Genomic DNA, 228,623 nt, shown 5'->3' with positions numbered 1-228,623 from the left:
ATCGTCGCAGGCGCGGGCGGCGCGGCGCACCTGCCGGGGATGGCGGCGGCGATGACGCACCTGCCGGTGCTCGGCGTGCCCGTCGAATCTAAGGCGCTTAAGGGCATGGATAGCCTGTTGTCGATCGTGCAGATGCCCGGCGGCATCCCGGTCGGCACGCTGGCGATCGGCAAGGCCGGTGCGATCAACGCCGGGCTGCTCGCCGCCGCGATCCTGGCCACGGGCGATGCGGCGCTCGCCGAGCGGCTGAAGGCATGGCGCGCGGCGCAGACCGAGGCGGTGGCGGAGCGCCCGGCATGACGCCGCTGCCGCCGGGATCGACGATCGGCATCCTGGGTGGCGGTCAATTGGGGCGGATGATCGCCTCGGCTGCGGCGCAGCTCGGCTATCGCACGCACGTCCTCGCCCCCGACCGCGAGAGCGTCGCGGCGCAGACCGCCTCGTCAATGACGCGTGCGGACTACCACAACCGCATCGTGCTCGCCGACTTCGCGGCGCAGTGCGACGTCGTCACCTACGAATTCGAGAACATCGCCGCCGGCCCGGTCGAGTGGCTCGCCGAGCGCGTGCCGGTGCATCCTTCGCCCGCCAGCCTGCGCGTGGCACAGGAACGAGTGGCGGAGAAGGAATTCGTCGCGGCACTCGGCGGCACGCCGGCGCGCTGGGCGGCGGTCGGCTCGCGCGCCGAGCTCGATACGGCGCTGGCGCGGATCGGCACGCCGTCGGTGCTCAAGACGACGCGCATGGGATACGACGGCAAGGGCCAGGTGCGGCTGCATTCGGCGGACGATGCCGACGCGGCGTGGACGGCGATCGACGGACCGGCGGTGCTCGAGGCTTTCGTCGACTTCACGCACGAATTCTCGATCGTGCTGGTGCGCGATCATGCGGGCAACATGGTGAGCTACCCCCCGCCGTGGAACGAGCATGTCGACGCGATCCTCGCGCGCTCGACCGTTCCGGCGCCGGCGGAAATCGCCGCGCATTGGACCGAGGCGGCGGCGCTGACCGGGCGGATCGCCGACGCGCTGGGGCATGTCGGCGTGCTGACGTGCGAGTATTTCGCGACGCCTGCGGGACCGGTGTTCAACGAGATGGCGCCGCGCGTGCACAATTCGGGGCATTGGACGATCGAGGGCGCGGTCACCTCGCAGTTCGAGAACCACGTCCGCGCGATTTGCGGGCTGCCGCTCGGCGATACCGGGCTGACCGGCAGCGAAGTGACGATGGAGAATCTGATCGGCGACGCAGCGGGGCGCTGGGGCGAGCTGCTCGCCGAGCCGGGCGCGCACCTCCACCTCTACGGCAAGCGCGAGGTGCGCGCCGGCCGCAAGATGGGGCACGTCACCCGCGTTCGCCGCTAGGGTCGGTACTCAATCAGAACAGGGTGACCGCGCAGCGGCGGACGGAAATGACGACTGGGCGGCGTCTCGGCGTCGGTCACGAGGCTTCGGCATCGCTCCCTCCTTGCTCCTAGCCCAGCCGCCATTTCTGCTCCGTCACGACCCTGTTCTGATTGGGTACGGATCCTAGAGCGCGAGTGCCTGCCGCATCAGCGCGGCATAGCGCTTCGCATGGTGATCGCCGGCGCCGAACTGCTGCTCGATCGCCGTCGCGCGACGGAAATAGTGGCCGACCGCCAGCTCGTCGGTCATCCCCATCCCGCCGTGCAGCTGGACGGCGTTCTGGCCGACGAAGCGCACGGCATCGGCCACCGTCGCCTTCGCCGCCGCAATCGAGCGCGCGCGCGTTGCGGCATCCGCATCGAGATGGAGCGCGGCGAGATAGGCGGCGGAAGTCGCCTGCTCGACCGCGATGAACATGTCGACCATGCGGTGCTGCAGCGCCTGGAAGCTGGCGAGCGGCTGGCCGAACTGCTTGCGCTCCTTGGTATAGGCGACGGTATCGCCGAGCAGCTTGCGCGTGAGCCCGGCGGCCTCGGCGCAGAGCGCGGCGATGCCCTCGTCGCGCGCCTGTTCGAGCAGCGGCAGCGCGGCGCCCTCCTCGCCGAGCAGCGCGTCGGCGGGCAGCGTCACGTTGCGCATTGTCAGGTCGGAGGCAGGCAGGCCGTCGATCAGCGCGTAATCGTGGCGGCCGATGCCCGGCGCGTCGGCGGGCACGAGGAACAGCGACACGCCGCGCACGTCGCGCGGCGCACCGTCAGTCCGCGCGGTGACGATCAGCCACTCGGCGCCCGGCGCGCCGGCGACCACGACTTTGTCGCCGTCGAGCGTCCAGCCGTTGCCGCTGCGCCGCGCGGTGGTCGCGACCGCCTCGAGCGCCTGGCGGCTATCCGCCTCGCCCGCGGCGAGCACCGCGCGCGTCGCACCCTCGGCGATCAGCGGCAGCAGCGCCGCCGCGCGCTCGCCACCGACGCGCTTAAGCAGGCCGGCGGCGACGACCACGGTCTCGATATAAGGGACGCTCGCCAGCGCCTCGCCGAGCGCATCGGCGACGACCATCGCTTCGACGGCGCCGCCGCCCAGCCCGCCAGCTTCGGTCGGCAGCGTCGCGCCGAGCACGCCGAGATCGCGGCCGAGCGCGTGCCACAGTGCCCCGGTATCGCACGTGCGGTGCGGATCGAACGCGTGATGCTGCGCCAGATAGCGTTTCAGCGTGTCGCGGAGCATCGCCTGCTCGTCGCTGAGCGAAAGATCCATGGCCCTCTCCCGTCGTATTTGGAACGCGCTATGAATTGGCCAGCGCGGCGACGCAAGATCAGTCGGCGGCGACGGGACCCGCGCCATTCGCCGACGGCCGGCGGCATAGCCAGACGAGGATCAGCAGCGAGCCGCTGAGATAGGCCGACAGGCGGAACAGATCGGTCGAGGCGAGGAGATACGCTTGGCCGACCATCTGGCGCGTGACCGCCGCCGCAGCCTGCGTCGCGTCGAGGCCGAGGCGGGTGAGGTTCTCGACCGCCATGCGATACGGCACGCCGTTGCCGATGGCGTCGGAAAGCCGGCCCTGGTGCAGCGCCTCGCGCCGATCCCAGGCGGTAGTGATGATCGACGCGGCGAACGCCCCGGCGACGATGCGCGTGAAGTTCGACAGGCCGGTGGCGGACGGCAGCCGCTCTGGCGGGATGCGATCGAGCGAGATGGTCAGCATCGACAGGAAGAAGGTCGACATCGCGACGCCCTGAACGAGCAGCGGGAAGACGAAATCCCAGAAGCCGGCATTGGTGGTGTAGCCCGAGCGCAGCCAGTAACTGATCGCAAAGGCGACGAACGCCACGCTGGCGAGGATGCGCGCGTCGATCTTGCCCGACAGCCGCGCGCTGAGCGGCGTCAGCAGCACCGCGACGACGCCGCTTGGCGCGGCGACGAGGCCCGCCCAGGTTGCGGTGTAGCCGAGCTGCGTCTGCAGCCACAGCGGCAGCAGCAGGATGTTGGCGAAGAACACGGCATAGCCGAGGCAGAAGGCGATATTGCCGATCGCGAAATTGCGGTTGGCAAACAGCGACAGGTCGACGATCGGATTGGCGTCGGTCAGCTCCCAGATCAGCCATGCGACGAAGCCGATCGCGGCGACGACGGTCAGCACCACGATCATCGGATCGTTGAACCAATCGGCGTTCTTGCCGAGATCGAGCATGATCTGGAGCGAGCCGACCCACAGTACGAGCAGCGCGAGGCCGATCGTGTCGATCGGCACCTTGGCGGTCGGCGTCTCACGGCTGGCGAGATTGGTCCAGCAGATCGCGACGGTGAAGATGCCAAAGGGCACGTTGATCAGGAAGATCCACGACCAGTGGTAATTGTCCGAGATGAACCCGCCGAGAATCGGGCCCATGATCGGCGCGACCAGCGTCGTCATCGACCAGATGCCGAGCGCGGTGGAGCGCTTGTCGGGCGGGAAGACCGAGATGAGCAGCGCCTGGCTGCCCGGCATCATCGGCCCGGATACGGCGCCCTGGAGAACGCGGAACGCGATCAGCGACGGCAGATCCCACGCGACGCCGCACAGGAACGAGGCGATCGTGAAGAGCGTGAGCGAGACGCAGAAGGTGCGCACGACGCCGAAGCGGCGCATCAGCCACCCGGTAAGCGGCACCGAGATGCCGTTGGCTACCGCGAAGGCGGTGACGATCCAGGTCGAATTGTCCGAACTGACGCCGAGATTGCCGGCGATCGTCGGCAGCGAGACGTTGGCGATGGTGGTGTCGAGCACCATCATGAACGTGCCGAGCGCGAGCGCGAAGGCGACAAGCCCGAGCCGCGGCCCGGCGAGCGGCGCGGGTTGCGGCGGCGCGCTAGCCACGTCGCGAGGCTTCCTGTCGCGTCGATACAATCGTCGCGCACGCTGGTGACCGCGTACCAGCCCGTCGCGCTCGCGCCGAAATCACCGAAAGCGCCATCGGCTCAGCGGTTCGCGGCGATGATCTGCGCGATCTTCGCCTCCACCGCAGGATCGGCCTCGGCGATCGCGCCGCGGTACGGCTGGCTCGCCGGTTGCGCGAGCCGCGCGCCGCGCGCGTCCGCTGTGTCGATCGTCGCCATCACCGACAGGCCGACACGCAGCGGGTTCACGCGCAGCTCGCGCGGATCAAGCATGATGCGCACCGGCACACGCTGGACGATCTTGATCCAATTGCCGCTCGCGTTCTGCGGCGGCAGCAGCGCGAAGGCGTTGCCGCTGCCTGCCGACAGGCCGACGACGCGGCCGTGGTAGACGATGTCGTCGCCATAGGCGTCCGCCACGATCGTCGCGCGCTGGCCGATGCGCAGGTCCTTGAGCTGCGTTTCGCGGAAGTTGGCGTCGACCCACAAGCGGTTGAGCGGCACGATCGCCATCAGCGGCGTGCCGGCGGCAATCTGCTGGCCGACCTGCGCGTTGCGCTGCGCAACGACGCCGTCGATCGGCGCAACGACGTGCATGTGGCTGCGCACGATTGCGGCACGGCGATAGCCCGCGATCGCGGCGAGCACCGCCGGGTTGGTGCCGACCGCGGTGCCGGCGACGGTGGTTTGCGCCTGCGCGCGGCGGCTGCGCGCGAGGTTGAGCGCGGCAGTCGCGACCTTCACCTGATCCGCAGCGTGGCCGAGCTCCTCGCCCGACACCGCGCCCTCGGCGGCGGCACCGCGGCGGCGCTGATAGTCGGCGCGCGCGGCGGCGAGTTCCGCCTCGGCCTGGACGACCGCGGCCTGCGTTTCGTTGACGCGCGAGAAGTCGGAGCGTGTGCCGCGCACCGCGCGGGCGAGTTCCGCCTCCGCCGCGGCGAGATTCACGTCGGCTGTCAGCGGATCGAGGTCGATCAGCGGCTGCCCCGCCTTCACCGCCTGCGTATTGTCCGCGTGCAGCGCGACGATCGTGCCCGGATCGCGCGCGGTGACGGCGACGACGTCGCCGGCGACATAGGCGTCGTCGGTCTCCTCCTCGGGCTTCGCTAGCAGGAAGTGAAACACCGCCCAGATCGCGAGGCCGACGAGCACGACGACGGCAAGGATCAGCAACAGGCGCTTGCGCGTCGCGGGCTTGCCGTTCGGCGGGGATGCGGGCGAGGTGGCGGCAGTGTCGGTCATGGCTGGGTGGTCCGGGCGGGAAGGGCGGTGGCGGCGGGGGTGCGCGCGGGATCAAAGCCGCCGCCCAGCGCCTGGACGAGGCGTGCGCGCGCCGCGAGGGCGTCGATGCCGAGCGTCGCTTGCGCCAGCTGGGCGTCGAGCAGGCGGATGTCGGTATCGATCCCGGTCAGCCGCGAATCGAGACCCGCGGCGATGCGCACCGCGTTGAGGCGGTTGGTTTCGGCGAAGCCGCGCACGACGGCGCCCTGCGCCGCGGCCTCGCGCTCGGTCGCCTGGATCGTCGCGAGAGCGTCGGCGGCGTCGCGCACCGCGCCGACCACGACGCCGTTATAGTCAGCGATCGCGAGATCGACCGCGGCGGTAGCCTCGGCGAGATCGGCGCGCAGCCGCCCGCCGTCGAAGATCGGCAGGTGCAGCGCCGCGCCGGCGCCGGCGGTCGCGGCTTCGGGATTGAAGAAATTGCCGATGCCGACCGCCTGGAGCCCGGCGAGCGCGATGAGGTTGACGTCGGGATAGAAGGCGCGGCGCGCCACTTGGCGGCCGGCGGCGGCGGCCTCGACCCGCGCGGTGGCGGCGGCAATGTCGGCGCGGCGCGCGAGCAGGTCGGCTGGGATCGCGGCGGGCAGCGGCAGCGTGGTTGGCGCGGTAAGCCGTGTGGGCCCGATTCCGGCGGGGTAATCGGCGCCGCGCCCGGCGAGCTGCGCGAGCGCGTTCGCCGCCAGCACGCGTGCGGCCTGCGCACGGGTCAATGCGACGCGCGCCTGCGCGAGCAGCGTGGTGGCGGCCTGCACGTCGAGTTGGCTCGCGAGCCGGTTCTCGACGCGGACGGTGACGAGGCGGACGGCGCGCTCGCGCGTGGCGATCGTGGCGCGCGCGATCTCGGCGATCCGCTCGGCGCGCGCAACCTCGGCATAGGTCGAGACGACCGCGCCGGCGAGCATCAGCCGCGCTGCTTCGACGTCGAGCGCGGCAGCGGCGGCGGACGCGCGCGCGCCAGCGATCGCGGCACGCTGGCGGCCGAACAGGTCGAGGTTCCACGACAGATTCGCCTGCGCCGTGCCGAGGAAGCGCACGCTGCCGGCAAAGGGCGGCGGGATCGTGTAGCGGCCGGAGAGGCGCGCCACCTGCGCGTTGCCGTCGGCGGTGATCGACGGGGCGAGATCGGCGTCGCGGCGTGCCAGCACCGCCTCCGCCTGGCGCACGCGGGCGAGCGCGGCATCGAGCGTCGGGCTGCCGGCGAGTGCGTCGGCGACGATCCGGTCGAGCTGAGGATCGCGATAGGCGGTCCACCATTCGGGATCGATCACCGGCATCGGCGCGCCGATGAGGCCGAGATCGGCCGGCGCCTTTGCCGTGAGCTGCGGGTGCGTATCGGGTGGCGAGCACGCGGCAAGGGCGAGGAGCGCGGCGCCGATGCTGCTGGACACGCCGAATTTGGATCGTCCCGCCCCGATCCCCTTGCGACCGGCGGCGCGGCCGATGCGGATCGCCGGGCGGGACATGTTCAGGCGGCGCATGCGGCGCTTTCCTCCATCGTGCGGCGCAGGCGCTGCAGCGTCGCGATCAGATCGGCGACCTCCGCGTCGCTCCAGTCGGCAAGAAAGCCGTTCCAGCAGTCGATCACCTTGCGCTTGGCGGCGACCGCGGCCTCGCGCCCAGCCTCGGTCAGCGTCAGCCGCACGACGCGGCGATCGGCGTCGTCGCGCTGGCGCACCACCCACCCGGCCTGTTCCATCTGATCGATCAGCCGCGTCATCGCGCCCTTGTCATGCCCCAGCGTGCGCGCCAGCCCGGCGCAGGTATCGGCATGGTCGAAATAGAGCGACACCAGCGTCATCCACTGCGTCGCGCTCATTCCGTCGTCGGCAAGCGTGCGGTCGATCGCGGCGACGCTCATCTGGTGAATCTGACGGACGAAATAGCCGGGCGACACGTCGGGATAGAAAGTCGAGTCGGTAAACGGCATATCGTTGCTTAGGCAATGACTGCCGCGGCAGTCAATATCCGTGACGAAATGTTGCCGGCTTCCGCGCGGGTCAATCGCGCGTTAGGCTCGCGCCATCTGTAGGAGTTCCCCATCTTGCGCCTGTCGATCAAGCTTGCCGCCGGCGTTGCGGCAATGGCTCTCGTTGTACCAGTCACCGTCACCGCTCAGACCAACGCCCCGGCCGGGCCCGCCGTCGCGAAGCCGGCACCGGTGGCCGACCTCGTCCGCGCGGTCGACATACCGTACGAACAGTTCACGCTGCCCAACGGCCTGCGCGTGGTGGTGCACACCGATCGCAAGGCGCCGGTCGTCGCAGTATCGGTGTGGTACGACGTCGGATCGAAGCACGAGCCGGCGGGCAAGACCGGCTTCGCGCACCTCTTCGAACATCTGATGTTCAACGGCAGCGAGAATGCGCCGGGCGACTTCTTCGAGCCATTGAAGCAGGTCGGCGCGACCGACCTCAATGGCACGACCTATTTCGATCGCACCAACTATTTCGAGACGGTGCCGACTGCGGCGCTCGAGCAGGCGTTGTACCTCGAGAGCGACCGCATGGGCTATCTCACCGGCGCGATCTCGCAGGCGGTGCTCGATGAGCAGCGCGGCGTTGTCCAGAACGAGAAGCGCGAGGGCGACAATCAGCCCTACGGGCTGGTCAGCTACAAGCTGATCGAGGGCGTCTTTCCCGATGGGCATCCCTATGGCCACAGCACGATCGGATCGATGGCGGACCTCGACAAGGCGAGCCTGGGCGACGTCAAGGCATGGTTCCGCGATCACTACGGCCCCAACAATGCCGTGCTGGTGCTCGCGGGCGACATCGACGTCGCGACGGCGAAGCGGCTGACGGCGAAATACTTCGGCGCGATCAAGCCGGGACCGAAGAGCGTCGCGCCGGCCGCGGCGGTGCCGACGCTGGCCGCGTCCAAGGCCGAGGTGATGAAGGATCGCGTCGCCGCCCCGCTGATCATCAAGAGCTGGCCGGTGCCCGGGTTGAACGATCCCGCCGCGCCCGCGCTGGAAGTGGCGGCCGCCGTGCTCGGCGGGCTGGCGAGCTCGCGCTTCGACAATGCGCTGGTGAAGGGCGACAAGACCGCGGTGCAGGTGAGCGCGAGCTACTCGGACTATGCGCAGGTCGGCACCTTCACGATCAGCGCGGTGGTACGCCCTGACGTCGATCCGGCCACCGTATCCAAGCGGCTCGACGCGCTGGTCGCCGATTTCATCCGCACCGGCCCGACGGCAGACGAGGTACAGCGCACGCTGACGTCGACGATCGCGCGGCGGATCGGCGGGCTCGAAGCGGTCGGCGGGTTCGGCGGCAAGGCGGTCGCGCTTGCCGAGGGCGCGCTCTATTCGAACGATCCGGGCTTCTACAAGAAGCAGCTCGCTCGGCTCGCGGCGCAGACGCCGGCAAGCGTCAAGGCGGCGGCGCAGCAGTGGCTGACGCGGCCGGCCTATGCGCTGACCGTCGTGCCGGGCGACCGCGATGCCTATGCCGAAGCGGAAGTGCCGCCGGCGGTCGCGACCACCACAGCGCCCGAGACGCCGCCCAAGGGCACGCGCGCGCCGATGCCCGCGGTGGGCACCGTCGGCACGCTCGCCTTCCCGGCGATCGAGCGCGCGCGGCTCGCCAACGGGGTGGAGCTGATCTACGCCAACCGCACCACGGTGCCGGTGACGCAGATGGTGGCGAGCTTCGATGCGGGCGTCGCGGCGGACGTGCCCGACAAGCTCGGCACGCAGGCGATGATGCTGGCGATGATCGACGAGGGGACACAGCGGCTCGATTCGTTCCAGCTCGCAGAGGCGAAGGAGCGGCTGGGGCTCGACATCTACACCGGCTCGTCGCCCGATCGCACCACGGTGAGCTTCCGCGCGCCGAGCGCCAACCTCGCGCCCGCCGCGGGGCTGTGGGCCGAGCTGCTGCGCGCGCCGTCCTTCCCGGACAGCGAGCTGCCGCGCGTGCGCGGGCAGATGCTGACGCAGATCGCGCAGGAGCTGACCGATCCCGAGGGCATCGCGCAGCGCATCGTGCCGCCGATCCTCTACGGCGCGGGCAGCCCTTATGCGAAGAGCCGCGGCAGCGGCGATGCGGCGGCAGTGAAGGCGCTGACCCGCCGCGATCTCGTCGGCTTCCACCAGGCGTGGATGCGGCCCGACAAGGCGAAGATCTTCGTCGTCAGCGATCGGCCGCTCGCCGAGATCAAGGCGACGCTCGATACCGCGCTCGCCGGCTGGACCGCGACCGGCATCGCGGGCACGAAGGTGTTCCGCGAGGACCGCATGCTGCCCGCGCCGCGCATCCTGCTGGTCGATCGCCCAAACTCGCCGCAGTCACGCATCACCGGCGGGCTGCGCACGTCGCTGAAGGGCACCGACGACCTGTTGCCGCTGATCACCGCGAACGATGCGCTGGGCGGCGACTTTCTCGGCCGGATCAACATGGACCTGCGCGAGGCGAAGCACTGGTCGTACGGCGCGTTCGGCAATTTCAACCGCAACGCCTTTGCCGCGCCCTATGTGATCGTGGCGCCGGTGCAGGCGGACAAGACCGGCGCGTCGATCGCGTCGATGCGGCAGGAACTGAGCGCGTTCGTGGGCGCGAAGCCGCTGACGCAGGCCGAGTTCGATCGCACGATCACCGGCGCGACGCGCTCGCTCGCCGGCGATTTCGAGACGTCGGGCGCGGTGCTCGGCGCGATGCAGGCGAACGACCTCTACCGCCGGCCCGACAATTATTATGCGACGATCACGCAGCGCTATCGTGCGATGACGCGCGACGAGCTCGATCGCGCGATCCGTAGCGTCATCGATCCGAACCGCTTCGTGTGGGTGGTGATCGGCGACGCCAAGGTCGTCCGCCCGCAGCTTGACACGCTGGGACTGCCGGTCGAGGTGACGAGCGCTGCGTCCGTGGCGGGCGCGTCTGAGGAGAGCAAGTGATGGCTGGTGTCGACGGTACGTACGACGTGGTGGTCAAGTCGCCGCTGGGCGACCAGAAGTCGACGCTGACGGTGAAGAGCGACGGCAACACCTTTACCGGCACCAACGCGGGCGCGATGGGCTCGAACGACGTGTCGGGCGAGGTGAACGGCAACACGCTGACCTGGAAGCAGCAGATGACGGTGCCGATGCCGATGACGCTCGACATGAGTGTGACGATCGACGGCGATACCGTCAACGGCACGGTGGGCGCAGGCGCGTTCGGCAGCTTCCCGCTGACGGGCACGCGCACCGCCTGATCTGACGGATCAAGGTGACGCGGGGGCAGGGCACGGCCGGCCCCCGCGCCATCCCGGCGATCGCGCGGGGTGGTGAAGGGGGGCTTACCCCTCGAGGCTCTTCGAGGCCTGTTCGAACAGATCCTTCGACAGGCCGGGCGTCGCGACGATGCGTTCGAGCTCGGCGCGCATCAGTGCCGCGCGCGCGGGATCGAAGCGCCGCCAGCGGCCGAGCGGCGGGAGCAGCTTCGCCGCGGTCTGCGGGTTGAGCCGGTCGAGCGCGATCAGCTGATCGGCGAGGAAGCGATAGCCCGCCCCGTCGGCGGTATTGAACGCGCGTTGGTTGACCGCGAAGGCACCAATCAGGCTGCGTGCGCGGTTGGGGTTCGACAGCGCGAAATCGGGATGTTCGGCGAGCGCGGCAACTGCCGCAGGCGTATCGTCGCGCGTCGACAGCGCCTGCGTCTGGAACCATTTGTCGAGCACCAGCGGATTGCCGGCGTAGCGGTTGTAGAAGATGTCGAGCGCCGCCTCGCGCAGATCGCTAGTCCCGTTGGCGAGCGTCCCGAGCGCGCCCTGCCGGTCGGTCATGTTGTCGGCGCGCTCGAACTGGCGGAAGGCGATCGCATCGGCATCGGCATCCGCCGCGCCGGAGGCGGCGATATAGCCGAGCGCGACATTGCGGATGCGGCGCGCGGCCTTGGCGACCGGCGTATATTCGAAAGCCGTATCGTGGCTGTTCACTTCGTACACCGAGCGCCAGCGATCGGCGAGCTCGCGGCCGAGATCGCGGCGCAGCGCCTCGCGTGCGCGGTGGATCGCGTCGGGATCGACGGTGGCGAGCTGGTCGCCGACGAAGCTTTCGGACGGCAGCAGCACCGCCTCGGCGATGAAGGCGGCATCGAGCGCGGGATTGTCGAGCGTGTCGGCGACCGCATCGATCACCGCGCGGTGGTCGGCGCTGCCCTCAACCGCGCCGGCGACGAGCGTGTCGAGCATCAGCTGCTGCATCGCCTCGTAGCGCGCGAACGGATCGTCGTCGTGCCGCGCGAGGAAGGCGAGATCGGCGGCGGTGCGATCGCTCTCGATCGTGACGGGGGCGGAGAAGCCGCGGTTGATCGATAGGACGGGGCGCTCGGGCACGGTCTCGAACACGATTGTCTCGCTCGCATCCTGGAACAGGACGAGCCGTTCGGGGCCGAGCGGCTGGCCGGTCTCGGCGCCGAACAGGCGGATGCGCAGCGGCAGCACCATCGGCTGCTTGACCGGCTGGCCTGGTGTCGGCGGCACTTGCTGCGCGAGGCGCAGCGTCGCGCGACCGCCCTCATGCTCTAGGCTGGCGGAGACGCGCGGTGTGCCGGCCTGGCTGTACCACAGGCGGAAGCGCTTGAGGTCGATGTCGCCCGCTTCCTCCATGCAGGCAACGAAATCCTCGCACGTCGCGGCGGTGCCGTCGAACCGATCGAAGTACAGATCGCTGCCCATGCGGAAGCGCGCAGGGCCGAGGATCGTCGCCATCATGCGGATCAGTTCGGCGCCCTTGTTGTAGATCGTCGAGGTGTAGAAATTGGAGATCTCGAGGTAGCTCTCGGGACGGACGGGATGCGCGAGCGGCCCCGAATCCTCGGGGAACTGGCTGGCGCGCAGGCCGCGCACGTCCTCGATCCGCTTGACCGCGGCCGAGCCCTGGTCGGCGGAGAAGCCCTGGTCGCGGAAGACGGTGAAGCCTTCCTTGAGGCTCAGCTGGAACCAGTCGCGGCAGGTGACGCGGTTGCCTGACCAATTGTGGAAATACTCGTGCGCGACGACGGTGGCGATCGCATCGTAATCGTAATCGGTCGCGGTATCGGGATCGGCGAGGATGTAGCGGCTGTTGAAGATGTTCAGCCCCTTGTTCTCCATCGCGCCGAAATTGAAATCGTCGACCGCGACGATGTTGAACACGTCGAGATCGTACTCGCGGCCGTAGACGCGCTCGTCCCACGCCATCGCGGTCTTGAGCGCGTGAAGTGCGTGATCGGTCTTTGGCAGGTCACCCGCGCGCACCCAAATGCCGAGTTCGACCTCGCGCCCCGACGCGGTGACGAAGGTACCGCGATTGCACGCGAGGTCGCCGGCGACGAGCGCGAACAGGTACGACGGCTTGGGGAATGGATCGTGCCATTCGGCCCAGTGCGTCCCATCGCCGTTGTCGCCAGAGGCAATCGGATCGCCGTTCGCCAGCAGGACGGGGTAGCGCGCCTTGTCCGCGCTCATCCGCACGCGATAGGTGGCGAGCACGTCGGGGCGATCGGGGAAAAAGGTGATCCGGCGGAAACCCTCCGCCTCGCATTGCGTGCACAGATTGCCGCCCGAGGCGTAGAGCCCCATCAGCTGTGTGTTGCGATCGGGCGCGATCTCCACCTCGGTCTCGATCACGTGCGCATCGCCGGCGAGCGGCACGACGAGTGTGTCGCCATCCATCTGCCAGTCGTTGATCGCGACGCCATCGACGCTGACCGACAGCGGGACGAGGCCTTCGCCGTCGAGCCGCAGCGGCTCGTCGTTCGCGGCGTTGCGTGCAACGTCGAGCCGCGCAAGGACGCGCGTGGCGGCGGGATCGAGCGCGAAATCGAGTGCGACGCTCGGCACCAGCCATGCCGGCGGGGCATAATCTTCGCGGCGCTTGGCGGCGGGAACGGCGGGCGCGGTGAGGGCGTCGAGCATGGGGGAGACTATAAACGGCGCGCGCAGTGGTTCCATCGAAACCTTGCGGCGGGCGGGACGGCTGCTACGGCAGTGGTATCAAACAATACGTTCGTTCGTGCCGGGGTGCGCCGCTGCCGCCCGTCGGGGATACGGGTGGACCCTTGCCGGAAGCCGTGATGCGTCGTCTTGCCCTATCACTCAGCCTCGTCACCCTGCCGGTTTCCGGCGTCACGCAGGAGGCGACGCGCACGGCCGATACGCCTGCCGCCGCTTCCGCGGCCGCCGCGACGCCGCTGTCCGCCGGGGCGGCGGCGATCAAGGGACACGTCATGTTCCTCGCGTCCGATGCGATGCGCGGGCGTGAGGCGGGCAGCGCGGAATTTGACATCGCGGCGCAATATGTCGCGTCGCAATTCTTCGCGGCGGGGCTGAAGCCGGGCGGCGACGCGGCGGCGGGCGCGCGCAGCTATCTTCAGCAGGTCCCGCTCGTCGCGTACAAGCCGGCGGGTAAGGGCACGATGAGCATCGCGCACGCTGGCGGGACGCCGCAGCCGCTCGTTCACGGCGTCGACTACGTGCCGTCGGCCGATCCGCGCGCGAAGGAGACCGCGGTGACCGCGCCGGTGGTGTTCGTCGGCTACGGCATCGTCGCGCCGGCCTATGGTCGCGACGATTACCGGGGTGTCGACGTGCGCGGCAAGATCGTCGCCTTCGTCAGCGGATCGCCCGCCAAAATGACGGGCGAGGAGCGCGCGTGGCTGGGATCAGCAACGACCAAGGCACGCTTCGCCGCCGAGCGCGGTGCGATCGGCACGATCACGCTGCAGACGCCGCGCGCGGAGAATCAGCGCGCGTTCGCGCAGCTCGTCGAGGCGAGCACGCACACGCGGATGACGTGGGCGAATCCCGACGGCACCGGCAACGTCGAGGCGGGATCGATCCCGAACCTCGCAACGCTGAGCGTGGCCGGCGCGGCGAAGCTGTTCGCCGGTGCCCGGACGCCGTGGGCGAAGGTCGCGCGCGCCGCCGACAAGCCCGACGCGGTGTTCGTCGCCGAGCAGCTGCCCGCGACGCTTGCCGCCGCGACGCAGACGAGCTTCGCGCCGGCGCGCTCGTCCAACGTCGTTGGCGTGCTGCCCGGCAGCGACCCGGTGCTGTCGAAGGAAGTGGTGGTGCTGTCGGCGCACCTCGATCACGTCGGCGTCAGCGGTAAGGGCACCGACACCATCCACAACGGCGCGCTCGACAATGCGATCGGCATCGCGAGCCTGATCGAAGAGGCCAAAAGGTTCCAAAAGGAAGGCGCGCCCAAGCGGACCATCGTGTTCCTCGCGGTGACCGCGGAGGAGAAGGGGCTGATCGGCAGCGACTATTTCGCCAATCACCCGACCATGCCGCTGCAGTCGATCGTCGCGGACGTGAACCTCGACATGCCGATCCTGACCTATCGCTTCGAGGACATGGTGGCGTTCGGCGGCGACCGCTCGACGCTCGGCCCGATCATCCGCCGCGTGGTGGAGGGGGCGGGGTTCGCGCTGTCGCCCGATCCGATGCCCGACGAGGGGATCTTCGTCCGCTCGGACCACTTCCGCTTCGTGCAGAAGGGCGTGCCCTCGGTGTTCCTGTGGCCGGGGCAGAAGGGGCCGGGCAAGGCGGCGGTCGAGCATTTCATGTCGACCAACTACCACAAGCCGGGCGACGATCTGTCGCAGCCGATCGAGTGGGAGCAGGGCGTGCGCTTCGTCGACGTCAACTATCGCATCGCGCGCGAGATCGCCGACAGCGTGGCGCGACCAGTGTGGAACAAGGGCGATTATTTCGGCACGCTGTTCAAGGGGCCGATGGCGGAGTGAGTTGCCGGCGGGTGCTGCCAGCGCGTGGCGCCTGAACGGGGCCAGCTCGCCGATTGCCGCGTTATCTGGTTGCGGGTGTTGAGCGTTGCCGACGCGCGGCTAGCGAAAAGGATTTCGATGCGGCTGTTCATCTTCGGGCTGGGCTATGCCGCCGGGGCGATCGCGCGGGCGAGCGGCTGGCCGGTGCTGGCGACGACGCGCGACGGTCGCGACGGCACGATCCGTTTCGACGACGCCGCGGCGGTGCGCGCCGGCGTGGCGAGCGCGACGCACGTCCTGTCTTCCGTTCCCGCCGACGAGGGTAGCGGCGATCCGGTGCTCGCGCGCTACGGCGATTCGCTCGGCAGCCGCTGGCTCGGCTACCTTTCCTCGACCGGGGTTTACGGCGATGCGGGTGGCGGCTGGGTCGACGAGAGCGCGCCGATCCGTGGGCGCCGGGCGGGGCGCAATGCGGCGGATGCGGCGTGGCTTGCGCTGGGTGCGCGGGTATTCCGCCTGCCCGGTATCTACGGCCCCGGCCGCTCGCCGATCGAGCGGCTGCGCGAGGGCAAGGCGCACCGCACTGGGCTAACCGATCAGGTGTTCAGCCGGATCCATGTCGACGATATCGTGCGCGGCGTGATCGCCGGGTTCGACGGGCCGGCGGGGGCGTACAACCTTGCCGACGATCTACCGGCGAGCCAGGACGCGGTGGTGAGCTACGCCGCGGCGCTGATCGGCGTGGCGCCGCCGCCGATCGTGCCGCTCGACAGTTTGTCGCCGATGGCGCGCGCTTTCTACGCGGAGAACCGGCGGGTCGCGAACGGCAAGGCGAAGCGGGTGCTTGGCTGGCGTCCGCTCTACCCCGATTACCGGTTGGGCCTGCGCGCGGTGAGCGCGATGATCAGCCCGACGCCGGCGAGCGCCGCGCCGCCGGCGGCGAGCGGCGTCCAGCGATAACCCTCGAACGCGGTCGACAGCGCCATCGCGATGACGGGGACGATCACGCTCGAATAGGCCGATTTGGCGGGGCCGATGATGCGGATCACGCCGAAATAGAGCGGAAAGGCGAGCGCCGAGGCGGCGAGCCCGAGGTAGAGGATGCCGGCAATGTAGCCCGCGCGCCACTCGATCACCGGCGGGCCGACGGTGGCATAGGCCCAGGCGGCATCGAAGGCGCCGCCCAGCAGCATCGCGATCGCGGTGGTGCGCAGCATCGGATAGGCGCGCGCCGTGGCCGTTCCCTGCATCACGTTCGCGCTCGACGCCGAGAGGATGGCGCAGAGCGTAAGCGCGATGCCCGTCAGCGAGTCGCCGGGCCCGTTGGGATCGCTGCGCACCTCGTAGAGGAAGAGCAGCGTGACGCCGGCCATCGCGATAGCGGATCCGACGATCAGCTGCCGACCGAGACGCTGGCCGAGGAAGATCCGGCCGAATAGCGCATTGGGCACGAGCAGCAGCGCAAAGACCACCGCGACGAGCCCCGAGGTGATGAATTGTTCGGCGCGGTAGACGAAGTTGAAGTTGAGCACGAACTGCGCGAGCCCGAGCGCAGCGGCGAAGCGCAGCCCGCGCGCGTCGATCCGCCCCTCCTCGCGGCGGATCGCCGACCAGGCGTAGAGCGCGATACCGGCGACGAGGAAGCGGTAGCTGACCGACCAAGACGGCGGCACGACGCCGAGCTGGTCGCGGATGACGAGCCAGGTCGAGCCCCAGATCAGCGTGACGATCGCGAAGGGTACGAGGACGCGGGCGCGGGTCGACTGCGGGGGCGGGGCGGCGGTCATCGCGCCCGCGCTAGAGGCGTTTGCCCTACGGCGCCACTGTTTCGCAGGGCCGTGGGCCGGGGGGCGATGAGCCGAGCGCGGCGATCGCGTCGGCGAGCGGGCGGATGTCCTCGGCGCGCTGGTTCCACGAGACAACGAGCCGCGCCTCGCCCGGCCCCCAATCGTAGAAGTCGAAGCCGGTGGCGCGCAGCGTCGCCGCCTCCTCTGCGGAGACGCGCAGGAACACCTCGTTCGCCTCGACCGGGTGGACGAGGCGATCGCCCGCGGCGGCGGCGATCAGCGCCGCCCCGGCGTTGGCGGCGCGCGCGTTGGCGAGCCAGCGGTCCTCGTCAAGCAGCGCGAGGATCTGCGCGGCGAGATAGCGGCCCTTGGACAGCAGCAGCCCGGCGCGCTTGCGGCGATAGCGCGTCGCATCGACGAGGCCCGGCTTGAAGAACACCAGCGCCTCCGCGCTCATGCCCCCGTTCTTGACGAAGCCGAGGCTAAGCGCGGTGACGCCGGCGCGCCACGTCAGGTCCGCCGCCGAGCAGCCGGCGGTGACCAGCGCGTTGGCGAAGCGCGCGCCGTCCATGTGCAGCGCGAGGCCGCGTTCGGCGGCGAGCGCGCCGATCGCGGCGACCTCGTACGGCTGGTAGACGAGGCCGTATTCGGTGGCGTTAGTGATCGAGATCGCGTGCGGCTGCACTTGGTGCACATCGTTGCGGATCGTCGCGAGCAGCGCGGCGATCGTCTCGGGCGTCAGCTTCGCGCCCTCGCCCTGCGCGAGCATGAGTTTCGCGCCATGGGTGTAGAATTCAGGCGCGCCGCACTCGTCGTTCTGGATGTGGGCATCGTGGTGGCAGACCACCGCGCCGTGCGGCGGGCAGAGCGCGGCGAGCGCGAGGCAATTGGCGGCAGTGCCGCTCGGCACCCACAGCCCCTCGACCGCGGTCTCGAACAGGTCGGAGAGCCTTGCGTCGAGCGCCTTTGACCAGCGATCGCCGTCGTAGGCGGTGTCGAGCACGTCGGCCTCTGCCAGCGCGGCGAGCACGGCGGGATGGACGGGGGCGGCATTGTCCGAGAAGAAGCGCATGCCTGCCGCCTTTGCGCGGCGGACCGGCGGCGTCAATCGACGTGGGTTACGCCTCCGCCACTGGCGACGGGATTGGACTTGCAGTGAACGGCGCGATCAAAGCTTCCCGAACCGGTCCTCGTACGTCCTGACGTCGCCGGCGCTGAGCAGCTGCGCCTGTTCGAGCCAGCGGTCACGACCCATGCGGCCGGTGAAATTGCCAAGCCGCGCGTCGAGATCCTCCGCGGCGCGCTGATCGAGCGCGGCGAGATCGCCGACGGTGACGATGCCGTGCTCGGCAAGCATCGCCGCGACCTTGGGACCGAGGCCCTTGATCGTCGTCACCGGCGCGTCGCCGGCGGGGCTGGCGGGCGGCGCAGGGGATGGCGCGGGTTCGGGCGCGACGGGGGAAGGTTCGGGCTGCGCCTCGGCGGCGGGGGAGGCGTCCTGCGGGGCGGCGGCGGCGATCGGTTCATCGGCGAGCGGCGTGGTCGGCTGTGTTTCGGTATCGACTGGCACGGTCGTCGGCGCAGTGCTCACCTCGGGCAGGTCGGCGAGCGGCGGCGGGGGCGGCGCGACGGGCGGCGCAGCGACGGTGGTTGGGGCGGGGACGGGCGTCGGCGCGGATGTTGCGGACGCGGCGTCGACGACCGGCTGCGGATCGGCGCGGCGCACCGATTGCGGGCGCGGGCGTGCCTCGCGCCGTTCAGCGGCGAGCCGTTCCTCCTCGATCCGCTGCGCCTCGGCCCGCGCGCGCTTCTTGCGGGCGCCGACAAGGATGCCGATCACCGTCAGCACGGCGAGGATGGCGATCGCCGCGAGTAGGATGCCGGTCAACGTGCCGGTATCCGATATGCCTTGGTCCATGCTACGCTCCGCTACGCCGAACGCTAAGCCTTAGGTAAGCGCCGCGGTTCCCGCAACGGCAGCGGAACGATCATGCCCGCCGTCAGGCGATCGCCCGCCAGCCGATGTCGCGGCGGCAGAAGCCGGTCGGGAAATCGAGCGCGTCGACCGCGCGGTAGGCGGCGGCCTGCGCCTCGGCGACGCTCGCACCCGTGGCCGTCACCGCGAGCACGCGTCCGCCGGCAGCGACGATCGCGTCATCCTGCGCGCGCGTGCCGGCCTGGAACACGATTGCGCCGGTCGCCTCGGCCGCGTCGATCCCGCCAATCGTGCCGCCGGTGCGCGGCGTGCCGGGATAGCCCTCCGCGGCCATCACGACGGTGAGTGCGATGTCGGGGGTGAAGGCGGGGGCGGGCAGATCGGCGAGGCGCCCTTCCGCAACGGCGCGCAGCGTGTGGAGCAGATCGCCGTCGAAGCGCGCCATCAGCACCTGACATTCGGGATCGCCGAAACGCACGTTGTACTCGATCAGCTTGGGGCCGTCCGCCGTCAGCATCAGCCCGGCGTAGAGCACGCCGACATAGGGCGTGCCGGCGGCGGCGAGCGCGTCGATCGTCGGGCGGACGATCTCGCCCAGCGCACGCTCCTCGAGTTCAGGCGTCAGGACGGCGGCGGGGGAGTAGGCGCCCATGCCGCCGGTATTGGGCCCGGTGTCGCCGTCGCCGACGCGCTTGTGATCCTGCGCGCTGCCGAAACTCGCCGTGGCGGTGCCGTCGGACAGGACGAACAGGCTCGCCTCCTCGCCCTCGAGGAATTCCTCGATCACCGCTTCGGCCGGCCCGTCGGCGAACAGCGCGGCGATCGCCGCCTCGGCCTCGGCGCGGCTCATCGCGACGACGACGCCCTTGCCGGCGGCGAGCCCGTCCGCCTTAATCACGCAGCGGCATTCGCCGTCGGCGACGAAATCGTCGAGGCAGGCGAGCGCGCCGTCGCGCGAGGTGACGCGGAAATAGCGCGCAGTGGGAATGCCGACGCGCGCGCACAGATCCTTGGTGAACCCCTTCGATCCCTCGAGCTGCGCCGCCGCGCGGCCGGGGCCGAACACGGGTACGCCGATCGTGCGGATATTGTCGGCGAGACCGTCGACCAGCGGTGCCTCGGGGCCGATCACGACCAGGCCGATCTGCTGCCGGCGGATGAAATCGATCACCGCGCGGTGATCCGCCACGTTGAGCTCGGCGATCGTCGCATGGCGCGCGATGCCGGGGTTGCCGGGGGCGGCATAGAGCGTATCTAACCCCTCAGACTGCGCGAGCTTCCAGGCGAGCGCGTGTTCGCGGCCCCCCGCGCCCACCAGCAGGACGTTCATGCCAGACCCCTTTCTCGATCTTCCCGCGCGGCTCGTAGCGGACCCGATCCCGGGGGACAACGCGGCGGCGATGTCGGTCGGCGAGCTGTCGAGCCGGCTGAAGCGCGTGGTGGAGGGCGAGTTCGGCCACGTGCGGCTGCGCGGCGAGATCTCGGGATACAAGCGCGTCGCGTCGGGCCACTGCTATCTGTGCCTGAAGGACGATGCCGCGGTGATCGACGGCGTGATCTGGAAGGGGCAGGCGGCGAGCCTCGCCTTCCGGCCCGAGGACGGGATCGAGGTGATCGCAACCGGGAGGCTGACGACCTATCCCGGCCGCTCCAAATATCAGGTCATCATCGAGCGGATGGAGCTCGCCGGCGCAGGCGCGCTGATGGCGCTGCTCGAGCGCAACAAGGCGCGGTTCGAGGCGGAGGGACTGTTCGCAAAGTCGAAGGCGCGGCGCACGCTGCCGTTCTTGCCGCGGCGGATCGGCGTCGTCACCTCGCCGACCGGCGCGGTGATCCGCGACATCATCCACCGGCTGGAGGATCGCTGCCCGAGCCACCTCCTCGTCTGGCCGGTCAAGGTGCAGGGCGACGGCGCGGCGGCGGAGGTTGCCGCCGCGGTGCGCGGGTTCGACGCGCTGCCCGCCGACCTGCGCCCCGATCTCGTCATCGTCGCGCGCGGCGGCGGCTCGATCGAGGATCTGTGGGCGTTCAACGAGGAAGCCGTGGTGCGCGCGGTCGCCGAGTGCCGCATCCCGATCATCTCTGCCGTCGGGCACGAGACCGACACCACCTTGTGTGACTATGCCGCCGACCTGCGCGCACCGACGCCGACCGCCGCCGCCGAACTGGCCATGCCGGTGCTCGCCGACGTCCGGCTGACGGTGGGCGCGCACGGCCAGCGGATCGAGCGCTGCGCGCGCCGGCACGTCGAGCGCGGACGCGAGCGGCTCGACGCGCTCGCCCGGCTGCTGCCGACGCGTGACCGGCTGCTCGGGCCGCAGCGCCAGCGGATCGACGACCTTAGCGGGCGGCTCGACCGCGGGCTAGAACGGCACGTGGTGCGCGCACGGGGCACGCTCGACCGGACGGGGGCGGTGCTGCGCCCGGCGCTGCTCGACCGGCGGGTGGAGAGCGCGCGGCAGCGGCTGAACGATCTCGGGCGGCTGCTTGCCTCGGTCGATCCCGACGCGCCGCTTGCGCGCGGTTATGCCCGGGTGACGGGGCCGGACGGGACGACGCTGGCGACCGCCGCGGCGGCGCGTGCGGCGGGTGCGGTGACGCTGCACTTCCGCGATGCGACCGTCGATGCCGTGATCGACGGTGGGCGTGCCGAGCGGGCAAGGGCCGAGGTTACGCCGCGAAAGGCGGCGGCCAAGGTGGATCAGCCGACGCTGTTTTGAAGTTGGATTGCGCGGGCGGACCAGAGGCCCGGCGCGGTATAGGATGAGTGAGAGGCGTTCAGGGATGTTGATGTCGAATTCGGATCGGCCCGCACGGCTGCACTATATGGCGAACGGGTTTCGCGTGCTAACCCCCGGCGATCACGTGACCTGCGCGATCAGCGGCGCGCGGATTGCGATCGAGGATCTGCGCTACTGGGACGTCGCCTCGCAGCGCGCGTTCGCCAGCGCGACGTTGGCGGCGGAGGCGATGGCGCCGCGATGAGGCGAGCGCTGGCCGTGGTCGCGATCGCATCGGCGAGCATGGCCGGCGCGGCCGTGAGGGTCGCGCAGCCGATGGTGGCGGCAGATGAGCGCATCGCCATCGCCGGCAGTGCCAGTCAGGGTGGGTTGCTGCTTGGCACCGCGCCGCGCGGCACGATCGCGCTGGCGCTCGACGGCAAGCCGGTGGCGGTCGCCCCCGACGGCCGCTTCGTCATCGCCTTTGACCGCGATGCGGCGAGCCGCGCCACGCTGTTCGCGACGCTTGCCGACCGGCGGGTCGTGACGCAGGAGATCGCCGTCGCGCCGCGCGCGTGGCGGATCGAGCGGCTCGACCGGGTGGCGAAGGTGCCGGTACCGTCGGCCGACTTCCTGGCGCGGCGACCGGGCGAGCTGGCGCAGATCAACGCCGCGCGCGCCGGTAGCGCGGACGTCGCAGGGTGGCGGGAGCGCTTCATCTGGCCTGCGACGGGGCGTATCTCCGGATTGTTCGGGGCGCAGCGCATCTATCGCGGCGAGCCGGGATCGTACCATTCGGGCGTCGACGTAGCGCGCCCCACCGGCACCCCTGTCGTCGCGCCGGCAGACGGTGTGGTCGTGCTCGCCGCCGCGGCGCCGTTCACCCTCGAAGGCAACCTTCTCGTGATCGATCACGGCATGGGGCTGAACAGCGCCTTCCTCCACCTGTCGCGGATCGACGTGCGCGTCGGCGCGCGTGTACGGCAGGGCGAACAGATCGGCGCGGTCGGCGCGACGGGCCGCGCGTCCGGCCCGCACCTGCACTGGGCGATGAAGTGGCGGGACGCGCGGATCGATCCGCTGCTGGTGGCGGGGCCGATGCCCGGCGGCTGAGGCCGGCGCCGGTGGCTATTGTCAGCGCACGCGCATGCCGCGCACCGCCTTGCCGCCGAAGGTGATGAAGTAGCTTCCGATCGCGCCCTTGCGGATGCGGATCTTGTCGCCCGGCTTGGGCGGGAACATCACCGCCTCGGTTGTCTGCCAGACGGCGTCCGATCCGTCCGCAAGCGTGATCTCGACCCGGCCGTTCGCCGCCGGGCGCGCGGCGGCGACGGTGGTGTTGATCTCCGCGAACTTCTCCTCCTCGGCGCGATCCTCGTCGTCGTTGCCGAACAGGTTGAGCTTGGGCAGCGTGAAGCCGAACAGCGAGCGGCGTGCCTTGCGCACGTCGCTGCGGTCGACGATCCGGATGTCCTTCGCCTTCACGCCCTGTTCGAGCGCGCTGGCGGCCTTGTCGAAACAGTCGAGCCGCTGCGCCGGATCGGTGATCGCACGACACTGCGCGAAGCCTTGCATCAGTCGGTCGCCCGCCGTTTCCGGATCGGCGGCGATCGCAGTGCCGGCCGTCAGGGCCGCCGCAGCCGCGGTGCCGATCCACATCAACCTTGCCATTTCCTGCCTCCCTTGGACCCTTAGGCGATAGAGTCTGTCGCGAAAACGGACAAGCCGGACACTAAACTGTGTCCTTCCTGTTACAGTCGCTTGGCAATGTTGCAGGCGCGTCGCGGCGACATTGCAGCGCCGTGAATTCCTGATTAGCCGTTGTCGTATGTGGTTGGCGTAAAGCCAGCCGACATAGGGCAAGCCGTGAAGCCGGGTTCAACCGGGGCATCAAAAGGGAAGCTTACATGCGCACAAACTACCGTTCGCGCCTTCTGACGACGACGCTGTTCGTCGGCGCCGTGATGGCGTCGGGTTCTGCGTTCGCGCAGAGCGTCGATTCGACCACGACCCCGGGCGCGGCGGCGCCGGGCATCGTCACCGCCGAAGGTGCGAGCAACAACGAGACGTCGACCGGCGACATCGTCGTCACCGGCACGCTGATCAAGAACCCGAACCTGGTGCAGGCCACCCCGGTGAAGGTCGTCGGCGCCGACGAAATCGATCTTCAGCAGGCCAACGTCGCTGAAGAGCTGCTGCGCGAAATCCCGGGCATCACCCCGTCGATCGGCTCGGCCGTCAACAACGGCAACGGCGGCGCCTCGTTCGTCAACCTGCGCAACCTCGGCTCGAACCGTAACGTCGTGCTGCTCGACGGCGTGCGCCTCGTCCCGGCCGAACTGAACGGCCGCTTCGACCTTAACAACGTGCCGCTCGCGCTCGTCGAGCGCGTCGACGTGCTGACCGGCGGTGCATCGACCACCTACGGCGCGGACGCCGTGTCGGGTGTCGTCAACTTCATCACGCGCCGCGACTTCTCGGGCATCGAGGCGAACGTTTCCGAGCAGATCAGCGAAGACGGCGACGGCAACGTGTTCCGCGCTGACATGACGATCGGTGCGAACTTCGACGACGGCCGCGGCAACGCGGTGTTCAGCATCGGCTATCAGGAAGCCGATCCGATCTATCAGGGCGGCCGCGACTATGGTCGCTTCGGCCTCAGCTCGACGACGGGCGGCGGCGGCGGCTCGGGCACTACGGTGCCTTCGCGCTTCTCGCTCCCGGGTGCGGGCACCGTGCAGGTCAATGCGGCCGGCACCGACTTCAACCGTGGCGCGACCGGCGCGGTCAGCAACGCGTTCACCGCGTTCAACTTCAACCCGTTCAACGTTTATCAGACGCCGTTCCAGCGCTTCAACATGTACGGCGCGGCGAACTATGAAGTGACCGACGACGTCGAGGTCTACACGCGCGGCATCTTCTCGAAGAACACCGTCGAGACGATCATCGCACCGTCGGGCGCGTTCGGCGTCGCCGTCAACATCCCGCTCAACAACCCGTTCCTGACCGCCGGTCTGCGCAACGAGTTCTGCACGCGCAACAACATCAGCGCCGCCGACTGCGCGATCGCCGCCAACCCCGCGCTGACGCCGGGCCAGGCCGGCTACCGCACCGTCACGTCGAATCTGTCGCGTCGTGCCGTCGAAGTCGGTCCGCGCGTGAGCGAGTACACGACGCAGTTCTTCGACTATCGCCTGGGGCTGAAGGGCAACATCATCGACTCGATCGATTGGGACGTGTTCGGTTCGTACGGCGAATCCGAGAACCTGCAGCAGATCCAGAACTACACGCTCAACTCGCGCGTTCGTGAGAGCTTCCTCGCCAACAACGTGAACTCGTGCTTCGCGGGCACTACGGCGGGCTGCGTTCCGATCAACTGGTTCGGCCCGCAGAACAACGCCACGTTCACGCCCGACGCGATCGACTTCCTGAACGAAATTTCGACCGTGCGCACCAAGACGACGCTGTCGCAGGCCCGTGCCACGATCAGTGGCGACTTCGGCGTGACCAGCCCGTTCGGCGCGAACCCGATCTCATTCGCGGTCGGCGGTGAATATCGTCGTTACACCGCCTCGCAGTCGTCGGACACGCTGGCGGCCAGCGGTGATCTGGGTGGCGCCGGCGGCGCGACCCCGAACATCGACGGTTCGTTCGACGTGTACGAAGCGATCGGCGAATTGATCGTGCCGCTCGTGCAGGACAAGCCGTTCTTCCAGGACCTGACGGTCGAGGGCGGCGTCCGCTACTCGAGCTACACGATCGGTGCACCGGGTGACCCCGGCTTCAACACCACGACGTGGAAGGCAGCAGGAAGCTGGACCCCCGTCGATGGCCTGAAGTTCCGCGGCAACTACGCCCGTGCGGTTCGTGCCCCTAACATTGCTGAGCTGTTCTCGCCGGTTAACACTGGCCTGACCAACCTCAGCGACGATCCGTGCGCGACGTTCAACGACCAGGGCGTCCGCATCAACCCGAACCCGACCGGCAACCTGCGCGCAATCTGTCTCGCACAGGGCGCAACGGCGGCAACCGTCGACTCGATCTCGCAGCCGACGGCTGGCCAGGCAGCGGCAACGGGCGGTGGCAACATCAACCTGCGTCCTGAAACGTCGAACAGCTGGACGGCCGGCGCGGTATTCACCCCGTCGTTCATCCCGCGCCTGTCGATCTCGGCCGATTACTACAACATCAAGATCAAGGGTGCGATCACCTCGCCGACCCCGGGCGATGCGATCACCGCATGCTTCGGTGCCAACCCGCGCAACCCGCCGGCAGCAGCGAACACGCCGGCGTGTCTCGCGATCCGTCGTGATCCGCTCGACGGCGATCTGAACGGCGATCCGAACTCGGTTCCCGGCCTGTTCCTGACGACCTCGAACCTCGGCCAGCTGGAGACCAGCGGCGTCGACGTCACGGTCAACTATGCCCACGACCTCGGCTTCACCAAGCTGAGCCTCGCGGCTTCGGGCAATTGGACCGAGAAGTCGAAGTTCGCAGCGGTGGCCGGTGGCTACAGCCGTGACTGCGTCGGCTACTATTCGTCGAACTGCGGCCAGCCGATCCCCGAGTGGCAGTGGTCCGTCCGCGGCACGCTGACGTTCGATGCGGTCGACGTCTCGCTGCTGTGGCGCCACATCGACGGCACGGTCTACGAAGGCCAGGCCGACGACTTCGCGGCGCGCGGCTTCGCTGCCAACGCACGTACGCTGTTCCGCGGCGCTCTGCCGGCCAGCGCCGGCGAACTGGCGGGTAAGAACGTCGACTTCAACCGCATCGGTTCGAAGGATTACTTCGACCTGACCGCGCGGGCGAACGTCGCCGAGAACTTCACCTTCACCTTCGGTGTGCAGAACCTGTTCGACATCGAGCCGCCGCTGGTCGGTGGTGAGGCTGGTTCGACCACCTTCAATAGCGGCAACACCTTCCCGTCGACCTATGACGCGATCGGGCGCCGCTACGTCGCGGGTGCGAAGGTCCGCTTCTGATCCGACGACCCTGACTTCAAAGAGGGGGCGGGCAGCGATGCCCGCCCCTTTTTTTATGCAGCTGGTGCTGGCGGCGGCGTGATGCCGCCGCGCGAGCGTGAAGGCTCAGCCCAACAGCGGCGCGGGCAGTGTGATCGCGATCCCGGCACTGGCGGCGAGCGCGAGTGCCCACGCTTCGACCTTGTCGATTTCGTCGCGGTGCGCGTCCTGCGTTGCGCGCTGCTCTTCGCGGCGATCGGCGGCGGTGAAGGGGGCGCCCGTCTTGCTGTGCCGGCCAAGCGCGTTGTTCGGCGTCGCCGCCATATTCGTGTGGCCGAAGAACCGCTCTGCTGCCGCGATCGCCCGTGAAGGATCGGTGAGCAATGTTGCGGAGTCGAGCGTGCGGACACGATCGGGAACGTGCGTTGCCAGCGCCGCGAACTGGCGGTGCTGTGCCAGCCATCCCACCGCTGCGACCTGGAGATCGCTCAGCCGAAAATAGTTCTCGGGGGCGAAGCCGAGATCGACGAGGCCGTCGCGCAGCAATCCTTCGAGCAGCTCGCGCACCCACAGCCGGCACCACAATCCCTTGCGCGCGACGGAGATCAGGAATTCCCGCAGCGGGGCGTGGAGCAGGATCGCGTTCGCGTCCGCGCGGAGCGCGAGCAGCGGCCTTTGCAAGCCGCACAGGATGTTCGACGGCTTGACGACGACGCCTTCGACAGGGGCCCAGCGCCGCGCGAGCAGCGACATCGCATCGTCTAGCAGGCGCGCGAGGTCGGCGCCCTGACGCTCACTGCGGCGCCGCAGCCCAACGACGTCGTTGAGCAGCACGGGTTCCGACAGGCCCATCGCAACGCCCGGCCGATCAAGCGCGCGCACCAGCATCGTCGATGCGCAGAAGGCCGAGTGGAAGATGAAATGCACCGGCGCCGGGTTCGCCCTGGCGGCGGCGACCGCAGCCGGGCGCGCTAGCAACGCTTGCGGCTGTTCGCCGATTAGTTCATCCGTCAGGAAAGGGCCGGATCGGTGCATCGTGCGGGGAACATGACGATACATAATGCGATCGCTCGCCGCATCGTAGCGATGCGCAAGCCATGCGGGATCGGCGGGATCGAAAGCGGGGGTCACGGTCATGCCGCGATCCTAGCCGGGGATCGCGCGTGCGCCATGCCCTATCCCATGCAGGCAGGGTAGCGGTCGGTGGCTCTTTCCTCGCAGGAGGCGAATGCGCGCGGGCTCGTGGCGCTGCGCGGCGGCGATGCGGCGGGCGCGCGGCGTTACTTCGAGCAGGCGGTGGACGCCGATCCGGGGGCGGGCAGCCTGTGGCGCAATCTCGCGCACGCGTGCCGGCTGCTCGACGATGCGGCCGCAGAGCGCGCGGCGCTCGACGGGGCGCTGGCGATCGATGCGCGCGACCTGTCCGCGCTGGTGCGCCTGGCGCAGTGGTTCGAGCGGGCGGGCGAGGAGCGCGAGGCGATGCTGCGCTGGTCCGGCGTCATTCAGCTCGGCGAGCAGGTGGCCGAGCCGTCGCCCGATTTTGTTCGGCTGCTTGATCACGCGCGGGCCTATTGCGCGGCGCAGCAGGAGCGGCTGGCAGTACCGGTGCAGCAGGCGCTCGGCGGCCGCGTCGCGGCGCTCGATCAGACGGGGCGGCGGCGGGCGGGGGCGTTCGTCGACCATGCGCTAGGGCAGCGGCGGATCTATCCCAACGTCTGCGCGGGCATCCACTATCCGTTCCTGCCGGCAGACGAGTTCTTCGACGACGTCCACTTCCCATGGTTCGCCGCGCTGGCGGCGCAAACCGATGCGATCCGCGGCGAGCTTGAGGCGCTGATCGCCGATCCGGGCGACGCGCTGATCCCGTACGTGCGGATGGAGAAGGGAGTTTCTGGCAGCCAGTGGGACGGGCTCAACGGCAACCTCGACTGGGGAGCGTGCTTCCTGTGGGAATATGGCCGCCCGAACCAGCCGGTGCTCGACCGCTGCCCGGTGACCGCGGCGGCGCTCGCGGCCCTGCCGCGATCGTACATTCCGGGGCGGGCGCCGAGCGCGTTCTTTTCGATGCTGAAGCCGCACACGCGCATCCCGCCGCACACCGGCGTCACCAACACGCGCGCGATCGTTCACCTGCCGCTGATCGTGCCGCCCGGCTGCGGCTTTCGCGTCGGCGGGGAAACGCGGGAGTGGGAGCCGGGACGGCCGTTCGCGTTCGATGACACGATCGAGCACGAGGCGTGGAACGACAGCGACGATCTGCGCGCGGTGCTGATCTTCGATGTGTGGAACCCGCACATGAGCCTGGAAGAGCAGGCTATTGTCGCCGACTATTGTGCCATGATAGACAAATTGACGTAGTCTTCAGCGGCGAAAACTTGATCCTCGCCGCCCGAGATTGGGGAAATGGCATGTCGATCACGTCCTTATTGCTAACCGCGCTACTGCAGGGCGCAACGCTGACGCCGGTGAGCGCGGCCGCCGCCGATCCGAACGACGAGGTGAAGTGCCGCCGCATCGAAGTGACCGGATCGATCGCGCGCAAGGAAAAGGTCTGCAAGACGATCGGCGAATGGCGCCGGCTGGCCGATAGCGGCAATGGCGTGGCGCGCGCGGTGGTGGAATATAGTACCGGGCGACCGAGCGGCCAGTAAGGCGGACGCGACACGCCGACCCGGGGGCGGGCGGCGTATCGGACGAGGCGACGAGAGAATGGTTCCCGCGCGTCTGCGAGGGGGCGGGGGGACTTTCAGTGTTGATCTATGCGTTGATGATCCAGGCTGCGGTCGGGAGCGTGCCGGCTGCGGCGGAAACAAAGCCCGACGATATTGTTCGGTGCCGCCGTATCGCAGTGACGGGCTCGATCGTGCGCAAGGAACGCGTGTGTCGCACGGTCGGTGAATGGCGCCGCATGGGCGAGTACGGCAACGGCATCGCGCGCGGTATTGTCGATCAGGGGCGGTCGCCGATCTTTCCGCGCTAGGCGTTCGCGATCTTAACACGAAGAGGGCGGGCCGGTCGATCGACCGGCCCGCTTCGTTTCAGGCAACCGACAGCGCGAGTTTGCCGTCGCCTTCGTCGACTGCGATCGTGCTGCCGTCCTTGACTTCGCCGCGCAGGATGAGATCGGCGAGCGGATCCTGCAGGTAGCGCTGCACCGCGCGTTTTAGCGGACGGGCGCCATAGACCGGATCGTAGCCGACGCGGCCGAGCCACGCACGCGCGGCATCGGTGAGGTCGAGCGTCACCTTGCGATCGGCGAGCAGCTTGCCGACGCGCGCCACCTGGATGTCGACGATCGGCCCCATGTGCGCCTGGCCCAAGCGGTGGAACAGGATGATCTCGTCCAGCCGGTTGAGGAATTCCGGGCGGAAGTGCGCGCGGACAATCTCCATCACCTGCGGCTCGACCGTCTCGACATCCTCGCCCTCGCCGAGATTGGCGAGATACTGGCTGCCGAGGTTCGACGTCAGGATGATCAGCGTGTTCGAGAAGTCGACTGTGCGGCCCTGGCCGTCGGTGAGGCGGCCGTCGTCGAGCACCTGGAGGAGGACGTTGAACACGTCGCCGTGCGCCTTTTCCACCTCGTCGAACAGCACGACCTGATAGGGCCGGCGCCGCACGGCCTCGGTCAGCACGCCGCCTTCCTCATAGCCGACATAGCCCGGAGGGGCGCCGATCAGCCGCGCGACCGCGTGCTTCTCCATGAACTCGCTCATGTCGATGCGCACCATCGCGTTGGGATCGTCGAACAGGAATTCGGCGAGCGCCTTGGTCAGCTCGGTCTTGCCGACGCCCGTCGGGCCAAGGAACAGGAACGAGCCGAGCGGGCGGTTCGGATCCTGTAGCCCGGCACGCGCGCGGCGGACGGCGGTGGAAACGGCGCGCACGGCATCGGCCTGGCCGATCACGCGCTTGCCGATCACTTCCTCCATCTTGAGGAGCTTGTCGCGCTCGCCCTCCATCATCCGCTCGACCGGGATGCCGGTCCAGCGAGCGACGACGCCGGCGATGTCTTCGGCGGTAACTTCCTCGCGCAGCATCGCGTTCGCCGCGGCACCTTCCGCCTCGGCGAGCTGCTTCTCAAGCGCGGGGATGCGGCCGTAGGAAAGCTCGCCCGCTTTGGCGAGATCGCCCTGGCGCTGCGCCTGTTCCAATTCCAGCCGCGCGGCGTCGAGCTGTTCCTTCAGCTTTGCCTCGCCCGCCAGCTTGTCCTTCTCGGACTGCCAGCGCTGGGTCAGCTCGGCGGACTGCTGCTCGAGATTGGCGAGTTCGCCCTCGATCTTGTCGAGCCGATCCTGCGAGGCCTCGTCGGTCTCACGGCGCAGCCCCTCGCGCTCGATCTTGAGGCGAAGGATGCGGCGGTCGAGCGTCTCGATCTCCTCGGGCTTAGACTCCACTTCCATGCGGATGCGGCTCGCGGCCTCGTCCATCAGGTCGATCGCCTTGTCGGGCAGGAAGCGATCGGTGATGTAGCGGTTCGACAGCGTCGCGGCGGAGACGAGCGCGCCGTCGGTGATGCGCACGCCGTGGTGAAGCTCATACTTCTCCTTGAGCCCGCGCAGGATCGAGATCGTATCCTCGACCGTGGGCTCGCCGACGAACACCGGCTGGAAGCGCCGCTGGAGCGCGGGATCCTTCTCGACATACTTGCGATATTCGTCGAGCGTGGTCGCGCCGACGCAGTGCAGCTCACCGCGAGCGAGCGCCGGCTTCAGCAGGTTGCCCGCGTCCATCGCGCCTTCGGATTTGCCGGCGCCGATCAGCTGGTGCATTTCGTCGATGAAGAGGATGATGTCGCCCTCGGCGGCCTTCACCTCGTCGATTACGCCTTTCAGCCGCTCCTCGAACTCGCCGCGATATTTCGCGCCCGCGATCAGCGCGCCCATGTCAAGCGCCATCAGCGTCTTGTTCTTGAGCGTATCGGGCACATCACCATTGGCGATGCGCAGCGCCAGGCCCTCAGCGATGGCGGTCTTGCCGACGCCGGGTTCGCCGATCAGCACGGGATTGTTCTTGGTGCGGCGGGCGAGAACCTGGATGGTCCGGCGGATTTCCTCGTCGCGGCCGATCACCGGATCGAGTTTGCCGGCACGTGCCGCCTCGGTCAGATCCCGCGCGAACTTCTTCAGCGCGTCATAGCGATCCTCGGCCGTTGCGGTGTCGGCGGTGCGGCCGCCACGCAAATCGTTGATTGCGGTGTTGAGCGCTTCGGCGCGCACGCCTGCGGCCTGCAGTGCCTTGCCCGCGGGGGTGTTGAGCGACAGCGCGAGCGCGACCAGCAAACGTTCGACGGTGACGTAGCTGTCGCCGGCCTTCTGCGCGATCTGCTCCGCTTGGTCGAGCACGCGGACGGCATCGTTGTTGAGACCGGGCGTCGACTGTGCGCCCGAGCCGCTGACGGCAGGGATGCGGGCGAGCGCGGCGTCGGTTTCCGTCACCGCGCGGCGGGCGTCGCCGCCGGCCGACTGGATAAGGCCCGCGGCCATGCCCTGCTCGTCCTCAAGCAGCGCCTTCAACAGATGCTCTGGCGCGATCTGCTGATGGCTCAGGCGGATCGCGACGGTTTGCGCCGACTGGAGGAAGCCCTTGGCGCGGTCGGTGAATTTCTCGAGGTTCATGGGTGTCCCTGTTTCCTTCGAGCATCAAATGGTGTTGCTCTTATGCAACACAAGGGGCGGCTAGATCAAAAGATGGCGATGCCGTGATCGGGCGTCCAGCCCTTGACGCACGCGGCATGTTCGGCTCCGCTAAGCCAAAGGACTTAGGAGCGGATCATGAAGGCACTGCGCTATTTCGGGGCGCGCGACATCCAGTACGGATCGACCGACGACGCCACGCTCACCGACGACCGCGACGTCCTCGTCCGCGTCAAGCATTGCGCGATTTGCGGCAGTGACCTGCACATTTATCACGGCCACGGCTTCTCGCAGGACACCGGCTTCTGCGTCGGGCACGAGGCGGTCGGTGAGGTGGTCGAGACGGGACGGGCGGTGCGTACGCTGCGTTCGGGCGACCGGGTGATGATCTCCGCCGCGGTCGGGTGCGGCGCGTGCCCGGGATGCCTCGCCGGGCGAGTGCACGAGTGCGAGAACAACGGGGCGGGCTGCTACGGTCTCTCGGCCGCATTGCAGGGCAGCCAGGCCGAGGCGGTGCGGGTGCCGGCGGGCGACGTCAACGCGCGGCGCATTCCCGACGGAATCAGCGACGAGCAAGCGCTGATGCTGACCGACGCGCTGCCGACGAGTTGGATGGCGGTGCGCAACGCGGACATCAAGCCGGGCGCCACCGTGGCGGTGATCGGGCTCGGGCCGATCGGGCTGATGGCGGTGGAAGGATGTTTCGCCATGGGCGCGGGGCGCGTCTACGCGATCGACCTGGTGGCAGAGCGGCGTGCGATCGCCGCGGAGCTGGGCGCGATCGGCGTCGATCCGTCGGCAGCGGTCGACACGATCCGCGAGGAAACGCGCGGGCGGCTGTGCAGCAGCGTCGTCGAGGCGGTGGGCGCCGATGCGACGATCGACCTCGCGCTGCGGCTGGTGGGGAAATGGGGCACCGTCTCGTGCCTCGGCGTCAACCAGACGCGGCGCTTTCCGTTCCCGATGGAGCGCGCGTTCGCGAGCGGGCTGACGTTCCGCACCGGCACCTGCTCGGTACCGCACTGGTGGCCCGAACTGGTGCCGCTGGTGCAGCAGGGGCGGCTGCGGCCGGAACGCTACATCTCGCACCGCCTGCCGCTGTCGCAGGGCGCGGAGGCGTATGCCGTGCTCGACCGGCGCGAGGCGCTGAAGGTGGTGATGACGCCGGACTGAGCGCGCTCGGTGCCGCCGGCCCGCGCCTCGCGTCGATTGCCCGTGCGGCGCCGAAGGGCTATGGCGGGCCAAGCGATAAGCAGGAGAGCGCATCATGGCCAAGCTGGCATCGGTCGACAACACCGCCCAATATGCCCCCGGCGAGTGGGAGGCGCGGGTCGATCTCGCCGCCGCCTATCGCCTCGTCGCGCTGTACGGCTGGGACGACCTGATCTTCACCCACCTGTCGGCGCGCGTGCCGGGGCCCGAGCATCACTTCCTGATCAATCCCTACGACATGATGTTCGAGGAGATCACCGCGTCGAGCCTCGTCAAGATCGATGTCGAGGGCAATCCGGTAGGGCACAGCGACCATCCGGTGAACCCGGCGGGCTTCACGATCCACTCGGCGATCCACATGGCGCGCGAGGATGCCGCCGCGGTGATGCACCTCCACACGCCGCACGGCCAGGCGGTGAGCGCGATGGAGTTCGGGCTGCTGCCGCACACGCAGACGGCGATGATCGCCAAGCACAATGTCGCCTATCACGACTATGAGGGCGTCGCGACCGACCTCGACGAGCGTGAGCGGCTGGTGGCGGACATCGGCGATAAGCACGCGATGATCCTGCGTAACCACGGCACGCTTGCGGTGGGCAGCAGCGTCGGCGATTGTTTCCTGCGGCTCTACTATCTCGAGCGGGCGTGCGAGGCGCAGGTGCTGATGCTGTCCGCCGGGCGCGAGAACCTCAACAACCCGCCGCAGGGGGTGGAGGAAAAGGTCGCCGGGCAGACGCCGGCCGAGGGCATGAGCAAGCTCGCCGCGAAGCTTGCTTGGCCCGCGCTGCTGCGTAAGCTCGACCGGATCGATCCGAGCTTCCGCAACTAGGCGAGCCGCGTGGCATCGGTGCGCCGCGGGGGGATCGCCGCCCAGTCAGCGATCCTGCTCGCCGCATCGGCCGCGGTGCTGGCGCTGGGGGCCTGCGGTACGCGCGACTATCGCCCGGTAAGCGACTGGCCGGTCAAGATCGGCAAGCCGTATAGCGTGCGCGGCGTGACCTACGTGCCGGCGGACGATGCGTCGTTCGACGTGCTCGGCTATGCGAGCTGGTATGGCAGCGAGAGCGGCAATCAGGTCGCGCTCGGCGAGCGGTTTCGCGCCAAGTGGCTGACCGCGGCGCACACCACGCTGCCGCTGCCGAGCTACGTCGAGGTGACGTCGCTGGAGAGCGGGCGGACGATCCTGGTGCGCGTCAACGATCGTGGGCCGTTCGCGCGCGGCCGGATCCTCGACCTGTCACGCGGCGCCGCCGATGCGCTGGGCATGCGCGCGCAGGGGACGGCGCCGGTGCGGGTGCGGCGCGTCGATCCGCCCGAGGCCGATCGCGCGCGGCTGCGACAGGGCAAGCCGGCGGCGCGCCGCCCCGATGCGAGCGAGACGGTGCTCGCCAACCTGCGTGCGCAATTGGCAGCGGGCATCGCGGCAGGGACTGTGGCACGGCCACCGCGCTAGCCTCAGCCGTGCGGTAGGTGGAGGCGGGCGGCGGTGGTTTCACCGCCGGTCAGTTCGTATCGACCGCCGGCCTGGCGCGCGAGCATCGTCGCGATCGACAGGCCGAGGCTGTCGGTATCGTCGAGAGAGAAATCCGCGGGCAGGCGACCGCCGTTGTCGGTGATGCCAATCGTCAGTTCCCGGTCCGCCTGCGTCACCTCGATCGCGATCTGCGGCGCGCGATGATCGGCCAGACCATGCTCGATCGCGTTGGCGATCGATTCGGCGACGATCAGCGCGACTGGCAGCAGCTGTTCGGTCGATAGGCGGACGTTCGCCGGGCAGGTGACGGTGCGCACGATGTCGATCCGCCCATTCGCCTGCACCACGTCGTCGAGCAGGGCGGTAAGAAAGGCGGCGAGCCCCTTGCCGGTTTCGTCGGCGTCATAGAGGCGGCGGCTGATCCGGCCGACCAGTGCGACGCGCTGCGAGGCTTCTGCCAGGGCGGCGGCGGCCTGCGGATCGGCAAGGCGCCGGCGCTGGAGCGCAAGGAGACCGGCGACGGCCTGCAGGTTGTTCGAGATGCGATGCTGCAATTCGTCGAACAAAAGCGCGCGCGTATCGGCGAGCGCGGCGCTCCGCTCGCGCTCGAGCGCGAGATGACCGTTGGCGCGCTGCATCCAATGGATGATGGCGATGTCGGTGGTGACGACGAAGGTGTAGAAGGTCATCGCGGTCAGCGAGCCGTGGCTGATGTCGAGTGTCTGGACCGGCGGGATGAAGAAATACCAGGCGGCGAGCCCGCTGAACACCGCGGCGACGATGCCGTAGCGCGCGCCGAACACCACCGATACCAGGATGACGGCGGGGAAGAAGCTGACGAAGGGGAAGCCCGACGGCAGCGCGCCGTCGAACAGATAGCGCAGCCACAGCGCCGCCCCCACCGCCGCGAGCGTCGCCGCCGTTGCGACCGATGGCCGGACAACGAGCGGAAGCCGCTCGATCAGAAGCAGGGGCGCCTTCATGTGCGGATCACTGGAGCGGATTTCGCCGCCGGACGCTAGAGGCGCGGCGTTGCTTCCATGTCACACTGACGCAAGGATGCGACTCAGTGTCTACGATGGCCGCCCGACTGCGGCGAGCGATGCCCGGTGCGTCAGCCCCACCATGGGTAGCCCGGCGGCATGTCTGACGCGATCCGGCCGGGAAAGGCAGGCGCGCGTTTCTCGAGAAAGGCGGCGACCCCTTCGCGGACGTCGGGGCCCGCGCCGAGCGCCATCGCGAAGCCGCCATCGACCTTGAGTGCTGCGGCGGGCGATGCTTCGCCGGCGAAGCGCCACAGCATCTGGCGGGTGAGCGCGACCGAAACGGGGGCGGTGTTCTCGGCGATCTCGCGTGCGATCGCGTGCGCGCGGGCAAGCAGAGCGTCGGGCGCGACCACCTCGCTGACCAAGCCACCTTTTAATGCTTCGGCCGCATCGAAGACGTTGCCCGAGAGGCACCAGCGCAGCGCCTGCGGCAGGCCGACGACCTGCGGCAGGAACCAGGCGCTGCCGGCTTCGGGCACCAGCCCGCGGCGCGCGAAGACGAAGCCGAAGCGCGCCGTGTCGGCGGCGATGCGGATGTCGCACGGCAGCGTCAGCGTCGCGCCGACGCCGACCGCGGCCCCGTTGATCGCGGCGATCGTCGGCTTGGTGCTGTCGAACAAAGCGCCGACGAAGCCGCCGCCTTCCTCACGCGGGCGATCGCTGGCGGCGAAGTTCGGCCCGTTGCCGCCGAAGCTGTCGGCGCCACCCGAAATGTCCGCGCCGGCACAGAAGCCCCGACCCTCACCGGTGAGGACGATCGCGCGGATCGCGTCGTCGGTGCCCGCCGCGCGGATCGCGGCGGCAAGCTCAATTCCCATCACCGCGGTATAGGCGTTGAGCTTCTCGGGCCGCGCCAGTGTGATGGTGGCGACAGGGCCGTCGGTCTCGTAGCGGATCTGTTCGTAGGTCATCGGCTCTCCTGCGGCGGATCGCTGCCCGCCTGTTCGATCAGCGACATAGCGCGATTTCGCCCCCGAGCGCCACGCCGAGCCGGGCGGTCGCCAAAGCGGCTTTCGCGACGGCGCCGGCGCGCCTAACGATGACGCCATGTGGCAGCTCTATCACTTCCCGCTATGCCCGTTCACCCGCAAGGTGCGCATCCTGCTGGGCGAGAAGGACGTCGGCTACGAGTTGATCCGCGAGGTGCCGTGGGCGCGGCGCGACGAGTTCGTCGACCTCAATCCGGCGGGGCAGACGCCAGTGATGGTCGATGCCGAGCGCGGCACGACGCTGATCGATTCGATGGCGATCTGCGAGTATTTCGAGGAGACGGTCGATCGTAACGCGATGATCAACGGATCGGCGGCGAATCGCGCCGAGATCCGCCGGCTCGTCACCTGGTTCGATACGCAATTCTACCGCGATGTGAGCGGCCCGCTGCTCGAGGAGCGGATGGTGAAGCGGCTGATCCACCGCCAGTCGCCCAATGCCGCGCGGCTGCGCGAGGCGATGAAATCGGCGATCGGTCACCTCGATTACATCGATTTCCTGCTCGACCATCGCAAATGGATGGCGGGCGCGACGATCAGCCTCGCCGATCTCGCCGCGGCGGCGCATATCTCGGTGGCAGACTATCTCGGCGGGATCGACTGGACCGGGCACGGCCATGCCAAGGCGTGGTATTCGGCGTTCAAAAGCAGGCGCAGCTTCCGCCCGCTGCTCGGCGAGCGGATGAGCGGGATCGAGCCGCCGGCTTATTACGAGAACCCGGATTTCTGAGCGATGCATGTCAACCATGATGCCGGCGCGACGGCTGCTGAGACGATCGGCTTCGACGATTTCCTGAAGGTTGATATCCGCGTCGGGACGATCGTATCCGCCGAGCCCTTTCCCGAAGCGCGCAAGCCGGCGTTGAAGCTGCTGATCGATTTCGGCTCGGCGATCGGGCGCAAGAAATCGTCGGCGCAGATCACCGAGAATCATGCGGCCGAGGATCTCGTCGGGCGGCAGGTGATGGCGGTGGTGAACTTTCCGCCGCGGCAGATCGGCCCGGTGATGAGCGAGGTGCTGACGCTCGGCTTTCCCGATGCGGCGGGGAAGGTGGTATTGGCGGCACCGCTGCTGAAGGTGCCGGATGGGGGGCGGTTGTTCTAGCGCTTTGTGAATGACGGGTTTGGGAGGGCAGCGGACGTTAGCGTCGAACAATTTCGGCCAGCGATCGCCAAGCCATCAACGCGTTTCGCTCAGTCCGCAGCCAGCGGCGGGAAGAAGCGCGCCACGATATCACCCGCTAAGCGCGCAGGCCGCAGCGTCTGGGCATCGACACAGCACCAACTCGAGCGCACTTCGGCGAGCACGTCCTCGCCTCGCTTGATGATCGTTTCATAGAACGCCCGCGCGCCTTGCACCTTCTCAAGAAGCACGGTGGCGATCACCTCGTCACCGATGAAGGAAGGGCGTCGATACGTGATCTCATGCTTTAGGGCGACCCAAAGATGCTGGGCAACGGCGTCCGGGGGTGCCAGCGACCGCCAATGGTCGATGACAGCCTCCTGAACCCACTTCAGGTAGCTTGCGTTATTCACGTGCCCCATGAAGTCGATGTCTGAGGGCTCAACCGGGACGGGGTAGCTGTGAGGCGTCGATTTGGTCACGCCCTAAAAGTAGCACAAAACGGGGAGGGAAACCACGAGCAACTCGCCGATGGCCGCGTTCCCGATCAACCGACCCTGGGTCGTAAGCGGGTGCTAGCAGCAGTCCGCTTTCGAAGGCATCAGCTACGGTCGCAGCCGATGAAAACGAGAAAAAGGTGGTCTGCTGCGGCAAATTCCGGGCTATGCGGCCAGACGCGCCTGGTCTTGCTCATGAAGGTAGCTGCTTCTGAAGTCGCCAGCGAGCTGCAGTCCCAGCCAGTCGACGATCCGGACCTCGCCGCGACCTAACTTCACCAATTCGTCGCGACGGAGGCTCTGGATAATGCGATTGGTGTGAACCGAGGTGAGCCCCGATGCGTCGCCGATCTGTTCCTGCGTGAGCGGCCAAACGTACTTCGATCCGCTGCCCAAGCCTGCTGCCTCTGAACGGACCGCCATCTCGCAGATCATATGGGCAACGCGTTGGCGGGCGTTGCGACGTCCGACGTTCAGAAGCCACTCGCGGGCCACCGAACCGTCGATCAGATTATCTCGCCACACTGCGCGGGCGAGGACAGGATGCGCTTCAAACGCGGCGAGGAGCGCGGCCTGCGGGATGTAGGCCAACCGGGCGCGGGTCAGCGCCTGAATGTTGTGGTCGGCTTCTCCAAGGAGCTGGTCGTGAGCGCACACGAGGTCACCGTGGAGATGAACTGACAGAATTTGGCGCCCGCCGTCTCCGGTTATCTTGTTTCGGTATATGAAGCCCTCAACGATCGCCATGCAATGGCCGGGCTTGTCACCCTCGCGCACGATGAAGCGGCCACGATCCACTTCTGCGATGTAATGGGGCAGCCTTTCCAGCGCCTCGATCTCTACGGCGCCGAGCTTCACGCGCCTGTCCAGTTTGCGGATCAATGGCGCAAGTGCATGCTCCGCCGAACGTGTCATCGCTCTTCTCGATGTGCTTGGGGCGAGGGAAGCCAGCCCTCCGCCGCTAGCGCCCTTCATGCAGGCCAGCGATAATTTCTAAACCGGTGGAACTAATCTGTGTTCCCGTAAAGCTACTAGATAAGGATCAAGGTATCTGTTTGCAAAAAGTCGGGAATGGGCGAAAGCTGACGTTCCTGATAGCCAACGCTTGAGATCGTTCGGCAGACGTCACGGAACGCCAGACTCGTTCTCCTGCCGCGAAGGGTGCGCGCTACAGACCCAGCACCTGTTTGGCGATGATGTTGCGCTGGATCTCGTTCGAGCCGGCGTAGATCGGGCCGGCGCGCTCGTTCATGTAGCGCAGGGGCGCAAGCGCGTGCCAGGTTTCGCCCGAGACGTAGCCGTCGGCGGGCGGCGTGTGGCGCGGGACGGGGCCGCCGGGCATCGTCGCGTGCGGCTGGTAGACGAGGCCGCGGTCGCCGGCCGCCTCCATCGTCAGTTCGGTGAGCGTGCCGGCGAGTTCGGTGCCCATGATCTTCATCATTGACGACAGCGCGCCGACGCTGCCGTCGCCATCGGCGGCGGAAAGCAGGCGAAGCTCCATGATCTCGAGCACGTCGGCGCGAATGCGCGCGCGGGCGAGCTTGGTGGCGAAGACGGGATCGTCGAGCAGCGGCTCGCCGTCACTGCCGGTCGTCTCGGCGGCGTGGCGCGCGATGGCGTCGGCGCGTGCCTTGAGCGCCGGGGCATAGGCGTTGCCGCCACGTTCGAACTCTAGGAGATATTTGGCGACGCTCCAGCCGCGGTCGATCTCGCCCATCACGTTGGCCTTGGGCACGCGGACATCGGTGAAGAAGACCGCGTTCTGGATCTGCTCGCCCGACGACATGGTGAAGGGGCGGACCTCGACGCCGGGCGTCGTCATGTCGATGAGGAGGAAGGTGATGCCCTGCTGCGGGCGGCCTTCTTTGGAGGTGCGCACCAGCGCGAAGATCCAGTTCGCCTCGTTGGCGTGGGTGGTCCACACCTTCTGGCCATTGACGATGAGATCGTCGCCGTCCTCGACCGCGCTGGTCTGCAGCGAGGCCAGGTCGCTGCCGGAGCCGGGTTCGGAATAGCCCTGGCAGAAGAAGATCTCGCCCGAGAGGATGCGCGGGAGGAAGAAGCGCTGCTGCTCCACCGTGCCATATTTCATGATGACGTACGCCACCATCGAGATGCCCATCGGCGACAGACCGGGCGCGCCGGCGGCGATGCGCTCACGATTCCAGATGTAATGCTGCGCGACGGTCCAGTCGGTGCCGCCGTGCTCGGGCGCCCAGTGCGGCGCGGCCCAGCCCTTGGCGACGAGGATCTCCTGCCATTTCATGCTGGCGTGGTGATCGGCGTAGACGCTGGTCGAGAGCTGGCCGGCGCGCTTCAGATCGGGCGTAAGGCTGGTGGCGAGGAAATCGCGGACCTCGGTTTCGAACGCTTGCTCCTCGGGGCTCCAGTTCAGGTCCATCGCCGCTCTCCTCATGCCTCGCGGGGTTGCACCCCCGTCACGAGGGTCTATGTCGCAGCCGGTTCCCCATATCCAGAGGCGAGTGCACCCGATGGCTGACGAATTCGACTATGACGTTCTCGTGATCGGTGCCGGTCCGGGCGGCTATGTCGCGGCGATCCGGGCGGCGCAGCTGGGGCTGAAGACGGCGTGCGCGGAGAGCCGCGAGACGCTGGGCGGGACGTGCCTCAATGTCGGCTGCATCCCGTCGAAAGCGATGCTGCATGCGAGCGAATATTTCGACGCGGCGGCCAACGGCGCGATGGCGAAGATGGGGATCAAGGTGACCCCGGAGCTCGATCTCGACGCGATGCACGGCCAGCGCCGCGAGGCGGTGAAGGGGCTGACCGGGGGCATCGAATATCTGTTCAAGAAAAACAAGGTGACGTGGCTGAAGGGGAAGGCCGCGTTCGAGAGTGCGAACACCGTGACGGTCGGCGGCGAAACGGTGCGCGCCAAGAACATCGTCATCGCGACGGGTTCGAGCGTGACGCCGCTGCCCGGCGTGACGATCGACCAGCAGGTGGTGGTCGATTCGACCGGTGCGCTCGAGCTCGCCAAGGTGCCCGAGCATATGGTGGTGATTGGCGGCGGCGTGATCGGGCTCGAGCTCGGCTCGGTCTGGCGGCGGCTGGGCGCCAAGGTGACGTGCGTCGAGTTCCTCGACCAGATCCTGCCAGGCTTCGATGGTGACATCCGCAAGGAAGCCAACAAGATCTTCAAGAAGCAGGGGATCGAATTCAAGCTGTCGACCAAGGTGACGAATGTTGCGGTGAACGGCGACAAGGCGACGCTGACGGTCGAGCCGGCGGCGGGCGGCGAAGCGACGACGATCGAGGCGGACTGCGTGTTGGTATCGATCGGGCGGCGGCCCAACACCGACGGGCTGGGGCTGGAGAAGATCGGCCTTGCGCCGAACAACCGCGGGCAGATCGAGACCGACCACGATTTCCGCACCACCGTCGCCGGCGTGTGGGCGATCGGTGACGTCATCCCCGGACCGATGCTGGCGCACAAGGCCGAGGACGAGGGCATCGCGGTGGCCGAGAACATCGCCGGGCAGCACGGCATCGTGAACCACGATATCATCCCGTCGGTCGTCTATACCTGGCCGGAGATCGCGGGCGTCGGGCTGACCGAGGAGGCGGCGAAGGAGAAGGGCGAGGTCAAGGTCGGCAAGTTCCCGATGCTGGGCAACAGCCGCGCGAAGACCAATCACGAGCCCGACGGCTTCGTGAAGATCATTGCCGATGCCAAGACCGACCGCGTCGTCGGCGTGTGGGCGATCGCGGTGCCGGCGGGGACGATGATCGCGCAGGCGGCGCAGGCGATGGAGTTCGGCGCGACGAGCGAGGACATCGCTTATACCTGCCACGCGCACCCGACGCATTCGGAAGCGATCAAGGAAGCGGCGATGGCGGTGCGGGGCAAGCCGATCCACGTCTGATCGCGCACATCATTAATCGGACGGCGAGCTGGCTCGCCCTGCCTTCGATCACGGAGGCAGGGGGGCCGGCTCTGTCGTTTGGCGAGCCGCGGGAGCGTATCGCCGCTCCTGTCAAAAGCGTGCGGCGCGACGCAGCATAAAGCGCTTGACAGCGCGACGCTGTTTGAGTACAAAACACGAACATAGAGAAATCGTAGCTGCGGTGGCGGGCTGGTGAGCGCGGGGGTGACCCTGCTGCTCCCGGCCCGCTTTGCGTTGGGGCGGCGGCAACGATCGATCGGCAGGGGAGGGGCGCGATGCGGAAGGCGGCGGCGGGGGCCGAGGTGGGTGTGTTCGCGCGTACGGGCACGCGGCAGGCGAAGTTCGCGGCGATCCTGGCGGAGACGTGCAACGTATCCGCGGCGGCCAGGGCGGCGGGGGTCGCGGCATCGACCTGCTACCGCTGGCGCGCACAGGATGCCGGCTTCGCCGCGTCGTGGGATGCGGCGCTGGGGATCGGCTACGATCGGCTGGAGGCGGCGCTGCTCGACTACGCGCTTGAGCGGATCGGCCATGGCGTGGGCGATCCCGCCGCGATCAGCCCCGACGAGGTGAAGGGCAGCATCGCCGCCGCGGTGGCGCAGCGCTGCGTGAGCCATGCCGATCTGCAGTTCGCGGTGGGGATGCTGACGCGGCATCGTGCGGCGGGCGAGGGGCGCAAGGCCGCAGCGAAGGGCAAGGGGGCGGTGACGCGCGCCGAGGCCGATGCAGCGCTGCGCCGCGCGCTCGACGGGTTGGCGCGGCGGGTGAAGCCGGCGTGACGCCGTTGCAGGAGCTCGCGCTGCTGCCGCCCGCTGGACGCGACACGATCATCGACGCGCTGCCCCCCGGCACGGCGGCCGAGCTGCTGACGCGATGGGACGAATATGCGCACCGCGGCCAGCATTGGAGCGATGCGGCGTGGCGCATCTGGCTGATCCGCGCCGGGCGCGGCTTCGGCAAGACGCGCGCGGGATCGGAATGGGTCAACCACGTCGCGCGCACGGTGTCGGGCGCGCGGATCGCGCTGGTCGGCGCCACCGCCGACGAGGCACGGCGCGTGATGGTGGAGGGGCCGAGCGGTGTGCTGGCGACGGCGCGGCTCGACGCGCGGCCGGACTGGACCGCGACGAAGGGCGAGGTGCGCTGGCCCGGCGGGGCGGTGGCGACGGTCTATTCGGCGGATGCGCCCGAGGGGTTGCGCGGGCCGGAGCATCACGCGGCGTGGTGCGACGAGCTGGCGAAGTGGCGCCGCGGCGATGCGGCGTGGGACAATCTGATGATGACGATGCGGCTCGGCGCGCAGCCGCAGGTGGTGGTGACGACGACCCCGCGGCCGACCGCGCTGATGCGGCGCGTGATGGCGCTGCCGGGCCTCGTCACCTCGACCGGACGGACCGGCGACAACGTTCACCTGCCGGAGAGCTTCGTCGCTTCGATGACCGACAGCTACGGCGGGACGGCGACCGGGCGGCAGGAACTGGACGGCGAGTTGATCGAAGACGTCGCGGGAGCTTTGTGGACGCGCGCGACGATCGAGCGGAGCCGCGTGGCAGCGCTGCCGGCGGTGCGGCGGGTGGTGATCGGCGTCGATCCGCCGGCCGGGATCGGCGGCGACGCGTGCGGGATCGTCGCGGTGGCGCTGGGCGAGGACATGCACGGCTACGTGATCGACGACGCGAGCGTGACCAGCTTGACCCCCGAGGGCTGGGCGCGCGCGGTGGCGGCATGCGCCGCACGTCATGGCGCCGATCGCGTGGTGGCGGAGGCGAACCAGGGCGGGGCGATGGTGCGGTCGGTACTCGTCGCGGCCGATGCCGCGTTGCCGGTGACGCTGGTGCATGCCAGCCGCGGCAAGGCGGCGCGCGCCGAGCCGGTGGCGGCGCTGTACGAGCGCGGACGGGTGCGACACGTCGGCGTCTTCGCGGCGCTCGAGGACGAATTGTGCGGGCTGGTCGCGGGCGGCGGCTACGAGGGGCCGGGGCGATCACCGGATCGCGCCGATGCGCTGGTCTGGGCATTGACCGACCTGATGCTGGCGCGGCGCACGGAGGCGGGCGTGCGCGTGGTCTGACGCCGATCGCCGACACCCGGCGAGGGTGTTGGCCAGACGCGTGAAGGCGGGCGGCGCGACGGATTTCGGGAGAGAGACATGAAATGGTTCGGCTGGAAGGCCGGGCGCGAAGGATCGCGTCCGGCGTTGGCGGGCGGGGGCGGCGTGCACGCGCATGGCGCGTGGCCGCAGGGGTACGAGCCGCAGGTGCGCGCGGGCTATCTGGGCAATGCGGTGGCGCAGCGCGCGGTGCGGCTGGTGGCGGAGGCGGTGGGATCGGCACCGATCGACGCGAGCGATCCCAGGCTGGCGGCGCTTGTCGGCGCCGGTCCGGGCGGGCGGCGGCTGGGCGAGGTGGTCGCGGCGCAGCTGCTGCTGCACGGCAATGCCTTCATCCAGTTGCTGCGCGACGAGACCGGCGCCGTCGCCGAGCTCTATCCGCTGCGCCCCGAACGGGTCAGCATCGTGCCCGACGCGGGCGGGTGGCCGGCCGGATACCGCTACGTCGTGACCGGACGGGTAACCGTGTCTGCGGTCGACTGGCACGTCCAGGATGCGCCGACGTGGATCAGCAGCGGCACGATCGGCACCGTCGAGATCGGCGAGGCGGCGTTCACCGCCGAATTGCTGGGGATGGCGGCGGCGCTCGACCGGCCGGTGAGCGAGGCGACGAGCGCTGGATGCCGTGCGAGCCTTGGTGACGCGCGCTGCCGCGTGCCGATGGCGGGGCGCCGGCGGTACGCGTGCGTCGTATCGGTCGAGGGGCGCACCGTAACGGTCGATCGTGACGAGCCGTCGCCCGATGCCTATGGCGGCGGATCGCTGCGCTGGCTGGGCGGAGCCGGCTGCGGGCTGGAGGATGGCATCGCGCAGTCGAGCGGCCGCACGCTGGCGCTGCGCCTGCCGCCGCACGTCGCGGCCACCGCCGGTACACTGATCGAGCTGCGCGAAGGCTGCGACAAGACGATCGCGACGTGCGCGGCGCGGTTCGCCAATGCGGCGAACTTTCGCGGCGAGCCGTATCTGCCGGGGATCGACCTGCTGACGCGGTACCCCGGCGCATGACGCCGGGCGAGCGCGCCGCAGCGGCGGCGTGCAGGGCGGTCGGCGCGCGCTTTCGATTGCACGGGCGCGATCCGGCGACCGGGCTCGACTGCGTCGGTGTCGCGCTGCTGGCCCTGCGGGCGGGGGGCCATGCCGGGCCGTCGCCCGAGGGATATCCGCTGCGGACGGGCGACGTGGCGCGCTATGCCGCATGCTGGGACGGGTTGGCGGCGGCGGACGGCGCCGTGCCGGGCGACGTGATCGTGATGCGGACGGCGGCGGGACAGGTGCATCTGGCGGTGCGCACCGCGGCGGGGTTCGTCCACGCCGACATTGCCCTGCGCCGCGTGGTGGAGCGTCCGGGCGCGCCGCCGTGGCCGGTGATCGCGGCGTGGCGGCTGCGCGGGGACGGGTTGGGAGGCTGAGGCGATGGCGACTCTGGTACTGACGACCGTTGGCGGGATCGTCGGCGGCCCGATCGGCGCGGCGCTGGGCGGCGCGATCGGACAGTCGCTCGATCGAACGCTGCTGTTCAAGCCGAAGGGACGAGAGGGGCCGCGGCTGACCGAACTCGCGGTGCAGACGTCGAGCTACGGCCGGCCGATCCCACAGCTGTTTGGACGGCTGCGTGTTGCGGGACAGGTGATCTGGTCGACCGACCTCTTCGAGCATCGCACGCGGCAGGGTGGCGGGAAAGGGCGGCCGAGCACGACGACGTACAGCTATTCCGCGTCCTTCGCCGTTGCCCTCGCGTCGCGGCCGATCGCGGGGGTCGGGCGGATCTGGGCCGACGGCAACCTGCTGCGCGGCGCGGCAGGGGACTGGAAGGTGCCGGTGACCTTTCGCCTTCATAAGGGCGGGGAGGATCAGCCGGCCGATCCGCTGATTGCGAGTGCCGAAGGGATTGGCGCGACGCCGGCGCATCGCGGCGTCGCCTATGCCGTGTTCGAGGATTTGCCGCTGGAGAGTTTCGGTAATCGCATCCCGTCGCTGACGTTCGAAGTCGTCGCCGATCCTTCCGCGCCGACGATCGGCGCAATTGCGCGGGCGATCGGCGGCGATACGATCGTGGGGACCGGACCGGCGATGCCGGTGGACGGCTTCTCCGCCTACGGCGACGACGCGCGCGGCGTAGCCGAACTGCTGGCCAACGTGGCGGGCGGCTGGTTCGTACCACGTGCGGAGGGTGTGGAAATGCGCGCGTCGGGGGTGGCGGATCACGTGATCGCCGCCGAGGGCGGGCAGCGGCGGATCGTACCGATCGGGCGCGTGCCCCGAACGGTATCGGTGGCGCATTACGACCCGGCGCGCGACTGGCAGACCGGCGTGCAGCATGCCGTGCGATCCGGCGCCGGGGGCGCAACGTCGAGCGTCGAGGCGCCGCTCGCGCTCGATGCCGGAGCTGCGCGGGTGGTGGCGGAGAGAATGCTGGCGCGGGCGCTGACGACACGGACGGTGCGCGACGTCCGCACCGACCTATCGGCGTTGCACCTCGGCCCGGGCTGGATCGTGACGATCGCGGGTGAGAGCGGAACGTGGCGGATCGTTTCCGCCACGCTCGAGCGACACGAGGTGGCGCTGTCGCTCGTCCCGCTCGAACCCGAACCGATCGCGATAGCGGCGAGCGGCGGCCGGATCGTTCGCGCGGCCGACGATCCCGCGGGGACAACGATCCTCCACGCGTTCGAGACGATCGGCGTCGGCGATGGAGCGACCGCATCGCAGCCGAGCGTCACGATCGTCGCGGGCGGCAGCGCGGCGGGGTGGCGGCGGGCGGCCATCGAGTACAGCCGCGATACGGGTGCGACGTGGATCGCGGCGGGCACCGCGTTCGGCGGGGCGGCGATGGGATCGCTGCTGACACCGCTGCGCGCGGGCTCCTCGCTGCTGGTCGATCGTGCGACGGCGATCGACATCGTCCTGACGCACGATGGCATGACGCTGCTGAATGCCGACGTGACCTCGCTCGACCTGGGCGCGAACCTCGCGCTGGTCGGCGACGAGCTGCTGCAGTTCGGTACGGCCGAGCAGATCGACGCGCGGACGTGGCGCCTGCGCGAGCTGTGGCGCGGGCGCGGCGGCACGCGTGCCGCCGGTGCGGCGGGGGGTGCGCGCTTCGTCATGATCGACGGCGAGGGGCTGCTGCGGGTTACGCTCGATGCGGCGCCCGGAACGCAGCTACGATTCGCGGCGCGCGGCGTGGGCGACACAGTTGCCGTCGAGCGCGATCTGGTGATCACCGGCGCGGCGATGCTGCCGCTGCCGCCGGTCCACCTGATGGCGGCGCGACGTGGCGATGGAACCGTGCGGCTGACGTGGCGCCGCCGCAGCCGAAGCGACTGGCGCTGGCGTGACGGCGTCGACGCGGCGCTCGGCGAAGAACGCGAGGCTTATCGCATCACCATCGGCGACAGCGGCGCGCCCATCGAGGCGACGGTCTCGTGGTGTGACCTGCCAAGCGGCGTCTTCGCGAGCGGCGCCATTCCAGTGCACGTCAGCCAGATCGGAACGTACGGCGCGTCCGCCGCGGCGACGATCATCGTCCAGGGAGAACCACATGAGTGAAGATCGTACCCCCAGGTTCGGCCTGCCGCTGCTCCACGCGGGGCAGGCGCAGAAGGAACTCGATCACAACGAGGCGATCACGCTGCTGGAGGTCTTGGCACAGCCCGTCGTTCGCGGGATCGGTGTGGATGTTCCCCCCAGCGAGTCGGCGCCGGGCGATTGCTGGGTTACCGGTACAAACCCAGTCGGCGACTGGTCCGGCCATCCGGAGGCGCTTGCCGTCCGGACGGCGGGTGGATGGCGCTTCGCCGCTGCCTGCGACGGCATGTCGGTGCGTGCACCCGATGGGATCAGCGCGGTCCGGATCGACGGCGTGTGGCGCACCGGCGAGGTGCGCGCCGACGCGTTCTTCGTCGGAAATCATCAGGTTGTCGGCTCGCAAGCGGCGGCGATCGAGGATCCGTCAGGTGGTGCATCCGTTGATCATGAAGCGCGCACGGCGCTCTTGGCGATCCTTGCTGCCCTGCGCGGCCATGGTCTTGTAGCGCTCTAACAGTGTGTCAGATCGGCAACAGTTCCGGCTTTTGTCAACTTGCGTGGAAACCTCCCTTTCGATAGTGGGTTTGCACTGTCCGTAGTGACACTTTTGAAAGGGGAATAAGATGCGGAAGCTTGCCGTAGTTATGGCACTCGCCTCCACCGCACTCGCCTCGCCAGCACTCGCCCGCGACAACGCGTGGTATGTTGGCGCCGAGTTCGGTGGCATGATCGTCGAAGACATCGACTATGACATCGCCAATGGCGCCACTGGTGGCACCGCGACCCTCGATCACGACTATGGCTGGGATGCCGATGGCGTCGTGGGTTACGATTTCGGTGGCTTCCGCCTCGAAGCCGAAGTCGCGTACAAGTCGGCTGACGTCGACAGCTACACGTCGAACCTGGTGACCCCGGCGAACTTCGCCACCGGCACGCGCAACGTTGCCGCCGGCACGTATCCGCTGGCGGGTGGTCGCTCGACCGCGCTCAGCTTCATGGTCAACGGTCTGCTCGACTTCGGCGACGACGACGGCCTGCAGGGCTTCGTCGGCGGCGGTGCCGGTGTGGCGCGCGTAAAGACGCGCATCGCGCTGAACCAGCGTGGCAGCTTCCTCGACGACTCCGACACCGTCTTCGCATGGCAGGGCATCGCGGGCATCCGCGCGCCGCTGACCGACAACGTCGACGTGTCGCTGAAGTATCGCTTCTTCAACGCGAGCAACGTCGAGACGGTCGACTTCCTGAACCGCCAGTTCGAGGGTCGTTTCCGCTCGCACAGCATCCTGGGTGGTCTGACCTACAACTTCGGTGAGCCGGCCGCACCGCCGCCGCCGCCGCCGCCGCCGCCTCCCCCGCCCCCGCCGCCGCCGCCGCCGGAAGTGGTCTGCTCGCCGGGTCCGTTCATTGTGTTCTTCGAGTGGGACAAGTCGGACATCACGCCGGAAGCAGCGTCGATCCTCGACAACGCGGTCACGCAGTACCAGTCGTGCGGCAACGCGCAGGTCATGCTGGCCGGCCACGCCGACCGTTCGGGTGCCGCTTCGTACAACGTGGGTCTCTCGCAGCGTCGTGCAGACGCGGTGAAGGGCTACCTCACGTCGAAGGCGATCCCCGAGGGCGTCATCTCGACCGAGGCGTTCGGCGAAAGCCGTCCGCGTGTCGATACCGCCGACGGTGTGCGCGAAGTGCAGAACCGTCGCGTGGAAGTCACCTACGGTCCGGGTTCGGGCCAGTAAGGTCGACGGCCATTCGGCTAAAGGATTGGGGAGGTCGGTTCGCCGGGCTCCCTTTTCTTTGTGCGCTGCCCGTTCCATTCGTAATTCCGCCGACTGACTGCGTTCAGGCGGTAAAACCGGTAGCCGCAGCCATCGGCATCGCGTCGACATCGTGGCGCGGCATCGGCTGAGCGACGGGGCCGAGGCGCGAGTGGACCGCTATCTCAAGATCGACTTTGTTACATCTTGTCGCTGCGCGTCGTGTCTCGCGGCGACGTGGAACCGCCGCGCAGTCCGCCGGTATAGTCTGCATCATCGTTGCAGGAGCTATCGTGATCCGTTCCCTGTTCGTCGCCGGTATGGTTGTCGCCACGGCATGTTCCGCGGCGCCGCAATCGCCTCCTAAGTCGAGCGCAGGTGTGCCTTTCACCGCCACCCCAATTGCCGACTTCGATTCGCCGTGGGCGATGACGTTCCTCCCCGATCGGCGGATGCTGGTGACAGAGAAGGACGGGCGCCTGCTGCTGGTGAGCGCTGACGGCAAAAGCCGTACGACCGTCGCGACGCTACCGGTCGACAGTGCGGGGCAGGGCGGCCTGATGGACGTCGTGCTCGCACCGGACTTCGGGACGACGAAGCGCGTCTACCTCAGCTGGTCGAGCGCGGGCGAGGGCGGGAAAGGCGTGGTGCTGGCGCGCGGCGTGCTCGACACGGCGGCCGGTGCCGAGAGACTGCGGCAGATCGAAGTGCTGTTCCGGGCGACGCCGTTCGTCGAGGGGAACGGCCATTACTCGGGCCGCATCGCCTTCTCGCCCGACAGCAGATATCTCTTCTTCACCAATGGCGAGCGGCAGAAGTTCGATCCAGCGCAAGATCCGAAAGCAACGCTCGGCAAGGTGCTGCGGCTGACGCTTGACGGTAAGCCAGCGCCGGGCAATCCACTCGCCGCGCGGGGGTTCCACCCGGCAGTTTGGAGCTACGGGCATCGCAACCTGCTGGGGATCGCGTTCGACGCGTCGGGCAATCTGTGGGAGCAGGAGATGGGCCCGAAGGGCGGCGACGAGGTCAATCTCATCCAGCCCGGTCGGAACTACGGCTATCCCAAGGTTTCAAATGGCGATCACTACGACGGCCGGCCGATCCCCGATCATGCGCCCGGCGACGGGTTCGAAGCGCCCAAGGTGTCGTGGAACCCGGTGATCTCACCCGGCGGCCTGATGATCTATTCGGGCAATCTCTTCCCGCAGTGGAAGGGCGACGCGTTCATCGGTGGGCTTTCGTCCAAGGCGCTGGTGCGCGTCGACCTCAACGGCACGCAGGCGACCAAGGGCGATCAATGGGACATGGGCGCCCGCATCCGCGAGGTCGAGCAAGGGCCGGAGGGCGCGATCTACGTGCTGGAGGACGGCGCACAGGGATCGCAGGGGCGGCTGATCAAGCTTACCCCCGCACGATGAGGTAGTTCATGCGAGCAGCGGCGATCGGCTTCGTACGATCGTCCTGCCACGCGATCGCCTCGACATTGGCAATCCGCGTGCCAAGCCGGGTCACCGTGCCAGCGGCGCGGGTGACGCGTTCGCGGCCACCACGCATGAAATCGACGGTGACATTGATCGGCTTGATGCGCCCGCCACCCTCTGCGGCGAGCTGGTGGCGCAAAGCGGCGATCGCGGCGACCTCGATCAGCCCGGTGATCGCCCCGCCCTGTACGAAGCCCGGGCGGCCGAGCACGGCGTGGCTGAACGGCATGGCGAGAACCGGCAGCCCATCCTCCCACTCGAGCGTCGCGCCGAGGAGCTCGGCATAGGGCGGCAGCTTCATGCGCTCGCTCCTACGCCGGCGCCGTCGAGGAACATGAACGTCCCGCTGACGTGCGCGATCGGATCAGCAGGATCGCCATCATGCGCGTGGCCGCGGACGAAGGCGATCGAGCGTTTGATCGCGAAGCTCTCGCCATGACCGATGACGGTGTGACCCGGCCGCGCGGGGCGCAGGTAATCGAGCCGCAGATCAAGCGTGGCGTGCGGCACGAAGCGGCCGAGCTTGCGCATAGTCGCCAGGCTGGTGGCGATATCCATCAAGGCGAAGATCGGCCCCGAGGCGATGACACCGCTATCCTCGTCTCCGATCATGTCAGCCGCGTAGGGCAGGGCGAGCTCGACCCAATCGGCGCCGTGCGCGTGATAGCCGATGCCGAGCCGTGATCCATGCCCGCCGAAGCGCACGTCCTTCAGCCCAGGCAGCCCCGCCAATGCCGCATCGATATTCATGGAAGAGCGATCTACACCAGCCCCGGGCGAGCGCAACGGCGCGGCATCAGCGGCATTGATGCCTGACGCTGCCTGATCTAAGTCGATCGTATCACTTTCGAGCGAGAGGCGGACATGGACGAGCGCGTTACGGTCACGGTGGAGAACGGTATTGCCGATGTGCGGCTGATCCGGACCGACAAGATGAATGCCTTGGATCCCGCGATGTTCGCTGGGATCAACGGCGCGATCGAGAAGCTGGCCGCGATGAAGGACGTGCGCGTGGCCGTTCTATCGGGCGATGGGCGCGCCTTTTGTGCGGGGCTCGACATGGCGTCGATGGCGGGCGGTGGCTCGGGCAACGATCTGGGGGCGCGCAGCCACGGTGTCGCGAATACCGCGCAGAACGTCGCCTGGGGTTGGCGCGCACTGCCCATGCCGGTGATCGCTGCGGTGCACGGCGTAGCGCTCGGCGGTGGTTTCCAGATCATGTCGGGCGCCTGCGTTCGCATCGCCCATCCCGCGACGCGCATGTCGATCCGCGAGACCTATTGGGGGCTGGTGCCGGACATGGCGGGACTCGCGCTGTGGCGAACGCTGGTACGCGACGATGTGCTACGCGACCTGACCTACAGCGCGCGCGAATTCACCGCAGTCGACGCCGAGCGCTACGGCTTCGTCACGCGGCTGGCCGATGATCCGCGCGCTGCGGCGTTCGAACTGGCGCGCGAGATCGCCGGGCGTAACCCCGACGCGGTCAAGGCGTCGAAGCGGCTGATCAACCTGATGGCCGACGGTGATACCGCGACGATGCTGCAGGCGGAGAGCGACGAGCAGATCAAGCTCATGCGCTCGCCCAATCAGGTCGAGGCGGTTCGCGCCAACATGGAGAAGCGCGTGGCCGTATTCGCCGATTGAGGCACGATACGGCACTATTTCGTGGGTCATTGGTTTGCGCACCTGTCTCAACAACTAGGAGTTCGAACCATGGTCGACGCGGTAATTGGTGATCTCAACAACGTCACCGGCAAGGTGAAGGAAACCGCGGGCGCAGCGACCGGCGACCGTTCGCTGCAGGCGAGCGGGATCGTGGATCAGGTGAAGGGCGCGTTCCAGAAGGCGACCGCACCGGGCGTCGACGGGCAGCCGCAGGTCGTCGGCAAGGCGAAGGCGTTCGCCAAGGAGCGGCCGTGGGCGACGGCGGCACTGGTCGGCGTGCTCGGCCTCGCCACGCTCGGCACGCTGCGCGGCCAGCGTTGATGAAGCAGCTCCCGCGCTGGGTGATTGCCCGGCGCGGGCGCTACTGACCGCTGACCTGCACCGCTTTCAAACGCGCAACGAAGTCTTCCGGCAGCCCGACGCCTTTGGGATCAGTCATCACGATCGTCGTGTCGCAGGTGGCGATGCACGCCCCCGACTGGAAAGCGGCCGCCAGCATTTCGAAGCTGCGGGTGCCGATCTTGCCGATCCCCAGCGCGATTTCGACGTCCTCGGGGAAGCTGCCCTCCGCTAGATAATTGATCTCGTTGCGCGCGACGACTGCGCGGAACGACCCTTCCGCCATCTTGCCGCGCGAGACGCGGCCGAGCGCCTGGTTCATCCGCACGCGCGCATCCTCGAACAACGAGGCGTAGGCGACGTTGTTAAGATGCCCCATCGTGTCGAGATCCTGAAAGCGCGTCTGCTTCGTCTCGTGCTTCGGATAGGATGCGGGATCGAGGCGCCACGGCGCGGGGCGAGGCATCGGCTGTTATCCTGGCTAGGCCGGACCCCCGAACGGGATCGCTGGCGATTGTTTCAGCGGATCTATCGCCGCTGAAATGTCGACGCCGGGACGAGCCCGGCGTGACTTCTTCAGGTTCTGTGCGGCGTGGCCGTCACGGAGCGAGTTCCGTGACGTCAGACGCGGCGCATTGCATCGCGCTGGCCGACGTGGGGCGTTGTCGCGTGCAGTTTGCACGCGCTCGCCCTGCGGCTCACCGCGGCGCCATGCGGATTGCGCCGTCGAGGCGGACGTCCTCGCCGTTGAAATAGCCATTCTCGATCATGAGCGTGGCGAGTGCGGCATATTCCTCCGGGTTGCCGAGGCGCTTGGGGAACGGCACCGACGCGGACAGTGCGTCCTTCACGTTCTGCGGTGCGGCAGCGAGCAGCGGCGTGTTGAAGATGCCGGGCAGGATGGTGTTGACGCGGATGCCCTCGCTCATCAGGTCGCGCGCGATCGGCAGCGTCATGCCGACGACACCACCCTTCGAAGCCGAATAGGCCGCCTGGCCGATCTGGCCGTCCTCGGCCGCGACGCTCGCGGTGTTGACGATCGCGCCGCGATCACCGTCCTCGAGCGGATCGAGCGTCATCATGCCCGCTGCCGACTTGGCGATGCAGCGGAACGTGCCAACGAGGTTGATCTGGATGATCCAGTTGAACGCATCGAGCGGGAAGTGCTTGATCGAGCCGTCTTCCTTGCTGCGGCTGGCGGTCTTTACCGCATTGCCGGTGCCCGCGCAGTTTACCAGAATGCGCTCCTGCCCGATTGCCTCGCGCGCCTTGGCAAAGCCGGCGTCGACCGACGCCTCGTCAGTGACGTTGACCTTGCAGAACACACCGCCGAGTTCCTTGGCCATCGCCTCGCCCTTCTCCTCCTGAAGGTCGAAGATCGCGACCTTGACGCCCTTCGAGGCGAGCAGGCGTGCGGTGGCGGCGCCGAGGCCGGATGCGCCGCCGGTGACGACGGCGGAAATATTGTTGTCGAGCTTCATGCGATAATCCCCTCCCGATACGGCATGACGGCTGTGACCGGCATCCGCGGATGTTTGCGGCGCCACACGGCGCCCATAGAAAGACTTAGCGGCAAAGGCCCGCCGTCATCGGGCGCGTGCGCACGATGACGGCGGGCAAACGCGCAGCGCTTATTCTGCCGCTTGCGCGACGTCGCCCTGCCAGTCGCAATTCTCGATGATCGTGACGTTGGCGACGCCGCCGCCCTCGCACATCGTCTGCAGGCCATAGCGGCCGCCGCGACGCTTCAACTCGTGCACCAGCGTCGCCATCAGCTTCGTCCCCGACGCGCCGAGCGGGTGGCCGAGCGCGATCGCGCCGCCGTTGACGTTGAGCTTGTTGGGATCGGCCTTGGTGTGCTGCAGCCACGCGACCGGCACCGACGCGAACGCCTCGTTCACCTCGTAGAGATCGATGTCGTCGATCGAGAGGCCGGCCTTCTTGAGCGCCTTGTCGGTCGCGAACAGCGGCTCTTCGAGCATGATCACCGGATCACCCGCGGTGACGGTAAGGTTGACGATCTTCGCCAGCGGCTTGAGGTTGTACTTCTTCAGCGCTTCCTCGCTGACGATCAGCACCGCGCTGGCGCCGTCGCAGATCTGGCTCGACGAGGCCGCGGTCAGCACGCCCTCTTCCGACAGCTTCTTGACGCCCGCCATGCCCTCGGCCGAGGCGTCGTAGCGGATGCCCTCGTCGCTGGTATGCTGGTCCTTACCGTCGGCAGCCTCGACCTCGACGGGAACGATCTCGTCCTTGAACTTGCCGCCCTGCGTCGCGGCGACCGCCTTGCGGTGAGAGTTCAGCGAATATTCGTCGAGCTGCTCACGCGTATAGCCGTATTTCTTGGCAATCATCTCGGCACCGGCGAACTGGTTGAAGTTGATGCCGGGGAACTTCTCCTCGAGCCCCGGCGACTTGTTCTTGCCGAGACCCGCGTCGTAGAACAGCTTGTAGGTCGAGCCCATCGGCACGCGCGTCATGCTCTCAACGCCTGCCGCGATCACCACGTCCTGCGTGCCCGACATCACCGCCTGTGCCGCGAACTGGATCGCCTGCTGCGACGAGCCGCACTGGCGATCGATCGTCACCGCCGGGGTCGACTGCGCGAGCTTCTTCGACGCGAGCACCGCGTTGCGCCCGACCTGGCCGGCCTGCTCGCCGCCCTGGCTGACGCAGCCCATCACGACGTCCTCGACCGCATCGCCGGGCAAGCCCGACCGCTCGATGACGGCATCCAGCACCGTGGCCGCCAGATCGACCGGATGAACGCCCGCGAGCTTGCCGCCGCGCCGTCCCCCAGCCGTCCGAACCGCTTCGACGATATACGCCTCAGGCATCTTCCGACTCTCCATAACAGATGTTATCCCAGCCGCTCATGTGGCGCGATTTGACGCGCACGGCAAGGGGTGGAGAGGCGAATGAACGTTTCCGAAGCAGTGGCCGAACGGCGCTCGGTGCGCGGATTTCTCGACAAGGAGGTGCCGCTCGACGTGCTGAAGGCGCTGGCGCTCAAGTCGGCGCGTGCGGCGACCGGGGGCAATATCCAGCCGTGGCATATCGACATCGTCACTGGCGGCAAGATGGACGAGTTGAAGGAGATCATGCGCGGCAAGATCGAGCGGCGCGAGACCGAGACGCCCGGCTACGACATTTATCCGCGCGAGATGACCGACGCGACCAAGGCGCGAACGCAGCAGATCGGCGAGATCATGTACGGCCATCTCGGCATCCCGCGCGACGACAAGCGGGCGCGGGCGCAGTGGTTCGCGCGCAACTTCCAGTTCTTCGGCGCTCCGTCGGCCTTTTTCGTCACCGTCGATCGACGGATGGGGCCGCCGCAATGGTCCGATCTGGGCATGTATCTGCAGACGCTGATGCTGCTCGCGGTCGAGGAAGGGCTGGCGACATGCCCGCAGGAGTGCTGGGCGGTCTACCCAAACACGGTCGAGGCGTTTCTCGGCACGCCGTCCGAGCGGATGCTCTTCTGCGGCGTCGCGATCGGCTACGAGGATGCCGCCGAGCCGGCGAATCGCACGCGCAGCCCGCGCGCGCCGGAGGAGGAATGGCTCACCGTGCTCGCCTAGCACAATGAGGTAGCGCGCGGCCCGGGATCGACCGGGTCGCGCCGCCTCAATTGTTCTCCGGCCGCCCTTCGTCGATCGCGGCGAGGATCATGCGCTCCCACGCGGCGGTATCGCCGACGCTCGCCATCGCCTCGCTCGGCGCGCGCAAGGTGTGGAGCACCGCGAGAGCATCGTTGCGATAGTCCCGCCACGTCGCATCGATCGCGCCGCTGGCGGATTCCTGATCGCCATCGGCGTTGGCGCTGATGCGCTGTCCGGCGAGAACGCGTGCAATACGCTCCACCACCGATCCTGTCGCTGTATCCATCGTGCTGCTCCTCCTGAGGTCGAAGGGTGAACCGATGGGCGCGGCGCCGGGTTTCACGGCACCGCGTTGATCGAGGTCAAGCGAGAAGCAGCAGGTTACGCGTCAGGCCTGCGCTGCCGACCGCGGCCCGCCGCGACCGCGGCCGCCGCGGCTCCGACCACCGCCGCCACCGCCACCATTGCCGCGGCGGCTGGCGTTCGCGTAATCGCGCGTCGCCGTCGGCGCGTGTGTCGCGCGCGGCCGCGCCGGCCCACGCTGCGCCCGCGGGCGATCCTCGCGCGGCGCAGGGTCGGCGCCGATCGCCTTGACGCGAGCAGCCTTGAGCGCGTCGGCGCGCTTCATGAAATCGTCGGGCAGCGCGCGCTGCGGCACCTTCTGCCGCGTCACCTTCTCGATGTCCTTCAGATACGGCCGCTCGTCGTCGGCGCAGAAGGCGATGGCGACGCCGCTCGCCCCGGCACGTGCCGTCCGGCCGATACGGTGGACATACTGTTCCGCGACGTTGGGCAGCTCAAAATTGAAGACGTGGCTGACGCCCGAGACGTCGATTCCGCGCGCGGCGATATCGGTCGCGACCAGGATCGGCGTCTCGCCCGACTTGAATGCGGCGAGCGCGCGCTCGCGTTGCGGCTGGCTCTTGTTGCCGTGGATTGCGTTCGACGCGATACCGTTGCCCGCCAGCAACTTCACGACACGGTCGGCGCCATGCTTGGTACGGGTGAAGACCAGCGCGCGCTCGATCTTCTCCTCCTGGATCAGCATCGTCAGCAACGCCTGCTTTTCCGACTGGTTGACGAACACCACCTGCTGCGCGACGCGCTCCGCCGTGGTCGCCGCCGGCACGACCGATACGGTCTGCGGATCGGTGAGGAACTGGTTGGCGAGATCGCGGATCGACGTCGGCATCGTCGCCGAGAAGAACAGCGTCTGGCGGCGGCGCGGGACGATGCGCACGATCTTCTTCAGCGCGTGGATGAAGCCGAGGTCCATCATCTGGTCGGCCTCGTCGAGCACCAAGATCTCGACCATCGTCAAGTTGCAGAAGCCCTGTTCGACGAGATCAAGCAGGCGGCCCGGCGTCGCGACGAGGATGTCGACGCCGCGCGCCAGATCCTGCCGGTTCTTGTTGATGCTGGTGCCGCCGAACACGGTGGCGACGCTGAGCTTCGAATTGCCGGCATAGGCGCGCGCATTATCGGCGATCTGGCTGGCGAGCTCGCGCGTCGGGGCGAGCACAAGCATGCGCACGTGCGTCGGCAGAACGCGCTTCTGCCCTTCGAGCAGGCGCTGGATCGACGGCAACACGAACGCCGCCGTCTTGCCGGTACCGGTCTGCGCGATGCCGAGCAGATCGCGCCCGGTGAGCACGATCGGGATCGCGTCGCGCTGAATCGGGGTGGGGGTGGTATAGCCCTTGGTGTCGAGCGCGCGGACGAGCGGCTCGGCAAGGCCGAGAGTGGCGAATGACATGGAAAAATCGTACCTAAATGGTCGCGCCCCGCGCGCCATGTGGGCGCACGGGTAGCGGGGGAGAGATGACACCCCGCGTGACTTGGGAAGCCGGTTAGATCAACCGAGGCGGAGCCGGGGCCAAGGGCCCGATCACGCTGCATACGCCTCGATGCTGAGCCAGATGCGCGCGACGCGCGCAAAAGTCAAGCTACGTGATTTGCGTACGCTGCCGTACGCCGGCGTTAACCTTCATCGCTCGATAACCAATCGCCGTCAAAGCGCCCCTATGCGTTTCAGTCTGCAACAGCCCGCCGCGATGGTTCTGCTTCACGCGGCGATCTGCCTCTCGGGCGCCGCGGCAATGGCGCTGGCGCCACCTGCCAGCGGCGCCATGCTGCTGGTGCCGCTGATCGGTGATCCGGGTGTCGTGCGGATCGCGCGGGCGAGCGGCGCACTGCTCGTCGGCACCGGGCCGGCGGGCAGCGTTGTGATCCGTGGCGAGCGCGGCTTGCTGTTCTGGCGGATGCTGCGCGCCGGCGTGCTGCCGATCGCCGCACCCGCCGCCTACTGTGGGAAAGGCCTGTGATGTCGTCGCTCGACGCGCTGCGCGTACGCACGATCCGTACGTTGGCCGTGATAGGCTGGCTCTGCCTGCCGCTGATCGCCGTGTGGGGCGTCGCGATGGGCTCGCCCAACACGTCACTGGCGGTGTTCGTCGCGGCGATGGGCAACATCGTGCCGACGATGATGGCGGTGCGTGGCCGGCATGATCTTTCCGCACGCATGAGCTTCGCGATCCTCGCCGCGCTGCTTCCCGCAGTCTACGTCTATCTGCTGGCCGGTCACATTTGGCAGATGGACGCGCACATGTATTTCTTCGTGGCACTGTCGATGCTCGCGGTGCTGTGCGACTGGCGGCCGCTGGCGCTCGCGTCCGTCCTGATCGCGATCCACCATCTGCTGCTGTCGTACATCCTGCCGCAATGGGTGTTCGAGACGGACGGCACGCTCGGGCGTGTACTGTTCCATGCGCTGGCGGTCATTTTGCAGTTCGCCGCGCTGACCTATCTGACAACGCGGCTGCGCGCGCTGATCCTTGCGCAGGACGCCGCGCGCGGCGAAGCCGAAGCGCTCGTCGCAACGGCGGAGACCGAGCGCAGCCGGGCCTGCGAGGCGCTCGCCGCGGCAGAGGCGGCCGAGGAGCGCTCGCGCCACGAACGGATGCGGCGCAAGGATGCCGAAGTGCGGCTCGAGCGCGAGCGTCGGCAGGCATTCGACCGGCTTGCCGACGAGTTCGAACACTCCGTCTCGGGCGTCGCCGTCGCGATCGAGCAGGCCGCTGCGACGCTCGAGGATTCTGCCACTACGCTCACTCGAATCGCGGCGGACGCGGGGCGGCAGGCGAGCGAGGTCGCCGCCGGCGCGTGCCAGGCGGCCGGCGCGACGCAGGACGTGGCAGATGCCGTGCATCGCCTGACCGGGTCGATCGGCGATATCGCGGGCAGCGCCGCCGCGCAGGCCGCGCTGACGACTACGGTGGAGCGCAATGCCGAGGAGGGCAATCGCGCCGTCCTAGACCTGGCGCGCCGCACTGGCGATATCGGCGGCCTCGTTGGCGAGATCCACGAGATCGCCGCGCGTACCAACCTGCTGGCGTTGAACGCCACGATCGAGGCGGCGCGCGCGGGCGATGCGGGGCGCGGCTTCGCCGTCGTCGCGGGTGAGGTGAAGCAGCTCGCCGGCGGTACCGCCCAGGCGACTGACAAGATCGTCGCGCTGATTGAGAGCGTCCGGCAGGGGATCCACGTCGCAGAGGCGAACATGCTCGGCGCGACCGACGCGGTCAGCCGCGTCGCCACCGCGGCGGGCGACATCCGTGGCGCCGTGTCGGATCAGCGCGGCATGGCGGCAGAGATCGAGCGAACCGCGCAGGACGCGGCGCGCGGTGTCGACATGATCGAGCAGCGGATCGAGCGCGTGGCGAACGCCGTCAACGAGGCCGATGCCCTGTCACGCGGCGTGCGTGAGGCGGCCGTCGCCCTGTCCGATCAGGCGCGGCAGCTGCGGCAGACTACCGACGGCTTCGTCGATCAGCTGCGCTCGGGCGAACGCGCCGCCTGATCTACCGCAGCGGCGACGCGTCGCGCGCGCGTCTTGTCTCGCTTGGCGGCGAGGATGGCGTCGACGTGCTCGCGCCGCACGGTCACGCTCAGCCGCAGCCACGCATCCATCGCCGCCCCGCGCTCGAGCGCAACGGCGAGATCGTCCGGGATCGCCACGGTGCGAGGCTCGGTGTCGAGCGCCAGCGTCACCGCATAGGATTCGCCGGAGACGACGCCGGCCGCGATGCGATGCGAGCGTCGCAGCGGCACGAAAGCGCACCCCGCCCGGATCGCGATCGTCGATCGATAGCAATAGCCGTTGATCGTAACGACGACCGGCGGGTTGGCGCGGCCGAAGACGGCGCGCGGATCGGCGTCGATCGGGATGGCCGCTATCGTCCCGTCCAGCCGCAGCGGCGTGGTGAAGCTGAGCGTCGGTCCGTCACGCATCGCCGCACGCTAGAACGACAACGGCCGACAGCATAGCTGCCGGCCGCCGTATCGTTGCGCGATCGACGCGTGCTTACAGCTTGCGCCCGATCACTTCCTTCATGATCTCGTTCGTGCCGCCGTAGATCCGGCTGACGCGCGCGCCGCGCCACATCTTGGCGATCGGATATTCGTTCATGTAACCCGCGCCGCCGTGCAGCTGGAGGCACTTGTCCATCACTTCCCACTGGAGGTCGGTGTGCCACAGCTTAGCCGCGGCGCCTTCCTCGTTGGTCAGCTCGCCCTTCAAGTGGCGCGCGATCGCCCAGTCGAGGTGCGCCCAACCGACCTGCAGCTTCGCCTTGAGATCGGCGAGGACGAACTTGGTGTTCTGGAAGTCGAACACCGTGCCCTTGAACGCCTTGCGATCCTTCACGAACGCGACGGTATCGTCGAACGCCTTCTGCGCCGAGGCATGCGTCGATACCGCGATCGACAGCCGCTCCTGCGGCAGCTGGCTCATCAGGTAGATGAAGCCCATGCCCTCTTCACCAAGGCAGTTGGTGATCGGCACGCGCACGTCCTCGAAGAACAGCTCGGACGTGTCCGCCGCGTCCTGCCCGATCTTGTCGAGCTTGCGCCCCTTGCTGAACCCCTCGCGATCGCTCTCGACCAGGATGATCGACATGCCCTTGTAGGCGGGCTGCGCGGTCGGATCGGTCTTCGCGACGACCAGCGTCAGATCGGTGTTCTGGCCATTGGTGATGTACGTCTTCGATCCGTTGATGACGTAGTGGTTGCCGTCCTTCTTCGCGGTGGTGCGGATCGACTGAAGATCGCTGCCCGTGCCAGGCTCGGTCATCGCGATCGCGGTGATCACGTCGCCCGATACCATCTTGGGCAGCCACTCCTTCTTCTGCTCCTCGGACCCGTAGGTTTCCATGTAGCCGGCGACGATGTCCGACTGGAGCGAGAAGCCCGCAGGCACGCCCGAATAGGCCATTTCCTCGTCGACGATCGCGTTGTAGCCGAAATCGAGGCCGAGCCCGCCGTACTCCTCCGGCACGGTCGGACACAGCATGCCGACTTCTCCGGCCTTCTGCCAGAAGGACTTGGGCACCAGGCGATCCTTCTCCCACTGATCGGCGTGGGGCACGCCGTCCTTGGCCAGGAAGCTGCGCACCGTCTGGCGGAACGCCTCGTGATCCTCATTATACGCAAAACGGCCCGCGACCTGGTCGAGCGACATGGAAAAACCCCTCCGAAACGTGATCACTAATTCTCGCGATCACGCACGATCGGGTCAAGTAACTTTTGTTATGGTGCCACCCCCCGATGCAGCGCGCGGCAGCGCATGACGAGCGCCCGCGCGCGCAGCGCGTCGAGCCCGCCGCGTTGCTCGGCACAGATCCGCCCATCGGCCCCGATCGCGACGCTGTACGGCAGGCCAGGCGTGCGCGCGAGCAGTGCGACGCGCGCCGCAGCATGGATCGCGGGGTCCGGCTCCCAGCGACGCGGCGGCGGCAGGGTGGCGACCATGCGGCGCCCGCTGCGATCGTCGTCGATCAGCATCACGCGCACCGACAACGGCGCTGCCGCCTGCGCAATCGCGTCGAGTTGGGCGAGCTCGCCGCGGCACGGCGCGCACCAGCCTGCGACCAGCAGTAGAACCGTGCCGGGCGGATAGGGCACCGGCTCGATCGCTGCTGACGTCGCGGCAAGCCCGAGCAATGCGGTGATGATAGTGCCACTTCGCATCATCCAGCGGCTCGACTTGGCGACGAATTCATGATTGTTCTGCCGCAACGGGGGGGATGTAAGATGCTGTATCTGCTAGCGTTGCTGGCCACGGGTCAAGCGGGGGGCACGCCGCCGGCCGGCGCGGCCAGCTTGCAACAACAGTTCGACGCCGCGAGCGATGCCTCGGCCAGCCCGGGCAGGTGCGAGGAAGCGATCGCCGCGTTCGAGGCGATCGAGCGATCGGGGGCGGCAAAGCGCAACGCGCTCGTCGCCGCGGCGATCGACGTGCGCAAAGGGCGCTGCCTGGTGACGGTCGGTCGCGATGCGGAAGGGGAAGCGGCGATCCGTCGGGGCCTGCCGCAACTGCAGGCGCGCGGGGCGACGTTCGCCAGCGACGTGCGTGACGCTATTGTCATGCTCGGTGAGGTCGCGATCAGGCGATCGGATTACGACGGCGCGCTCGTCGAGTACCGCCGCGCGCTCGAGCTCTCGGCCGGGCCGCAGCGTATACTGCCGCTGATGCTGATGGCGCAGGCGCTGATGTTCGACCACGACGGCCAGGCGCTGCGCTATGCGGAGGAGGCGCGCACCATCGTCACCACCTCGCCGGGACTCAGCCCGCGCGACGTCGCGCGGGTCCAGACGATCTATGCGCGCGTCCTGCTCAACGAGGGGCGCGACAAGGAGGCCTATGCGGTGCTGCGCGACAGCCTCGCCAAGCAGGGCGGGCTGGGGCTCAAGGTGACGCTCGACGATATCGCGACGCGATCGGACCTCGCGATCGCCGCGCTGCGCAACAACGACGTCGTCAACGCGCGGCGCTACCTCGTCTACACCGGCGCTGGGCGGATGAAGGACGCGCCGTTCGCGACCGCGGTCGATATGGAGCCGCCGGCCTGCGACCCCGCCGGCGGCGTCCGGCCCGAGGATATCGCGGTGGTCGAGTTCACGCTCGGCAACGACGGGCACGTGACGGACGTCACGCCGATTTTCACCACCGGCGGGAGAGCCAGTGCGATCGCCTTCGCGCAGGCGGTGCGCGACTGGTCGTGGAAGCCCGAGAGCGCGCGCGCCATTCCGCTGATCTACCGCGCGTCGACACGGATCGAGCTGCGCTGCATCCGGGCGGCGGAGCGGCCCTCGATCTTCGGGCCGGTGGCGGACGCGCTTAGCGCCTGGTTCGACAGCCGCGGCGTTGGCAGTCCGGCGTGGGCGGACATGCCCGATGCGCGCGCTCTGCCTATGCAGCGGATCGATGCCGCGCGCGACGACCTCGTCGGATTGCGCGGCGCGATAATGCTCTCGATGAGCCCGCTGCTTGACGAGAAGGAGCGCGATGTGATGCGGGCGAAGGCGCGCGCGCTGGCGACCACGCTCAACGCCCCACCCGCGGCGCAGGCGCTGCTGACCGGGCGCGACATGAAGAAATACGATGCCACGAAATATCGCGCCGCCTTGCGCGCGACGCTCGCGGAGCCGGCGGTCGCTGCCGATGCCGTGTCTGCCGCTACGCTGCGGCTCGCGATCGCCGCGCCGCGGTTCAAAGCCTCGGCACCGCCTGATGCGGTGCAATTGCTCGACGCCGTGATCGCCGCGCCATTGCAGGCCGGCCACCCGCTCAAGGTCGCGGCGCTGTTGCAGAAGGCGGACGCGCTTGCCCGCCTGCGCGATGTCGCAGGCGCGCAGGCCGCGTTCCGGCAGACTGGTCTGACGGCGGAGCAATGCGCGCTGATCGGGCTGGAGCCGGCGGTCAGGCGCACTGGCGGCGGCAGCTCGGATTATCCCGACGCGGCCGCGCGCTTCGGCTTCGAGGGATGGGTGCGCGCCGAATTCGATGTGACCGCGGATGGCCGTACCGCAACGCAGCGCGCCGTTGCCGCTTATCCCCCCTTTATCTTCAACGACGCTGCGATGGGCGTGGTGCGTGACGCGCGCTTCACCAGCAGCTTCCGTCCCGAAGGCGCACTGGCCTGTTCGGGGCAGCAGCAGTCGATCGTCTTCCACATGCCGTGACCGCCGCTCTCGACTTCGCCCGGCGCGCGCGCCTATGCCGGGCGGTGAAGGAGAGGTAACCGATGAAACTTGCGAGCCTGAAGCACGGACGGGACGGCAAGCTCGTCGTCGTATCGAACGATCTCGCCTGGTGCGCCGATGCAACGCATATCGCACCCACGCTGCAGGCGGCGCTCGACGATTGGGATCGGCTGCTGCCCGATCTGCGCAACCTCGCCACCGATCTTGCGCACGAGGTGATCCCGCGCGATCGCTTCCACGAGCATGACGCCGCCTCGCCGCTACCGCGGGCCTATCAGTGGGCGGACGGCTCGGCCTACGTCAATCACGTCGCGCTGGTGCGACAGGCGCGCGGTGCGGAGATGCCCGACAGCTTTTGGCACGATCCGCTGATGTATCAGGGCGGCTCGGACGGGTTCCTCGCCCCGCGCGATCCGATCCCGCTCGCCGACGAGAGCTGGGGCTGCGATCTCGAAGCGGAAGTCGTCGTCGTGACCGGCGACGTGCCGATGGGCGCGAGCCGCGAGGAAGCGCTCGCCGCGATCCGCCTCGTCGGGCTGACCAACGACGTCTCGCTGCGTAACCTTATCCCCGGCGAGCTCGGCAAGGGATTCGGCTTCTTCCAGTCGAAACCGGCGTCGGCCTTCTCACCGGTGTTCGTCACCCCCGACGCGCTGGGCGACTGGTGGCAGGGCGGCAAGCTGCACCGCAAGCTGATGGTCGATCTCAACGGCCAGCCGTTCGGCCGCGCCGAGGCGGGCGAGGACATGACCTTCGACTTCGGCACGCTCGTCGCCCACGCCGCCAGGACGCGCGCGCTCGGCGCAGGCACGATCGTCGGCTCGGGCACCGTGTCGAACCGCGACGCGGACGGCGGGCCGGGCAAGCCGATCGGTGAGGGCGGGGTGGGCTATTCGTGCATCGCCGAGGTGCGCACGATCGAGACGATCGCTGGCGGCCAGCCAGTGACGCCGTTCCTCAAGGCCGGTGATACCGTGCGCATCTGGGCCGAGGACGATCGCCACCACCCGATCTTCGGCGTGATCGAGCAGACTGTCGGCGGTTGACCATGATCGCGCGCATCTTCGTCGGCGCGAAGCATCCGGCCGCGCGGCTAGTCGTGCGGTAGCGTCACCAGCCGCACTTCGCCCGGCGCGTCGGTCATCGCCAGCAGGCGCGCGATCGCGACGGGCTTGGCCGGATCGCCCTGATGCGCGTCGACGTCGATCGTGATCGCTCGCCGGCCGGTCCGCCGCGGCACGACGCGGGTGACGAGCGGGCGGTCGGCGCGCGCGGGGGCGAGATAGCGGATCTCGATGTCTAGCGGGCGGAAGCCGGGATCGAGGGTGGCGACGGCGGATGCCTCGAGCAGCGCCGCGATCACGCCGCCGTGGAACGCCGGCAGCGGCGCGCCGACATGCTCCGGCCGCGGCGTGACCGACATTCCGTCACCCGTCGTCGTTGCGGCAAGATAAGTTGTGAAATCGGTGTCGGTCGAGGGCGGCAGGATCGTCGTGCGGTCCTCGATCCGTCCACCGCCGCCGCCCGGCATCGATCCGATCAGATAGCGCCCGGTCGCCGCACCGACCGGCACGCCATCCGTCAACAACAGCCCGCGCGCGAGTGCGAGATCGCCGTCGCGCACGACGTTCTCGATCACGCAATCGAGCCGCCCGGTAGGCAGCGGCGCGAACCAGTCGACGCGCAGGTCGAGCGTCATCATCGGCGTCGGCTGCGCAAGCGTCGCGAACACGCCGCCCGCGGTCGCCTGATCGGCGAGCACCAGCGCCGCGCCACGCGCGACGCGGCCGTCGGCGTCGCGGGTCGACGGCAGCGAGGCGTCGAGCGAAGTGACGACCGGCCCGCTGTGCGCGGCGCGCTGCTGCATGCCGAGCGCGGCGCAGGCCGGGATGGTGCGCAGATGCTGGTTGGCGTCACGTCCAGGAAAGCCGGGATAGAGGCGCTCGGGATCGCTGAGGCTCACTTGGCGTGATACCGGATCGGCAGGCGCTTGATCCCGCTGACGAAGCTTGCGCGCGTCCACGCTGGATCGCCGTCGAGGGTGAAATCGTCGAAGCGGGCGAGCAATTCCTCGAACAGGATGCGCATCTCCATCTTCGCCAGATGCTGCCCCAGGCACAGATGCGGGCCGTAGCCGAAGGCGAGATGCTGCTTTGCATTGGCGCGATCGACGCGGAACGCGAACGGATCGTCGAACACCGCGGCGTCGCGATTGGCGGACGGGTAGGCCATGACGAGGCCGTCGCCGGCCTTGATCGGCATTCCGGCCACTTCGGTGTCGACCGCGGCGGTGCGGAAGAAATGCTTCACTGGGCTGGACCAGCGGATCATCTCATCGATCGCATTGGGCAGCAGCGCGGGATCGTCGCGCAGCTTCTTCATCTCGGCCGGGTTGCGGATCAGCTCGAGCAGGCCGACGGAGGAGGAGGAACTGGTCGTGTCGTGCCCCGCGGCGGCGATAATGAGGTAGTAGCTCATCGCCTCCATGTTGCCCATCGGCGACCCGTCGGTCAGCGTCGCGTTGGCGATGATCGTCGACACGTCCTCGCGCGGGTTGGCCTTGCGATCGGCGGTGATGCGATCGCACCAGGCATTGAACTCGGCGATGGTGGCGAACAGGCCGCCCATCTCCTCGGGGCGCATGTGGTCGAAATCCTGCGCGCCGAACACTTCCTGCGTGATCTTCATCAGGAACGCTTCGTCCTCGCGCGGCGCACCCAGCGTCAGCATGATGACGCGCAGCGGAAACCAGATCGCGACTTCGGTGGCGAAATCGCATCGCCCGCCGAGCGATGCCATATGCTCGACGCTCTCCTTCGCCAGCGCGCGGATGTCGGCTTCCAGCTGGCGCATGTGCTTGGCGGAGAAATAGCCTTGCGTCATCGCACGGAAGTGGCGGTGATCGGGATTGTCCATGCTGACGAGATTGCGCGTCAGCTTGTCGCTGCCCCCCGTCAGTGCCTTGACGCGCTCCTCGTCGGCGATCGGCGATAGCGTCAGCCGCGGATCGTTGAGAAAGGTCTCGGTATCGAGCTCGACGCGCTTGATGTCGGCATGCCGTGCGACCGTCCAGAACGGGCGATAGCCTTCGGGCTCGCACCAGTAGACCGGTGCTTCCTCGCGCAGATGCTTGAAGATCGCGTGGTAGCGGTCCTCGTTGGCATAGCTGTCGGGATCGACGATCGCGGCGTCGAACGCGGCCTTGTCTGCGGGTCCGGGCACGTTCGGGGTGAGGCCGATGCGCGGTTCCGGGGCGGGCTGGGGGGCGAGGGCGGCGGTGGCCATGGTCGATCTCTCCGATGCGCCGGTCGGTGCCGGTTCGACAGGCTTGTTAAGCCGCTCGCTTTATCAATGGAAGTCGTGGCTGCGGATCGGGATCAGATCGCCCGGCGGGCCTTCGCGCGGTCGTTCGCGATAATGGTAATCGGTACGCCCCTTGTGCTTCCAGCCCGGATCGCCGCGATCGGGCGCGCCCGGATGCGTCGCCCCGTCGCCGCGCGATACCATGCTGGGCAGCTTCAGGTGCGGCAGGTCGATCTCGCCCACCTCGCGCAGCATCCACGTGAGATCGGTGATGAGATCCGCGACGACGTGGATCACGATCCCCTCCTTCTGCACGCGACCCTTGATGCTGACCATCGCGGAGGACATCACCGTGCGGCGCTGCGCCTCGAACCGGTCGGGCCACAGGATGCCGTTGGCGATCCCCGTCTCGTCCTCGATCGTGATGAACAGCACGCCCTTGGCGCTGCCCGGCCGTTGGCGGACGAGGATGATGCCGGCGACCTCGATCGCCTTGCCCTCCTTGATCGTCTTCAAATCGCCGCAGCACACCATCCGCCGCCGCGTCAGCCGCTCGCGCAGAAAGGTCAGCGGGTGCTGGCGCAACGTCAGCTGCGTCGCGCGGTAATCCTCCACCACTTCACGGCCGGCGGTCAGCGCGCGCAGGTGGACGGGCTCCTCGCGCGTCTCGATCGCCGCGAGCAGCGGCAGCGGCGTATCGCCCAGCCCGCGGATCGCCCACAAGGCCTGCCGCCGGTCGAGCCCCATGCCGGCGAACGCGTCCGCCTTGGCGAGCTTCTCCAGCGCGGCGAGCGGCACGCCCGATCGCCGCCACACGTCCTCGACCGATCGGAACGGCCGCTCTCCGCGCGCTGCCAGGATCTTGCCACCGTCCACCGCCGACAGCCCGTGGACGATGCGAAGGCCGAGCCGCAGCGGGTGCAATCCGCGTCGCGCCGCCAGCAGCGACGTGTCCCACTCGCTCGTCAGCACGCATACCGGCAGCACCTCTACCCCATGTTCGCGCGCGTCGCGCACGATCTGTGCCGGCGCGTAGAAGCCCATCGGCTGCGCGTTGAGCAGCGCGGCGCAGAACACGTCGGGATGGTGGCATTTCATCCACGACGAGGCGTAGGCGATCTTGGCGAAGCTCGCCGCGTGGCTCTCGGGAAAGCCGTAGCTGCCGAACCCTTCGATCTGCTTCACCAGCCGCTCGGCGAATTCCTGCGCGATGCCGTTGCCGCGCATCCCGTCGATCAGCTTGTCGCGGAACTCGCCGACGCCGCCGGTCATCTTGAACGTCGCCATCGCGCGGCGCAGCAGGTCCGCCTCGCCCGGGGTGAAGCCGGCGCCGAGGATCGCGACTTGCATTGCCTGTTCCTGGAACAGCGGCACGCCCAGCGTCTTCTTCAGCACGTCCCTGAGCAACGGGCTGGGATATTCGATCTTCTCCTGCTCGGCGGCCGAAAGCGCGCGGCGCTTGAGATACGGGTGCACCATGTCGCCCTGGATCGGGCCGGGGCGGACGATCGCGACCTGGATCGCGATGTCGTAGAAATTGGTCGGCTTCATCCGCGGCAGCATGCTCATCTGCGCGCGACTCTCGATCTGGAACACGCCCAGCGTATCGGCGCGGCGGATCATCTTGAAGGTCGCAGGATCGTCGTCCTGCAACGGCTCGCTCGCCATCGTCATCGCGACCTGCTTGTGCTCGGCCAGGAGATCGAATGCGCGGCGCATGCAGCCGAGCATGCCGAGGCCGAGGATATCGACCTTCATGAAGCCGAGATGCTCGATGTCCTCCTTTTCCCATTCGATGACGTGGCGCGCCTCCATCGCGGCGGGCTCGATCGGCACCAGATCGTGCAGCGGATCGCGCGTCAGCACGAAGCCGCCGGGATGCTGCGACAGGTGGCGCGGCGTGCCGATCAGTTCCTTGGCGAGTTCGAGCGCGAGCGCGAGGCGCGGTTCGCCGGCGTCGAGGTTGAGCGCCTGGACGTGCGCGTCAGGCACGCCTTCGTTCGACCAGCCCCACACCTGCCCCGCCAAGGCGCCCGTCATATCCTCAGTAAGCCCAAGCACCTTGCCCACCTCGCGGATCGCGCCGCGCGTGCGGAAGCGGCTGACCACCGCCGTCAGCGCGGCATGGTCACGGCCATAGGTGTCGTAGATCCACTGGATCACTTCCTCGCGCCGCTCATGCTCGAAATCGATGTCGATATCGGGCGGTTCGCGGCGTTCCTCCGACACGAAGCGCTCGAACAGCAGCTGGTGCTTGACCGGGTCGATCGAGGTGATGCCGAGCACGAAGCAGATCACCGAATTGGCCGCCGAGCCGCGGCCTTGGCACAGGATGTCCTGGCCGCGGGCGAACTGGACGATCGAGTTCACCGTCAGGAAATATGGCGCATAGCCCATCTTGGCGACGAGCCGCAGCTCGTGTTCCAGTTTCTGGCTGTACTCGGCCGGCGGATTGCCGTCGAACCGTTGCGCCAAGGCGTTGCGCGACAGCAGTTCGAGCCCTTCCTGCGCGCTGCGGCCGGTCATGATGATCTCGTCGGGATATTGGTAATCGAGGTCCTTCAGCGAAAAGGTGCAGCGTTCGACGATCGCTTCGACCGCGGCGAGTGCATCGGGATGGTCGGCGAAACGGCGCGCCATCGCCGATGGGGGCTGGAGGTAGCGGTCGGCGTGACGCTCGCGGCGGTGGCCGAGCTCATCGATCGTGCACTTCTCACGGATCGCGGTGACGACGTCGTGCAGCATCCGCCGGTCGGGCGCATGGTACAGCACGTCGCCGGTGGCGAGCGGACGCAGGCCGTAGGCATCGGCGGCCTGCACCGTCTCATGCCAGCGGCGGCGCTCGCCCGGCCGGCGCCAGGGGGTGAGGCAAACGTGGCCGCGCGCGCCGAAGATGTCGGCGGTCGCAGCGAGTGCGGTCGGCGCCACGCCGCCGCGCCCGGGCACCAGCGCCGCGATGAGGCCATCAGCCAGCGCGGCGACATCCTCCCAATGCAGGAAGCATTGCCCCTTCTCGCCGCGCTGCGCGTCCGCCCGCGCCTTGCCGCGCGTCAGCAGCCGCGTCAGCCGGCTCCACGCCGCGCGATCCTCCGGCCAGACAAGCAGCGATTCGCCGGTCACTAGGTCGAGCCGGCAGCCGGGGATCGAGCGGATGCGAAGGCCGTTCTTCTTTTTCAGCTGCTCGCAGGCGAACAGCGCGCGCACCACGCCGGCGACCGAATTACGATCGACGATGCCGAGCGCGGGCATTCCCATCACCGCGGCGGTGGAGAACAGCTCCTCGCACGACGAGGCGCCGCGCAGGAACGAGAAATGCGTGGTGACCTGAAGCTCGCTGTACGTCACGGCGTGCTCCCCCGCCGATCAGGCCCGCACCAATCAGGCAAAGGTGCCATGGATGTACCAGCTGCGGTCGCCCGTCTCGGTGCGCTCGCCGTCGCCGCGGCGGAACAGCCAGAAGCGGTGGCCGTCGCTGTCCTCGACGCGAAAATAGTCGCGCACGGCGTCGCGCTCGCCGGACCGGCGCCACCATTCGCCGGTGATCCGTTCGGGGCCATCCGACAGCGTCACCAGATGCTGACGGCCACGCCAGATGAAGCGACGGGGCGCACGATCGGGCAACTCGGCCATCACATTGTCGAGCGGTTCGGGGCGATGCAGCAGGCGCGCCGGGCGCGGCCAGCGCGGATGCCAGGGATGATCGGGCGTGCGGCGGTCGAGCTGGCGCACGTCGTGCAACTTCAACCGCAACCCTTCGGCAGCGGCCGGCCCAAGCGGGTCGAGCGGGCTTACCGAGCGCTCGGGCACGTCGCTCTCGACCGGCTGGTGGCGCCACAAGCGCGCCGGCCCGATGCGGTTGGCGAGCGTATCGACCAGTGGCGCAAGATCGGGTGCCTTTTGCTCCGCCAGCGCCGCGCCGAGCGCTTCGGGTCCGAGTGGATCGGCGCGGACGAGATGCAGCGTCAGCGCGTCGAGGCCGTAGCCGACATCGATCTCCTCGATCCGGCGCGCGATCAGCCGCAGCAGGTGCGCCGGATCGCGGCTGGCGCGCGCAAGGCCGACGCGGATCACCTGATCGGTCGAATCGACACGCGCCGCGACGAACGCGAGCGCACGCGCGCCGACGCCCGCCTCGGCGAGCTCGACCGCCAGATCGTCGATCAGCCCCGCCAGCCAGTGGCCGATCGCCTCGGCGGTGGCGATCGGTTCGGCGAAGCGGCGGGTGACCGCGATCGGCTGTACCGGGACGACGGGATCGAGCGGCTCTGGCGCGGCGCCGGTCGCCTGGTCGAGGCGCTGCGCGATGGCGCGGCCGAAGCGGCGGACGAGCGGCGCGCGCGGCATCGTCATGAGTTCCCCCACCGTGTCGACGCCAAGCCGGGCGAGCAATTCGCGCGCAGCATCGTCGAGACGCAGCGCCGCAACGTGCAGCGGCGCGATCGCCTCGCCGTGCGCGCCGGGCGGAACGATCGCCGCCGTCGCCTTCTGCCGTGCCAGCCCCCACGCCGCGCCGGCGGTATCGGCGATCGCCAGCTGTGCTGAAACGCCGAGCCGCGCGAGCAGGCGCAGCAGGCGCCGCGCCAGTGCCGCCTCACCGCCGTGGAGGTGCGCGGTGCCCGTGATGTCGAGGAACAGGCCATCGCTATCGGAGACCGCGACGACCGGGCACCAGCGGCGGGCGAGCGCGACGGCGAGGCGCAGCAGATCGGCGCGGTCGCCCTCGGGATCGGCATCGCGCACGTCGAGATCGGGAACGGCGGCGCGCGCCTGCGTCAACGCCGTGCCTGGTACGAGGCCGAGCGCCTGCGCCTCGCGCGAGGCGGCGGCGATCTCGATGCGGCTGCCGATCTTGTGCACGGTAACGAGCGGCCGGGGCCTGTCATGCCCGGCGGCTTCGTCCGCGGCCTTGGAGTGGGGCCGGGCAGGGCGCGCGCGGTTCTGATGGTGCACGCGCGCTCGGTTCGCGGCAGTGCGCGTCGGCGGCGCATCGGAGTCGTCCCCTGCGGCCCGCTCGGGACCGGGAGCGACGGCGTCGCATACCCTTGCCACGATGCCGCCGAGGCTGCGGCCGGTATCGAAGAAGGGGGCGACGCCCGGGACATGCGCGCCGGCGTCGTTTGAGCCGGCACGCGCGTATTTGTCGGGATGCGGACCCTCGCCGGGATAGCGGACCGCCGGCATGCCCGTCCTGAGTGGCTGCGGCCGGCCGCCGGCCGGCGGGGCGTTCCAGCGTGCGAGGGCAGCGGCGGCACGATCGTCGGCATTTGGATCGAGCCCGTCGAAGCCGCGCCAACGCTGGCTCGGCACGTCTTCCGGATCGGGGCGGACGGGCAGCGTCGATTGCACCGGACGTACGCCTTCGTCGGGCGGCATCGCGCGGAACGGATTGTCGGCGGCTTCGCTGCGGCGACCCATTTCGCGCATCGGCGGGCGCCGATGTTCGGGCATCGCCTCGATACGCCGTGCGACGTCCGCGCGCGTCGACTGCGACCACGGTTTGTCTAGTGATTTGTCCTGGGGGCTGTCCTGAACCCTGTCGGACGGCGCCGCGGCATCCGAACGCGCCCAGCGCGCACCTGGACGCCAGCCGGTGTTCTTGGGCGCGTCGCATTGCAGCACCTGCTCCTCAGCCACGGCGGCGGCGAGCGGCGCGAGATCGAGCGGGACGCCCGAATCGCGAACGGCATCAGGCCGCGGCGGAGCGTGGCGACGCTCGGCCCGACGCACGCGATCGATCGCCCAGTGCGGCAGGTAGAGCGAGACGACCCGTGTCATCGCAAGCCTCCATCAGCATGTTAAAAGGTTCGCCGCCGCGCTGGCGATCGAGTGCCACGTTCCAGCGCGCGCGGCCGAGGCTGCCCGACCGATCGGGCACCGACGGGGCCGAGGCGATCCGCCAGCGCGTGAGCGCGGCGGACGGCATGCCGAGCGGGTCGACGCCCTCGCGTGCGTGGCGGCGCATCAGCAGCGCGATCGTACGCCCGCCTTCGGCCGCGAGCTGCAGCCGACGCGTCGCCGCCAGCCCTGCGCGCTTCACCTCGCCGATCACCGCGCCGAGGCCGCGGTGCCGGAGCCCTTCCTCCATCAGCGCGAGCAGTTCGGCATCGTCGCGCGCCTCGGCATAGAGGACGCGTTCGGGGGCGAGCCCCGCCTGGTAGAGCCCCGGCGCGAACAGGTCGCGCCGCCGCACCACCCACAATACCGGACCTGAGGCGCGCGCTGCGATTCCGGCGATGAACAGCGTCGCCGCCGCATCGTCGCCCAGCGCCGCGGTGTCAGCCGCCACTTCGTGCAGTGCATCGAGCCGGAGGCCGCCGTCGGCCAGTTTCGTATCAATCGGGGGGATGCCGAACGGCAGCGTCTCGCGCCGCCGGTAGCCATCGCCCTCGATCGCGCGTAGCGTCTCGCGAAGCTCGGCAATGACGGCTGGGGACGACACGTTTCTCGACTCGCTCGCTACGAATGTTCCTATTTTGTTCCAACGCTGCGGAGAGTCAATCGTTCATCACGGCTGCTTGGCCGGCGAGAAAGCCAGGCACATCGTTTCAGCTGAAACGACCTCTTTCGCGAGCGGGTGAAATTTTATAACAAGGCGCCGAGCGACGCGTTGGTGCGTTTTGCCCGACGCGTTTGAAACCGGAGAGACCATGGCGGACGCCGCCCGCAGCAACCTGCCCCCGCTCGCGCTGCATGTGCCCGAGCCCAAGTTCCGCCCCGGCGACACGGTCGACTTCGCCGACGTCGACGTCCCCCCCGCGGGATCTGCCCGGCGGCCCGACACCGCCGAGGATGCGCGCGGTTTCACCGATCTCGTCTACACGATGGTGCGCGTGCTCGACGAGGAGAACCGCGCGGTCGGCCCTTGGGATCCCAAGCTGTCACCCGACACGCTGCGCCGCATGCTGCGCCACATGGCGACGGTGCGCGCATTCGACGAGCGCATGTTCCGCGCGCAGCGACAGGGCAAGACGAGCTTCTACATGAAGTCGCTCGGCGAGGAGGCGGTGGCGGTACCGCAGGCCTATGCGCTCGATGCCGAAGACATGTGCTTCCCCTCGTATCGCCAGCAGGGCCTGCTGATCGCGCGTGGCTGCCCGCTGGTCGACATGATGAACCAGATCTACTCGAATCGCGGCGACAAGCTGCAGGGCAAGCAGCTGCCGATCATGTATTCGGAGAAGCGCTTCGGCTTCTTCTCGATCTCGGGCAATCTGACGACGCAATATCCACAGGCGGTGGGCTGGGCGATGGCCTCCGCGTCGAAGGGCGACACGCGCATCGCGGCGACCTGGTGCGGCGAAGGATCGACCGCGGAAGGCGACTTCCACTCCGCGCTGACCTTTGCGACGGTCTACCGCGCGCCGGTGATCTTCAACGTCGTCAACAACCAGTGGGCGATCTCGAGTTTCTCGGGCTTCGCGGGGGCGGAAGCGACGACGTTCGCGGCGCGTGCGGTCGGTTACGGCATCGCCGGGCTGCGCGTCGACGGCAACGACGCGCTGGCGGTTTATGCGGCGACGCAATGGGCGGCGGAGCGCGCACGGACCAACCAGGGACCGACGCTGATCGAGCATTTCACCTATCGCGCGGAAGGCCATTCGACCTCCGACGATCCGACGCAATATCGCTCCGCCGGTGAGCCGACCGCGTGGCCGCTTGGCGATCCGATCCGTCGGCTCAAGGATCACCTCGTCACGATCGGCGAGTGGGACGACGAGCGACACGCGGCGATGGACCGCGAGGTCGCCAGCGAGGTGAAGGCGGCGCAGAAGGAAGCCGAGAAGAACGGTATCCTCGGCCACGGCTTGCACCAGCCGCTCGATACGCTGTTCGATGGCGTGTTCGAGGAAATGCCCTGGCACCTGCGCGAGCAGCGCCAGCAGATGATCGACGAAGAGACCGAGAGCGGCCGACCGTGGGATCGAAAGTGAGCGACGTGGCTGATACGAACGATGCGCCGGCTGTGCCGGTTGTGGCGGATGCCGCCACGGACGCCACCACCCGCATGAACATGATCCAGGCGATCAATTCCGCCATGGACGTGATGATGGAACGCGACGCGGGCGTCGTGGTGATGGGCGAGGATGTCGGCTATTTCGGCGGCGTGTTCCGCGCCACCGCGGGCCTGCAGGCGAAATACGGCAAGACGCGCGTGTTCGACACGCCGATCACCGAGATCGGCATCATCGGCGTGTCGATCGGCATGGGCGCCTACGGCCTTCGCCCGGTGCCCGAGATCCAGTTCGCCGATTATATCTACCCTGCGCTCGACCAGCTCGTCAGCGAGGCGGCGCGGCTGCGCTACCGCTCGGACGGCGAGTTCACCGCGCCGATCACGGTGCGCTCGCCGTTCGGCGGCGGCATCTTCGGCGGGCAGACGCACTCGCAAAGCCCGGAGGGCATCTTCACCCACGTGTCGGGGCTAAAGACGGTGATCCCGTCGACGCCGTACGACGCCAAGGGGCTGCTGATCGCGGCGATCGAGGACAATGATCCGACGATCTTCTTCGAGCCCAAGCGCATCTACAACGGGCCGTTCAACGGGCATTGGGATCGCCCGGCGGCGAACTGGTCTAAGCATCCCGGCGGCGAGGTGCCGACCGGCTATTACAAGATCCCGCTCGGCAAGGCGGCGGTGGTACGCAAAGGCGAGGCGGTGACGATGCTCGCCTACGGTACGATGGTGCACGTCTGCGCGCAGGTCGTCGAGGATACCGGCGTCGATGCCGAGATCATCGACCTCAGGACGCTTGTGCCGCTCGACATCGAGACCATCGAGGAAAGCGTGAAGAAGACCGGGCGCTGCCTGATCGTGCACGAGGCGACGCGCACCGGCGGGTTCGGCGCGGAACTGTCGGCGCTGGTGCAGGAGCGCTGCTTCTACCACCTCGAAGCGCCGGTGGAGCGGGTGACGGGCTTCGACACGCCCTATCCGCACAGCCTGGAGTGGGCGTATTTCCCCGGCCCCGTGCGCATCGGCATGGCACTCAAGAAGATTCTGAAGGACTGATCGGCACATGGCGCGTTTCACGTTCAAGCTGCCCGACATCGGCGAAGGCATTGCCGAGGCGGAGATCGTCGGCTGGCACGTCAAGGTCGGCGACCGGGTTGAGGAAGACCAGAATATCGCCGACATGATGACCGACAAGGCGACCGTCGAGATGGAATCGCCGGTGTCGGGGACGGTCGTCGAGGTTGCCGGCGAGGTTGGCGATCAGGTGGCGATCGGCGCGATGCTGGTGGTGATCGAGACCGAGGCAGACGCAGCAGACAACGCTCCCGCCCCCGCCGCGACGGTGGAGCAGAAGCTCGGCGGTGCGGACGAGGCCGAGGCGTTTGAGGCGGAGAACCCGGGCGTCGAGGAAGTCGCGGAAACTGTGTCTTCCGCCGCTCCGGCACCAGCTGCCGCCGCGCCCTCTGCGCCGCAGACATCGCCTGCGGATATCGCGCCGAGCGCGCCTGCCGTGTCGCCGGCCGCGCCCGTTCTCGCCTCCCCGACGGTGCGTGCGCGCGCGAAGGACCTCGGCGTTGACCTGACCCAGGTGAAGGTGTCGGAGGGCGATCGCATCCGTCACGCCGATCTCGACGCCTATCTGCGCTACGCCGGCGGGCAGGGCTATCACGCGCCGCACGCCAGCCGCGCGCGGGCGGACGAGCAGGTCAAGGTGATCGGGATGCGCCGCCGCATTGCCGAGAACATGGCAGCGTCGAAGCGCCACATTCCGCACTTCACCTATGTCGACGAGATCGACGTGACCGCGCTGGAAGAGATGCGCGCGGACCTCAACGACAATCGTGGTGGGCGGCCCAAGCTCACCATGCTGCCGTTTCTGATCGTCGCGATCTGCCGCACGTTGCCCGACTTTCCCATGCTCAACGCGCGCTACGACGACGAGACGGGTGTGGTGACGCGCTCGGGGAAAGTGCACATGGGGATCGCGGCGCAGACCGACGCCGGGCTGACGGTGCCGGTGATCCGCGACGCGCAGGACAAGAACGTGTGGCAACTCGCGGGCGAGATCGGGCGCCTCGCCGAGGCGGCTCGCACGCAGAAGCTGAAGCCCGACGAATTGGGCAACGGGACGATCACCGTCACCTCGCTCGGGCCGCTCGGCGGCATCGCGACGACACCGGTCATCAACCGACCCGAGGTCGCGATCATCGGGCCGAACAAGATCGTCGAGCGGCCGGTCTTCAGGGGCGACGACATTGTTCGCGCCAAGCTGATGAATCTGTCGATCAGCTGCGACCACCGCGTGGTCGATGGCTGGGACGCGGCGAGCTACGTCCAAGCGGTGAAGAAACTGCTCGAAACGCCCGTGCTGCTGTTCGCCGACTGACCGGCCCGCCGATCATTGCGTACGGGGATTGTCGCGGGCGGGCGCCTGCGCTATATCGCGCGTGCTTTCTCTTACATCGTTAGATGCAAGGGGTCGCGGGGCTCGCTCCGCGGCGGCAACGACCCGTGCTTGGAGCCTCGATGACGGACATTTCCGCGCTGATTCGATTGATCGAACCCGAAGCGACCGCGCTCGGCTTCGATCTCGTGCGCGTGGCGTTGTTCGGCAAGGGCGATGAGCGCACGTTGCAGGTGATGGCCGAGCGGCCCGATACGCGGCAGCTCACGATCGACGACTGCGCCGATCTGTCGCGTCGCATCTCCGACGTGTTCGACGCGCTGGAAGAGGCGGGGCGTGATCCGATCGACGGCGCCTACCGCCTCGAAGTGTCGAGCCCCGGGATCGATCGTCCGCTGACCCGCCTCGCCGACTATGCCGACTGGCAGGGGCATGAGGCGAAGCTGACGCTCGACGCGCCGCTCGACGGGCAGAAGCAGTTCCGCGGCGAGATCGCGGCCGTCGACGGCGAGGACATCTCGATCCGCAATCGCACCGGCAGCGTCGCGAGCGTGCCGTTCGGCCGGATCGTCGATGCCAAGCTGGTGCTCACCGACAAGTTGATTGCAGCAACCGTCCCGCTCTCGATCGAAGGCGCGGACGAGGAAGAAATCGAAGCAGAGGAATCCTAAGCAATGGCCACCGGCGTCACCGCGAACCGCGCGGAACTGATCGCGATCGCCAACAGCGTCGCCAGCGAGAAGATGATCGACAAGGCGATCGTCATCGAAGCGATGGAGGATGCGATCCAGCGTGCGGCGCGTACGCGCTACGGCCAGGAAATGGACATTCGCGCGAAGCTCGACGCGAACAACGGCGATCTGCGACTGTGGCGCGTCGTCGAGGTCGTTGAGGAGGTCGACGATCTCTACAAGCAGGTCGACGTCGCCGGGGCGCAGAAGCTGCAAACTGGCGCCAAGGTCGGCGACTATCTGGTCGATCCGCTGCCCCCGATCGAATTCGGCCGCATCCAGGCGCAGGCTGCCAAGCAGACGATCTTCCAGAAGGTCCGCGATGCAGAGCGCGAGCGCCAGTATGAGGAATTTAAGGATCGCGCGGGCGAGATCATCACCGGCGTCGTCAAGCGCGTCGAGTTCGGCCACATCGTCGTCGATCTGGGTCGTGCAGAGGGCGTGATCCGCCGCGACCAGCAGATCCCGCGCGAAGTGGTGCGCGTGAACGACCGCATCCGCAGCCTTATCCTAAAGGTGGTCCGCGAAAACCGTGGGCCGCAGATCTTCCTCAGCCGCGCGCATCCCGACTTCATGAAGAAGCTGTTCGCGCAGGAAGTGCCCGAGATCTACGACGGCATCATCGAGATCAAGGCCGCCGCCCGCGATCCGGGTTCGCGCGCCAAGATCGGCGTCATCAGCCACGACTCGTCGATCGATCCGGTCGGCGCTTGCGTCGGCATGAAGGGCAGCCGCGTCCAGGCCGTCGTGCAGGAGATGCAGGGCGAGAAGATCGACATCATCCCCTGGTCGCCCGACATCGCGACCTTCGTCGTCAACGCGCTGCAGCCGGCCAACGTTAGCCGCGTGATTATCGACGAAGAAGAGGAGCGGATCGAGGTCGTCGTGCCCGACGACATGCTGAGCCTCGCAATTGGCCGCCGCGGGCAGAACGTGCGTCTCGCCAGCCAGCTGACGGCCAAGGCAATCGACATCATGACCGAGACCGATTCGTCGGAGAAGCGCCAGCAGGACTTCGTCACGCGGACCGAGATGTTCCAGAACGAGCTCGACGTCGACGAGACGCTGGCGCAGCTGCTGGTGGCGGAAGGCTTCACCGAGATGGAGGAGGTCGCTTACGTCGAGCTCGACGAGCTCGCTGCGATCGAGGGCTTCGACGAGGATCTCGCGCAGGAGCTGCAGAGCCGCGCTGCCGAGGCGATCGAGCGCCGCGAGCAGGCCAATCGCGACGAGCGCCGCGCGCTTGGCGTCGAGGACGCCGTGGCTGAGCTGCCGCACCTGACCGAGGCGATGCTGGTAACATTGGGCAAGGCCGGGATCCGGACGCTCGACGATGTCGCCGATCTCGCCACTGACGAGCTGATCGAGAAGAAGCGTGCCGAGCCGCGCCGCCGCAACGAGGACGCGCCCAAGCGTCCCGAGCACAAGGGCGGGGTGCTTGGTCAGTATGGCCTCACCGAGGAGCAGGGCAACGAGATCATTATGGCCGCACGCGCGCATTGGTTCGAGGATGAGCCGGCGGCGCAGACGGAGGGATCGGAGGCCTGATGCCGTTCGTCTCGATCAGGATATCGGGCTCCGCATCGAAGGAGCAGAAGGCGGGGATCGTGGCTGACGTCACGTCCTCGCTCGTCACCCGGCTGGGCAAGAACCCGGCCGCGGTGCAGATCGTGATCGAAGAGGTGTCGACGGAGAATTACGGCGCCGGGGGCGTGCTGATCGCCGATCGGGACGCGCCCAAAGCGGCGACGAGCGAGGGAGACGCGCATGCGGGTCCCTCGCAATGATCGGCTAACGACACTCCGGCAGGTTCGGCTTCAACTGTCTCCCACCTCGGCGGGCGGTGACGTCGTGCGCATGTCCCGCCGCCGCGATGGAGGCGGCGCATGAGCGATCCTATCCGGACCTGCATTCTCTCGCGTGACGAGGCCCCCCGTGATGGCCTCGTCCGACTCGTGCGTGCGCCGGACGGCCGCGTCCTGCCCGACGTGCGCGCCAAGGCGCCGGGGCGCGGGGCGTGGATTGGCGTGACGCGCGCGGCGCTCGAGACGGCGCAGGCCAAGGGCAAGTTGCGCGGCGCGCTGGCGCGGGCGTTCAAGACGGGCGAGATCGTCATCCCCGATGATCTTGCCGCGCTCGTCGCCGAGGCGCTCGAACGCAATGCGCTCGACCGGCTGGGGCTCGAATCGCGCGCCGGCATGCTGCTTACCGGATCGGAACGGATCGCGGAGGCGGCGCGGGCCGGGCGTCTCCACGCACTCTACCATGCCGCCGATGCGAGCGAGGACGGCTGTCGCCGGCTGGCACAGGCATGGCGGGTGGGATCGGACCGCGAAGGCTCCGATCTTCGGGGCTTGGTTCTTCCGGTCGCGCGCCCCATATTGTCGATGGCGCTGGGCCGCGAAAACGTGGTACATATCGGCGTCACCGACCGCTTGGCGGCCGGCAGGTTGGGCGAGGCGCTCGATCGCTGGCGGCATTTCATCGGCCCCGACCCTGTGGGTTTCCGTCAAGGCGATGCCTCGACGGCGAACCCGATTGCCGCACCTTGCGCAACGGCCGCGCAAGGCGCATCGGCGCCCGGACTTTCCGGGCATGAACCGGCCGTGACGACACACGAGGATTTTGAGTGAGCGAGACCGACAACGAAAAGCCGAAACTTGGCATGCGCGCGCCGCTGGGCGTTCGGCGCACGGTCGAGACCGGCAAGGTGAAGCAGAGCTTCAGCCACGGCCGCTCGAACACGGTGATCGTGGAGACGAAGAAGGCGCGCACGATCCGTCGCCCGGGCGATCCGGCGCCGGTCGCAGAAGCGCCCGTCGCGCCGGCACCGGTTGCAGCGCCGGCTGCACCCGCCCCTGCGCCGACGCCGCCGCGCGCGCCGTCGAACGAGACGCCGCAGGAGCGTCAGGCCCGCATGCTGCGCGAGGCCGAGGATCAGCGGATGCGCACGCTCGAGGAGCTGCGCCACCGCGAGGAAGCCGAGCGTGCGCGCGCCGCGGAAGACGAGCGCCGCCGGGCCGAGGAAAAGGCGGCAGCGGAGGCCGAGCAGGCAAAGGTCGCCGCTACGCCGGCGCCTGAGCCGACGGCCGCACCCGAGCCGGCGCCCGAGCCTGCTCCTGCCCCGGTAGCCGAAACGCCGGTGACTGAAGCGCCTGCTGCGCCAACGCCGGCGCCCGTTGCTGCCGCCACCCCGCAGCCAGCGGCACCGGCTGCGCCTGCGACGCCGGCCGCACCGCCCGCGCCGCCGCAAATCCTGGAACTGGCGCGCGATCCGTCGATGCCGGCGCCGCGCCGCTTCTCGCCGGTGGCGCGTCCCGAGATTCCCAAGCCGCAGCCGAAGCCCGAGCCCAAGCCCGAGCCGGCACCCGCTGCGGCGTCGACTGCGAGCGGCAGCCAGCCCACGCGCAGCCTGCCGTCGGGTCAGGCCACGCCGCGCAGCGCGCCGCCGGCGCGCCCGCAGCAGCGTGATCGCAAGGGCGACGAACGTCGCGGCGGCAAGCTGACCGTCAATCGTGCCCTGAACGAGGACGGCGCGCGTGCCCGCTCGCTCGCCGCGCTGAAGCGTGCGCGCGAGAAGGAGAAGCGCGGCTGGACCGGCCCGCGCGAGCCGCAGGCGAAGCAGGTGCGCGACGTGCAGGTGCCCGAGGCGATCACCGTCCAGGAACTCGCCAACCGCATGGCCGAGCGTGGCGCGGACCTCGTCAAGGCGCTGTTCAAGATGGGCTCGCCCGTCACGATGACGCAGACGATCGATCAGGATACGGCCGAGCTGCTCGTCACCGAATTCGGTCACAACGTCGTACGTGTCAGCGACAGCGACATCGATCTGGTGCTCGACACCACCGAGGATACCGAGGAGCAGCTGCTGCCGCGTCCCCCGGTCGTCACGATCATGGGTCACGTCGATCACGGCAAGACCAGCCTGCTCGACGCGCTCCGCGGCACCGATGTGGTGCGCGGCGAGGCCGGCGGCATTACGCAGCATATCGGCGCCTATCAGGTGACGCTGAAGGACAAGTCGAAGATCACCTTCCTCGACACGCCGGGCCACGAGGCGTTCACCGCGATGCGCGCGCGCGGCGCGGACGTGACCGACATCGTGGTGCTGGTGGTTGCCGCTGACGACGGGCTGATGCCGCAGACGATTGAGGCGATCAACCACACCAAGGCCGCCGGCAAGCCGATGATCGTCGCGATCAACAAGATCGACAAGCACGACGCCAATCCGCAGCGCGTGCGCGAGCGGCTGCTCGAGCATGACGTCCAGGTCGAAGCGATGGGCGGCGAGACGCAGGACGTCGAAGTGTCGGCGCTCAAGAAGACCGGCCTCGACGAGCTGATCGAGAAGATCCAGCTGCAGGCCGAACTGATGGAGCTGAAGGCCAACCCCAATCGCGATGCCGAGGGCAGCGTGATTGAGGCGAAGCTCGACAAGGGGCGCGGTCCGGTCGCGACGATGCTCGTCACGCGCGGCACGCTCAAGGTCGGCGACATCTTCGTCGTCGGTGCGGAGAGCGGCAAGGTGCGTGCGCTGGTCGACGACAAGGGACGCCAGCTCAAGCAGGCCGAGCCGTCGATGCCGGTCGAGGTGCTCGGCATCTCTGGCACGCCATCGGCGGGCGATCGCCTGCAGGTGGTGGAGAGCGAGGCGCGTGCGCGCGAAGTCGCCGAATATCGCCAGGGCGTGCTGACGCAGAAGCGCACCACGTCGGCGCCGGCCAGCCTCGAGAGCATGTTCTCCGCGCTCGCGGCGAACAAGGCGATCGAATATCCGATCGTCGTCAAGGCGGACACGCAAGGCACCGTCGAGGCGATCGTCGCGTCGCTCAACAAGCTGTCGACCGACGACATCCGCGTGCGTATCCTGCACTCGGCGGTCGGCGGTATCACTGAGAGTGACGTCAACGCCGCAGCGGCATCGGGCGCGCCGATCATCGGCTTCCACGTTCGCGCCAACGCCAAGGCGCGCGAAATCGCCGATCGGCACAAGGTGGCGCTGAAATATTACGACGTCATCTATGACCTGATTGACGAGATCCGTGCGGGCATGGCGGGGCAGCTCGGGCCGGAAGCGTTCGAGACGGTCGTCGGCCGCGCGGAGATCCGCGAGGTGTTCTCGGCCGGCAAGCATGGCCGCGCTGCCGGTCTGCTGGTCGTCGAAGGCGTCATCCGCAAGGCGCTCAAGGCGCGCATCACGCGCAACGACGTCATCATCTACCAGGGTGAGATCGCGTCGCTGCGCCGCTTCAAGGACGACGTGCCCGAGGTTCGCGCTGGCCTCGAGTGCGGCGTGACGTTCACGCAGAACTTTACCGACATCAAGTCGGGCGACTTCCTCGAGACCTACGAAGTCGAGATGCGCGAGCGCACGCTCTAAGGGACGATCCCCTCCGTCGCTGTGCGGCGGAGGGGAGGTTTTGCACGATGACCGAACAGCCAGAGAAATCCGTTCGCACGCTGCGCGTCGGTGAGCAGGTGCGCCACATCCTGTCCGAGATTTTGCAGCGTGGCGACGTGCACGACGACGTGCTCGCCAGCCACCTCGTCAGCGTCACCGAAGTGCGCATGTCGCCCGACCTGCGGCATGCGACCGTGTTCGTGAAGCCGCTGCTCGGCCGCGACGAGGAGAAGGTGCTGAAGGCGCTGCGTACCAACACCGCCTATCTGCAACGCGAAGTCGCACACCGCGTGAAGATGAAATATGCCGCGCGGCTCAAGTTCCTCGCCGACGAGAGCTTCGACGAGGGCACGCACATCGACCAGCTGCTTCGCGATCCCAAGGTCGCGCGCGATCTGGACGGCGACCGCGACTGATCGGAACACTCGGCCGATTCAGTTGCGCGGTGATCTCGCGCAATGATGCTACTGCGCTTCCCGTTGATGCAGCTAGCCCCTTGCCGAAGCGCGTCTGCCTTTGACGCGAAAACGGTAGCGCGACGTAGCCGGATCGGCGAGATCGACGCATGGCCAAGCTCTATTTCTACTACGCCAGCATGAACGCGGGCAAATCGACCAACCTGCTCCAGGCCGACTTCAATTATCGCGAGCGCGGCATGGCGACGATGCTGTTCACTGCGGCGATCGACGACCGCTTCGCTGCGGGTACGATCACCTCGCGGATCGGCCTGTCGGCCGCCGCAACGATGTTCGACGCTGACACCAACATCGCCGCATGCGTGCTCGATCGCCATGCCGAGGAAAGTATCGCCTGCGTGCTCGTCGACGAGGCGCAGTTCCTCACCGCCGCGCAGGTCGACCAGCTCGCCCGGCTCGCCGATATCGATCGTATTCCCGTCCTCGCCTACGGGCTGCGCACCGATTTCCAGGGCGCGCTGTTCGAGGGATCGGCGCGGCTGCTCGCGCTCGCGGATGCGTTGGTTGAGATCAAGTCGGTCTGCGCGTGCGGGCGCAAGGCGACGATGAACCTGCGCGTCGATTCAGCCGGCAAGCCGGTCGCGGCGGGCGCGCAGACCGAGATCGGCGGCAACGATCGCTACGTCGCGCTGTGCCGCCGCCATTTCACCGCCGCATTGGCGGGCGACGGCGGCTGACGCGAGATCGGCAACTTTTCCGTCCGTTGCACTCCGCCGACAGCGTGAGCGGCGGTCATCATTGCCGATAGCGCCGCTATGCCAACGCAGGCACACCGCTGGCGCAACCAGCGCGCCGCGCCTATCTCGCGCTGCATGACACCCGACAATGTCGTCTACGCCGCCGCGGTATGGATCATCCCGCTGGTGATCGCGATCGTCTTCCACGAAGTGGCGCACGGGCTGATGGCACGCGCGCTGGGTGATCCCACCGCCGCGCGGCTCAACCGCCTGTCGTTCAATCCGCTGCGCCACGTCGATCCGGTCGGCACGGTGATCCTGCCGCTCGCGCTCGCGCTCGCCAAGGCGCCGGTGTTCGGCTGGGCGAAGCCGGTGCCGGTCGATGGCACGCGGCTGCGCAACCCGCGCTGGGGCATGGTCGCGGTCGCACTCGCCGGGCCGGGCATGAACTTTGCGCTCGCGGCAGTGGCGGCGATCGCCCTCGGCGTACTGTTCGGCGGGGCGGAGGCGCCGCCGCAGGGACTGGCGGGCTTCGTCCTCGCCAACCTCGTCAATTTCCTGCTGATCAACATCTTCCTCGCGGTGTTCAACCTGCTGCCGCTGCCGCCATTCGACGGGGGGCATGTCGTGCAGGGCGTCCTGCCACGGCGCCTTGCCGTGGAGTGGGCGAAGCTTGCGCGGTTCGGCTTCCCGCTCGTCATCATCCTGTTCGTCGTCGTGCCGATGATCTGGCCGGGCGCGAGCATCGTCGCCAAGCTCGTCGGCCCGCCCGCCGACTGGCTCGTGCGCCAGTATCTCGGGTTTGCGCAGGCGCTGTCGTAAGGGTTCAAGGTGAACGGCTGGCTCATCCTCGACAAGCCGCTCGGGCTCGGCTCGACGCAGGGCGTCAGCGCGGTCAAGCGCGCGCTGCGTGACGGCGGCTATGCTAAGGCCAAGATCGGTCACGGCGGCACGCTAGATCCGCTTGCGTCGGGCGTGCTGCCGATCGCGCTCGGCGAGGCGACCAAGCTCGCCGGCCGGATGCTCGACGGCGACAAGGCATACGACTTCACCGTGTCGTTCGGGACGCAGACCGACACGCTCGATACGGAGGGCGCGGTGATCGCGACGAGCGACGTTCGCCCGTCGCGTGCCGCCATATCCGCGATTCTGCCACGCTTCACCGGCGCGATCGACCAGATGCCGCCCGCCTATTCCGCGCTAAAGGTGGACGGGCGTCGCGCCTATGATCTCGCCCGCGCTGGCGAGGCGGTGGTGCTCGCGAGCCGCGGCGTAACGATCCATGCCCTTTCGCTTACCGATGCGCCGGCGGCAGGGGAGGTGGAGACGGCGACGTTCACCGCGCTCGTCTCCAAGGGCACCTATATCCGCAGCCTCGCGCGCGATATCGCGCTCGCGCTCGGCACCGTCGGCCACGTCACCTATTTGCGGCGCACCCGCGCCGGCCCGTTCGACCTGTCCCACGCGATATCGCTGGACAAATTGAGCGAAGCCGCTAAGGCGCGCACCCTTGAACACCTGATCCTGCCATTGAGGGCGGGGCTGGACGACATCCCGGCTCTATCCCTCACCCCCGACCAGGCAGGGGCGCTCCGCCAGGGGCGTGTTCTGGCCGGGATCGCTGCCGACGATGGCCAGTATTTCGCCTGCTTGCACGACGTGCCGGTGGCGCTGATCGAGGTCCAGACCCGTGAGGGTCGTGTCGTACGCGGCTTCAACCTATGACGATGTCGAAGGAAAATACGTGACGATCACCGCAGAACGCCGCCAGGAACTCATCAAGGATCACGCGCGCGCCGAAGGCGACACTGGTTCGCCCGAGGTGCAGGTCGCGATCCTGACCGAGCGGATCCGCAACCTGACCGAGCATTTCAAGGGCCATGCGAAGGACAATCACTCGCGCCGCGGCCTGCTCATGATGGTCAACAAGCGCCGCTCGCTGCTCGATTATCTGCGCAAGAAGGATGGGGATCGCTACCTCGCCCTCATCGCGAAGCTCGGTCTTCGCAAGTAATTACGGAAGGGCGCCCTCGCGGCGCCCTTCTCGCATTTGCGCTTCGCGTGTGACGCGAGCGTGCAACGCCAGCGGGCAATAAGGCCCGACTGGCACGAGCCAAGACTGGCTCAAGCAGGCCCCGGCTGCATAGGGCGGCCGGAGTGAAGGAAACGACATGTTCGACAAGAAAACGGTAAGCATCGAGTGGGGCGGCGACACCCTGACGCTCGAGACGGGCAAGGTTGCCCGCCAGGCCGACGGCGCGGTGATCGCGACGCTCGGCGAGACGGTGGTGCTGTGCGCCGTCACCGCGGCCAAGACGGTCAAGGAAGGGCAGGATTTCTTCCCGCTTACCGTCCACTACCAGGAAAAGTTTTCGTCGGCCGGGCGCATCCCGGGCGGCTTCTTCAAGCGTGAGCGCGGTGCGACCGAAAAGGAGACGCTGGTTTCGCGTCTCATCGACCGCCCGATCCGCCCGCTGTTCCCGGAAGGCTTCTACAACGAGATCAACGCCATCGCTCAGGTGCTGAGCTATGACGGCGAGAACGAGCCCGACATCCTCTCGATGGTCGCCGCGTCGGCCGCGCTCACCATCTCGGGCGTGCCCTTCATGGGCCCGATCGGTGCCGCACGCGTCGGCTATGTCGATGGCGAGTACGTCCTGAACCCGACCGACAAGCAGGTCGCAGAGGGTCAGCTCGATCTGGTCGTCGCCGCCACCTACGATGCGGTGATGATGGTCGAATCCGAAGCCAAGGAGCTGTCGGAAGAGATCATGCTTGGCGCCGTGCTGTTCGCGCACGATGCCTGCCGTGAAGTCGTCAAGGCGATCGTCAAGCTCGCCGAGCAGGCCGCCAAGGATCCGTGGGAGCTGGCACCGGTCGACGACAAGTCGGCGACCATGAAGAAGCTCGACAAGGCGATCGGCAAGGACATCGCAGCCGCCTACAAGCTGACCGACAAGCAGCAGCGCCAGAACGCGCTGAATGCGGCACGCACCAAAGCGCGCGAGGCGTTCGCCGACCTCAAGGAAAGCGATCCCGCCCAGTATCTCGGCACGCTGAAGCTGGTGAAGAAGCTGGAGGCGAACATCGTCCGTCAGGCGATCCTGAAGGACGGCAAGCGCATCGACGGCCGTACCACCACGCAGATCCGCCCGATCGAAGCAGAGACGCACTTCCTGCCGCGTGCGCATGGCTCCGCGCTGTTCACGCGCGGTGAGACGCAGACGATCGCGACCGCGACGCTCGGCACCCGCGATGCGGAGCAGATGATCGACGGCCTCAATGGCCTGTCGTATCAGCACTTCATGCTGCACTATAACTTCCCGCCCTACTCGGTCGGTGAAGTGGGCCGCTTCGGCGCGCCGGGCCGCCGCGAGGTCGGCCACGGCAAGCTGGCATGGCGTGCGCTGCACCCGGTGCTGCCGTCGAAGGAAGAGTTTCCGTACACCATCCGCCTGACCAGCGACATCACCGAGTCCAACGGCTCGTCGTCGATGGCGTCGGTGTGCGGTGGGTCGTTGGCGCTGATGGACGCCGGCGTGCCGATCTCGCGCCCGGTATCTGGCATCGCCATGGGCTTGATCCTGGAAGGCAAGGATTTCGCGATCCTGTCCGACATCCTGGGTGACGAGGATCACCTCGGCGACATGGACTTCAAGGTGGCTGGCACGTCCGAAGGCATCACCACGATGCAGATGGACATCAAGATCGCCGGCATCACCAAGGAGATCTTCGAGGCGGCGCTGCACCAGGCCAAGGAAGGCCGTGCGCACATCCTGGGCGAGATGAACAAGGCGCTGGGCGAAACCCGGACCGAACTGTCGGCGCATGCGCCGCGGATCGAGACGCTGACGGTCGACAAGTCCAAGATCCGCGACATCATCGGCACCGGCGGCAAGGTGATCCGCGAGATCGTCGCCACCACCGGCGCCAAGGTCGACATCGACGACGAGGGCGTGGTGAAGATCAGCTCGTCCGATCACTCGCAGATCGAGGCCGCGATCAAGTGGATCAAGGGCATCGTCGAAGAGGCGGAAGTCGGCAAGATCTACAACGGCAAGGTCGTCAACATCGTCGACTTCGGTGCGTTCGTGAACTTCATGGGTGGCAAGGACGGTCTCGTCCACGTCTCCGAGATGAAGAACGAGCGCGTCGAGAAGCCGGGTGACGTCGTGTCCGAAGGCCAGGAAGTAAAGGTCAAGGTCCTCGAGATCGATCCGCGCGGCAAGGTTCGCCTGTCGATGCGCGTCGTTGATCAGGAGACCGGCGCCGAGCTCGAGGACACGCGCCCGGCACGTGAACCGCGCGAGCCGCGCGGCGACCGTGGCCCGCGCCGTGACGGCGGCGGCGATCGCGGCGGCCGCGGTGGCGATCGTGGCCCACGTGGCGGCGGCGACCGTGGTCCGCGCCGCGATCGCGGCCCGCGCCCGGAGGGTGGCCGTGAAGGCGGTAGCGACGAGGGCAACGCCCCCGAGTTCGCGCCGGCCTTCCTGACGAACGACCGCGACTAGGCGGTCTTGCCGATAGGCACAGACAGGAAAGGGCCCTGGCAGCGATGCCGGGGCCCTTCTTGTTTCGCGCCCTGCCGACCCGCCTTATCTGGCGATGACGCGGGCTAAGCCGGCCGCGCTTCACGCAAACGCCGGCGCCTGGCGTAGCTGCTGATACGCCGCAATCACCTGTTGCAGCATCGCTTCGTGGCTGCGGTCGCCGCCGTTGCGATCTGGGTGATAGCGCCGCACCAATTCGCTGTAGCGCTTGCGCAGCGCCGATCGGTCGGCGTCCGCCGCGAGCCCGAGCACCCTGAGGCTCGCGCGATCCTGCCCCGACAGCGGCTTGCCGTCGGCGCGCTCGGGCGCGGTCTCGCGGCGGAAGCGCGCGCTGATCGCGTCGAGCGGGTCGGCGAAATCGTGCCAGCGCGGCCCCGGATCGCCGCCACCCGCGCGGGCGAAGGCGCGCGTCTCGCGCTCCCACCCCGCCAGCGGACGCTGCGCATGGTGGATCTCCTCCGCCGTCATCCCGTCGAAGTAATTGTACCCGGCATTGAACGCGCGAACGTGCTCCAGGCAGAACCAGCGGAACGCCGGCGGCCCGTCGCTGCTCGCCCCTTCGAGCGGCGGCGCCCTGAATTCACCCGGCGCGGGGCAACCGGGTACGGCGCACGGCCGATCGCCTTCGATCCTTCCGTGAAACCGTGTGTTCGCCCTTTCCTTCGCCAAAACCCGACAATCCCCGTCAAAACGCATTATGTAGGCAGCATGACCGACGCTTCCACCGGCCCGATCGAACAGGCGATCACCGCTCGTCTCACCCAGGCGCTCGCCCCGACGCGGCTCGCCGTGATCAACGAAAGCGCGCAGCATCGCGGCCATGCGGGCGACGATGGATCGGGCGAGTCGCATTTCCGCGTCGTTGTCGAGAGTGCAGCCTTCGCCGGGCTCTCGCGCGTCGCGCGCCAGCGCCTCGTCAACCAGGCGCTCGGCGATCTCATGCGCGACTCGATCCACGCGCTGGCGATGAAGACGCTCGCGCCGGGGGATGCACCCGCGTGACCTATCGCTTGTGGTACTGGCCCGATCTGCAGGGGCGCGGCGAGTTTATCCGCTTGCCGCTCGAGGCCGCAGGTATCGCGTACGAGGACTGCGCGCGCGATGCCGGTGCAGAGGCGCTCGTCGCGGACATGAAGGCACGCACCGGCCGCACGCCGTTCGCGCCGCCCTATCTGGAGGCGGACGGGATCACCATCGCGCAGGTCGCCAATATCCTTCTGTATCTGGGTGAGCGGCACGATCTCGCCCCGTCCGCGCTTGCCGATCGGCTGTGGATCAATCAGCTCCAGCTGACGATCGCCGATCTCGTCGCCGAGGTGCACAACGTGCACCATCCGGTCGACATGATGGCCTATTACGACGAGCAAGCGAGCGAGGCGGCGCGCGCCGCGGCACAGTTCCGTGCCGAGCGGCTGCCCAAATTCCTCGCGCATTTCGAGGCCGCGGCCGGCGCCAATACGGGCGACTGGCTGGCCGGCGATCGGTGGAGCTACGCCGATACCTCGCTGTTCCAGGTCGTCGCCGGGCTGCGCTACATGTTCCCGCGGCGGATGGCGGCGATCGAGCAGGATTATCCGCGGCTGATCGCGTTGCACGATCGAGTCGCGGCGCTGCCGGGGATCGCCGCCTATCTCGCCAGCGATCGCCGCATCGCGTTCAACGAGGACGGCATCTTCCGCCATTATCCCGAGCTCGACGATGACGCGTGACGCGGCGGCGCCTGCCGAGCGGCTGGTCGCGCGCGCGAAGCGGCCCGCGGCGCGGATCATGCTCGTCGATCGCGCCGGCCGTGCGCTGCTGTTTCGCTTCACGCCCGACGATCGCCCCCCGTTCTGGTGCACGCCGGGCGGCGCGCTCGATCCCGGCGAGAGCTATGCCGCCGCGGCGCGCCGGGAATTGTACGAAGAGACCGGGATCGCCGCCGATCCGGGTCCTGAGGTGGCGCAGCGCAACGTCGAGTTCCTGACGCTCGAGCGAATTGCGGTCACCGCGGACGAGCGCTGGTTCCGCGTCGACGTCGATGCCCCGGTGATCGATCCCGCCGGGCACACCGATCTCGAGCGGCGCGTGATGACGACTTGGCGCTGGTTCGCGCGCGACGAACTCGCCGACTGGCCCGAGACGATCTACCCCGCCGATCTGCCGGCGATGCTGGAGGCGACCGATGACGCGTGAAGACCTGATCGAACAGACCCTGCTGCCCGCCACTCACGACATCGGCGGGTTCAAGGTGCATCGCACGCTGCCCCACCGCGAGCGCACGATGGTCGGCCCGTTCCTGTTCTTCGACCAGATGGGTCCGGCACAGTTGCCGCCGGGGCAGGGGATCGACGTGCGTCCGCATCCGCACATCAACCTGTCGACCGTCACCTACCTGTTCGACGGCGCGATGGGGCATTGCGATTCGCTCGGCACCGCGATCACGATCCGGCCGGGGGCGGTGAACCTGATGACGGCGGGCAGCGGCATCGTCCACTCGGAGCGCTCGCCCGAGGATGTCCGCCCCGGCGGCCCCGCGCTGTCGGGCATCCAGACGTGGCTCGCGCTGCCTGACGGGCGCGAGGAGATCGCGCCGGCCTTCGAGCACGTTGCTGCTGACGATCTGCCCGTGATCGAGGGCGCCGGCGTCACCGCGCGCATCATCATGGGCGATCTGTGGGGCAAGTCTGCGCCGACGACGACCTATGCCGGCACGATCTACGCCGACATTCGCCTTGCCGGAGGGGCCAGCGTGCCGATCGATGCCGAGGCGGACGAGCGCGCGATCTATCTTGTCGAAGGCGACGCGACGCTCGAAGGGCTGCCGCTCGAACCGCAGCGGCTCTATGTCGTGCGTCCAGGGATTGCCGCGACGCTGCGCAGCGCGGGCGGTGCGCGGGCGATGCTTGCGGGCGGCGAAGCGTTCAAGACCCCGCGCCACGTGTGGTGGAATTTCGTCAGCTCGTCGCGCGAGCGCATTCAGGAGGCGAAGCGCGCCTGGATGGCGCGCGAGTTCCCCGTCGTGCCGGGTGACGAGATCGAGTGGATCCCGATCCCGGGCCAGCCCAACACGGTGAGCTATCCCTGATCAGGGCCGAGCAGGTGGGAGCGGGCGGCGACGACCGGACCTATGCGCCAGCCAGCTTGCGTGTCGCCGCATTCTCCCAATAGCCGGCGCCGCCTGACACGAAATCGCCGTCGGGTGGCGTATCGGCCGGGTCGGTCGGCGCAACCCACGTGCCGTGCGCGTGGCTCTGCGCCACGCGGCGCGGCGCGGCGGCGCCGGGCCACGCCTGCACCCACACTTCCTGCACCGCGCTCTGCTTGTTGGGCTCCATCCGCACCCAGGCGAGCGGCCGCTCTGGCGTCGCGCGCGCCGCCGCCATCGCCATCGATTCGCGGATCGTCGCCTGCCGCGCCGCACCGAGATATTGCCACACGACCGAGTGGATCAGCACCCGTGTCTCGCCCGCCGCCTGCGGCTCGGCCAGCCGCTCCGCCACCCACTGCGCGGCATCGCCGGCATCTAACCGCGGCGGATCGGCATTGATCAGCGCAATGACCTGCTCGATCCGCGCGATCCGCTCGGGCGTGTCGATCCAGGCATAGGCGGCAAGCCGCCGCGCGTTCGCCGGATCGCGCGCATCGATCGGCTGGATGTCGACCCCGCGGATTGAGGCGAAGCGTACGTCCGCAGGCGGCGGCGCATCGCCCCGCCACTCGGGCCGGATCGTCACGGCGGCATCGGCGGGGCCGTAGCGCGAGCCGCCCAGATCAAAGCCGAAGCGATCGATCATCAGGTTCAGCCCAGCGCTTGAGCCGATCTCGAGCAGCGCGATCGGCTGGTCGAAGCGGCGCACGACATCGATCAGGCCGGTCATCAGCGCGGCCGATCGCCCCGGCTCGTTCGTCTGCGGCGGCGAATCAAGCCAGCCGAACAGCGCATCGTCATGCGCCACCAGCGTTTCGCCGATGATCCGCGCGACTGCCGCCTCGTCGGTAATCTCGCCGCTGAACACTTGGCTCAAATCCGGCGCGGTGCCGTCGCGATGCAGCGCGTGCAGCCCGCCGACCAGCCGCAGCGGCAGCGCGTCCGCGGTCGGCTCGCCCGGCCAGTCGAGAACGCGCGCGCCCGTCCGGCTATCGCGGGATACCGCCGTCGACAGCGCCTGGCAGACGCGCGCGGTGATCGGCGCCGCCATCACCGTGCAATAATGGTGCTGGATCATGAATGCCACGCGATTGGTCGCCTCGTCTGCCATTTGCGCCTCCGTTGCTGCCCCTTGTTGCGCCTCCATCCACCGCCCCGTAAAGCCCGCGGCATGGCCGAACCGCTCGTCATCGCCGTTCCCAAGGGGCGCATCCTTGCCGAGGTGCAGCCGCTGCTCGCCGCCGCCGGCGTGGTGCCCGAGCCGGCGTTCTTCGACGAAGACAGCCGCGCGCTGCGCTTTGCGACGCAGGATGCGGGCATCGCGCTGATCCGCGTGCGCGCGTTCGACGTGGCGACCTTCGTCGCGCATGGGGCGGCGCAGCTCGGCATCGTCGGATCGGACGTGCTCGGCGAGTTTGCCTATCCCGAACTCTACGCGCCGGTCGATCTCGGCATCGGCCATTGCCGCCTGTCGGTCGCCGAGCCCGCCGATCTCGCCGCGCGCGACGATCCGCGCGGCTGGAGCCACGTGCGCGTCGCGACCAAATATCCGCATTTGACGGCGCAGCATTTTGCGCGGCGCGGCGTGCAGGCCGAATGCATCAAGCTCAACGGCGCGATGGAACTTGCTCCGATGCTCGGCCTCGCGCCGCGGATAGTCGATCTCGTCTCGTCGGGCCGCACGCTGAAGGAGAACGGGCTGGTCGAGGTCGAACGGATCCTCGAGGTGTCGTCGCGTCTGATCGTCAACCGCGCAGCGATGAAGATGCGCGCGGGCCGCGTGGTGCCACTGGTGGAGGCCTTCCGCCGCGCGGTGACCGAGGCTGCCGCCGCATGATCCGTCTATCCACCGCCGAAGCGAATTTTGCCGCGGACTTTGCGTCGCTGGTCGACGCGCGCCGCGAGTCGGACAGCGACGTGACGCGCGACGTGTCGGCGATCCTCGCGCGCGTTCGTGCGGAAGGCGATGCGGCGCTGCGCGACTATACCCAGCGGTTCGACGGCCACGACCTCGATGCCGGCGGCTGGTCGGTCCCGCTCGGTGATTGCGCCGACGCGTTCGACCGCCTCGAACCCGATTTGCGTTCCGCACTCGAACTCGCGGCGTCGCGGATCCGCGCCTATCACGAGAAGCAGCGCCCGGACGACACGGCGTTCACCGACGATGCCGGTGTGCGCCTGGGCGCGCGGTGGCGGGCGGTGGATGCCGCGGGAATCTATGTTCCCGGCGGGCGGGCGGCTTACCCATCGACGCTGCTGATGAACGCGATTCCGGCCAAGGTGGCGGGTGTCGAGCGGCTCGTCGTCGTGACGCCGACGCCGAAGGGCTTCATCAATCCGCTCGTCCTCGCCGCGGCGCATCTCGCCGGGGCGGACGAGGTGTGGCGGATCGGCGGCGCGCAAGCTGTCGGTGCGCTCGCCTGGGGCACCGAGCGGATCGCGCGCGTCGACGTCGTGACGGGGCCGGGCAACGCCTGGGTCGCCGAAGCCAAGCGCCAGGTCTACGGCGTCGTCGGGATCGATATGGTCGCCGGGCCGAGCGAGATCGTCGTCGTCGCGGACGGCGCGAATGATCCCGAATGGATCGCCGCCGATCTGCTCAGCCAGGCCGAGCATGACGTGACGACGCAGTCGATCCTGTTCACCGACGACTGCCGCTTCGCCGATGCCGTCGCCGCCGCGGTCGAGCGGCAGCTCGGTGGGCTAGCGACGGGCGAGACGGCGCGGATCGCGTGGGAGCGCAGCGGCGCGATCATTCTGGTCCGCGACCTCGACGAGGCGATGCCACTGGTCGATGCGCTGGCGCCCGAGCACGTCGAGATCGCCGTGGATGATCCCCAGCCGCTGTTCGATCGGCTGCGCCACGCTGGCTCCGCCTTCCTCGGCCGCCATACGCCCGAGGCGATTGGCGATTACGTCGCGGGCCCGAACCATGTGCTGCCCACCGGGCGGCGCGCGCGCTTCGCCAGCGGGCTCGGCGTCACCGATTTCATGAAGCGCACCAGCTTCCTCCACCTCGATGCCGCCGCACTAGACAAGCTAGGCCCCGCCACCGTCGCGCTGGCCACGGCGGAGGGCCTGCCAGCGCACGCTCAGTCGGTCGCGCTCCGCCTTCAGGGGCGCCGCTGAACTGCGTAGGGAGCGTGCGGCACGACGCGCGCGGGGACTGGCCCAACCCGCGCCGGCGGCGTAAAGCCCGCGACCATGTCCCGTACCGCTGCCCGTACCAAGGCGCGCGCTGCCGCGCGTCTCGCCGCCACCCAGGCACTCTACCAATATGAGATGGAGGGGACGCCGATCACTGCGCTCCTCCACGAATTTCATCATCATCGCATCGGTGCGACGATCGAGGACGTCGAATATGCCGAAGCGGATGTCGCCTTCTTCGACGATCTCGTCACCGGCGCGCATGCCCGAGCGGGCGAGATCGACAAATTGATCGAGGGCCGGCTCGCCAGCGGCTGGACGCTGGAGCGGCTCGACAAGCCGATGAAGGCGATCCTGCGCGCCGGCACCTATGAGCTTCTCTCGCGCGTCGACGTGCCTAAGGGTGCGGTAATCAGCGAGTACGTCGACGTGGCGCACGCCTTCTACGAGCGGCGCGAGGCGGGCTTCGTCAATGGCCTGCTCGACGGCATCGCGCGCGAAGTCCGTCCCTGACGTGCGGCGCGGCGCGCATGGGTGAGGTGATCAACCTGCGCCGCGCGCGCAAGGCCCGCGCGCGGCAGGCGGCGGCAGATACCGCGGCGGCGAACCGTGTCGCCTTCGGCCGCACCAAGGCGGAGCGTGAGGCTACGACGAAGGACGCCGAGCGGCAGGCACGCCTGCTCGACGGAGCAAAGCGCGACGAGCCATCGGACCAGTAGCGCGGATCGCGTAACAGCTGTTATGGTGACTGCGATAACAGGCCTGGAGAGCGATCGATGGACTTCCAAAACGATTACCGCATGCTGATCGGCGGCGAGCTGGTGACCGGCTCGGCGACGCTCGATGTCGTCAATCCTGCCAACGAGGAGGTGATTGCGCGCGTACCGGATGCGACGCGTGAAGACCTCGACCGCGCGATCGACGCCGCGCGCAAGGCGTTCCCCGCCTGGTCGGCGACGCCGATCGCGGAGCGCAAGGCGAAGCTTGCCGCGCTCGGCCAGGCGATCATGGCCAATGCCGATCCGCTGATGCGGCTGCTGACCACCGAACAGGGCAAGCCGCATGCCGAGGCGCAGGGCGAAGTGATGGGCGCGGGTTACTGGCTGATGGCGGCGTCGCAGCTCGACCTTCCGGTGACGGTGAACGAGGATTCGGACGATCGCTACAGCGAAACGCGCCACGTGCCGCTGGGCGTCGTCGGGGCGATCGCGCCGTGGAACTTCCCCATGATCCTGGCGATGTTCAAGGTCGGTCCGGCGCTGCTGGCGGGCAATACGATGGTGCTGAAGCCGTCGCCGTTCACGCCCTTGTCGACGCTCAAGTTCGGCGAGCTGGCCGCCGAGCTGCTGCCGCCCGGCGTGCTCAACATCGTCACCGGCGGCGACGATCTGGGGCCGTGGATGACGAGCCACCCCGGCTTCGACAAGATCAGCTTCACCGGATCGACCGCCACCGGCAAGCGCGTGATGCAGTCCGCCGCGCCGACGCTGAAGCGCGTGACGCTGGAGCTCGGCGGTAACGACGCCGCGATCGTGATGCCCGACGTCGATGTCGAAAAGGTTGCCGAGGAGCTGTTCTGGGCGGCGTTCCGCAACAACGGCCAGATCTGCATCGCGACCAAGCGGATGTACGTCCACAAGGACATCTACGATCAGCTGCGCGATGCGCTGGTCGCTTATGCCAAGACGGTGAAGGTCGGCGACGGATCGGAGCAGGGCACGCAGATCGGCCCGATCAACAACAAGCAGCAATATGCCCGCGTGCTCGAGCTGATCCAGGATGCCAAGGACAAGGGCTACAAGTTCCTGGTCGGCGGCGAGAAGGCCGACGTGCCGGGATATTTCGTGCCGGTGACGATCCTCGACAATCCGCCGGAGGACGCGCGGATCGTGCAGGAGGAGCAGTTCGGCCCCGTGCTGCCGCTGCTCAAGTTCGACGATTTGGACGACGTCGTCGCGCGCGCCAATGCGACCGATTACGGCCTCGGCGGCTCCGTCTGGGGCAATGACGAGGACAAGGCGTTCGAGATCGCGCAGCGTATCGCCAGCGGCACGGTTTGGGTCAACGAGACGCAGCATCTGTCGCCGATGGCGGCGTTCGGCGGCATGAAACAGTCGGGCGTCGGCGTCGAAGGCGGGATCGAAGGCCTGCTCGAATATACCAACGCGCAGACGATCGTCCGCAAGAAGCGCAAGGAAGCCGTTCCCGCCTGATCGCGGGGGCATTTTCCGACCCCCGGGGCGGCGTCCGGCGCCGCCCCTATACTATGAAGGACGATCGATGGTCGATCTGCTCGGCGCCTGGTCGCTGCTTTCGTGCGTCAACATGCGCGATGGCGAAGAAACGCGCACCTTTGGCGATCCGCCGTCGGGCCAGCTGCAATATACCGCCGACGGCCGCATGTCGGCGTTCCTGATGGATCCGGCCTGGGCAGCGCGCGGCGACACGACCGCGGACAGCTTCACCGAATTCTTCGCCTACGCCGGCACGTGGCGGCGCGAGGGTGATCGCGTCCACCACGACATCGCGTTCAGTTCGGTACCGACGCGGGTCGGCACCAGCTTCACGCGGATTGTGAAGGTGATCGATGCCGACCGGATCGTCCTGGAAACCGAGCCTGAAGTGTCGAAATCGGGGCGCACCTACGTGACGGTCCTCGCCTGGCAGCGCGCCAGCCTCAGCTGAGCGACGCGCAGCCGGTACGCTCTCACCGATCGCGCACGGCGGGGGTGTCCTTCACGTGATGCGGGATCTGATCCAGCGCGCGGAGCAGATCGTCGAAACTATCGTCGTCCGTCACCGGATATAGTCGCGACAGCCGGCCGCCAAGCGAATCGACGTCCGCCTGGGTCAGCAACCCGACGGCGACGATGCGGTCGCCAGCTTCTCGTTTCCTCGACATGCGTCATGAACAAGGCGGGGAGCAATTGTGTCCCATTGTTGCGAATGCGCATCAAACACTATGCCGACGAGCGTATCGATCCCGCACACCGATCATGACAGTTCGCTGACAGGCGCCTATCGGCGCGCGATGTCCCGCCGCATCCAACCGATTGCCCTGCCGCTTGTGGCGGTTGGTGCCACCTTAGCCAATCCGGCCGCCGCGCAGCAACAGGACGAGCAATTGTGGCTGCAGATTAACACCCACGTTCCCGTCGCCGATCGCGTCCGCGTGACGCTTGAACAGATCGCACGCTTCGGCGACCGCGCCGGCGGCCTGTTCCAGACCGAATTCGGCGGGATTGTGGGCTATCGCGCGAGCGACCAGATCGAACTCGGTATCGGGTTCCGCAAGGTCGGCGCGCATAATGGCAACTCCGCCGATGACGAGGATCGCCTGCGTCAGCACGTTGTCGGCACCTTCGGCCCGTTCACCACGCGCTTCCGCATCGACGAGCGCTTCCACCCGCGTGGCGACGAGATCGGTTTTCGTATCCGTCCGCTGGTGCGCTACAATCACCGCCTCGGCCGCAAGGGGCTGGCGATGTTCGTCAGCCACGAGAGCTTCATCCTGCCCAATTCGACCGCCTGGGGGCAGCGCCGCGGCTATGAGCGGATGCGCAACATCGTTGGTTTCGTCGTGCCGTTCGGAAAACGGGTCAGCGCCGACATCGGCTATCTCAACCAGTATCGCTTCGCTGCGGGCGGATCGCGCGCGCAGATGGATCATGCGCTCTCGTTCCAGCTGACGATCAGCCTGCCAGGCTGGACGGGGGCGAAGCTCGACGACTGATCGCGGCGTGCGTCGCGCCGGATTTGAAAAGCGGCATCCGTCGCATCTGTCGCCGCGCTCCCCCAATTTTGCCTCAATCAGCAACCATGTGGCGAGAACAAGTGTATTACTCCGGTGTTGCCGGCTGATGAAAGGTTGCGTCCTTGAAGCCATCGAGCCTCGTTGAATCGCCGTTGGCAGGTGCGCTGCGCTTCGATGCGGGCGCCCTGTCTCCGCGCGTGCGCAACGAAGCGGTGGAGCGGCGGGCGCGACTGGCGGCGCCGCACAGTCTGCGGGTCGGCGTGATCCTCAACCAGCGCGCGCACCGCAACCTCGCCAGTGAGCGGATGCTGCCCGCAGTGTCGCCGCAGCTCGATTGGGCCGCGCCAAACACGATGGTCGACCTCTCGCGCGCGCTCGCCCGCTTCGCGACCACCGGGATCGACCTTCTGGTGATCGACGGCGGCGACGGCACGATCCGCGACACGCTGAGCGCGGCGCAGGCCTATTTCCCCGCCGGTCTGCCGCCGATTGCGCTGGTTCCTTCAGGCAAGACCAACGCGCTCGCGCTCGACGTCGGCGTACCGTCTGACTGGACGGTGCACGACGCGATCGCGGCGGCGAATACCGGACGGATCGTGCGACGAACGCCGATCGAGATCACGCGCGAGGGCGAGGATGCGCCTTCGCTCAGCGGGTTCATCTTCGGCGCAGGTGCCTTCGTCAAAGCGACCGCCCTGGCGCAGCAGACGCATCGCCTCGGTGCCTTCAAGGGGCTGGCGGTCGGCATGTCGCTGCTCGGCGCGATTGCGCAGACGCTGTTCGCCGGCCGCGACAATCCGTGGCGGCGCGGCGTGCCCGTCGGCATCGAACTCGAGGACGGTCGAACGATCGAGCAAGACCTGTACCTGCTGCTCGCCTCGACGCTCGAGCGGCTGCCGCTCGGCATTAAGCCGTTTGGCGCAGTGCGCGACGGGCTGAAGGTGCTAGGTGTCGATGCACCGCCGCGGCAGCTGCTGACGAGTTTTCCGGCGGTGCTTGCCGGATCGGAGGCGGCGTGGCTCGAGCGACTCGGCTACCACCGGCGCGATTTCACGCGGCTCACGTTGTCGCTGTCCGCGGGCTTCATCCTCGACGGCGAGCAATATCCCGGCTCGCGGCTGACGCTCGCGCGCGGCCGGGCGATCGATTTCATCGTTCCCTGATCGATCGATGGCCGACGATCTGACCGCGTTCGTCGCCCGCGATCTCGCGCGCGACGTGCCGTCACAAGTGCGCGATGTGGCGAGCACGCTGGCCGCGCGGCTCGATGGCGTGGCGGTGCTGTTCTACGGATCGGTGCTCCGTACGCAGGCGCTGGGCGACATCCTCGATTTCTACGTGCTGACCGGCGCGCCGCGCGGCTCGGTCCTGCGCCGATTGGGCGTGCGGTACCTGTGGCCCGACGTCAGCTATCATGAAATCGTCGTCGACGGCGCGACGATCCGCGCGAAGGTCGCGGCCATGCCGCTCGATACGTTCGAACGTGCTGCGGGCGGTGGCCTGATCGACACGACCGTCTGGGGCCGGTTCGCGCAGCCAAGCGCGCTGCTGTGGGCCGCCGATACGACGATAAGGCGGCGCGTCGAGCGATCGGTCGCCGCTGCGATCCGGACGGCCGCTCGGTTCGCCGCGGCGCTTGGGCCCCGGCGTGGCGCGGCGCTCGACTTCTGGACAGCGCTCTTCCGGCAAACCTATCGCGCCGAATTGCGGGTGGAAGCGCCCGGCCGTGAAACGCAGATCATCGCCCACGCGCCCGATCGGTATCGCGCGCTGCTGCCGCTCGCCTGGGCCGCGGACGGTATCGCGTTTGATCGCGAGGGTGACGTGTTGGCGCCGTCGATCGCGGACGCGCAGCGCCGCCGGTGGCTGGGGGCATGGCGCGCGCGCGCACGCTGGGGCCGCCCGCTCAACGTCGCGCGACTGGCGAAGGCGGCGTTCACCTTTGATGGCGCGGCGCGCTACGGCGTGTGGAAGATCGAGCGGCACACAGGCGTACGTGTGCAGTTGACGCCGTGGCGCGAGAAGCATCCGGTGCTCGCCGGCCCAGGCGTGCTGTGGACCGTGTTCCGCCGAACCTCGCGATGACGCCGTCGGCCCTGATTCTCGCGGGTTCGCGCGGCGGGGTCGATCCCGTCGCCGCCTATGCCGGCGTGCCGCACAAGGCGCTGATCGCGCTTGGCGGCGAGACGCTGCTCGCGCGCGTTGCCGGCGCACTGCGCGGCGCCGACGTGGCACGCGTGCTGGTGAGCGCCGCGGCAGGCCCGGTGGCGGACGAGGTCCGCCGACTCGGGCTCGAGCGTCTCGCCCCCGCGGCGGGGCCGAGCGCCAGTGCAGCGGCAGGTTTTGCGGCGGGCGGCGCGCCGATGCTCGTCACTACCGCCGACCACGCACTGCTGCAGCCCGAATGGATCACCGCGTTCCTCGATCGCGCGCCACGCGACGCGGACGTCAGCATCCTGCTCGCACGGCGCGAGATCGTCGAGCGTGACGCGCCCGCGACCAAGCGGACGTGGCTGCACTTCGCCGACGGCGACTGGTCGGGATGCAATCTGTTCCTGCTCGCGAGCCCGCGTGCCGCGGCGGCGCTGGCGCTGTGGCAGGAGGTGGAGCGCGATCGCAAGCGGCCATGGCGGATCGTCGTCCGGCTCGGGCCCGGCATGCTGATGCGCTACCTGCTGCGGCGGCTGACGCTGGCCGAGGCGGTGGCGCGGATCGGGGCGCGAGCGGGGATCAAGGCGGCGATCGTCGAATCGCCCTTTGGCCTGGCGGCAGTCGACGTCGACAAGCCTGCCGACCTCGACCTGGTCCGCACGCTCGTCCGGTGAGCGCCGCCGCTTCCGTCCGGCTGGCGATTTACGATCTCGACCGGACCATCACCGCACTGCCGACGTGGACGCCGTTCCTGCTTTTCGCCGCGTGGCGATCGACGCGCTGGCGGCTGGCGCTATTGCCGGCGGTCGGCGTCGCTGCTCTGCTGCGCGCGCTGGGCGTGATCGATCGCGATCGGTTGAAGGAGACGATGCATCGTCTGCTGCTCGGCCCGTCACTCTCCCCGCGGGACGCCGAAGCGTTGGCAGATGCCTTTGCGGGGTGGCTGGTCGCGCGGTACGTCCGGCCGGGAGCATTGGCGCAGCTTGCCGCCGACCGCGCAGCGGGGCGACGGGTCGTCATTGCGACGGCGGCTCATCGTTTCTATGCGGCGGCGATCGCCCGGCGGCTCGGCGTCAGCGATCTGGTCGCTACCGAGGCACGGCGCGATGCCGGCGGGAACATCCTGCCACGGCTCGCCGGGCCGAACTGCTACGGGCCGGCGAAGCAGGCGATGCTTGCGGGCTGGCTCGACCGAAACGGCTTCGAACGGCAGACGACCCATATCCGCTTCTATTCGGACCATGTGACCGACGCGGCGACGTTCGATTGGGTCGACGAGGCGGTGGCGGTCGATCCGCATCCGCCGCTCCGCGCGCTGGCATACACACGCGGGTGGCAGATCGCGGACTGGCGCTAGCCGAACCGTGCGACGATCGCCGCCGCTGCACGTCGTGACGCCGGCTCGTCGGTGCGCGAGAAGGTCGCCGCGAACGCCGCCTCCTGCGCCGCGCGATAGGCATCGGGTCGGCGCCCCGCGCGGTCGAGCGCGCCGGCAAGCTCGGCCGCGTCGTCGATCACTTCGCCCAGCTGCCAGTGAGCGAAGTTCGCGTCGCCGCGCCAGTCGGCTCGGCTCGCGTTGAGGAACACCGCCGGGCGCGGCCGGGCGATCCATTCGTAGATCTGGCTGCTCGCATCGCCGAGGTAGATGTCGGCGGCGCGCGTGTAGGTCATGTCGATCGACCGCTCGCTGCCCATGTCGATCAGCATGTGCGGCAGGTCGCGATAGCGATCCTCGAACTCGCGCCGCCAGCGGATTAGCCGATGCTCGACCGAGGCGTGCAGCCGGCGCTGTGCCAGCATGACGTGCGGCGCGACGATGAGATTGAAGCGATCCTGCACCGCGAACCAGTCAAGCACCGGCCGCCCCATCGTGTACCACGACGAGAGCTTCGGATCGAAATGCGGGTTATACAACACGATCGGCCGTCGATCGGCGAACAGGCGCGGCGCCGCGGCGGCATCGATCGTGTCGAATTTGGGATAGCCGACGATCGCGTGATTGTCCGGGCTGATGATGCCGGCCGCGAGCATCCGGTCGCGCACCTTCTCGCCCGACAGCAGCACGAGATCGAAGCCGCGCGCGACGTCGCGGAAGCCGACCGAGCGGTCGCCGGCGCCGTGCGGGATCCAGACGAACTTGGGCCGCGTCACGCCGTACCGCTCGCGCAGCAGCAGCGAGGTCGTCTCGGGTACGACGAGCACGTCGAGATCGGTGAAGGCGGCGGCATTCTGGCGCAGCGTCGCGACGCGGCGGAACGGCGCCACAAAGCGCAGTGCGCGATCGAGTGCGGCGACCAGCGGCGTGACGGCAATGCGGACGAACGTGACCGATCGCGCCGCATCGCCGATCAATGCCCGGACATGATCCTCCTGCACCTGCGACGAGGTGAGCACAACCGCCTCGACCTGCAGGTAACGGACGATTTCGGCGATAATAGGCGCGGTGTGGCGGATCTGGTGCAGGGCATCGTGATTGAACAGGAAGCCGACCTTCATGCCGCACGCCCCTCTCGCCGGAGAAATGCGACGATCGCGTCGGCCGCACGCGCCGCGGCGCCGGGGCTGGTATCGCCCAGGCTCGCCGCCACCATCGCCTCCTGCCGCGCGCGATACAGCGCGTGGCGTGCGGGCGCGGCGTGGATCGCGCGCATCAGATCGGCAGGATCATCGACGACGTCGCCGAGATGCCAGTGCGCGAAGCTCGGATCGTCGCGCCAGTCGATCCGATGCGCGTTGAGGAAGACGCAAGGGCGCGGGCGGGCGAGGAATTCGTAGACTTGGCTGCTCACGTCGCCGACGTAGATGTCGGCCGCCGCCGCGTAGCTCATGTCGACCGAACGATCGGAGCCGGGGTCGACCAGGACGTTGCCGGTGCTCCGCGCCGCCCATGCCGCACGGAACGCGGCGGAGCGCCGCCGCAGTAGCTTGACGTGCGGCGCGACAAGCAGGTTCATCGATCGATCGGCTGCGAAGCCGGCGAGCATCGGCTCGACGAAGCGATGCCACGACGTCAGCCGGGGTTCCTTGTGCGCATTGTACAGCACGACGGGGCGGGGCGCGTCGAACGGCAGCGTGGTGGCGCTGGCGATGCGCTCGGCCGTGTCGAGCTTGACCGAGCCGGTCAGCGCATAGTCGCCGGCGCGAATCAGCCCCAGCGACAGCATCCGCGCTGCCGTCTTCTCGCCCGCCAGCAACACATAGTCGAACGTCGCGATCCGCGGGATGAAGCCGCGCGCCCGGTCGCCGAAGCCGTGCGGGCTGTAGATCAGCTTGGGCCGATGCGCGCCAAGCCGGCGCAGCGCCGCGACGGTATTCTCGACCGCGAAGATCGCGTCATAGCCGTCCAGCTCGGCCAGGTTGTCGCGCATCACCAGATCCTTGAACATGCCAAGCCGCTTCAGGCGCTGCAGCCCGCGCGTCAGCGGCGTGCGGCGCAGGCGGCGCTGCTCGCCCGGCGCCGCGCCCCACGCGGCGGCGATGCGATCGAGGTGATGCGGCGTCTCGGGATCGTTATGGTAGCTGACCACCGGCCAGCCCGTACGCCGCGTGATTTCCAGCGCGATCGCAGCGCCGTGGTAGCACTGATAGGCTTCTGCGATATAGAGAAAGGCGATGCGCATACGGCTCCCCCTCTAAGGCGCTTACCGGTGGAAGAAAGACGTTGAAGGCCCCGGCGGCGGCCACGACCCCGTTTGGGCGCGCGCTGCGCAACGTCGGCTGGCTGCTGACGGGCAAGGGCGTGGGCGCGGTGCTGAGCATCGTCTACCTTGCGCTGGCGACGCGATCGCTCGGCGTCGAGGGCTTCGGCCAGTTCACGTTGATCCTCAGCACCGCGCAGGCGGTTGTGGCATTCGTCGGTTTCCAGACGTGGCAGATCGTCGTCCGGTACGGCATGGCGCACCGCGAGGCGGAACGGCCGGACGCGCTCGCCCGGCTGATCCGCTTCTGCCTCGCGCTCGATCTTGCGGGGGCGGCGATCGGTATCGGCATCGCGTTCGTCGCGCTGGTGCTGATGCAGCGCCATTTCGGATGGTCGGACACGCTGACAAATGAGGCGTTCGCCTTCTCAATCATCCTGCTGATCGCGGTGCGATCGACCGCGGTCGGCATTCTGCGGCTGTTCGATCGTTTCGCGATCGGCGCGGGGGCGGATGCCGTGACGCCGATCGCGCGCTTCCTGGGCGCTTCAATCGCGGCGTGGCAGGGGGCTGACCTGCTCGGATTCCTGCTCGCCTGGGCGGCGGCGGAGGTGCTGACGACGCTTGCCTATTGGATCAGCGCGACGCGCGCTGCCCCCGGCGTCCTGCGGCGCTGGCGCGACACCCTCGATGCCCCGCGCGAGAACGCAGGGCTATGGAATTTCGCGCTCGTCACCAATCTCAATTCGACGCTGAACGCAGCCAGCCGGCAGTTCGTGGTGGTGCTGGTCGGGCTGTTCACCGGCGCCGCGGCGGCGGGCAATTACCGGCTGGCGTACCAGCTGAGCCAGGCACTGGTGCGCCTGTCCGACATGTTCGCGCGCGGCGTCTTTCCCGAGATGACGCGCGCCGGGACGAGTAAGGCCAACGGCGGGCTGGCGACGCTGGTGCGTCAGTCATCGCGGCTCGCGATCGCAGTCGGCCTAGCGACGTGCCTGCTCGTGCCGCTGCTCGGCCAGCCGGCGCTGCTGCTGATCGCGGGCAAGAGTTATCTCGGCGCCTATCCCGTCCTGGTCCTGCTCGGCATCGCCGCTGGGCTCGATATCATGGCGGTCGGGTTCGAGCCGGTGCTGCTCGGCACCGGCCACGCGGCGCAGGCGCTGCGCATCCGCGCCGCCAGCGTGGCAGTTCTTTTCCTGGGCGTCGTGTTGCTGATGCCGACGTTCGAGGTGATCGGCGCCGGGCTCGCCTCGCTAGCCGCCTCGGCGCTCAGCCTCGGCCTGCTCGCGCAAGCGGCGATGCGGCTGGTGCGGCGCGATCGCGCGGGCTGACTGCGGAACGGTCGGGGAAGCGCGCCCGTAACCGGTATCAGGCCGAGTGCGCCGGCGTCATCTCCGCGGCGAGGCGGCGCGCGATGATGTGCGGCGAGGCGGCGCGGCGGGCGAGCAGGCGATAGAGCACGGGGATCAGGAACAGCGTGATCGCGGTCGCGATCGACACGCCGGCGACGATCACCACGCCGATCGCCCCGCGCGCGCCGGCGCCCGCGCCGTGGCTGAGCGCCAGCGGCACCGCGCCGAACACGGTGGCGATCGACGTCATCAGGATCGGGCGCAGCCGGCGAATCGCCGCCTCGCGGATCGCGGGGGCAAGCGCTTGCCCGTCGTCGCGCAGTTGATTGGCATATTCGACGATCAGGATGCCGTTCTTCGCCGCGAGCCCGACGAGCATGACGATGCCGATCTGGCTAAACAGGTTGAGCGTCATCCCAGCGAGCCATAGCCCGATCACCCCGCCGCCCGCCGCCAGTGGCACGGTGGCGATGATTACCGCGGGATGGACGAAGCTTTCGAACTGCGCGGCGAGCAGCAGGTAGATGATGACCACGGTCAACCCGAACACCAGCCAGATCGCATTACCCGTCTGCTTCAGCGACTGGCTCTCACCGCGATAGCCGATCGCCTGCACCTCGGGGGATCGGCGTGCCTGATCCTCGAGGAAGGTGAGCGCTTCGCCGAGCGAGTAGCCGGGCGCGAGGCCCCCTTGCAGCGTGATCGCGCGCATCTTGTTGAAGCGGCCTAGCTCGCGCGCCGACGCCGCCTCGCGCATGTTGACGAGGTTCGACAGGGGCACGAGCTCGCCGGAGCGCGAGCGGACGTAGACGCTCGCCAGCCGCGCCTCGCTGTCGCGATCGCCGACGCCGGCTTGCACCATGACGCGATATTCCTCGCCGCGGTCGACGTAGGTCGACACGCGGCGCGATCCCATCACCGTCTGCAACGCCTGGCTGACGTCATCGACCGAGACGCCGAGATCGCCGGCGCGATTGGCGTCGACGTCGATCAGCAGCTGCGGCTTCGATTCGACGTAGTCCGCGTCGAGGTTGACGAGGCCGGGATTGTCGCGCGCGGCGGCGAGGATGCGGTCGCGCGCGCGGGCGAGATCGGCGTAGGTCGCGCCGGCGATGACGAACGCCACCGGCTGGCCGCGCCCGCGCCCCAGCGAGGAGCGGACGTTGGCGTTGCCGCGGATGCCCGGCACGTCCTGCAGCGCAGCCGTCACCTTGCGCGCGACCTCCTGCGACGTCGCCTCGCGCTGCTCCCACGGCTTGAGGAAGACGCTCATGCTCGACGCGTTGAAATCCTCCGACAGGCCGTTGACGAGCGGCAGGCGCGAGTTGAACCCGCGGATCGGCCCGTCGTCGGTCATCAGCACGGCGACCTTCTGCTCGACCTGAAGGGCGTAGCGGTCGAGCTCGGCGAAGCTCGTGCCTTCCGGCGCATTGACGCGTACCTCGACCACGCCGGTGTCCTCGGGCGGCACCAGCTCGGCCGACAATTGCGTGAAGAGAAAGCCGCAGCCGGCGAGGAACAGCGCCACGCCGCCGAGCACCGGCAAGGGATGCGCCAGCGCACGATCCAATGCGCCGCCATAGCCACGCTCAAGACGACCGAAGCCGCGCTCGATCGTGCGGGCGAGCCGCCCGCTTTCGCCGTGCCGCAGTAGCTTCGACGACAGCATCGGCACCAGGCTGAGCGCGAGGACGCCCGAGATCGCGATCGCTGCGATCATCGCCACTGCCAGTTCGCGGAACAGAAGCCCGGTCTGGCCGGTGATGAACATGACCGGCACGAACACCGCGCAGACGACGGCGGTCGTCGCGACCACCGCGAAACCAACCTCGCGCGTGCCACGATAGGCGGCGACGAGTGGGCTTTCCCCGCCGACAATGCGGTGATGGATATTCTCCAGCACGACGATCGCGTCGTCGACGACGAGGCCGATCGCCAGCACCAGCGCAAGCAGTGTCAGCAGGTTGATCGAATAGCCGAACGCCCACAGTACCGCGAACGTGCCCAGCAGGCAGATCGGCACGGTGATCGTCGGGATCAGCGTCGCGCGCCAGCTGCCAAGGAACAGGAAGATCACGATCACGACGAGGACCACCGCCTCGCCCAGCGTGCGCCACACCTCGCTGATCGCGCGATCGATGAACAATGAATTGTCGGAGCCGAGCGTCAGCGACACGCCCGCCGGCAGATCGGGCTGGAGCGTCGCAACCAGCGCCTTGACGTTGTTGGCGACCTCCAGCGTGTTCGCGCCCGACTGGCGGATGATGCCGAGCCCCAAGGCGGTCTGCTGCCGGAAACGGAAGGCGGTATAGGGGTTTTCCGGCCCCCGCTCGACCTTGGCGATATCCCCCAGGCGGACGAGATAGCCGTCGCCGCCGCGGCCGATCACCAGGCTGCGGAACGTGTCTGGGCTGGCGAAGGCGCGATCGACGCGCAGCGACACGTTCTGCGCCGACGATTCGATCCGCCCCGCCGGCAGCTCGACATTCTGCCGCCGCAGTGCATCCTCCACGTCGCGCGGTGTCAGACGATAGGCGGCGAGCCGCCCGAGATCGAGCCACACGCGCATCGACGGGCGCGCCTGGCCGGTGAACTGCACCTGCGCGACGCCGTCGATCGTCGAGAAACGATCGACCAGGAAGCGCTCGACATAGTCGGACAGGTCGATCTTGTTCCACGTCGGCGCTTGCACCACGACGTACATGATCGCCTGTGCGTCGGCATCGACCTTGCGTACCTCGGGCGGCAGCGCCTCGTCGGGCAGATCGGCGAGCGCGCCCGACACGCGATCGCGCACGTCGTTCGCCGCGGCGTCGACGTCGCGCGTCGGGCGGAATTCGATCGTGATCTCCGAGCGGCCGTCGGTCGAGCGTGACGAGATCGTCTCGATCCCCTCGACGCCGGCGAGTCGCTCCTCGAGCGGTTGGGTGACGCGGCTCTCCACCACCGCGGCGGCGGCGCCGATATAGTTGGTCGACACCGACACGACGGGCGGATCGATTTCGGGAAATTCGCGGACGGAAAGGTTGAGGAAGGCGACGATGCCGACGATGACGATCAGGATCGCGCCGACCGCCGCCACGATCGGTCGGCGGACCGAGAGATCCGACAGCATCATGCGCGGGGCACGCGTGCTGCGGCGGAAATACTTGCTGCCGCTTCGGCCTTATCTTCGCCGCTGCCGACTTTGACTTTGACGCCGTCACTCACCTTTACGACGCCCTCGGTGATGACCCGCGCATCCGGCGCGACGCCCGTTACCTCGATATAGCCGCCGTCGCGCATCCCGGTGGTCACCTTGGTGCGCTTGGCCACGTTGTCGGCGCCGATCGTGAAGACGTAGCGATCCGCCCCGTCGCCGAGAACGGCGAGTTCGGGCACCGCCGCCGCGTCGCGTTCCCCCGTCACGACGCTGACGGTGAGCAGCATGCCGGGCTTCAGCCGGTTGCCGGGATTGGGCAGGATCGCGCGGACGCTGGCGGCGCGCGTCGTCGGATCGATCACCGGATCGATCGAACTGATCGTGCCGGTGAAGATCGCATCGGGATAGGCCGCGGCGCGCGCGTTGACGCGCTCGCCGATGTGCAGTGTGGCGATCGCCGTTTCGGGCACGGTGAAATCGAGCTTGATCCGCGACACGTCGCTGATCGTTGCGATCGGCGCACCGGCGGAGATGATCGTCCCCTGCGAGATCAGCCGCTGCGAGGCGAAGCCGGAAAAGGGCGCGCGAACAATGCGATCGGTGATCTGCGCGCGGGCCGTATCGGCGTCGGCGCGCGCGCGCTGCGCCAGCGCGCGCTGCTGGTCGAGCGTCGCCGGGGTGACGAAGCCGCGATCGTTCAACGCGCTCATGCGGCCGAACTGCGCCGACGCCTGGCGCTCGGCGGCAAGTGCCCCGGCGAGCGCCGCGCGTTCCTGCGCCTGCGCCAGGACCGCGATCACCTGGCCTCGGCGCACGAAGCCGCCGTCGGTGAAGCTCACCCGCTCGATCCGCTCGGTCACCGGCGATGACAAGGTCACCTGCTCGTTGGCACGCGCGGTGCCGACCGCCTCGACCTGATCGACGAAATGGCGCGTCGCGGGGCGCGCCACCGTTACCAGCGGCAGCGACTTGGGCTTTGACGGCGCCGCGGCGTCGCAGCCGGCGAGCATGATTGCGGGCAGGCAAAGGCCGACGAATCGCACCAACCCGCGCTGCCGCAATGGAAAGGATTGAGCGGCCATTGCCTTGTCCACACGTTGGGAAGCTCGACGACCCCGGGGTCGCGTTATCAAGTAACCACAGGAGACGCGCGTGCCGCAAGCCGCATTCGTTATCGATTTCGCATTTGCAGCAGAAAGTTCTTGCGCGGATCAGCCAAATGCAATCGCGCGTTGCAAGCGGAGATTATAGAACAGGCGCCCGCGCCCGGGTGGATAGGGAAACCCCGCGCTCGCGCGCACGCGAGAGCGGCCCGCAAAGCGGCTTGGCAGGCGGTGCTGGCGTGTTATCGTCCTGTCATAAAAGATTCGCCCTTGGGGGAGGGACGGGAAAAGTACCGGGGGGTCGCGAATGAATCTGCGCCATATCGAGGTGTTCCACGCCGTCTATTCGGTCGGCTCGATCAGCGGTGCCTCGCGCCTGCTCAACGTGTCGCAACCGTCAGTGAGCAAGATCGTCAAACATGCCGAGACTCGGCTTGGCTTCGCGCTGTTCACGCTGGTGCGCGGGCGGCTGACGCCGACGGACGAGGCACATATCCTGTTCCGCGAGGTCGACGATCTGCACAGCCGGATCGACACCTTCCAGCGCGCCGCGCGGAATCTGCGGTCCACCTCCGAAGGCCATATCCGGCTCGGCGTCCTGCCCTCGCTCGCACTGCGCACGACGCCGGTGGCGATCGCCCGGTTCCGGCGGCAATGGCCGCTCGTCACGTTCGATGTCGCGGCGGTCCACAACGACGCGGCGCGCGAGGCACTGATGCGGCGCGAGTGCGATTTCGTGATCGGCCATCACACCTCGACCGAGCCTGAGATCGCGTCGGTGCCGCTTGGCTCGGGCCGCGTCGGTGCGCTGTTCTGCGACGGCATGCTGCCAAGTGACCAGGCGGCGATCCCGTTCGACCAGTTGCGGCGGCACGAGGTGATCGGCCTCGCGCCGAGCGTCGCGATTGCGGAGATCGTCGGGCCGATCGTGTCGGCGGCGACCGGCGGCCGCCCGGCAATCTCGGTCAGATCGGTGTATATCGCGGCGGCGCTGGCGCGAAGCTGCGCCGGCATCGCGATCGTCGACGAGTTCACCGCACAGGCGTTCGTCGACGACGATCTCCACTTCCGTCCGATCAATCCGGTGATGACGTTCGACCTCTCGGTCCATCACCTCGCCGCCCATCCGCTCTCCCGCCTCGCGCGCAGCTTCATCGATCTGAAGCGCGATCTTATCGAAAGCGCGGCGGATGGCAGCATGCCGATGCAGTGTGGCGGCGGCATCGCCGCCCAGCAGCACTGATCGCCATCGGTGATAGCGCGCAACAAACGTGCGTGCATAACCGATTGTTATGTCTCGCCGAACATTTGAACAGGCTGCTGGGCAACTTAAGGACTCGCGCTATTGCGGTAAAGCGATAGCATGGCGGAGGAGGGGCGGCACCGAAGCCGGCCGCGGATCGTGCTCCGTCGAGAGAGCCGTACGCGCCGAACCAATATGATCATCAGGGGGGTCGCGATGTTGAAGACGGGAATGACGATGGCGCTGCTCGCCGCAGCCGTAATGCCGGCGCTCGCCACGGCGCAGAGCCGTGACGCGGCGGCCAAGGCGTTGCTCGCCAGCCCCAAGTTTGCCGCCGCCAAGGCGTCGCTCGCCGCCGATCACGAGCGGATCGTGGCCGACGTCATCAAGCTTACCGAGATCCAGGCTCCGCCCTTCAAGGAAACCGCGCGCGGTGCGGCGTTCCTCGAGATGCTGCGCGCCGAGGGGCTGAGCGATCTCACCACCGATGCCGAGGGCAACGTCTACGGCATTCGCAAGGGTAGCGGCGGCGGCCCGCTGATCATCGTCACCGCGCACCTCGACACCGTGTTTCCTGCGGGCACCAACGTGAAGGTGCGGCGCGAGGGCAACATGCTCTACGCGCCGGGCGTCGGCGACGACACGTGCAGCCTGCCGGTCCTCCTCGCTTTCATTCGCGCGATGAAGGCGGCGAACTACACCACCAAGGCTGACATCGTCTTCATGGGCAACGTTGGAGAAGAGGGGCCGGGCGATCTGCGCGGCACCCGCTACCTCTTCACCAAAAGCCCGCTCAAGGATCGGATCAAGTATTTCATTTCGTTCGAGCCGGGCCGGGCGGGGGACATTACCGACGCGGGGATCGGATCGAAGCGTTACAAGGTGACGTTCACCGGCCCCGGCGGCCATTCGAACGGTGACTTCGGCATCGTCAACCCGGCCTATGCGATGGCCAATGCAATGGTCGCCTTCGGGCAGATGAAGGTGCCGGCGCAGCCGCGCACGGTGTACAATATCGGGTTGCTCGAGGGCGGCACCTCGGTCAATTCGATCCCCTTCTCCACTGCGATGACGATCGACATGCGCTCGCCAGGCAAGGCCGAGCTCGATGCCGAGGAGCAGGCGTTCCTCGCGCTGCTGCCCCCTGCGGTGGCCGCCGAGAATGCGGCGCGCTCCACGGCCAAGGGCAAGATCGCTTACGAGGCGAAGAAGGTCGGCGACCGGCCGGTCGGATCGACCGCCCACAGCGTCGATATCATGCAGATCGCCACCGCCGTCACCAAGGCGAGCGGCTTCACGCCGAGCTACGGCGCCGGATCGAGCGATTCGAACATCCCGATGAGCCTCGGCATCCCGGCGGTGACGCTGGGATCTGGGTTCGAGACGATGCGGGCGCACTCGCTGGAAGAGGCGATGGTGATCGACAAGGAAAAGGACGTGGCCAGCATGGCGGTCGGTCTCGCCACCGTGCTGATGCTCGCCGACGCGAAATAAGGGAGAAGATCCGATGCGTGCATTGATGCTGACGGCGACCGGATTGTCGCTGGTGATGAGCGCGGCGACCGGCGTCGCGCAGAGCCGAACCGTCACCGATCCGGCGACGGTGTTCAAGGCGAAGCCCGGCTCCGACTATTTCCTCGCCAACTACAAGCAGGTCACGGCCTGGCTGCAGCAGGTGGCGCAGCAGAGCGACCGGATGAAGCTCGTCAGCATCGGCAAGACCGCCGAGGGGCGCGAGCAGTATATGGCGATCGTCTCTTCGCCCGAGAACATTCGCAACCTCGATCGGTACCGCGGCATCTCGCAGCAGCTCGCGCTGGCGAAGGGGCTGAACGACGAGCAAGCGAAGGCGTTGGCGGCGCAAGGCAAGGCGGTGGTGCTAATCGACGCCGGGCTCCACGCCACCGAGGTCGTCAACGCGCAGAGCCACGTCCAGCTGATCAACGAGATGCTGACGCGCACCGACGCGGAGACGACGCGAATCCTCGACGACACGATCGCGCTCTACGTCTTCGCCAACCCCGATGGTCTCGATCTCGTCGCCGACTGGTACATGCGCCCCGCCGACAAGACCAAGCGCAACAGCAACACGATCCCCGTCCTGTACCAGAAGTACGTCGGGCACGATAACAACCGCGACAGCTTCGCCTCGAACCAGCCCGAGACGACCAACATGAACCGGCTCGCGTACCGCGAGTGGTTCCCGCAGATCCTCTACAACCAGCATCAGACCGGGCCGGTCGGCACCGTCGTCTTCATCCCGCCCTTCCGCGATCCGTACAATTTCAACAACGAGCCCCTCGTGATCGCCGGCACCGACGCTGTGGGCACCGCGATGCACGAGCGGCTCCTGTCGCAGAACAAGGCTGGATCGGTGTCGCGCTCGGGCGCGCCCTATTCGACGTGGTTCAACGGCGGCATCCGCACCGTTGGCTATTTCCACAACCAGATCGGCATCCTGACCGAGATCATCGGCAATCCGACGCCGATGGAAATTCCGCTGGTGCCCGCGAAGCAACTCGCGGGGCAGGACGCGTACATGCCGATCGCGCCGCAGCAGTGGCATTTCCAGCAATCGATCGATTACGTGAAGGAAATGTCGCGCGCGATCCTCGATTATGCGTCGCGCAACCGCGAAACCGTGCTGTTCAACCGCTACGTCATGGGGCGTAACCAGATCCAGAAGGGCAGCGCGGACAGCTGGATCGTGACGCCCAAGCGGATTGACGCCGCCAAGGCCGCCGCCGACAGCATGAAGAAGGACGGCGGCGGCAGCCCGCTCGACGATCTCACCGGCTACAACAGCCGCGATATCGCGCCCTCCTCGCTCTACAAGACGGTGCTGCAGGATCCGAAATATCGCGCACCGCGCGCCTTCGTCATCCCGGCCGATCGGCAGGCGGACATGCCGACGACGATCGCCTTCCTCAATTCGCTGATCAAGAACGGCGTCGAGGTGGAGCGCGCGCCGCAGGCGTTCAGCTACGGCGGCAAGCGCTATGCCGCCGGGTCGTACGTCGTTCGCTCGGACCAGGCATTCCGCCCGCACGTGCTCGACATGTTCGAGCCGCAGGATCACCCGCAGGACTTCGCCTATCCCGGCGGCCCGCCGATCCGGCCGTATGACATCACCGGCTATACGCTCGCCTATCAGATGAACGTGACGTTCGATCGGTTGCTTGACGGAGCACCGGCGCACTTCCCGGTCGTGCCCGACGTCATCACCACGCCGCCCGCGGGCCGCGTGATCGGCAACGGTTCGGCGGGCTATGTCGTCGACCATGCGACGAACAACAGCTTCATCCTCACCAATCGCCTGCTCAAGGCCGGCGTGCCGGTCTACTGGTTGAAGCAGGGCGTGACGGTCGACGGCGACGCGCTCGCGCCGGGTGCGCTGTGGATCCCGGCGGGCGGCGCGGCGAAGGGGATCGTTGACACCGCCGTTCAGTCGCTCGGCATCGATGCGCACGCCGTCGCGGCGCAACCCGCGGGCGACACGATCAAGCTGAAGCCGGTGCGGATCGCGCTGGTCGATACCTATGGCGGGTCGATGGCGTCGGGCTGGAACCGGTGGATCTTCGAGAAGTACGAATTTCCCTACACCAAGGTGTTCCCGCAGGAGCTCGATAAGGGCGGGCTCGAGCGGAAGTACGACGTGATCGTCGTCCAGTCCGACGTGCTCGGGCGTGAGGGGCGGCCGCCGCAGAAGCAGCCCGATCCCGCCGACCTGCCGGCCGAATGGCGCACCGCGCTGGGCAGCGTGACGTCGGAGAAGACGGTGCCGCAGCTCGCCTCGTTCGCGCGGGCGGGAGGCACGGTGATCGCGGTCGGCAATGCGACGCGGCTCGGGCCCGAAATGGGCTTGCCGGTGTACAATGCGCTGACCAGCGTCGACGCGTCGGGCAAGCGCACGCCGCTGCCGGGCACCAAATTCTACGTGCCCGGATCGGTGCTCCAGGCGAAGGTCGATCCGACCGATCCGCTCGCTTATGGCGTGCCCGAGACGCTCGACGTCTTCTACAATAACAATCCGACCTATGCGCTGACGCCGGGGCAGCCGGGCGTCCGCCGCGTCTCGTGGTTCGCGAGCGAGGATCCGCTGCGCTCGGGCTGGGCTTGGGGGCAGAAGGCGCTCAACGACACCGCTACCGTCGTTGATGGGACGCTCGGGCGCGGCCACGTCTACCTGCTCGCGCCGGAAGTGACGCAGCGCGGCCAATCCTACGCCTCGTTCAAGTTCCTGTTCAACGCCGCGCTGTTCGGGCCGGCGCAGGTTGGCGTCGGCACGAGCACCGACTGATCCAGCGACCGCGGCGATGGCATGGGGTCATCGCCGCGGCGTGGACGGCGTACGGTTGCGGATCGCTGGGATCAGGCGCGGACGGGTTCGTCGGCAGCACGCCGATACTGGCCGCCCCGACTGCCTGACGCCTGACGGGCGACCAGCGTGGCACCGAGCACGTGACGCCCGCGCGATCCGAACGCCGATGAGTCATAACGGGTGACAGACACCGTTAACCGCCGGCCTCCGGGAGGCCGCCGGCGTGCTGGCGCCGGCAGCCGCGCTTCGTCATGCGACCTGCGGCAACCCCGCGAGATGCTTGTCGAGCGTGATCGGATAGTCGCGCACCCGTACGCCGGTCGCGTTGTAGATCGCGTTGGCGATCGCCGCGCCGACCCCGCATAGCCCGAGTTCGCCGACGCCTTTGGCCTTCATCGGCGAGGACTTGTCGTCGGGATAGTCGAGGAAGATCACTTCCTGGTGCGGGATGTCGGCGTGAACGGGCACCTCGTACCCCGCAAGATCATGGTTGACGAAGAAGCCGAAGCGCTTGTCGACCGCGAGCTCCTCGATCAGCGCGGAGCCGACGCCCATCGTCATTGCTCCGATCACTTGGCTGCGCGCCGCCTTGGGATTGAGGATGCGGCCGGCATCGCACACCGCAAGCATGCGGCGGATGCGCGCTTCGCCGGTATAGGCGTCGACTGCGGCCTCGACGAAGTGCGCGGCGAAGGTCGACTGCTGGTACTTCTTGTCGAGATCGCCGTACTCGATCGCCTCTTCCGCAACGACCGTGCCGTCGCGCGCCGCATCACGCAGCGCGACCGAGCGGTTGCCGGCGGTGACCTTGCCGTCCGAGAAGGTGACGTCGGCGGCGTTGAAGCCAAGCTTCTGCGCCACCGTTTCGCGCAGCTTGGTGCAGGCGGCGTAGAGTCCGGCGGTCGAGTTGTTCGCCCCCCACTGGCCACCTGAGCCGGCTGAGGCGGGGAAGTCCGAATCGCCGAGCTTCACCGTCACCTGATCGAGCCCGACGCCCATCATTTCCGCCGCGGTCTGCGCCAAGATCGTGTAGGTGCCGGTGCCGATGTCGGTCATGTCGGTCTCGACCGTGAGGCGCCCGTCACGCTCCAGCCGGATGCGCGCCGCCGACTTCATCACCATCGAATTGCGGAAGCCGACCGCCATGCCCATACCGACGAGCCAGCGGCCGTCGCGCACCTGCGCCGGCTTCGCATTGCGCCGCGACCAGCCAAAACGGTCTGCGCCCGTGCGCAGACATTCGACGAGATGCCGCTGCGAGAACGGCCGCTCGGGCTTCTCGGGATCGACCATCGTGTCGTTGACGATGCGCAGCTGGACGGGATCCATGCCGAGCTTCTCGGCAAGCTCGTCCATCGCCATCTCGAGCACCATCAGCCCGGGTGCCTCGCCCGGCGCACGCATCGCATTGCCCTCGGGCAGGTCTAGCACCGCGAGCTTTAGGTAGGTCTCGCGGTTGGGCGCGGCGTAGAGCAGCTTGGTCTGCGACACCGCGGTCTCGGGATCGCCCTTGGGCAGATTGCCGCTGATCGAACTGTGCGCGATCGCGGTGAGCTTGCCGTCCTTCGTCGCGCCGAGCCGGACGTGCTGGATCGTTGCCGGACGGTGCGTCGTGTTGTTGGCCATCATCGGCCGCGTCAGCGCGACCTTGACCGGCCGGCCGGCGGCCTTGGCGCCGAGCGCCGCCAGCACGACGTCGGCGCGAATGAACAGCTTGCCGCCGAACCCGCCGCCGACATAGGGCGAATCGAGGCGCACGTTGGCCTCGGGCAGCGACAGCGTCTTGGCGAGATCGCGCTTGCCCCAGGCGATCATCTGGTTCGACGTCCAGACGGTGAGCTTGTCGCCGCTCCACGCCGCGATCGAGGCGTGCGGCTCCATCATCGCGTGGCTCTCGTCCGACGTCGTATAGGTCTGGTCGATCTTAACCGGCGCGGCGGCGAACGCCTTGGCGAAATCGCCGACGCGATCGATCGGCGGCGCGGCCGATCCCTCGTCGCTGCTGCCGCCTTTCAGCGGCGCGTTGGGCGCTTCCTTGGCAAGATCAAACTTGCCGGCGGTGCGCGCGTAATCGGTGCGGATCAGCGCAGCGGCGGCGCGCGCCTGCTCGAACGTCTCGGCGACGACCAGCGCAATCGCCTGGTGATAATGCTCGACCCCCGCGCCGCCGAACAGATGCGCGGTGTTCGACTGGCTGAGCGGCAGCGGCTTGGGGTAATCAAGCGTCGAGACCACCGCCAAGACACCCGGCGCGGCCTTCGCCGCCGCGGTATCCATCCGCGTGATGCTGCCCTTCGCGATCGCCGCGCCGACAACATAGCCATAGGCCTGGTTGGGCGCGACGCCGTGCCGTTCATAGGCGTAGGGCGCGGTGCCGGTAGTCTTGTACTTGCCGTCGATCCGATCGGTCGGCTTGCCGACGACCTTCAGCTGATCGATCGGGTTCTGCCCCGCGGGCGTTTCGAATTTCATGCGTCCTGCGCCTTTGCCTGGGCCATGACCGACGCGAGCGTGCGCTCGGCCAGCGGCAGCTTGAAGCGATTGTCCTCGGTCGGCCTTGCGCCTGCGAAAGCCTGTGTCGTCACGGCGCGCGCGCCTTGCGGCATCGCTGCTTCCGCGGCCTCGACGCGCCAGGGTTTGGGTGCGACCCCGCCGAACGCGACCCGCCCGGTGCCGTCGGGCTGGATCACCGCGGCGACGGAGACGAGCGCATAGGCGTAGGAAGCGCGATCGCGCACCTTCTGATAGAAATGCCGGCCGCCGATCGGCTTCGGGAGCGTGACCGCGGTGATGAGCTCGCCGCGCTCGAGCGCAGTTTCGATGTGCGGCGTGTCGCCCCACAGGCGATGGAAGTCGGCGAAGGGGATCGCGCGCGTTGTGCCGTCGGGCTTCACCGTTTGCACGGTCGCGTCGAGCACGCGCAGCGCGACGGCCATGTCGCCAGGGAAGGTCGCGATGCACGCGTCCGACGTGCCGATCACGCCTAGCTGGCGCGAATAGCCGCCGATCGCCGCGCAGCCCGAGCCCGGCTTGCGCTTGTTGCACGGCTGGTCGGTGTCATAGAAATAGGGGCAGCGCGTGCGCTGCAGGATGTTGCCCGCAGTGGTCGCCTTGTTGCGCAACTGGCCCGACGCACCCGCGACGATCGCCCGCGTCAGCACGCCATAGTCGCGCCGCACGCGCGCGTCGCTCGCCAGCGCGGTGTTGGAGACGAGCGCGCCGATCCGCAGCCCGCCCTCGTCGGTCGCATCGATCCGGTCGAGCTTCAGATCCTGCACGTCGACGAGGTGCGTTGGCGTCTCGATCTGCAACTTCATCAGATCGAGCAGGTTGGTGCCGCCGGCGATGAACTTCGCGCCGGGGCTGGCGGCGACGGCGCGCGCAGCTTCCGCCGGCGTCTTGGCGCGCTGATAGGTGAAGGGCTTCATGCGCGCACCCCCGCGACGTCCTCGATCGCCTCGAGGATGTTGGAATAGGCGCCGCAGCGACAGATGTTGCCGCTCATCCGCTCGCGGATCTCGCCGTTCGACAGCGCGGGCGCGGTGGCGACGTCGCGCTGCGCGTGGCTCGGTACGCCGCGCTTGATCTCGTCGAGCACGCCGACCGCCGAGCAGATCTGACCCGGCGTACAATAGCCGCACTGGTAGCCATCGTGGCGGATGAAGGCGGTCTGCATCGGGTGGAGCTTGTCGGGGGTGCCGAGCCCTTCGATCGTTGTCACCTTGTCGCCCTCGTGCATCAACGCGAGGCTAAGGCAGGAATTGATCCGCTCGCCATTCACCAGCACGGTGCATGCGCCGCACTGGCCGTGGTCGCAGCCCTTCTTGGTGCCGGTGAGCTGCAGGTTCTCGCGCAGCATGTCGAGCAGCGTCGTGCGCGTGTCGAGCGACAGATCGTGGCGCTTGCCGTTCACCGTCATCCCGACCTTGGCGATCGCCGGGGCAGGAGCCTTCGGCGCTTGCGCGGCAACGCCCGCGGGCACCGCGGCCGCCGCGGCAGACGCCGCCCCGCCGACCAGCACGCCGCGGCGCGATATCTCGAGTTCCTCGGATCGGGGCATCCGTCTTCCTTCCGTGGCGGTCGCGATGTCGCGGCCGGCTGCTTCATGCGTCAATGATGTGGGTGTACTATACGCGATACGGTGGATAGCGCGGAATCGGGCCTGCGGTTCCCAGCGCGACGTCGATTTCGAGCGCCGGGCAAGCCGCGGTACGCCAGCGTACCGATGCGCGTCGCGCGGGTCAGCTGGCGGCGGCCATCGCTTCCGACAGCGCGTGTTCGACCAGCCGCTGCAACGCCTCGCCCAGTTCCGCCTGACGGAACGGTTTGGCGAGATGCGGAAGGCCGAGCTCGAGATCGCCGCCGGCATAGCCGGTGACGACGAGGACGGGTAACGCGGCGACCAGTTCGCGGAGTTGCGTCGCGAGCTGCGCGCCGTTCATCCGCGGCATGAGATAGTCGGTGACCACCGCGTCGATCGCCAAGCCCCGCTTGACCATCGCCAGCGCCTTCGCCCCGCCCGACGCCTCGTGCACCTCGTGGCCGAGCGAGCGGAGCATCTCCGCGGTGCCGGCACGCACCAGATCCTCGTCGTCGACGAGCAGGATCGACAGCCGGCGGCCGGCGGGATCGATCGTCGCCGCGGTGCGCTCGATGGCACGCGCAGGCGCCGCCGCGGCCGGCAGGTAGAGATCGGCCTGCGTGCCGACGCCCGGCGCGCTGGTGAGGATGAAGCCGCCGCCGAGCTGCGCCGCGAGACCATGGACCATCGACAGGCCGAGCCCGGTGCCGCGGCCGATGCCCTTGGTGGAGAAGAACGGCTCGACCGCCTTGGCGAGTGTCGCCGCATCCATGCCGGCGCCGGTATCGATCACCGACAGCTTCACATAGGCCCCGGGTTTGAGCACGCCGGCGGCCTTGCGCCGCACGGTCGCTGCCTCCGCCGTGATCGTCAGCTTACCGCCGCCCTCCATCGCATCGCGCGCGTTGACGCACAGGTTCAGCAGCGCGAGTTCAAGCTGGTTGGGATCGGCGAGCGCGGCGGGCAGATCGGCGGGCGGCGCCATGCTGATCTCGACCGCCGCGCCGACCGAGCTCGCGATCAGATCGCGCATTCCGTCGAGCAGTGCGACGAGGTCGACCGGGCGGGTCTCTAGCGCCTGGCGCCGCGCGAAGCCGAGCAGGCGGCTGACCAGGATCTTCGCGCGTTCGGCTGATTGCAGCGCCCCGTCGAGCAGCCGTGCGGCGCGCGGATCGCTGTCGGCGTAGCGGCGGTTGAGAAGGTCGAGCGCGCCGGTGATCGGCGTCAGCAGATTGTTGATGTCATGCGCGACCCCGCCGGTCAGCTGGCCGAGCGTCTCAAGCTTCTGCGCCTCGTGGAGCTGCGCCTGCGCCTGCTCGCGCTGCGCCACGGCATCCTCGATCCTGCCTTCCAGCGTCTCGTTGAGATCACGCAGCGCGAGCTCGGCGCGGCGTCGCTCGGTGATATCCTCGAAGATCACGGCCACCTCGCGGCGCGCAGCCGGCTCGACGCGGAAGGCGGCGAGTTCGAGGTGACGGCCCGTCGCGACCAGCTCGCGCTCGAAGCGGACCGGCTCGCCCGTCAGCAGCACGCGGCGATAGAGGTCGATCCACGCGTCGGCCTCTTCCGGTACCATGTCGCGCACCTTCTGCCCGACGACGTTCGGAATGCCGGCGTGGCGCTCGTACGCCGGATTGGCCTGCACGTGGATGTAATCGTCGAGCGGCCCGCCTGGGCCGGGGATGAACTCGATGACGCAGAAGCCCTCGTCCATCGTATCGAACAGCGTGCGAAAGCGGGTCTCGCTCTGGCGCAGCGCAACAAGGCGTGCGCGCGCCTCGTACTGCCGCCGGCGTCCGCGCAACGCGGCCTGCGCGAGGCTGATCAGCGTCGTCGGATGAAACGGCCGTTCGAGGAAGGTGACGTTGCCGAGCAGCTCGAGGTAGCGCGCGGCGGCCGGATTGCGCTCCAGCCCGCCGCCGCGCCGCGTCAGCAGGACGAAGGGCAGGTCCGACCATTCCTCCTGGTCGCCGAGCCAGGCGGCGAGCGGCCCGAGATCGGCGCTGGCGATTGCTTCCTCGGTCACGACGACAAAGGCCGCGCCGGCGTTGAGCGCGGCGATCAGCGCGGGAAGGTTGTGGCACACTGTCGCGGTGATCTGCGCCTCACGCAGCATGGCGGTCGCCACCGCCGCGTCCCGCCCGCGCGGTGCCAGCACCAGCGCGCGTTCGGAGACGGTGGTGCGCTTCATGCCTTCGACGGATCCATCAAAACCTGATCGCCGACCGGGGTAGGGCTGCCCCGCAGCACGCCCTGGAAGCGATCGAGCGGATCACCGAACGTCACTCCGCGGCTACCGATCTGATATTCCCGGATCGTGTTCTCGTGCGCGCCCATGCGCTTCTTCAACACGGAAACGGCGCGGCGTACGTGGCCCATCGCCTCGAAGTAGCGCAGCAAGATCACCGTATCGGCGAGGTACGTCACGTCGACGGGTGTGTTCATGTCGCCGACCAGCCCATGCTGCGCGACGGTGAGGAAGGTCGTGGCACCGCGCCGGTTGAGATATTGAAGCAGCTCGTGGATGTGCAGCACCAGCGCTTCCTCGCCGGGCATCGCCGCGCGATAGCCGTTGAGGCTGTCGATTACGACCGTTTCCGCCTTCACCGTCTGCACGCTCTCGCGCACGCGATCAGTGAACTCTCCCGGGGTCAGTTCGGCCGCGTCGACCTGTTCGAGCAGCAGCGCGCCCGCATCGATCATTTTTTTGAGATCGATGCCGAGGGTCAGCGCGCGCGCGATCATCAGCCCGATCTCCTCGTCGAAGACGAACATCGCCGCGCGCTCGCCGCGCGCCACCGCCTGCGCGATCAGCGACAGCGCGATGATCGTCTTGCCCGATCCCGCGGGGCCGAGCAGCAGGACGCCCGACCCGCGATCGATCCCGCCGCCCAGCAGCCCGTCGAACTCACGCGATCCGGTGGATACGATCGCGCGCGAGATGTCGCCCTTGTGCTCGGCCGAGACGAGCCGCGGGAAGACGCGGATGCCTCCCGTCAGGATGGCGAAATCGTGGTAGCCGCCGCGGTAGCGCCGGCCGCGATACTTCACGACGCGCATTCGGCGGCGCGCAGCACCGTATTCAGGGGTCGTCTCCTCGAGCCGGACGACGCCGTGCGCGACCGAGTGGACCGTCTTGTCGTTGGCATCGCTCGTCAGATCATCGAGCATCAGCACGGTTGTGCGCTGGCGAGCGAAATAATGCTTCATCGCCAGGATCTGACGGCGGTAGCGCAGCGAGCTTTGCGCGAGGAGCCGGATCTCGGACAGGCTGTCGATCACCACCCGATCGGGTTTCACCCGTTCATACGCCTCGAAGATGCGACGCGTCGTCTCACCGAGCTCGAGATCGGAGGAATAGAGCAGGCTCTGCTGCTGATCGTCGTCGAGCAGGCTCTCCGGCGGCACCAGTTCGTATACCTCGACGCCTTCCAGCGACCAGCCGTGCGCGCGCGCGGTGGCATGCAGTTCGTCGGTGGTTTCGGAGAGGGTGATGTAGAGGCAGCGCTCGTCCGCCGCGGCGCCGGCGAGCAGGAACTGGAGCGCAATCGTCGTTTTGCCCGCACCCGGCGTTCCTTCGAGCAGGAAGACGCGGCCGCGCTCGAACCCGCCGGCGAGAACGTCGTCCAGCCCCGCGATCTTCGTCATCGCCTGATCAGAACGGCCAGTCATCGATCACTCCCGACCGCCAGGCTGGCGACCACTTTCTCCATTCGTAGCATGGCGTTGTGCGGGCCGCTAACAATGTTACGCCCCGATCCCCGGCGCGGCGCGCGGCGGTGTAAGGCTTCGTTGCCCGGCGGACCTACAGGCGCCGGCGGTCGTTCTGCGATCCTTGCGACCAACATAGCTCAGGACGCCCGCCGATGAACGCTGCCGAAGTCTTCAGCAAATTGCCGATCGAGCTCAAACCCGATCCGTCTCGCACCGTGATCCGGCCGTTCAGCTTCGAATATCCCGCCGCCTTCGCCGACGGGCGGCCGACGCGCATGAAACAGGTGGCCGAGCGTGTGCTGGCGCTGGAGCCCGAGATGCGCCACCGTATGCGCGATCTGATCGCTGCGCCGATGGACGAGCGCCACCCCAATGCGGCGGCAACCTTCCTCGCGCGGTTCGACGCGCTGCGAGACGAGCTCGGCATCGCGGACGATCTTGACGAGTGCGATCGCTATCTGATCGGCGCCTATTACAGCCAGGAATATGCCTTCGAATCGGCGGCCCTGTTCAACCCCAGCATGGTGCGCATGCCCGACAGCGATCTCGACGATGGCAAGATGCCGTTCCTGCTGTCGCTGCGCGGCATCGGCGAGGGGCACGTGTCGTCGGTGACGTTCCGCACCGGCATGTGGGACGGCGACATGGGCGTCGTCATCGATCCGGCGAGCGAGCACGGCGTGCCGCCGCGGATCGTGAAGGAGGACGACGGCTGGGTGCGGCTGCTGTGCGACGACAGCAGCGAAGCGTCGGAGACGGTGATCTTCCCGGTGCTGCCGAGCCAGCGGTCGGGGGTGGAGGACCTGCGGCTGGTCAACTTCACCGACGACGACGGCACCGAGAGCGTCATCGGCACCTATACCGCGTTCGACGGGCAGAACGCGCGGCAGGAGATGCTGCGCGGCGTCGACCTGCGCACCTTCGAGATGCGCAAGCTCGGCGGCACGATGACGGGTTACAAGGGCATGGCGCTGTTCCCGCGACGGATCGACGGCAAGTTCGTGATGCTCGGCCGGCAGGACAACGAGCATATCTGGCTACTGCGGTCAGACTCGCTGCACGAATGGGACGCCGGCGAGCGGATCATGGCGCCCAAATATCCGTGGGAGTTCGTCCAGCTGGGCAATTGCGGCTCGCCGATCGAGATTGACGAGGGCTGGCTGGTGTTCACCCATGGCGTGGGCATGGTGCGCGGCTATTGCATCGGCGCGTGCCTGCTCGACAAGGACGATCCGGCGCAGGTGCTGAAGCGCACGCCCTCGCCGCTGCTGTTCCCCAGTGCGGAGCAGCGCGGCGGCTACGTGCCCAATGTCACCTACAGCTGCGGCGGTCTGCTGCACGGGCGGCGCATCCTGCTGCCCTATGCGATCGGCGATGAATATAGCGCGTTCGCGGTGGCGAGCGTCGACGATATCCTGAGCGTCATGGTGCCCGCATGATGTCGCCGTGCCCCTAGAAGAACAGCTTGCGGAAGCTGAGCCGCACCGAACGCCCGAGCGGATCGAGCAGCGAGGGATTGTAGCCGATCGGCGTGACGCCCAGCGTGTCGCGTACGTCGAGCCGCTGGTTGAACAGATTGTTGACCGACAGCGTTACGCGCGCGCCGCGGAAGAACGGCGCCTTCTCTACCAGCGTCCTCTGCTGACCGAGATCGGCGAAGACGCGCAGGTTGCTGGTGAACAGCGAGCCGAACGCCAGATCCTGCGGCGAGGGCGCGCCCGATGGATCGGCGTTGAGCGTCGTGCCGCTGACCCAGTTGCCGCTAAGCCGCACGCCGAGGCCGTTGCGGTTGTAGCCGGCGTTAAATTCGATCTCGTGTCGCGGCCGCCCGCCGCGTGACCCGATCGCCGATCCGCCGAGCAGATCGAGTTCGGGTACGCCCGGGCGGACGAGGATCGTGTCCTCCAGCCGCCAGGTATGAAAGGCGCTGAGCTGGATCCGACCCTGCCGCGCGCCGCGCCCGCCAAAGCCGCCCGCTCCAAACCCGCCGCCACCGAAACCGCCCCGCCCGAAGCCACGGCCGGCGCCCGGCTCGCGCACGCCGCTCGCGCTCGCACCCGGCGCGTTCCCAGCGCGGCGGGCCTCGCGGAAGGCGGCGCGGCGCTCCTCGATCTGCTCGGGCGTGAGCGGCTGGCCGTCGGGGCCGGTCGGCGGCGGGGCCTCGAGCGTTTCGGACCAATTGACGCCCCAGCGGATCTGGCGCTGGCGACTGCTGGTGAAATTTACCGCGCGATTGTCGATCTGGATCAGCGTGCCCGCGTCATCGCGAATGAAGCGGTTGCGGAATGCCGCCTCGATCTCGGGCGAGGCGGTGGGGAAGCTCGCGATCGGATCGGTAATCCGGCTGTCGGTATAATTGGCAATCAGCGTCAGATCGGTGTCGGCGATCGGCTTGGCGGTTAGGCCAAGCTTCAGCACGCGGCGGCGATCGGCGCGCAGCGCAGGATTGCCGCCTTCCACCACCGTTACATCGACCGTCTGGCCGGTTGTCAGATCGAGCACGCGCACGTTGGGGGTCGCGATCTGCGGGTTGCCGAGCTGCTGGATCGAGGGCGCGCCCTGCTCGTGCGTGACGGAGCCGATCAGCCGGATCGCGGCGCTCGGCCGCCAGTTGAAACCGTAGCCGAAGGTGCCGAGCGTGCCGAAATCCGACAGCTGGTCGATCCCGCCGTTGATCGTCGCCGACAGCGCCCCCACCGGGCTGTTGCGCAATATCGGCACGTCGATATTCGCCTGCCCGCTGCCCTGATCACGCGACAGGTCGACGGGGCGCAACACGCCGGCGCGAACCGATTCGCCGGTGATGTCGCGCAGCGTGACGCCCGCCTTCAGCGTCGTCGTCACCGCGCCGGCGGGAAGATCGAACAGGCGGCCGTTGATCGTCGCCTCATTGGTGATCGTCTCGGCGACCGACCGAGCGCGATCGCGCGTGGTGCCGACCGCCGCGTCGCGATCGGTCAGCGTCGTCGACCAGTCGCGGGTGTAGCCACCGTTCAGCGTCCAGCGCCACTGCGCGAGATCGCCGTTCAGCGCATAGTTGAGCGTGCCGGTGCGCGTACGATTGTCGCGCAGCAGCCGGCGCGTGCCGTCGCTCGACCGGCCGAGCGCGGCAAGGCTGTTCTGTCCCTCCAGCCCGCCGCTGAGCGTCGCGGAAATGTTGCCGAAGATCGTCCGGTTGTACGTCGCATCGAGCTTCGCCGCGTCGCTCGCGGCGAGCAGGGTACGATCGGGATCGGCGCCGGGAAAGGCGCGTTGCGTCTCGAACAACGGATTGCTGCGGGTATATTCGCCGTCGATGCTGAAGCGGCTGTTGCTGCCGAGTCGCAGGTAGTTGACGTCGGCCTCGTGCACCTGCCGCCCACCGTCCGTGGCGAGCGTCGTCTGCGCCTCCGCGGTGATCGCGTTGAAGCGGCGGCGCAGGACGATGTTCACCACCTTCTGATCGGGGCGGTAGCCGTATTTGAGCGCGACCTCCTCGGGCAGGATCTCGACGCGGGCGATCGCCTCGGGCGGCAGATCGCGCACCTCGCGAAAGCCGCTGATCCGCCGGCCGGAGAGGAGAACGACGGGCTGGCCCTCGCCGCGGCCCTGGATGCTGCCGGTCAGCGGGCTCAATTCCTGCAGCAGCTCGCCGATGTTGCTCGCGCCATAGGCGCGGATGTCGCGCGCGTTGAGTGTCACCTCGGGCTTGATGTCGCCGACGACCGAGCCGCGCGGCGTGCGGCTGCCGGTGACGACGATATCCTCGCCGTCGGTTTCCTCGTCCGCGATCTCGTCGACCGGGCTGTCGGCGGGCGCCGCGGGGGTCTCGCTAGGCGGCGCAGCGGGCGGCGCTTGCTGTGCGGCAGGAGCGGCGAGGAGGAGGAACGGCCAAATCTGGGTCATCGGGCGGTCATAACGTCCGCCGCGATGAACCGGGCGCGAACGCGGCGTTCAGCTTGGAAGCGCGGGCATGCTGCGGTTGCCGACGATGCCGCTAGCCGACTAGGTCCGGCGATCTTCGGGGACAGAACGATGCTGGACGGCAAGAGAGCGATCGTGACGGGGGCGGGCGGCGGGCTCGGCCGCGAGATCGCGCATGGGCTGGCCGGGGCGGGCGCGCACGTCGTGCTGGTCGGCCGACGCGCGGCGGTGCTGAAGGACGTGGCGGCGCAGATCGGCGCGGCGGGCGGGCGGGCGGAGATCGCCGCGATCGATCTGGGCGACGCCACCGCCGTGGCGGCGCTGATCGCGCGACTGCCGCCGATCGACATTCTCGTCAACAACGCCGGGCGACGCGACCGTCGTACGATCGACGCGCTCGATCGCGACGCGGTGCGCGCGATGATCGAGGTGAACCTCGTCGCGCCGTTCGACCTATGTCGGCTGGTCGCGGCGCGGATGCCGGCCGGCGGGCGGATCATCAACGTCAGTTCGATCGCGGGGCAGATCGCGCGCGGCGGCGACGCCGCCTATACCGCGTCGAAGGGCGCGCTTGACGCAATGACGCGCGCGCTGGCGGCGGAGCTCGGCCCGCGCGGCATCACCGTCAACGCGGTCGCGCCGGGCTATTTCGCGACCGACGCGAACGAGGCGATGGTCGCCGATGCGGAAGTCGCCGCGCATCTCGCGCGCCGTACCAGCCTCGGGCGATGGGGGCGGCCGGCGGAGATCGCCGGGCCGGTGCTGTTCCTCGCCTCGCCGGCGGCGTCCTACGTCACCGGGCAGGTGCTCGCGGTCGATGGCGGGTATCTGGCGCATTTCTGACGCGCGATCGGCGCGCTAAAGCATCGCTTGCTTGTCGCGGCGGGCGCCCGCGCCGATAGGGCGCGCGATGACTTCCGCCTCCCCGATCGAGACCCGCCCGGCCAGCGCCGGCATGCACCCGCGCGAATTCGTGTGCTTCATCGCCGCCGTGATGGCGGTCAACGCGCTCGGCGTCGACCTGATGCTGCCGGCGCTCGCCGATATCGCCCATGACCTCGCCATCGCCGCCGCCAATCACCGGCAATGGGTGATCACCGCCTATATGCTCGGCTTCGGCATGGGGCAGCTCGTCTACGGTCCGCTTGCCGACCGCTTCGGGCGGCGCCCGGTGCTGATCGCGACGCTCGCCGGGTTCGTCGGCGCGAGCATCTTCGCGGCGAGCTCGGCGACGTTCGCGGCGCTGCTCGGCGCGCGCGTGCTCCAGGGGCTGATGTCCGCATCGACCCGCGTTCTTGCGGTCGCGATCGTGCGCGACGGGTCGTCGGGGCGGCAGATGGCGCGCACCATGTCGGTGGCGCAGATGATCTTCTTCATCGTGCCGATCATGGCGCCGACGCTGGGGCAGGGGCTGCTGCTGATCGGCCCGTGGCGGTTCATCTTCTACGCGCTCGGCGGGTTTGCGGCGTTCGTGCTCGCCTGGGTCGCGTTCCGGCTGGTCGAGACGCTGCCGGCCGAACGGCGCGTGCCGATTTCGCTGACGCGGCTGCGGCAGAGCTACACGTTGACGCTGACCAACCGCTATTCGATCGGCTACGCGCTCGCCGCGGCGCTCACCTTCGGCGGGATCATCGCCTTCGTCTCGTTGTCGCAGCAGATCTTCGTCGACGAATTCGGCGCGGGCGATCGTTTCACCCTGCTGTTCGGCATCTGCGCGACGGCGATGGGCGTCGCCTCCTTCGCCAACAGCCGGCTGGTCGAGCGGCTCGGCACACGGCTGATCTCGCAGGTCGCGGTGCTCGCTCTGATCGGGCTGTCGATCGTCCACGTCGCGTTGATCGTCGCGGGATGGGAGAGCCTGGCGAGCTACATCGTGTTCCAGGCGCTGAGCATGACGTGCATCGGGCTGTGCGGCTCGAATTTCGGCGCGATGGCGATGGAGCCGGTCGGGCATATCGCGGGCACCGCATCGTCGGTGCAGGGCTTCATCACCAGCGTCGGCGCAGTCATCGTCGGCTCGGCGATCGGCCAGTCGTACGCCGGCACGACGATGCCGCTCGCAGTAGGCTACCTGTGCATCGGCGTCGCGGTACTGGCAATCGTCTTCGTGGTTGAGGAGGGCAAGCTGTTCCACGCCAGGATGCGCGCGAGCTAACATCTTTCGCGACAAGACTGCGAGCGCTTCGCAATAGCGTTGACTCGCGATAATGATTCGCAATAGGGAGCGCCCAAGCAAAGGGGGTTCCATGATCATTACCGTGCCGCAGTCGAGTGCATTCCTCGCACTGTCATGCGCAGGCGTTCTCTCGACGTCGCCCGCGCTGGCAGCGCCTGCGGGGGGCGAGCCGGTCGCGGCGGGGACCGCGACGGCGGAGGCCGACGCGCAAGCCAATCGCAATCCCGACGACATCGTCGTCAACGGTGAGCGCGAGCGGCGCAGCGCCGATCCCAAGGCGGTCGCGCCGCTGGTCGATACGCCGCGCTCGATCGTGGTGCTGCCAGCGGCCGTGATCGAGCAGACCGGCTCGGCGACGCTGACCGAGGCACTGCGCACCGTGCCAGGGATCACCTTTGGCGCAGCCGAGGGCGGCAATCCGGTCGGCGATCGGCCGTTCATCCGCGGCTTCGACAGCCAGGGATCGACCTTCGTCGACGGCGTGCGCGACACCGCGGCGCAAAGCCGCGAAGTGTTCGCGGTCGAGCAGATCCAAGTGGTGCGCGGATCGGACGGGACGCTGGGCGGGCGTGGCAGCGCGGGCGGATCGATCAACATCATCACCAAGATGCCCAAGCTCGATACGTTCGCGCAGGCGAGCGGCAGCTACGGCGAGGCGGACTACAAGCGCCTCACCGCCGACGTGAACGTGCAGCTCGGCGACATGGCGGCAGTGCGCGTCGCGGGCGCGTGGCACGACCAAGACGTCGCCGGGCGTGACGCGATCTGGCAGAAACGCTGGGGCATCGCGCCATCGATCGCGATCGGGCTAGGCACGCCGACGCGGCTCAGCATCAACTATTATCACCTGACGACGGAGGAGCTGCCCGACAGCGGCATCCCGTACCTCTACACGCTCGCCAACGCGCCGCTCGGCACGACGCGCAACGAGCCCGCGGTGGGCCGCGTGACGACCGCCAACGGCACCGTCGGGCGGGTCGACCGGTCGACCTTCTACGGCCTGCGCAACCGCGATTTCCGCGATACCAAGACCGATCAGGCGATGATGCGGGTGGAGCATGACTTTGGCACGCTGACGGTGCGCAACTCGTCGCGCTACAGCCATAACAGCCAGCAATATATCTTCACCCAGCCCGACGACAGCCAGGGCAACGTCTTCGGTGTCGGCACCGCCGCGCCGGCATCAGGCGGGGGCTTGGTGTGGCGGCGTGCCAACACACGCTACGGCTATGTCGAGACGCTAGCGAACCAGACCGACCTGTTCGGCAAGGTGATGACCGGCGGAATCGAACACTCGATCGCGATCGGCGCGGAGCTTCTGTGGGAGAAGGCACGGCGCGGCACCTTTGTCGTCACCACCAGCCCGCGCTGCACGGCCGAGGGCATCGCGCGGTTCAACTGCACCAGCCTGTTCGCGCCCAATCCGAACGATCCGTGGGTCAATTACGCGTCCGACACCTCGAATATGGCGACGCCGATCACCCGCACGCCGATCACCGGCGAGACGCAGAATGAATCGCGAACGCGCGGCGTCTACGCGTTCGATTCGATCACGTTCCTGCCGCAGCTGATCCTCAACCTCGGCGCACGGTTCGACAATTTCCGTTCGACCGTCACGCCGCCGAGCACCACCGGCACGTTCGAGCTGACGCGAGAGGACGATATCTTCAACTGGCAGGCGGGGCTCGTCTTCAAGCCGACGCCGACGACCAGCGTCTATGCCTCGTACGCGACGTCGGCGACGCCACCCAACAGCCTCGTCGGCGAGGGGCAGGAGGGTAATTCGCTCGGCACCACCAACACGCCCGCCGCGCTGCTGCTGCTCGATTCGCTCAAGGTCGAGAAGTCGAAGTCGTACGAAATCGGCGCCAAGGCCGACCTGATGGGCGGGAGGCTGTCGCTCGGGCTCGCCGGCTTCCGCACCGAAACCGCCAATGCCCGCGTCACCGGTCCGGGCAACACGATCGAGTTCATCGGCAAGCGTCGCATCCAGGGCGCCGAATTCACCGCGAGCGGGACGATCCTGCCCGGCTGGACGATCTTCGGCGGCTATACTTATCTCGACGCCAAGATCGTCGACGGCGGGTTTACCGCGCTGACCGCGCCCGCCGTCGGCACGCGGCCTGCGCAGACGGTGCTTGTGCCCGCCGCCAATACCGGGCGCCCCGCGCCCCAGGCGGCGAAGCACAATCTGTCGATCTGGACCAACGCGACGCTGTTCGACCGCGTCGAGATCGGCGGCGGCGCCTTTTACCAGAGCCGCGTCTACGGCGGGTTCCAGGACAATCGCTCGGCGACGCAGACCGCCGCCGGCGTAGTGACGGTGAACCCGGCGACGCGGATCATCGAGCGCAGCGTGCCGGGCTATTGGCGGTTCGACGCGCGTGCCGCGCTCAAGCTGAACGAGCATCTCGATCTCGCGGTCAACGCGCAGAATCTGACGAACGAGACGTACTTCAATCAGGTGTTCACCACGCACTATGCGGGCATCGCGCCGGGCCGAACGATCTTCGGCACGGTGACGGTGAAATATTGAGCCGCGCTTGCTCGATACGCTGACATCGGAGGAGATCGCCGCGCGGCTCGCGGGGCCGCCCGCCGCGCGCGCGGCGTTCCTGCGCGCCGCGGCGGAGGAGGGGCATGCCGAGGCGCAGGCGGTCTACGCGCAGATGCTGCTCGACGGCGTTGGCGTTGCGATGGATCCTGCCGCGGCGTTCGGCTGGTTCCGGCGCGCGGCGGCGCAGCATCACCTGATGGCGCTCAACATGGTTGGGCGCTGCTACGAACTGGGGTGGGGCGTCGCGGTCGACATGGAGCGGGCGGCGACGTGCTTCCGCCTCGCCGCCGAGCGCGGGCTGGCGGAAGGCATGTACAATTACGCCACCCGTCTGACGCTGGGCGAGGGCGTGGCGCAGGACCGTGAGGCTGCGCTCGCGTGGTTCGAGCGCGCCGCGGGGATGGGCTACGCCAAGGCGCTCAACTACGTCGGCAGTTTCGCCGAAGACGGCTGGGCCGGGCCGCGCGACATGGCGCGCGCGGCGGATTGCTACGCGCGCGCGGCGGGCGGCGATTTTCGCGGCGCGTTCAACCATGCGCGGATGCTCCACGCCGCGGGCGACGACGATGCCGCGCAGCGATGGTTCGTCGACGCGGCTGAGCGCGGAACGCCGGCATTCCGCGTGAAACTGATCGCGTGGCTCCGCGCCGCTGCGGACGCACGGCTGCACGCACTGGCCACGTCGCTCGAGCGCTGACAACGCCCGCGTCTTTCGTCGCGGAGCGGAATCGTCTTATGGCTGTTCAACGCAGGTCGGGCCGACGTAATCCGGTGCGGACCAAGCGTCGAAGGACAGCGTGTGAGTGGTGACGAAGAACTAGAGGGTCGTGAGCCGCACGGCCGGGACGTCGAGGGCGGCGGGCAGAGCAGCGGCGTGCCGGCCGAGGGCGCGGCGGATGTGGGCGCACGCGAGCCGCTCGGCCGCCCAGGGCTGCATCACTGGCGCGAGGCGACCATCACCGAGCCTGGGCTTGAAGATCGCGGTAACGTGTTCTTCGCCGCGATCGAGATGACGCGGATGCCGATGATCCTCACCGATCCGCATCAGGACGACAATCCCATCGTCTTCGCCAACAAGGCATTCCTCGACCTCACGCAATATGAGGAAGACGAGGTGCTTGGACGCAACTGCCGCTTCCTGCAGGGCGCGCAGACCGATCGTGAGGCGGTCGCCGAGTTGCGCACCGCGGTCGAGCATCGCGATTCGATTGCGCTCGAACTGCTCAACTACCGCCGCGACGGCTCGCCGTTCTGGAACGCGGTGTTCATCGGCCCGGTCTACGACACGTCGGGCAAACTGCTCTATTTTTTCGCCAGCCAGCTCGACGTGACGCGGCGGCGCGAGAGCGAGAAATCGTTCCTCCAGGCGCAGAAGATGGAGGCGGTGGGGCAGCTGACCGCCGGGCTGGCGCACGATTTCAACAACCTGCTGCAGGTGGTGAACGGCAATCTCGAACTCGCCACCGGGCGCGTCGAGGACGAGCGCGTGCTGCGCTATCTTAACGCCGCGCGCGGCGCGGCGGAACGCGGCGCGAAGCTGACCGGGCAGCTGCTCGCCTTCGCGCGCAAGACCAGGCTGGATCCGCGACCAACCGACGTCAGCGCTTGCCTGACGAGCTTCATCGACGTCATGGAAAGCTCGCTCGGCAAGCGCGTCGAAGTCCATCTCAGCCTGCGGCGCGGGCTGCCCAAGGCGGTGATCGATCCCGAGCAGTTCGAGATGGCGGTGCTCAACATCGCGATCAACGCGCGCGACGCGATGCCCGACGGCGGGCTGGTCGAGATATCGACGCGCAAGATCCACCTCAACGGCGACGCGGCCGCACGCGGGCTGACGCCGGGCGACTATGTCGCGGTCGAGGTGAAGGACGAAGGCGAGGGCATGCCCCCGCACGTGATCGACCGCGCGACCGAGCCGTTCTTCACCACCAAGGGCACCGGCAAAGGCACCGGGCTCGGGCTGGCGATGGCATCGGGCTTCGTTCAGCAATCGCGCGGCCGGCTGGAAATCGAGAGCGTCGTCGGACAGGGTACGCAGGTGCGGATGCTGTTCCCGATCGCGCGCGATCCCGTCACCGAGCCGCCGGAAGCGCCGCAGCCCGCGCCGGATGCGGGATCGCGCGGGCGCGGCTCGGCGCACATCCTGGTGGTGGAGGACAGCCCCGAAGTGCTCGCCTTGTCGCGCGAAATCCTGGAAGAGGTGGGCTATCGCGTGACGTCGGCGGAGACCGGCGATGCTGCGCTGAAGCTGTTCGAGGCGACCGAGCCCGATACGTTCGACCTGCTCTTCACCGATCTTGTCATGCCCGGATCGATCAACGGCATCGTGCTGGCGGATCGGATCGGCGCGCTCGCACCCGAGCTGCCGGTGCTGATGACGACGGGCTATAATGAGGAATTGGTGATCGAGGGACCGCGTCAGTCGGGGCTCGACGTGCTGGGCAAGCCGTATCGCCGATCGGACCTGCTCGATCGCGTGGCGCAGGCGCTCAACCGGCGCGGGCCGCGCATGCCGCGGCGGCGGCCGTCCGATTTCGGCTCGGCCGAGGAATAAGGCGCGGCTTTTCCACAACTAACGTGATCGCGCTGCGATTGCGTCGCGCAGCATTCGCGGCAAGAACGCGCGCCATCGATCAGGAGAGAATGACTATGCGTGCGACCCTTGCCCTGCTGTTGCTGACCGCCGTGCCGCTGGCGACGGCGAGCGCCCCGGCACCGACGCCGGCCGCGGCACAGCCGGGCGCGCAGGATGCGGCGCTGCTCGCGTTCCTCGACAAGGCGTATGACGAACAGGTGGCGCTGAGCCCCGAGACGCAGACGCAGCTGGGCTTCAAGACCGATTACGACAAGCTCGACGATTATACCGACGCCGCCGCGGTGCGATCGCGCGATCTGGCCGAGCGGCAGCTGAAGGCGATGCGCGCGCAGTTCGATCCCGCCAAGCTGGGGGAGAGCGCGCGCGTCAGCTATCGATTGTTCGAATATGAGGTGGAGCGCAGCCGCGAGTCGTTCCGCTTCCGCAAGCTGCGCTTCCCCGTATCGACCAACGGCAGCCCGGCGGGCGACATCCCCGTGCTGCTGATCAACACGCATAAGATCGACACCGTCGCCGATGCCGAGGCGTATATCGCGCGGCTGCGCGAGACCGAGCGCGTGATGCGCGAAGTGACCGCGACGATGCGCGAGCAGGCGGCGGCGGGGATCGTCCCCAACAAGGTCAATTTCGCGCCGGCGCGGGCGGACGCGAAGAAGGTGGTGACGGGCGCGCCGTTCGACGGCGGCACGGATTCGACAGTGCTTGCCGATTTCCGCAAGAAGGTGACCGCGCTCGACGCGCCGGCGGCGACCAAGGCGAAGCTGATCGCCGACGCGCAAGCGGCACTGACCGGCCCGTTCAAGCGCGGCTACGACATGCTGTTCGCCGCGCTCGACGAGATCGAGCCCAAGTCGAAGGGCAATTTCGGCGCGTGGAGCCTGCCCGATGGCGCGGCGTACTACAACGACCGGCTCGAAGGCTCGACGACGACCAAGCTCACCGCCGATCAGATCCATCAGACCGGGCTGCAGCAGGTCGCCGCGATCCGGCAGGAGATGGAGGCGATCAAGAAGGAGGTCGGCTTCACCGGCACGCTGGAGCAGTTCTTCGACAAGATCCGCACCGACCCGCAGTTCAAATATTCCAATACCGAGGCGGGCCGCGAACAATATCTCGCCGATGCGCGCGCGGTGATCGCCTCGGTGATGACCGCCGCGCCGCGCTATTTCCGCGTGCTGCCCAAGGCGCCGCTCGAGGTGCGTGCGGTGGAGAAGTGGCGCGAGGGAACGGCGTCGACCGCCTTCTACAATTCGCCGTCGGCCGACGGGAAGCGGCCGGGCATCTATTACGTCAACCTCGTCGACATGAACCAGACGCAGAAGGTGCAGGTGGCGGGGATCGCGGCGCACGAGGGCGCGCCGGGGCACCATTTCCAGATCGCGCGTCAGCAGGAGCTGCAGGGCATTCCCAAGTTCCGCCGCTTCGGCGGCTACGGCGCGTACATGGAAGGCTGGGGGCTCTATTCGGAGCGGCTGGCGAACGAGATGGGCGTGTACAAGACACCCTACGATCGCTTCGGCATGCTCTCGCTGCAGGTATGGCGCGCGATCCGGCTTGTGCTCGACACCGGCATCCATTCCAAGCGGTGGACGCGCGAGCAGGCGATCGCGTATTTCAAGGCGAACAGTTCGGTCTCGGACACCGATATCGCGCGCGAGGTCGATCGCTACTTCAACTGGCCGGGGCAGGCGACGAGCTACATGGTCGGCCAACTCAAGATCGCCGAGCTGCGCAAGCGTGCCGAGCAGCAACTCGGCCAGCGCTTCGACATCCGCGATTTCCACGAGGCGGTATTGAGCCAGGGCGCGCTGCCGCTCGACGTGCTAGAGGAGCAGGTCAACCGCTACATCGCGGCGAAGAAGGGATAGGGGCGGCGATACCCGCGGCGGCGCAGCGCCGGCTGGAGGCGTGGCGGGCATCGCTCGCCGTCGACGGACGGCGCGTGCCGGGCTTTGACCCGGCGGATGGCGGCGCCACAGCGCGCCTCCTGCTGCTGCTCGAAACGCCTGGCCCAGACCCGTGTCCTGGCCGTGCGCCGAGTGACGGCGCGCCGCGCATCGTCTCGCGCGACAACGCCACGGGCACCGCGCGCAATCTCGTCCGCTTCCTCGGCGCGGCGGGGATCGCACGCGGCGATACGCTGCTCTGGAACGCGGTACCGTGGATCGTCCACGCGCCCGGCGCGCGCAATCGCGCGCTGCGGCGCGGCGAGATCGTTGCCGGGCGCGCGTCTCTGCCGCCGCTGCTCGCGCTGCTCCGGCGGCTGCGCGTCGTCGTACTCGCCGGGCGCGTTGCGGCGAGGCGCGCGATCTGGTCACCGCAACGCGGCCCGATGTCGTGGTGCTTGCGATGCCGCATCCCTCGCCGACCTACGTATGCACCAGCCCCAGCGTACCGGCGCGGATCGCGGGCGTCCTCGCCGAAGCCGCGCGGCTGCTCGAAGATGGGTGAAACCAGTGCCTGGAGCGCCGAAGTCGCATCGGCGCCCAGCGTCAAGCCTGAGCGGTCAGCAGCCGCCGACCGCTCGCTGACTGGCGCATAGCGCGTAGCCACGCACGCGGTGGCTGGCTTCGCCAAAGCAGGCCCACACCCGCGCCATGCGATCCGGCTACGGCTATTTAGTCGTCGACCAACAGATCGTTCGATGGAACAGCGCTAGGACGAGGATCACGCTCGTCACTCCCAAGTGGCAATGAAGCGTCAATCCACCCGGCTTGCGCAGACCGACAACACCATGAGCTTCGGCCTCCGCTTAGCATTTCACGGATCAGCAGCTGCCCGACCAGACACTATACAGTGAACCGCGATCGCTATGGCACTGCCGCGCGGCGACTTGCCTCACCCGTGGAGTGCGCGGCGCAACGCCTCGCGGCTGTCGCGCTGCGCCGCCTGCGCCACGCGCGCGCCGGGCACGATGGTGAAGGCGTGAAAGGCGCCGGGATAGACGTGAAGCTCGGTCGGCACGCCGGCGGCGATCAGGCGACGGGCATAGTCGATGTCCTCGTCGACGAAGAGATCGAGCGCGCCGGTCGAGATGAACGTAGGCGGCAGGCCAGCAAGATCGATCGCGCGCCCCGGGGCGGCGTGCGGTGACACGCCTTCGCGGCCCGGTTCGTGGCCGAGCAGCGCCGTCCAGCCGAAGATGTTCTTTGCGCGGTTCCAAATGAACTCGCCGGCGGTCGGATGCGGATCGGCGGTGCAGGTGCGATCGTCGAGCATCGGGTAGATGAGGTGCTGGAACGCCAGGCGATGCTCGCCGCGGTCACGCGCGAGCAATGCCAGCGCCGCCGCGAGCCCACCGCCAGCGCTCTCGCCCATCACCCCGACGCGCGCAGTGTCGAGCCCCAGCGCATCGGCCTCGCGCATGACGTGATCGAGCCCGGCGTAGCAATCTTCGATATTGCCGGGGAAGCTCGTCTCCGGCGCAAGGCGATAGTCGACCGAGACGATGGCGCAGCGAAGATCGTCCGCCAGCACCCGATGAAAGTCCGCTAGCTCGCCCGCGCTGCCGGCAACATAGCCGCCCCCGTGCAGGTGAAGAATGCACGGTAAAGCGCCGTCCGCGTTCCGCGCGCGATAAACGTGAAGCGGAACGCTAGGTGCCCCATCGCGTCTGGGCGCCTTGAGAAGATCGTAGGCGACGTCGACCGGCGGCATCGGCGGCCGCGGCAATTGCCGCGAGCGCACCGCCGGCAGCGTCTCCACCGAAAGATCGAACGCCGGCCATGCATCGAGTAGCGGCGCGAGCTCGGGATCGACGAGATGACGGGTGTTCGGCACGGCTTTATCCTCTCCGCGCTCGTAATCCCATGCTTCGCAGCAGTCGGCAAGCGCATGCCAGTCCGCGCCGCCGCTCCCCTTTATCAGGCGTTGCGGCGTCGCACGCTGTTGGCGAGGACGGTGGCGAAGACGAGCCAGCCGGTCAGCGGGGCGCCGGCAAGCGCGGCGGGCCGGTCGACGCGCGCGGCGGCGGCGACATAGCCCGCGCTCGCGACCGTCGTTGCGGCCGAGGCGGCAGTGCTGGCGCTGAGCGCGTGGCGGCGGAAAAACAATTCGGTCCAGCCGCCGATCATCGCGCTGGTGCCGAGCCACAGGCCGAGCGCCGCGGTGCGCTGCGGTGAGGGCGGCGCGCGCAGCACGCGATAGCCGCCGACCGCCATCGCACTTTCGAGCACCGGCCACACGGCGCCGAATACCGGCTTGGGCGGCGTGAAGGGCGGCTTGCTGAGCCGGCGATACCACCGCGCGACACCGGGATGCGACGCATCGGGTGCATTGCGCCGGCCAAGCAGCGCGCTCGCGCCCAGCACGCCGGCGACGATGGTGCCGGCGACGAGCGGGGAGGAGCGCGGAATGGTGAGCGTTGCCATGATCGGGTAACGGCCGATCCCGCGCTGGGTTGCCGAGCCCGGTGTTTGGCCGATGTCTTGCCATGGTTGAAAGCTACGGACGCTGCCGCCCCACACCGCGAGATGAGCTCATCCGCAGGCGCTACAACGGCAGGTCGCGGGCGCTGTAACCGTTCCGTGAGCGCGTTCGTTGCGGCGGACTGCCGACGGTATTCACGCTGGAGCTTGCAAGTGCGTGGCTTCCTGTCCGGCGGATCGCCGCGCGCGATATCGGGTGGTCGGTCGAACTCGCCTTGCTGCCGTTTGCGATCGCGTTGGCCGTGTTGTTGACGGCAAGCCTGCTGCTTGGCCTGACGCTCGTGTGGCTGCTGCGGCGGATGCGACGCGAGTCAAGAGGCGTTTACCTGGCGAGCGTCGCGGCCCTCGGCTTCGTGACTTCGTTGGCCGTCCCCATGATGCTGCAGAGCGCGCCGCTGGTCTGGCCGGCTCATGCAGCGGCGAGGCGAAATCGGCACCTCCGACACGCGACGGAATAGCGCGAACTCGCCTCGTCAGGTCCCGCGTTTCGCATCGTGACGCGCAAGAACGGCGACGAGGTCGCGCACCCGCTCGCGAAGTTCCTCGACCCCTTCGGGATCGTACCCGCCCGCCATCGTCTCGGGCACGTGCAGCGCGCGCGCGCGCATCGCGCGGCCTTCGGGGGTGAGGCGGATGATGACGCGGCGCTCGTCGGCGGGATCGCGGTCACGCGTGACGATCCCGGCGCGCTCCATTCGCTTGAGCAGCGGGGTCAGCGTCCCGCTGTCGAGATGCAGCCGCGCACCGAGCGCTCCGACCGACTGCGCGTCCTTTTCCCACAGCACGAGCAGCACGAGATATTGCGGATAGGTGAGGCCGAGCGCGCCGAGTACCGGCCCGTACAGCCGGTTCAACAGGTTGGAGGCGGCGTAGAGCGGGAAGCACACCTGCCGATCAAGCAGCAGGGGATCGTCATCCGTCATCGCACGTCGCCTCTCGCACCCGGCCTCGCTCGTGTCTCAGCGCGCGGTGACGTTGAGCTTGACGTCTACATTGCCCTTGATGGCGTTGGAATAGGGGCACACGGCGTGCGCGGCCTGGACGATCTGCTCCGCCTTCGCCTGATCGACGCCGCTGATCGCGACGTCGAGCGTGACGGTGAGGCCGAAGCCGGCGCCGGCGGGGACGAGCCCGACCTCGCCGACGACCTCGATCTGGTCGTCGCGCACCTTATCCGCCTGCGCGCGCGTGACGTGGATCACGGCATTCTCGAAGCATGCGGCATAGCCCGCGGCGAAGAGCTGCTCGGGATTGGTCGCGCCGCCCTTGCCGCCAAGTTCCTTGGGCATGGCGAGCGGCAGATCGAGGATGCCGTCCTCGCTCTTGATCGTGCCGCTACGGCCGCCGACCGCAGTAACCTTGGTGGTGTACAGATGGCTCATGCTACATCTCCTTGCTTGCTGCGTTAGTATGTATTGTACGCAATACAATTGCAAGCCGCTGAAGTGTGGTTGTGGCGCCAGGATCGACGTGCGATAGGCGCCGCCCCGCATTGCCTGAGGAGCAGCGCCATGGATCACGCCGCGACCGCACTCGGCCTTGATTTTGGCACGACCAATACCGTCGCGGCGCTCGCCGATGGCCGTGGGACGTCGCGCCTGGTCGAGCTTGCTGGCGACGCGGCGGCGGGGGCGGTGTTCCGGTCGGCGCTGTGCTTCTGGGAGGATGATCGCGGCTGGGACGGGATCGCGCACGAAGCGGGACCGTGGGCGATTGCCGAATATCTCGATGCGCCGCTCGACAGCCGCTTCGTGCAATCGTTCAAGACCGTCGCGGCGAGCGCGTCGTTCGAGCGCGCGCTGATCTTCGGCAAGCCGTTCCGGTTCGAGGATCTGGGTCGCCGCTTCCTGCAGCGGCTGGTGGCGCACACCGGCGGCGCGCTCGCCGATCGGCCGCGCCGCGTGGTGGTCGGCCGCCCGGTCGAATATGCCGGGGCGCGGCCCGATCCGGCGCTGGCGCGGGCGCGCTACGACCTGATGCTCGAGGGGTTCGGCACCGGGATTCACTATGTCTACGAGCCGCTCGGCGCGGCCTACAGCTATGCCGCGCGGTTGACCGAGCCGGCGACGATCCTGGTGGCGGATTTCGGCGGCGGCACGACCGACTTCTCGATCGTGCGTGTCGCCGCGCCCGGCGCGCCGCACCGCTGCGTGCCGCTGGCATCCGCCGGCGTCGGTATCGCGGGCGATCGCTTTGATCAGCGGATAATGAACCAACTGGTACTGCCGCTGCTCGGCAAGGGCGGCAGCTACCGTTCGTTCGGCAAGCTGCTCGAGATACCCGGCGGCTATTTCAGCGATTTTGCCGACTGGTCCCGCCTAGCGATGATGCGCAACCGCCGCACGCTGGAGGAACTGCGCAAGCTGCAGCGTGACGCCGCCGATCCCGCGGCGATCGGGCGGATGATCGCGCTGATCGAGAACGAGCAGGGCTTCCCGCTCTACGATGCGGTCGGACGGGTGAAGCGCGCCCTGTCGGTCGACGAGGAAGCGCGCTTCGCCTTTGAGGGCGGCGGGGTGGCGATCAGCGCGCCGGTACGCCGGCCTGAGTTCGAGGCGTGGATCGCGGGCGACCTTGCGCGGATTGAGGCGGCGATGGACGTCGCGCTGGCGCGTGCGGCGACCGAGGCAGGCGCGATCGATCGCGTGTTCCTAACTGGCGGATCATCGCTGATCCCGGCGATCCGCGCGATTTTCGACCGGCGCTTCGGCGCGGAGCGAATCGCGACCGGGGGCGAGCTGACGTCGATCGCGCACGGCCTCGCGCTGATCGGCGAGCAGGACGATCTGGCGGAGTGGACGGCCTGACCGATTACGTGCCGCAGAAGGTGGCGGCGACGCGCTCGTGTGCCAGCGGCGGCTGCGCGTAGCGCGCATAGTCGGGCTGATCGTCGTACGGATGCGCGAGGACGGCAAGCATCTCCTCGAATGGTCCGAAATCGTCGCGCTCGACCGCCGCGGCGATCATCGCTTCGACGTGGTGGTTGCGCGGGATGAAGGCTGGGTTGACCGCGTTCATTGCCGCGCGGCGATCCTCGCCACCCACCGTGTCCGACAGCCGCGCATGCCACCGCGCCGCCCATTCGTCATAGGCGGTAGGATCGACGAACAGAGCGCGTGCTGGCTCCTCGTCACCCGCCACAGCATCGCCCAGCGCGCGGAAGAACAAGGTGAAATCGACCTGGTTCTGCTGCATCTTGGTCAACAGCTCGCTGATGAGATCGATGTCGCCGGCTTCCTCGCTGGCCAGGCCGAGCTTGCGGCGCAGCCCGCCGTGATAAGCGCGCTCGAACGCGGGACCGAAGGCGGCGAGCGCGTCCTGCGCGTCGGCGATCGCGGGATCGCTGTCGTCCGCCAGGAGCGGCAGCATCGCCTCGGCCAGCCGCGTCAGGTTCCAGTGCGCGATGCGCGGCTGATTACCATAGGCGTAGCGTCCTGCGCGGTCGATCGAGCTGAACACCGTGGCGGGGTCGTACTCGTCCATGAAGGCGCATGGGCCGTAATCGATCGTCTCGCCCGCGACGGAGACGTTGTCGGTGTTCATCACGCCGTGAATGAAGCCGATCAGCAGCCACTGCGCGACAAGCCGCGCCTGCGCGGCGATCACCGCGTCGAGCAGCGCGCGATACGGGCGGTCGGCCGATGAGGCATCGGGATAGTGGCGCGCGATGACATGGTCGGCGAGCAGGCGCAGCGCGTCGACGTCCTCGCGCGCCGCGAAGAACTGGAAGGTACCGACGCGGATGTGGCTCGCCGCGACGCGGGTGATGATCGCGCCGGGCAGCTCGGCGTCTCGCACGATCGTCTCGCCCGTCAGCACCGCGGCAAGCGCGCGGGTGGTGGGAATGCCGAGCGCGGCCATCGTCTCGCTGACCAGATATTCACGCAGCACGGGGCCGAGCGCAGCGTTGCCGTCGCCGCTGCGCGAATAGAAGGTGCGGCCGGCGCCCTTCAGCTGGATGTCGCGCCGGCGGCCCTGTGTATCGATCACCTCGCCAAGCAGGATCGCCCGCCCGTCGCCCAGCTGCGGCACGAAATTGCCGAACTGATGACCGGCATAGGCGAGCGCGATCGGCTGCGACCCTTCCGCGACCGTCTGGCCGGAGAGAATTGCGATGCCGTCAGCACTCTCCAGCATGGCCGGATCGAGCCCGAGCTCGCGCGCGAGCGGATGGTTGACGCGGATCAGCCGCGGTGCCCGCGCCGGCGCCGCGGCGGCGGGGGCGTGGAAGTGGGCCGGCAGGCGGGCGTAGCTGTTGTCGAAACGGAAGGTCATGCAATGCAAACGCGCCGTGCGCGGGTCACGTTCAGCGGCGATGACGTGCAGCCCATACTTTTTGCGCTAAACTGCGTTTAGCGTGCTCGATATACCAAAAGGGGGCTTCGGCAGGTTCATGGCTATCCGGCGACACCGCGTCGAGAACGGCGGGTTGATCACGTTTCTGGCGCTGATCACGATCGGGCTGATGCTGATCGTATCGAGCTTCGCCGGCGCCTTGCTGTGGGCGGCGCTCGCGGCGCTGCTGTTCCAGCCGCTGTTCCAGCGCATGCTCGCCCGCGCGCCCGACAAGCGCAATCGCGCGGCCGCGCTGACGCTGTTGATCATCACCGTCGCGGTCGTCATCCCGGCGATGATCGTTGCCAGCCTGGTCGTCGATCAGGCCGCGGGCGTCTACGCGCAGATGCGCAGCGGGCAGATCAACTTCGCGACCTATTTCGATCAGATCCACGATGCGCTGCCGACGCGGCTGCAGCGCCTGCTCGACAATGCCGGGTTCGGCAGTTTCGAACGCGCGCAGGCGCAGATCACGCAAGCGGTGGGCAGCAGCGCCAGCATGCTGGCGCAGCGCGCGCTATCGATCGGCGCGAATGCCGCGGCGTTCCTGCTCGCGTTCGGCGTCGGCCTCTACGTCACCTACTTCCTGCTGCGCGACGGCGAGCGGATCGGGCCGGCGGTGGTGCGCGCGCTGCCGCTCGAGCGGACTGTGGCGCAGCGGCTCAGCGACAAGTTCGTCGCGGTCGTGCGCGCGACGATCAAGGGATCGGGCGTCGTCGCGCTGGTGCAAGGCGCGCTGGGCGCGATCACCTTTTGGATCGTCGGGCTGCCCGCCGCGCTGCTGTGGGGCGTGCTGATGGCGATCGCCGCGCTGCTGCCGGCGATCGGCCCCGCGATCATCTGGGGGCCGGTCGCGATCTACCTGCTCGCGACGGGCGCGATCTGGCAGGCGGCGGTCGTGATCGTGTCGGGCGTCGTCGTGATCGGGCTGGCGGACAATATCCTGCGCCCGATCCTAGTCGGCCGCGATACGGGCATTCCGGACTGGCTGGTGCTGGTGACGACGCTGGGCGGGATCGATCTCGTCGGCCTGAGCGGGATCGTCGTCGGCCCGCTCTTCGGCGCGCTATTCCTCACCGGCTGGCAGATCCTGCGCGAGCAGCGCGATGCTCGCACGGAGCCTTTTGATGCTTCGGACGGCGCAGCGGACGGGGTTCCCGGCACGACTGGCTAACGCAGCGATGTTGCCGCGCTGCAACATTGTTGTCGCAAAGCAACCGATCGGCGATCAGCCGCTTGCGCGCCGCCGCTGAACGACGCAGCCTCCGCACATAAACGGGTGGAGGGGAAGCCACCCGAGATAACAGGGGGTTTCTTCATGCGTCAGTACGTTCGTCTTCTCGCCGGTGTGTCGTTCGCCGCCGTCGCCATGCCGGCCGTCGCGCAGACCGCCCAGACCGCGCCGAGCCAGGAAATCTCGACCGAGCCCGCCGGCGAGACCGATGCGACGCCCGAGAACACGATCGTCGTCGTCGGCAGCCGCGTCGCCAACCGCACCGTCGCCGACAGCCCGGTGCCGATCGACGTCATTTCGGACAGCGCGCTGCAATCGTCGGGGCTGGGCGAAGTTAACAAGATCCTCAATCAGCAGGTGCCCTCCTTCAACTTCCCGCAGCCGTCGATCGCCGACGGATCGGACGTGACGCGCCCCGCGACGCTGCGCGGCCTCAGCCCAGATCAGACGCTGGTGCTGGTCAACGGCAAGCGCCGCCACGTGTCCGCGCTGCTTAACATCAACGGCACCGTCGGGCGCGGCTCGGCGGCGGTCGACATGAACCAGATCCCGGCGCTGGCGATCGGGCGGATCGAAGTGCTGCGCGACGGCGCTTCGTCGCAATATGGCTCGGACGCGATCGCGGGCGTGATCAACGTCCAGCTCAAGAGCGCAAGCGACGGCGGCCGCGCGCAGGTGAGCTTTGGCAAGTACGTCACGACGCTGAACGACGTGTCGAACTTCGGCGGGCTGGTGCTGAACGGCGGACAGCCGGTGCTCGATCCCGCCGACACGCGCTACCTTCAGGCGAACAGCGACGGCGAGCGCAAGGCGCGCGACGGCGAGCTGCTGACCTACGGCGTCAACGTCGGCCTGCCCGTGGGCGACGGCGGATTCTTCAACTTTACCGGCGAGTATCGCGACCGCGGCTTCACCAACCGCCAGGGCTATGACCTCCGGCCGAACTACATTCGCCCGTCGACGACGACGTTCGACGCGCGCGAGGCGTCGTTCAACCGCCTCAACTTCCGCTACGGCGATGCGAAGACCGAGGATTTCAATTTCCTCATCAATTCGGAAGTGCCGCTCGGCGCAGCCGATTTCTACGCCTTCTTCACCTATGGCCATCGCGACGGCCAGTCGGCGGCGAACTTCCGCCAGCAGTCGGCCGCGACCAACCGCGATTTCTCCGCGGTGCTGCCGGGTGCGACGCTGACCAACGCCAATTTCGTCGGGCTGACGCCGGACGGCTATCTGCCCTTCATCCAGTCGCGCATCGACGATCTCGCCGGCACCGGTGGCATCCGCACCGAAATCGCCGGGTTCAAGAGCGATTTCTCGGTCGGCTTCGGGCGCAACGAGCTGAGCTACCGCACCACCAACAGCGTCAACGTGTCGTTCGGGCCGAACAGCCAGCGCAACTTCGATGCCGGCGGCCTGCGCTTCTCGCAGATCCTCGCCAACGCCGATCTGTCGCGCCAGTTCGACATCGGGCTCGCCGGCCCGCTGACGTTCGCGTTCGGCGGTGAATATCGCCACGAGATCTTCGAGATCCGCCCCGGCGATCCGCAATCCTATCGCACCGGCCCGTTTTTCGTGCCGACGCAGACGACGACGCGGGCGAACTGCGACGCGCAGGGCGGCAACTTCGCGGCGGCGACGGGCGTGTGCACCTTCCCCGGCCGCACCGCGGCAGCGGGCGCGCAGGGCTTCGGCGGGCTGCCCGCCTCGGCGCGCACCAACGTCAACCGCGACAGCTTCGCCGGCTACCTCGAGTTCGACGCCGACCTGTTCGACGGGCTGACCGCGACGGCGGCGGGGCGCTACGAGCATTTCAGCGATTTCGGCGATACGCTGAACGGCAAGCTCGCGCTGCGCTACGAATTCACGCAAGGTTTCGCGGTGCGCGGTTCGGTGTCGAACGGCTTCCGCGCGCCGTCGCTGCACCAGCAGTTCTTCACCACCACCTCGACCAACTTCCTCGCCGGCGTGCCGGTGGACGTGTCGACGGTGCCGGTGAACAGCCCGGTGGCGCGTGCGCTCGGCTCGCAGCCGCTTGATCCCGAAAAGTCGCTCAACCTGTCGGCGGGCTTCACCGCCAACCCGTTCCCCGGCTTCAACCTGACGGTCGACTATTTCCACATCAAGATCAAAGACCGCATCGTCCTGTCGGAGAACCTCGGCGCGGCCGGCGTCGGCACCGCGGCGCAGAATGCCGCGGTGAAGGCGATCCTCGACGCCAACGGTTTCGCCAGCGTCGGCGCGGCGCGCTTCTTCCTCAACGGGCTCGATACGACGACGCAGGGTGTCGACGCGGTGGCGACCTATCGCGCCAACCTTGGCGGGCTGGGCGCTTGGAACTTCTCGGCAGCGTATAACTACACGCAGAACAAGATCGACGAGCGGCTGAACAATCTCAGCGGCCTGTCGCAGATCCCCGGCCTCGTCCTGTTCGGGCGCGTCGAGGGCATCCGCTTCGAACGCGGTCAGCCGCGTGACAAGTTGGTGCTGGCGACCGACGGCAAGATCGCCGGGATCGGCGTGTCGGCGCGCACCACGCGCTACGGCTCGGTAATTTCGCCTGAGACGACCGCGCCGCTCGGCGCGGATGCGCTCAGCCTCACCGCACTCGGCCCCGACGATCAGCGGCTCAGCCCGAAGTGGGTGACCGATCTGTCGCTGAGCGTCGACGTACGTGGCGCGCAGCTGACGGTGGGCGCGGACAATGTGTTCGACGTCTACCCCGATCGCCGCCCGTTCGGGCCGCGCCCGGCGGCGGTCGGCGGCAGCTACCCGGCGACCTACCAGTTCCTGCCGTACAGCAACTTCTCGCCGTTCGGCTTCAACGGGCGGTTCCTGTACGCGAAGCTCGCGATCGGCTTCTGATCGGCGCCGCGCCTGCCGCGGCTAGCCGGACGACGGCATCGATGGCAGGGAAGCGGGCGTGAGCCTGCGCCCTGCCATCCTCGTCGACGCCGATGCCTGCCCGGTGAAGGAGGAGATCTACCGCGTCGCCTATCGCCTCGCGGTGCCCGTCACCATCGTCAGCAACGCGCACCTGCGCGTGCCCGCGCACTCGCTGATCCGCCGCGTCGTCGTGTCGGACGGGTTCGATGCCGCCGACGACTGGATCGCCGACCATGCCGACGCCGCGGCGGTCGTCGTGACGGCGGACATCCTGCTCGCCGATCGATGCATCAAGGCGGGCGCGAGCGTGCTCGCCCCCACCGGCAAGCCGTTCACCGCCGCGTCGATCGGCAACGCGGTGGCAGTGCGCGCGATCATGAGCGATCTTCGCGCGGGCGGCGAGCAGATCGGCGGGCCGAAGCCGTTCGGCAAGGAGGATCGCTCGCGCTTCCTATCGGCGCTGGACACCGCGCTCGTCCAGTTGCGCCGCCGCTACCCGGCGTGACCGGCGACACCTTGGAAATCCGCTCGCCATCGCGCGTTGCACTGATCTATGTCTAACTAGCCATGAGCGTGATGGAGAATGACGTGCGCGGGCTCGATGCCGTCGCATCGCTGAGCGAGCGGGAGCGCACCGTGCTTCGCATGGTGCACGGCGGCTACCAAACCGATGAGATCGCGCGCGCGCTCGGCCGCTCGCCCAACACGATCGAGAATCAAGTCGCCAGTGCGCGCCGCAAGCTGGGGGGCGTCACCCGGCGCCAGGCGGCGCGGATGCTCGGCGCGGCCGACGCCGCGGGGATGACCGACGATGCACCGGGGCGGGACGCGCTCTCGGACGTAGCGCAGGCGGATAGTGGTTCACCCACTAACCAGCCGTTCGCTATCCCCGAAACCGTTCGGAACAGTGATGACAGTGATCGTCGCCCGGCGATGGTCCAGGAAGAACGAGCGATCTTCCTTCCCGAACCACTGGCGGTGCGACCGGTCCGCGAGCAGCCAGCATCGCTCGACGGCCGGATCTCGACCGTCGCGATGATCGTCGCGACGACCATCGGGATCATCGTGATCTTTGCCGCCACGCCGATGCTCGTCGAAAGCTTCCGGGCTTTCACCGCGTGGATCATCCGAACCTTTTACTAGCCTCGCGCGGTGCGCTCTCCGCGCGAGCGGGGAGCACCGATGACCGTCACCGCCGAAGCCCTCGAGCGCAAGCTGCTCGCCCGTTCCGTCCGCGCCGCACCGGTCGTGCCCGATGATGCCATGCATTTCGTCGATCAGGTCGGTAGCGACATCGTCAGCGCGATGACCGCGGCGGACAACACCGTCGCTGCGACCGCGCGCACCATCGCCACCTTCGTCGAAGAGCGGCGCAACCGCCGCATGCCGCTGGCGCTCGGCTTCGATGCGCTCGACGTCGCTGCCGAAGCGCTGGCGAGTTCGATCAAGGCGCGGCGCGATGTCGCGCGGCTCGAACTCGAGCTCTATCGGTTGCCGCCGCAGATTGGGGTCACCGCCTGGGGGCCGTGGTGCCCGTGCGAGATGCCGTGAGTTGATGCCGCCGCGCGGCGCGGGCAGGATCGCGCGATGGCCTTCGTCATCGCCTTTTATCTCGCCTTCGCCGTGCTCGCCGCGCTCGCCTTGTGGCGCGCGGCACTGCCGGAGCGTCTGGCGGTGGCGTTGTTCGCCGCGGCCGCGCTCCTGTCTTATCTATCGCTGCCCACCATCCGCGCGGATGCGCCGCAGGTCCTGATCCGGCTGCTGCTGATCGACCTCGCGGTGCTCGCCGGACTGGTGGCGCTGGCGATCCGACATGGGCGCCGATGGTGTATTATCGCAGCCGCGTTTCAGATCGTGTCGACGCTCGCGCATTTCGGGCGGGTGATCGATCCGGCAATGGATCTCGACGTCTACGCCATCATGGAAAGCGCATCGAGCATCCCGCAGCTCGTACTGCTGGCAGCGGCGATCTGGCGCCACCCCCGCCGGCCGAGACGATCCTTGCCCGAATCCTGACGGGCGTCGTCGAAGAGCCGGGTCGTGCGTCGGCGACACTGATCGACGAGTTCGGCTCGCTCGGCGCGCTGCTCGCGGGCTCACGTAAGCGCATCGAGCGGCTCGCTGGCAGCGGTGTCGCGCCGCTGGTCGACGCGCTGGGCCAAGCGGTGCACGAAATATTGCACGAGCGGATCGCCGAGCGCCCGCTGCTGGGGGACTGGGCTGCGCTGCTCGACTATCTACGCGCCGATCTGGCGCATCGCCGCGTTGAGCAGGTGCGGCTGCTGCATCTCGACGCCGGCAATCGGCTGATCCGCGACGAGCTTCTGAGCGAAGGCACCGTCGACGGCGCGCCGCTGCCAGTGCGCGAGGTGGTGGCAAGCTGCCTCGAACTCGGCTCGGCGGCGCTGATCCTCGTCCACAATCATCCGTCGGGCGATCCGCAGCCGAGCAAGGCGGACATCGCAATCACCCGTGCGCTGGCGGCGGTGTGTCGGCAGATCGGCATCGTGGTGCACGATCACCTGATCATCGGCGCCGCGGGCCACGTCAGCCTGCGCGCGCGCGGCGATCTCGCATGAGCGTCAGTGCAGGCGCTCCGCATCGTGCGCGTCGAGCCCGCCGGGGCGCAGCGTTTCCAGCGCGTGCGCGACGTGCAGCGCGACGACCAGCTCGCCGGCCGCCTCCGCCGTATCGAGCGCTGACGTCAGCAGATGTTCGAGATCCCGAAGCAATTCCGTCCGATCACTGCCCGACACGCCCATTCACGCACCTTACGTCAAGCCGGGCGCTCCTGCGCGATCATGCGCGCGGTTGCCCGGCGGCGGTCTTAGCCCGCCCGGGGGCGGGCGGCACCCTTCTTTTCGGTTCCGAGGTCCCACAATGGAAAAGATGATACTCGAGATGGCGCGCCGGCATCAGGCGATCCGCCGCGGGCGGCGCGCGATGCTCGAGGGAAGCGATCTCGCGACCGAGGGGCCGTGGGACCTGCTGCTCGCGATCTTCATCGCCGAAGAGGAGAAGGGCGCCCCGGTCGATCGTCGCGCAGCGGGGCGGCTGTGCCAGGCGCCGGCATCGCTGCTCGACCGCTGGATCGCGGTGCTCGGCCCGTGCGATCTGCTAGTCGCGGAGCCGGGGCCGACCGGACGCATCTCGATGACCGAGACCGCGCGGGGCAAGCTGGAGCAGTTGCTGCGCGAAGCGGCGGCGTTCAGCGCGTCGACCAGCGCGCACTGAGCGGGCGGCCTAGCGATCGTGGAGCCGCGCCAGCGCGATGCCGGCGAGGTTCTGCGCGCGCCGCAAATAGCGGATGCGGGTGCGCGGCGGGAGCGGCAGCGCGCGCAGCGTCGCGAGCTGCGCCGCGTGGCGCGGCGGGCAGCGCACCGCGCCGTTCGCCTGCGCGATCACCGCGGCCGCATCGCCCAGCAGGATCGGCTCGCACAACTCCAGCGCGACCACGAGCCGCGCCGCGGCGATCAGCGCGAGCCACTCCGCCTCCATGCTGGTGCCGGCACCCAGATCGCGGCAGATCGTCAACTTGCCCGCCGCTACCAGCGCATATTCCATCCCGGCGGGCAGCGGGCGACAGCCGCCGTCGAAGAAGATCTTCACGCCAGCCGCCACACGCCCGGCGCCAGACCGTCGAGCGACCACTCGCCGATCCGCCAGCGCACCAAACGCAGTGTCGGATGTCCGACCGCCGCCGTCATCCGGCGTACCTGGCGGTTACGTCCTTCGTGGATCGTCAGTCGCAGCCAGCTGTCGAGGATCGCCGCGCGGTAGCGGATCGGCGGATCGCGCGGCCACAGCGCGGGCGGCGCGATCACTGCAGCTTCGGCGGGGCGGGTGGGCCCGTCGGCGAGCGTGACGCCGGCGCGCAGCTGATCGAGCGCGGCGTCGTTGGGCACGCCCTCGACCTGCACGAGATACGTCTTGGGCAGTTTGAAACGGGGATCGGCGATCCGCGCCTGAAGCTGGCCATCGTCGGTCAGCAGCAGCAATCCTTCACTGTCACGATCGAGCCGACCGGCGGGGTAAACGCCGGGCAGGTCGATATAGTCCGACAGCGTCCGCCGCTGCGTCGGGCTGCCGCGATCGGTGAACTGGCTTAGGACGTCGAACGGCTTGTTGAACAGGACCAAGCGGCGCGCGCCCGCTGGCCGCGCCGGCTTGCCTGCAGCAGGCCGGCGCGTCAGTGGCGCGTCGCCGCGGCGGTGTTGATCCCCGCTGCCTGCGGCTCGGCGAGTTCCGCCTCCCCGGCCATCGCGTGGTCGCCGTCGTTGCGCAGCGTGTCGAGGTGCATCAGGCGACGCACGAACGGGCTCAGCGCCAGCACGACCGCGGCGATGCCGATCGTCCACCAGCCGATCGTCGAATAGACCGCGAGCGTCGCCTCCTTGGTCATCTCGCCGCTCTCGCCGCCGGTCGCCTCACCGATCTTGCCGGCGACGAAATTGCCCACCGCCGTCATGTAGAACCAAGCGCCCATGATCAGGCTGGCGAGGTGCTTGGGCGCGAGCCGGTTCATCGCGCTGAGGCCAACGGGGCTGAGGCACAATTCGCCAGTGGTCTGCAGGAAGTAGATCGCGAAGACGAAGAAGACGGGCGTCGCGACTTCGACGCCGACGGTATGCGCGCCCCAAACGAAGACCAGGAACGACAGGCCGACCTGAGCCAAAGCGAGGCCGAACTTGGCCGGCGCGGAGGGCTCGAGTCCGCGCTTGCCGAGCCACACCCACAGGCCCGCGAAGATCGGGCCGAGCAGCACGATGTAGATCGGGTTGATCGACTGGAACAGCGAGGCGGGCACCCCGCCGCGATCGACGTAGCGATCGGTATAGAGGTTGAGGCTGCCGCCCGCCTGTTCGAATAGGCCCCAGAAAACGGGGTTGAGCGCGATCAGGAACAAGACGGCGAACATCCGGTCGCGCGCATGCGGCTCGAGCTTGAAGCTTTCGAACAGGACGTAGCCGAGCAGCGCGACGCCCGAGATGATCAGCAGCGTCTGGATCACGCTCTGATACTGAACCAGCGCCCATATCACCGCGATGGCGGCGAGGCCGATCGCGTAGATCGACCATTCGGCCTTCTTGGTCAGCGGATGCGGCGCCTCGCCCTTGCCGAGCAGCAGCGGCTTGCCGAGGACGAACACGACGAGGCCGAGCAGCATGCCGATCCCCGCCGCGCCGAAACCATAGGCCCAGCCATAGGTCTCGCCAAGCCAGCCGGCCATGATCGTGCCGATCGCCGCGCCGGTGTTAATCCCGATGTAGAAGATCGTGTACGCGCCGTCGCGGCGCACGTCGGTCAGCGGATAGAGCTGGCCGACGATCACCGAAATGTTCGCTTTCAGGAAGCCCGAGCCGACGATGATGAAGGCGAGCGCCATCCAGAAGACGTTGATCGCCGCCGAACCCTGGCCGCCGTCGCCCTCCACCGCCATCAGCAGGTGGCCGAGCGTCAGCAGCACCGCGCCGAACACCACCGCCTTGCGCTGCCCGAGATAGCGATCGGCAAGATAGCCGCCAAGCACGGGGGTGATGTAGACGAGGCTGGTATAGGCGCCGTAGATCAGGTTCGACTTGCCGTCGTCGAACAGCCAGTGCTTGGTAAGGTAGAAGATCAGCAGCGCGCGCATGCCGTAATAGGAGAAGCGCTCCCACATTTCGGCAAAGAACAGGACGTAGAGACCCTTGGGATGGCCCATGAACTCGGGGCCCTTGGTGGTCGCCGCGACGGCGCCGCCGCCGATCAGGATCGCAAGGAAGCCGAGCGCGATCGATGGAATGATGGGCAAGGATACGCTCCCAAGATACAGCCGGGCCAAGTTGCGGATCGGGAGAGGCCTCCCCCAAAGCGGGCGAACCTAACGCATCGCGCGCGGATGCCAAGCGGGTTGTTGCAGGTGAGACGACCGCCGGCCAGGCGCACCGCAACGCTGCGTTGCCGCGATTGCGCTCGACTTGCGAACGGTTCGCGATAAGAGGGCGGATATGTTCAACGACACCTCAACACCGCTCGCGCTGCTCGCCTCGCGCCGCTCGGGCAAGCCGCGCGATCTGGTAGCACCGGGGCCGAGCGAGGCGCAGCTCGCCGAAATGTGCGCGATCGCCAGCCGCACCCCCGATCACGGCAAGCTCGCGCCGTGGCGCTTCGTGATCGTCGGCGACGAGCAGCGCGAAGCGCTCGCCGCGCTGCTGGTCGACGCCTATAGCGCCGAGAAGCCCGACGCGAAGCCGCACGAGCTCGACGCGCAGGTGCAGTTTGCGCGGCAGGCGCCGGCATTGGTCGTGGTGCTGTCGTCGCCGCGGCTCGACAGCCCGATCCCGGTGTGGGAGCAGGAATTGTCGGCTGGCGCCGCATGCATGAACCTCCTCCATGCGGCGCATGCGATGGGCTTCGCCGCCGGATGGCTGACGACCTGGGCGGCGTTCGCCGAGCCGGTGCGCGACGCGTTCGGCGCTGCGCCGGAGCGGATCGCCGGCTTCATGTTCATCGGCACCCCGTCGCGCGGGCTGGAGGAGCGGCCGCGGCCCGACCTCGCGACAACTGTCCGGAAATGGACAGTCTAGGACTCGACGTGCGCGTTCATTGCTGTATTAAGGCAGCATGACAGCGCTGAGCAGCGAGGACAGCCCGGTCTACATCCGGCTGCGCGGGACGATCGCCGCGGGAATTCTGCGCGGCGATTTTCGCGCGGGCGACCAGCTCCCCTCGGTACGTGCGCTCGCCGCGGAACATGGCGCCAATCCGCTGACGGTGGCCAAGGCGTATCAGTCGTTCCAGGACGAGGGCTATGTCGAGGTGCGGCGCGGGGTCGGCATGTTCGTCCTTCCCGGCGCGTCGGAGCGGCTGCGGACGGCCGAGCGCGAGACGTTCGTGACGCAGCATTGGCCGCGCATCCACGGCTACATCGATCTGCTCGGGCTCGACGCCGCCGACCTGCTCGCGCGCGAGCGCGCCTGAGCCGCGGCGATCAGAACAGCCCGAGTGCCGCTACCTCTTCGGCGGTGAGATCGATCCCGAACATCATGCTCAGCCGCATGCGATAGACGCGCGGATCGCCGATCGTCGCCTCATTCTCCTCCTCGCCGGCGCGGCGGCGGTAAGCGCGATCGGTCAGGCTGGCGAAGCCGTGCGGTAGCACGATGCTGGCGATCTTCAGCGTGGTGAAACGCGTGCCAGGCGCGGTCGACGTCCAGTGGTTCGACAGCGCAAGATCCGCCGGCCAGACGGTGTCGGTGGTGAAGCTGTACTGCGGCTGGAAGCCGTCGCCAGCGCCGCGCCCGTCGGTGCTCGCCGCATGGCCGTCGCGCGCGAGCAGCCAGCCGTGCGTCGCATCCTGCGTTAGGCGGAAGCGCGCGCCGTCGGGCGCCTCCGCTTCCGCCCCGTCGGCGAGCGGCATCGGCGGCGCGTAGCTGCCGCCGAAGCCGGCATCGGCGATCCACGGCTGGCCGTCGACGGTGACGAGGCTCAGCGTGTGCGTCTTGGGCGGCACGCCGTCGCCGTTGAGCCAGACGCGCGCGAGCAGCGGGCGTGCGTCGAACCCCAGTGCGCCCAGCGCGTCGAGAAACAACCGGTTCTGCTCGAAGCAATAACCGCCGCGGCGCGCGACGACGAGCTTCGAGAAGACGGCGGGGGAATCGATCGCGATCGGGCGGCCGAGCGCGACGTCGAGGTTTTCGAACGGGATTGCGAGGCGATGCGCGCGCTGAACCGCCGCCAGCCCGAAATGATCGAGCGTCGGGCGGGCGGGCAGGCGGATGCGATCGATATAGGCGGGCAGGTTGAACGGCAGGCTCACGCGGCGAACGCCTCCGCCGACAGCGCGTAGAGCGGGGCGGCTAGCGCCTCGGCCGCGGCACGCAGCCCCATCGCCTCGGGCACGATCTGATCGAGGTAGAAGGCGACCACCGCCTTCTTGGCGCGACCGAACGCGTCGTCGCCCGCGGCCGCCGCCTCGCGCTCGAGCAGCCAGCCGCACGTCGCGACCGACAGCATGGTGAGGAACGGATAGCTCGCCGCATTGCGATCGTCGGCGTCGGCCGTCTGCAAGCGGCGGCCGACCGCGTCGCACGCGGCGACCAGCGCGCCCAGCCCCTCGTGCTTGGCGCCGCGCAGATCGTCGATCAGCGTCGCAAAGGCCGCGCCGTTCGACAGCGACAGCTTGCGCCCGACGAGGTCGGCAGCCTGAATGCCGTTGGTGCCCTCATAGATCGGGGTAATGCGCGCATCGCGGAAGAACTGCGCCGCGCCGGTCTCCTCGACATAGCCCATGCCGCCGTGCACCTGCACGCCGAGGCTCGCGACTTCGTTGCCGAGATCGGTGCCGTGCGCCTTGGCGAGCGGGGTCGCGATCTCCAGCCGGTCGCGCGCGGCGGCATCACCCAGCCCGGCGCGATCGACCTGGCCCGCGGCATAATAGACCAGCGCGCGCGCCGCCTGCGTCTGTGCCTTCATCCGCATCAGCATGCGGCGCACGTCGGGGTGCTCGATGATTGCCGTCAGCTTGCCCTCGCGTGCGCCCTGGACGCGCTCGCGGGCGTATTCGACCGCCTTCTGCGTCGCCGCCTCGGCCACCTGCACGCCCTGTAGGCCGACGTTGAGGCGCGCGTTGTTCATCATCGTGAACATCGCGCGCATCCCGCCATATTCGGGGCCGATCAGCTCGCCAACGCAATCCTCGTGATCGCCGAACGCCAGCACGCAGGTAGGTGAGGCGTGCAGCCCCATCTTATGCTCGATCGAGACGACGCGAACGTCGTTGGGCGTGCCGTCGCTGCGCACCTTGGGGACGAGGAACAGCGAGATGCCGCGCGTGCCGGCGGGCGCATCGGGGGTGCGCGCGAGGACGAGGTGGACGATGTTCTCGGCCAGATCGTGGTCGCCGAACGATATGTAGATCTTGGTGCCCTTGATCGCGAACGTGCCGTCGCCGCGCGGCGTGGCCATCGTGCGCAGCGCGCCGACATCGCTGCCCGCCTGCGGCTCGGTCAGGTTCATTGTGCCGGTCCACTCGCCGGTCGCGAGCTTGGGCAGCCACGTCGCCTGCTGCTCGGGCGTGCCGTGATGCTGCAGCGCCTCGATCGCGCCAACTGACAGGATCGGGGCGAGCGCGAAGCCCATGTTGGCGCTGCCGAGCGTCTCGAGCACCGCGCACTGCACCGCGAAGGGCAGGCCCTGGCCGCCGAACGCCTCGGGCACGCCGATCGTCCCCCAGCCGCCCTCGACATAAGCGCGGTACGCCGCCTTGTAGCCGTCGGGCATCACCACGCCGTCGGGCGTCCACTTCGCGCCCACGGTATCGCCGGCGCGCGCGAGCGGCGCCCACTCGCCCTCCGCCAGCTGCGCAATGCCCTCGAGCACCGCGTCGATCACGTCGGGGGTGGCGGCGGCGAAGCGTTCGGTGCCGGCGAGCGCGTCGATGCCGACGATCTGGTCGAGGACGAAACGCTGTTCGGCGATGGGGGCGGCGTAGGGCATGTTCTTCTCCGGGCTGGGTCCGCTATACCGTGCGGCGATGACGGCTCAACTCCCCCGTATCGTGCCGTTCGGCGACGATGCCGTCGCCGCGGCGGTAGCGGTGCTGCGCGTAGGCGCGATCGTCGCATTGCCGACCGAGACGGTCTACGGCCTCGCCGCGGACGCGACGCATGGCGCGGCGGTGGCGAGCATCTATGGCGCCAAGGGCAGGCCGAGCTTCAACCCGCTGATCGTCCACGTCGCCGATCTCGCCGCGGCGGAGCGGATCGCCCTGTTCGACGAGGAGGCGCGCGGACTGGCCGCGCGCTGGTGGCCCGGCCCGCTGACGCTGGTGCTGCCGCTGCGCGGCGAAGCGGGGATCGCCGGGCTCGTCACTGCGGGGCTTGAGACGATCGCGATCCGCGTACCGGCGCACCGTGCGATGCAGGCGGTTCTGCGAGCTTTCGGCGGGCCGCTCGCCGCGCCCTCGGCGAATGTGAGCAACGCGATCAGCCCAACGCGTGCGGCGCACGTTGCCGCCAGCCTAGGCGCGCGCGTGCCGCTGATCCTCGACGACGGGCCGACCAGCGCCGGCGTCGAATCGACGATCATCGGCTGGGGCGCGGCGGGGGCTGCGATCCTGCGGCCCGGGCCGATCACCGCGGAGGATCTCGGCCTGCCGCTCGCGGCCGGCGAGGCGCGGATCAACGCGCCCGGGCAGCTCGCCACCCATTACGCGCCGCACAAGCCGCTGCGGCTCCATGCGATCACGCGTGAGGCAGGCGAATGGCTGATCGGCTTCGGCGCGGTCACTGGCGACGACACGCTGTCAGCCAGCGGCGACCTTCTCGAAGCGGCCGCGCGCCTGTTCGACGCGCTGCACCGCGCCGATGCCGCGCCCGCCGAACGGATCGCCGTCGCGCCGGTGCCGGCGACCGGGATTGGCGCCGCGATCAACGATCGCCTGCGCCGCGCGGCGCACCGCTGAGCCGCTAGGCCGATGCGGGGAGGATCGCCGCGTTAGGCGATCAGTGCTGCCTGAGCCGCCGCGGCTCAACCGGCACAAGCGGCAGATGAGCCGCCGATTTCACGCGCCGGATCGGCAAGAATAGCAGCAACGTCGGCGCGTGCGTTCCGCGAGACCGTCTCAGCTGGATCGCGACCGATGCGCTCCGCCAGCAGCCGCGTCGTGCGCGTTCGACCGCGGAACGCGAAATCCACCAGTCGCGCGGTCTCGACCTCCGCCCGGCGCAGCAGCGCCGAGCGGAGATCGAACACCATCGCGTCAGGCCGCGACCGTCGCCGCCTTGGAGCGCGCGGCGAAGCTCTTGCGCAGCTTCTGCAGCTTGGGCGGGATCACCGCCATGCAATAGGGGTTCCGCTTGCCCTCGGTATCCCAATAGTCCTGGTGATAATCCTCCGCCGGGAACCAGTTGTCGGCCTGCTCGATCGTCGTGACGATCGGCTTCGACTGGTCTTCCTGCGCGCGCTTGATCGCCTGATTGGCCTGCTCTTCCTGCATCACCGTCATCGGGAAGATCGCCGAACGATATTGCGTGCCGACGTCGTTGCCCTGGCGATTGAGCTGCGTCGGATCATGCGTCGCGAAGAAGATGTCGAGCAGGTCGCCGTAGCTCACTTTCTCAGGATCGAAACCGACGCGGATCGCCTCGGCATGGCCGGTATCGCCGTTGCACACCTGCTTGTACGTCGGATTATCGACGGTGCCGCCAATATAGCCGCTCTCGACGCTTTCGACACCGATCACGTCCTTGAACACGGCCTCGGTACACCAGAAGCAGCCGCCGGCCAGCGTTGCATATTCGGTCATGGATGCAGTCTCCTTTGCCGCCAATGTAGGAAGCCGCTAGGCGACGCGCAAAGAGGGAGAATGGCATGACGCTCGGCAGCAAAACTTTGAGCGGCAAGGTGATGGTGACGGGCGGGGCCGGCTATATCGGCAGCCACGCGGTGCTCGCGCTGCTCGATGCCGGCCACGACGTGGTGGTGATCGACAATCTCGTCACTGGGTTCGACTGGGCGATCGACCGCCGCGCCGCCTTTGTCGAGATCGCGGTCGAGGATCCAGGCGTGCGCGAGGTGATTCGCGCTCACAACGTCCGCGCGATCATGCATTTCGCCGGTTCGGTGGTGGTGCCCGAATCGGTCGAGAACCCGCTCAAATATTACCGCAACAACACCGCCGCGACGCGCAGCCTGATCGAAAGCGCAGTGGCGGAGGGCGTCCCCCACTTCATCTTCTCCTCGACCGCCGCGACCTACGGCAACCCCACCAAGGTGCCGATCACGGAGGGCGATCCCCAGGGGCCGATTAACCCTTATGGCATGTCGAAGTTGATGACCGAGGCGATGCTGCGCGACGTCGCCGCGGCGCATCCGATCAATTACGGCGCGCTGCGCTACTTCAACGTCGCCGGCGCCGATCCGCAGACACGCAGCGGGCAATCGACGGTGGGCGCGACGCACCTCATCAAGATCGCGGTCGAGGCGGCGACGGGCAAGCGTGCCGCGGTCGGCGTGTTCGGCACCGATTTCCCGACGCGCGACGGCACCGGGGTGCGCGACTATATCCACGTGTCCGACCTAGCCGACGCGCATGTCGCGGCTTTGTCGCAGCTGATCGCCGCACCCACCGAAAGCTTCACCTTCAACTGCGGCTACGGCCGCGGCTTCTCGGTGCTCGAAGTGCTCGACGCGGTCGACCGCGTCACCAACATGACGATCGAGCGCCGCATCGAGGGGCGGCGCGCGGGCGATCCGGCGGAACTGGTGGCGGACAACAGCGCGATCCTCGCCGCGCTCGACTGGCGGCCGAAGCGCGCCGATCTCGATGGCATCGTGCGCGACGCACTGGCCTGGGAACGCAAGCTGGCGGAGATGGGCAAGTGAGGCTCCGCTCGCTGCTGTTCGTGCCCGGCGACCGGCCCGAGCGTTTCCCCAAGGCGGTCGCCACCGGCGCCGACGCGCTGATCCTCGACCTCGAGGATTCGGTGGTGCCCGATCGCAAGCCCGAAGCGCGCGCCGCGGTGCGCGACTGGATCGCCGCGCCGCGCGAGGAAGACGGCCCGGCGGTCTTCGTGCGGATCAACCCGATCGACAGCGACGAGGCGGCGGCCGATCTCGACGCGCTGGCGGGGCTGGCGCTCGACGGCATCGTGCTGCCCAAGGCCGAAGGCGCCGAATCGGTCGCGATGCTGATCGATCGGCTGCCAGGCGATTACCTGGTGCTGCCTGTCGCGAGCGAGACGCCCGCCGCGGTCTTCCGCCTCGGCACCTTCGCCGAGGTGGCAGGGCGCCTCGCGGGCGTCACCTGGGGGGCGGAGGATCTGCCCGCCGCAATCGGCGCGATGACCGCGCGCGAGGACGATGGCAGCTACACCGATCCCTATCGCGTCGTCCGTGCGCTCACGCTGTTCGGCGCACACGCCGCCGCCGTGCCCGCGATCGAGACGGTGTTCCCTGATTTCCGCAACCTAGAGGGCCTCGCCGGCTACGCCGCGCGCGGCCGGCGCGACGGGTTCACCGGGATGATGGCGATCCACCCGACGCAGGTGGCGGTGATCAACGAGGCCTTTACCCCGAGCGACGCCGAGATCGCGCACGCCCGCGCCGTCGTCGCCGCATTCGATGCGAACCCCGGCGCGGGGGCGCTGCAGCTCGACGGCAGGATGATCGACGCGCCGCACCTCAAGAGCGCGCGGCGCCTGCTCGCGCTGATCGACTGAGCGACGACGCCGCGCCGATAACGCTGGCGACACGAAACGAAACACGACAAGAGCCTGGGGCTCGGGCAACAATGATGCGGGAATGACGATGACGAGAGGCCAGGAGATCGCCGCCAAGGTCGAGGCATTCGTGCGCGAACAGATCGTGCCGTACGAACGCGATCCGCGCTGCGGCGATCACGGGCCGTCGGACGCGCTGGTGCAGGAGATGCGCGGGCTGGCGCGCGCGGCCGGCGTGCTGACGCCGCACATCCTGCCCGACGGTGACCATCTGACGCATCGCGAAACCGCCGACGTGCTGCGCGCGTCGGGCCTGTCGCCGCTCGGGCCGCTGGCGGTCAACGTGATGGCGCCCGACGAGGGCAACATGTACCTGCTCGGCAAGAAGGCGAGCCCCGAGCTTAAGGAACGCTTCCTCAAGCCGCTCGTCAGCGGCGACGCCCGCAGCGCCTTCTTCATGACCGAGCCGGCGATGGACGGAGAGGGCGGTGGTGGCGCTGGATCCGACCCGTCGATGATGCGCACCACGGCGGTGCGCGACGGCAATCACTGGGTCATCGACGGCCGCAAGACGTTCATCACCGGCGCGGACGGCGCGAAAGTCGGCATCGTCATGGCCAAGGCCGACGAAGGCGCGTCGATGTTCCTCGTCGACCTGCCCGATCCCGCGATCCGCATCGAACGCGTTCTCGACACGATCGACAGCTCGATGCCCGGCGGCCATTCGGTGGTCACGATCGACAATCTGCGCGTGCCGGCGGACCAGATGCTCGGCGATCCGGGTGACGGGTTCAAGCTCGCGCAGGTCCGCCTCGCGCCTGCGCGTCTCACGCACTGCATGCGCTGGCATGGCGCGTGCGCCCGCGCGCACGAGATCGCCACCGATTACGCCAACCGTCGCCACGCCTTCGGCAAGCCGCTGGTCGATCACGAGGGCGTCGGCTTCATGCTCGCCGAAAACCTCATCGATCTGAAGCAGGCCGAATTGATGATCGATTGGTGCGCCGACGTGCTCGACACTGGCGTGCTCGGCACGGTGGAAAGCTCGATGGCGAAGGTTGCGGTGTCGGAGGCGCTGATGCGCATCGCCGATCGCTGCGTCCAGGTGATGGGTGCGACGGGCGTCAGCGGCGACACGATCGTCGAGCAGGTGTTCCGCGAGATCCGCGCCTTCCGCATCTACGACGGCCCGACCGAGGTGCACAAATGGAGCCTCGCGAAGAAGGTGAAGCGTGACTGGAAGGCGGCGCAGGCGGCCTGATCCGGCACGGTCCAGCCGGGGTTGTGCGGGCATGACGCGTGCCGCACAGTTTCGGCTTGGAACATGACAACAAGGAGTGCCGGGATGCACCCGGCACGACGACGATGGAGAGAAGATCGATGCTGGGCCTGATGCAGTCGGGGCAATTGACGGTCGACACGTTCCTCGATCACGCCGCGACATGGTCGGGCACGCGCGAGATCGTGTCGCGCGACGCTGCGGGCATCGTGACGCGCAGCGATTACGCGGCGGTGCATGCGATGGCAAAGCGCGTCTCGTCGGCGCTCGCGCGTGCCGGCATCGGGCAGGGCGATCGCGTCGCGACGATGGGATGGAACACGCATCGCCACCTCGCCGCCTGGTACGGCGCGACGAACATGGGCGCGGTGCTCCACACGCTCAATCCGCGGCTGTTCCTCGAACAGATCGCCTATATCGCCAATCACGCGGGCGATCGCATCCTGCTCGCCGATCCCAATTGCGCCGAAACGATCGCGCAGCTGCTGCCGCAGGCGCCAGGGATCGAGCGCGTGATATTCCTGTGCGACGCGGCCGCAATGCCGCGGACCGACTATGCCGCGACCGCGTTCGACGATTGGATCGCGGGCGAGCCGGCGGAATATGCCTGGGGCGGGTTCGACGAGAATCTCGCCTGCGGGCTGTGCTACACCAGCGGCACGACGGGCAATCCCAAGGGCGTGCTCTACTCGCACCGCTCGAACTACCTCCATACGATGCTGACGCTGCAGGCCGACGCGCTCGCGCTGTCGGCGCGCGACACGGTGCTGCTGGTGGTCCCGATGTACCACGCCAACGCGTGGGGCGTCGTCTATTCCGCGCCCGCGGTCGGCGCGAAGCTGGTGCTGCCGGGGCCGCAGATGGACGGCCAATCGATCTGCGACCTGATCGAGCAGGAGGGCGTCACCTATTCCGCCGCGGTGCCGACGGTGTGGCAGGGTCTGCTGCAATATCTGCGCAGCTCTGGCCGCAAGCTCGAGACGCTGCAGCGCGTGACGATCGGCGGTTCGGCGGTGCCCGAGATGCTGGTGCGCGCCTTCCACGACGAATTCGGCGTCGAGGTGGTGCAGGGCTGGGGGATGACCGAGACGTCGCCGTTGGCGACGCTCTCCTCGCCCAGCGCCGAGGTCGCGGCAATGGACGCGGACGCGCAGGTCGCGCACAAGATCAAGCAGGGCCGGCTGATGTGCGGGCTCAAGTTCAAGCTGACCGACGACGCGGGCACGCCGCTGCCGCACGACGGCGAGACGTTCGGCCGGCTGAAGATCAAGGGGCCAACGATCGTCGAATCCTATTTCGGCGGGGAAGGCGGCGAGATCCTCGACGCGGACGGCTATTTCGATACCGGCGACGTCGCGACGATCGACCAGCGCGGTTACATGACGATCACCGATCGCGCGAAGGACGTGGTGAAGTCGGGCGGCGAGTGGATCAGCTCGATCGAAATCGAGAATATCGCCGCCGGCCACCCGGCGGTGGCGCTTGCTGCCGTCATCGGTGTCGCGCACCCCAAATGGGACGAGCGGCCGATCCTGCTGTGCCAGCTCAAGCCCGGCGAAGCGGCGGCGAAGGAAGACCTGACCGGCTTCCTCGATGGCAAGATCGCCAAATGGTGGATGCCCGACGACGTCGTCTTCGTCGACGAAATTCCGCTCGGCGCGACGGGCAAGATCGACAAGAAGCTGATCCGCCAGCGCATGACGGGCTATCAATTGCCGTTTGCAGGATAGCGCGGCTTGCGCCATGTTGACGCCGCTTACTTAGGAGGCGGCAATGGGTAACCTGGTGCTGGCAGCGATCGCGTTCGTCGGGACGCACTTTCTCCTGTCGCATCCGCTACGCGCGCCAATCGTGCGGGCGGCGGGGGAGCGCGGGTTCCTGGGAATCTACAGCCTCGTCGCGTTCGCCACGCTGATCTGGCTCGCGCTGGCGTATCGCGCCGCGCCGCCGGCCGCGCCGCTGTGGCCCGTCGGCGACGCATTGTGGGCGATCGGCACCGTAGTGATGGCGGCGGGAGCGATCCTGTTCATGGGATCGCTGGTGCGCAACCCTGCGCTGCCCGAGGCCCGGACCGTCACCGTACCGCAAGCGCGCGGCGTGTTCGCGATCACGCGCCACCCGATGATGTGGGGCTTTGCCTTGTGGGGCGTAGTCCACATCCTCGTCTATCCCGATCCGTCGAACATCGTTCTCTCGCTCGCCGTCATCGTCCTCGCGCTCGTCGGCGCGCACCTGCAGGATCGCAAGAAGGCGCGGCTGCAACCCGATTTCTGGCCCGCGTGGCAGGCACGGACGAGCTACTGGCCGTTCGCCGCGATCGCCGCCGGGCGTGCGCGGGTCGGAACGATCGGAATGCACGCGCTCGCCGGCGGGCTGCTCGTCTGGCTGGTCGCCACCTGGGCGCACATCCCGCTCGCCGGCTGGCGCGCAGGCATCTGGCGCTGGATCGGGTAGCTGCGATCAGCCGCCTAGCGCGGCGAGATCGGCGGGCGTGTTGACGTTGGGCGGCAGTCGATCGACGTCGACCGCGCGCGCCTCGATCGCCGCGGCCCAGCGCCGTACCGCGCGTGGACGGTCGTCGGCCAGCCACTGCGCGAGCGGCGCCGCCAGCCTTGCCGGCCACCAGCCGATCACGGGCAGGTCGCGCAGATAGGCCGGGCCGTCCTCGCCGAGGATGTGGCGCAGGTCGGCGGGCAGCAGCGGCGCGTCGCACGGCACGCTGAGCACCGCGCTAAAACCGTAGTCCACAGCGTAGCGCAGCGCGCCCGCGAGCGCGCCAAGCGGACCGAGGCCGGGGGCGGGCACGTCGGCAATGCTCGTCAATGCGGGGTGGACACGCCCGACAACGGCGAGCGCATCGACCTGCGGCGCGAGCGCGGCAGCGACATGGTCGAGCAGCGTCGTGCCGCCGAGCAGCGCGTCCGCCTTGTCCGACCCGAAGCGCGACGATCGGCCGCCCGCGAGGATTGCGCCAAGCACGCGGGGTGAGGGTTGGCTACCGGTCATGGAGCAGGTGTTAGCAGGCGGCGCGGACGGCGGCGACGATTGGCGGAGTTCCGAATAATCGCGCCGGACTGCATCGATCCCGCGGGCCGGAAAAGGGAAGGGCCCGGCGATCACTCGCCGAGCCCCGGGGTACGCGCCGTTACTTCCGGCTGAAACGATTTACCTTCAGCGGCAGACCACGTTGCCGCGATCGATCGACGCGCCGAGCGCCGCGCCTGCGCCTGCGCCGAGCAGCGCGCCGAGCGTGTTCGAACGGCCGTTCGCGATCAGGCTGCCGAGCACGCCACCACCCAGACCGCCGATGATCAGCCCGTCGTGCCGTCACCGCGGCGGCAATAGTAGCGGCCGTTGTTGCCGCGATAGACGCGGTCGGCACGCGACAGGCGGCGCGGCTGGTAGTAGCGGCCGTCACGATAGAAACTGTCGGCGTAATAATAGCGCTGACCCGGCGGCAGACGATTGTAGTCGAACTGGCGCCACTGGCGATAGTCGCGACGATAATCCTGACGGGCGTCGCGCACATCACGGCGATATTCACGATTGGCACGGCGCACGTCGCGCGGCGAATCGGCATTGCGCAGATCGCGGCGATAGTCGCGCTCCGCCTGGCGGACGTCCTGACGATATTCGCGCGCCGCACCCGACTGGGCGGTCGCAGGCATCGCGGCGACGGTGGTCGCGGCGAGCGCCGCGGCAAGAACGATACGCATCACGTTACTCCTTGATGGCGATGCGGGTAGAACAGTGAAGGCGCGACGTAGTTGCGTGAACCAGAAACTACGTCGCGTTCATGCGCGCGTCAGTTACTCGGCGAGCGAATGCTTAAGCGTGATCTCCGCCTTAAGTACCTTTGACACCGGGCAATTTGCCTTTGCTTCCGCTGCGATGTGATCGAAGTCGGCGGCAGCGATGCCCGGCACGCTGGCACGCAGATCGAGTTCGGACTTGGTGATGGTGAAGCCGTCGCCATCCTTTTCCAGGCTGACCTTGGCGTGCGTCTCGAGCGTGCCCTTCGTATGTCCGGCGCGCGCGAGTGCGAAGCTCAGCGCCATGGTGAAGCAGCTCGCGTGCGCGGCGGCGATCAGCTCCTCGGGGTTCGTCCCCGGCGTGTCTTCAAAGCGCGTGGCGAAGCCGTAGGACTGATCGGCGAGCGCGCCCGACTGGGTTGATACCCAACCCTTGCCGTCCTTGCCGAGGCCTTCGTACCGGGCGGAACCACTGTGAACGGGCATCGAAACGTCTCCTGCAAACCAAAAGGGGCGCGACCGTAACGATCGCGCCCCCGAAAGGCTTCACAGAAGAAGATCGCTTAGCGGCAGCGACGGCTGCTCGTCCCGCGCTCCACCTCGCGACCGGCAAGCGCGCCTACGGCAGCACCGCCCAGCGTGCCGAGCGTCCGGTCGCCGCGCGTGTCGATCGTGCGGCCGAGCAGCGCGCCGGCGACACCGCCGACGACGAGGCCGGTCGTGCCGTTCGGTTTGCGGCAGCGCAGGCGGCCGTCGTTGCCGCGCCATTCGCGATACTTGTAACGGCGCTGCGCGTCCGCCTCGGTCGTGGTGGCGACGAGCGTTGGCAGAACCATCGCGGAGGCGCCGAGCGCCAGCAACATCTTACGCATGATACTCTTCCTTTCGGATCGGGTCGAAAAAAGCAGTGACGCGATCGTAACGTGCGCTTGTGGCTCGGGTTGCATGAACCTGAAACAACGACCCGTTCAGAGTGCGAAACTACTGCGCTCGTCGATCGCAGCGGAGAGGCAGCGTCCGGCGTCAGTCCCGCAGCAGCTCGTTGATGCTCGTCTTCGACCGCGTCCGCTCGTCGACGCGTTTGACGATCACCGCGCAATAGAGGCCGAGGTTACCGCCCGTCGTGCCGGGCACCACCACGGCATAGGGTGGCACTTCGCCGATAAAGGTCTCGCCGGTCGCGCGATCGATGATCTTGGTCGAGGCGCCGAGATATACGCCCATCGAGAGCACCGCGCCCTCGCCGACGCGCACGCCTTCGGCGACTTCGGAGCGCGCGCCGATGAACGCGCCGTCGCCGATAATGACGGGATCGGCCTGCAGCGGCTCGAGCACGCCGCCGATGCCCGCGCCGCCCGATAGATGGACGTTCTTGCCGATCTGCGCGCAGCTGCCCACCGTCGCCCAGGTATCGACCATCGTTCCTTCGCCGACATGGGCGCCGATGTTGACGAAACTCGGCATCAGGATCGCACCCTTGCCGACAAAGGCGCCGCGCCGCACCACGCTGCCGGGCACCGCGCGGAAGCCGGCGGCGCGGAACTCGGTCTCGCTCCAGCCGGAGAATTTCGATGGCACCTTGTCGAACCAGTGTCCCGCGCCCGGCCCGTTGTCGATCAGCGCATTGTCGTTGAGCCGGAACGACAGCAACACCGCCTTCTTGAGCCACTGGTTGACGCGCCAGCCGCCGCTGGCGTCTGGCTCGGCGACGCGCGCGGCGCCGCTGTCGAGCAGCGCCAGCGCGCGGTCGACCGCGATGCGCACCTCGCCGCTGGTGGAAAGGCCGATCTCGGCGCGGTTTTCCCAGGCGGCGTCGATGGTGGTTTCGAGTTCGCTCATGCCGGTTCCAATATCCCCTGAAGCCACGCCGTCAGATCGGGCGTCGTGTAATCGATGAAGCTGCGATCGGCGTCGGCGGCCTGCTCCGATCCGTTGTCGACCCACACCGTCGTCATGCCGATCGCCTTGGCGGGCGCTAGGTTGCGCGCCATGTCGTCGGCGAACAGCGCGCACGCCGGATCGATCGCCAGCGCCTTGCACAGCCCGGCATAGGCCGACGGCGCGGGCTTGGGCGCGAGATCCATCGCGTGGATGTCGTGCACCGCCTCGAAACTCTCGCCGAGGCCGAGGCGATCGAGCACGCGCCGCGCATAGGGCGCATCGCCGTTGGTGAAGACGACCTTGCGGCCGGGTAGCTTGGCGACGGCGGCGACGAGCGGCACGTTGCGTTCGAGCACGTCCATCTCGATGTCGTGGACGTAGGCGAGGAAATCGTGCGGATCGACGTCGTGCTCCGCCATCAGCCCAGCGAGCGTCGTGCCGTGGCCGAGGAAGTACGCCTTCTGGATCCGCCGCGCCTCGACCCGGTCGAGATCGAGCAGGCGCGCGATATAGTCGGTCATCTTGGCGTCGATGCGCGCGAACAGATCGGCGCTCGACGGGTAGAGCGTATTGTCCAGATCGAAGATCCAGGCGCTGACGTGATCGAGGGCCGGTGGCATCGGCTGCGGGCTCTACGCGACGCGCGCCCGCGCGGGCAACCCCGGCTGCTTTGCGCGCATGCCGCCCTCAGCCGCGGTGTCTGGCGCCAACCCGAAGCCGCATAGCGAAGCTTTGGCGGGGCGAAGCGGGGGATGGTTGCGATCAGCAACCCTTCGGCCCACATTCAATCCATGACCCAATATTCGCTGCTCGATCTCGTCCCCGTCGTCGAAGGCCGCACGGTCGCCGACGCACTCGCCAACGCCGCCGATCTCGCGCGGCATGCGGAGGCGGTGGGGTTCAACCGCTACTGGGTGGCGGAGCATCACGGCATGGCGGGCATTGCGTCGGCGGCGACCTCGGTGGTGATCGCGCATGTCGCGCAGGCGACGAAGACGATCCGGGTCGGCGCGGGCGGGATCATGCTGCCTAACCATGCGCCGCTGCAGATCGCCGAGCAATTCGGCACGCTCGACGCGCTGTTTCCTGGCCGGATCGACCTAGGTCTGGGGCGTGCGCCGGGCAGCGACCAGCGCGTCGCGCACGCGATGCGGCGCAATCTCGATACCGATCCCAACGCCTTCCCCAACGATGTGGTCGAGCTGCAAAGCTATTTCGCCGACGACGGCCGTACCGGCATCCAGGCGACCCCCGGGGCGGGGGCGGCGCCGCAACTATGGATCCTTGGCTCGTCGACTTACGGTGCGCAGCTCGCAGCGATTCTCGGCCTTCCTTATGCCTTTGCGTCGCACTTTGCGCCCGACGCGCTCGATCAGGCGATGGCGATCTACCGCCGCGATTTCCGCCCGTCGGCGCAGCTCGAGAAACCCTATGCGATGGCAGGGTTCAACGTCTTCGCCGCCGACACGCACGCCGAGGCGGAATATCTCGCCAGCTCGCAGCAGCAGGCGTTCGTCGCGCTGCGCACCGGCAACCCCGGCAAGATGAAGCCGCCGGTCGAGGGCTATCGCGAGAGCCTGCCGCGCGCGCATTCGGCGATTCTTGATCACGTGCTGTCGTGCAGCGCGGTCGGCACGCGCGACGAGATCGCGGCGGGGATCGCGGCGTTCGTCAAGCGCACCGGGGTCGACGAAGTGATGCTGACAAGCAGCATCTACGACCATGATGCGCGCAAACACTCGATCGCGATTGCGGCCGAGGCGATGCGCGTTCCCGAATTCGCCTGAGCGCGCTTCAAAACCTGCCGCGTCAGCCCGCCATCGGCAGTCGCAGCCGGACGAGCAGCCCGCCCAGGTCGTCGCTTTCCTCGAGGCTGACGGTGCCCTCGTAGATTTCCGCCACGTCGCGCACGATCGCGAGGCCGAGGCCGGTGCCGGGCTTGCCGGTATCGAGCCGTACGCCGCGATCGAAGATGCGGATGCGGTCCTCCTCCGGGATGCCCATGCCGTCGTCCTCGACCATGATCTCGACGAAGCCGGCCTGCGCGCCGACGGTGACGAACACGCTGCCACCGCCGTATTTCGCGGCATTCTCGACCAGATTGCCCATGATCTCGTCGAGATCCTGCCGCTCGATATGCGCGACGAGGTCCTTCGGCCCATCCATGTCGATGCGCACGTGCGGGTAGAGCCGCTGTACGGCGCGCTCGACCGACTCGACGCTTGGCCATACCTCCGCCCGGCTGTGCGCCGAGCCGCGGCGCCCAACCGCGCGGGCACGGGCGAGGTGGTGATCGACCTGGCGGCGCATCGTCCGCGCCTCGCGCACCACGGTATCCGCGAGATCGTCCGACTGCGCGGTCGCTGCGTTCATGATGACGGTCAGCGGCGTCTTAAGCGCATGCGCGAGATTGCCCGCGTGGCGGCGCGCCTCCTCCGCCTGCGTCTCGTTATGCGCCACGAGCGCGTTGAGCTCCTCCACCATCGGTGCGACCTCAAGCGGCAGCGGGCCGGCGACGCGATTGATCCGCCCGCCGCGCATCCGCGCGATCTCGAGCCTGAGGCGGCGCAGCGGCAGCAGGCCGTAGAAGGTCTGCAACGCGGCGAGCACCATCAGCCCGAGCCCGAGCAGCAGGAAGCTGCGCACCAGCGTCCGCCGCAGCGCGCCGATCTGCGCGTCGAGCCCGTCACGGCTCTGGGCGACCTGGAACCGCCAGCGAACCGTGGAGCCCGGCAGCTTCACGTCGCGCTCGACGATGCGCAGCTTCTCCGCGCCGAACTGGCGGCTGTCGTAGGTGTGCACCGCGCGATCGTCGTGGACGACACCATAGGCGAGCTGGCGATCCCACAACGAGCGCGAGGGAAACGCCTCGCGCCCCTTGGCGGAGACCTGCCAGTAGAGCCCTGAATAGGGCTCGAGGAAACGCTGATCGGCTGGCTCGCGGTTGAACACCACCTCGCCCTCCGGCCCGATCTCCGCCGAGACGAGCAAAGAGCGTAGCACGTATTCGAGCTGGTCGTCGAAGTTCTGCGTCACCGCTGAGGTAAGTACCCGGTCGAGCGCGAAGCCGCCGCCGGCCAGCAGCAGCGAAATCCACAGCGCCGCAATCACGATCATCCGCCGCGTCAGCGAGCCTGAATGCGTGATCGGCGCGCGCGCAGCGCTCTCGTCGTCCTTCGGAACCATCATGATTTACTGTTGTTTGACGCAACCGAAGGGAGACCAGTCGTGTCGCGTACCTTTCCGTTGTTCGCCATCCTGTTTCTCGGTGGTCTGTTCGTCAGCCTCCTCGGCGGCTTCCTGCTCGCCTCCTGGACCGTCGCCGGCATCATCCCTGCCTACGCCGCACCGCCGTCGCTGGCGCAGGCCGCACCCAGCATCGACGATAAATGGCGCGGGGCGGGGTATGAGCGCATCGGCCTGTGGGAAGAACCGCGAGCCGAGGATCTCTACGCGGGTTCTTCCAGGCTGTAACCCAGCCCGCGGATCGTGGTGATTACGTCCTGTCCCAGCTTCTTGCGGATGCGCGTGACGAACACTTCGATCGTATTCGAATCGCGATCGAAGTCCTGATCGTAGATATGCTCGATCAGCTCGGTGCGGCTGACCACCTTGCCCTTGTGGTGCAGCAGGTATGATAGCAGCTTGTATTCCTGCGCGGTGAGCTTCACCGGCTCGCCCGCGCGCGTGACCTTGCCCGAGCGCGTATCGAGGCGGATATCGCCGGCGGTAAGTTCCGACGAAGCGTTGCCCGATGCGCGCCGGATCAGCGCACGCAGGCGCGCGATCAGTTCTTCGGTCTGGAACGGCTTGGCGACGTAATCGTCGGCGCCCGCATCGAGCCCGGCGACCTTGTCGGACCAGCTGTCGCGCGCCGTCAGCACGAGCACCGGCGTCACCTTGCCTTCCTTGCGCCAGCGATCGAGCACGGTCAGCCCGTCGATCTCGGGCAACCCAAGGTCGAGTACGATCGCATCGTAATTCTCGGTCGATCCGAGGAAATGGCCTTCCTCGCCATCGGTGGCGAGGTCGATCGCATAGCCCGCGCCCTCGAGCGTGTTCTTCAACTGCTGGCCCAGATTGGGCTCATCCTCGACAATCAGGACGCGCATGCTCACTCCCTTGTTCGATGGCGCGGACTAGCATCCCCCGCCGCGCCGCGACAGTCTCGTTCATTTGCCGGTACGGCCGATCACCTGGCCCGAGCGGCCGTCGACGTCGACCCAGATGACGGTGCCGTCGCGCAGGAACTTCAGCGTGTAGACCGCGCTCGGCATCTCGAAGTCGAAGCCGATATACTGCGCGTCCTTCATCGTCGGCACGACGCGCTTCTCGATCTCGCGGATCGACAGGATGCGTCCCTCGCGCAGCGCCCGCCACGCCGCCACGCCGTCGCGCTGCCCGTCGCCCGGCTGGGCAGCGGCCGGCGACACGGCGAGCAACAGGGGCAGGGCAAACCACATCCTCATGCCCGCTCGCATAGCCCCAAGCGATTGAACACCCTGTGAATAGCCGTCACCGCGCCGCATCGTGCCGTGGCGGGAATGTCACAGCCCGATACCGGTCACGATCGCCCCGATCAGCCCTTCATCGCCTCTAGGAGCTTCTTCACCTCCTGGCTGCGCCCGCGCGGCAGGATCAGGATGTCGTTGCCCGAGGCGACGACGATAAGGTCGCTGACGCCGACCATCGCGATCCGCGCCCCGTCGCTGCGCGCGAGGCAGTTGGCGGTATCGACCGCGATCACCTCGCCTCCAAACGCGTTGCCCGCATCGTCCGCCTGGCTGATCGCGTGCAGCGCGTCCCAGCTGCCGACGTCGTTCCAGCCCATCGCCACCGGCACCACCGCGACGCGATCGGCCTTTTCCATCACGGCATAATCGATCGATTCGCTCGGTGCCTCGGCGAAGGCGGCGGCGGCGGGATGCAGCCGCGAACCCGAGCGATCGCCCTGCGCCAGCGAGCGGCGTACCGCGTCGAGCATCGTCGGCTCGTGCTGCGCCAGCGCGTCCAGGAAAGCGTCGGCGCGAAATAGGAAGATGCCGCCGTTCCACGCGTGGTCGCCGCTCGCCAGCATCGCCTCGGCAACGTCGCGCGGCGGCTTCTCGACGAAGCGGTCGACGCGGTGGACGCCGGACGCGATCGGCGCGCCGACCTTGATATAGCCGTAGCCTGTCTCGGGCGCGTCGGGCGTGATCCCGAAGGTGACGAGCCAGCCGTCCTCGACCAGCGGCAGCGCCGCCTCGATCGCCTGCTGGAAGGCGGCGACATCGCCGATGACGTGATCGGACGGCATGACGAGGAGCGGCGCCGATGGATCGGGCGCCGCCAGCGCCGCGAGCGCGATTGCCGGCGCGGTGTTGCGGCCGACGGGCTCGAGGATCAGCGCCTGCGGCCGCACGCCGATCGCCGCCAGCTGATCCTCGATCAGTTCGGTGTGGCGCGCATTGGCGACGACGATCGGCGCGTCAAACCGTTCGCCAACGGCGCGCGCGGCGGTTAGCTGGAGCATCGTCTGCTCCGCGGTCAGCGCCAGCATCTGCTTGGGCCGCTCGGGCGTCGACATCGGCCACAGCCGGGTTCCCGACCCGCCGGAAAGGATGACGGGAACGATCAGCGACATCAATACAATCCCCACGATTATAGGCCGCCGGTCGGGCGCGAACCGGCGTAGCTTAAGCGAATCAATTTAGATGCTCCCCGAGCGCCTAACACACGGCAACGGATTTCGATCCGCCCGCGGCCACGTTCAGCCTTTCTTTGCCATTTGCTGCGACACCGTGCCTGTCGGATTGTCTTACAGATCGGGCGAACGGACGGACGGGCGTTGCGCGGATGATCAGGATTTTCAAACACTACGTCCCCAATGCGGTGGCGCTGCTCGGGCTGATCGACGTCCTGCTGCTGCTGCTGGCGGCGGAGCTCGGCTGGCTGCTGCGCGCCTGGCAGATCGACATGGTCCCCGAGCCGGTCTGGACGCGCACGCCGCAGCTGCTCGGTTTCGCCGCCCCGCTGTTCGTCGCGATGGTGGCGGTGGGCGCCTATCACGCCGACGTGCTTGTTTCGACGCGACAGGCGGTGATGCGGCTGATCGTCGCGGTATCGCTCGGCATCATCTTCCTCAGCCTGCTCTACTTCTTCCTGCCGACGGTCACGCTGTGGCGATCGAGCCTGTTCTACGCGATGCTGTTCGCGATCGGCGGGCTCGCCGCGGCGCGCATCCTGTTCGGCCGGATGCTGGGCGGTGAGCGCTTCAAGCGGCGCATCGTCGTGCTGGGCGCTGGCAATCGTGCGGCACGGCTGAAGGCGCTGGAGCCGATGACGGGATCGAGTTTCGTCGTCGCCGCCTATGTCGCGATGGGCGAGCCGACACTCGCGATTGCGGACGCGGTGCCGCGTGCCGACATCCCCAATCTTGCCGCCTTCGTCGTCGAGCGCGGCGCGACCGAGGTCGTCCTAGCGATTGAGGAACGCCGCAACGCGCTGCCGCTCAAGGACCTGCTGCGGGTCAAGACGACAGGCGTGCACGTCAACGAGATATCGACCTTCCTCGAGCGCGAGACGGGGCGGATCGACCTCGCCAGCGTCAATCCGTCGTGGCTGATTTTCTCCGATGGGTTCGCGTCGGGCCGCGTCCTTTCCGGCATGGCGAAGCGCGCGTTCGACGTGGTGGCGAGCGCGCTGCTGCTCGCGCTCGCGCTGCCCGTGATCGTGGTAACGGCGATCGCGATCAAGCTGGAAAGCCGCGGCCCTGCCTTCTATCGCCAGCGCCGCGTCGGGCTCTACAATGAGGGCTTCGATATCCTCAAGCTGCGCTCGATGCGGCAGGATGCCGAGGTTGCCGGCCGCCCCGTCTGGGCGGCGCAGGACGATCCGCGCGTCACCCGCATCGGCCGCTTCATCCGCAAGGTGCGGATCGACGAGCTGCCGCAATGCTGGAGTGTGCTGAAGGGCGAGATGAGCTTCGTCGGCCCGCGTCCCGAGCGGCCGCAGTTCGTCAAGGAACTCGAGGACCAGCTACCCTTTTACGCAGAGCGCCACATGGTGAAGCCGGGGATCACCGGCTGGGCGCAGATCAACTATCCTTATGGCGCGTCGATCGAGGATGCGCGGCACAAGCTTGAATACGATCTCTACTACGCCAAGAATTACTCGCCGTTCCTCGATCTGTTGATCCTGCTGCAGACGCTGCGCGTCGTGCTATGGCCGGCGGGCGCACGCTAGCGTGACCACTGCACCGCTGACCCTATGGACGCACGCGCTCGCGGCGCTGCTGTTCGGCATGCTCGCGCTGGCGCAGATCCGCGCAGGGGGCGGGGGGCTGCCGCGCGCAACCTTCATCGCCGCGCTGATCGCCACCGCTCTGTGGGCGCTCGCCGTCGCTGGGATCGACAGCCGCGACGTCGCGACCCGCGTCGCCGAATCGGTGCGCAATCTCGCCTGGCTCGCCTTCATGTACGCGCTCGCGCGGCGTGACGGCGCCCACGCGCCGTTGCGCTGGGTGAGTGGCGTCTACGGTGCGGTCGCACTCGTCGCGATCGGCTGCGCGATGCTCGCGCTCGTATCGGCCACCGTCAGCGATCGCGCGGCGCTGTCGGCGCTCAGCTATACCCGCGTCGCGCTCCGGATGCTCGTCGCGGCCGCGGCGCTTGTGCTGGTCCATCAGCTGCGCGCCGGGGCGCTGTGGCGTGCGCGCGGCGGCATGCGGATCGTCGGCATCGCGCTGATGCTGATGTGGGGCGTCGATCTCGCGGTCTACGCCGGCGCCTGGCTAACCGACAGGTGGCCCGCTGGGCTGATCGACGCGCGCGGCGCGGTGATGGTGGCATTGGCGCCGCTGTTCGGCCTAGCCGTGCAGCGCGACGGCGAGTGGACGTTGCAGGTGTCGCGCACCGTGGCGCTGCAATCGCTGTCAATCGTGACGGCGGGTCTTTACGTCGTCGTCACCGGGTTGGTGATGGGGGTGATCGCAGCATTCGGCGGGGATCACGCGCGCATCGCGCAGACCGCCTTTGTGCTCGGCACCGCGGCGGCGCTAATGACGATCGTCTCAACGCCGTGGGTGCGCGCCTGGGCCAAGGTGCAGGTGGCGAAACATCTCTTCAGCCACCGCTACGATTATCGCAGCGAGTGGCTTCGCTTTACCGAGACGCTGGGATCGCCCGGCGTCGAACTCGCCTCGCTCGACCGCCGCGTGATTAAGGCGATCGCCGACCTCACGGGCTCGCCCGGCGGCGCGCTGCTGGTGCCCGACGGCGCGGCGCTTGGCGCGGGTGCCGATTGGGCGTGGCCCGACGCCCCGCTGCCACCCGAGCCGGACACTGCGCTGTTCGCGCACCTTGCCGGCACCGCACGGATCATCGAGATCGACGCGGTGCGCGCCGGCACCGCGGATCCCGCCGACGTGGCGGCGGTAGGCGACTGGCTGCGTGACAGCAGCACGGCATGGGCGGTGGTGCCGCTGCTGCATTTCGACCGCCTCGCCGGCGCTGTGGTGCTGCACCGACCGATGCTCGACCGTGCGCTCGATTGGGAGGACTTCGACCTGTTCGGCGTCGCCGGGCGGCAGGCGGCGAGCTACCTCGCCGAGGCGCGCGCGCATGCCGCGCTCGCCGACGCGCAGCGGTTCGACGAATTCAATCGCCGCTTCGCTTTCATCATGCACGACCTGAAGAACCTCGTCAGCCAACTCACCCTGGTCGCGCGCAATGCCGAGCGGCACGCCGACAACCCCGCGTTCCGTGCCGATATGGTCGCGACGCTCACCGATTCGTCGCAGCGGATGAACGCGCTGCTCGCCAAGCTGTCGCAGCATCACGGCAGCCGCGGTGAGCCGGTGCGCGCGGTGCCGCTGCTGGGGATCGCGCAGCGCATCGCAGACGGCCGCCGCGCGCAGCATCCGGTGCTGGTGAGCGGCGACGCCGGCGTGGCGGCGATCGCCGATCCCGTCGCGCTCGAGACGTTGGTCACACACCTCGTGCAGAACGCGATCGAGGCGAGCGCGCCCGACGCACCTGTCACGCTCGCGGTCGCGGCGGCAAATGGGGCAGCATCGATCACCGTCGTCGATCGCGGCTGCGGCATGACGCCGGCCTTCGTGCGCGATGAGCTGTTCCGCCCGTTCGTCTCCGCCAAGCCCGGCGGGTTCGGATTGGGCGCCTTCGAGGCGCGGCAGCTGGCGGAGGCGATGGGGGGGACGATCGGCGTGGCGAGCCGCGAGGGGGAGGGGACGCGCTTCTGCATCACCCTGCCGCTCGCGCCGCCGAGCGATGCAGTGATGGGAATGGCGGCATGACGGGTTCGCGCAAGCTGTTGATCGTCGAGGACGATCTGGGACTGCAGCGCCAACTGCGCTGGGCGTACGAGGGCTATGACGTGATCGTCGCGGGCGATCGCACCAGCGCGATCGAGGCCTTGCGCGCGGAGGAGCCGGGGGTGGTGACGCTGGACCTTGGCCTCCCGCCCGATCCCGACGGCACCAGCGAGGGGTTCGCGGTGCTCGCGGAAATCCTCGCCTTGAAGCCCGATACCAAGGTGATCGTCGCCTCGGGACACGGCGCGCGCGAGAGCGCCTTGCGCGCGATCGCCGACGGCGCGTGGGATTTCTACCAGAAGCCGATCGATATCGACGCACTGGGACTGATCGTCGCGCGTGCCTTTCACGTCCGCGATCTCGAGCAGGAGAACCGGCGGCTGGCGGCGAGCAGCGCCGCGCCCGCGCTCGGCGGCCTCGTCACGGCCGCGCCCGAAATGGCCAAGGTGATGCGTACGATCGAGCGCGTCGCGCCCGCCGACGTGTCGGTGATGCTGCTCGGCGCGAGCGGCACGGGCAAGGAACTGCTCGCGCGCGGGCTGCACGATGCGTCGCGCCGCGCGGGCGGCACGTTCGTCGCGATCAACTGCGCCGCGATCCCCGAGACGCTGCTCGAGAGCGAACTGTTCGGGCACGAGAAGGGCGCGTTTACCGGCGCGGTGAAGACCGTCGAGGGCAAGATCGAGCAGGCGGCGGGCGGCACGCTGTTCCTCGACGAGATCGGCGACGTGTCGCTGCCGCTCCAGGTAAAGCTGCTCCGCTTCCTGCAGGAACGCGTGATCGAGCGGATCGGCGGGCGCAAGCCGATCGCCGTCGACACGCGCATCGTGTGCGCCACGCACCGCGATATCGACGCGATGGTCGCCGACGGCAGCTTCCGCGAGGATCTCTATTACCGCCTAGCCGAGATCGTCGTGCGCATCCCGACGCTGGCCGAGCGGCCCGGCGATGCAGCGCTGCTCGCGAAGCATTTCGTGCGGCGCTACGCCAAGGCGATGAACCCCGCGGTGACGGGCGTAGCGCCCGATGCGCGCGCGGCGATCGATTCGCACCGCTGGCCCGGCAATGTGCGCGAGCTCGAGAACCGCGTGAAGCGCGCGGTGATCATGGCCGACGGCAAGCTCGTGACCGCGGCCGATCTTGACCTCGACGATGTCGCCGACACGCCGATCAACCTGCGCGCGATCCGCGAGCGAGCCGATCGCGAGGCGATCCGCCACGCGCTGTCGCGCGCGGACGGCAACATCTCGCAGACCGCGCGGCTGCTCGGTGTCAGCCGCCCGACGCTGTACGATCTGCTCAAGAGCTACGACCTTCATGCTTGAGGAACCGCGCCGCTACCCGATGTTGCGCGGCCGGCGCCGTGCGTCGCGCCGCCTCGCGCGCCCGGCGTGGCTCTCCGCGAGCGTGTTGCGTCTCGTCGCCGGGCTCGCGCTCGCCGGCCTGCTCCTCGGCGGGATCGTGCTGCTCGCACGCCGCGCCGCCGCGCCCGATCCGCGCGGCGCGCTCTCGGCCAGCCTCGCCGCACTCGACCGCGGCAACTATAGCGCGGCACGCAATCACGCGCTGGTCGCCAGCAAGGGGCCCGACGGCGCGATCGCCAGCGCCGTGCTCGGCCGCATCTATCTTCTTCTCGGCGAAGGCGTCGCGGCGGAAGGCGCGCTCAACCGAGCGGTCGCGGGCGGCGTCTCCCGGGCGCGGCTGCACCAATTGTTCGCCGACGCGTGGCTGGCGCAGGACGACCCCGATCGTGCGATCGCTGAGGCCGCGCGCACCGCGCCGCGCTACGCCATCTACGCCCGGCGCGTGGCCGCGCGCGCACTTGCCGCGAAGGGCGACGTGCCGGGCGCGACACAGGCGCTGCAAGCAATCGTCGCCGTTAACCCGCGCGACGCCGAGGCGTTCGCCGATCTCGGCCGCATCCGCTTTGACGCTGGCGACGTGCGCAGCGGCGGCGAGGCGGCGCAGCGCGCGCTCGCGCTTGATCCGGCGAACCTCGCGGCGACCGTGCTCGTCGGGCAGGTGGTGCGCAGCCGCTTCGGCCTCGTCGCCGCGCTGCCGTGGTTCGAGCGGGCGCTGGCGCGCGATGCTTACTATCAGCCCGCACTGATCGAATATGCCGCGACCGCGGGGGACGCTGGGCGCTACGCCGACATGCTCGGCGCGACACGGCGCGCGCTCGCCGCGCGACCCGGCGATCCGCAGGCGCTGTATCTCCAAGCAGTGATGGCGGCGCGCGCCGGCAAGCGCGATCTCGCGCGCGCGATGCTCGGCCGGATGAACGGCGCCAGCGGGAACACAGGCGCCGTCCTGCTCACCGGCCTGCTCGCCTATGCCGACGGCGGCTACGAACAGGCGGTGGCGAGCTTCCGCGAGGTCGTCGCGCGGCAGCCGATGAACCTCGTCGCGCGGCGGCTGCTCGGCGCCGCGCTGCTTCGTTCGGGCGATGCGCAGGGCACGCTCGACGTGCTCGAACCGGTCGCCACCCGCCGCGACGCGGACAGCTACACGCTCGGTCTCGTCGCGCGCGCGTTCGAGGCGAAGGGCGCGCGCGACTGGGCGGCGCGCTTCCTCGATCGTGCCGCCCGGCCGGCGCTCGCCGGGCCGACATCGTTCGGCAGCGACAATGGCGTCGCAGTACTCGCCAACGCCGTCGCCGCGGCGCCGGGCGATCCCGGCGCGGCCGTCGCCTTTATCCGCGGTCTCCTCGATGCCGGCGACGGCGCGGCCGCGCTGCGCGAGGCGCAGGGGATCGCCGACGTCTCGCCCGGCGTGCCCGACGCGCAGCTGCTCGCCGGTGACGTCTATGCGACGCAGGGGCAGTTCGCGCCCGCGCTCGCCGCCTATCGCCGCGCGGCGGACCTGCGTTTCGACGCGCCGACGCTGCTGCGGCTCGCCGACGCGGCGGACCGGGCCGGGCAGCGGCGGCTCGGCGCAGAGGCGCTAGCATTGTATCTCTCGCAGAACCCGCAGAGCATCGTCGCGCGGCGGGCACTCGCCAATCTGCAACTCGGTGTGCGTGACTGGGCCGCTGCGATCGACACGCTCGAGGGACTGCGTGCCGATATCGGCACGCGCGACGCGGTCGTGCTGGCGCAACTCGGCTACGCCTATGTCGGGGCGGGCGACGCCGATACCGGGCTGGTCTACGCGCGGGCGGCGCATCGGCTGGTGCCGATGAACCCGGCGGCGTGCGACGCCTATGGCTGGGCGTTGTACGAAGAGGGCGATGCGCGCGCCGCGCTGCCGCTGCTCGCCAAGGCCGCGACGCTCGCGCCGCAGCACGCCGGCATCCGCTGGCACCTCGCGCAGGCGCTGGCTGAGCTCGGCCGGGGGGCGGAGGCGCGGCAGGCGATATCGCGCGCACTCGCCGACCCCGCTTTCCTCGATCGCAAGCCCGCGCTGGCGCTGCTCGCCGCGCTGTAGCAAGCGTTGCGCGGGGCGGGGCGGCACCCTAGCACGCGCAACCATGGACGATCTCGCCCGTATCGCCGCCGCGCTCGAACGGCTCGCGCCGCCGCCACCGCCGCCCGCCGATCCGCGCGCGCATCCCGCCTATGTCTGGCGCGCTGGCACGCTCGCGCCCGCGCGCGCCTTCGCGCCGCTGCCGCTCGATCTGCTCCACGGGGTGGAGGCGCAGCGCGCCGCGCTGCTCGCCAATCTCGAGCGGCTGGCGGCGGGGCACGCCGCGCAGGACGCGCTGCTGTGGGGTGCGCGCGGCACGGGCAAGTCGGCGCTGGTCAAGGCGTGCGTCGGCGCGGTGCAGCGCGCAGGCGGCGATCTCGCGCTGGTCGAGGTGGCGGCGGACCAGCTTGGTGGGCTGCCCGCCCTGTTCGATACGATCGCCGCTGTGCCGCGCGCCTTCGTCCTCTTCCTCGACGATCTCGGCTTCGACGCGGCGTCCGACGCGCGCACGCTGCGCTCGCTGCTCGAAGGCGGCGCAGAGGCGCGGCCCGCGAACGCGCGGCTGGTGGTAACGTCGAACCGCCGCCATCTCATCCCGCGCGACATTCACGAGCAGGAGAGCGCGATCAATGCGCGCGATGCGGTCGACGATCAGCTCGCGCTCGCCGATCGCTTCGGGCTCAGCCTCGGCTTCCACGTCGTCGACCAGCCGCTCTACCTCGCGATCGTGCGCGGCTATGCCGAGCGCTACGGGTTGGCATTCGATCCCGCCGACGCGCTGCTGTGGGCGACGCGGCGCGGCAGCCGCTCGGGCCGGGTGGCGTGGCAGTACGTCGTCGACCTCGCCGGACGATCGGGCACCGCGCTATAGCCGCTCAGCCGAGCGCTTCGGCCTGCTCGGCAAGTTCCAGCCAACGCAGCTCCGCCGCGTCTTTCTCACCGCGCGCCGCGGCAATCGCCTTCATCAGCCGATCGAACCCTGCCGGGTCTCGGACGTAGAGCGACGGATCGGCGAGTAGCGCCTCGTCGCGCGCGATAGCGGCGTCGAGCGCCTCGATCCGCTTGGGAAGCTGATCATAGTCGCGCTGGTCCTTGTAGCTGAGCTTGGTCTTCGCCTGTGCCTGGGCCGGCGCGGCGGCCGCCGGCTTGGCGGCGGCCTTCTTCGCCTCGATCCTGGGCGCGCGCTGCCGCTCCCAGTCTTCGTAGCCGCCCGCCACCACGTCGACCTTGCCCGATCCATCGAGCCCCAGCGTCACGGTCACGGTGCGGTCGAGGAAGTCGCGGTCGTGGCTGACGATCAGCACGGTGCCGCCATAGTCGCCGATCACTTCCTGCAAGAGGTCGAGCGTCTCGAGATCGAGGTCGTTGGTCGGCTCGTCGAGGACGAGGAGGTTCGACGGCCGCGCGAACTCGCGCGCCAGCAGCAGGCGCGACCGCTCGCCGCCCGATAGCGACGCGATCTTCGCCTCGGTCAGGTTGGGATCGAACAGGAATTCCTTGAGATAGCCGTGGATGTGCTTCTTGACGCCCATCACCTCGATCCAGTCGCCGCCGTCGGCCAGCACCTCGCGAACCGTCTTGTCGGGTGCCATCAGCCGCCGCTGCTGGTCGATCACGATCCCGTCGAGCGTCTTGGCGAGCTTCACCTCGCCGCTGTCGGGCTGAATCTCGCCGGTCAGCAGCTTGAGCAGCGTCGTCTTGCCCGCGCCATTGCGCCCGACGATGCCGATGCGGTCGCCGCGCGCGACGCGGAACGTCAGGTCGCGGATGATCGTGCGCCCGCCATATTCCTTGGTGACGTGTGCGGCGTCGATCACGATCTTGGTCTTGTTGTCGTCGCTTCCGACCGACAGCGCCGCTGACCCCTGCGGCCCGATCATCGCCGCGCGCTCGGCACGCATCTCCTTCAGCTTGGTGAGCCGGCCCTGGTTGCGCCGCCGCCGCCCCGTCACCCCGCGCTGCAGCCAATGCTCCTCGAGCTTGAGCTTGGCGTCGAGCTTCTCCGCCGCGCGCTGTTCCTCGGCATAGACCTGGTCGGTCCACGCATCGAACCCGCCGAAGCCGACTTCAGCGCGGCGCAGGTTGCCGCGATCGAGCCACAGCGTCTGCTTGGTCAGCCGCGTCAGGAAGGTGCGGTCGTGGCTGATGACGACGAACGCGCCGCGAAACCGGCCGAGCCATTCCTCCAGCCATTCGATCGCACCGATATCGAGGTGGTTGGTCGGCTCGTCTAGCAGCAGCACGTCGGGATCCTGCGCCAGCGCGCGGACGATCGCGGCGCGGCGCCGCTCGCCCCCCGATGCGGTCGCCGCCTCGCGGCCGAGATCGATGCCGAGCTGGTCGGCGATCGCCGCAGCCTCGAAATGCTCGGGCGCGTCACTCCCCGACAGGACATAGTCGGCAAGCGTCGCGAAGCCGGTGAGGTTCGGGTCCTGCTCCAGCAGCACGACACGCGTGCCTGGCACGATCGTGCGGCGGCCCTCGTCGCCTTCCACCGTGCCGGCGATCAGCTTCAGCAGCGTCGTCTTGCCCGCGCCATTGCGCCCGATCAGCGCCAGCCGGTCGCGCGGCCCGACGTAGAAGTTGAGGTGGCGGAACAGCCAGCCGGCGCCCTGGATGAGGCCGAGGTCTTCGTAGGCGAGAATAGGGGCAGCCATGGCGGCGGCAGATAGGCGCGCACAGGCGATGCGCCAAGCCGCCGCCGGCGATCGCCGTTCGCTAATGCATGAAGCTGTGCTTCAGCCACGGCAAAGCGCTTCTACCATTGGCGCGCGCAGCCTTCCGTGTATTCCTATGCGCGAAATAGGAATTGAGGGGGAATCGATGGTCCGCAGCCATGTCGCGGCGCTTCTGGTGGGTAGTGCGCTGGGATTGGTCCCCGCCGGGGGCGCGGCCGCGCAGGTCGCCGACAGCGCGGTGACCGCGCCGGCGACAGCAGACGCGGTGCCCGCCGCAAACGCCCCCCAGCCGCAGACGCCGACCGCGACCGAGCCAGCGACCCCGCCCGCTGCCACCAACGGCGGCGACATCCTCGTTACCGCGCGGCGCAAGGCGGAGAATGTCCAGGACGTGCCGATCGCGATCAGCGTGATCGACGCCGGCACGCTCGAATCGCAGGGCACATACAACATTAACCGGCTGACTCAGCTGCAGCCGACGCTGCAGTTCTTCTCCACCAATCCGCGCAATACGTTCATCAACATCCGCGGTATCGGCGCGCCGTTCGGCCTTACCAACGACGGCTTCGAACAAGGCGTCGGAATCTACATAGATCAGGTGTATTACAACCGCATCGCGGCCGCGACGCTCGATTTCGTCGACGTCGAGCAGATCGAGGTGCTGCGCGGGCCGCAGGGCACGCTCTACGGCAAGAACACCACCGCCGGCGCGATCAACATCACCACCCGCGCGCCGAGCTTCGAGTATGAGGGCAAGGCCGAGGTGTCGCTCGGCAATTACAGCTTCAAACAGGGCAAGGCGTCGGTCTCCGGCCCGATCACCGACGATCTCGCCGCGCGGATCAGCGTGTCCACCACCGATCGCCGCGGCACGATCTACAACGTCACCAGCAACCAGTGGATCAACTCGCAGGACAATCTGGGCGTGCGCGGATCGCTGCTGTGGAAGCCGATGGACGGGCTGCGGCTGACGCTGTCGGGCGATTACAACCTGCAGGATCCGATCTGCTGCGGCCAGATCTACGCCCGCGTCGGCACGACGCAGCGCGCCGCCAACCGCCAATATGCCGCGCTCACCGCGCTGTTTCCCGGCTATCGCGTGCCGAGCACCGATCCGTTCGATCGCCTGACCGATCTCGACGCGGCGCTGGCCGCGCGCAACGAGATGGGCGGGCTGTCGCTGCGTGCCGAGGCGGACGTCGGCGACGGCACGCTTACGTCGGTCACCGCGTGGCGCTACTGGGATTGGGGGCCGAAGAACGACCGCGATTTCACCGGCCTGCCGGTCTACACGCGCGTCAACAACCCGACCAAGCAGAACCAGTATACGCAGGAACTGCGCTACGCCTATGACGCGGGCAAGATCGACTTCGTCGTCGGTGCGTTCGGCTTTTATCAGGAAATTCGCACCAGCGGGGTGCAGGAGACGGGCCCCGCGGGAAGCGCGTGGCTGCTCGCGCCCAGCAGCGCGCTGTCGCGCAACCCGGCGGTGCTGAACGGGTTGCTCGCGGAAAACGACATCCGGCTCGACAATCTCAGCGTCGCGGCGTTCGGCAAGCTCAACTGGCATCCGACCGAGGCGCTGACGATCTCGCCAGGCATCCGCATCAACTACGACAAGAAGGATGGGCTGTATAACTCGATCGTCACCGGCACCGCGTCGGACGGCACGCGGCGCGTCGTCTCGAACGACCCGGCAAGCGCCTATTACAACGATCCCTGGATCGCGGCGCAGCGCGGCACGCAGGCATCGCAATTCTTTGAGCCCAAGTTCAGCGACTGGAATCTGTCGTACGATCTGAACCTGTCGTACAAGGTCGCGCCCGACGTGCTCGGCTACGCCACCTATGCGCGATCGTTCAAGACCGGCGGGATCAACCTCAACGGTGTGCCCAGCCTGCCGAGCGGCCTTCCCGCGCTCGACGTCGCGCAGATCGATCCGGAAAAGGTCGATCACTTCGAAATCGGCGTCAAATCGCAATTCTGGGATCGCCGCGCGACGCTCAACGTCACCGGCTTCTGGACCAACATCAAAGATTTCCAGGCGAGCGTGATCAGCAACGTCAGCGGCAGCAACGTGCTGCGCGGCTATCTCGCCAACGCCGACAAGGTACGCGTGCGCGGCGTCGAGGCAGATTTCTCGGTCCGCCCGACCGACCGGTTCAGCGGCTATGTCAGCGGTGCGTACACCGACGGCAAGTTCGTCCGCTTCGTCGATGCGCCGTGCCCGCCCGAGCTCGCCGGCGGCGGCACCGGCACGCCGCCGGGGCCGGCCGCGACGCCGGGCGCAAACAGCCCGGCGAATTGCAACGTCTCGGGCCAGTGGCTGCCGGGCCTGTCGAAATGGGCCTTCTCGTGGGGCGGCGAATATAACGTGCCGGGCATCGTCTTCGGGCAGGAGGCGCAGGGCTATGTCGGCTACGACGCCAATTACCGCTCGAAATTCTCGTCCAACGCGTCACGCTCGATCTACACCGATATCGACGGCTATTCGATCCACAACTTCCGCGTCGGCATCCGCAACGATCGCTTCGACGTCTTCGCCTGGGTGCGCAACGCGTTCGATCGCAACTACTTCGAATCGCTTGCGGTTACGCCGGGCAACACCGGGCTCATCTCCGCGCAACTCGGCGATCCGCGCACCTGGGGCGGCACGGTGCGGCTGACCTTCTAGGCGCCGCCCGCCGTCGTGCGTCCGGCGTGGCGCCCCGCCGCGTTGCGGGGTAGGACGGCGGCGTGGACATCTATCTGCACATCGGCTTGGAAAAGACCGGCACGACGACGATCCAGCAGTTCCTGGCGGCGAACCGCGCCGCACTGCGCGCCGATGGCATCCTTTTCCCGCTGTCGCCCGGCGAGCAGAACCAGACGCGGCTGGCCGCCTTCGCGCTTGATCCGGACAGCAGCGATAGCGTGCTTCGCCGGCATGAGGATGATGCGGCAGACGGCGACTTTCGTGCCTCGTTCCGGGCCGCCTTCGTCGCGGAGGCACAGGCGAGCGGTTGCCGGCAAATGGTGCTCTCCAACGAACATTGCTCGTCGCGACTGCGCACGGTGGAGGAAATCGCGCGACTGAAGGCGCTGCTGGACGCCGTCGGTCGGGTGAAACGCGTCGTCGTCTACCTGCGGCGGCAGGACGATTTTCTGATCAGCACTTATTCGACGTCGATCAAGACGGGGGCCGTCACCCGCTTTGCGCTGCCGCGGCAGCGCAAGGTGGAGCGGCGATACGATTTCGCCGAGCTGCTCGCCGGCTGGGCTGCGGTGTTCGGCGAGGCGGTGATTCAGCCGCGACTCTTCGCGCGCGAAGAACTTGCCGGCGACGATCTGCTGACCGATTTCTGCGTTGCGATGGATATCGCCACCCCCGGGCTGGCGGCCGGGGGGCGGCGGCGCAATGTCAGCCTCAGCGCCGAGGGGGTGGAATATCTGCGCCTGCTGAACGCGGCGGTAGCACGCGATCGGCGCAACGGCCGCGACCAACGCGTGCTGGTGAACCGCGTGCAAAGGGCGACACCCGGTCCGGGCATCTCGCTGTCGGCCGCGTCACGGCGCGCGTTCCTCGCGACGGTCGCCGAATCGAACGACGCTGTCCGGCGACGGTTCTTCCCCGATAGACCCTATCTCTTCGCGCCGGTCGATCCCGCAACGCGCGAAACGCTGCCGCCGACACTGACGGTCGAGCGCGTCATGGCGATCACCGCCGCCATCCTGCGCGACGAAATGGGTGACGATGACGAGACCATCGCGGAACACGAGCAGCGCCAGGGGCAACGCCGCGCGCTGATGATCGAGGCCCGCGAGACACGCCGCACGGCGCGTGAACAGCGCCGCGCGCGCCGCCGGGCGGATCTGCCCGGCAACGCGTGAACGCTGGGCGTACGATCAGAATCCGTCGTCATCATCGGAATCGCCGGCGGGCGGCGCGCGGCGCGGGCGGCAATCCTCATCCGCGGCGCAGGCGCGCCGCGGCCGGGCTGCACCGCCGACCGCCTTATGCAGCACCGGCGCACGCACCAGAATATTGTCCGCCAACGTCACGTCGCCAGCGCCGACGATCAGAATGCCGCGCGCCGCATCGGTGATGCGGTTGCGGCGCACGACACCACTCGCGTCCGCCAGGGCGATCGCGTCGTCGCCGGTCTTCTCGAACACATTATCCTCGACGACATGCCCGGTCGTGAGCGGATCCCCCGGGTGTCCGATCTGCGGCCCGCCGGCACTCGTCGCGAAAAGATACGGCATACCAGCGATCTGCGCTGGTGGTGTGACGCGCACGCCGCGGATCGTCACGCGATCGACACGGCGGAACTTGCCGCGCGCATCACCGATCCAGCGCACGTTCTGGAACGTGATGTCATGCCCGTTGACGAAGCGATACGCCTGTCCGCCCGACTTGGCGGTAAGCCCGACGAGATCGCCCATCTTAAATTGCGTGGCGCCCGGTCGGCCAACATCGATCGTGATGCGAAAGCGAAGGGGTTTTCCCGGCACGGGAACTGCGCCCGTCCAGCGTACCGCGCGTTCGTTGACGATCATTCGCACATCGCTGCCGACGCGCTCGAAGCGCTTTGCCCAGCGGATCGCGCGGCCGTTATAGTCACGCGAGGGCGTGACGGCGGCGAGTGCGGCAGGCGATGCGAAGCCGGCGGGGACGTCGATGTCGATCGTGCCCGGCGCGACCGCGGTGACAGTCCCCTGCGACACCTCCGGCCGCTTCTGGGCAAGCGTCAGATCGGTGATCGTCAGACAGCTGGCGTTGCGCGCGATGATTCCGACCAGATCGTCGTCCTTGATCAGCGTGGTACGCATCATCCCGGCGCCACGCAGCACAAGGCCCGCCGGGCAGGCGTCGATCCCCGACAGGTCGATCGATGCCGGACGTCGTCCCGCGCGGGGGCCTGATAGATCGAAGGTGCCCGCCGGCAGCTGTAGCACGACGCGTGTTCCCGGACGCTCGGCCAACTGCTGACGCGCACGCGCGATCGCGTCTGCCAGACCCGCTGCACTCACGTCGGCGACGGGCAGATCGATGCTGCGCGCAACCGCTGCGCGCTCTTCGCTGCGTGGCGACTGGCCACCCGCAAATACTGCCGCAGAAGCTAGCGCGCCGCCAACGACGACGACGAGCGCCGCGTATCGAGGCATTGAATATCGTCGCGTCACCGATGCTCGCTTCATTGCCGCGCTCCCTCGCGCCCGCCGCGTCCACGCGGCGCAAGATGCTACGCCCGGCGCTTGCGAAGGTTCACGCTGCCCCGCGTTGACCGGCGCGGGGGGCGATCCTAAGCCCCGGTGCGGGGCACGCCGCTTTGGGAGAACGTGCCGATGGTTCGGAAGGATACCGACCGATCGATGACGCGTTTGGGGGATCTGCACGCCGCGGCGCTTGGCGACCTTTTCGCGGATGCAGCGCCGAAGGCAGGCGTGACCCGCGTCGCCGCCTGGCTCGCGCGCGCGCAGCAGTCGGGGCGGGGTGCAGCGGATCAGCGCGCGCTGCGCAGCGCTCTATGCACCAGCACCATGAAAGGGCGCCGCGGCTATCGCCGGATGATCGACTCCGGCCAGACGACGACGCGTGTCGCCGTGCTCGACGGTCCCGCGGGCATTGCCGACGTTCGGCGGCTACTCGGCGCACGCTGGGGAGAGGCGTATCTCGATCCTGCGGCAACGCTGCACGCGCTGCACGCGATTGAACCCGTTCGGCTGATCGATGAGCGGCTGGCCGACTGGCTGTTCTGCCGCAGCGGCTGGGCGCCCGACGATCGCGATGCGTGGCAGCGTCGGCAGACGTGGGGGTTGCTCGCCGATATCTACTTGCGTGACCTGTCGGGGCTGGCGAACCGGGCCCGTCAGCGCGATCGCCCGCGCCTCGCCGAGACGATCGAGCGCGGACTGGATACGCTGATCGATCGGACGCCGCTCGATGCCGTGCGTGCCGCGTCGCACGACCGCGGCGTGCTGCTGTGCGGCAGTCACGCCGGGGCGTTCCGCATCGGCCGCAGCACCCTGCGCGCCGCCGTGCCGGGCTTGTTCACCATCGGCGCGGCGAACGAAGGAGAGGGGCGCCTGACCACGGCCGATCCGGTGCGCGCATTGTACCAGTTCACCAAGCATCTGCGACAGTCCGATGCGGTCGGCCTGATCGGTGCCGATGGCGGTTACGGCGAGGCGGTCGGAGAGATCACTGTTCATGGCCTGCCGCTGCCGATCGCGCTCGGACCGCCGACGATCGTGCGCGGCGCGCGTTGCCCGGCATTCTTCTTTCTCGCGCGCTGGTCGGCGGATCGCATCCGGCTTGATTTCACGCCGGCCCCGACCGTCGATCCCGCGATGCCCGCCGCGACGTGGAACGCCATTTGGCTGGACGCCTACGCGCAGCATCTGTCAGCGATCGTGACCGGCGCGCCGGAGAATCTACGCGGTACATCGGGTATCTGGGGGAAGATCGAGGACGCGCTGATGCGTGCTGACGCCGGAGACCATCGCTGACGACGCTGCGCGATCGGCTGGCGATGAGCCGCCTCGAAAACCGCGATCGCCCCGCGTTGTGGATTGGCGGCGCGACGCTCACGTACGACGCATTGGCGCGGCTAGGCGACATGCTGATCGATCGATCGGCGGCGGATGCAGGCGTCGTCGCGATCGTCGGTGGCCGCACGATCGCGACCTATGCGGCGATCTACGCCTGCCTGTCGCGCGGCGTCGCCTACGTCCCGGTCAATCCGCGCTGGCCGATCGCGCGTATTCATCGCATCCTCGCGGCTGCGGCGCCCGATGCGGTGCTCGTCGATGCCGGCGATGCTGCGCGCGATACCGCGGCCGCGATGGTCGCGGCGGGCGGCGCGGCGATCTGGCGCATCGCGGACGATGGCACCAGCGAGCGCCTTGTGCACGCGCGCGCCGTCGCGATGCGCCCCTACGATGCGTCGGGTCTCGCCTACGTCATGTTCACCAGCGGATCGACAGGCGAACCGAAGGGGGTGCCGATCCCGTCCGCCGCCGTCGATCACTATGCCGCCGCGATCAGCGATCTGGTGCGGTTCGACGCGACCGATCGGTTCATCCAGAGCGTCGAGCTGACATTCGATCTGTCGGTGCACGACATGACGCTGTGCTGGGGCGCCGGGGCGATGCTGTGCGTCGTGCCGGAAGGAGCAGCGCCGCTCGGCCCGCGCTTCGTGCGCCAGCTCGAGGCAACGCACTGGCTCTCGGTTCCGTCGGTTGCGGCGCAGGGCAAGAATCTGAAGCTGCTGCGCGCCGGCGCGCTGCCGTCGCTGCGCACCGGTTTCTTCTGCGGCGAGGCGCTGGCCGCGCCGCTGGCGGCGAGCTGTCGTGAGGCGGCGCCGAACGCGCGCCTGTTCAACATTTACGGCCCGACCGAAGCGACGATCGCATTCAGCGCATTTGATTATACCGACCATGCGCTCACCGATCCGATCGTGCCGCTGGGCTGGCCGATCGGCGGGCAGCACATGCGGATCGATCCGGTAACCGACGAGATCATGCTCGCCGGGCCGCAGCTGTCGCCGGGTTATCTTGCCGATCCCGCGCGCACCGCCGCCGCCTTCGTCGAGCAGGACGGGAGGCGCTGGTATCGCACGGGCGATCGTGGGTATGTCGATCCGGCGCAGGGGTTCATCTATCGCGGCCGGCTCGACGCGCAGATCAAGCTGCGAGGCTACCGTGTCGAGCTCGGCGATGTCGAGGCGGCGCTACGACGCCACAGCGGGAGCGATCTCGTCGCCGCAATCCCCGTGCGCGAAATCGGCCCGTCGTCGTTCGATGGCATCGTCGGCGTGATCGGCGGCGCACCCGATGGCGCCGATCTGGCCGACATCCGCAGTGCCATGCGACAGGACCTGCCCGACTATATGTTGCCCGAACGGCTGATCGCGATGGAGACGATGCCCAAGAACGCGAGCGACAAGGTCGATCATCGCGCCCTGCGCCGGATGATTGCCGATGGCTGACGTGGTGGAGATTGGCCCGATCACCGATGCGGCGAGTGACCATGCGCTCGAAGCGCTGTTCGCGGCGCTCTACACGCATCTCGAAGCCGCGGCGGGGCGCCGGCTGCTGCGCGACGACGGCTACGAACACTGGATCGCGCGGTATGACAAGGTTGCCGGGCGCAGCCGCGTGCTGATCGGCGCGTGGGACGCGGGCCGGTTGATCGGCTTCCTCGATGCCCTGCTGCGCGCGGCACCGGCCCATCAGATCGAGCCGGTGAGCGGCTTCATCGCCCACCTCTACGTCGATCCGGCGTATCGCGAACGCGCCGTGGCAACGCGGCTTACCGATGCGGCGGGCGCCTGGTTCCGCGATCGCAACGTCACCACGATCGAATTGCAGGTAGTTGCGGGCAATGAGGCGGCGCACCTTTATTGGCGGCGCCTCGGCTTCGAAGCGGATAACGTTCAGTACAGGAAGATGTTGTGACCGATACAGGCAGGGCCGTCGCCGCCGACAGGGTACGCGCGATCATCGCGGACTTCTTCTCGGTGCCCGTCGCCGCCGTGTCCGACGACACGGTGGTCGACGATATTCCCGGTTGGGATTCAACGACACACGTCGGGTTGATCCTAGAGGTCGAGGATCGGCTCGGCATCGAGTTCGACGTCGCGCGGATCACCGCCTTCCGCGACGTCGGTGACCTGATCGACGAATGCGCCCGCGCGTGCGGCGAGTAGGTGCGTCGATCTAACGCGCGGCGGCGAGGTAGCGCGCGAGCGGTTCGATCATCTCTTCGGGAATGCGGCGTGCGATGACGGGCATCGTCGCGTGGCTCTTGCGCGCATCGACGACGTTCTTGTCGCCATGCCACTGACGCAGCCGCCCGGCGATATAGGCCGCACGCTGCCCGGCGATGACGGGATAGGGCTTGCCGGCCGCGTGGCAGCTAGCGCAGGCGGGAAGCTGCTTGGCGGGCAGTCCCTGCGCGACGATCCGGGCGGCCAGTGCGGTGCCGGCAGACTGCGCGGGCTGGACGCGCTGCGTGGGCAGGGCGGGCAGCGTGCCGCCGATCCCCGGCATTGCTGAGAACTGCCGCGCGGTGCTGGCCATCGTGGCCGGCTCCATCCGCATCGCCACCTGCTGCATCACCGCGCTCGAGCGGCGGCCGCTGGCATAGGCGCGCAGCGCGGCGTGCAGATACTCTGGCCGCTGCCCACCCAAGATCGGAATGTCCACCGCGCCGCGCCCACGCCCGTCGTCGCCGTGGCAGCCGGTGCAGGCCGCCAAGTCGCGCCCCGGCTGCGCCTCGCCGACGAGCTGCTTGTACTCCTCGGCACGCATCTCGGGTAGCCGGCGGACGAAGGCGACCATGCGGCGCACCTCGTCCGGGCGATCCTGCACCGCCCAGGCGGGCATGCCGGTATATTTGACGCCGTGCTGCAGGATCCAGAACAGCTGCTTGTCGGTCCACTCGCGCGCGTTGATCGCAAGGTTAGGCGCGGGCGGCGTCGCCGCCTGCATCACCGGCGCCGGCTTCACGCCCGGCGCACCGTGGCAGACAGAGCAGGCGTTGGCGAAATGCCCCGCCGCGCTCACCATCCCGCTGCGATCGATCGGATCGTCGGGCGAGGAAAAGGCGGCGTGTGTGCGCACCGAATTGCGCATCGTCCAGTGCAGGAACCAATCGGTAATCGCCCAATGCCCGCTCGACGCGGCGATGTTGAACACGCCCGACCAGGCGAACAGCAGGCCGGCGAGAGCGAGGCCGACGAGCGTCGCGATCGCGCGCGCCCAGGTGATGCGGATCGTCATGCGGGCGCCTCGCCACGGTGTTGGAGCAGCCGGCCGAGCATCGCCAGCCCGCCGAAGAGGTACGCGATCCCGCCGACCAGCAGCATCACGACGCCGGCGACCTGCTGGTCCGCCAGCGCCGCCGCGCCGGCGTGACCGTAGAGCGGCCGCGGTGCGAGGCCGATCAGCGCGCCGAGCAGCGTCATGTGCATCGACGTGACGAGCAGCGCGCCGACGCCTGCCATACGGTGGCGCGGCGCGAGCACGGCGGCCCACAGCAGCAGTCCCGCGGCGAGGAAGCTGGCCTGCTCGACGATCAGCCAGCCGGGATGATCGTGGACCAGCCGGCGCAGCGCGGGCACGTGCCAGCCCCACACGACGATCGCCTCGATCAGCGCCGCCGTGCTCGGCGTCACTGCCCGAGGCCAGCGCCGCGCGGGATCGGCCCGCGTATCTTGCAGGCCGAACGCGACGAGCGGCGCCGCGACCGCGACCGCGATCATGTGCGCCACCATATGCCCGGTCATCGCCCAAGCGCCGACCGTGACGCTGCTCGCCGCCCAGCCGAGCGGGAACAGCGCGAGCCCAGCCGCCAGTGCGCCGCGCTTCACCGGCAATCGCTCAGCACGAGGACGGGGAGCGCGGTGAACACCACGCCGATGAAGCTCAGCCCGGCGAGCAGCAGCGTCGAATAGGCGAGGAAGCGCAGCCGGTCGACGTCGGTGCCCTCGTCGTGCGGCGCGACATCGCCCGGCGTGCGCGACTGTTGCAGCGCGATGATGCCGGAGACGACGATGACGGCGAGCGCCGCAACCGTGCCGATCGCGAAGGCGGTGGGAAAGCGCGCCCATTCGCCAAGCTTCGCACACGACACCGCCGCCCACAGGTACGAGAACAGGAAATGTACCGCCCACGTCGTCGGCGGTACGATCAGCGTCCACAAGGTGACGCGCAGCCGCTGCGCCCGTTTCAGCCAGCGCCTCACAGTCCCGCCTCCGGGAACAGCCCGACGGTCAGATAGGCGACGATCGCGGTCAGCGCGAAAAAGTGCTGGTAGACGGTGATATTGCGTAGATCGGCGTCATGCGCCGGATCCATCTTGCCGGCGATGCTGCGCGCTAGCGTGTAAAGCTGCATCACGATGCCGACCGCGGCGTGCGCCACCGTCCAGATCACCAGCACCCAGACGATCGCCGGATAGACGTTCGCCTTCGGATCGAGCCCGTCGAGGCTGCCAAGGCCTGCCGCCATACTCGCCGCCGCCGCCACAGCGCCGGCGATCAGCAGCCCGCGCGCCGCTGTCACGCCGCCGCGCCGATGCACCTTGCGCGCCGCCACGGTTGCCGCCCAGCTGCCGAGCGAGCAAGCCAGCGCGAACAGCGGCCCGGCGCTTCCCGGCCAGTCGAACCCAACGCCGAAATCGGGATGGATCGTCCAGTAGAAGTAATAACCGAAGACGAGGCCGGAGAAGGCAGTGGCATCGGCCATCATCGTGATGAACATCGCCCACCAGCCGGGCGCCGCCGGGCCCGACAGGTACAGCGGCATCGTCATTCCGTGGCCGATCGGCTTCTCGGGCTTCTCGGGAATCTCGGCGGTATCCCACAGCCACCACAGCACGCAGCCGAGCGTGACGACGCCGAACAGCGCCGCCGCCAGGTACAGGTGATACGTCGTCAGGATGAACACCGATCCCAGCGCCACCGCGGTGATCATTGGCTTGACGCTCGGCGTGCCCAGCCGGATCACCGATACCGGCTTCGCATCGAGAACCGAGGTGATGATCGTCTCGCGCCGGCCCTCCTCCGCGTCGGGCAGGAAGAAGCGGCCTTCGTCCACCTTGGCGACGAAATTCTTCTGGTCCCAGATCGGATAGCGGCTCTCGATCAGCGGCACCGATCGGATGCCCCAATCCTCGTCGTCGGGATGCGCCAGCCACTCGAGCGTGCCCGCGTCCCACGGATTGCGCGGCGCCTTCTTTCGCGTCGGTGACAGCGCAAGGTCGATCACCAGCACCAGCACGCCCGATGCGAAAAGATACGATCCCGCGGTCGAGGCGAGGTTGAGCCAGCCGATATTGAGCTCGGCCGGGTAGGTGAACACGCGCCGCGGCATCCCTTCCAGCCCCGACAAATGCATCGGGAAGAAGGTCAAGTTGATGCCGACGAACATGATCCAGAAGGCGGTGCGGCCCAGCCGGTCGCTCAGCTTCTTCCCCGTGATCAGCGGCCAAAAATAATAGAGCCCGCCGAACAAAGGCAGCAGCGTGCCGCCGATCAGCACGTAATGGAGGTGCGCGACGACGAAATAGGTGTCGTGCGCTTGCCAGTCGAACGGCGCGATCGCCACCATCACGCCCGTCAGCCCGCCAATTACGAAGACCGCCAGGCTGCCGCTGGCGTAGAGCAGCGGCGTTGACCATTTCACCTTGCCCGCCCACAGCGTTGCGATGAACGCGAAGATCTGCACGCCCGTGGGGATCGCCACCGCTTCGGACGCGGCGGAGAAGAAGGCGAGGCTGATCTTGGGCAGGCCGGTCGCGAACATGTGGTGCACCCACAAGCCGAACGACAGGAAGGCGGTGCCGACCGCGGCGAGCACGATCCACGGATAGCCGAGCAGGTGACGCTGCGCGAAGGTCGGGATCATCATCGCGAACAGCGCGATCGACGGCAGGAAGACGATGTAGACTTCGGGATGGCCGAAGATCCAGAACAGGTGCTGCCACAGCAGCGGATCGCCGCCCTTCGCCGCATCGAAGAACGGCCAGCCGAGCAGCCGCTCCATCTCGAACAGCAGGTCGCCCGCGATCAGCGGAGGGAAGGCGAACAGGATCATCACCGCGACGACCAGGATGTACCAGGCGTAGAGCGGCATCAGGTTGAGTCGCATGCCCGGCGGGCGGCATTTCAGCACGCCGACGATCAGCTCCACAGCCGCCGCGACCGACGATACCTCGATGAAGCTGAGGCCGAGCATCCAGATGTCGGCGCCGATGCCGCTCAAGTCGGTGCGCGTCGTCAGCGGCGGATACATGAACCACCCGCCGTCGGGCGCGGCGTTGAAGAAAATCGATCCGCCGACGAACACGCCGCCCAGCAGGAAGCTCCAGTAACCGAAGGCGGAAAGGCGCGGGAAGGGCAAGTCGCGCGCGCCCAAGAGCTGCGGTAGAAGGATGATGGACACCGCCTCGAACATCGGCACGGCGAACAGGAACATCATCATCGAGCCGTGCAGCGTAAACAGCTGGTTGAAGGTGGCCGCCGAGACGAGGTCGTTCTCAGGCACCGCCAGCTGCGTGCGCATGATCAGCGCCAGCACGCCGGCGAACAGCATAAAGCCGAACGCCGTCAGCGTGTACCACACGCCGACGCGGTTGTTGTTGACGTCGGTCCAGCGGAAGAACCAGCCCGACGGCGGCTTCCACACCGCGCGCAGCCGTTCTTCCTGCGCGGCGCGCAGCGCCGGATCGTCCTGGGCGTGGAGGCTCATTTCAGGCTTTGCAAATAGCGCGCGATCTGGGTCGCCTCCGCCTGCGAGATATGGGGAAAGGCGGGCATGCGCACGCCGGGCTTTGTCGCCTCGGGATGGCGGATGAACGCGGCGACGTTGGCGGTCGTCATCGGCAAGATGCCCGCGGCGAGCGTGCGCCGCGCGCCGAAATGCGTCAGGTCCGGCCCGATCGCGGACGCCGCGCCGGCGCCACGCACGCTGTGGCATGCGGCGCAACCATTGGCGGCGAAGGCGCGCGCGCCGGCCGCGTCGGCGTCCGCGGTGGCGGGCTGCCGCTCGCGCGCCAGCCAGGCGTCGAACGCCGGCGCTGGCATCGCGACGACGTCGAACGCCATCAGCGCGTGGCTCAGCCCGCAGAATTCGGTGCACTGCCCGCGGTACCGGCCGGGCGCGTCGGCCCGCACCACCAGCCGGTTGGTGCGGCCGGGGATCATGTCCATCTTGCCGGCGAGCCCGGGTATCCAGAAACTGTGGACGACATCGCCCGCCGCCAGCTCGAAGGCGACGGTGCGGCCGACGGGAATGCGCACCTCGTTGGCGCTCGTCACCGCCGGTGCGCCGGCGGGGCGATAGATCACCCGCCACCAGAATTGTTCGCCTTCCACGCCAATCCTGAGGTCAGCGGGCGCGGTCGGCCGCGGCTTCATGAACGGCAGCGAATAGGCGAGCAGGCCGAGTAGGACGACGGTCGGGATGATCCCGCCGAGCCATAGCACCAGCCGCATGCCGCCCTTATGGGTCAATTCGCCCTCCGGCGCGCGCACCGCGTGGCGCATCAGCAGCGCGACGCCGATTGCGATCACCACCGCGCCCACCAGCATCACGATGAAAAGATGCCGAATATCGGCCGCGTCGGCGCCGAACGGCGCCAGCGTCGATTGGTGCCGGTTGCACGCCGACAACACGCCGGTCGCCCCGGCGATCAGTAGAGATTTCCCCCGCACCGAAAACAAACGCTTCGCGGCCGAAACGGTTCTACCCGCGATGTGTCATTTCGTGTCCGACAACAGCTTTTCAGCCAAGTCGTTGAACGGCGACGATGACTTCCCAACGGCGCGTCGCACGCACCGTCCGCACCCGCCAGGGTCCGCCCGCTGCTGCCAGGAAGCGCGCGTTGATCGCGGCGGCGCGCTGCGCGAAGTCGTAGAAATCGATGCGATGATGCGCCAGGATCAGCCGGCCGCCCAGGCGCAGGGCCACACGGACATCCCGCGCCACCGCCGCCATTTCACGCGCGGAGAGGTAGTAGAGCAGTTCCGCGACGACGATCGCGTCATAGCAGGCGTGCGGGAATGCACCCGGTAGCGGCAAGCGCGTTGCCTCTGCACGCGGAAAGCGCGCGATCGCGCGCGCCGTCAGCACGGTGCCTTCCGCCGTCCCCTCGGTGGCATCGAGCCGCAGTGCGCGCGGCGCAATGCCCGCGCTGTTCGATCCGTTGCCGCTGGCGAGTTCGAGTACGCGGCCGATCGGACCCGGCCCTAGCGCGTGGAGGATCGCGGCGCGCTTCACCGCTTCGTCGTGGCTGGTGAAGGTGCGCCACGGATCGTCGTCGCCGGCGAATTTGGCCGCGAAGCCGCCGAGCCCGATTGCGCTCATCGCGGCGTTGCCGTGAACCGCTCGAGCGGATGCGCGAACGCGGCGAGTTCATGCCGCGCGATCGAGAAGCCCGCCGGATCGTCGCTGATTGCACCCAGCTGCGTGCGGTGCGCGCGGATCAGCGAACGCTTCGCCGCGGCGCCGCGCGCTATGACGAGCGTGATCGCGCGCGGGTGTCGCTGTCGTGGCGGCCACACCTGATAGTCGAGACGCCGCGCCGGCGTGCGGATCGTGCGCAACGCGGCGGCCACCGCACGGTGATCGGGGTGCGCGTCGCTCGGGGCAGGCCCGACGATCAGCGTCGGCTCAATTTGCGCGACGAGGCGGTGGAGCGCGCGGCGGCACAGCGTCGCCTGCTTGGCGAGCGCGCCGTCGGGCAGGGCGACAAAGGTCACCGCATCCGCCGGTACCGCCAAGCGGCGCAGCGCGCGGCGGCTCTCGCGCCGGCGCTCGGCGACAAGGCGCGCGCGCGGCCACGCGGCGCTGCCGGGGTGCGACGCGCCCCCGTCGGACACGATCACCACGCGAACCGCGACGCCGCGCTGGCGCAGCGTGGCTATCAGCCCCGCCGTGCCGATAATTTCGTCGTCCGGATGCGGCGCGACGATCAGCGCCGATCGGATGTTGCCCAGCGCCACCCTCACAGATCAGGCGACAGCAGGCCGTCGCGCACCGCGCGCCCGACGCGCAGCCGCTGCGCGTCGGGCGCCGGCTGACGCACGTAGACCGAGAGGTCGGCGAGCGTCGCGGCGAGCGGATGTGCGAGGAACTGCCCCTGCAGCCCCACCGCTTGCTGCGCGAGGATGATCGCACGCTCCGCCGCATCGGTCACCGCCAGTCGCGCCGCGGCGACGCGAGCGAGCCTCGCCTCGCCGTACCCCTCGAACCAGGCAACCGCGGCGTCGCGCACGGTCGCCGCCGCCCCTGCCGCAAGCGCGAACAGCTCGGCGAGCCGCGCCGCCTGAAACGGATCGTCGGCGCGGGCCGTGGCAACGAGGTGGTCGCGCGTATGGTCGAACAGCGCGGCGATCCCGCCGGCATGCACCGCGACGAAGCGCAGCGCGCCGCCGCTGAAATACGGCTCGCGCGCGTAGCAGCCCGGCGAGCCGATCCGTGCGTCGTCCAGCACCGCCGCGCCGCGCCAATGCACCTGATGCGTCTCCGATCGCTGCATCCCCGTCACGCGCCACCAGTCACGATCGATCGTCGGTGCGACGCGGGTGAGATCGAGCAGCAGCAGGTGCTGGCCCGCTGGCGTGTCGGCGGTAACCAGCGCGTGGCTCAGCACGCCTGCGCCCGAGGCATAGCTCTTGCCGCCCTCAAGCCCGCCTTCGCCAAGCACCAGCGGCACGCCCGGCAGCGCCGCATTCCATACGCCAAGCGTCGCGCCTCCGGCGAGCGCGTTCGCCAGCGCCGCCCGCTGGTTCGCGTCGCCGTAGCGCTGCACGATCTGCACCGCATCGACATGCCCCTCGAGCAGCCGGCCGAGCGGCAAATCGCGCCGCCCCGCGGCGTATAGCGGCCGCAGCAGCGCGTGATACGCCCCCGCGTCGCCTGGGTCGCACGGCGGCGCGACGTGCCACCCCGCCGCGACGATCGCCTTTTGCAATGCCTCGGCGATCCCCGTCATGCCGCAATCCCGCTCAGTTCGGCTTCCAGCGCCGCCAGCGCGGCCTCAGCAACCGCCAGCGTGACCAGCCGGTCGTGCCCGGGAGCCGCCGGCACCACGCGCATCGCGAACGCTTCCCCGTTGGGGCAGTCGCGCGCGACGCCGCGAAGGTGATCCGCTGACAGCCCGATCAGCGCGCCCAGCGCAGCCAGCTGCGCGGCATCGTCGATCGTGCCAAAGGCTCGCCGCGCCAACGCTTGGGCGCGCGCCTGCCACGCCACCGTTGCCGGGTGCGCGACCATCTGCACCGCGCCTCGATCGATCGCCTGGAGCGCGTCAGCGAGGCCGTTGACCGCACGTCCCTCCCGCCGCGATGAGGTGTCGACCACCAGCGCGGCGTCGCGGCGCACGCGCAGCCCCAGCCGCGCCGCATCGTCGAGCAGCGTCGCATCCTCGCCATGTGCAAGCGCGCGGAAGCCGCCCAGCGCGCCGTAGGCGTCCGCTGTCATCGCGAGGTTCGCGCCGCCGCCGAAGTGATGCGTGTCGCTCGCTTCCCACCCGACGGGATCTAGCCGGCGCCGGAAGCGATGGAGGCGATCGTAATAATCCTCGATCCGCTGTTGCGCCGGATCGCCGGCGGCATCGTCGCGGCGGATCCGCCCGGCAACGACGTCCGCCTGGCGCAGCGCCGCGGTTCCCGCCGCGATCCAGTCGGGTTGCGGCCGGCTATCGGCGTCGGTGGTGAACAGAAGGGAAGGGCGCGTACCGACCTGCGCGAGCGCGAGCGCCATCGCCGCGCCGCGTGCGTGGCCGGCATTGGGCTCTGCCTGCCGCTCGCCGAGCACGACATGCAAGCGATGCGGAAAGCCGTCGGCGGCCTGCCGCGCGATCGCGATGCCGTCATCGGCGCAGCCGTCGAAATAGAGAAAGATGCTCAGCCGCGCGCGGCCGACACGCAGGTCGCCGAGTGATGCCAGCAATTGCGGCAAAAGCCGGGCCTCGTCACGGACGGGTACGCAGATAGAACTGTCGACGTCGACGTCGGCGCTCGATGGGACGCCCGAGCCGGCATCGCCCTCTGCCCGCAGATCGCCGGATGCCGCATGGTCGAACATGATTCTGATCGATAATCAATGTTGGCAATGGCGCCAGCGATCATTCCGCCGACTTGATCCAGGTTGTTGAATTGTTGGGCAGCTACGTGGTCGGATCGGAATACGCCGCCGGTATGCAGCGGCACGGCCCAGTCTAATATTTTATAAATCCAGGGCCGATGCTGCTACGACCCAGCCGTGAAAGACGTATTGAAAGATCGGTTATTTCGACGGGGCTTGAGAACCTTACCGTTTAATCGCGAGGTGGTGATCACGGTACTTGCGCGCTTCCTCGCTCATCGCGATCGATCGAACGACGGCAATTAGCGTTTCCCGGTTGGGCGCCTCTGCAATCATCTTGCCGTAGCTGCTGAGGCCGATGCGGTCCGGCGCACGGCCCAAAATGGCGTGGTAGCAGATGTCGATGAACGTCTCGGTATCGGAGTTCCCATGCTGCAACGCTTTCGTCACACCGCCGGCTCCGCCAACCTTTATCGACTTCAACATCAGCTATTCTCTCCCCGTCCCGGCGTTACACTAGGCTAGTCTTGCGGCGAAATGATCTATTTCTACTACATGTCGTGTTGCGAGGGCGTTCTCCCTGATCGAGGTCACACCGTTCCAATAGCGGAACGAAAGCGGCGGGCTGGATGTTTGCGTCGCGATAGAAGGGGTTATCATGTCGGCCAGTTCATCGCTCACGCTGCTGACCCGTGTCGGTTTCGCCACTCGCGGCCTGCTTTACACCGTCATCGCCGTGCTCGTGCTGCGCACCGGGCGGACCGAGGATCCGGCCGGCGCGCTCGCCTATCTTGGCGACGGGGGCGGGCGGGTGCTGCTCGCGATCATGGCCGCGGGGCTGCTTGCCTACGGCCTTTGGCGACTGAGCGACGCGGCGTTTGATATCGAGCGCCACGGCAGCGAGCGCAAAGGACTAGTCGAGCGCGCGGGCGCGGCGATCAGCGGGATCGTGCACCTGTTCCTCACCTATCAGGCGGTGCGGCTGATGCAGGGGATCAAGGCAGCAAAGGATAGCGCGGAGCAGGGCACGCAGACGGCGCTCGCGCTGCCCGGCGGCACCTTCCTCGTGATGCTCGGCGGCGTACTGCTGCTCGTCGTCGGCGGCGTGCAGTTGGCGAAGGCGATCAAGGCCGGCTTCCTGCGCTATCTAGAGCCCGACGCGGCGCGCCGGGCGTGGGTGCAGTGGAGCGGGCGGCTCGGCTACGCCGCGCGTGGGCTCATCTTCCTCGTCACCGGCTTCTTCCTGTTGCGCGCCGGCTTCTCCGAACGGGCAAGCGCCGCCGGGGGCATGGCGGAGGCGATCGACTGGCTCTCGAGCCCGGTCGATCTTCTCGTCGCGATCGGCCTGCTCGGCTTCGGCATCTTCAGCTTCATCGAGGCGCGCTACCGCGTGCTCCACGACGTGCCGGTCGACGATGCGGTGCGCAAGGTGACGGGCGCAAGGTGACGGGCGGAGCGTGACGCGCGCGTGGACGGTCTAACTTACTAGATCGTCCGCCAGCGTGCGGCCGGCCTTGCGGAAGCAGGCGGTCGCCGCGACCAGCATCACCGCGAATACGATCATCGCGACGCGCAGCCCCTCGTCGGCCCCCATCGTCCGCGCAAGTACGTCGCTCATCGCGCCCGCGATCACCGGCCCCATGCCGAGCCCGATCGCGTTGACGAAGAACAGGAACACCGCGATCGCCGTCGCGCGCGACCGCGGGGCGACCATCCCCTGCACACATGCGAACACCGGGCCGTACCACATCGCCTTCATGAAATGTGGCACCAGCAGCAGCGCCAGCGCCGCCATGGCGCTTGGCACGAGAAACGCCGCGACGAGAAAGGGGATCGCGATCAGCGTCGACCAGGCGGGCACCTTCATATAGCCCGACGGGTGAATCGCCGCGGCGCGATCCGCCATCCGTCCGCCAATTCCGGTGCCCATCGTGCCGGCGATGCCGATGATGAGGCCGAGAGCGATGCCGAGGAACGCGAGCCTGTTGCTCAGGCCGAACACGCCCGCCCAGTAATCGAGTGCGGGGCCGTGATTGCGCAGGAAGAACGAGCCGTAAAAGGTCTGGTGGGCATAGCCGGTCGCGGCGAGCAGCGCGGCGCCGATTGTCATCCACACGAAGCTCGGCCGCTGGCGCAGGTGGCGGAACACGCCCGTCGCGCTCAGTACCTCCTCGCCGCCGGCGGTGACGGCGCGCCCGCTCGGCCGCGGATCGCGCACTGTCAGCAGCGTCAGCAGCGCGAGCGCGATGCCGGGCAGCCCGACGAGGAAGAAGGCGGCGCGCCAGCCGAACGCCCCGGCGACGACGCCGCCCATCGCCAGCCCGACGAGTGAGCCGAGCGGCAGCCCCATCGAGAAGATCGCCAGCGCGCTCGCCCGCTGGTCCTTGGGCGTAATGTCGCTGATCAGCGAGTGCGCGGCGGGGACGCATCCCGCCTCGCCGATGCCGACGCCGGTGCGCGCGAGCAGCAGGTGGACGAAGTTGTTGGCGAAGCCCGACAGCGCGGTGAACGCGCTCCACAGCGTCACCGCGCCGGCAATGATCCAAGATCGGTTGCCACGTTCAGTCAGCCGCGCCGCGGGCAGCCCGAAGGTGGTATAGAGCAGCGCAAAGGCGAAACCCGAGAGCGCGCCCATTTGCCAGTCGGCAAGGTGAAGGTCGGCCTTGATTGGTTCGGCGAGGATGTTGATGATTTGACGATCGATAAAGGCGAGCGTGTAGATCACCGTCAGCAGGATCAGCACATAGCTGCGGCGCCCCGGCGAGATCGTGAACGCGGCCTCGTCATCGCGCGCCGTCTGGGTGCCGTGCATCAAGCTCTCGCCTCATTTAACTATCGTTAAATAGCGATAGTCGGCGGGCGTCGGCCGGGCAAGCGTTACCGTCGTTCGGCGCGCAACCCGTTCAGGATCACGTCTAGTACCGCGTTGGGAAAGTCGCGCGCGAACGCCGGGTCGGCGAACTTGCCGCCCATGATGTCGGCGAAAGCGACGCGCGAGGAGAACAGATACTGGCACGCGCCGACAATGATGAAATACAGCTGGTCGGGATCGATCGGGCGCAGCTGCCCCGCCGCGACGCCCTCTTCGATAATACGGCGCTGCGCGTCGATCAGCGGGGTGACGAAACTCGCCTTGATCCGCTCGGACGCCTCGTTGCGCGTCTCGCGCAGCAGGTGGTTGAGCAGCCCGACAAGGTACGGATAGCGGCTGTAGGTGCGCACGATCCCGGCAATGTGGATCTTCAGCTTGGCGAGCGGATCGAGCGCCATTGCGTTCAACCCCTCGAGCTGGGCGAGCGAGCGCGCGGTATCGCGCTCGACCAGCGCGACGAGCAGCCCTTCCTTGCTGCCGAAATAATATTTGACGAGCGGCGCGGTGACGCCCGCCTTGCGCGCGATCGCGTGGAGCGAGACCTCGGGCGTGCCGAGCTCGATCATCAGGTCGCTCGCCGCGGCGAGCAGCACGTCGCGCGACGGGCCTTCGCTACGGCCAGCAGCGGGTATCGCCGCCTCGATCGCCTTTGCCATCTGTTCCCCTCGTCCGGCCGGCGCGCTTATGCCGCGCCCGCGACGCTGGCGAGGCCGAGATCGGCGCGGATTGCGGCCCCGTCCGCGTCGAGCGCGGGCGCGCGGCGGCGGGGCGGCAGCGCGGCGCCGAAATCGATCGGCGTCGCGGGCAGGCGCATCGTCTCGCCCGCCTCGTCGGGCACGTCGACGTAGCAGCCTGCCGCCAGCACCTGCGGATCCTTGGTCGCTTGGCCGACCGACAGGACGGGTGAGTAGACGAGCTTCTCGCGCGTCAGCGCGGCGCGCGCCTCGTCCCAGGTCATCGCGCCGAAGCCCGCGTCGAGCAGCGCGACGACCTCCGCACCGTTCGCGCGGCGCTGGCGGATCGAGTTGAAGCGCGGATCGTCGATCACGTCCTCGCGCCCGATCGCGCGTGCGAAGCGCGGCCAGTCGTCGGCGCCCTGTCGCGGCACCGCGACGAACCATTGGCCGTCGGCGGTGCGGAAGAAGTTGTTGAGCGGGTTGATCGCCTCGGGCCGCGACTTGGTCGAGGCGAGCTTGCCCATCTGCAGCTGCACGGCATGCTCGCTGCTGCCGGCGTAAACGCCCATGCGCAGCAGCGACGTCTCGATCTTCTGCCCCTCACCGGTCCGCTCGCGATGGAAGAGCGCGGCCATGATCCCCGCCGCCAGCCCCATCGCCGACATGTGATCGCCAATCCCGGTGCGCAGCTGCGCGGGATCGCCGCCCTTGACCGTGCCGAGCGAGCACAGCCCCGAGCGCGCCCAGAAGGCCGTGATGTCGAACCCCGGCTTGTCGGCATCCTCGCCGACCGGGCCGTAGCCGGTGAAATTGGCAAAGATCAGATCGGGCTTAATCGCGCGAATCTGCTCCCACGAGATGCCGAGCCGCTCGAGACTCTGCGGCCGCGTGTTGGTGACGAACACGTCGGCGGTGGCGAGCAGCCGGCGCAACACCTCGGCATCGTCAGGCTGCGCGAGGTTGAGGACGATCGATCGCTTGCCGCGATTGTCGTTCTCGAAAACGCGGTTCTCGACGTCGTCGCGCCCGACCGAGGCGTAGAAGCCGCGGAACGGATCGCCGCCCGGTGCCTCGATCTTGATCACTTCGGCGCCCCAGTCGGCGAGCAGCCCGCACGCCCCCGGTCCCGCGACATAGGTGGCCAGTTCGACGACCCGGATGCCCTGCAACACTTCGCTTCTCCCCATCCGCGGCGCGGCTCGCGGTCGCCGCGCCATCGTCGTTGCCGCACCTTTAACGCGGCGGTTTCCGATCGTTCAAGGCCGCAGCCGCACCGCCTGCTCGATCACGCCGTACGCGCCGCCCATCACGCGGTCCGCGCAGCCTTGTCCTTCGCCGTCGTCGCGCGGATCGAATCGCGTGCCGCGGACCATTGATCGTCGTCCCACGCGCGCAGCGACGCAAAGTTGCCGCCCGTCGCAAGGAAGCGCGCGCCGTCGATCGCGATCGTCTGTCCGGTAAGATATTCCGCCTGGCGCGACATCAGGAAGGCGGCGAGGTTGGCGAGCTCGGGCATCCGCCCAACGCGCCCCATCGGATAATCGCTGGTGTCGCGGAACGCGCCGTCGCCGTCGGTCGGGCGCAGCCGCGCCGACATGCCCTCGGTCGGGAAGGTGCCCGGCGCGATGCAGTTCAACCGGATGCCGCGATCGGCCCATTCCACCGCCAGGCTCTGCGACATGACGTTGATGCCCGCCTTGCTCATCGCGCTCGGTACGGTGAATGCCGATCCGTTCCACACCCATGTGGCGAGGATCGATAGCACCGATGCCGGGATGCCTTCCGCGATCCAGCGTTTGCCGCACGCCAGCGTCACCGCGAACGAGCCGCGGAAGACGATGGAGGAGATCGCGTCGAAGCCGCGGATCGACAGGTCCTCGGTGCGGCTGACGAAATTGCCCGCGGCGTTGTTGACGAGCCCGGTCAGCGCGCCGCCGTTGCTCCAGATCCGGTCGAGCATCGCCTCGATCGCGGCATCGTCGCGGATGTCGCAGGCAAGCCCCACCACCTTGCCGCCGTGCGCCGCGGTCAGTGCCTCGGCGGTCTCGTCGAGCACGCTGCCGCGCCGACCGCAGATGAACACCTCGGCGCCCAGGATCAGGAACGCCTCGGCCATCACGCGGCCGAGCCCCGTGCCGCCCCCCGTCACCAGGATGCGCTGCCCGTCGAGCAGGCCGTCGCGGAACATCAGATCGTCACGTGTCATGCCCGTATCTCCCCCTCGCGGCGCTCAGAACCGGATGCGCCCGCCGATCGTGATGTACCGCCCGACCGTGTCGTAGAGCAGCGGGTCGACGACGCGCGACGTGCCCAGCGTGACGTTGTTGGTGTCTGACGGCGGCGGGTCGCGATCGAACAGGTTGTTGATCGTCAGGAACAGCTCGGGCTTCACGTCGCCCGCCTCGATTTGCTGGCGCAGCGTGAGGTTGGTGTAGAACACCTCGGGCACGCGATTGTTGTCGACGGTGATCGGCGCGATCACGCGGCCGTGCGCGCCGATGAAGCGCTCCTGCACCGACACGGTGGTGCCGCCCGAGGTATAGGTCGCCTGCAGATTCGCGCGCCAGCTGGGGAAGGAGCCGGTGCCGTCGTAGCGCACCGTGGCGACGCCGCGCGCCTCCTGCGTGTAATTGTCGAGATAGGTCGCGATGCCGCGCAGGCTGAACTTGCCACCGAACAGATCGGTCGAATAGCTCGCGTCGAGGTCGATGCCCGAGATCTTGACCGTCGCGATGTTGAGCGCGACGCCGTTGACGTCGGTCAGCCGCCCGTCCGCGCCGCGGATCGTCAGCGCGCACAGGCTCTGGTCGCCGCCGAAACACTGGTTGACGAGCTGCTGCGCCGACAGCGTGGTGATCGCGTCCTCGATCTTGATGTTGTAGTAATCGACCGAGAAGCCGAACCCGGGCAGGAAATCGGGGCGATACGAGAAACCGGCGGCGATCGTCTTGGCGCGCTCGGGCAGCAGATCGGGGTTGCTGCCGGTGAAGGTGAAGACGTTCTGCGTCACCTCGTTGTTGCGGAACGGATCGATGATCGCCGCGACGTTGCGCGTGCGCGGCCCGAACAGGTCGCCGATATTGGGCGCGCGGATGTCGCGCGAATAGGTGCCGCGCAGCCGCAGCCCGTCGATCAGCTCGCTGGTGAGGCCGAGCTTCCACGTCGTCACGCCGCCGCTGGTGCTGTAATCGGTGCGCCGCACTGCGCCGTTGAAGTCGATCGACTTCAGAAAATTCTCGCCGCGGAACAGCGGCACGACGACTTCGCCGAACACTTCCTTCACGTCATAGCCGCCGCCCGATCCTTGCGGGTTGGTCGCGCCGAAGCCGATCACCGAGGAGATCGGGTCGACGCGGATCGTGCCCGACAAGTCGCGATATTCCGCGCCCACCGCCGCGGCGACCTCGCCCGCCCAGGTCGAGAACAGATTGCCGCGCACCGTCAGCGCAACGACGTCCTGCTTGGCGATCGATCGCGCGAAGCCGCTGCCGCCCTGATAGGCGCGCTGTTCGGGCGTGAAGGCGGCGGTGCCGAACGGATTCCACGGCACGCAGCCGTTGGTCGGATTGGTCAGCGTCGAGCGGCAGACGATCTGGCCGGTCGCCGGGTTCACCACCGCGTCCGCGGCGAGCCGCGTGTTGGCGAGCACCCGCTGGTTGTCGGTCTCGAGCAGGTAGCGCGATTCGCCGTGCTCGTAATAGCCGTCGATCGTGAAGCCGCCCAGTGTCGCCTTGAACCCGGTGGTCAGGTTCAGCGTCTTGGTGGTGTTGGTGACGATATTCTGCCCCCACGTCCCGTCGAGCTTGCCGAGTTCGATCGAGGTGAAGCCGTTCGCCGCCATCGTGCGGCGGATGTTGTCGGGCAGGAAGGCGTTGTCGGCCTGAATCACCAGCCCGCCGCTGCCAATGAAATACGGCATCAGCAGCGGGTAGAAGGTCTTGGAATAGCCGTACGAGCCCTCGGCGAAGACGGAGAAGCCGTCGCTGAATTCGAACTCGGCGTGGCCGAACGCGGTCTTGGCGTTGACGTCGGAAACGATCGCAGCCGGGTAGCGCGGGCCTTCGCCACCCACCTCGACGGTGCCGGTGAACAGGTCGCCGTGCTGGTACAGCGACTGCGCGCCGTTGGCGTCGAACTGGATGTCGCGCAGCGTGCCGGCACCGACGCGCGTCGTGCCGCGCCGTGCGCCCGTAATGATCCCGCCATAGGTCGCGGCGGCAAGGTTCACATCCTCGCGAAGCAGCAGCTGCGGCTGGCCGTTGGTCGGCGAATAGGTGGGGTTGGGGACGGTCGCCCAGCCGCGCTGCGCCCAGCCGCGTGCACGCCCGTCGATCGGGTCCTGCTCGTTGATGCTGCCCGACAGGATCACGCTGCCGCGATCCTCGGCGAAGCCGAACCCGGCGGAGGCTTCGGCGGTCCAGCTATGCCCATCGCCGCGCGTCGAGATGCCGTTGCGCAGCTCGCCCATCACCCCGCGAAAGCGCGTGTCGAGCACAAAATTGACGACGCCGGCCACCGCGTCCGAGCCATAGGCGGCCGACGCGCCGCCGGTGACGATGTCGACGCGCTTGATCAGCTGCTGCGGGAACAGCGCGATATCGGCGGTGCCGGTGACGCCCGACGCGGGCGGGCGGCGACCGTCGAGCAGCACCAGCGTGCGGGTGATGCCCAAGTTGCGCAGGTTCGCGGTGCTAGCCGTGCTCGATACCGATCCGCCGGGGGTGAAACTCGGCGTCGAGGGGCCGGTCGAGCCGGTCAGCTGCGGCAACTGGCGCAGCGCGTCGGTGATGTTGGGCGCGGCGTTCTTCAGATCCTCGCTGCCGACGACGGTGATCGGCGTTGGCGCCTGATAGCCGTTGCTGACGACGCGCGATCCGGTGACGACGATGTCGCCGTCGATCGACGCGGCAGATGCCTCAGGCGCCTGCTCGGCGGGCTGCAGTGCATCCGTCTGTGATTGCCCCGGCGTGCCCTTTTCCGCCTCGCCCGTAACAGCGGCGTCGGGCACGGTGCCGATCCCGGCGAGCGGGGTCTGCGCCGTAGCTGCGGTCGCGCTCATCGCGCTCAGTGCGATGATCGAGCTGCACGCCAGCATGTTGATGAGTTTCACAGGCCCGTCCTCTCCCTTTCGTCGCGGCGCCGTTGGCGGGAAGGGCGGGCCTCGTATGCTCGAGGATACCGCCACGCGCCGACGCCGCGACCTGCCGTCACGACATCCATTTAACGGATGATCAATGGTGCGCTTAATGATTGGTCATGATCGACTTTACAAGCGTGAAAATCGCCGCCACCTGTTAGTCCGAGAGTGTGTCGGCAAAAAGCACGGATAGGGGTCTCGGCGTGTCTTCAGTGATCGATCCCGCCGCCGCCCGGCTCGGCGCGTCCAGCCGCGCGGTACTGCTCGATGCCGCGCGTGACCTGATGATTGAGCGCGGCAGCACCGACGTATCGCTCCATGCGATCGCGCGCCGCGCCGGGCTCACCGCACCGCTCGTCAAATATCATTTCGGCAGCAAGGAGGGTCTGCTCACCGCATTGGTCGAGGCGGACACCGCGCGCTCGATCGGCCAGCTCGACGATCTCGTCGCGCTGGACGTGACGCCGACGCAGAAGCTGCGGCTGCACGTCACCGGCATCATCCGCACCTATGCCCGTCACCCCTATCTCAACGGGCTGCTCAACCGGCTCGTGCGCGATTCGGGGCACGAGGCGTCGGCGCGGATCAAGGCGAACTTCGTCACTCCGCTGATCGACGCGCAGCGCCGCATCATTGAGGCAGGGATCGCTGCGGGCGAGTTTCGCGCGATCGATCCCGACCACGCCTATTTCATGATCGTCGGCACGTGCCAGTATCTGTTCGCGACGCGCGTGCCGTTCCGCGACATGATGGGCGGCGCGCCCGCGCAGGACGCGTTCGTGCGCAGCTACGCCACTGCCGCGGTCGACTTCATCCTCGCTGGCCTCGCCGCCCCGCGCTGACCCTCACCAAGCCTACACGAACCCTACACGAAGCCCCACCAGAGCCCCCAGGAAACCCCGATGCATCCTCGCCGCTTCGCCACCGAAACGCCCGACAAGCCCGCCTACGTCATGGCCGGCAGCGGCGAGAGCGTGAGCTACGCCCAGCTTGAGGCACGCGCCAACCAGGTCGCGCACTGGCTGCGCGGGCAGGGCGTCGCGGCGGGTGACGTCGTTGCGCTGATGGTGGAAAACCATCCGCGGCTCTACGAATTGCTGTGGGGCGCGCAGCGCATCGGCCTCCATTACCTGCTGATCGCGACAGGGCTCACGGCGGGCGAGGCAAGCTACATCCTGCGCGATGCCGACGCGCGGATCGCGATCGTCTCGCGCAAGGTGAACGATCGCCTCGGTGAAGATGCGGACCTGCCATGCCCGGTCGCGATCCTCGACGACGATCTCGTCACCGCGATCCGTAGCTTCCCCGAAACGCCCGTGGCGAACGAGGCGCCGGGTACCGATATGCTCTATTCGTCGGGCACGACGGGCTTTCCCAAGGGGATCAAGTCACCACTGCCGGCCAGCTTCGACGCGGCGCCGCGCGCGGTGTCGATCGGCGCGCAATATTTCGGGTGCGGGCAGGACAGCGTCTATCTCTGTCCCGCGCCGCTCTACCACGCGGCGCCGCTGCGTTGGAGCCTCGCGATCCATCGCCACGGCGGCACGGTGGTGCTGATGGAGCGGTTCGACGCCGCCGCCGCGCTCGCCGCGATCGAGCGACACCGCGTGACGGTGGCGCAGGTCGTGCCGACGCATCTGGCGCGCATGCTGGCGCTTCCCGCTGAAGTGCGCGAGCGCCATGACCTGTCCTCGCTCGTCTCGGTCTTCCACGCCGGCGCGCCATGCCCCGTACCGCTCAAGCAGCGCGCGATCGACTGGCTCGGCCCGATCGTCGGTGAATTCTACAGCGGCACCGAAGGGGTCGGCATCACCGTCGCCACCTGCGCCGACTGGCTCGCACGGCCCGGCACCGTCGGTCGCGCGGTGCAGGCCGAGATCCGCATCTGCGACGCCGACGGCGAGCCGCTGCCGGTGGGGGAGGAGGGGCTGGTGCGCTTCGCCAACGCCAATCTCTTCGCCTATCACAACGATCCCGAGCGGACCGCCGCGTCGTTTAATCAGCATGGCTGGCCGACGCTCGGCGACATCGGCCGGCTCGACGCCGACGGCTTCCTCTTCCTTACCGATCGCGCGAATTTCATGATCATTTCGGGCGGGGTGAACATCTACCCGCAGGAGATCGAGAACCGGCTGGTGCAGCATCCCGCGGTCGCCGACGCCGCGGTGATCGGCGTGCCAGACGAGGAAATGGGCGAGCGCGTCGTCGCGCTGATCGAGCCCGCCGCATGGCCAGTGAACGATGCGGCAGCATTCGCCTCTGATCTCGATCGGTTCGCGCGCGGCGGGCTGAGCGCGGTGAAGGTGCCGCGCCGCTACGTCTTCCGCGCGACGCTCGATCGCACCGATACGGGCAAGCTCGTCAAGCGCCGCCTGCGCGACACGCTGCTCGCGGAGGATCAGACGAGCAGCAGCACGGCGTCGTCGGGGGTCGCGGCGTAGAGCCGCGCGACCGCGTCGGTGCGGCGGGCGAGCACTGCACGCTGGTTGATATAGCCCTTCTCGGTAATCTCGCCCGCCGCGACACTCGGCGGCTCGTCGAGCAACAGCAGCCGCGCGACTTGGCGCGACGATCCGCCCTGCGCGGCATTGAACGCGCGAAGCCGCGCGGCAATCGCCTGCTCGGCCGCAGCACGATCGAGATCGGCGCCGGCGAGCCAGGCTAGCGCGCCGAGATAAGGCCGGTCAGCGCCGGTGATGACTACGTCACGCAGATACGGGCTGGCCGCGGCGACCACCGCCGGGCGCAGCGTGCCGACCGACACCCAGGTGCCGCTCGTCAGCTTGAAATCCTCTGAAATGCGCCCGTCGAACTCTAGCCCCAGCGTAGGGTCGGCCGGATCGACGAAGCGCGCCGCGTCGCCGAGGCAATAAAAACCTTCCTCGTCGAACGCTGCGGCATTCTGCTCCGGCGCGCCGAGATACCCCGCCATCACCGACGGCCCCTTAACGCGCACCTCCAGCTTGTCGCCGACCGGCGCGAGCTTAAGCAGCACGCCGGGCAAGGGAACGCCGATCATGCCGACTGCGCGCGTCGGCCAGTGCACCATCGTGATCCCCTGCACCTCGGTCGAGCCATAGGTGGTGATGATCGGGATCGTCCGCCCGATGACCTCGAGCGCGAGCCGCTGCACGCGATCCGCCAGGTCCTGCGACAGCGCCGCGCCGCCATAGGCCATCCAGCGCAGACCGGGGAGCAGCGCTGCCGCCGCCGTCCAGTCGCGTTCGAGCGCGGTGACGAGCATCTCGAACGCGATCGGCGCCGAACTGAACAGCTGCGGCTTTACGTCCAGCAGGTTGTGCAGCGTTGTCGCGAACTGCCCGGGCAACGGTCGCCCGTCGTCGAGATACAGGGTGCCGCCGGCCCATATGTTGTTGTTGAAGCCGATATTGCCGGCGCTGAGATGGCTCCACGGCATCCAGTCGACCGATGTCGGCGGACAACGCTCGGCCGGGTCGGCCATCAGCCCGGCGCGCGCGGCGACCATCGCCGTCATCATGCCGTGCGTCTGCGGCACGGCCTTGGGCATGCCGGTGGAGCCCGAGGTGAAGAGATATTTGGCGATCGTCGCGTGGTCGATCGCGGCCAACGCGGAGTCGACCGCCGGCGTTTCCGCAATAGCAGTGAGCGTATCGAGCGCGATCGTATTGCCGGCGCCATCGGCCGAGACGGTGATGACGTCGGGCAGCAGCGCGCGCACTGCCGCGATGGCGTCGGCATAGGCCGCGCCTGCCTCGACGAAGACGACACCGGGGCGGATCGTGGCGGCGCAGTGGCGCAGCTTGGCATGATCACTCGCGCCGAGGCTGTACGCCTGGCTCAGCGCGGTCGAGGGTCTGCCGGCGAGGTAGCAGCCTAGCATCACCGTCGCGTGCGCGACCGAATTGCCCGACAGGACGAGGACGCCGCCCGCTGCGCCCGGCTGCGCGAGCAGCCACTGCGCGAAGCCACGCGCGCGCGCCGCCATCTCGCCGTACGTAAGCCCGCGCCACGCGCCTTCGGCATCGCGCTGCAGGATGAACGGCCGGTCGGCGTGGCTCGCCGCCTGATCGAGGAACAGGTGCGCGATCGAGCGCGGGGGCGAGGCCGGCGGGTAAGGCGAGCGGAGCAGGATTGCGCCGTCGTCGCGGCGCTCGATCTCGACCGCGCGTGCGACATAGGGAAGCGAGCTTGCCGCGGGTTCGGCAATCTTGTTCGCCACTGCCTCGGCCATCGCGCCCTCCTGTTTCTGCATTTCGATCAGATCGCGTCGACGCGCTCGATGATTAGCGCCGGCGCCATGCCGCCGAAGGCGCATTGTGTGATCAGCGCGTAGCGGCCGCCGGTACGTTCGAGCTCGTCGAGCGCGGTGCCGATCAGCATCGATCCGGTCGCGCCGATCGGATGGCCGAGCGCGATCGCCCCGCCGTTGACGTTGACCTTGGCACGGTCGAGCCCGAGGTCGCGGATCGCCTTTTCGGTGACGACCGCGAACGCTTCGTTGATCTCCCACACGTCGATATCGTCGATCGCCAGCCCGGCACGGGCCAGCGCCTTTTTCGCGGCTGGCACGGGCGCGTTGAGGATCAGCGTCGGGCAATCGCCGTGGTTCACCGCGGTAACGATGCGCGCACGCGGTGTCCAGCCGTTCGCCTTCAGCCCTTCGGCCGAAGCGAGCAGCAGCGCCGCCGATCCGTCGACGACGCCCGACGAGGTGCCGGCGTGGTGCACCGGCTCCCACTCCAGATCGGGGTATTTGCGCTGGATCATCTGCTTCATCGTCGTGCCGTCGGGCGCGGCAGCGACGTCGTTGATCGCCGCGAAGCTCGGTTTCAACGCCGCGAGCGTTTCCGCCGTCGTCTGCGGCCGCGGAAACTCGTCACGGTCGAGCGCGATGGTGCCGTCGTCGTTGTGGACGGGCACCACGCTGCTGTCGAAACGCCCCTCCGCCATCGCCACCGCGGCGCGGCGCTGGCTCTCGGCGCCGAACGCGTCGAGCTCTTCGCGGCTGATCCCCTCCATCGCTGCGATCGCGTCTGCCGCGACGCCGACGTGCGAAATCGGATGATCGTCGTAGAGTGCGTAATTGCCTTTCGCGCGACCAAGCGCGGCGAGGGGCGTGCCCTGTTCCCAGGCGTCCGCCTCGGCATGGTGGCTCATCATCTCGGTGCCGCCGGCGATGACGACGTCCTCGAACCCCGCCATGATCTGCGACGCGGCGAAGCCGACGCTGCTGATCCCGCCGCCGCAATAGCGATCGAGCGTGACGCCCGAGGCGTTGACGTCATAACCCGCGAAGAGCGCGGAAAGCCGGCCGAGATCGCCGCCCTGCTTGCCGCGCTGCTGGCTGGTCGACCAGATGATGTCGTCGACCGTCGAGGTATCGAGCGCGTTGCGGTCGCAGAGCGCGCGCAGCACCGTTGCACCGAGATGCTGAGGATGAAGATGGGTGAGCGCGCCCTTGCCCGGGCGGCCCGCGCCACGCGGGGTGCGCACCGCGTCGACGATATAGGCGTTGGTCATGCTCGCTCTCCTGCCGCGCGTCTCGATCGTATGCCGCTGCCGCTTGCCGATCAGCGCGGCGCCATGCGGATCGCGCCGTCGAGGCGGATCGACTGGCCGTTGAAGTAGCTGTTGCGGACCAGTTCCAGCGCCAGCGAGGCATATTCGGTCGGCTTGCCGAGACGCTTGGGGAAGGGCACCGAGGCGCTGAGATTGTCGAACACCTGCTGCGGCAGGCGGCCGAGTAGCGGCGTGCCGAAGATGCCGGGCATGATCGCGTTGACGCGGATGCCGAGGTCCATAAGGTCGCGCGCCATCGGCAGCACCATGCCGTTGATCCCCGCCTTGCCCGCACCATAGGCGATCTGGCCGATCTGCGCGTCCTGTGCGGCGACCGACGAGGTAAGGATGATCGTGCCGCGCTCGCCGTCTTCGAGCGGGTCGAGGCCCGCCATACCAAGCGCCGAAAGCGAGGCGAGGCGGTAGCTGGCAATCAGGATGCCCTGCGTCGCAAATTCGAAATCCTCGGTCGAGAAGCGGGTGAGCTCACCGGTCTGCTTGTTGCGGCCGACCGTCTTGCCCTTGCGGTTGGCCATCGCGCAGTGGACGAGGATTCGTTCCTGCCGGTGAGCTGCGCGCGCCTGTTCGAAGCCGGCAACGACTGATTCCTCGCTGGTGATGTCGACCTTGCAGAACAGCCCGCCGATCGCCTGTGCGACCTCGCTGCCGGCTTCCTCGTTGAGATCGAAAATCGCAACGCGGACGCCCGCCGCCGCCAGTGCTTCCGCCGTTGCACGGCCCAGCCCCGAGGCACCGCCGGTGACGACTGCCGCGGTTTCGTTGGTGATTTCCACTCGACCCTCCCAAAGTTTTTACGACCATTAAGGAGGCTTTTGGGGGGAGGCAAGAGGGGGGTTTGAGTGGACTCCGTGTAGGCTCGAGGTGGACCGGTCGAGCGGCATGGGGCGAAGTTGGAGGTGCTGCGTTGTGCACCGCGAAGGGAAAGTCATGACACCCGATGACGAACATTGGATGCGCGAAGCGATCAGGATCGCGCGCTCGAAAGGATCCGATCCGTCGACTTCGCCGCTGGGCAGTGTGATCGTGCTCGACGGCAAGGTGATCGGGGCCGAGCGTAACCAGACCAAGGAATTGCCCGACGCGACCGCTCACGCCGAGATGATGGCGATCCGCCGTGCGTGCGAGGCGACGGGCGAGCTCGAGCTGCGCGGCGCGACGCTTTATTCGACGCTGCAGCCGTGCGGGATGTGCACCATGGCGTCGATCTGGTCGAAGGTCGGGCGCGTCGTATACGGCGCGGGGCGCGACGACGTGCACGAGATGTATTTCGAGGCGCGCCACGTCGACACGCTAAGCTTCATCGCCGACGCTTATCGCGACGACATCGTGATCGAGGGCGGCTGCCTGCGCGCCGAATGTGCCAAGCTATACTACGGCCCCGATGCCGATCTTCCCGAAGAGGAGCAGGCGAACCTATGATCGACGTCAACACGGCGAGTGCCGACGAGCTCGACCAGGTGCCCGGACTGGAAGGACACGGGTTCGAGATCGTGCGCTATCGCAGCGAGCGCGGCGGGTTCACCGACCTGCGCCAGCTGGCGGAGGTGCCGGGACTTGCCAGCAAGGCGGAAGCCGCCGCGGGCGAGCTGCGCGTCGGCGCGGGCGATTAGCGGCCGGCCTACGGACGCGTGACGATCCTGATTCCGGTGCTGGGCGACCAGCTGTCGCCGACACTCGCCAGCCTGCGCGACGTCGATCGGGCGAACGCGATCGTGCTGATGATGGAGGTGTGGGACGAGGCGACCTACGTCCGGCACCACAAGAAGAAGATCGCGCTGATCTTCTCCGCGATGCGCCACTTCGCCGCCGAGCTGCGCGCGGACGGCTGGACGGTCGATTACGTCACGCTCGACGCCGACGGTAATACGCACAGCTTCACCGGCGAGGTGCGCCGCGCGGTCGAGCGGCACGCGCCGGCATCGATCCGCGTCGTCGCCGGCGGTGAATATCGCGTGCGCCAGCAGCAGGACGAGTGGGCGGATAGAGCCGGGCTGCCGGTCGAGATCCTGGAAGACGATCGCTTCGTCTGTCCGCTACCCGATTTCTACGCCTGGGCGCAGGGACGGCGCGAGTTTCGCATGGAGCATTTCTATCGCGACATGCGGCGCCGCACCGGACTTCTGCTGACGCCCGCGGGCAAGCCCGTCGGCGATCAGTGGAATTTCGACCACGACAATCGCGGGACGCCGCCGCGTGGGCTGAACTATCCCGCGCCGGCGCGGTTCGCGCCCGATGAAACGACGCGCGAAGTGCTCGATCTCGTCGCCAAGCGCTTCGCCGGGCATTTCGGCGATCTGGAGCCGTTCGGCCTGCCGGTGACGCGCGCGCAGGCGCTGGAAGCGCTGGACCAGTTCGTCGCGACCGCGCTGCCCGATTTCGGGCAGTACCAGGACGCGATGATCGCCGGGCAGGATTATCTGTACCACAGCAGCCTGTCGTCGAGCATCAACCTGGGGCTGCTCGATCCGATCGAGGTGTGCGAGGCAGCGGTGGCGGCGTACGAGAAGGGCGACGCGCCGCTCAACTCGGTCGAGGGGTTCGTTCGGCAGATCATCGGCTGGCGCGAATATATGCGCGGCATGTACTGGTGGGACATGCCCAAGTTCGCCGAGCGCAACGCGCTGAAGGCGAAGCGCGCGCTGCCCGACTTCTACTGGACTGGCGAAACCCAGATGCGCTGCCTGGCGCAAAGCGTCGATCAGACGCGGCGCGAGGCTTATGCGCATCATATCCAGCGGCTGATGGTGCTGGGCAATTTCGCGATGCTCGCCGGCGTCGATCCCCAGGCGATCTCCGACTGGTTCCTGGTCGTCTATTTCGACGCGTACGAGTGGGTCGAGATGCCGAACGTGATCGGGATGAGCCAGTTCGCCGATGGCGGCATGATCGCGTCCAAACCCTATGCCGGATCGGGCGCGTACATCGATCGGATGTCGGATTATTGCGGGCGCTGCCGCTACGACGTGAAGCAGAAGACCGGGCCCGATGCGTGCCCGTTCAACGCGCTCTACTGGGACTTTCTCGCGCGGCACGAGAAACGGTTCGCGGGCAACGCGCGGATGCGCAACATGTACGCGACGTGGCGCCGCTTCAGCCCCGAGCGGCAGGCCGAGTATCGCGCAAGCGCGGCGGCGTTCCTGGACACGCTGGAGCCGGCCGGGAAGGGCTGGGCGCGCGAGGGCTGAGCTGGTGAGACCGGGCGGCGACGAGGCGTAGGCCGCGCGCCGCCCGGCTGGGATCAGTTCGGCGTCTCGGTCGGCGCCGGAGCAGCGCTGCTCGTCGGCGGAACGGGCGGCGTGGCCGAGCGCGCGTCGGACACCGCCTCGTCGTACCAGCGCGACAGATCGGCCTTCATCTGGCGCAGCGCGTCGGGATTGAGATACGTCATGTGCCCGGCGGGATAGTAGGTATAGCGCAAATTCTCCTGCTGCGCGGGCTCGAGCATCATGTGACCGAGATCGTTCTCCGTGCCGAAGAACGGCGTCGCCATATCGTAATAGCCGTTCATCGACAGCACCTTGAGATACGGATTGCCGCGCATCGCGGCGGCAAGATCGATTGCGGTGTTGGGATTGTTCTGGCTGCCGTAGCCGCCGCCGGGCGCCTTGTGCTTCCAATTCCAGTTCCAGCCCGCGCCGTCGCGCGCCGACAGGCGGTACGGGAGGTCAGTCTGATAGCCGAGCGTCGCGGTGAGATAGTTGCGGAACGAGGCGATGTACGCGCCGGAGATCGCGTCCGACGACGCGTCGGTCTCCGGCCGCTCGCCCGCGGCGTCGGTATCGATGCCGAGATAGCGCGAATCGAACCGACCGATCGTGCGTGCCGATCCGCGCAGCAGCTCCTTCTGGAAACGCGGCAGATCGATCCGCAGGTTGGCGCGCTTGATGAACTCGGGCGACAGGCCGATCAGCTGGCTCATCCGCTCCGCCACCTGATCGCGCTCCTGCGGGGAGATCAGCTGCCCCTTGGCAAGCGCGGCCATGTAGGGGCCGGTGGCGAAGGCGCGCGCCTCGGCGACGATCGTCGCGACGTCCGCCGGGCGGTTCTGGATCCGGTTATGGTACCAGGCGGTCGCGGCGTAGCTTGGCAGGTAGTTGAGATAGACCTGGTCGAGCCCCGGCTGGCGGTAGCCGTAGTTCATGATCGAGCTCAACAGGATGACGCCGTTGAGCGCCATGCCGCGATCCTGCAGCTGATAGGCGAGCGCGCCAGAGCGCAGCGTGCCGTAGCTTTCGCCGAGGATGAACTTGGGGCTCATCCAGCGGCTGTATTTGGTGACATAGCGTTCGATCGCGCGGGCGAAGACGTCGACGTCCTCGTCGACGCCGTAGAATTGCTCGGGCTTCATGTCGCCGAGCGGGCGCGAATAGCCCGAGCCGATCGCGTCGAGGAACACGAGATCGGTCTTGTCGAGCAGCGAATCGGGATTGGGCCCGACGTCGTACGGCGCGGGGCGGACGAATTCGGGGCTGGTGGTGCGGATGCGGACCGGTGCGAACGATCCCATGCGCAGCCAGAACGACGGCGAGCCGGGCCCGCCGTTGTAGAGGAAGGTGATCGGCCGCTTGGTGCCCGGCTTCGTCCCGTCGAGCGTATAGGCGGTATAGAACATCGATGCGGTCGGCTTGCCTTCCGAATCGCGCGTGGTGAGCGTGCCCGCCGACGCGACATAGGCGTAGCGCTTGCCGCCGATCGTCACGCTGTCGCGATGGCGCACCTCGGTTTCCTCGACCGGCGCGGTGGCCCAGCCGGCTTCCGCCTCCGCCTTCACCGTCTCGGCGTGGCTCTTCGCGGGCGGCTTGGCGGGGGCGGCGGCGTCTTGCGCGAAAAGCGCGGTAGGAGCGGCGGTGGCGACGAGCGCGAGAAGGAAGTGCTTGGTCACGAACAACCTTTTCTGGGGAGACTCCGGCAGGATGCCGGGGAGAGAGGGACAGCCCGTCTTCCCTTCATTTGCGACGCGGCGCAAGCGGGCTGCGCACACCGCGTCGTCGAACGGGTATGGCGAACGGGTGGCGGGTTCGCCTTGGCAGGCATGATCGGCTAGCGGGGCGGGGGAATCATGACGGACGATCAGGCGATGACGAGCGACGAGGCCGAAGCGGGCGCGATCGGGGCGGCGAGCTGGAACCTCGACGCGCTCGCGTCAGGCCTTCAGGCGGCGCGTGACGACTGGCGGCGATCGCGCCAGCGCGACGTGGGCAACGGTGAGGCGCCGTTTCCCTCGCGCCGCGTGGTGGCGGCGATCCGCGACGATCTGGCGGGGGCGCTGTTCCCGCTGCGGCTCGGCACCGGCGGGGTGCGGCCGGACAATGAGAGCGCTTATGTGCGCGAGACGCTCGATCGCGCGCTCACCGGGCTCGCCGAGCAGGTACGGCTGGAGCTGATCCACCAGCGCCGGGGCGTGGGCAACGACGCGGGCGCGGCGGCGCGCGCGATCGTCGCCGCCTTCGCGCAGCGGCTGCCCGGCATCCGGCGGCTGATCGATAGTGACGTCACCGCGGCCTATGTCGGCGATCCAGCGGCGCGCAGCGTGGACGAGATCCTGCTGTGCTATCCCTTCGTCACCGCGATGGTATGCCACCGCCCGGCGCATGCGCTGTACGAGCTTGGCGCGCCGCTGGTGGCGCGAATGCTCGCCGAGATCGCACATTCGGAGACAGCGATCGACATCCATCCCGGCGCGCGGATCGGCGGAAGCTTCTTCATCGACCACGGCAGCGGGGTGGTGATCGGCGAGACGGCGATCATCGGCGAGCGCGTGCGCATCTACCAGGCGGTGACGCTGGGCGCGCGCAGCTTCCCCACCGATGAGGACGGCGCGCTGACCAAGGGGATCGCGCGGCATCCGATCGTCGAGGATGACGTGGTGATCTACGCCGGGGCGACGATCCTTGGGCGGGTGACGATCGGCGCGGGATCGGTGATCGGCGGCAACGTGTGGCTGACGCAGGACGTGCCGCCGCGCAGCGTGATCCACCAGGCATTCGCCGAGCGCGAGAAGGTGAAGACGTGCATCGTGCCCGCCGGGCACGTCGTGAGCGAGCCGGCCCGCGACGACGCGTGACGCGCGACAATTCGAACCTAGGGTATCCGCGCAGGCCATTGACAAACCGGCGGCCGGCGCGAACAAATAAGTCGAAGTGATTAGAACCCGTGGCAAGCGGGTCAGGACCGATACGGGGCGTCGCGGGGGCGCTTCGGGGACAGGATGCCGATCCGTTCGTCGCCGGGCCAGCGCCCGCGCCGTGCTCGTCGCGTGTCCGTGGCAGACGCGTTGAGAGGTTGACCATGGCTCGATTGAAATTCGGTGCGTTCCTCGCGCCGCACCACCCGATCGGCGAGCATCCGATGCTCCAGTTCCGCGGCAACATCGCGCTCGCCAAGCATATGGACGAGCTGGGCTTCGACGAATTCTGGGTCGGCGAGCACCATTCCACCGGCTGGGAGACGATCGCTTCGCCCGAGCTGTTCCTGGCGGCGGTGGGCGAGCAGACGCAGCGCATCCGGCTGGGCACGGGCGTCGTTTCGCTGCCGTACCACCATCCGTTCAACGTCGCGCAGCGCATCGTCCAGCTCGACCACATGACGCGCGGGCGGGTGATCTTCGGCACCGGGCCGGGCGCCTTGCCGTCCGACGCGTACATGCTGGGCATCGACCCGATGACGCAGCGCGACCGGCAGGACGAGGCGATCGGCGTGATCCGCCGGCTGTTCGCGGGTGAACGGGTGACCCATGAGAGCGAGTGGTTCACGCTGCGCGACGCGCGGCTGCAGCTGTTTCCGTTGCAGGAGGACATGCCGTTCGTCGTCGCCTCGTCGATCAGCCCGTCGGGCATGACGCTGGCGGGCAAATACGGCATTGGCGCCTTGTCGATCGGCTCCAATTCGGACGCCGGGCTCGCCGCGCTGCCGACGCAATGGGGCTTTGCCGAACAGGCGGCAGCGAAATCGGGCAAGACGGTGAGCCGCGACAATTGGCGCGTGCTGATGAGCTGGCACATCGCCGAGACGCGCGAGCAGGCGCGCGCCGAGGCGGGCGCCGGGCTGATGAAGTGGCACAACGAATATACCGTCGGCACGCTGATGCGGCCGGGGGCGAAGGAATTCACCTCGCCCGATCACGCGGTGGACGAGACGGCGTTCGCCGACGGCGCAGCGGCGGTGATCGGCACGCCCGACGATCTGGTGGCGGCGATCCGCAAGCTGCTCGCATCGGCCGGGGGCTTCGGCACGGTGCTCGGCTTCGCGCACGACTGGGCCAACCGCGCTAACACGCTGAAGAGCTGGGACCTCGTCGCGCGCTACGTCATCCCGGAGATCCACGGGCTGCTCGAGGGATATCGCACGTCGCGGCAGTATGTCGTCGACCACCGGGAATCGTTCGAGCGTGCAGGCCAGGCGGTGCTCTCCAAGATCATGTCGCACGAGGGCGCGGCGGCGGCGCTGAAGGCCGGGCAGGAGGGCGGCGTCGCGATGCGATCGCCCAATGCGCCCGATCTCAACAAGGCCGCCGAGGCGATGAAGAACTGATCGTCGATCACGGCGACCGAACTACTTTCCCGAAAAGGATGCCGCATGTCGATCGACTTTGAAATTCCCGCGGAAGCCAAGGCGATCCGCGCCAAGGTGCGCCAGTGGGTGCACGACGAGTGCAAGCCCGCCGAGAAGCGGCTAACCGACGGCGAGGATTACAAGACGGTCCTCAACGAGCTGCGCGGCAAGGCGCGCGCGCAGGGGCTGTGGTGCCCGTTCATTCCCAAGGAATATGGCGGCATGGGGCTCGGCCCGCTCGCCAATGCGCTGGTGCAGATGGAGCTGGGCGAGAGCCACCTCGGCGCCTTGTCGATGAACACGCAGGGGCCCGACGACGCGACGATGATGACGCTGCTGGCGCACGGCACCGAGCACCAGAAGGAGAAGTACCTCAAGCCCCTGCTCAACGGCGAGAAGCGCATCTGCTATTCGATGACCGAGAAGGCGGCGGGTGCCGACGCCACCGGCATGCAGACGCGCGCGGTGAAGGACGGCAATGAGAATTACGTGCTGAACGGCGAGAAATGGTTCTCGTCCGCCGCCAGCGTCGCCGACATCGCGCTCGTCATGGCGATGACCGATCCCGACGCGCCGCGCCACCAGCGCTATTCGACCTTCATCGTCGAACTGCCGAACCCCGGCTACAAGATCGTCCGCGACATCGAGACGATGGCGGTGCACGGCCCGCTGACCGAGATCCTCGGTGGCGGCCATTCGGAAGTCGAGATCAAGGACCTGGTCGTCCCCGCCGAGGATCTGCTGGGCGGCGAGGGCAACGGCTTCAACATGGGGCAGCACCGGCTCGCCTACGGCCGGCTGCGCCATGGCATGCACAACGTGTCGGTGGCGCAGCGCGCGCTCGACCTTGCGACCGCGCACGTCGTCAAGCGCGAGACGTTCGGCAAGAAGCTGTCCGAGCGGCAGGGCGTGCAGTGGATGCTCGCCGATTGCGCGGCGGAGATCTACAAGGCGCGGCTGATGCTGCTCCACATTGCCTACAAGGCGGAGCGCGGCGACGATATCCGGCAGGAGAATTCGATCGCCAAGATCTTCCTCGCCAACATGGTGCATCAGGTGGTCGACACCGCGATCCAGCTGCACGGCGCGTTGGGCTTCAGCCTCGATACCCCGCTTGCCGCCTGGTACACGCACATCCGCTCGCAGCGGCTGGTCGATGGGCCGGACGAGGTGCACCGCTGGACGGTAGGCCGCAACGTCATCAAGGCGTTCGAGCGCGAGGGAACGACGGCGTCCGCGTGCGGCGGCGACCTGCTCTGATCGAATAGCGACGGACTGGAGCGGCGCGGGGAGGCGAGCGGATGGCGGACAAGAGCTGGCCGGCGGTGGGGATCCAGGAGACCTACCGCATCCTCACCGCGCCCGGCGCGCCGTTCGAGATGCGCGACGCGGTGATCCGCGGCGTGACGCTGCGCACCTACGTCAATGCGCTGAACGATCTGCGGCAGGTGTTCGACCTGGGCCGTGGCTGGGGCGAGCGCGAGTTCATCGTCTACGAGGGCGAGCGGCAGAGCTACGCCGCGCATTTCCGCGCGGCCGGGGCGCTCGGGCGCGTGCTGGCCGAGCGCTACGGCGTGAAGAAGGGCGATCGGCTGGTCGTCGCGATGCGCAACCTGCCCGAATGGTCGATCGCCTTCTGGGCGGGCGTATCGATCGGCGCGGTGGTGACGCCGCTCAACGCCTGGGGGCTGGGCGACGAGCTGGCGTACGGGATCAGCGATTCGGGCGCGCGCGTCGCGATCGTCGACAGCGAGCGGCTCGAACGGCTCGCGCCGCATGTCGCCGGGCTCGATCTCGACGCACTGATATCGGTGCGGACGGGGGACGATCACGGCACCGGCGCGGTGACGCTCGACGCGCTGATCGGCCCGCGCGACGGCTATGCCGACCTGCCCGACGATCCGATGCCCGATCCAGCGCTGCACACCGACGATCCGGCGACGATCCTCTACACCAGCGGAACGACCGGCAGGCCCAAGGGCGCGCTGGGCACGCACCGCAACGTGCTGAGCAACGTCATTTCGATTGCGTTCAACGGTGCGCGCGCCGCGATCCGGCGCGGCGAGGAACTGCCCGCGCCAGATCCCGACGCGGCGCAGCGCGTAAACCTGCTGCCGGTGCCGCTGTTCCACGTGACAGGCACCAATTCGATGCTGATCCCGAGCGTGATCGCGGGCGCGAAGCTCGTGCTGATGCACAAGTGGAATGCCGAGCGGTTCCTGGAGCTGGTCGAGCGCGAGCGCGTCAATTCGACGACGGGCGTACCGGCGATGGTGTGGCAGGTGCTCGAATCGCCCGACTTCGCGCGGCGCGATCTCTCCAGCCTCGACAGCTACGGCTATGGCGGGGCGGCGATCGCGCCCGAGCTGACGCAGCGCTTCGCCGAACTGTTTCCGTGGTTCAAGCCGGGGCAGGGCTATGGCGCGACCGAGACGTCATCGGTGTCGGTCGGCAACAGCGCGGAGGATTATCTGCGCCATCCTGACAGCGTCGGCCTGCCGGTGCCGGTGTGCGACGTGAAGGTGGTCGACGCCGCGGGTAACGCGCTGCCGCCGGGCGAGGCGGGCGAGTTGTGGATCCGCGGGCCCAACGTGGTGGTGGGATATTGGAACAAGCCCGAGGCGACCGCCGAGAGCTTCACCGACGGCTGGTATCATACCGGCGACATCTGCCGCATCGACGACGAGGGCTTCGTCTATCTGCTCGATCGCGCCAAGGACATGCTGATCCGCGGCGGCGAGAATGTCTATTGCGTCGAGATCGAGGACGTCCTCGTCACCCATCCCGCGATCATGGACGCGGCGGTGGTCGGCCTGCCGCACCGCATCCTGGGCGAGGAAGTGGGTGCGGTGGTGCAGCTGCGGCCCGGCGCGGAAGCAAGCGAGGCGGCGCTGATCGCCTACGCCGCACGCCACCTGGCGCCGTTCAAGATACCGGTGCGGATCGACGTGCGCACCGCCGAGTTTCCGCGCAACGCCAGCGGCAAGACGCTGAAGCCGGTGCTGCGCGCCGATCTGCTGGCCCGGCTCGGCGCGGCGTGAACGAAGCGGCTTCCCTCGACCGCTGATTGGTGAGACGGCGGCGCGCATGAAGTTCGTCATGGCCGATCTGCCGCCACGCCAGCGCTACAGGCTGCTCGTCTCCACCGTGACACCGCGGCCGATTGCCTGGGTGACGACGCGCGGCCGCAACGGCGTGGTGAATGCGGCGCCGTACAGCTTCTTCAACGCGATGGGCGACGATCCGCCGCTGCTGGTGCTCGGGCTGCTCAAGGACGGCGAGGGCGCGAACAAGGATACCGCGACCAACATCATCGAGACGGGCGAGTTCGTCGTGAACCTTGTCAGCGAGGACGATGCCGAGGCGATGAACCAATCGTGCGTCGATGCGCCGCGCGATGTGAGCGAGATTGATTACGCCGGGATCGAGACCGCGCCTGCGACGCGCGTCGCGCCGCCGCTGATCGCGAGCGCGCCGGTGAGCTTCGAGTGCGTCCGGCGCGAGCTGCTCGAGATCGGGCCACGTCAGGTGATCGCGGTGGGCGAAGTGCTGGTCACGCATATCCGCGACGCGTTCGTCACCGATCCCGAAAGGTTGCATATCGATACTGCGGCGATGAAGCTGATCGGGCGGATGCACGGCGCGGGGACGTATCTGCGCAACAGCGATACCTTCACGATGCAGCGCCCCGCCTATGATCCGGGACGCGCAGGCAGGGCTGACGGAGAGGCGCGATAAGGCCGATCAGCCGCATCGACCTGAACCTGCTCGGCACGTTCGAGGCGATCTACACGCACGGCGGGGTTACGGCGGCGGCGCGGCACCTGCACCTGTCGCAATCGGCGATCAGCCACGCATTGGCGCGACTGCGCGTCGCGTTCGACGACGAATTGTTCGTGCGCGCGGGCAATGCGATCGTGCCGACCGCGCTGGCGCGATCGATCATCGATCCTGTGCGCGACGCGCTGCGCGGCATGGAGCAGGCGATGATCGCCGCGGTACGTTTCGACCCGGGGACGTCGACGCGGTCGTTCCGCATCGGACTGCGCCAGGCGAACGAAGCGCGGGTATTCGCCGGCATCGTCGCTGCGGGGCTGCGCGCGGCGCCCGGCGTGACGCTGGCGAGTGTCAACTTTCGCCGTAGCGAGGTGGCGGACGCGCTGGCGCGCGGCGAGCTCGACCTCGCGATCGACGTCGCGAGTGACGCGACGATCGGGCTCCACGCGGCCCCCTTGCAGACTGACACGATGGTGGTGGCGGCACGGC

Annotated in this window: 206 protein-coding genes and 1 pseudogene (2 of these 207 running past the window's edge); 117 read left to right on the top strand and 90 right to left on the bottom strand. The window is 68.4% G+C overall.

The genetic code is table 11. The annotated features are described in order from the left end of the window. Together purE and B7L05_RS04595 are read left to right on the top strand one after the other, a co-directional pair. Nucleotides 1-300: the 3' portion of a 5-(carboxyamino)imidazole ribonucleotide mutase gene (gene purE, locus B7L05_RS04600; protein WP_085809005.1), read on the top strand. Its footprint begins 177 nt before the window's first position; only the last 300 of its 477 coding nucleotides appear in the window; its start codon lies off the left edge, out of view; it ends in the stop codon at nt 298-300. After that, nucleotides 297-1,364 carry a 5-(carboxyamino)imidazole ribonucleotide synthase gene (locus tag B7L05_RS04595; protein WP_085809106.1) on the top strand — a complete coding sequence of 356 codons (1,068 nt, stop codon included), beginning with the start codon at nt 297-299 and terminating at the stop codon, nt 1,362-1,364. The genes purE and B7L05_RS04595 overlap by 4 nt, the downstream gene beginning before the upstream one ends. A gap of 165 nt (nt 1,365-1,529) precedes the next feature. Here the strand turns inward: B7L05_RS04595 and B7L05_RS04590 are convergent, their stop codons facing one another. From B7L05_RS04590 to B7L05_RS04570, 5 genes are all read right to left on the bottom strand, one after another. Then, on the bottom strand, nt 1,530-2,660 hold the full coding sequence (locus B7L05_RS04590) for an acyl-CoA dehydrogenase family protein (protein WP_085809004.1): 1,131 nt from the start codon (nt 2,658-2,660) through the stop codon (nt 1,530-1,532). 58 nt (nt 2,661-2,718) lie between these two features. Continuing rightward, nucleotides 2,719-4,263 carry a DHA2 family efflux MFS transporter permease subunit gene (locus tag B7L05_RS04585; protein WP_085809003.1) on the bottom strand — a complete coding sequence of 515 codons (1,545 nt, stop codon included), beginning with the start codon at nt 4,261-4,263 and terminating at the stop codon, nt 2,719-2,721. A 101-nt stretch (nt 4,264-4,364) separates the two neighbouring features. Continuing rightward, the gene (locus B7L05_RS04580) at nt 4,365-5,525 is read right to left on the bottom strand and encodes an efflux RND transporter periplasmic adaptor subunit (protein ID WP_085809002.1); all 1,161 of its coding nucleotides are present in this window, start codon (nt 5,523-5,525) and stop codon (nt 4,365-4,367) included. Continuing rightward, nucleotides 5,522-7,042, bottom strand: coding sequence for an efflux transporter outer membrane subunit (locus B7L05_RS04575; RefSeq protein ID WP_256926600.1), 1,521 nt, complete (start codon nt 7,040-7,042; stop codon nt 5,522-5,524). Before B7L05_RS04575 ends, B7L05_RS04580 begins: the two co-directional genes overlap by 4 nt. Then, nucleotides 7,030-7,491 (bottom strand): MarR family winged helix-turn-helix transcriptional regulator, encoded by a 462-nt coding sequence (locus B7L05_RS04570; protein ID WP_085809001.1) that lies wholly within the window; start codon nt 7,489-7,491, stop codon nt 7,030-7,032. The genes B7L05_RS04575 and B7L05_RS04570 overlap by 13 nt, the downstream gene beginning before the upstream one ends. Nucleotides 7,492-7,644: 153 nt before the next feature. On the opposite strand from B7L05_RS04570, the gene B7L05_RS04565 reads away from it, so the two are divergent. Continuing rightward, the gene (locus B7L05_RS04565) at nt 7,645-10,461 is read left to right on the top strand and encodes a pitrilysin family protein (RefSeq protein WP_085809104.1); all 2,817 of its coding nucleotides are present in this window, start codon (nt 7,645-7,647) and stop codon (nt 10,459-10,461) included. Continuing rightward, nucleotides 10,461-10,760 carry a hypothetical protein gene (locus B7L05_RS04560; protein ID WP_085809000.1) on the top strand — a complete coding sequence of 100 codons (300 nt, stop codon included), beginning with the start codon at nt 10,461-10,463 and terminating at the stop codon, nt 10,758-10,760. The genes B7L05_RS04565 and B7L05_RS04560 overlap by 1 nt, the downstream gene beginning before the upstream one ends. An 84-nt stretch (nt 10,761-10,844) precedes the next feature. Here the strand turns inward: B7L05_RS04560 and pepN are convergent, their stop codons facing one another. Next, on the bottom strand, nt 10,845-13,445 hold the full coding sequence (gene pepN / locus B7L05_RS04555) for an aminopeptidase N (protein ID WP_085808999.1): 2,601 nt from the start codon (nt 13,443-13,445) through the stop codon (nt 10,845-10,847). Between the two features lie 158 nt (nt 13,446-13,603). On the opposite strand from pepN, the gene B7L05_RS04550 reads away from it, so the two are divergent. Both B7L05_RS04550 and B7L05_RS04545 read left to right on the top strand, forming a co-directional pair. Then, nucleotides 13,604-15,280: a M28 family metallopeptidase gene (locus B7L05_RS04550; RefSeq protein WP_085808998.1), complete on the top strand. Its 1,677-nt coding sequence runs from the start codon at nt 13,604-13,606 to the stop codon at nt 15,278-15,280. Between the two features lie 117 nt (nt 15,281-15,397). Beyond that, on the top strand, nt 15,398-16,219 hold the full coding sequence (locus B7L05_RS04545; protein ID WP_085808997.1) for an NAD(P)-dependent oxidoreductase: 822 nt from the start codon (nt 15,398-15,400) through the stop codon (nt 16,217-16,219). Here the strand turns inward: B7L05_RS04545 and B7L05_RS04540 are convergent. The 4 genes from B7L05_RS04540 to purD form a co-directional block, all read right to left on the bottom strand. After that, complete coding sequence (locus B7L05_RS04540) at nt 16,129-17,046, bottom strand: DMT family transporter (RefSeq protein WP_085808996.1); 918 nt, start codon at nt 17,044-17,046, stop codon at nt 16,129-16,131. The genes B7L05_RS04545 and B7L05_RS04540 overlap by 91 nt on opposite strands. Before the next feature lie 25 nt (nt 17,047-17,071). Further along, nucleotides 17,072-18,118 (bottom strand): low specificity L-threonine aldolase, encoded by a 1,047-nt coding sequence (locus B7L05_RS04535; protein ID WP_085808995.1) that lies wholly within the window; start codon nt 18,116-18,118, stop codon nt 17,072-17,074. A 96-nt stretch (nt 18,119-18,214) separates the two neighbouring features. Continuing rightward, nucleotides 18,215-18,964 (bottom strand): hypothetical protein, encoded by a 750-nt coding sequence (locus B7L05_RS17345; RefSeq protein WP_085808994.1) that lies wholly within the window; start codon nt 18,962-18,964, stop codon nt 18,215-18,217. A gap of 82 nt (nt 18,965-19,046) precedes the next feature. Next, the gene (purD, locus tag B7L05_RS04525) at nt 19,047-20,312 is read right to left on the bottom strand and encodes a phosphoribosylamine--glycine ligase (protein WP_085808993.1); all 1,266 of its coding nucleotides are present in this window, start codon (nt 20,310-20,312) and stop codon (nt 19,047-19,049) included. Between purD and xseA the strand changes: the two genes are divergently transcribed. From xseA to B7L05_RS04510, 3 genes are all read left to right on the top strand, one after another. Beyond that, nucleotides 20,311-21,702 (top strand): exodeoxyribonuclease VII large subunit, encoded by a 1,392-nt coding sequence (gene xseA / locus B7L05_RS04520; protein ID WP_085808992.1) that lies wholly within the window; start codon nt 20,311-20,313, stop codon nt 21,700-21,702. The genes purD and xseA overlap by 2 nt on opposite strands. Before the next feature lie 64 nt (nt 21,703-21,766). Then, nucleotides 21,767-21,967: a DUF2093 domain-containing protein gene (locus B7L05_RS04515; protein ID WP_085808991.1), complete on the top strand. Its 201-nt coding sequence runs from the start codon at nt 21,767-21,769 to the stop codon at nt 21,965-21,967. Continuing rightward, nucleotides 21,964-22,815, top strand: coding sequence for a M23 family metallopeptidase (locus B7L05_RS04510; RefSeq protein WP_085808990.1), 852 nt, complete (start codon nt 21,964-21,966; stop codon nt 22,813-22,815). The genes B7L05_RS04515 and B7L05_RS04510 overlap by 4 nt, the downstream gene beginning before the upstream one ends. 21 nt (nt 22,816-22,836) lie before the next feature. Here the strand turns inward: B7L05_RS04510 and B7L05_RS04505 are convergent, their stop codons facing one another. Beyond that, nucleotides 22,837-23,373: a hypothetical protein gene (locus B7L05_RS04505; RefSeq protein WP_085808989.1), complete on the bottom strand. Its 537-nt coding sequence runs from the start codon at nt 23,371-23,373 to the stop codon at nt 22,837-22,839. A 236-nt stretch (nt 23,374-23,609) separates the two neighbouring features. Between B7L05_RS04505 and B7L05_RS04500 the strand changes: the two genes are divergently transcribed. Beyond that, nucleotides 23,610-26,687 carry a TonB-dependent receptor domain-containing protein gene (locus tag B7L05_RS04500; RefSeq protein ID WP_085808988.1) on the top strand — a complete coding sequence of 1,026 codons (3,078 nt, stop codon included), beginning with the start codon at nt 23,610-23,612 and terminating at the stop codon, nt 26,685-26,687. Between the two features lie 105 nt (nt 26,688-26,792). Here B7L05_RS04500 and B7L05_RS04495 read toward each other — a convergent pair whose 3' ends face one another. Then, nucleotides 26,793-27,803 carry a hypothetical protein gene (locus B7L05_RS04495; protein ID WP_085808987.1) on the bottom strand — a complete coding sequence of 337 codons (1,011 nt, stop codon included), beginning with the start codon at nt 27,801-27,803 and terminating at the stop codon, nt 26,793-26,795. A gap of 66 nt (nt 27,804-27,869) precedes the next feature. Here B7L05_RS04495 and B7L05_RS04490 point away from each other — a divergent pair, with 66 nt between their 5' ends. The 3 genes from B7L05_RS04490 to B7L05_RS04480 all read left to right on the top strand — a co-directional run bounded on the left by B7L05_RS04490 (nt 27,870) and on the right by B7L05_RS04480 (nt 29,646). Then, the gene (locus B7L05_RS04490) at nt 27,870-29,024 is read left to right on the top strand and encodes an aspartyl/asparaginyl beta-hydroxylase domain-containing protein (RefSeq protein WP_085808986.1); all 1,155 of its coding nucleotides are present in this window, start codon (nt 27,870-27,872) and stop codon (nt 29,022-29,024) included. 50 nt (nt 29,025-29,074) lie between these two features. Continuing rightward, a complete protein-coding gene (locus tag B7L05_RS04485) occupies nt 29,075-29,317 on the top strand; it encodes a hypothetical protein (protein ID WP_085808985.1) in 243 nt (80 codons plus the stop codon). A gap of 116 nt (nt 29,318-29,433) precedes the next feature. Continuing rightward, on the top strand, nt 29,434-29,646 hold the full coding sequence (locus B7L05_RS04480; protein WP_144037120.1) for a hypothetical protein: 213 nt from the start codon (nt 29,434-29,436) through the stop codon (nt 29,644-29,646). A gap of 58 nt (nt 29,647-29,704) precedes the next feature. Here the strand turns inward: B7L05_RS04480 and clpB are convergent, their stop codons facing one another. Then, nucleotides 29,705-32,284 (bottom strand): ATP-dependent chaperone ClpB, encoded by a 2,580-nt coding sequence (gene clpB, locus B7L05_RS04475; RefSeq protein WP_085808983.1) that lies wholly within the window; start codon nt 32,282-32,284, stop codon nt 29,705-29,707. A 156-nt stretch (nt 32,285-32,440) separates the two neighbouring features. Here clpB and B7L05_RS04470 point away from each other — a divergent pair, with 156 nt between their 5' ends. The 3 genes from B7L05_RS04470 (at nt 32,441) to B7L05_RS04460 (ending at nt 34,967) form a co-directional block, all read left to right on the top strand. Continuing rightward, nucleotides 32,441-33,475, top strand: a complete 1,035-nt coding sequence (locus tag B7L05_RS04470; RefSeq protein WP_085808982.1) for an alcohol dehydrogenase family protein — start codon at nt 32,441-32,443, stop codon at nt 33,473-33,475. A gap of 94 nt (nt 33,476-33,569) precedes the next feature. Then, nucleotides 33,570-34,343: a class II aldolase/adducin family protein gene (locus B7L05_RS04465; RefSeq protein ID WP_085808981.1), complete on the top strand. Its 774-nt coding sequence runs from the start codon at nt 33,570-33,572 to the stop codon at nt 34,341-34,343. Nucleotides 34,344-34,361: 18 nt separating this feature from the next. After that, nucleotides 34,362-34,967 (top strand): septal ring lytic transglycosylase RlpA family protein, encoded by a 606-nt coding sequence (locus B7L05_RS04460; RefSeq protein ID WP_375601243.1) that lies wholly within the window; start codon nt 34,362-34,364, stop codon nt 34,965-34,967. A 2-nt stretch (nt 34,968-34,969) separates the two neighbouring features. Here the strand turns inward: B7L05_RS04460 and B7L05_RS04455 are convergent, their stop codons facing one another. Beyond that, nucleotides 34,970-35,971, bottom strand: coding sequence for a sensor histidine kinase (locus tag B7L05_RS04455; RefSeq protein WP_085808980.1), 1,002 nt, complete (start codon nt 35,969-35,971; stop codon nt 34,970-34,972). Nucleotides 35,972-36,102: 131 nt separating this feature from the next. Beyond that, nucleotides 36,103-36,945 (bottom strand): enoyl-CoA hydratase-related protein, encoded by an 843-nt coding sequence (locus tag B7L05_RS04450; protein WP_085808979.1) that lies wholly within the window; start codon nt 36,943-36,945, stop codon nt 36,103-36,105. Nucleotides 36,946-37,081: 136 nt separating this feature from the next. On the opposite strand from B7L05_RS04450, the gene B7L05_RS04445 reads away from it, so the two are divergent. After that, on the top strand, nt 37,082-37,753 hold the full coding sequence (locus B7L05_RS04445; protein WP_085808978.1) for a glutathione S-transferase family protein: 672 nt from the start codon (nt 37,082-37,084) through the stop codon (nt 37,751-37,753). Nucleotides 37,754-37,756: 3 nt separating this feature from the next. Then, nucleotides 37,757-38,128, top strand: coding sequence for a tRNA-binding protein (locus tag B7L05_RS04440; RefSeq protein WP_085808977.1), 372 nt, complete (start codon nt 37,757-37,759; stop codon nt 38,126-38,128). Between the two features lie 89 nt (nt 38,129-38,217). On the opposite strand, the gene B7L05_RS04435 is transcribed toward B7L05_RS04440, so the two are convergent. The 3 genes from B7L05_RS04435 to B7L05_RS04425 form a co-directional block, all read right to left on the bottom strand. Further along, complete coding sequence (locus B7L05_RS04435; RefSeq protein WP_085808976.1) at nt 38,218-38,628, bottom strand: thioesterase family protein; 411 nt, start codon at nt 38,626-38,628, stop codon at nt 38,218-38,220. A gap of 180 nt (nt 38,629-38,808) precedes the next feature. Beyond that, entirely contained in the window at nt 38,809-39,558 is a 750-nt protein-coding gene (locus B7L05_RS04430) for a Crp/Fnr family transcriptional regulator (protein WP_179187114.1), read from the bottom strand. A 253-nt stretch (nt 39,559-39,811) separates the two neighbouring features. Then, entirely contained in the window at nt 39,812-41,044 is a 1,233-nt protein-coding gene (locus B7L05_RS04425; RefSeq protein WP_085808974.1) for an acyl-CoA dehydrogenase family protein, read from the bottom strand. A 91-nt stretch (nt 41,045-41,135) separates the two neighbouring features. On the opposite strand from B7L05_RS04425, the gene lpdA reads away from it, so the two are divergent. The 9 genes from lpdA to B7L05_RS04380 all read left to right on the top strand — a co-directional run bounded on the left by lpdA (nt 41,136) and on the right by B7L05_RS04380 (nt 51,361). Further along, on the top strand, nt 41,136-42,530 hold the full coding sequence (gene lpdA, locus B7L05_RS04420; protein ID WP_085808973.1) for a dihydrolipoyl dehydrogenase: 1,395 nt from the start codon (nt 41,136-41,138) through the stop codon (nt 42,528-42,530). Nucleotides 42,531-42,826: 296 nt separating this feature from the next. After that, nucleotides 42,827-43,330: a hypothetical protein gene (locus tag B7L05_RS04415; RefSeq protein ID WP_085808972.1), complete on the top strand. Its 504-nt coding sequence runs from the start codon at nt 42,827-42,829 to the stop codon at nt 43,328-43,330. Further along, nucleotides 43,327-44,622, top strand: a complete 1,296-nt coding sequence (locus tag B7L05_RS04410) for a DNA-packaging protein (protein WP_256926599.1) — start codon at nt 43,327-43,329, stop codon at nt 44,620-44,622. Before B7L05_RS04415 ends, B7L05_RS04410 begins: the two co-directional genes overlap by 4 nt. 78 nt (nt 44,623-44,700) lie before the next feature. Beyond that, nucleotides 44,701-45,666, top strand: a complete 966-nt coding sequence (locus B7L05_RS04405) for a phage portal protein (protein ID WP_085808971.1) — start codon at nt 44,701-44,703, stop codon at nt 45,664-45,666. Beyond that, entirely contained in the window at nt 45,663-46,070 is a 408-nt protein-coding gene (locus tag B7L05_RS04400; protein WP_085808970.1) for a hypothetical protein, read from the top strand. The genes B7L05_RS04405 and B7L05_RS04400 overlap by 4 nt, the downstream gene beginning before the upstream one ends. 4 nt (nt 46,071-46,074) lie before the next feature. Beyond that, a complete protein-coding gene (locus B7L05_RS04395) occupies nt 46,075-48,210 on the top strand; it encodes a phage tail protein (RefSeq protein WP_085808969.1) in 2,136 nt (711 codons plus the stop codon). Further along, nucleotides 48,203-48,703, top strand: coding sequence for a DUF2793 domain-containing protein (locus tag B7L05_RS04390; RefSeq protein ID WP_085808968.1), 501 nt, complete (start codon nt 48,203-48,205; stop codon nt 48,701-48,703). The genes B7L05_RS04395 and B7L05_RS04390 overlap by 8 nt, the downstream gene beginning before the upstream one ends. A gap of 109 nt (nt 48,704-48,812) precedes the next feature. Then, entirely contained in the window at nt 48,813-49,925 is a 1,113-nt protein-coding gene (locus tag B7L05_RS04385) for an OmpA family protein (RefSeq protein ID WP_085808967.1), read from the top strand. Between the two features lie 338 nt (nt 49,926-50,263). Beyond that, complete coding sequence (locus tag B7L05_RS04380) at nt 50,264-51,361, top strand: PQQ-dependent sugar dehydrogenase (RefSeq protein ID WP_085808966.1); 1,098 nt, start codon at nt 50,264-50,266, stop codon at nt 51,359-51,361. Here B7L05_RS04380 and B7L05_RS04375 read toward each other — a convergent pair. Together B7L05_RS04375 and B7L05_RS04370 are read right to left on the bottom strand one after the other, a co-directional pair. Then, entirely contained in the window at nt 51,345-51,725 is a 381-nt protein-coding gene (locus tag B7L05_RS04375; protein WP_085808965.1) for a PaaI family thioesterase, read from the bottom strand. The genes B7L05_RS04380 and B7L05_RS04375 overlap by 17 nt on opposite strands. Continuing rightward, nucleotides 51,722-52,174, bottom strand: coding sequence for a PaaI family thioesterase (locus tag B7L05_RS04370; protein ID WP_085808964.1), 453 nt, complete (start codon nt 52,172-52,174; stop codon nt 51,722-51,724). Before B7L05_RS04370 ends, B7L05_RS04375 begins: the two co-directional genes overlap by 4 nt. Before the next feature lie 114 nt (nt 52,175-52,288). On the opposite strand from B7L05_RS04370, the gene B7L05_RS04365 reads away from it, so the two are divergent. Both B7L05_RS04365 and B7L05_RS04360 read left to right on the top strand, forming a co-directional pair. Beyond that, a complete protein-coding gene (locus tag B7L05_RS04365) occupies nt 52,289-53,071 on the top strand; it encodes a crotonase/enoyl-CoA hydratase family protein (protein ID WP_085808963.1) in 783 nt (260 codons plus the stop codon). A 69-nt stretch (nt 53,072-53,140) separates the two neighbouring features. Further along, a complete protein-coding gene (locus B7L05_RS04360; RefSeq protein ID WP_085808962.1) occupies nt 53,141-53,413 on the top strand; it encodes a CsbD family protein in 273 nt (90 codons plus the stop codon). A gap of 40 nt (nt 53,414-53,453) precedes the next feature. On the opposite strand, the gene B7L05_RS04355 is transcribed toward B7L05_RS04360, so the two are convergent. From B7L05_RS04355 to B7L05_RS04345, 3 genes are all read right to left on the bottom strand, one after another. Next, the gene (locus B7L05_RS04355) at nt 53,454-53,897 is read right to left on the bottom strand and encodes a thioesterase family protein (RefSeq protein ID WP_085808961.1); all 444 of its coding nucleotides are present in this window, start codon (nt 53,895-53,897) and stop codon (nt 53,454-53,456) included. Nucleotides 53,898-54,129: 232 nt separating this feature from the next. Continuing rightward, nucleotides 54,130-54,912, bottom strand: coding sequence for an SDR family NAD(P)-dependent oxidoreductase (locus tag B7L05_RS04350; protein WP_085808960.1), 783 nt, complete (start codon nt 54,910-54,912; stop codon nt 54,130-54,132). A 150-nt stretch (nt 54,913-55,062) separates the two neighbouring features. Further along, nucleotides 55,063-56,268 (bottom strand): acetyl-CoA C-acetyltransferase, encoded by a 1,206-nt coding sequence (locus B7L05_RS04345; RefSeq protein WP_085809101.1) that lies wholly within the window; start codon nt 56,266-56,268, stop codon nt 55,063-55,065. A gap of 81 nt (nt 56,269-56,349) precedes the next feature. On the opposite strand from B7L05_RS04345, the gene B7L05_RS04340 reads away from it, so the two are divergent. Further along, on the top strand, nt 56,350-57,015 hold the full coding sequence (locus tag B7L05_RS04340; protein ID WP_085808959.1) for a nitroreductase: 666 nt from the start codon (nt 56,350-56,352) through the stop codon (nt 57,013-57,015). Nucleotides 57,016-57,061: 46 nt separating this feature from the next. On the opposite strand, the gene B7L05_RS04335 is transcribed toward B7L05_RS04340, so the two are convergent. Together B7L05_RS04335 and B7L05_RS04330 are read right to left on the bottom strand one after the other, a co-directional pair. Further along, entirely contained in the window at nt 57,062-57,322 is a 261-nt protein-coding gene (locus B7L05_RS04335; protein WP_085808958.1) for a hypothetical protein, read from the bottom strand. A gap of 102 nt (nt 57,323-57,424) precedes the next feature. Further along, the gene (locus B7L05_RS04330) at nt 57,425-58,792 is read right to left on the bottom strand and encodes a DEAD/DEAH box helicase (RefSeq protein WP_085808957.1); all 1,368 of its coding nucleotides are present in this window, start codon (nt 58,790-58,792) and stop codon (nt 57,425-57,427) included. A gap of 268 nt (nt 58,793-59,060) precedes the next feature. Here B7L05_RS04330 and B7L05_RS04325 point away from each other — a divergent pair, with 268 nt between their 5' ends. Then, on the top strand, nt 59,061-59,360 hold the full coding sequence (locus B7L05_RS04325) for a hypothetical protein (protein ID WP_256926597.1): 300 nt from the start codon (nt 59,061-59,063) through the stop codon (nt 59,358-59,360). Beyond that, the gene (locus B7L05_RS04320; protein WP_085808956.1) at nt 59,360-60,895 is read left to right on the top strand and encodes a methyl-accepting chemotaxis protein; all 1,536 of its coding nucleotides are present in this window, start codon (nt 59,360-59,362) and stop codon (nt 60,893-60,895) included. The genes B7L05_RS04325 and B7L05_RS04320 overlap by 1 nt, the downstream gene beginning before the upstream one ends. Here the strand turns inward: B7L05_RS04320 and B7L05_RS04315 are convergent. The 3 genes from B7L05_RS04315 to B7L05_RS04305 form a co-directional block, all read right to left on the bottom strand. Then, entirely contained in the window at nt 60,865-61,326 is a 462-nt protein-coding gene (locus B7L05_RS04315) for a YdeI/OmpD-associated family protein (RefSeq protein WP_085808955.1), read from the bottom strand. The genes B7L05_RS04320 and B7L05_RS04315 overlap by 31 nt on opposite strands. A gap of 73 nt (nt 61,327-61,399) precedes the next feature. Next, entirely contained in the window at nt 61,400-62,554 is a 1,155-nt protein-coding gene (locus B7L05_RS04310; protein ID WP_085808954.1) for an acyl-CoA dehydrogenase family protein, read from the bottom strand. A 68-nt stretch (nt 62,555-62,622) separates the two neighbouring features. Further along, nucleotides 62,623-63,111, bottom strand: coding sequence for a hypothetical protein (locus B7L05_RS04305; protein WP_144037119.1), 489 nt, complete (start codon nt 63,109-63,111; stop codon nt 62,623-62,625). Nucleotides 63,112-63,126: 15 nt separating this feature from the next. On the opposite strand from B7L05_RS04305, the gene B7L05_RS04300 reads away from it, so the two are divergent. Together B7L05_RS04300 and B7L05_RS04295 are read left to right on the top strand one after the other, a co-directional pair. Further along, the gene (locus B7L05_RS04300) at nt 63,127-65,058 is read left to right on the top strand and encodes an energy transducer TonB (protein WP_218775984.1); all 1,932 of its coding nucleotides are present in this window, start codon (nt 63,127-63,129) and stop codon (nt 65,056-65,058) included. 62 nt (nt 65,059-65,120) lie between these two features. Further along, nucleotides 65,121-66,125: a fumarylacetoacetate hydrolase family protein gene (locus B7L05_RS04295; protein ID WP_085808951.1), complete on the top strand. Its 1,005-nt coding sequence runs from the start codon at nt 65,121-65,123 to the stop codon at nt 66,123-66,125. A 47-nt stretch (nt 66,126-66,172) separates the two neighbouring features. On the opposite strand, the gene B7L05_RS04290 is transcribed toward B7L05_RS04295, so the two are convergent. The 5 genes from B7L05_RS04290 to B7L05_RS04270 form a co-directional block, all read right to left on the bottom strand. Further along, nucleotides 66,173-67,042, bottom strand: a complete 870-nt coding sequence (locus B7L05_RS04290) for an acyl-CoA thioesterase domain-containing protein (protein WP_085808950.1) — start codon at nt 67,040-67,042, stop codon at nt 66,173-66,175. Continuing rightward, the gene (locus B7L05_RS04285; RefSeq protein ID WP_085808949.1) at nt 67,039-68,364 is read right to left on the bottom strand and encodes a cytochrome P450; all 1,326 of its coding nucleotides are present in this window, start codon (nt 68,362-68,364) and stop codon (nt 67,039-67,041) included. Before B7L05_RS04285 ends, B7L05_RS04290 begins: the two co-directional genes overlap by 4 nt. Nucleotides 68,365-68,427: 63 nt before the next feature. Beyond that, entirely contained in the window at nt 68,428-71,727 is a 3,300-nt protein-coding gene (locus B7L05_RS04280; RefSeq protein ID WP_085808948.1) for an error-prone DNA polymerase, read from the bottom strand. A gap of 33 nt (nt 71,728-71,760) precedes the next feature. Further along, on the bottom strand, nt 71,761-74,157 hold the full coding sequence (locus B7L05_RS04275) for a DNA polymerase Y family protein (RefSeq protein WP_256926596.1): 2,397 nt from the start codon (nt 74,155-74,157) through the stop codon (nt 71,761-71,763). Continuing rightward, nucleotides 74,069-74,821, bottom strand: a complete 753-nt coding sequence (locus tag B7L05_RS04270; protein ID WP_085808947.1) for an ImuA family protein — start codon at nt 74,819-74,821, stop codon at nt 74,069-74,071. Before B7L05_RS04270 ends, B7L05_RS04275 begins: the two co-directional genes overlap by 89 nt. 208 nt (nt 74,822-75,029) lie before the next feature. Between B7L05_RS04270 and B7L05_RS04265 the strand changes: the two genes are divergently transcribed. From B7L05_RS04265 to pnp, 14 genes are all read left to right on the top strand, one after another. Further along, nucleotides 75,030-76,313 (top strand): 3-methyl-2-oxobutanoate dehydrogenase (2-methylpropanoyl-transferring) subunit alpha, encoded by a 1,284-nt coding sequence (locus tag B7L05_RS04265; protein WP_085808946.1) that lies wholly within the window; start codon nt 75,030-75,032, stop codon nt 76,311-76,313. 74 nt (nt 76,314-76,387) lie between these two features. Continuing rightward, the gene (locus B7L05_RS04260) at nt 76,388-77,392 is read left to right on the top strand and encodes an alpha-ketoacid dehydrogenase subunit beta (protein ID WP_085809098.1); all 1,005 of its coding nucleotides are present in this window, start codon (nt 76,388-76,390) and stop codon (nt 77,390-77,392) included. Nucleotides 77,393-77,399: 7 nt separating this feature from the next. After that, nucleotides 77,400-78,722, top strand: coding sequence for a dihydrolipoamide acetyltransferase family protein (locus tag B7L05_RS04255; protein ID WP_085808945.1), 1,323 nt, complete (start codon nt 77,400-77,402; stop codon nt 78,720-78,722). A gap of 140 nt (nt 78,723-78,862) precedes the next feature. Further along, nucleotides 78,863-79,411, top strand: coding sequence for a ribosome maturation protein RimP (rimP, locus tag B7L05_RS04250; RefSeq protein ID WP_085808944.1), 549 nt, complete (start codon nt 78,863-78,865; stop codon nt 79,409-79,411). 3 nt (nt 79,412-79,414) lie between these two features. Further along, a complete protein-coding gene (gene nusA, locus B7L05_RS04245) occupies nt 79,415-81,019 on the top strand; it encodes a transcription termination factor NusA (protein WP_085808943.1) in 1,605 nt (534 codons plus the stop codon). Further along, nucleotides 81,019-81,258: a 4-oxalocrotonate tautomerase family protein gene (locus B7L05_RS04240; protein ID WP_085808942.1), complete on the top strand. Its 240-nt coding sequence runs from the start codon at nt 81,019-81,021 to the stop codon at nt 81,256-81,258. The genes nusA and B7L05_RS04240 overlap by 1 nt, the downstream gene beginning before the upstream one ends. A gap of 99 nt (nt 81,259-81,357) precedes the next feature. Beyond that, the gene (locus tag B7L05_RS04235; protein WP_085808941.1) at nt 81,358-82,104 is read left to right on the top strand and encodes a DUF448 domain-containing protein; all 747 of its coding nucleotides are present in this window, start codon (nt 81,358-81,360) and stop codon (nt 82,102-82,104) included. Then, nucleotides 82,101-84,851 carry a translation initiation factor IF-2 gene (infB, locus tag B7L05_RS04230; RefSeq protein WP_085808940.1) on the top strand — a complete coding sequence of 917 codons (2,751 nt, stop codon included), beginning with the start codon at nt 82,101-82,103 and terminating at the stop codon, nt 84,849-84,851. The genes B7L05_RS04235 and infB overlap by 4 nt, the downstream gene beginning before the upstream one ends. 47 nt (nt 84,852-84,898) lie before the next feature. Beyond that, nucleotides 84,899-85,288: a 30S ribosome-binding factor RbfA gene (rbfA, locus tag B7L05_RS04225; protein ID WP_085808939.1), complete on the top strand. Its 390-nt coding sequence runs from the start codon at nt 84,899-84,901 to the stop codon at nt 85,286-85,288. A gap of 149 nt (nt 85,289-85,437) precedes the next feature. Then, the gene (locus B7L05_RS04220) at nt 85,438-86,025 is read left to right on the top strand and encodes a thymidine kinase (RefSeq protein ID WP_085808938.1); all 588 of its coding nucleotides are present in this window, start codon (nt 85,438-85,440) and stop codon (nt 86,023-86,025) included. Between the two features lie 135 nt (nt 86,026-86,160). Beyond that, entirely contained in the window at nt 86,161-86,847 is a 687-nt protein-coding gene (locus B7L05_RS04215) for a site-2 protease family protein (protein ID WP_085809097.1), read from the top strand. A gap of 9 nt (nt 86,848-86,856) precedes the next feature. Next, complete coding sequence (gene truB, locus B7L05_RS04210; protein WP_085808937.1) at nt 86,857-87,750, top strand: tRNA pseudouridine(55) synthase TruB; 894 nt, start codon at nt 86,857-86,859, stop codon at nt 87,748-87,750. A gap of 19 nt (nt 87,751-87,769) precedes the next feature. Continuing rightward, entirely contained in the window at nt 87,770-88,039 is a 270-nt protein-coding gene (rpsO, locus tag B7L05_RS04205; protein ID WP_076745033.1) for a 30S ribosomal protein S15, read from the top strand. 157 nt (nt 88,040-88,196) lie between these two features. Further along, nucleotides 88,197-90,536 carry a polyribonucleotide nucleotidyltransferase gene (pnp, locus tag B7L05_RS04200; protein ID WP_085808936.1) on the top strand — a complete coding sequence of 780 codons (2,340 nt, stop codon included), beginning with the start codon at nt 88,197-88,199 and terminating at the stop codon, nt 90,534-90,536. Nucleotides 90,537-90,656: 120 nt separating this feature from the next. Here pnp and B7L05_RS04195 read toward each other — a convergent pair whose 3' ends face one another. After that, nucleotides 90,657-91,244: a J domain-containing protein gene (locus tag B7L05_RS04195; RefSeq protein WP_375601241.1), complete on the bottom strand. Its 588-nt coding sequence runs from the start codon at nt 91,242-91,244 to the stop codon at nt 90,657-90,659. A 39-nt stretch (nt 91,245-91,283) separates the two neighbouring features. On the opposite strand from B7L05_RS04195, the gene B7L05_RS04190 reads away from it, so the two are divergent. From B7L05_RS04190 to B7L05_RS04175, 4 genes are read left to right on the top strand one after another with little or no spacing between them, the layout of a single operon-like run. Continuing rightward, nucleotides 91,284-91,577 (top strand): BolA family transcriptional regulator, encoded by a 294-nt coding sequence (locus tag B7L05_RS04190; RefSeq protein WP_085808934.1) that lies wholly within the window; start codon nt 91,284-91,286, stop codon nt 91,575-91,577. Next, on the top strand, nt 91,574-92,284 hold the full coding sequence (locus B7L05_RS04185; protein WP_085808933.1) for a glutathione S-transferase: 711 nt from the start codon (nt 91,574-91,576) through the stop codon (nt 92,282-92,284). The genes B7L05_RS04190 and B7L05_RS04185 overlap by 4 nt, the downstream gene beginning before the upstream one ends. Continuing rightward, entirely contained in the window at nt 92,274-92,750 is a 477-nt protein-coding gene (locus B7L05_RS04180; protein WP_085808932.1) for an NUDIX hydrolase, read from the top strand. The genes B7L05_RS04185 and B7L05_RS04180 overlap by 11 nt, the downstream gene beginning before the upstream one ends. Further along, the gene (locus B7L05_RS04175; RefSeq protein ID WP_085808931.1) at nt 92,740-93,642 is read left to right on the top strand and encodes a pirin family protein; all 903 of its coding nucleotides are present in this window, start codon (nt 92,740-92,742) and stop codon (nt 93,640-93,642) included. Before B7L05_RS04180 ends, B7L05_RS04175 begins: the two co-directional genes overlap by 11 nt. Nucleotides 93,643-93,682: 40 nt before the next feature. Here B7L05_RS04175 and B7L05_RS04170 read toward each other — a convergent pair whose 3' ends face one another. Next, nucleotides 93,683-94,816: a DUF2332 domain-containing protein gene (locus B7L05_RS04170; protein WP_085808930.1), complete on the bottom strand. Its 1,134-nt coding sequence runs from the start codon at nt 94,814-94,816 to the stop codon at nt 93,683-93,685. Nucleotides 94,817-94,876: 60 nt separating this feature from the next. Between B7L05_RS04170 and hisG the strand changes: the two genes are divergently transcribed. From hisG to B7L05_RS04140, 6 genes are all read left to right on the top strand, one after another. Next, nucleotides 94,877-95,542 (top strand): ATP phosphoribosyltransferase, encoded by a 666-nt coding sequence (hisG, locus tag B7L05_RS04165; RefSeq protein WP_085808929.1) that lies wholly within the window; start codon nt 94,877-94,879, stop codon nt 95,540-95,542. Then, nucleotides 95,539-96,834 (top strand): histidinol dehydrogenase, encoded by a 1,296-nt coding sequence (gene hisD / locus B7L05_RS04160; RefSeq protein ID WP_085808928.1) that lies wholly within the window; start codon nt 95,539-95,541, stop codon nt 96,832-96,834. The genes hisG and hisD overlap by 4 nt, the downstream gene beginning before the upstream one ends. A 75-nt stretch (nt 96,835-96,909) precedes the next feature. After that, nucleotides 96,910-97,365, top strand: a complete 456-nt coding sequence (gene nusB, locus B7L05_RS04155; protein ID WP_085808927.1) for a transcription antitermination factor NusB — start codon at nt 96,910-96,912, stop codon at nt 97,363-97,365. 17 nt (nt 97,366-97,382) lie between these two features. Next, complete coding sequence (locus tag B7L05_RS04150) at nt 97,383-97,571, top strand: DUF4169 family protein (protein ID WP_085808926.1); 189 nt, start codon at nt 97,383-97,385, stop codon at nt 97,569-97,571. Nucleotides 97,572-97,628: 57 nt separating this feature from the next. Continuing rightward, on the top strand, nt 97,629-99,065 hold the full coding sequence (locus B7L05_RS04145) for an aldehyde dehydrogenase family protein (protein WP_085808925.1): 1,437 nt from the start codon (nt 97,629-97,631) through the stop codon (nt 99,063-99,065). A 67-nt stretch (nt 99,066-99,132) separates the two neighbouring features. Then, nucleotides 99,133-99,537 carry a lipocalin-like domain-containing protein gene (locus B7L05_RS04140; RefSeq protein WP_085808924.1) on the top strand — a complete coding sequence of 135 codons (405 nt, stop codon included), beginning with the start codon at nt 99,133-99,135 and terminating at the stop codon, nt 99,535-99,537. 22 nt (nt 99,538-99,559) lie between these two features. Here the strand turns inward: B7L05_RS04140 and B7L05_RS04135 are convergent, their stop codons facing one another. Then, nucleotides 99,560-99,754 carry a hypothetical protein gene (locus tag B7L05_RS04135; protein ID WP_085808923.1) on the bottom strand — a complete coding sequence of 65 codons (195 nt, stop codon included), beginning with the start codon at nt 99,752-99,754 and terminating at the stop codon, nt 99,560-99,562. Between the two features lie 129 nt (nt 99,755-99,883). Between B7L05_RS04135 and B7L05_RS04130 the strand changes: the two genes are divergently transcribed. The 5 genes from B7L05_RS04130 to B7L05_RS04110 all read left to right on the top strand — a co-directional run bounded on the left by B7L05_RS04130 (nt 99,884) and on the right by B7L05_RS04110 (nt 104,114). After that, on the top strand, nt 99,884-100,585 hold the full coding sequence (locus B7L05_RS04130; RefSeq protein WP_085809096.1) for a DUF2490 domain-containing protein: 702 nt from the start codon (nt 99,884-99,886) through the stop codon (nt 100,583-100,585). 143 nt (nt 100,586-100,728) lie between these two features. Next, nucleotides 100,729-101,769, top strand: a complete 1,041-nt coding sequence (locus B7L05_RS04125; protein ID WP_144037118.1) for a diacylglycerol kinase family protein — start codon at nt 100,729-100,731, stop codon at nt 101,767-101,769. A gap of 7 nt (nt 101,770-101,776) precedes the next feature. Then, nucleotides 101,777-102,691 carry a hypothetical protein gene (locus B7L05_RS04120; protein WP_085808921.1) on the top strand — a complete coding sequence of 305 codons (915 nt, stop codon included), beginning with the start codon at nt 101,777-101,779 and terminating at the stop codon, nt 102,689-102,691. Then, a complete protein-coding gene (locus B7L05_RS04115; protein WP_085809095.1) occupies nt 102,688-103,431 on the top strand; it encodes an NTP transferase domain-containing protein in 744 nt (247 codons plus the stop codon). Before B7L05_RS04120 ends, B7L05_RS04115 begins: the two co-directional genes overlap by 4 nt. Beyond that, nucleotides 103,428-104,114 (top strand): HAD family phosphatase, encoded by a 687-nt coding sequence (locus tag B7L05_RS04110; RefSeq protein ID WP_085808920.1) that lies wholly within the window; start codon nt 103,428-103,430, stop codon nt 104,112-104,114. The genes B7L05_RS04115 and B7L05_RS04110 overlap by 4 nt, the downstream gene beginning before the upstream one ends. On the opposite strand, the gene B7L05_RS04105 is transcribed toward B7L05_RS04110, so the two are convergent. Together B7L05_RS04105 and B7L05_RS04100 are read right to left on the bottom strand one after the other, a co-directional pair. Beyond that, nucleotides 104,111-105,253 (bottom strand): hypothetical protein, encoded by a 1,143-nt coding sequence (locus B7L05_RS04105; protein ID WP_085808919.1) that lies wholly within the window; start codon nt 105,251-105,253, stop codon nt 104,111-104,113. The two genes, B7L05_RS04110 and B7L05_RS04105, sit on opposite strands and share 4 nt — an antisense overlap. Beyond that, the gene (locus tag B7L05_RS04100) at nt 105,250-106,377 is read right to left on the bottom strand and encodes a hypothetical protein (protein WP_085808918.1); all 1,128 of its coding nucleotides are present in this window, start codon (nt 106,375-106,377) and stop codon (nt 105,250-105,252) included. The genes B7L05_RS04105 and B7L05_RS04100 overlap by 4 nt, the downstream gene beginning before the upstream one ends. Nucleotides 106,378-106,418: 41 nt before the next feature. On the opposite strand from B7L05_RS04100, the gene B7L05_RS04095 reads away from it, so the two are divergent. After that, entirely contained in the window at nt 106,419-107,726 is a 1,308-nt protein-coding gene (locus tag B7L05_RS04095; RefSeq protein WP_179187112.1) for a lipopolysaccharide biosynthesis protein, read from the top strand. A gap of 37 nt (nt 107,727-107,763) precedes the next feature. Here the strand turns inward: B7L05_RS04095 and B7L05_RS04090 are convergent, their stop codons facing one another. Then, nucleotides 107,764-110,865, bottom strand: coding sequence for an efflux RND transporter permease subunit (locus B7L05_RS04090; RefSeq protein ID WP_085808916.1), 3,102 nt, complete (start codon nt 110,863-110,865; stop codon nt 107,764-107,766). After that, nucleotides 110,862-111,971 (bottom strand): efflux RND transporter periplasmic adaptor subunit, encoded by a 1,110-nt coding sequence (locus tag B7L05_RS04085; protein ID WP_085808915.1) that lies wholly within the window; start codon nt 111,969-111,971, stop codon nt 110,862-110,864. Before B7L05_RS04085 ends, B7L05_RS04090 begins: the two co-directional genes overlap by 4 nt. A gap of 328 nt (nt 111,972-112,299) precedes the next feature. Between B7L05_RS04085 and B7L05_RS04080 the strand changes: the two genes are divergently transcribed. From B7L05_RS04080 to B7L05_RS04070, 3 genes are all read left to right on the top strand, one after another. Further along, nucleotides 112,300-113,235, top strand: a complete 936-nt coding sequence (locus B7L05_RS04080; protein ID WP_085808914.1) for a LysR family transcriptional regulator — start codon at nt 112,300-112,302, stop codon at nt 113,233-113,235. Between the two features lie 216 nt (nt 113,236-113,451). Continuing rightward, complete coding sequence (locus B7L05_RS04075; protein ID WP_144037117.1) at nt 113,452-114,729, top strand: M20/M25/M40 family metallo-hydrolase; 1,278 nt, start codon at nt 113,452-113,454, stop codon at nt 114,727-114,729. A 13-nt stretch (nt 114,730-114,742) separates the two neighbouring features. After that, on the top strand, nt 114,743-117,535 hold the full coding sequence (locus tag B7L05_RS04070; protein ID WP_085808913.1) for a M14 metallopeptidase family protein: 2,793 nt from the start codon (nt 114,743-114,745) through the stop codon (nt 117,533-117,535). A gap of 270 nt (nt 117,536-117,805) precedes the next feature. On the opposite strand, the gene paoC is transcribed toward B7L05_RS04070, so the two are convergent. The 5 genes from paoC to B7L05_RS04045 all read right to left on the bottom strand — a co-directional run bounded on the left by paoC (nt 117,806) and on the right by B7L05_RS04045 (nt 125,309). Then, nucleotides 117,806-120,028 (bottom strand): aldehyde oxidoreductase molybdenum-binding subunit PaoC, encoded by a 2,223-nt coding sequence (gene paoC / locus B7L05_RS04065; protein ID WP_085808912.1) that lies wholly within the window; start codon nt 120,026-120,028, stop codon nt 117,806-117,808. Next, nucleotides 120,025-120,984, bottom strand: coding sequence for a xanthine dehydrogenase family protein subunit M (locus B7L05_RS04060; protein WP_085808911.1), 960 nt, complete (start codon nt 120,982-120,984; stop codon nt 120,025-120,027). The genes paoC and B7L05_RS04060 overlap by 4 nt, the downstream gene beginning before the upstream one ends. After that, nucleotides 120,981-121,616 carry an aldehyde dehydrogenase iron-sulfur subunit PaoA gene (paoA, locus tag B7L05_RS04055; RefSeq protein ID WP_085808910.1) on the bottom strand — a complete coding sequence of 212 codons (636 nt, stop codon included), beginning with the start codon at nt 121,614-121,616 and terminating at the stop codon, nt 120,981-120,983. The genes B7L05_RS04060 and paoA overlap by 4 nt, the downstream gene beginning before the upstream one ends. Before the next feature lie 181 nt (nt 121,617-121,797). Beyond that, nucleotides 121,798-123,828: an ATP-binding protein gene (locus B7L05_RS04050; protein WP_085808909.1), complete on the bottom strand. Its 2,031-nt coding sequence runs from the start codon at nt 123,826-123,828 to the stop codon at nt 121,798-121,800. Continuing rightward, the gene (locus B7L05_RS04045; protein ID WP_179187111.1) at nt 123,825-125,309 is read right to left on the bottom strand and encodes an ATPase domain-containing protein; all 1,485 of its coding nucleotides are present in this window, start codon (nt 125,307-125,309) and stop codon (nt 123,825-123,827) included. The genes B7L05_RS04050 and B7L05_RS04045 overlap by 4 nt, the downstream gene beginning before the upstream one ends. A 194-nt stretch (nt 125,310-125,503) precedes the next feature. On the opposite strand from B7L05_RS04045, the gene B7L05_RS04040 reads away from it, so the two are divergent. Next, the gene (locus tag B7L05_RS04040) at nt 125,504-126,790 is read left to right on the top strand and encodes a glycoside hydrolase family 130 protein (protein ID WP_085808908.1); all 1,287 of its coding nucleotides are present in this window, start codon (nt 125,504-125,506) and stop codon (nt 126,788-126,790) included. A gap of 13 nt (nt 126,791-126,803) precedes the next feature. Here B7L05_RS04040 and B7L05_RS04035 read toward each other — a convergent pair whose 3' ends face one another. Next, nucleotides 126,804-129,236, bottom strand: a complete 2,433-nt coding sequence (locus B7L05_RS04035) for a TonB-dependent siderophore receptor (protein ID WP_085808907.1) — start codon at nt 129,234-129,236, stop codon at nt 126,804-126,806. A gap of 129 nt (nt 129,237-129,365) precedes the next feature. On the opposite strand from B7L05_RS04035, the gene B7L05_RS04030 reads away from it, so the two are divergent. The 7 genes from B7L05_RS04030 (at nt 129,366) to B7L05_RS17340 (ending at nt 139,125) form a co-directional block, all read left to right on the top strand. Continuing rightward, the gene (locus tag B7L05_RS04030) at nt 129,366-130,097 is read left to right on the top strand and encodes an SDR family oxidoreductase (protein ID WP_085808906.1); all 732 of its coding nucleotides are present in this window, start codon (nt 129,366-129,368) and stop codon (nt 130,095-130,097) included. A 67-nt stretch (nt 130,098-130,164) separates the two neighbouring features. Next, nucleotides 130,165-131,409: a multidrug effflux MFS transporter gene (locus B7L05_RS04025; RefSeq protein ID WP_144037116.1), complete on the top strand. Its 1,245-nt coding sequence runs from the start codon at nt 130,165-130,167 to the stop codon at nt 131,407-131,409. 91 nt (nt 131,410-131,500) lie between these two features. After that, nucleotides 131,501-133,966 carry a TonB-dependent siderophore receptor gene (locus B7L05_RS04020; RefSeq protein ID WP_256926595.1) on the top strand — a complete coding sequence of 822 codons (2,466 nt, stop codon included), beginning with the start codon at nt 131,501-131,503 and terminating at the stop codon, nt 133,964-133,966. 7 nt (nt 133,967-133,973) lie between these two features. Continuing rightward, entirely contained in the window at nt 133,974-134,684 is a 711-nt protein-coding gene (locus tag B7L05_RS04015) for a tetratricopeptide repeat protein (protein WP_085808903.1), read from the top strand. 102 nt (nt 134,685-134,786) lie between these two features. Beyond that, nucleotides 134,787-136,541 carry a PAS domain-containing protein gene (locus tag B7L05_RS04010; protein ID WP_085808902.1) on the top strand — a complete coding sequence of 585 codons (1,755 nt, stop codon included), beginning with the start codon at nt 134,787-134,789 and terminating at the stop codon, nt 136,539-136,541. 89 nt (nt 136,542-136,630) lie between these two features. Next, nucleotides 136,631-138,451 carry a DUF885 family protein gene (locus tag B7L05_RS04005; RefSeq protein ID WP_085808901.1) on the top strand — a complete coding sequence of 607 codons (1,821 nt, stop codon included), beginning with the start codon at nt 136,631-136,633 and terminating at the stop codon, nt 138,449-138,451. A 74-nt stretch (nt 138,452-138,525) separates the two neighbouring features. Then, nucleotides 138,526-139,125, top strand: coding sequence for a uracil-DNA glycosylase family protein (locus B7L05_RS17340; RefSeq protein ID WP_179187110.1), 600 nt, complete (start codon nt 138,526-138,528; stop codon nt 139,123-139,125). A gap of 296 nt (nt 139,126-139,421) precedes the next feature. On the opposite strand, the gene B7L05_RS03995 is transcribed toward B7L05_RS17340, so the two are convergent. From B7L05_RS03995 to B7L05_RS03975, 4 genes are all read right to left on the bottom strand, one after another. Then, nucleotides 139,422-140,363 (bottom strand): alpha/beta hydrolase, encoded by a 942-nt coding sequence (locus tag B7L05_RS03995; RefSeq protein ID WP_085808899.1) that lies wholly within the window; start codon nt 140,361-140,363, stop codon nt 139,422-139,424. A gap of 83 nt (nt 140,364-140,446) precedes the next feature. Beyond that, the gene (locus B7L05_RS03990; protein WP_085808898.1) at nt 140,447-140,953 is read right to left on the bottom strand and encodes a TspO/MBR family protein; all 507 of its coding nucleotides are present in this window, start codon (nt 140,951-140,953) and stop codon (nt 140,447-140,449) included. Between the two features lie 530 nt (nt 140,954-141,483). Then, nucleotides 141,484-141,933 (bottom strand): MarR family winged helix-turn-helix transcriptional regulator, encoded by a 450-nt coding sequence (locus tag B7L05_RS03980; protein WP_085808896.1) that lies wholly within the window; start codon nt 141,931-141,933, stop codon nt 141,484-141,486. A 36-nt stretch (nt 141,934-141,969) separates the two neighbouring features. After that, entirely contained in the window at nt 141,970-142,392 is a 423-nt protein-coding gene (locus tag B7L05_RS03975; RefSeq protein WP_085808895.1) for an organic hydroperoxide resistance protein, read from the bottom strand. A gap of 129 nt (nt 142,393-142,521) precedes the next feature. Between B7L05_RS03975 and B7L05_RS03970 the strand changes: the two genes are divergently transcribed. Further along, nucleotides 142,522-143,817: an Hsp70 family protein gene (locus B7L05_RS03970; protein ID WP_085808894.1), complete on the top strand. Its 1,296-nt coding sequence runs from the start codon at nt 142,522-142,524 to the stop codon at nt 143,815-143,817. A 4-nt stretch (nt 143,818-143,821) separates the two neighbouring features. Here the strand turns inward: B7L05_RS03970 and B7L05_RS03965 are convergent, their stop codons facing one another. Further along, nucleotides 143,822-145,285 carry a YdiU family protein gene (locus B7L05_RS03965; RefSeq protein WP_085808893.1) on the bottom strand — a complete coding sequence of 488 codons (1,464 nt, stop codon included), beginning with the start codon at nt 145,283-145,285 and terminating at the stop codon, nt 143,822-143,824. Between the two features lie 118 nt (nt 145,286-145,403). Between B7L05_RS03965 and B7L05_RS03960 the strand changes: the two genes are divergently transcribed. The 7 genes from B7L05_RS03960 (at nt 145,404) to B7L05_RS03935 (ending at nt 152,044) form a co-directional block, all read left to right on the top strand. Continuing rightward, nucleotides 145,404-146,519, top strand: a complete 1,116-nt coding sequence (locus B7L05_RS03960; protein ID WP_085808892.1) for an AI-2E family transporter — start codon at nt 145,404-145,406, stop codon at nt 146,517-146,519. A 144-nt stretch (nt 146,520-146,663) separates the two neighbouring features. Next, nucleotides 146,664-149,444, top strand: a complete 2,781-nt coding sequence (locus B7L05_RS03955) for a TonB-dependent siderophore receptor (protein WP_085808891.1) — start codon at nt 146,664-146,666, stop codon at nt 149,442-149,444. Nucleotides 149,445-149,502: 58 nt separating this feature from the next. Then, on the top strand, nt 149,503-149,970 hold the full coding sequence (locus B7L05_RS03950) for a YaiI/YqxD family protein (RefSeq protein WP_085808890.1): 468 nt from the start codon (nt 149,503-149,505) through the stop codon (nt 149,968-149,970). 62 nt (nt 149,971-150,032) lie between these two features. Beyond that, the gene (locus B7L05_RS03945; RefSeq protein WP_085808889.1) at nt 150,033-150,608 is read left to right on the top strand and encodes a helix-turn-helix transcriptional regulator; all 576 of its coding nucleotides are present in this window, start codon (nt 150,033-150,035) and stop codon (nt 150,606-150,608) included. A 39-nt stretch (nt 150,609-150,647) separates the two neighbouring features. Further along, entirely contained in the window at nt 150,648-151,016 is a 369-nt protein-coding gene (locus B7L05_RS03940) for a hypothetical protein (protein ID WP_085808888.1), read from the top strand. 36 nt (nt 151,017-151,052) lie between these two features. Next, a complete protein-coding gene (locus tag B7L05_RS17645; protein WP_256926594.1) occupies nt 151,053-151,481 on the top strand; it encodes a hypothetical protein in 429 nt (142 codons plus the stop codon). Continuing rightward, the gene (locus B7L05_RS03935) at nt 151,397-152,044 is read left to right on the top strand and encodes a RadC family protein (RefSeq protein WP_256926606.1); all 648 of its coding nucleotides are present in this window, start codon (nt 151,397-151,399) and stop codon (nt 152,042-152,044) included. The genes B7L05_RS17645 and B7L05_RS03935 overlap by 85 nt, the downstream gene beginning before the upstream one ends. A gap of 3 nt (nt 152,045-152,047) precedes the next feature. Here B7L05_RS03935 and B7L05_RS03930 read toward each other — a convergent pair whose 3' ends face one another. Next, on the bottom strand, nt 152,048-152,227 hold the full coding sequence (locus B7L05_RS03930) for a hypothetical protein (protein WP_085808886.1): 180 nt from the start codon (nt 152,225-152,227) through the stop codon (nt 152,048-152,050). Nucleotides 152,228-152,345: 118 nt separating this feature from the next. Here B7L05_RS03930 and B7L05_RS03925 point away from each other — a divergent pair, with 118 nt between their 5' ends. Beyond that, a complete protein-coding gene (locus B7L05_RS03925) occupies nt 152,346-152,699 on the top strand; it encodes a hypothetical protein (protein ID WP_085808885.1) in 354 nt (117 codons plus the stop codon). Between the two features lie 9 nt (nt 152,700-152,708). On the opposite strand, the gene B7L05_RS03920 is transcribed toward B7L05_RS03925, so the two are convergent. Genes B7L05_RS03920 through B7L05_RS03910 form a run of 3 tightly spaced genes read right to left on the bottom strand, consistent with a single transcriptional unit; the run spans nt 152,709 to nt 155,169 of the window. Further along, nucleotides 152,709-153,074, bottom strand: a complete 366-nt coding sequence (locus B7L05_RS03920; protein ID WP_256926593.1) for a ribonuclease HI — start codon at nt 153,072-153,074, stop codon at nt 152,709-152,711. Then, nucleotides 153,071-153,604, bottom strand: coding sequence for a pseudouridine synthase (locus tag B7L05_RS03915; protein WP_256926592.1), 534 nt, complete (start codon nt 153,602-153,604; stop codon nt 153,071-153,073). The genes B7L05_RS03920 and B7L05_RS03915 overlap by 4 nt, the downstream gene beginning before the upstream one ends. 50 nt (nt 153,605-153,654) lie before the next feature. Beyond that, complete coding sequence (locus tag B7L05_RS03910) at nt 153,655-155,169, bottom strand: peptide MFS transporter (RefSeq protein ID WP_179187122.1); 1,515 nt, start codon at nt 155,167-155,169, stop codon at nt 153,655-153,657. A 286-nt stretch (nt 155,170-155,455) separates the two neighbouring features. On the opposite strand from B7L05_RS03910, the gene B7L05_RS03905 reads away from it, so the two are divergent. Next, complete coding sequence (locus B7L05_RS03905) at nt 155,456-156,034, top strand: nitroreductase (protein WP_085808882.1); 579 nt, start codon at nt 155,456-155,458, stop codon at nt 156,032-156,034. Nucleotides 156,035-156,071: 37 nt separating this feature from the next. Next, the gene (locus B7L05_RS03900) at nt 156,072-156,428 is read left to right on the top strand and encodes a GntR family transcriptional regulator (protein WP_085808881.1); all 357 of its coding nucleotides are present in this window, start codon (nt 156,072-156,074) and stop codon (nt 156,426-156,428) included. Between the two features lie 10 nt (nt 156,429-156,438). Here B7L05_RS03900 and B7L05_RS03895 read toward each other — a convergent pair whose 3' ends face one another. Both B7L05_RS03895 and B7L05_RS03890 read right to left on the bottom strand, forming a co-directional pair. After that, nucleotides 156,439-157,266 (bottom strand): arylamine N-acetyltransferase, encoded by an 828-nt coding sequence (locus B7L05_RS03895; protein ID WP_085808880.1) that lies wholly within the window; start codon nt 157,264-157,266, stop codon nt 156,439-156,441. Further along, a complete protein-coding gene (locus tag B7L05_RS03890; protein WP_085808879.1) occupies nt 157,263-158,945 on the bottom strand; it encodes an acyl-CoA dehydrogenase in 1,683 nt (560 codons plus the stop codon). The genes B7L05_RS03895 and B7L05_RS03890 overlap by 4 nt, the downstream gene beginning before the upstream one ends. A gap of 37 nt (nt 158,946-158,982) precedes the next feature. Here B7L05_RS03890 and B7L05_RS03885 point away from each other — a divergent pair, with 37 nt between their 5' ends. Further along, a complete protein-coding gene (locus tag B7L05_RS03885) occupies nt 158,983-159,912 on the top strand; it encodes an L-threonylcarbamoyladenylate synthase (RefSeq protein WP_085809091.1) in 930 nt (309 codons plus the stop codon). A gap of 65 nt (nt 159,913-159,977) precedes the next feature. On the opposite strand, the gene B7L05_RS03880 is transcribed toward B7L05_RS03885, so the two are convergent. Continuing rightward, nucleotides 159,978-160,205, bottom strand: coding sequence for a hypothetical protein (locus tag B7L05_RS03880; RefSeq protein WP_085808878.1), 228 nt, complete (start codon nt 160,203-160,205; stop codon nt 159,978-159,980). Nucleotides 160,206-160,209: 4 nt separating this feature from the next. Continuing rightward, on the bottom strand, nt 160,210-160,755 hold the full coding sequence (gene msrA, locus B7L05_RS03875; protein ID WP_085808877.1) for a peptide-methionine (S)-S-oxide reductase MsrA: 546 nt from the start codon (nt 160,753-160,755) through the stop codon (nt 160,210-160,212). Between the two features lie 65 nt (nt 160,756-160,820). Between msrA and galE the strand changes: the two genes are divergently transcribed. The 5 genes from galE to B7L05_RS03850 all read left to right on the top strand — a co-directional run bounded on the left by galE (nt 160,821) and on the right by B7L05_RS03850 (nt 166,403). After that, nucleotides 160,821-161,834: a UDP-glucose 4-epimerase GalE gene (gene galE / locus B7L05_RS03870; protein ID WP_085808876.1), complete on the top strand. Its 1,014-nt coding sequence runs from the start codon at nt 160,821-160,823 to the stop codon at nt 161,832-161,834. Beyond that, nucleotides 161,831-162,670: a CoA ester lyase gene (locus tag B7L05_RS03865; RefSeq protein ID WP_085808875.1), complete on the top strand. Its 840-nt coding sequence runs from the start codon at nt 161,831-161,833 to the stop codon at nt 162,668-162,670. Before galE ends, B7L05_RS03865 begins: the two co-directional genes overlap by 4 nt. A gap of 88 nt (nt 162,671-162,758) precedes the next feature. Continuing rightward, nucleotides 162,759-163,931, top strand: a complete 1,173-nt coding sequence (locus B7L05_RS03860; protein ID WP_218775986.1) for an acyl-CoA dehydrogenase family protein — start codon at nt 162,759-162,761, stop codon at nt 163,929-163,931. A 119-nt stretch (nt 163,932-164,050) separates the two neighbouring features. Next, the gene (locus tag B7L05_RS03855; protein WP_085808873.1) at nt 164,051-165,679 is read left to right on the top strand and encodes a long-chain-fatty-acid--CoA ligase; all 1,629 of its coding nucleotides are present in this window, start codon (nt 164,051-164,053) and stop codon (nt 165,677-165,679) included. A gap of 43 nt (nt 165,680-165,722) precedes the next feature. Beyond that, entirely contained in the window at nt 165,723-166,403 is a 681-nt protein-coding gene (locus tag B7L05_RS03850; protein WP_085808872.1) for an NnrU family protein, read from the top strand. A 6-nt stretch (nt 166,404-166,409) separates the two neighbouring features. Here B7L05_RS03850 and B7L05_RS03845 read toward each other — a convergent pair whose 3' ends face one another. From B7L05_RS03845 to B7L05_RS03820, 6 genes and pseudogenes are all read right to left on the bottom strand, one after another. Beyond that, the gene (locus B7L05_RS03845; protein ID WP_085809090.1) at nt 166,410-166,955 is read right to left on the bottom strand and encodes a molybdenum cofactor guanylyltransferase; all 546 of its coding nucleotides are present in this window, start codon (nt 166,953-166,955) and stop codon (nt 166,410-166,412) included. A gap of 165 nt (nt 166,956-167,120) precedes the next feature. Then, nucleotides 167,121-167,665, bottom strand: a pseudogene (locus B7L05_RS03840) (glycine zipper 2TM domain-containing protein). A gap of 93 nt (nt 167,666-167,758) precedes the next feature. Further along, nucleotides 167,759-168,187, bottom strand: a complete 429-nt coding sequence (locus B7L05_RS03835) for an OsmC family protein (RefSeq protein WP_085808871.1) — start codon at nt 168,185-168,187, stop codon at nt 167,759-167,761. A gap of 77 nt (nt 168,188-168,264) precedes the next feature. Beyond that, nucleotides 168,265-168,573: a glycine zipper 2TM domain-containing protein gene (locus B7L05_RS03830; protein WP_144037112.1), complete on the bottom strand. Its 309-nt coding sequence runs from the start codon at nt 168,571-168,573 to the stop codon at nt 168,265-168,267. Between the two features lie 151 nt (nt 168,574-168,724). Beyond that, the gene (gene dapD, locus B7L05_RS03825) at nt 168,725-169,540 is read right to left on the bottom strand and encodes a 2,3,4,5-tetrahydropyridine-2,6-dicarboxylate N-succinyltransferase (protein WP_085808870.1); all 816 of its coding nucleotides are present in this window, start codon (nt 169,538-169,540) and stop codon (nt 168,725-168,727) included. Then, on the bottom strand, nt 169,537-170,202 hold the full coding sequence (locus B7L05_RS03820; RefSeq protein WP_085808869.1) for a pyrimidine 5'-nucleotidase: 666 nt from the start codon (nt 170,200-170,202) through the stop codon (nt 169,537-169,539). Before B7L05_RS03820 ends, dapD begins: the two co-directional genes overlap by 4 nt. Before the next feature lie 171 nt (nt 170,203-170,373). Here B7L05_RS03820 and B7L05_RS03815 point away from each other — a divergent pair, with 171 nt between their 5' ends. Further along, nucleotides 170,374-171,369 carry an LLM class flavin-dependent oxidoreductase gene (locus B7L05_RS03815; protein WP_085808868.1) on the top strand — a complete coding sequence of 332 codons (996 nt, stop codon included), beginning with the start codon at nt 170,374-170,376 and terminating at the stop codon, nt 171,367-171,369. Nucleotides 171,370-171,391: 22 nt separating this feature from the next. Here the strand turns inward: B7L05_RS03815 and B7L05_RS03810 are convergent, their stop codons facing one another. Further along, the gene (locus B7L05_RS03810; RefSeq protein WP_256926591.1) at nt 171,392-172,771 is read right to left on the bottom strand and encodes an ATP-binding protein; all 1,380 of its coding nucleotides are present in this window, start codon (nt 172,769-172,771) and stop codon (nt 171,392-171,394) included. Between the two features lie 39 nt (nt 172,772-172,810). On the opposite strand from B7L05_RS03810, the gene B7L05_RS03805 reads away from it, so the two are divergent. Beyond that, nucleotides 172,811-173,056: a hypothetical protein gene (locus B7L05_RS03805; protein WP_085808867.1), complete on the top strand. Its 246-nt coding sequence runs from the start codon at nt 172,811-172,813 to the stop codon at nt 173,054-173,056. On the opposite strand, the gene B7L05_RS03800 is transcribed toward B7L05_RS03805, so the two are convergent. The 3 genes from B7L05_RS03800 to B7L05_RS03790 form a co-directional block, all read right to left on the bottom strand. Continuing rightward, nucleotides 173,032-173,694 (bottom strand): response regulator transcription factor, encoded by a 663-nt coding sequence (locus B7L05_RS03800; RefSeq protein ID WP_085808866.1) that lies wholly within the window; start codon nt 173,692-173,694, stop codon nt 173,032-173,034. The two genes, B7L05_RS03805 and B7L05_RS03800, sit on opposite strands and share 25 nt — an antisense overlap. A 60-nt stretch (nt 173,695-173,754) precedes the next feature. Beyond that, nucleotides 173,755-174,051, bottom strand: a complete 297-nt coding sequence (locus tag B7L05_RS03795) for a hypothetical protein (RefSeq protein ID WP_085808865.1) — start codon at nt 174,049-174,051, stop codon at nt 173,755-173,757. 110 nt (nt 174,052-174,161) lie between these two features. Then, entirely contained in the window at nt 174,162-175,205 is a 1,044-nt protein-coding gene (locus B7L05_RS03790) for a mannose-1-phosphate guanylyltransferase/mannose-6-phosphate isomerase (RefSeq protein WP_085808864.1), read from the bottom strand. Nucleotides 175,206-175,417: 212 nt separating this feature from the next. Here B7L05_RS03790 and B7L05_RS03785 point away from each other — a divergent pair, with 212 nt between their 5' ends. The 5 genes from B7L05_RS03785 to B7L05_RS03765 are packed head-to-tail and all read left to right on the top strand — an operon-like array spanning nt 175,418 to nt 183,171. Further along, a complete protein-coding gene (locus B7L05_RS03785; protein WP_085808863.1) occupies nt 175,418-176,806 on the top strand; it encodes a TIGR03013 family XrtA/PEP-CTERM system glycosyltransferase in 1,389 nt (462 codons plus the stop codon). A 1-nt stretch (nt 176,807) separates the two neighbouring features. After that, on the top strand, nt 176,808-178,877 hold the full coding sequence (gene prsK, locus B7L05_RS03780) for an XrtA/PEP-CTERM system histidine kinase PrsK (protein WP_085808862.1): 2,070 nt from the start codon (nt 176,808-176,810) through the stop codon (nt 178,875-178,877). Next, nucleotides 178,874-180,220 (top strand): PEP-CTERM-box response regulator transcription factor, encoded by a 1,347-nt coding sequence (gene prsR / locus B7L05_RS03775; RefSeq protein WP_085808861.1) that lies wholly within the window; start codon nt 178,874-178,876, stop codon nt 180,218-180,220. The genes prsK and prsR overlap by 4 nt, the downstream gene beginning before the upstream one ends. After that, a complete protein-coding gene (locus B7L05_RS03770) occupies nt 180,213-182,321 on the top strand; it encodes a tetratricopeptide repeat protein (protein ID WP_256926590.1) in 2,109 nt (702 codons plus the stop codon). Before prsR ends, B7L05_RS03770 begins: the two co-directional genes overlap by 8 nt. 43 nt (nt 182,322-182,364) lie before the next feature. Beyond that, nucleotides 182,365-183,171, top strand: a complete 807-nt coding sequence (locus B7L05_RS03765; RefSeq protein WP_085808860.1) for an ATP-binding protein — start codon at nt 182,365-182,367, stop codon at nt 183,169-183,171. A gap of 4 nt (nt 183,172-183,175) precedes the next feature. Here the strand turns inward: B7L05_RS03765 and B7L05_RS03760 are convergent, their stop codons facing one another. Further along, nucleotides 183,176-184,957 carry an ABC-F family ATP-binding cassette domain-containing protein gene (locus B7L05_RS03760; RefSeq protein ID WP_085808859.1) on the bottom strand — a complete coding sequence of 594 codons (1,782 nt, stop codon included), beginning with the start codon at nt 184,955-184,957 and terminating at the stop codon, nt 183,176-183,178. 166 nt (nt 184,958-185,123) lie between these two features. Between B7L05_RS03760 and B7L05_RS03755 the strand changes: the two genes are divergently transcribed. Both B7L05_RS03755 and B7L05_RS03750 read left to right on the top strand, forming a co-directional pair. Further along, nucleotides 185,124-187,652, top strand: a complete 2,529-nt coding sequence (locus B7L05_RS03755; RefSeq protein WP_256926589.1) for a TonB-dependent receptor — start codon at nt 185,124-185,126, stop codon at nt 187,650-187,652. A gap of 62 nt (nt 187,653-187,714) precedes the next feature. Then, on the top strand, nt 187,715-188,848 hold the full coding sequence (locus B7L05_RS03750; RefSeq protein WP_085808858.1) for a hypothetical protein: 1,134 nt from the start codon (nt 187,715-187,717) through the stop codon (nt 188,846-188,848). Between the two features lie 15 nt (nt 188,849-188,863). On the opposite strand, the gene B7L05_RS03745 is transcribed toward B7L05_RS03750, so the two are convergent. Continuing rightward, on the bottom strand, nt 188,864-190,126 hold the full coding sequence (locus tag B7L05_RS03745; RefSeq protein WP_085808857.1) for a hypothetical protein: 1,263 nt from the start codon (nt 190,124-190,126) through the stop codon (nt 188,864-188,866). A 207-nt stretch (nt 190,127-190,333) separates the two neighbouring features. Between B7L05_RS03745 and B7L05_RS03740 the strand changes: the two genes are divergently transcribed. Genes B7L05_RS03740 through B7L05_RS03725 form a run of 4 tightly spaced genes read left to right on the top strand, consistent with a single transcriptional unit; the run spans nt 190,334 to nt 193,671 of the window. Continuing rightward, nucleotides 190,334-191,470, top strand: a complete 1,137-nt coding sequence (locus tag B7L05_RS03740; RefSeq protein ID WP_179187109.1) for a hypothetical protein — start codon at nt 190,334-190,336, stop codon at nt 191,468-191,470. A 23-nt stretch (nt 191,471-191,493) separates the two neighbouring features. Continuing rightward, nucleotides 191,494-192,951: an AMP-binding protein gene (locus B7L05_RS03735; RefSeq protein WP_085808855.1), complete on the top strand. Its 1,458-nt coding sequence runs from the start codon at nt 191,494-191,496 to the stop codon at nt 192,949-192,951. Then, complete coding sequence (locus B7L05_RS03730) at nt 192,944-193,420, top strand: GNAT family N-acetyltransferase (protein ID WP_085808854.1); 477 nt, start codon at nt 192,944-192,946, stop codon at nt 193,418-193,420. The genes B7L05_RS03735 and B7L05_RS03730 overlap by 8 nt, the downstream gene beginning before the upstream one ends. Beyond that, complete coding sequence (locus tag B7L05_RS03725; protein WP_085808853.1) at nt 193,417-193,671, top strand: acyl carrier protein; 255 nt, start codon at nt 193,417-193,419, stop codon at nt 193,669-193,671. Before B7L05_RS03730 ends, B7L05_RS03725 begins: the two co-directional genes overlap by 4 nt. Nucleotides 193,672-193,681: 10 nt before the next feature. On the opposite strand, the gene B7L05_RS03720 is transcribed toward B7L05_RS03725, so the two are convergent. The 10 genes from B7L05_RS03720 to B7L05_RS03680 all read right to left on the bottom strand — a co-directional run bounded on the left by B7L05_RS03720 (nt 193,682) and on the right by B7L05_RS03680 (nt 203,044). Beyond that, a complete protein-coding gene (locus B7L05_RS03720) occupies nt 193,682-194,746 on the bottom strand; it encodes a c-type cytochrome (RefSeq protein WP_085808852.1) in 1,065 nt (354 codons plus the stop codon). Further along, entirely contained in the window at nt 194,743-195,336 is a 594-nt protein-coding gene (locus B7L05_RS03715; protein WP_256926588.1) for a cytochrome c oxidase assembly protein, read from the bottom strand. The genes B7L05_RS03720 and B7L05_RS03715 overlap by 4 nt, the downstream gene beginning before the upstream one ends. After that, nucleotides 195,333-195,710 (bottom strand): hypothetical protein, encoded by a 378-nt coding sequence (locus B7L05_RS17640; protein WP_256926587.1) that lies wholly within the window; start codon nt 195,708-195,710, stop codon nt 195,333-195,335. The genes B7L05_RS03715 and B7L05_RS17640 overlap by 4 nt, the downstream gene beginning before the upstream one ends. Further along, a complete protein-coding gene (ctaD, locus tag B7L05_RS03710; protein WP_085808850.1) occupies nt 195,707-198,217 on the bottom strand; it encodes a cytochrome c oxidase subunit I in 2,511 nt (836 codons plus the stop codon). Before ctaD ends, B7L05_RS17640 begins: the two co-directional genes overlap by 4 nt. Beyond that, complete coding sequence (gene coxB, locus B7L05_RS03705) at nt 198,214-199,182, bottom strand: cytochrome c oxidase subunit II (RefSeq protein WP_085809085.1); 969 nt, start codon at nt 199,180-199,182, stop codon at nt 198,214-198,216. Before coxB ends, ctaD begins: the two co-directional genes overlap by 4 nt. Before the next feature lie 70 nt (nt 199,183-199,252). After that, nucleotides 199,253-199,834 carry a class I SAM-dependent methyltransferase gene (locus tag B7L05_RS03700; RefSeq protein ID WP_085808849.1) on the bottom strand — a complete coding sequence of 194 codons (582 nt, stop codon included), beginning with the start codon at nt 199,832-199,834 and terminating at the stop codon, nt 199,253-199,255. Further along, nucleotides 199,831-200,478 carry a PIG-L deacetylase family protein gene (locus B7L05_RS03695; protein ID WP_085808848.1) on the bottom strand — a complete coding sequence of 216 codons (648 nt, stop codon included), beginning with the start codon at nt 200,476-200,478 and terminating at the stop codon, nt 199,831-199,833. The genes B7L05_RS03700 and B7L05_RS03695 overlap by 4 nt, the downstream gene beginning before the upstream one ends. Next, the gene (locus tag B7L05_RS03690) at nt 200,475-201,464 is read right to left on the bottom strand and encodes an acyl-CoA dehydrogenase (protein ID WP_085808847.1); all 990 of its coding nucleotides are present in this window, start codon (nt 201,462-201,464) and stop codon (nt 200,475-200,477) included. The genes B7L05_RS03695 and B7L05_RS03690 overlap by 4 nt, the downstream gene beginning before the upstream one ends. After that, nucleotides 201,461-202,558 (bottom strand): glycosyltransferase family 2 protein, encoded by a 1,098-nt coding sequence (locus B7L05_RS03685; protein ID WP_085808846.1) that lies wholly within the window; start codon nt 202,556-202,558, stop codon nt 201,461-201,463. Before B7L05_RS03685 ends, B7L05_RS03690 begins: the two co-directional genes overlap by 4 nt. 225 nt (nt 202,559-202,783) lie before the next feature. After that, nucleotides 202,784-203,044, bottom strand: a complete 261-nt coding sequence (locus tag B7L05_RS03680) for a DUF4214 domain-containing protein (protein ID WP_085808845.1) — start codon at nt 203,042-203,044, stop codon at nt 202,784-202,786. A gap of 172 nt (nt 203,045-203,216) precedes the next feature. Here B7L05_RS03680 and B7L05_RS03675 point away from each other — a divergent pair, with 172 nt between their 5' ends. Continuing rightward, nucleotides 203,217-204,005: a DUF1206 domain-containing protein gene (locus B7L05_RS03675; RefSeq protein ID WP_085808844.1), complete on the top strand. Its 789-nt coding sequence runs from the start codon at nt 203,217-203,219 to the stop codon at nt 204,003-204,005. A gap of 30 nt (nt 204,006-204,035) precedes the next feature. On the opposite strand, the gene B7L05_RS03670 is transcribed toward B7L05_RS03675, so the two are convergent. The 5 genes from B7L05_RS03670 to B7L05_RS03650 form a co-directional block, all read right to left on the bottom strand. Next, nucleotides 204,036-205,370, bottom strand: coding sequence for an MFS transporter (locus B7L05_RS03670; protein WP_085808843.1), 1,335 nt, complete (start codon nt 205,368-205,370; stop codon nt 204,036-204,038). 65 nt (nt 205,371-205,435) lie between these two features. Beyond that, on the bottom strand, nt 205,436-206,086 hold the full coding sequence (locus B7L05_RS03665) for a TetR family transcriptional regulator (protein WP_085808842.1): 651 nt from the start codon (nt 206,084-206,086) through the stop codon (nt 205,436-205,438). A gap of 26 nt (nt 206,087-206,112) precedes the next feature. Continuing rightward, nucleotides 206,113-207,279 (bottom strand): CaiB/BaiF CoA-transferase family protein, encoded by a 1,167-nt coding sequence (locus B7L05_RS03660; RefSeq protein WP_085808841.1) that lies wholly within the window; start codon nt 207,277-207,279, stop codon nt 206,113-206,115. Nucleotides 207,280-207,413: 134 nt separating this feature from the next. After that, on the bottom strand, nt 207,414-208,313 hold the full coding sequence (locus B7L05_RS03655; RefSeq protein ID WP_085808840.1) for an SDR family oxidoreductase: 900 nt from the start codon (nt 208,311-208,313) through the stop codon (nt 207,414-207,416). A 24-nt stretch (nt 208,314-208,337) separates the two neighbouring features. Then, a complete protein-coding gene (locus tag B7L05_RS03650) occupies nt 208,338-211,217 on the bottom strand; it encodes a TonB-dependent receptor domain-containing protein (RefSeq protein WP_085808839.1) in 2,880 nt (959 codons plus the stop codon). 230 nt (nt 211,218-211,447) lie between these two features. Between B7L05_RS03650 and B7L05_RS03645 the strand changes: the two genes are divergently transcribed. Continuing rightward, nucleotides 211,448-212,086: a TetR family transcriptional regulator gene (locus B7L05_RS03645; RefSeq protein WP_144037110.1), complete on the top strand. Its 639-nt coding sequence runs from the start codon at nt 211,448-211,450 to the stop codon at nt 212,084-212,086. Nucleotides 212,087-212,146: 60 nt separating this feature from the next. Further along, nucleotides 212,147-213,685 (top strand): AMP-binding protein, encoded by a 1,539-nt coding sequence (locus B7L05_RS03640; protein WP_085808837.1) that lies wholly within the window; start codon nt 212,147-212,149, stop codon nt 213,683-213,685. Here B7L05_RS03640 and B7L05_RS03635 read toward each other — a convergent pair. From B7L05_RS03635 to B7L05_RS03625, 3 genes are read right to left on the bottom strand one after another with little or no spacing between them, the layout of a single operon-like run. Continuing rightward, nucleotides 213,643-215,457 (bottom strand): AMP-binding protein, encoded by a 1,815-nt coding sequence (locus B7L05_RS03635; RefSeq protein ID WP_179187108.1) that lies wholly within the window; start codon nt 215,455-215,457, stop codon nt 213,643-213,645. The genes B7L05_RS03640 and B7L05_RS03635 overlap by 43 nt on opposite strands. A gap of 26 nt (nt 215,458-215,483) precedes the next feature. Next, nucleotides 215,484-216,746, bottom strand: a complete 1,263-nt coding sequence (locus B7L05_RS03630; protein WP_085808835.1) for an acetyl-CoA C-acetyltransferase — start codon at nt 216,744-216,746, stop codon at nt 215,484-215,486. Between the two features lie 50 nt (nt 216,747-216,796). Further along, nucleotides 216,797-217,579 (bottom strand): SDR family NAD(P)-dependent oxidoreductase, encoded by a 783-nt coding sequence (locus B7L05_RS03625; protein ID WP_085808834.1) that lies wholly within the window; start codon nt 217,577-217,579, stop codon nt 216,797-216,799. 154 nt (nt 217,580-217,733) lie between these two features. Here B7L05_RS03625 and B7L05_RS03620 point away from each other — a divergent pair, with 154 nt between their 5' ends. Genes B7L05_RS03620 through B7L05_RS03610 form a run of 3 tightly spaced genes read left to right on the top strand, consistent with a single transcriptional unit; the run spans nt 217,734 to nt 219,991 of the window. Beyond that, nucleotides 217,734-218,225: a nucleoside deaminase gene (locus B7L05_RS03620; protein ID WP_085808833.1), complete on the top strand. Its 492-nt coding sequence runs from the start codon at nt 217,734-217,736 to the stop codon at nt 218,223-218,225. Next, nucleotides 218,222-218,416: a helix-hairpin-helix domain-containing protein gene (locus B7L05_RS03615; protein WP_085808832.1), complete on the top strand. Its 195-nt coding sequence runs from the start codon at nt 218,222-218,224 to the stop codon at nt 218,414-218,416. Before B7L05_RS03620 ends, B7L05_RS03615 begins: the two co-directional genes overlap by 4 nt. Nucleotides 218,417-218,434: 18 nt before the next feature. After that, nucleotides 218,435-219,991 carry a cryptochrome/photolyase family protein gene (locus B7L05_RS03610; RefSeq protein ID WP_085808831.1) on the top strand — a complete coding sequence of 519 codons (1,557 nt, stop codon included), beginning with the start codon at nt 218,435-218,437 and terminating at the stop codon, nt 219,989-219,991. Nucleotides 219,992-220,044: 53 nt separating this feature from the next. Here the strand turns inward: B7L05_RS03610 and B7L05_RS03605 are convergent, their stop codons facing one another. Beyond that, nucleotides 220,045-221,688, bottom strand: coding sequence for a S10 family peptidase (locus B7L05_RS03605; RefSeq protein WP_085809084.1), 1,644 nt, complete (start codon nt 221,686-221,688; stop codon nt 220,045-220,047). Between the two features lie 177 nt (nt 221,689-221,865). Between B7L05_RS03605 and epsC the strand changes: the two genes are divergently transcribed. The 6 genes from epsC to B7L05_RS03575 form a co-directional block, all read left to right on the top strand. Further along, nucleotides 221,866-222,870: a serine O-acetyltransferase EpsC gene (gene epsC, locus B7L05_RS03600; RefSeq protein WP_144037108.1), complete on the top strand. Its 1,005-nt coding sequence runs from the start codon at nt 221,866-221,868 to the stop codon at nt 222,868-222,870. Between the two features lie 224 nt (nt 222,871-223,094). Then, on the top strand, nt 223,095-224,336 hold the full coding sequence (locus tag B7L05_RS03595; RefSeq protein ID WP_085808830.1) for an LLM class flavin-dependent oxidoreductase: 1,242 nt from the start codon (nt 223,095-223,097) through the stop codon (nt 224,334-224,336). 45 nt (nt 224,337-224,381) lie between these two features. Beyond that, nucleotides 224,382-225,617, top strand: coding sequence for an acyl-CoA dehydrogenase family protein (locus tag B7L05_RS03590; protein ID WP_085808829.1), 1,236 nt, complete (start codon nt 224,382-224,384; stop codon nt 225,615-225,617). Between the two features lie 41 nt (nt 225,618-225,658). Continuing rightward, on the top strand, nt 225,659-227,398 hold the full coding sequence (locus tag B7L05_RS03585) for a class I adenylate-forming enzyme family protein (protein ID WP_085808828.1): 1,740 nt from the start codon (nt 225,659-225,661) through the stop codon (nt 227,396-227,398). Nucleotides 227,399-227,444: 46 nt separating this feature from the next. Next, a complete protein-coding gene (locus B7L05_RS03580; RefSeq protein WP_085808827.1) occupies nt 227,445-228,095 on the top strand; it encodes a flavin reductase family protein in 651 nt (216 codons plus the stop codon). Then, on the top strand, nt 228,092-228,623 hold the 5' portion of the coding sequence (locus tag B7L05_RS03575) for a LysR family transcriptional regulator (protein WP_307718249.1). It continues 377 nt past the right edge of the window; only the first 532 of its 909 coding nucleotides appear in the window; its start codon is at nt 228,092-228,094; the stop codon falls past the right edge of the window. Before B7L05_RS03580 ends, B7L05_RS03575 begins: the two co-directional genes overlap by 4 nt.

The organism is Sphingomonas sp. TZW2008, from assembly GCF_002117915.1.
GTDB lineage: Bacteria > Pseudomonadota > Alphaproteobacteria > Sphingomonadales > Sphingomonadaceae > Sphingomonas.
The sequence above is the reverse complement of the archived record's forward strand: the minus strand, read 5'-3'. Positions and strand labels throughout refer to the sequence as shown.

Excerpts from the sequence above, each read along its gene's own strand:
- B7L05_RS03930 (WP_085808886.1), bottom strand. The coding sequence starts at position 152,227 with ATGGGCGTGTCGGGCAGTGATCGGACGGAATTGCTTCGGGATCTCGAA.
- paoC (WP_085808912.1), bottom strand. The coding sequence starts at position 120,028 with ATGAAATTCGAAACGCCCGCGGGGCAGAACCCGATCGATCAGCTGAAG.
- B7L05_RS04405 (WP_085808971.1), top strand. The coding sequence starts at position 44,701 with ATGAAATGGTTCGGCTGGAAGGCCGGGCGCGAAGGATCGCGTCCGGCG.
- galE (WP_085808876.1), top strand. The coding sequence starts at position 160,821 with ATGACGCTCGGCAGCAAAACTTTGAGCGGCAAGGTGATGGTGACGGGC.
- B7L05_RS03955 (WP_085808891.1), top strand. The coding sequence starts at position 146,664 with ATGCGTCAGTACGTTCGTCTTCTCGCCGGTGTGTCGTTCGCCGCCGTC.
- B7L05_RS04505 (WP_085808989.1), bottom strand. The coding sequence starts at position 23,373 with ATGGCAAGGTTGATGTGGATCGGCACCGCGGCTGCGGCGGCCCTGACG.
- B7L05_RS03720 (WP_085808852.1), bottom strand. The coding sequence starts at position 194,746 with ATGACGATCCGCATCACCTGGGCGCGCGCGATCGCGACGCTCGTCGGC.
- B7L05_RS04240 (WP_085808942.1), top strand. The coding sequence starts at position 81,019 with ATGCCGTTCGTCTCGATCAGGATATCGGGCTCCGCATCGAAGGAGCAG.
- msrA (WP_085808877.1), bottom strand. The coding sequence starts at position 160,755 with ATGACCGAATATGCAACGCTGGCCGGCGGCTGCTTCTGGTGTACCGAG.
- B7L05_RS04580 (WP_085809002.1), bottom strand. The coding sequence starts at position 5,525 with ATGACCGACACTGCCGCCACCTCGCCCGCATCCCCGCCGAACGGCAAG.
- B7L05_RS04255 (WP_085808945.1), top strand. The coding sequence starts at position 77,400 with ATGGCGCGTTTCACGTTCAAGCTGCCCGACATCGGCGAAGGCATTGCC.
- B7L05_RS03850 (WP_085808872.1), top strand. The coding sequence starts at position 165,723 with ATGGGTAACCTGGTGCTGGCAGCGATCGCGTTCGTCGGGACGCACTTT.
- B7L05_RS03765 (WP_085808860.1), top strand. The coding sequence starts at position 182,365 with ATGGACGATCTCGCCCGTATCGCCGCCGCGCTCGAACGGCTCGCGCCG.
- B7L05_RS04135 (WP_085808923.1), bottom strand. The coding sequence starts at position 99,754 with ATGTCGAGGAAACGAGAAGCTGGCGACCGCATCGTCGCCGTCGGGTTG.
- B7L05_RS04450 (WP_085808979.1), bottom strand. The coding sequence starts at position 36,945 with ATGACCTACGAACAGATCCGCTACGAGACCGACGGCCCTGTCGCCACC.
- B7L05_RS04035 (WP_085808907.1), bottom strand. The coding sequence starts at position 129,236 with ATGACCCAGATTTGGCCGTTCCTCCTCCTCGCCGCTCCTGCCGCACAG.
- B7L05_RS03890 (WP_085808879.1), bottom strand. The coding sequence starts at position 158,945 with ATGCCCTACGCCGCCCCCATCGCCGAACAGCGTTTCGTCCTCGACCAG.
- B7L05_RS03675 (WP_085808844.1), top strand. The coding sequence starts at position 203,217 with ATGTCGGCCAGTTCATCGCTCACGCTGCTGACCCGTGTCGGTTTCGCC.
- B7L05_RS04345 (WP_085809101.1), bottom strand. The coding sequence starts at position 56,268 with ATGCCTGAGGCGTATATCGTCGAAGCGGTTCGGACGGCTGGGGGACGG.
- B7L05_RS03665 (WP_085808842.1), bottom strand. The coding sequence starts at position 206,086 with ATGGCAAAGGCGATCGAGGCGGCGATACCCGCTGCTGGCCGTAGCGAA.
- B7L05_RS04590 (WP_085809004.1), bottom strand. The coding sequence starts at position 2,660 with ATGGATCTTTCGCTCAGCGACGAGCAGGCGATGCTCCGCGACACGCTG.
- B7L05_RS03810 (WP_256926591.1), bottom strand. The coding sequence starts at position 172,771 with ATGATGGTTCCGAAGGACGACGAGAGCGCTGCGCGCGCGCCGATCACG.
- B7L05_RS04335 (WP_085808958.1), bottom strand. The coding sequence starts at position 57,322 with ATGGATACAGCGACAGGATCGGTGGTGGAGCGTATTGCACGCGTTCTC.
- B7L05_RS04360 (WP_085808962.1), top strand. The coding sequence starts at position 53,141 with ATGGTCGACGCGGTAATTGGTGATCTCAACAACGTCACCGGCAAGGTG.
- B7L05_RS04445 (WP_085808978.1), top strand. The coding sequence starts at position 37,082 with ATGTGGCAGCTCTATCACTTCCCGCTATGCCCGTTCACCCGCAAGGTG.
- lpdA (WP_085808973.1), top strand. The coding sequence starts at position 41,136 with ATGGCTGACGAATTCGACTATGACGTTCTCGTGATCGGTGCCGGTCCG.
- B7L05_RS04020 (WP_256926595.1), top strand. The coding sequence starts at position 131,501 with ATGATCATTACCGTGCCGCAGTCGAGTGCATTCCTCGCACTGTCATGC.
- nusB (WP_085808927.1), top strand. The coding sequence starts at position 96,910 with ATGTCCCGTACCGCTGCCCGTACCAAGGCGCGCGCTGCCGCGCGTCTC.
- B7L05_RS03585 (WP_085808828.1), top strand. The coding sequence starts at position 225,659 with ATGGCGGACAAGAGCTGGCCGGCGGTGGGGATCCAGGAGACCTACCGC.
- B7L05_RS03905 (WP_085808882.1), top strand. The coding sequence starts at position 155,456 with ATGTTCAACGACACCTCAACACCGCTCGCGCTGCTCGCCTCGCGCCGC.
- B7L05_RS04075 (WP_144037117.1), top strand. The coding sequence starts at position 113,452 with ATGTTGAAGACGGGAATGACGATGGCGCTGCTCGCCGCAGCCGTAATG.
- B7L05_RS03860 (WP_218775986.1), top strand. The coding sequence starts at position 162,759 with ATGACGAGAGGCCAGGAGATCGCCGCCAAGGTCGAGGCATTCGTGCGC.
- B7L05_RS03960 (WP_085808892.1), top strand. The coding sequence starts at position 145,404 with ATGGCTATCCGGCGACACCGCGTCGAGAACGGCGGGTTGATCACGTTT.
- epsC (WP_144037108.1), top strand. The coding sequence starts at position 221,866 with ATGACGGACGATCAGGCGATGACGAGCGACGAGGCCGAAGCGGGCGCG.
- B7L05_RS03980 (WP_085808896.1), bottom strand. The coding sequence starts at position 141,933 with ATGACGGATGACGATCCCCTGCTGCTTGATCGGCAGGTGTGCTTCCCG.
- B7L05_RS03880 (WP_085808878.1), bottom strand. The coding sequence starts at position 160,205 with ATGGTGTTCGATCTCCGCTCGGCGCTGCTGCGCCGGGCGGAGGTCGAG.
- ctaD (WP_085808850.1), bottom strand. The coding sequence starts at position 198,217 with ATGAGCCTCCACGCCCAGGACGATCCGGCGCTGCGCGCCGCGCAGGAA.
- B7L05_RS04220 (WP_085808938.1), top strand. The coding sequence starts at position 85,438 with ATGGCCAAGCTCTATTTCTACTACGCCAGCATGAACGCGGGCAAATCG.
- paoA (WP_085808910.1), bottom strand. The coding sequence starts at position 121,616 with ATGCCCCGATCCGAGGAACTCGAGATATCGCGCCGCGGCGTGCTGGTC.
- B7L05_RS03975 (WP_085808895.1), bottom strand. The coding sequence starts at position 142,392 with ATGAGCCATCTGTACACCACCAAGGTTACTGCGGTCGGCGGCCGTAGC.
- B7L05_RS04090 (WP_085808916.1), bottom strand. The coding sequence starts at position 110,865 with ATGATGCTGTCGGATCTCTCGGTCCGCCGACCGATCGTGGCGGCGGTC.
- B7L05_RS04565 (WP_085809104.1), top strand. The coding sequence starts at position 7,645 with ATGGCTCTCGTTGTACCAGTCACCGTCACCGCTCAGACCAACGCCCCG.
- B7L05_RS04295 (WP_085808951.1), top strand. The coding sequence starts at position 65,121 with ATGAAACTTGCGAGCCTGAAGCACGGACGGGACGGCAAGCTCGTCGTC.
- B7L05_RS04535 (WP_085808995.1), bottom strand. The coding sequence starts at position 18,118 with ATGCGCTTCTTCTCGGACAATGCCGCCCCCGTCCATCCCGCCGTGCTC.
- B7L05_RS04330 (WP_085808957.1), bottom strand. The coding sequence starts at position 58,792 with ATGTCATTCGCCACTCTCGGCCTTGCCGAGCCGCTCGTCCGCGCGCTC.
- B7L05_RS03730 (WP_085808854.1), top strand. The coding sequence starts at position 192,944 with ATGGCTGACGTGGTGGAGATTGGCCCGATCACCGATGCGGCGAGTGAC.
- B7L05_RS04540 (WP_085808996.1), bottom strand. The coding sequence starts at position 17,046 with ATGACCGCCGCCCCGCCCCCGCAGTCGACCCGCGCCCGCGTCCTCGTA.
- B7L05_RS04380 (WP_085808966.1), top strand. The coding sequence starts at position 50,264 with ATGGTTGTCGCCACGGCATGTTCCGCGGCGCCGCAATCGCCTCCTAAG.
- B7L05_RS03800 (WP_085808866.1), bottom strand. The coding sequence starts at position 173,694 with ATGCGCGTCCTGATTGTCGAGGATGAGCCCAATCTGGGCCAGCAGTTG.
- B7L05_RS04560 (WP_085809000.1), top strand. The coding sequence starts at position 10,461 with ATGGCTGGTGTCGACGGTACGTACGACGTGGTGGTCAAGTCGCCGCTG.
- B7L05_RS04150 (WP_085808926.1), top strand. The coding sequence starts at position 97,383 with ATGGGTGAGGTGATCAACCTGCGCCGCGCGCGCAAGGCCCGCGCGCGG.
- B7L05_RS03835 (WP_085808871.1), bottom strand. The coding sequence starts at position 168,187 with ATGCCCGTTCACAGTGGTTCCGCCCGGTACGAAGGCCTCGGCAAGGAC.
- B7L05_RS03990 (WP_085808898.1), bottom strand. The coding sequence starts at position 140,953 with ATGGCAACGCTCACCATTCCGCGCTCCTCCCCGCTCGTCGCCGGCACC.
- B7L05_RS04595 (WP_085809106.1), top strand. The coding sequence starts at position 297 with ATGACGCCGCTGCCGCCGGGATCGACGATCGGCATCCTGGGTGGCGGT.
- B7L05_RS04120 (WP_085808921.1), top strand. The coding sequence starts at position 101,777 with ATGGCCGACGATCTGACCGCGTTCGTCGCCCGCGATCTCGCGCGCGAC.
- dapD (WP_085808870.1), bottom strand. The coding sequence starts at position 169,540 with ATGAGCGAACTCGAAACCACCATCGACGCCGCCTGGGAAAACCGCGCC.
- B7L05_RS04395 (WP_085808969.1), top strand. The coding sequence starts at position 46,075 with ATGGCGACTCTGGTACTGACGACCGTTGGCGGGATCGTCGGCGGCCCG.
- B7L05_RS03595 (WP_085808830.1), top strand. The coding sequence starts at position 223,095 with ATGGCTCGATTGAAATTCGGTGCGTTCCTCGCGCCGCACCACCCGATC.
- B7L05_RS04485 (WP_085808985.1), top strand. The coding sequence starts at position 29,075 with ATGTCGATCACGTCCTTATTGCTAACCGCGCTACTGCAGGGCGCAACG.
- B7L05_RS04275 (WP_256926596.1), bottom strand. The coding sequence starts at position 74,157 with ATGACACGGGTCGTCTCGCTCTACCTGCCGCACTGGGCGATCGATCGC.
- B7L05_RS04570 (WP_085809001.1), bottom strand. The coding sequence starts at position 7,491 with ATGCCGTTTACCGACTCGACTTTCTATCCCGACGTGTCGCCCGGCTAT.
- B7L05_RS04310 (WP_085808954.1), bottom strand. The coding sequence starts at position 62,554 with ATGTCGCTCGACCAGGTCGCGGGCCGTTTTGCGTATAATGAGGATCAC.
- B7L05_RS03690 (WP_085808847.1), bottom strand. The coding sequence starts at position 201,464 with ATGACGGGGATCGCCGAGGCATTGCAAAAGGCGATCGTCGCGGCGGGG.
- B7L05_RS04495 (WP_085808987.1), bottom strand. The coding sequence starts at position 27,803 with ATGACCGTGACCCCCGCTTTCGATCCCGCCGATCCCGCATGGCTTGCG.
- xseA (WP_085808992.1), top strand. The coding sequence starts at position 20,311 with ATGCCAGACCCCTTTCTCGATCTTCCCGCGCGGCTCGTAGCGGACCCG.
- B7L05_RS04265 (WP_085808946.1), top strand. The coding sequence starts at position 75,030 with ATGGCGGACGCCGCCCGCAGCAACCTGCCCCCGCTCGCGCTGCATGTG.
- B7L05_RS03760 (WP_085808859.1), bottom strand. The coding sequence starts at position 184,957 with ATGGCTGCCCCTATTCTCGCCTACGAAGACCTCGGCCTCATCCAGGGC.
- B7L05_RS03740 (WP_179187109.1), top strand. The coding sequence starts at position 190,334 with ATGACGCGTTTGGGGGATCTGCACGCCGCGGCGCTTGGCGACCTTTTC.
- B7L05_RS04175 (WP_085808931.1), top strand. The coding sequence starts at position 92,740 with ATGACGCGTGAAGACCTGATCGAACAGACCCTGCTGCCCGCCACTCAC.
- B7L05_RS03735 (WP_085808855.1), top strand. The coding sequence starts at position 191,494 with ATGAGCCGCCTCGAAAACCGCGATCGCCCCGCGTTGTGGATTGGCGGC.
- B7L05_RS04510 (WP_085808990.1), top strand. The coding sequence starts at position 21,964 with ATGAGGCGAGCGCTGGCCGTGGTCGCGATCGCATCGGCGAGCATGGCC.
- B7L05_RS04170 (WP_085808930.1), bottom strand. The coding sequence starts at position 94,816 with ATGGCAGACGAGGCGACCAATCGCGTGGCATTCATGATCCAGCACCAT.
- B7L05_RS04355 (WP_085808961.1), bottom strand. The coding sequence starts at position 53,897 with ATGCCTCGCCCCGCGCCGTGGCGCCTCGATCCCGCATCCTATCCGAAG.
- B7L05_RS04370 (WP_085808964.1), bottom strand. The coding sequence starts at position 52,174 with ATGAATATCGATGCGGCATTGGCGGGGCTGCCTGGGCTGAAGGACGTG.
- B7L05_RS03580 (WP_085808827.1), top strand. The coding sequence starts at position 227,445 with ATGAAGTTCGTCATGGCCGATCTGCCGCCACGCCAGCGCTACAGGCTG.
- B7L05_RS04340 (WP_085808959.1), top strand. The coding sequence starts at position 56,350 with ATGAACGTTTCCGAAGCAGTGGCCGAACGGCGCTCGGTGCGCGGATTT.
- B7L05_RS03970 (WP_085808894.1), top strand. The coding sequence starts at position 142,522 with ATGGATCACGCCGCGACCGCACTCGGCCTTGATTTTGGCACGACCAAT.
- B7L05_RS04145 (WP_085808925.1), top strand. The coding sequence starts at position 97,629 with ATGGACTTCCAAAACGATTACCGCATGCTGATCGGCGGCGAGCTGGTG.
- B7L05_RS03590 (WP_085808829.1), top strand. The coding sequence starts at position 224,382 with ATGTCGATCGACTTTGAAATTCCCGCGGAAGCCAAGGCGATCCGCGCC.
- rimP (WP_085808944.1), top strand. The coding sequence starts at position 78,863 with ATGACGGACATTTCCGCGCTGATTCGATTGATCGAACCCGAAGCGACC.
- B7L05_RS03910 (WP_179187122.1), bottom strand. The coding sequence starts at position 155,169 with ATGGGCCATCCCAAGGGTCTCTACGTCCTGTTCTTTGCCGAAATGTGG.
- B7L05_RS03820 (WP_085808869.1), bottom strand. The coding sequence starts at position 170,202 with ATGCCACCGGCCCTCGATCACGTCAGCGCCTGGATCTTCGATCTGGAC.
- B7L05_RS04190 (WP_085808934.1), top strand. The coding sequence starts at position 91,284 with ATGACCGACGCTTCCACCGGCCCGATCGAACAGGCGATCACCGCTCGT.
- B7L05_RS04575 (WP_256926600.1), bottom strand. The coding sequence starts at position 7,042 with ATGCGCCGCCTGAACATGTCCCGCCCGGCGATCCGCATCGGCCGCGCC.
- B7L05_RS04215 (WP_085809097.1), top strand. The coding sequence starts at position 86,161 with ATGACACCCGACAATGTCGTCTACGCCGCCGCGGTATGGATCATCCCG.
- B7L05_RS04470 (WP_085808982.1), top strand. The coding sequence starts at position 32,441 with ATGAAGGCACTGCGCTATTTCGGGGCGCGCGACATCCAGTACGGATCG.
- B7L05_RS03925 (WP_085808885.1), top strand. The coding sequence starts at position 152,346 with ATGGAAAAGATGATACTCGAGATGGCGCGCCGGCATCAGGCGATCCGC.
- B7L05_RS04130 (WP_085809096.1), top strand. The coding sequence starts at position 99,884 with ATGTCCCGCCGCATCCAACCGATTGCCCTGCCGCTTGTGGCGGTTGGT.
- B7L05_RS04325 (WP_256926597.1), top strand. The coding sequence starts at position 59,061 with ATGCGTTTCAGTCTGCAACAGCCCGCCGCGATGGTTCTGCTTCACGCG.
- B7L05_RS03615 (WP_085808832.1), top strand. The coding sequence starts at position 218,222 with ATGATCGACGTCAACACGGCGAGTGCCGACGAGCTCGACCAGGTGCCC.
- B7L05_RS17345 (WP_085808994.1), bottom strand. The coding sequence starts at position 18,964 with ATGGACCAAGGCATATCGGATACCGGCACGTTGACCGGCATCCTACTC.
- B7L05_RS04045 (WP_179187111.1), bottom strand. The coding sequence starts at position 125,309 with ATGACTGGCCGTTCTGATCAGGCGATGACGAAGATCGCGGGGCTGGAC.
- B7L05_RS04115 (WP_085809095.1), top strand. The coding sequence starts at position 102,688 with ATGACGCCGTCGGCCCTGATTCTCGCGGGTTCGCGCGGCGGGGTCGAT.
- B7L05_RS04285 (WP_085808949.1), bottom strand. The coding sequence starts at position 68,364 with ATGGCCACCGCCGCCCTCGCCCCCCAGCCCGCCCCGGAACCGCGCATC.
- prsR (WP_085808861.1), top strand. The coding sequence starts at position 178,874 with ATGACGGGTTCGCGCAAGCTGTTGATCGTCGAGGACGATCTGGGACTG.
- B7L05_RS04545 (WP_085808997.1), top strand. The coding sequence starts at position 15,398 with ATGCGGCTGTTCATCTTCGGGCTGGGCTATGCCGCCGGGGCGATCGCG.
- B7L05_RS04320 (WP_085808956.1), top strand. The coding sequence starts at position 59,360 with ATGTCGTCGCTCGACGCGCTGCGCGTACGCACGATCCGTACGTTGGCC.
- B7L05_RS03635 (WP_179187108.1), bottom strand. The coding sequence starts at position 215,457 with ATGGCCGAGGCAGTGGCGAACAAGATTGCCGAACCCGCGGCAAGCTCG.
- B7L05_RS04375 (WP_085808965.1), bottom strand. The coding sequence starts at position 51,725 with ATGAAGCTGCCGCCCTATGCCGAGCTCCTCGGCGCGACGCTCGAGTGG.
- B7L05_RS03620 (WP_085808833.1), top strand. The coding sequence starts at position 217,734 with ATGACACCCGATGACGAACATTGGATGCGCGAAGCGATCAGGATCGCG.
- B7L05_RS03830 (WP_144037112.1), bottom strand. The coding sequence starts at position 168,573 with ATGCGTAAGATGTTGCTGGCGCTCGGCGCCTCCGCGATGGTTCTGCCA.
- hisD (WP_085808928.1), top strand. The coding sequence starts at position 95,539 with ATGATCCGTCTATCCACCGCCGAAGCGAATTTTGCCGCGGACTTTGCG.
- B7L05_RS04040 (WP_085808908.1), top strand. The coding sequence starts at position 125,504 with ATGAACGCTGCCGAAGTCTTCAGCAAATTGCCGATCGAGCTCAAACCC.
- B7L05_RS04390 (WP_085808968.1), top strand. The coding sequence starts at position 48,203 with ATGAGTGAAGATCGTACCCCCAGGTTCGGCCTGCCGCTGCTCCACGCG.
- B7L05_RS04455 (WP_085808980.1), bottom strand. The coding sequence starts at position 35,971 with ATGAAGGCGCCCCTGCTTCTGATCGAGCGGCTTCCGCTCGTTGTCCGG.
- pepN (WP_085808999.1), bottom strand. The coding sequence starts at position 13,445 with ATGCTCGACGCCCTCACCGCGCCCGCCGTTCCCGCCGCCAAGCGCCGC.
- B7L05_RS03940 (WP_085808888.1), top strand. The coding sequence starts at position 150,648 with ATGACCGTCACCGCCGAAGCCCTCGAGCGCAAGCTGCTCGCCCGTTCC.
- B7L05_RS03745 (WP_085808857.1), bottom strand. The coding sequence starts at position 190,126 with ATGCCTCGATACGCGGCGCTCGTCGTCGTCGTTGGCGGCGCGCTAGCT.
- B7L05_RS04350 (WP_085808960.1), bottom strand. The coding sequence starts at position 54,912 with ATGAAGCTCGACAACAATATTTCCGCCGTCGTCACCGGCGGCGCATCC.
- B7L05_RS03640 (WP_085808837.1), top strand. The coding sequence starts at position 212,147 with ATGCATCCTCGCCGCTTCGCCACCGAAACGCCCGACAAGCCCGCCTAC.
- B7L05_RS04140 (WP_085808924.1), top strand. The coding sequence starts at position 99,133 with ATGGTCGATCTGCTCGGCGCCTGGTCGCTGCTTTCGTGCGTCAACATG.
- B7L05_RS04415 (WP_085808972.1), top strand. The coding sequence starts at position 42,827 with ATGCGGAAGGCGGCGGCGGGGGCCGAGGTGGGTGTGTTCGCGCGTACG.
- B7L05_RS03815 (WP_085808868.1), top strand. The coding sequence starts at position 170,374 with ATGACCCAATATTCGCTGCTCGATCTCGTCCCCGTCGTCGAAGGCCGC.
- B7L05_RS03965 (WP_085808893.1), bottom strand. The coding sequence starts at position 145,285 with ATGACCTTCCGTTTCGACAACAGCTACGCCCGCCTGCCGGCCCACTTC.
- B7L05_RS03945 (WP_085808889.1), top strand. The coding sequence starts at position 150,033 with ATGAGCGTGATGGAGAATGACGTGCGCGGGCTCGATGCCGTCGCATCG.
- B7L05_RS04085 (WP_085808915.1), bottom strand. The coding sequence starts at position 111,971 with ATGGCCGCTCAATCCTTTCCATTGCGGCAGCGCGGGTTGGTGCGATTC.
- B7L05_RS04235 (WP_085808941.1), top strand. The coding sequence starts at position 81,358 with ATGAGCGATCCTATCCGGACCTGCATTCTCTCGCGTGACGAGGCCCCC.
- B7L05_RS04025 (WP_144037116.1), top strand. The coding sequence starts at position 130,165 with ATGACTTCCGCCTCCCCGATCGAGACCCGCCCGGCCAGCGCCGGCATG.
- rbfA (WP_085808939.1), top strand. The coding sequence starts at position 84,899 with ATGACCGAACAGCCAGAGAAATCCGTTCGCACGCTGCGCGTCGGTGAG.
- B7L05_RS03680 (WP_085808845.1), bottom strand. The coding sequence starts at position 203,044 with ATGTTGAAGTCGATAAAGGTTGGCGGAGCCGGCGGTGTGACGAAAGCG.
- B7L05_RS04260 (WP_085809098.1), top strand. The coding sequence starts at position 76,388 with ATGAACATGATCCAGGCGATCAATTCCGCCATGGACGTGATGATGGAA.
- B7L05_RS03685 (WP_085808846.1), bottom strand. The coding sequence starts at position 202,558 with ATGTTCGACCATGCGGCATCCGGCGATCTGCGGGCAGAGGGCGATGCC.
- B7L05_RS04315 (WP_085808955.1), bottom strand. The coding sequence starts at position 61,326 with ATGCGTGACGGACCGACGCTCAGCTTCACCACGCCGCTGCGGCTGGAC.
- B7L05_RS04550 (WP_085808998.1), top strand. The coding sequence starts at position 13,604 with ATGCGTCGTCTTGCCCTATCACTCAGCCTCGTCACCCTGCCGGTTTCC.
- B7L05_RS04060 (WP_085808911.1), bottom strand. The coding sequence starts at position 120,984 with ATGAAGCCCTTCACCTATCAGCGCGCCAAGACGCCGGCGGAAGCTGCG.
- hisG (WP_085808929.1), top strand. The coding sequence starts at position 94,877 with ATGGCCGAACCGCTCGTCATCGCCGTTCCCAAGGGGCGCATCCTTGCC.
- B7L05_RS04005 (WP_085808901.1), top strand. The coding sequence starts at position 136,631 with ATGACTATGCGTGCGACCCTTGCCCTGCTGTTGCTGACCGCCGTGCCG.
- B7L05_RS03900 (WP_085808881.1), top strand. The coding sequence starts at position 156,072 with ATGACAGCGCTGAGCAGCGAGGACAGCCCGGTCTACATCCGGCTGCGC.
- clpB (WP_085808983.1), bottom strand. The coding sequence starts at position 32,284 with ATGAACCTCGAGAAATTCACCGACCGCGCCAAGGGCTTCCTCCAGTCG.
- B7L05_RS03795 (WP_085808865.1), bottom strand. The coding sequence starts at position 174,051 with ATGAGGATGTGGTTTGCCCTGCCCCTGTTGCTCGCCGTGTCGCCGGCC.
- B7L05_RS04500 (WP_085808988.1), top strand. The coding sequence starts at position 23,610 with ATGCGCACAAACTACCGTTCGCGCCTTCTGACGACGACGCTGTTCGTC.
- B7L05_RS04430 (WP_179187114.1), bottom strand. The coding sequence starts at position 39,558 with ATGACACGTTCGGCGGAGCATGCACTTGCGCCATTGATCCGCAAACTG.
- B7L05_RS03855 (WP_085808873.1), top strand. The coding sequence starts at position 164,051 with ATGCTGGGCCTGATGCAGTCGGGGCAATTGACGGTCGACACGTTCCTC.
- B7L05_RS04080 (WP_085808914.1), top strand. The coding sequence starts at position 112,300 with ATGAATCTGCGCCATATCGAGGTGTTCCACGCCGTCTATTCGGTCGGC.
- B7L05_RS03655 (WP_085808840.1), bottom strand. The coding sequence starts at position 208,313 with ATGACACGTGACGATCTGATGTTCCGCGACGGCCTGCTCGACGGGCAG.
- B7L05_RS04100 (WP_085808918.1), bottom strand. The coding sequence starts at position 106,377 with ATGCGCATCGCCTTTCTCTATATCGCAGAAGCCTATCAGTGCTACCAC.
- B7L05_RS04440 (WP_085808977.1), top strand. The coding sequence starts at position 37,757 with ATGCATGTCAACCATGATGCCGGCGCGACGGCTGCTGAGACGATCGGC.
- B7L05_RS04480 (WP_144037120.1), top strand. The coding sequence starts at position 29,434 with ATGATCCAGGCTGCGGTCGGGAGCGTGCCGGCTGCGGCGGAAACAAAG.
- B7L05_RS04425 (WP_085808974.1), bottom strand. The coding sequence starts at position 41,044 with ATGGACCTGAACTGGAGCCCCGAGGAGCAAGCGTTCGAAACCGAGGTC.
- B7L05_RS03785 (WP_085808863.1), top strand. The coding sequence starts at position 175,418 with ATGATCAGGATTTTCAAACACTACGTCCCCAATGCGGTGGCGCTGCTC.
- B7L05_RS03670 (WP_085808843.1), bottom strand. The coding sequence starts at position 205,370 with ATGCACGGCACCCAGACGGCGCGCGATGACGAGGCCGCGTTCACGATC.
- B7L05_RS04515 (WP_085808991.1), top strand. The coding sequence starts at position 21,767 with ATGTTGATGTCGAATTCGGATCGGCCCGCACGGCTGCACTATATGGCG.
- B7L05_RS04050 (WP_085808909.1), bottom strand. The coding sequence starts at position 123,828 with ATGAAGCGCACCACCGTCTCCGAACGCGCGCTGGTGCTGGCACCGCGC.
- B7L05_RS03790 (WP_085808864.1), bottom strand. The coding sequence starts at position 175,205 with ATGTCGCTGATCGTTCCCGTCATCCTTTCCGGCGGGTCGGGAACCCGG.
- purD (WP_085808993.1), bottom strand. The coding sequence starts at position 20,312 with ATGAACGTCCTGCTGGTGGGCGCGGGGGGCCGCGAACACGCGCTCGCC.
- B7L05_RS04030 (WP_085808906.1), top strand. The coding sequence starts at position 129,366 with ATGCTGGACGGCAAGAGAGCGATCGTGACGGGGGCGGGCGGCGGGCTC.
- B7L05_RS03885 (WP_085809091.1), top strand. The coding sequence starts at position 158,983 with ATGACGGCTCAACTCCCCCGTATCGTGCCGTTCGGCGACGATGCCGTC.
- B7L05_RS04400 (WP_085808970.1), top strand. The coding sequence starts at position 45,663 with ATGACGCCGGGCGAGCGCGCCGCAGCGGCGGCGTGCAGGGCGGTCGGC.
- B7L05_RS04180 (WP_085808932.1), top strand. The coding sequence starts at position 92,274 with ATGACGCGTGACGCGGCGGCGCCTGCCGAGCGGCTGGTCGCGCGCGCG.
- pnp (WP_085808936.1), top strand. The coding sequence starts at position 88,197 with ATGTTCGACAAGAAAACGGTAAGCATCGAGTGGGGCGGCGACACCCTG.
- B7L05_RS04300 (WP_218775984.1), top strand. The coding sequence starts at position 63,127 with ATGCTGTATCTGCTAGCGTTGCTGGCCACGGGTCAAGCGGGGGGCACG.
- B7L05_RS04385 (WP_085808967.1), top strand. The coding sequence starts at position 48,813 with ATGCGGAAGCTTGCCGTAGTTATGGCACTCGCCTCCACCGCACTCGCC.
- B7L05_RS04070 (WP_085808913.1), top strand. The coding sequence starts at position 114,743 with ATGCGTGCATTGATGCTGACGGCGACCGGATTGTCGCTGGTGATGAGC.
- B7L05_RS04105 (WP_085808919.1), bottom strand. The coding sequence starts at position 105,253 with ATGAAGGTCGGCTTCCTGTTCAATCACGATGCCCTGCACCAGATCCGC.
- B7L05_RS03770 (WP_256926590.1), top strand. The coding sequence starts at position 180,213 with ATGCTTGAGGAACCGCGCCGCTACCCGATGTTGCGCGGCCGGCGCCGT.
- B7L05_RS04465 (WP_085808981.1), top strand. The coding sequence starts at position 33,570 with ATGGCCAAGCTGGCATCGGTCGACAACACCGCCCAATATGCCCCCGGC.
- B7L05_RS03700 (WP_085808849.1), bottom strand. The coding sequence starts at position 199,834 with ATGAGCGCAATCGGGCTCGGCGGCTTCGCGGCCAAATTCGCCGGCGAC.
- B7L05_RS04365 (WP_085808963.1), top strand. The coding sequence starts at position 52,289 with ATGGACGAGCGCGTTACGGTCACGGTGGAGAACGGTATTGCCGATGTG.
- B7L05_RS03755 (WP_256926589.1), top strand. The coding sequence starts at position 185,124 with ATGGTCCGCAGCCATGTCGCGGCGCTTCTGGTGGGTAGTGCGCTGGGA.
- nusA (WP_085808943.1), top strand. The coding sequence starts at position 79,415 with ATGGCCACCGGCGTCACCGCGAACCGCGCGGAACTGATCGCGATCGCC.
- B7L05_RS03845 (WP_085809090.1), bottom strand. The coding sequence starts at position 166,955 with ATGACCGGTAGCCAACCCTCACCCCGCGTGCTTGGCGCAATCCTCGCG.
- B7L05_RS03630 (WP_085808835.1), bottom strand. The coding sequence starts at position 216,746 with ATGACCAACGCCTATATCGTCGACGCGGTGCGCACCCCGCGTGGCGCG.
- B7L05_RS17645 (WP_256926594.1), top strand. The coding sequence starts at position 151,053 with ATGGCCTTCGTCATCGCCTTTTATCTCGCCTTCGCCGTGCTCGCCGCG.